The following is a 227507-nucleotide window of genomic DNA, read 5'->3' on the forward strand; positions in this document are numbered from 1 at the left end:
GTTGATGTTCACGAGCTCCTCGTACGGAACCTGGGTCTTCGGATCCTTCTTCGGCTTGCCGGTCTCGGGATCGATAACCACATTGCCGTTCTCGTCCTTTAACGGCTTGCCGCTCGCCGGGTTGATGATGAACTCACCCGTCGCCGGATCAAACTTTCTGCCGACGCGGAAGCCCTCTGCGTACGCAAGGCTGATACGGGTATAACCGCAGATATCGTTATCATAGCCCATATCCTCCGCCGCCTGACAGAGCATTTCGCCGTCGCGGTTTGCCGCGATACCTGCTGCCTGGTTCTCCGGATAGACAACCTTCAGATCGAATGCCTCTGCGAGCTCGCAGGGGAACTTGGAAGAAGACCAGCCGACCGGCTCGCCGCGCTTCTTTGCCTCTCTCGCCTGCTCGTAAACATCGTCCACGACTTTACGGAGTGCAAGGACGCCGGGGCTCACTTTCTTCTTTGCCGGCTTCTTCGCTTCCGTGTTCTTTACTTCTTCTGCCATTTCAATCGCCTCTTTTCTAAATATGGCTTATGCCTTGGCGTGCTTTAACGCGCCCTGATATGCAAACAGTGCCGCGCCGAGCGCACCGTTGTACTGTGTGAGCGGGGAAGTCTTGATCTCACAGCTCAACTGCTCCTCCAAAGCCTTCACCACGCCGTGGTTCTGTGCGACACCGCCCGTCATGACAACATCCGGCACAAGACCCACTCGGTGCACAAGTCCTGCGACTCTACCCGCAATTGCCCTATGAATGCCCGCGATAATGTCCCGCTTGTCGGTGCCCTGCGCGAGCTGGCTGATGACCTCGCTCTCCGCAAAGACCGTGCAGGTGGAACTGATGCCGATGCGCTTCGTGGACTCCGCCGAGAGCTTCTCGAGATCCTCGATGTTGACCTCCAGAACCCGCGCCATGACATCCAGAAAACGTCCCGTTCCGGCCGCGCACTTGTCATTCATCTGGAAGTTGACCATCGCGCCGTTCTCGATCTTCAAGACCTTCACGTCCTGGCCGCCGATGTCAATGACGGTGTGCACCTTCGGAAACAGGAAAAACGCACCCTTTGCGTGACAGGAGAGCTCACTCATCTGCTTGTCCGCAATGCCCTCGAGAGAGTTGCGGCCGTAGCCAGTTGCGAGCGTGTAATCCATGTCCTCACGCGTCTTGCCCGCATTCTTCAGAACCTCCTCGATGGCGCGCTGAGGACCGGATGTACCGGTCCCCACGCTCACCAAGGATTTCGATACGATTTCCTTGCCGTCCTTCAGCATGATGCACTTGGAGGCAGTGGAACCGACGTCAATACCCAACGTGTAAATTGCCATAAAATCCTAACCTTCTAAACTTCTTTGCGAATGAGAGTTAAGCCTTTGCTCCCGCGGTCTTCGCGTTCTGGCCGTTCTCATCATAGTCCTTGATAATTCTCGGAAGAATCATCTGGTGAACTGGGCAAATGGACTTCGGATTCTGGTAAGCAGCATCCGCAAATGCCACGACATAGTTTCTGATCTTCGGCATATCGACGATCTCATCGACCAGACCTGCCTTTGCGCAGTAAGCCGGGGTCGAAGTGTCAATGTAGTGCTGAATCAGCTGGTTCATCTTGTCGATGGTGCCCTGGAGATCCTTGCCCGAATCCTGATCCTTCACGAGACGGCGGCTGTACATAGCGCCTGCCGCGGTCTTGCCGTACATGACGTTGATCTCGGTTGCAGCCGTACCGATCGAGAAGACGTTGTTGTCATTGCCCTGCGGGCCGCCGAGCACATAGTGTGCCGCCGCGGTACCCTTGCGGAGCGTAATCTCGAACATCGGGAGCTTCGTGGACTGAATCGAGTAAATCAGGCTCTGGCCGAGACCAAGCAGCTCTGCCTTCTCTGCCTCGTTGTCGACATCGATACCGGTCGTATCCTGCACCCAGATGATCGGGAGACGGTCGCGGCCGCAGAGGGTCACGAACTCGTTCATCTTGATCAGGCCCTGACGGTAGAGCTTGCCGCCCATACCCATAGCGCCCTTGCCTCTGTACTCCGGATAGTTCGGGTAGCCCTGCATTGCGAGCACGCCCTGACGGTTTGCGACGACGCCGACCGGGAGGCCGTTGACCTTCGCGATACCGGTGATCATCTCCGGGCCGTAGTCCTTCTTGTACTCCATGAACTCGCCGCCGTCGAGCAGTGCCTTCAGGACATTGTACATGTCATAGGTTCTGCGGGTGTTGCGCGGCACGATGTCATAGAGCTCTTCGCCCTGAATTGCCGGTGCCTTCGGCGTATCGACCCGGAAGAACTCCGGATTGAAGGCCGGCATATAGTCCATGTACTTCTTGATGGAATCCAGAACGCCGAACTCCTCCGCATAGACCTCGCGGAAGAAACCGGTCACGTTGTAGTGGATGGAGACGGAGCCCGGCGGGTCGTTCTTCATCTTTCTGGTCGCATCGATCATGCCCTGTGCGCCCTCAAGGTCAACGTACGGCTTCGAATCCATACCGCCGACAATGCCTGCGCCGCCGACTGCCATGTTTGCCTTCTCGTGTGCAATCAGAACGGTCGGGGAAATTGCGTGATAGCCGCCGCCTGCCGGGTTCGTGCCGTAGATGCCGACAATGACCGGAACGCCGAGCTGGTTGAGCTCCGAGTTGCGGTAGAACGGCGTGCCGCCGCCTCTGCGGTTCGGATAAACCTTCTCCTGCTCGTCGAGCTTAACGCCGGAGCAGTTCAGGATGTAAACCAGCGGAATGCCGAGCATCTTCGCCGTGTCGGAGCCGCGAAGCAGGTTGTCTGCCTGTCCGGGAACCCAAGCGCCCGCCATCTTCTTGTTGTCGGAAGCGATGATCACAGCCCACTTGCCGTTGATGCGGCCAAGGCCCTTGACAATGCCGGTCGAGACAATGCCGATCTTCTCCTCTGCGTTATCCTCCGGGTTGTAGAGCGTGTTGAGCGGGCAGAAAGTACCCTCGTCAACGAGCTGATTGATTCTCTCGAGCGCCGTGTACTGGCCCTTCGCGTGAATCTTGTCATCCGGCGTACCCGCAGAGAGAAGCTTCTCTGCGCGTGTGTGGATGTCCTGCTCGACTTCCTTTAACTCTTTCACGTTCTCCGGATTCGGTTTTGCAGCCGGCACATTCAGAACCTTCATGTTCTGGAAGTAGCGCGGCATGGTGTAATTACTCATTTTAAATCTCTCCTTAAAAGTGAGTTAACTGGTGGCTGAAATCTTCGCTTACTGCTTCGGAACCTTGATGAATGCCTGGCCGGGATCGATCTCCTCGCGAATCAGCTTGATGATCTCCGGGCTCGGTCCCTCCATGAGCTTTGCTCTGGACACATCGACATCAAAGCCGGTGTTCTCCTTGACCATCTCCGGGCTCGAGAAGGGATAGTAGTATGCGAGGTACATTCTCTTGGTCTCCTCGTCGAACTTCATGATGCCGAGATCCGTGACGACCATCTGCGGGCCTCTGTTGCCCGGAAGACCGGCTCTCTCTCTGCCGCCGGGGCCGTCCATCCAGCCCGGGCTCGTGACATAGTCGATCTTGTCCATAAATCTTCTCTTCTGGTGCTGCATCATGATGACCGTGTTGCAGTAGGTCGCGATGCCGTTTGCACCGCCGGAGCCCGTGAAACGGGTCTTCGGGTTGTTGTAGTCGCCGATACAGGTCGAGTTCACGTTGCCGTAGGGATCGATCTGTGCGCCGCCGATGAACGCAATCAGGCGCTCCTCGCCGTGCAGCCACTCATTTGCCTCGAAGCCGACAAAGCGGATGTTCGGCCACTGCACCGCGCAGTGTGCCATGAAGCGGAGATCGCCGACCGAACGCGGCACCTCGACCGGATCGCAGTCCATGAGACCGCTCTCCACAATCGGATGGCAGGACGGGCAAACCACGCGCTTCGCGAGGGAAGCGCCGATGAGCGGAAGTCCGGTTCCGACGATGACAATCTGATTCTCCTGAATATTCTTTGCAATGGCGTAAGCCTGCATCTCCTGCTTGGTATAATTCGTGTAATCAGCCATGTCTCTCTCCCCTCCTTTATCGCTTCGCGTAGCCGAGTCCCGGAATGACCTTCAGGCTCGCGAGATGCGCGCCGCCGATCTTGTCCAGAACATCGTTATTGTCCTTGCAGCTGTAAACCCACTTGTCCAGATAATCGCGGAAGGTCTCCGGGTTAACCGGTGCCGTGTACGGCAGGCCCTTCTTCTCGGCCTTCTCCTTCTCCTTTGCGATCTGACGCTCTGCGTCTTCCTTATCCTGGTACTTGGAAGCCTTGTCGTACTCCTTCAGAGCCTTGTCGTCGCAATCATAGTAGTTGTAGCACTGGGACGGCCAAGCGCCGAACGGCACGTGCACAACCGCGTTGACGCACTCGCCGAAGACCTTGTTCTGCGACGGCTCCTGGCGGATGTACTCGTTGCTCACGAGCTCCTCGCAGGTCACAATGACCTTTCTCGCCGCGACAGCGACATCGACATCGTGGAACTCATCGCCCTCGATCACGCAGGTGCCGTCCGGAGATGCCTTCTGCACGTGGATGATGGCGGTGTCAAGCTGCGGGGTCGGAACCGCGACAACCTTCTCGCCCGGGTTGAAGGGGTTCTCGACATACGCGAACTTTAAGTTGGTCAGCTTGTCGAGGGTCTGTCTCTTCTCCTCCGAGATGCCCCAGAAATCCGTGAGGCCGGAACCCTGCATGAGGCGCACCGGAAGGTACGGAAGGCCGAGGGAAGCAGCATGAAGCTGCAGCATCAGAACGTCCTGCGAGTAGTCCTCGTAGGTCAGGGTGCCTGCCTCGATCGCAGCGCGGAAGCGGCGGGACACGTTCGTGTAGCCGGAGTTCGCGGTATAGCAGTTGATGTATGCCTTGACGCGGCCCTCGCCGATCATCATATCCCAGTCACCGCCTGCCGGGCCCGCCCAGACAGTAAAATCGGTCTGTCCCTGGCGAAGGATCTCGAAAACAGCCGCATAGGGCTTCCGGTTCGTTGTAAATCCGCCGAAGCAAATCGCATCTCCGCTCTCGACATACTTTGCAACAGCATCATGTAAACTCATTACTTTATTCAAGGTAATGTCCTCCTTTCTCGAAACACCAAAACGATTTTGTTCTTGCCTGTATTGCCTCTGTTTCTATTGCAAAACGACTCAGTGCGCGAAGAAGGTCAGGAAGAATCCTGCCGCAACCGCAGAGCCGATGACGCCTGCCACGTTCGGTCCCATTGCATGCATCAAGAGGAAGTTGGTTCTGTCCGTCTTGGAGCCGACCGTCTGGGACACACGCGCTGCCATCGGGACAGCCGAAACACCTGCCGAACCGATGAGCGGGTTAATCTTGCCGCCGGTGACCGCGTAGAGAACCTTACCGAACACCACACCGCCGAAAGTCGAGAAGCTGAATGCTGCAAGACCCATGACGACAATTGCGAGCGTCTGCGGGCGAAGGAAGAGCTCGCCGCGCGCCGTCGCGCCGACCGAAAGGCCGAGGAAGATGGTACAGATGTTGCAGAGCGCGTTCTGCGCGACATCCGAAAGTCTCTCAACCACGCCGCACTCGCGGAACAGGTTGCCGAGCATCAGCATGCAGAGCAGCGGTGCGACATCCGGGAGAAGCAGGGACACGAGGCAGGCAACGAGGATCGGGAAGATAATCTTCTCGGCCTTCGAGACCTTTCTGAGCTGCTTCATCTTGACGCGGCGCTCCTTGTCCGTCGTCAGAAGGTTCATGATCGGCGGCTGAATCAGCGGAATCAGCGCCATGTAGCTGTACGCCGCGACCGCAATCGGTGCGACCAGCTCGGGAGCAAGGTTGTTTGCGACATAGATAGCGGTCGGGCCGTCAGCGCCGCCGATGATGCCGATAGCTGCAGCCTGCTGCGGGGTGAAAAGACCGGTCGCATTTGCAAAGATGAACGCGCAGTAGATACCGAGCTGTGCAGCCGCACCGAGCAGTAGCGAAATCGGGTTCGCAATCAGCGGACCGAAGTCCGTCATTGCGCCGACTGCGAGGAACATCATGCAGGGGAAGAAGCTGGACTTGACGCCCATGTACATGACGCCGAGAATACCTGCATCGTACCAGTGGTCCAGCTGGTAGAAATATTCGAAAGTGCCGGAGTGCGGCAGGTTCGACATGAAAATACCAAAGGAAATCGGGAGCAGCAAAAGCGGCTCGAACTGCTTTACAATGGCGAGATACATCAGGATAAACGAGAGGACCAGCATGACAAGCTGCTGCCAGGTCATCGTCGCGTATCCGGAACTCTTCAGCAGTCCCTCTACGATAGCAATCAGATTCACTGTAGGTTCCTCCTTCGCTTAGCTCAACGTGCCCATGACCTGGTCGGTATCCACCGTGTCACCCGTCTTCACGTTGATCGAAGCGACCGTACCGTCAACCGGCGCCACAATCTCATTCTCCATCTTCATTGCCTCGAGGACGAACATGGTCTGGCCTGCGCTGACCTTGTCGCCGACATTGACTTTGACGCCGAGCACGGAGCCGGGCATCGGGCTGGTCACGGACGTGCCGCCGGGCGCTGCCTTTGCCGCCGGTGCCGCTGCCGGAGCCGGGGTTGCCGCTGCCTTCGGAGCCGGTGCCGGTGCTACCGCTGCCGGAGTCGGCGCAGCTGCCTTCGGAGCCGGTGCCGCAACAGGCTGTACCGGTGTCGAGACGCCGGAAGCGATCTCCTCGCGGGTGAGCATGTGGAATGCGGACATGCGCTCCACTTCGACCTCGTACTTCTTGCCGTTCATGGTAACAACGTACTTCATCTTTGTAGCCTCCTGTTTTGTTCTTGGTTTACTTCAACTCTTTAATACTCGTGACATTGATCTCTTCTGGCGACGCATGAAGCTCCTCACAGATGACTGCGAGTATCATGGAGCAGACTTCATCACTGATGCCCGGCGGGTCCGGAATCGGTCTCGGCGCCGACTGCGCCGCCGCATTGCTGGATCCCATGACCTTGGCGAACACCAGGATGACCAGCGCAAGAATGATCAGCGTGACCATCACCACGCTGAGTCCCATGACAGACAGAAGTACGCTCTCAGGAACACCCATGGATGTGCTTGTCCACATACTACCCCTACCTCCTTTTTGATATGTACTCATTGTAACACAAGAGGCGCAAGATTCCTCCCCTTTGTTGTCAAAAAGCTAGCGCAAATTGTCTCAGTTTGGAAAAACCCGCCAAAAAACTGATTTATTTGGTGTACTTCTCTGCTGTTTCTTGCACAAATTTATTTTCGCCCAAAAAGTCCGTTAGGATACTCTACTTGCATCTTTTGCAACTTGTGTTATATTGTTGGTAAGGCGAGCGGAATATCCGCCTATTTATGCGGAAAGTCCGAACTCATCGCCCGAGGAGGTTCGTATGGAATCCAGAGACTACATTATTCAATATAAACAGGATGACCAGTGGCGCATGCACCGCCTGCACTATCACGAGGGCATAGAGCTCATGCTCGTGCTGACCGACGGCGGCGACTTTTTCATGGACCGGAAAATGTATCCGCTGAAGAAGAACACGCTTTTCATCCTGAATGCCAATACCTTACACCGCGACGAAAACGGCGCGGACGGCTCTGTCTTCAAGCGCTATGTGCTGCACATCCTGCCCTCGCTGCTCGACCAGCTCTCGACGCCGCAGACGGATTTTGCCGAGGCGCTGAAAAACAGCGGCGCCTGCATCCGCCTCACGGAGGAAGACAGCAAGCGCCTCGCGCGCCTGTTCGAGAAGCTCCGCATCAGCATGCCGCCCTCCTTCGGCACGGACATCTTGGAGCGCATCACGCTCTACGAGATTCTGCTCCTGGTCTGCAGCCGCATCCGCTCCACCAAGAAGGAGCACGGCACCTCGAATCAGGACTATAACCGCGTGCAGCCGATACTCGACTATCTCCGGAAGAACTGCACCGATCACCTGTCGCTCGACGAGCTCGCCGATCACTTCATGCTGAGCAAGCACTATCTCTGCCACATCTTTAAAAAGGGCACGGGCTTCTCTGTCATGGAATATGTGATTCAGCTTCGCATCATTACCGCCCAGCAACTTCTGCGCCAGGGCGCGAATGTCCAGGAGGCGAGCGAGAAATCCGGCTTCCAGACCTACTCCCACTTCATACGGACTTTCAACAGCTATGTCGGCGTCTCGCCGAAGAAATACGCAAAGCTCTACCGCCAGGGCGACCGCTATGCGGTCAATGCCGAAATTCACGGCATACGCAAGATGCGCGCCACCATGCCGGGCTAAGCGGCCAAAAAGAGTTGGTCCGCTGTTTTCCTCCAAACATACTGTTTCTAAGAAGATGTACGCAGAGAAAAGCCTTGTATATCAATGGTTTGAAGCACTTTATACCAACTCTTTTTGTCCATCCTTCATCTTGCTTCACAGAAGATAAAACCTCCGCGATGCTTGATTTCGCTAGCGTCACGGAGGTTTCTACCAACTCTTTTTGTCCTATAACTCCTGCTTCTCTGCGCGATGTTTGGATTTGCATCTTGCGGTGATTGCTCTCCCGGCTTTCATCAGATACTTTCTTCCGCTTCCCCCGTCCCGAAGCCCGGCGGGAATGCGAACTTCAATCCGACATCAAACGCAATTCTCGGTATGCGCAAAGCGTTTTTCTCGGCATCCGCAGAGATCACCGGTTCCCTGCCCAGCCCCGTACCGCAAACCACAGTACAGCATTTTCTCTCGGATTATGTCAATCAAGCTTTGCCCTGTGTCCCAAAGGCATTTGTTCTGTGTCAGGCGCAATTCTCCTCTCCGCTGCCGCGGCAGGAATGTCTCCGGCATCCTGCGAGAATGATTCCGTTCGCTCCGTTGCTGCCTGATGAGTGTGCATTCATGATAAGTCTTTGTAAAGCCACATGTAAACTTTGAGCACGGGTCCAAAATAAGAACATATGTTTCAGTGTCATATTCCGCTTTCAATGCCCGTTTTATGTCTGTTTTCATCCGCTTCCGCGCGAGAGCGGTGACGCAGCGAGGCGCTGTTGCTCTTTCTTATCATGAGATTTTCCGATTCGGCTTCTTTGCAGGATGCAAGTGCGGCGCACTATCGTCTATTCTTCTCCCCCTTCTTCTCGCCTTCGCCGGAGAGGAAGCGTGCGGTTCTCCGCTCACAGGTGGCGAAGGAGAGAAGTCAGCGCTGCCACAATGGCCCAGAGGAAGAGGGCACCGGCAAGGTAGAGCACCCACCGAAACACTTGCTTGATGTGCGTATTCTTCACCGCAGAAAAGCCAAAATAGAGCAAAGAGACCGGGGTCAGCGCGTAACCGCCGAGCAATCCAAAGTACCAGAGCCACGGGAGAAAGCGCGGAACCCCGATGCCCAGCGGCGCGGTCAAATTCATCCAGACGGTCGAGAGCGCACAGCAACAAAGGAGCCCCGCGGTCAGCGCATAGAGCTTACGAAACCGCAGTTCCCGCTGCCGCTTGTACAGCCAAAGCATGAGAAGCGCGAGTCCCAGCGGTATAACCACATTTGGAAATATGGGCACGAATACCTCCTTCCATCCGCCAAAGCATCTCATTGCGGAGTGAATCAGTTCGGTCAGGACATAGTAAAACCATGCGAGCCCGGCCGCCGAAAGCAGCGCAGCGCTCAGGCTTATCAGTTGCAACAGGGCCACGGGACAGCGCTGTGTATTCCCCGCCGCATCGAAAAAGTGCAGAAACGAAAGCAGGGCCAAAATATAGCCGAGGTAGAGCGTCCAAACTCGGACGGAATATGCCGACGCATACGCTGCGGAGCCGTACGGAAACACATAGCTGTGTGCAATATAAGCGAATATCCCGCAGCCGAATAAGAGCACCGTGAGGCTGTAAAGATGCCGATTCCAAATCAGCGCTCGCTGCAGCCTGCGCATACGGAGCAACGCAGGTAGCAGCGCAAACGGAAGCAGCAGATTCATCAGAAACGGAAGCAGGTGATTCAAAAACAGCTCCATACCGCTCTCCTTTCGCTTCGCGCCGAATAAAGGCGAACCTCCGCCCCCGCTCCTCTCACTGTACGAGCAGTTGGGAAATAATCTTGACAAAGAGCAGCACCAGCACGAGCAAGAGGACAGGGCGTATGGCCTTACTCCCCCGCTTTAAAGCAAGTCCCGCACCGAGATAGGCGCCTATCATATTGCAGAGCGCCGCGCTGAGGCCGAGCGGGATTAAGACGGTACCGTGCATCAGGAAAACGATGAGCGAACTCAAGTTGGTCGCCAGATTAATGGCCTTTGCCTGCCCGTTCGCGCTCTTTAAGCCGAGGCGCGACCAGACATTTAAGAGCACAATCAAAAAGGTACCCGTGCCCGGGCCGTAGAGCCCGTCGTAAATGCCGACTAGGAAGGCCGAGGCCGCAGCGGTCGCATAGGTGCGCCCCGTAATTTGCTCTTCCTCCGGGCTCCGGTCGCGGAGCAGCTTCTTATTCAGCACCAGAAAGGCGACAAAGGGCAGGATGACGAGCAGGATAATCAAGGTCATCCGCTCCGGCATACGGAGGGAAAGCCTCGCGCCGATCGAAGCGCCCACAAAGGCCGCCGCGACCGCGGGGAGCGCCAGCCGCTTTTCAATCATGCCCTGCTTCGCAAAGCGTCCGGTCGCGAGCGTGGTCCCGAAAACCGCCGAAAACTTATTGGTGCCGATGGCCGTGTGCACCGGAATCCCGGCAAAGAGGTAGGCGGGCAGGGAAATCAGACCGCCCCCGCCGCCGATGGCGTCTACAAAGCCCGCCAGAAAAACCAGCGGGCATACAATCAAAAAAGTTGTGATATTCATTGTTTTCTCAGGCGATGTGAACGTTCACTTCCTCGCGATACATCTTCTCGGGGAAGAAGCGGCGATAGAAGCGATCCAAAATGTGCCGAATTTCCGCGGCGGAGTGCGACGTAGCGCCGCCTGCCTCGAGGATGCGGTAGTTCATGCCGCAGACCTCCGCGCGCACGCGGGTCTCACGGACACCGTTCCGGAGATAAAACGCGCGGCGGCGAAGGCGCACGGCCTCCTCTTCATCGTCCGCGGCGTGGTCCGGATCCTCAATCTCGCCGAGTATGGTCTCGGCGTCGTCGATGTGTGCCTCCATCTCCCGCAAAAAGTCAGTCCCGATTCCGCTGCCGCGTTCCGATTCCTTGACGGCAAAGTAGTCGAGCAGATAGTGGTGTCCCTCTTCCGCCTTTTCCCGCGCAAAGAGCGCGTAGGCGAGAAGGTCGTGATTCTCGCTGTTGTCGCGGATCGCGAGCGGCAGATAATGCCCCGTCTCGTAGAGCTCTTGCATCTTCGGGAAGGGCTTTAATTCTACCTCCGGAAAATCTTCCTGCATTCTCGTCTCAAAGAGCTTCCGCAGTGCGGGCAGATTGAGCTTTTCCACTCGGATCCGCTTGGTACAGTCTGTGTCCGCCGTCTGTTTTCGTTTCAGTTCGTGTCGCATGATTCATTTCTCCTTTTTTCTTTCCTGTTTTCGTCCCGCGCCTTGCGGGGTATAAACCGTTCCTTGTGGGTGAGCGCATAATAAAAGAGGTACTGCTGTAAAATACCCGCGTGTTTCCGGGCAATCAAGGGATCCACACCCTGATAGCCCTCGCTCACAATGCGCTGCATCCAGACGTCCGAGGGCACGCGCTCCGTTCTGCCGTAGCCAAAGAGCATCACGCAGTTCGCGACCTTCTTCCCGACGCCGTGTACGCTCTGCAGTTCCGCAAAGAGTTCCTCATCCGGCAGGTCCCGAACCGCATCGAGATCAAGTCTTCCGTCTGCCACGCGGCGCGCGGCATCCAGCACATAAGGCGCGCGGTAGCCGAGCCCCAGATTCCGCAAGCTTTCCTCAGAGCTTCCTGCAAGTACCTCCGGCTTCGGAAACAGGAAGACTGTCTCCCCGGAAGGCGCCTCGGTCGCCTCGCCGTAAGCCTCAGCGAGCTCGCGAACCGCGGTCCGTATGGCCGGAATAGACTTTCGCTGCGAGAGCACAAAGGAAACCAGCATCTCAAACGGCTCTTGACGAAGTACCCGTATGCCGTCGCCGTGAACCGTCGCCTCGGCGAGCAAGGTATCTCCGCTCTCGAAGATATCGCGCTGTATGGCGCTGTAGTCGCGCTCCAGGTCAAAGTAGGTGCGCCATACTTTATCCCAGGATTCCGCATCACAGGAGACTTCCACGGCGCAGTCGCCGCGCTGTCTTAACTCCAGCACCTCGTTTCCCGAGATAAAGCGGAACACACCGTCCCCGATTTCACCGGGGCGAAAACACTGTCCGCTGTCCGCTATCTTCCGTAAACTCAGCGCTTCCCTGAGCTCTATGGTACGAAACTTCCGCACAAGTCCTCCTTGGTCTACATAAGCGTTATGCTACTATCCTAACCCAAATTCAAAAAGCCGTCAAATCGGCAAGAAAAAAGCCACCCGAAATGGTGGGTGCCCATAATACAGGAAGCAACAAATTCTCTATGATTATGGCATCTGACAGCCGAGTTTAGTAAAAAATATAATGAGCGATACTTAGTTTAAATGACCAGGCATCGCTCATTTTCGTATGCGACAAACTTCCCTTTTCCTGTTTCATCCAGTACAATCTAAATGAAAACAGCAGATTGATTGGAGGTGCGATTATGGCTCAGAGCTTACCTTATACCCAATGCGGTGATTATTTTGTCGTGGTCAGCGCTTTTTGTAACACCACTGCTTAATGGTACACTCCGCTCTCTTTTCAAACGGAATCAGATATCCGTTATACGTGTGTGGGCGTGCCTGATTGTACCAATCGTAAGCAAGCTCTGAAACGGCATAACCGGTTCTGCTGCAGTTTCAAAACGATACTGATAAATCAGCTCGGTCTTTAAGGTATTGTAATAGCGCTCCATCGGCGCATTGTCATACGGACAGCCCGCACGGCTTATGCTTTGAGAAATCCCGAGCTTCCGGCAATGTTGTACAAACTCTGCGGAAGTAAACTGGCTTCCTTGATCCAAGTGCAAAATCAGGTTTTGTGGGATAGCCTTTGCACTCGACAACGCTGTTTCAAGCGTACGCACGGCTAGGGAACTCGTGATAAAAGAGCTGTTTTCACTGGCAACAATACTTCTGTCATATAAATCAATAATGGAACAACTATAGCGCATGGTTTCATTTGTCAGTGTCATATATATGAAATTGGTACACCACACATGATTCGGCTACTCAGGAGAAAAATTCCGCTTTAATAGATTCAGGAAAATTTTATGAGCTAATCCCCGATGGTATGCGGGTCTCTTTCAGCGACAAATTGAGTGTAATTGTAGTTCACGATTCATGTACTTGTGGACTGTTGTTTTGCTCAATGAGATTCCTTCTCTTTGCAGAAATGCCTTCATTTTACGGTACCACATGACACCATGAGAATCATGGTAAAGTGCTTGAATCCGTTGACAACAATGAGATTTTTGAGCGAGATAACCCGCTTTCGCATTTCTGAGGTAGTTGTAATATGCATTTGGATGAATGTGTAGCTTTTTAAAAAGCCATCTCAATCCAAACTCCTGCTTATACTCATCAAGGAAACGATATGCCACTAATCGATTCCTTTCGCAAAGAATGCCACTGCTTTTTTAAGAAGCTGTTCCCCTTTTCTAATTCGGCTTTTTCACGCCGGAGACGACGAAGTTCTTCTATCATCTCTAACTGAGACTTCTCCTCATCATTGTTTTGGCATTCTTCGCGATACGAGCGTACCCAGTTGGAAACAGTGGCTCTGGATATGCCGTACTCAGCCACAAGGCTGGCAATCGTGCGTCCATCCTGAATGTGCCACGAACAACCTTTCGTCTGGTTTCGTCTGAAATTCAAGTCATGTATTTTTCTCCTCTGCTGACATTATAATCTATCAGGCAGAGGTGTTACAAATTCACTGTACCACTACATACAATCAGCCGTGCAGCTAATTGCTGCCTGGCTGATTGCGACAATAACGGTCACAGAGGAGATAAAAATGAGCATTTTTCAAAAATCTGATATAGGTGCACAGGCTGCTTGGAAAGGATTCTCATCCCAAACGCTATATATTTCCCACAGACTAATTTCCGACAAAAATGGATATGAGTACTACCCAGAAGATATTGAGGATTTGGTGATTAAAAAGGATGGAGTCGTAGTAGAGGCTGTTCAGGTTAAAAACATCTCTGCCGACCTAACACTTTCAAGCCTTGCAGCAACAAAAACATCCAAAGGCGGCGAAGGATTTTTCAATCGCATGTGTAGCTTACATGCACAAAATCCATCCTTCCACCGCATTAAGGTTGTCTACTTTAATACTCTTGGTGTTGAACTACAAGAAATGCAATCTGGGAAAGCTGTCACCAAAAAGGCTTTAACGAAGAGACTTGTAGACAAACACGGATTGTCTGAGTCAGAGGCCGTATGGTTGATTGATTCTCTGTGTTTTGAGAAAGTCAATCTTGATGATTTGGATTTGAATATTCAAACTCAGATCAGCGACTATGTTCCGGTAATGTCTGCGCCTGCACTGGCCAAAGACCTATTGATTCAATATGTTTCTGTACTTTCTAAAAGCAAAGGGTACACCACACTAAAAATGTGGCAAGATAAAATCCACGATATTGGAACAAATATTGCTGCAATAGATGGATTTTACAAAGAATACAATAAATCTCTTGTTCGCTTAAGTGAACTGCGGCTAAATAGCAATAATGAACAGCTGAAACAAGAGTATTTGCAAGGTGTGTCTGCGCATCCTACACATATTCGTAACAATTTAGATTTCAAGCGAAACTATTGGATAGGAGAAATCCAAGCAGCAATCAATAGTAAAGGTGTCGCAATCCTTAAGGGGGTTTCTGGACAAGGAAAATCTACCCTTTGTTACCGCTACTTAATTGATACATATCCTGAATGCTGCGTGTTTTGTGTGCGTTCCATTGCTAACGAAGGGCAAGCACAGAATTTGGTTACAGCGTTAGATGGGCTTGGCAAGTATAATAAAAATTTAATCATCTATATTGATGTACAGCCAGGTGAAACACTTTGGGCATTTTTGCTGCAAGAGTTACAATCTCGTGGTCTTTCCATTCCAGTGCTTATCTCCATTCGAGATGAAGATTATAATCTAACACCAATTAGCGGAAAGGCGATCCAATGTGGGATTGTGGAGTTGGCTTTATCTAAGGAGGAAGCTGCACACATTTATAGTTCTTTTACAGAAACACAGCCTCATACTGAACACAGAACTTTCGAAGAAGCATGGCAGTCTTTTGGTGGACAAGGCCCATTGATTGAATTTGTATTTTTGTTGACAAATAATCGGACCTTGACTCAGCGCCTCCACGGGCAGATCGATGCGTTGCTACAAGAAGGTGTTTCGGATGAATGGTTAGAATTACTTCAGTTGGTTTGTTACGCAGGACGATTAGGATGTGCTGTTAATCTTACTGCCGTAAAAAACGTAACTCATTGTTCTACAATGCACGCTGCCATTAGACGTCTGAAAGATGAGTACCTCATCAGAGAAGTTGATGAAAACACCATTGAAGCACTTCATCCTGTCCGTGCGAAAATTGTTTTTGATGCGTTGTGCGATCAAATTTGCACCGGAGCAAGAGAGGTTGTGTTCAAGGCTCTTTCGTGTATATCTTCACAAAATGTGAGAGTGGTTTTGTTGGATTACTTCTCTAACCAGAACCAGCAATATGACATTGAAGATGTACAGCGTCTCTCTCAAATAAGATTCCTTGACTGGATAGGATATGCAAATGCTATCAGGTCAATGCTTTGGTTAGATGCGAAGCGTTATGTTGAGGGAAACATGACATTCATTAGCTCTGTGGTAAAAAAACGTGGCAAAGGTTGGCTCTGTTTTTTACCCATTGACCTTTCTGGTATTGAGCGATCAGATGATCTAATTGCAGATGGAATGAAAGATTTATCTAATGTCAATAAAGTAGATTTACAGAATGCCATCGATGAAGTCAAGAAGTCTCTAACCTCTCTCTCAATCAATTATCAAGCAACAGACTATTTTGTGAATAATTGTGTGGTGCCATCAGTTTTGCCTAATACAGACGCTGAGCGATCATCGTTTGGATATGCGCTATTTTGGATGGCAAAGCGTGATTTTAATGTGACATTACCATTCAAGACTGATGAAATCGTTGCCAGCATATGTGCGGGCGAACTCCAGCCGTCTGCTGATGCGATACGTGGACTCTTTGAACATCCTACATTGCTGGAAAGCTATCAGGCTGCCGCGGATGTATTAGTGGAAAAACTCATCTATGAAATGCAAGTTCTTACTTTTTCGATTACAAATGATGAAGTGTCTTGTAAATTCATTCCGTCTATTTCGACAGAAACAGGGTTTCCGGAGAACACGAAAAATACAAATCAGTATTGGCGAATTAAAATGCTGGATATTTTAAAGCAACTGTATCCAGAGAAAGAGTATATTGATATTGAGTTGATTGGTGTTGATCTCCTTCGGGATTTGGGAATTGAAGCGCTGGATTATAAACTTCATATCCATAAGAGCAATCGCCATAATGCATGGGTATCTGAATTGAATGGATGGATACCTACACGAATAGATTATAGTTTGCGTCCTTCTTCGTGGCAGGAATATGTAGCCGATATTGACAAAATAAGAATCAATGTCAATGATTTGATTGCTGAGACAATTAAGCTCATTGATGATGTATACAGAAAAGGGAGGTATACACAGGATCGAGGAAAAAGCGTTGATAATCGGCTAAAAGTGTTTAAAGAACACACCTTTGCCGAAAATCTACTTCCCACTTTTGCTGTTGATCCGTACTGTCTTTATTCTGAAGGAAACGAAAAAAGCCCTGTTGCAGAGTATTATACAATGCGTCAATTGCTTTCGGTTGGTAAGTATGAGAATTTTAGAAAACGATTGAATGATGTGTATTCCTCGTTGGATAATTTTTACAATCACTTTGCTGAAGTTCTTCATGCAAGAATTAATAAGCAAGATATTAGCATTGTTAAGAATCCAAGACTCGCTATGTTTAATCTTTATTCTGCGGCTAAAGCCCTCGTGGACTTCCAGAAAGAGTATGAATTGTTGTTTTCCGAATACAGTTCACTTAAGGAGGATTTTGCAAAGCAAGAACTTGAGAATATTCTTACTTTAGTTAATGTTTGGCGTTATGTGCTTGATAATCAACCGAAAGGTTGCGCCATTGCTTATGATTCAAAACAAAAATATCGCAAGGGAACAAACTATTTTTGTGATACGCTCTCAAAAGCAGTTACGGCAGTGAATGGTACCCTTCTTAAAGATAATAAACATGCCTACATCATTGTTGATTACAATATGGAAGAGAATAATACCTTTGAGAATGAATATACCAGAATCGTGATGACGATCAGAAATGTATTTAGAAACAGTATTTTGCCATCAAGTGATAGATGGTATTTGGAAACACAATCCTTAGAGTTAGTATATGTACCTGTTTTTTCTGGTGTGCTCTCGCCGGCAGTATACTCGATTCCGTTCTATAAACTTTTGGATACAGATGAATCCCGCATAGCAAAACCGATGTATCCGTGTGAAATAGAACCTGTGCTAATTGAAAAAATGAACGCAACAAATTCTTTGAAGCTGTGGATTGAGTCCATGAAAAAACTTGGTGAAATGAAATTATACCTTCAGAGGTATCAGCAAATTGTTCAAGTGCCTGTTGATGACAACTGCCTTTGCAGTATAGCTGCATACACAGAAATGCTGATTAACCAAATCAATACATTGTGGAACGACTTCATTTCGGTCGAAGATCTCGTAAGCGAACTGATTGAAACTGCTAATGAGCAAAATAGTGAGTTGCTAAATGTTGTAAAACTTTTCTTTAATTGTTACGAAAAACTCGAAACTGTAATAAGAACACAAAATGATCCGAGCGAACTTATACAAACAATCGAAATGGTATCCATCATAATGTTTCTCTTATTGCCTTCAGTATCGTAAATTATTTTAATATCCAATATAAAAAAGAGTCCGTCTATTGGCATTTTGTTAATTGATGGACTCTTTGCTATACGTTGAAAGCGTTATAAACGATATATAAGGTTGGGAAGTATAATCCCCATCAACTCGTCGGGAATAAAAAATAACTTCTGCGCAAATTGATCAGAAGTTGAAATTGTCAGTTATCAGCTCTGACTTCGTGCCAAGTTGGCACGAGCTTACTTCTCGCCAACTTGGCGAGAGATATAATTCATACCCTTTTACTTGTTTCTAATTTGGGAACAAGTCAGATCGTAAGAACGCTTAATTTCACTTGTTCCCAAATTGGGTATATTCTAGACTAACCAAGAACTGACAGTTGCCCCTATGAAGGGTGAAAGAGAAATGTTAAGGGTAACAGACAAAATTACCGCTTTATATTGCAGACTTTCTCAGGAAGATGCATTGGCTGGCCATAGCAATTCCATTGTGAATCAGAAAAATATACTGCTCCAATATACCGAGGATAATCGCTTTCCGAATCCAACTTTTTTCGTAGACGATGGCTACAGTGGCACTACTTTTGACCGGCCTGGTTTCTAGAAAATGCTGGATGAAATTGAATCCGGAAATGTAGCGGTTTGTATCACAAAAGACCTTTCGAGACTTGGCAGAAACTCTGCTATGACTGTCCTGTACACTAACATCACATTCCCGAAACACGGTGTCCGCTATATTGCCATCAATGATAATTTCGATACCAGCAATCAGAATAGCATGTGGATTGATATGGCAGGCATCAAGAACTGGATCAATGAGTTTTATGCCCGTGATACCAGTCGCAAAATCAGAGCTGTCAATAAATCCAAAGGTTCCTGTGGTATTCCACTTACAACCAATGTTCCTTACGGATATATGAAAAATCCGGATGATCCCACCCGTTGGCTCGTTGATGAAGAAGCAGCTATCGTTGTAAAGTATACCTTCAAGATGGCAATGGAGGGACGTGGGCCGAGCCAGATTGCAACGCAGCCGACCAAGGACAAGGTACTTACTCCAACAGCCTATAAGCAAAAGCAGGACTTAAATACTCCACAGGCGACACCGGAGAATCCAAGTAAATGACATCAGACCACAGTGAGAAAAATACTGGAACGCAGAGAATATACAGGCTGTATCGTCAACTTCAAGACCTTTACCAATTCCATTTGGGACAAGAAAAAGCGTGACAATCCGGTAGAAAATCACTCTGTTTTCTATGATACTCACGAAGCAATCATTCCAGAGGATATATTCGAGAAGGTTCAGGTGTTGTGTCAGAATCGCCAACGCAAATCCAAGACAGGTAAAACAAGCCTGTTCTCCGGCATAGTATATTGTGCCGATTGTGGTGAGAAGCTGTATTACTGCACAGCTAACAATTTTGAGAAGCGACGGGATTTCTTTGAGTATTCCACCCATCGTAAGAACGATGAAAAATGCAAATCCCACTATATCCGTGCAGTCGTTTTGGAGAATATGGTGTGGATGCACATGAAAACTGTCATCAGCTATATTCTCCACTATGAAGATCACTTCCGTGTAGTTGTGCAGGAACAGCAAAAATAGAAAGTGATGAAAAGATATAGGCATGGAGAAAGCAGCTGACACAGGCTGAAAAACGTATTGCTGAGTTGGACAGACTGTTCGTGAAGATTTATGAGGACAATACCAAAGGAAAACTGTCTGACGAGCGTTTTTCTATGATGAGTGGAAACTATGAAGCGGAACAGAAAAAGCTCAGCATGGACGCTGTAGAGCGTCAGAAGAATATCGAAAAACAGGAGCGTCAGAATGAATGATTGAAGAAATTTATTCAGAAAGCAAAACACTATCAGGAACTGAATTCGCTGACTCCTGATGCGCTGCGAGATATGGTCAGTGCCATCTATGTAGGTGCGCCGGACAAGTCTTCCGGCAAACGTCAGCAGAAAATCGAAATTTACTACGACGGTGCAGGATTTATTCCGCTAAACTTATTGATGCAAAGAGAAACAGCGTAACCGAAGTCACGCTGTTTCTCCCCGAAAATCGGAACTTTTAAATTTTTCCTATTTTACGGGCACCACCCTGATGGTGGCTCTTTCTTGTCTCCGCGTCCGAGTCGTATCGTTCAGCGCAACGCAATGCTCTCGTTTCCCGCGACCGCGTGGAGCGTGTTTTCTTCCGTGAGTTCCGGGCAGGAAATCTGCACATAGTCGCAGGCACTGCGCGGAAGCTCCCAGTAGAGCACACTACCGTCTCCCCGCTGCACGGAAATCTGTTCTCTCGCCGGATGCTCGCTCTTCAGCTCCCACTCGAAGAAAGGCTGTGCGGACTCTGTCGAAATCTTCTCCGCCCGCGCCTTCATGCCCGAGGCAATCAGGACGCCGCCGTCCACGCGGCAGCTGCCATTCCAGTCGAGCGCGGCATCCTGCATCCTTTCCCGTGTCGGAGCCGTTGATATAACTTGTGCCGCCGCTCATCTCTATGGTCTTGCCCTCGATGCCCTCGCTCGTATGCGCAAACACATAGGAACCGCCGGACAAGATCACCGCGCCGTCGGAGCTTACGCCTTTGCCCTTGTCGCCCTGTGCGCTCGCCCGGACCGCGCCGCCCTGCAAGGTGACGCTCTCTTTGCCGCAGAAAATATCGTCCTCCGTCCGGAGATCAAAAATCCCCTCAGCGACAATCAGCTCACCCTTTGCGACAATTCCGCGCTTTGCCGCTTTGATATTCGCGCTGCCGCTGCCCCGCAACGTGAGATTTCCCTCGGCAAAGATTGCCGCGTCCACGCCTTTGGGATCCGCCGCCGCGCCATCCTTCTTTTCTCTTCCGTCTGTCTCGATGCTGTTCGTCTCTTCGCCCGCAAAAATCAGCGTGACCGAGACATTCGCCGCGCGCACTTCGATCGGCAGGCGGCTCTCTCCCGTCAGGCGGTAAGTCCCGCCCTCGTGAATCACGAGCACCCCCTTCTCGACTTCTGCGCCGCGCCCTTCAATCTTCGCGCTGTCCCCCCGCAGGAGAATATTGACCGAACCCGCAGCGGCGTTTGCGGGAGATGCTGTCTCCTCCGCTCCGGTCGCTGTGACTGCCTCACGACTGCCGCAGCCGGAAAGCGCTGCGAGGAGAACTCCCAGACCAAGCAGCAGTTTGATGTGCAACGCTCTGTTACGCTGCCTCATTTCACACCTCATTTTGAAAAACTGTGATACCATCTAGGAAATAACCGGTTCCGAAAAGGGGGAACATACGATGACGATTTTACTGGTGGAGGATGAGAGCCGCCTCGCAGCGGCACTCATCGAACTGTTTCACGCCGAAAAATATCTCGCGGACCACGCGGACAACGGGGAGGACGGCCTCTACGCCGCCCTGCAAAAGGACTACGATGTCATTGTCCTCGATGTCATGCTCCCGAAAATGGACGGGTTTGCCGTGGTGCACGCGCTTAGGCGTGCCGGCAAAGAGACGCCTGTTCTCATGCTGACCGCGCGGGATGAGATTCGGGATAAAATCGAGGGCCTTGACCGCGGGGCCGATGACTATATGACCAAGCCCTTCGTCCCGGAAGAACTCCTTGCGCGCGTCCGTGCGCTCTCCCGCCGCCGGGGCGAAGTGCTGCTCAACGAACTCCGCTTCGGCGATTTCTGCCTGTCGCTCGCGACCAACGAGCTCGCTGCCAACGGCAAGACCGTGCGTCTTGCGTTTAAGGAGGCCGAGCTCTTAAAACTGCTGGTCGCAAACAAGGGAGCGATTCTCGGCAAAGAGACCATACTCCGGAAACTCTGGGGCGATGAGAGCGACGCCGTCGAAAACAATGTCGAGGCCTACATCTCGTTTCTCCGGAAAAAGCTCGCCTTTCTGGAGTCCCCGGTCAAAATTCAGGCGCTTCGCCGCCAGGGCTATCGCCTAGTAGAAGGAGATGCGCAGTGAAGCCGCTCCGCCTCTTACAGCGCCGTATCATCGCGACGAATCTCGCCTTTGTCCTGCTTCTGCTCTTCGGTATCCTGACCGCGCTCTTTTTAAACGCCCGCGCCCGCTCCCTGAAGGAGGCAGGCCGCTATCTCGGCGCCGAGCTCCGCTTTGCGAGTACCTTTTCCGCGCACGAAGCAGCGAGCGGCAAGCCGGACAGCAATACCGCACCGCCGTACGGTGAACGGATGCAGCAGACCTATTATCCCTATGTCATTTTTTCAAAAAGTGAGACCGACGGCAGCTATACCGTCTCTACCACGCAGGATCTTAGCCTGAGCGACACGGATACCTCCCGCTTGCAGAGCCTGTTGCAAGAAATCGCCGGCAAAGATACGGATACCGCACAGACAAAGCCGCCCGAAAAGCCGGAAGAGAGCGAACATCTGACGCATGCCTTTTCCTCTTATTATTATGTACAGGGGCGACAGGGCGGCAAGCGTGTCTTCCTCGTCACCTCGCTCGACAACCTGAATGCCTCTCTGCTCCTCTTTGCCGCGGAACTCAGCGGCATTTTTCTGCTCGCGGGTCTCCTCGTCTTCGGGCTCAGCTTCTTTCTGGCCCGGATGAGCCTCCGTCCGGTCGAACACGCCTTTTCGGAGCAACAGCGCTTTGTCCAGGATGCCTCGCATGAGCTGAAAACCCCGCTCACAGTCATCCTCGCAAATCTCTCCATTCTAAAATCGCATCCGACGGCGACCATACGGAAAGAGGCACTCTGGATTCAAAATACCGAGACCGAGGCGAAGCGCATGCAGGAACTCACCGAGCGCCTCTTATTTCTCGCCAAGGCGGATGCCAAAAACATGCCGCCGCGAAGCGAAGTGCTCTCTCTCTCAACCCTGGTCGAGTCCACGGCCCTTCCCTTCACGGCACTCGCCTTTGAGCGAAAGCTCTCCCTCGCGCTGGACATTTCCCCGGCACTGTCCGTGAGAGGCGACGCGCAGACACTCGCCCAGCTCCTTGCGATTCTGCTTGACAATGCGCTGAAATATGCCGCGCCCGGCACCGAAGTCACCGTGCGCCTCTGCCGTCAGAAAAAGCATGCGCTGCTCTCCGTTCATAACAACGGGGAGCTCATCCCTGCGGATGCACTCCCCCGTCTCTTTGACCGCTTTTTCCGCGTGGACAAGTCGCGCGCCCGTGCGGCGGGCGGTTACGGCCTCGGTCTATCGATTGCAAAGACCATCGCGAATGCCCACGGCGGCGATATTCGCGCCGATAGCACTGCGGAACACGGCACCGTGTTCACCGTGACGCTCCCGCTCTCAGAATAAATTGCGGGGATCGTCCGGAAACAGCGCCTGGTTTCGCGGCAACACTTCATAAAAGTCCGCAAAAACACGGTTGCTGAGATCGATTCCCCGCTCCGTGAGCCGGAGCATCGGTGTATCGACCTCCAGAAGACCGAGCGCCGTGTTCTTCCGGATTGCATCCCCGAAGAGGTCAAACATATTCAGGTGAAAGAGGTCATAAAAATCCGCCCCCGAGACGCCCTTGGTCATGCGGAGCCCGAGGTACATAAACTCTTCCATCTCGTCCGCAACCGTGAGCGCCACCAGATCCTGGTAGAGCGGCATCAGATCCCGGTGCATCTCGACCGCCATGTAGCGGTCCAGCCTCTCCTCCGAGTGAAAACGGTGGTGCTTTAACTTACTGGAGGCGCCGAGCCCCACGCCGAGGTAGTCGACGCCGGTCCAGTAGCCGATGTTATGGCGGCATTCCTTGCCCGGGCGGGCATAGTTCGAAATCTCATAGCGCGTAAACCCGTACTCCTCCAGCAAGGTCTTGGTCTCCGCGTACATCTCGCGCTCTTCGTCCTCGCCGGGAAGTGCTTTCTGCCCCTCCTCGCTGCCGTAGAGCGCCGCGAACGGTGTCCCGGGTTCAATGATCAGCGAATAGGCCGAGATGTGCTCCGGGTGGAGGCGCAGCACCTTTTTGAGGCTCTGGCGCCACTTGTGCAGCGTCTGGTGCGGAATGCCGCTCATCAAATCGATGTTGATGTTGTCAAAATGCGCCGCCCGCGCGAGCTCGTAGCTGTGAAGAAAGTCGTTGTAGCTGTGAATTCTCCCGAGCAGTTTCAATTCTTCATCGTCCGCGGACTGGAGCCCCAGACTCAGGCGGTTGATGCCGGCCTCGCGGTAGTATTCGAGTTTGGTTGCGTCGAGGGTTCCCGGGTTACACTCAATCGAGATTTCGGCATCCGCCTCGACCACAAAGTTCTCATAGACCGCCGAGATAATATTCTGAATTTGCAGACCGCTCAAAATAGAAGGCGTCCCGCCGCCGATAAAAATGCTGGAGAGCTGATACTCGGGAAGTATCTGCCCCTGGGCGCGTATCTCTTCGATCAATTGGTTGATATAGGCGCGCTGCGCCTCCGGCGTGGATTCGCCGGAGAGAAAGTCGCAGTAGCGGCATTTCGAGGCGCAGAACGGAATGTGGATGTACAGTTCCAGCTTTTGTTTCTCACTCATCGCTGAGTTTCAAGACGCTCATGAACGCCTTCTGCGGTACCTCGACGGAGCCGATCTGGCGCATGCGCTTCTTGCCTTCCTTTTGTTTCTCGAGCAGCTTCTTCTTCCGCGAGATGTCGCCGCCGTAGCACTTTGCGAGCACATCCTTCCGCATTGCCTTGACGGTCTCGCGCGCAATAATCTTCGAGCCGATGGCCGCCTGAATCGGAATATCGAAGAGCTGACGCGGAATCTCCTTCGTGAGCTTCTCGCACATCTTCCGCCCTCTCTCGTAGGCGCCGTCCGCAAAGACGATGAACGAGAGCGCGTCGATGGTCTCACGGTTAATTAAAATGTCGAGCTTCACGAGCTTCGAGGGCCTATAGCCCTTTAACTCGTAGTCGAGCGACGCATAGCCCCGCGAGCGGGACTTTAACGCGTCAAAGAAATCGTAGATGATTTCATTCAGCGGCAGTTCGTATTTCAGAATCGCGCGGTCCTGCTCCATGTAGTCGGTGCCGAGGTAAAGGCCGCGCCGCTCCTGGCAGAGCTGCATAATCGGCCCGATGAACTCACGGGTCAGCATGATTTCCGCCGAGACCACAGGCTCTTCCATGTGCTCGATCTCCGCGGCATCCGGGAGATTCGAGGGATTCGTGAGTTCCAGCATCGTGCCGTCCGTCTTATAGACGCGGTACACGACACCGGGCGCTGTCGTCACGAGATCCAGATCATACTCGCGCTCCAATCTCTCCTGAATGATTTCGAGGTGCAAGAGCCCGAGGAAACCGCAGCGGAAACCGAAGCCAAGCGCGAGCGAGGTCTCCGGCTCATAGGTCAGAGACGCATCGTTTAACTGCAGCTTTTCCAGCGCGTCGCGAAGATCCTGATACTGCGCGGCATCTGCGGGGTAAAGACCGCAGTAGACCATCGGCGTGACCTTCTTATAGCCCGGGAGCGCCTCTGCCGCCGGATTCTTCGCGTGCGTGACCGTATCGCCGACCCGCGTGTCCCGCACATTCTTGATGCTCGCGGTGAGGTAGCCTACCATACCGGCCGAGAGCTCGTCGCAGGGGATAAAGCGCCCCGGCGCAAAGTAACCGATTTCGACCACATCCATCTCCGCGCCGGTCGCCATCATGCGGACGCGGTCGCCCTTCCGGACCGTGCCGTTCTTCACGCGGAGAAAGACAATAACGCCCTTATAGCTGTCGTAGAGCGAGTCGAAAATCAGCGCCTGCAGCGGCGCCTTTTCATCGCCGCCCGGCGGCGGCAGCTGCTTCACGATGGCCTCCAGCACCTGATCCACATTGAGTCCGGTCTTCGCGGAAATACGCGGTGCGGACTCCGCCTCGATGCCGATGACATCCTCGATTTCCGCCGCGACCTTATCGGGCTCCGCGCTCGGCAAGTCCACCTTGTTGATGACCGGAATAACCTCGAGGTCGTGATCCAGCGCCATGTAGACATTTGCGAGCGTCTGCGCCTCTATGCCCTGGGAGGCATCGACCACAAGCACCGCGCCGTCGCAGGCCGCGAGCGCGCGGGACACTTCATAATTAAAGTCAACATGTCCGGGTGTGTCGATCAGGTTGAAAATATACTCCTCGCCGTCGGCTGCGCGATACACCGTGCGGGTCGCCTGGCTCTTGATTGTGATACCGCGCTCCCGCTCGAGCTCCATCGTGTCCAGAATCTGATCCTGCATCTCCCGCTCGGTGAGCAAACCCGTCTTCTCGATGATGCGATCGGCGAGCGTGGATTTACCGTGGTCGATGTGCGCGATGATACAAAAGTTTCTGATATGTTTTCTGTCGTAAGTCGGCATGCTTCCTCCATCAAAACCTTCGGCAGACTGCGCCTTCGCTGCCGCAATGATTTGAAAAAAGAATAACATTTTTACTATTCTCTTTCAAGTGAGCCTTGACACTCCCGCGCCTTTGCCCTACAATTTGAGGGTATGTTTACATTGAACTGTCCGTGTCCAGACTTCGATGCGAACGCCCACAGAGAGCAAGACATTTGCGCGGCTGCCCGTCCCTGACGGTTGTCTTGATGACTGTGAAACTATCATCGTATCCGTGAATGGGAGGAAAAGAAATTGGCAAACATCAAATCCGCGAAGAAGAGAATTCTGACGTCCGCAAAGAGAGCAGAGAGAAACAAGGCTGTTAAGTCCGCTGTCAAGACCGCTGTCAAGAAGGTCGACGCAGCTGTCGCAGCAGGCGACAAGGCAGCAGCAGAGGAGAGCTTCCGCAAGGCAGAGCGTGCGCTCACGATGGCAGCTTCCAAGGGCATCCTGCACAAGAACACTTCTTCCCGCAAGGTGTCTCGCCTCTCGAAGTCTGTTGCAGCAATCGGCTAATCGCTGCCATAGAACAAAGGCAAAAGCAGAGTGGATTTCCGCTCTGCTTTTTTCTTGCCGTTTTTTACTTATCTCTGTAGTGAGAGCCGCACCGGACAATCTGAAATTGTAAAATCCTTTTTAGCGTCTTTTTGTCCTGCTTTAGCCAATATTCAAAATCTCCCCACGCATCTTCTGTCCACGCTTTAATCATCGAGCTCCACTTCGTGGACCGTACCGCCCGTTGCCTCCATTTCGGCAATGGACTTTTTCAGCCTCGTCATATTGGCAGCGCTGTAAAAGGGATCTTTTTCTGCGGATATCTCAAAAGGTATTCTCCGCTCTCTGACAGCGGTTTTTGCAAACACGCAAAATGCGGTCGACATGCTCATACCGATATCGGAGCAGAACGCGTCAAACTGCTTCTTTAAATCCTCATCCATGCGAATGTTGATGCTTGTTTGTGCCATGTTGTCCCTCCTTTTATATGCATTGTATCTACATTTGCCGCAAATAACAATACAAAAAGCAGCGCAGAATTTTCCGCGCTGCTTTTTTTCTATTTCTGTCGGAAGCTATTTCCTATTCTTCATTAATTCCCGCTTGCCACGCGCTCACTCATATACATCTTGGCATCCGGATGGCGCTGTAACAGCGTCACCGGGAAGGAAGCGCTGACTTCGCCGTAAGCCGCGCGGCGAATGACCGAGTAGTGCCAGTCGCGGAACATGCCGAGACGCACCTTCTTTGCCGAGAGAATCTGCTTCATGCCTATGGTCACGCAGAGCGAAGGCATGTCCTCAAGCGCGCCGCGGAGGTCGCCGATCGAGTTCACCGCGCGGGTCTCCGGCGCAATCGTGCGGACGCGGGTCGGCAGCGCCGCAAACTCTTCGGGGGAAAGTTCCGGCTGGGACTCATTGAATGCGAGGTGACCGGTGATGCCGATGCCGCCGAAGCAGATATCCGCGCCGCCGAGCTTCTCCAGCAGCTCATCGCCCTTCTCCGGGTGATGCGGATCCGGGAAAATGCGCTGTTCTTCCGGGATGTTTAACTCAGGCGCAATCTTGCTGTACACGGTTCTCTCCATGAAGCCGCGGAAGGAAAGTCTGTCTTCCTTCGGGACCCACTCGCCCTCATCGGTCAGGTACTCGTCCATGTTAAAGAACCAGCAGTCCTTTAACGAAACCTTTCTCTCGTTCACGAGGCGCACAAAAATCGGGTAGTGTCCCACCGGTCCCACCGGGCAGATGAACACCGTGCGGCGTCCCGCCGCATTGTTCTTCTCAATCTCCTCTACCATCTCGAGTGCGAGCTCATAGAACGCCTCTCCGGGCTCCTTGCAGACAACAATCGGAATTTTTGCGTCCTTCCCGAGTTCCTCTCTGCCGATTTCATAATACGAATGATACGAATGTCCTGCCATGATGCCTCCTTCTCTGCTCTCTGTTTTCAGTCAAAGTTACAAAACGCGCCGCGAAGCATGACGCGGTGAATCTCATCGTCTTTTAAAATCAAGAGGTCTGCCCGCTTGCCCGGGGTCAGACTTCCGATTCTCTTCTCCTCCCCGAGAAGGCGCGCCGCATTCTCCGAGAGCAAGGGAACCAGTTCCGCAGTAGGCCGCCCCGTGAACTTCCTTAGGTTCCGGAAGGCGCGCGCCATGGTGAGCGTGCTTCCCGCGCGGGCATCCCCGTGCTTTAAGTGCGCATCGCCGTCCTTCACCACGACCTCGTTGACGCCGAGCATGTATTCGCCGTCCGGCAGTCCCGCCGCCATGATGGAGTCCGTGATGGCAATCGCGCGGTCAAGTCCCTTCGCCTGTAAGTAGAGGCAAATGCTGCCCGGGTGTAAGTGGAGACCGTCCGAAATCATCTCGCAGTAGACCTCTTCCGAGGCGAGCACCGCACCGAAAATGGCCGGCTCGTGGCGGTCAAAGGGGCGCATCGCGTTACCGGTGTGCGTCGCCGCACGAGCTCCCGCAAAAATAGCCTGTTCCGTGGTCCGGTAATCCGCATCCGAGTGACCGAGCGCCGTGACGATGCCGAGCGCGCGGAGCTTCGGAATCAGCTCAATGGCACCCGGCAGCTCCGGCGCAAGCGTGATATAGCGGATGTGCCCCTCTGCCTTTTCCTGGTAGCGGGCAATCAGTTCATAGTCAGGCGTGCGGAGCAGGCTCTCCGGCATCGCCCCTTTATGCTTCGGGGACAAGAACGGCCCCTCTAAGTGGATGCCGAGTAAATCGGCGCCTGCGTGCGGTAGCTTCCTCCAGTCGAGAAAAGCCTGAATGGCGCGCTCCGTCTGCGCTTCCGTATCGGTCAGAATCGAGCAGAGAAAGCTGCCCGTCCCCTGACGCGCAAAAAAACGCGCCAGTTTTTCAAAGTCCTCGGCGCTCGCCGCATTGACATCCACGCCGACCGCACCGTGCGTGTGAATGTCCAAGAAGGCCGGTATGACCGCCGCCCCTCCGAGTTCCAGCACTTCCTCATTCGCAAGCGGCATAAGGCCACCCGCGGTCTGCGGGGAAAATGCCGCAATCGTCTCGCCCGTCACGCGGAGATCCCCCGATACCAGGCGTTTTTCGTAATAAAAAGAGCCGTTCTTTAAGAGCATTTCTGCCTCCCCTCTTGTCCGAGCTGTACCGGCTCCAGTGTAGTCCATTCCGGGCACTTTCTCAAGTCTAACAACAACACCGGGCCTTTGGTTCCGTCTTTTTCTGTGCAATATGGTCAGCAATGCTTTCACGCCCTCGCATTCGCGCTCACATTGTCAACAAAATATCAAAGTCAATTCCCGGTAAACAGCAGCGAAGCGACACGGGCGCAACAACCCGCGCGGAACCGGGCGTAGAGATTCGCGGTCGCAGTGCGGCTCCCCCCTCGCAAGCTCTTGTGTACTTTTTACAGAATTTCATTCTATTTCACCTGTTTAACCTAATTTTTGTCCATACATTTCTCACATCAATCAATTTTCTTAAGCATTTTTACCGTAAATCTTTATTTTATTGTTTGTATATCTGTTGAAAAGACGACAGTCGTTCGTTAAGATTTACTTGTACAGAGGGGAGGTGTCTGCTGCAGAAGAGAGGACTATTGTGAAAAAATTAAGGCAGTTTGCAAGCCTGGTACTGACTGTGGCAATGGCTGTTTCGCTCTGCGCCTGTGGCGGCACAAAGAAGGCGGAGACCAAGAAGCTGAAGGTCGGCATCTCCTGGTCGGAGGATAATCTCGACACCGCGAAAGACGACTACTGCAACGCCGTCATCAAGGCGGGCGGCGAACCCGTCTATCTGGCACAGTTCAAGACGGAAGAAGAGGCAGCGGCAGCCCTGAAGGATCTGGATGCGCTTGTCATGACCGGCGGCGAGGACATCGATCTCTCCTACTATCACGAGACCAAGGATCCGCTCCTCGAGAAGTCCAATGAAGCGCGCGATGTCTCCGACTATGCGCTGATCAACGCAGCCATCAAGACGGATATTCCGACGCTTTGCACCTGCAGAGGCATGCAGTTTCTGAACATCATCTGCGGCGGAACATTGTATCAGGACTTCCCGTCCAAAGTCGAGAGCGACATCATCCACCGCGACCCGAACCACAAGGTCTTTGCCTACCACGACATCACAGTTGACGGCAACAATATTGTGGCAGATGCTTTCGGCGGCGCGGGTACCTATGAGGTCAACTCCTGGCATCACCAGGCTGTGGACAAACTCGGCGATCACCTGAATGTCGTCGCCAAGTCTGCCGACGGTATCATCGAGGCCGTCGTAAAGGATGACAATACCTACTTCATGGGACTGCAGTTCCACTCGGAAGCGCTGATTGTCGAAGACGGCAAGGATGCCTATCTCCCGTTCTATCAGAATCTCCTCAAAGCGGCAGAAACCAAGAAGCAGAAATAAACCGTTTTTGCATCTGTATCGGATTCAACGTTCCTGATACCTCATGACTGACCCTATGGCAGCGGCATCACCCCGCGAAAAAAGGAATCCCGGATGAACTTCGGGATTCCTTTTCGCTTGTAAGGCTGTCTCAACGGTGCCGCGTAACCGATGTTCCCTTTCGCCGCGGCTCTTTTCGCATTCGAATTCATACCTTCCAGCTGAGCGCCTTGTTTCTGGCCTCCACAAATCTGCGGTATATGCCGTCCTCCCGAAGAAGTTCCTCGTGAGTTCCGCGCTGCGCAATGCGCCCGCGCTCGACCACGAAAATTTGCTTCGCCGCCCGCACGGTTTTCAGGCGGTGCGCAATCATTAAGACCGTCTTCTCTTTTGTGAGTGCCGCGATTGCCTCCATGAGTTCCTTCTCATTCTCCGGGTCCACATTGGCGGTCGCCTCATCGAGGATAATGACGGGCGCATCCTTCATGATGGCTCTCGCAATCGAGATGCGCTGCCGCTCCCCGCCGGAGAGCGAGGCGCCATTTTCACCGATCACGGTATCATAGCCCTCCGGGAGCGCGGTAATAAAGTCGTGGCAGCAGGCCTGTTTTGCCGCGGCAATGACCTCTTCCATAGACGCATCCGGTTTCCCGAAGCGTATGTTGTTTGCGACCGTATCATGAAACAGGTAAACCGACTGGAACACGAAGCTAAAGTTCTCCATCAGTGCGTCAATCGAGTAGTCCCGCACATCCTTTTGATCGAGGCGCACCGTTCCGCTCTGCACATCCCAGAAGCGGGCAATCAGCCGGCAGAGTGTCGTCTTGCCGCTGCCGGAGGGGCCCACAAAGGCCGCGCTCGTGCCGGACGGAATGCGAAGCGACACACCGTCGATCACCTTCCGACTCTCATACGCAAAGTCAATCTCTTCGAGTGCAATGTCATGTGTTTTCGGCGTATAGGCCTCGCCGTCAATCTCCATCGACGGAAGCGAGAGTATCTCCTGTCCTCTTGTGACGCAGAGATCCACCATGCGGAGCAGCGCGGAATAAGCGCCCATGCTCGAAAGACCCGCGAAGGCATGAAAGGCCATAATCATCATGAGCACCGCCGTGACGAGGTCCATGCTGCCGTCCAAATAAAAGCGAAGCGAGGCAAGCAGAATGCCGAGTCCTGTGAGCTTCAACACCCCGTTTTGCAGCGGCATGTAGCGGTTTGACGCAAACTCCAGATCGGTCATCAAGCGGGCGGATTCCGCAATGCTCTCCTTCAGCTTTTGCTCGGACTCTCCGCTTAGCCCGTAGGACTTCACCTCGGAAATCCCCTGAATGTACTCAAGCACGTTCTCAATAAGCCGGGTATCGTTCGCTATTTTTTGACCGGACAAAGCCTCGTTGTTATGCTGCATGCGGGCGTTGATCATGGCAAAGAGCAGTATTCCGACAAGGGCAATCAGGCCTATCCGCCAATCGAAAATCACCAGCATCAGCACAATGAGGGCCGTATTGAGAAGCCCCTGTGTTGTCTGCATGACCACACGGGTCGCCACATCGCCGAGCAGCTCCATGGTATTGGTGGTCACCGAGCTGATATCGCCAAGGCTTTTTCGGTTAAAAAAGCCCATGGGCAAAAAGCGCAGCTTTTCCGCGATTTCAATGCGCTTGTTTGCGCACTCCCCATAGCCTGCCCGGCACTGCAGCATGGCCTGCTTGGCGCGAAGTGCGGCCTCTGCGAGTATCCCGCCGAATAAGAGCAGGAAGCAGATGCGCACGGTGCCGCCCGTCAAGCTATGTCCCAAAAAGCCGTGGAGCACGAGGCTCACAGCCGGATATTTGATCACCTCGCAAGCGGCAATCAGTACACCGAGCAACAGGGACTCATAAAACATGAGCCTATGTTTCGGAGAACAAAAGGCAAAGAACTTTTTGAGTGTCGCAATCATTCGGACAGCCCTCCTTCCTCCGAGCAATCTCTTGCGCTGCTGTGTGCCTCCCACATCTTCCGGTAGAGCGGGCTCTCTCGCAGCAACTCTGCGTGGGTTCCGCGCGCCGCAATTTCTCCGCTCTTCACGACGACAATTTGGTCCGCATTTACAATGGTCGAAAGCCGGTGCGCAATCACCAGCAGGGTCTTACCGCAAGCAAGCCTTGCCACGGATTCCTGAATCAAGGCCTCATTCTCCGGGTCCGCATAGGAGGTCGCCTCGTCCAGAATGAGGAGCGGCGCGTCCTTCATCATCGCGCGGGCAATCGAAATGCGCTGGCGCTCACCGCCCGACAAATGCGCCCCGCTTCCGCCGACCACGGTGTCAAACCCATGCTCCAACTCCATGATAAAGTCATAGCAGCCGCTGTCCCGCGCGACCGCTTCGACTTCGGCATCGCTCGCCCCCGGCCTTCCCATGCGTATGTTCTCCCGCACCGTCGTGTTAAAGAGAAAGCTGTCCTGAGAAACGTAAGCAACCTGCCGGTTATAGTCTTCCGACGAAAGTTCCCTTAAATCGACGCCGCCGAGGGTGATGCTGCCGTCTCCGACGTCCCAGAGAGAGGCAACCAGTTTCGCAATGGTCGACTTACCGCTCCCCGAGGGTCCGACCAAAGCTGTCACCTTTCCCGCCGGAATGTCGAGATCAATCCCGTGCAGAACTTCCTTGTCCCCGTAGCCGAAACACACCCCGGAAAGCCGCACTTCGCTGCCGTCCGGAACCGCACGGCTCTCTGCGGGACGCGAGAGCTCCGGAAGCGTAAGCACGGCGTCGATCTCACCGAAAATCGAGGTCGCCTTCCCGATGTCGTCGCTGTAGCTGAGCGCCGTGATGAGCGGCGTAATCAATCCGCAGGAAAGAATCAGTATCATCACATAGTCATGAAACGCGAGCGTGCCCTGCATCACAAAGACCGCGCCGAGCGGCAACACCGCAAGCAGGGTTGCCGGTGCAATCGTCATGCTGAGAGAAAAGGGCACAATGCTTGCCCGCATCCAGTCCGTAAAGCTGCGCGCGTTCTCCTCGGCCGCGCGCGCAAAGCGGGCATAGGAGCTCTCCGCCTTGCCGAAGGCCTTGATGACTTCAATGCCGCCGATGTACTCGACCGCCGTGTCATTCAGTACCTTGGTGGTCTCCTGCGTTCTCCGGAAGGGACGCTCGTAGTCGTGAAACATCGCCATCAGGCAGAGCAGCGTAAGCGGCAGGGTCGCGAGCGATAAGAGCGCCATGCGCCAGTCGATGCGGCAGAGATACAAAAACATGAGGAGCGGCGCAAGCAGGTTTGCCGTAAACTCCGGCACCACATGCGCAAGCGTCGTCTCGATTGCATCCGTTCGCTCAATCATGATATTTTTGAGCGCGCCGGACGGTGTCTCGCGCACCGTTCCGAGCGGCAGACGCGCAAGCTTTTCGCAGAGTTCCGTCCGTATCCCCGCAATCAGCGCGAAGGTCGTTTTGTGTGACAAGTTGGTCGAGAGCGTGTGAAAGAGGATACCGAGCACGATAAAAACTGCCATGAGCCCTCCCTCTAGGAGAAATACGTCGTAGTTACGCTCTCCCTGCAGGAGCTGCTTTACCATAGTGCCCATCACAAAATACGGGACTATGGAGCAAATAACCCCGATACAAGCCAGCACCACACTTCGCAGGTAGCTCGCTTTACTCACCGCAGCAAACTTCGTCACATAGTTTAAAAAACTCTTTCCGCGACCCTGTTCCTGCCCTTTTTGTTTGCCTGTTTCCGCCATAAATCTCTCCCCCTTTCCGCACCCGGACGGCATCTTTTTTCGCTGCCCTTACACCGGCCGAAGCGGCTTGTCGCAATAAATTAGATTTACCTAACCACTTTATACCTATGATAGCACTCCGCTTTTGTAAATAAAAGCCGCCGGTCGTTTTCTTTCAAAAAAAATCTCCGGGCACGGCTTTCGCCGCCCCGGAGACCATAGTCATGTCCGCGCGTTTCAAATCAATCTTCCGGCTCAGAGACTCTTAACGCCGGTCACCTCGTAATCCTTTTCTTCCACTGCCTGCTTGAGCGCCTCGTCGCTGACCTCTTTGCTGAGCTCCACGACCGCATCGCCCTTTTCATGGCTCACCGCAGCGCTCTCAACGCCCGGCAGAGCCTCGAGCGCCTTCTTGACCGTCGCCTCGCAGTGTCCGCACATCATACCCTTGATTGTAAGTTCCTTCTTCATAAAATCTCCTTTCGCGCTCTTTTCGGCGCTTGCGGCTTCCAAAAGCCGCCCTGTTTGGTTTACCGTAACATGATGCCGCAGCGGCTTGTCATGCCGCGCATCGTGCACGCGGAACAAATTAAGACGCAGCGCATTGCTCACGACACAGACACTCGACAGGCTCATTGCCGCCGCACCGAGCATCGGGTTCATCGCGATGCCGAAGAAATGCAGGTAGGCGCCCGCCGCCGTCGGCACCAGGAGCACATTGTAGATGAGTGCCCAGAAGAGGTTCTCCAGAATGTTCCGATAGGTCGCACGGCTCAAACGTATCGCCGCCGTGACATCCGTGAGACGGCTCTTCATCAGCACCACATCCGCCGCGTCGATGGCCACATCCGCGCCCGCACCGATCGCAATGCCGATGTCGGCGCGAGTCAATGCCGGCGCATCGTTGATACCGTCGCCGACCATGGCGACCTTGCCCTTTTCCCGAAGCGCGCGGATCACGGCCTCCTTGCCGTCCGGCAACACGCCTGCCACGACCTCGTTGACACCCGCCTGCTTGCCGATTGCCTCGGCCGTCTTTTGGTTGTCGCCGGTCAGCATGACCACATGGATGCCGAGCCTTTTCAGCTCTGCGATTGCCTCCGCGCTGTCCTCCTTCATCGTATCCGCGACCGCGATTACGCCGAGGAGCTCTTGTCCCGCCGCAAAGTAGAGCGGGGTCTTACCCACTGCAGCGAGTGCATCCGCCGCTGTCTCAAGTTCCGCGGGAATCGCGACCTTGCCGCGCACAAAACTCAGGTTCCCGGCAAAGAGCGTCGTTCCGTTTTGCCGCGCGCTTAAGCCGTTGCCGGGAAGCGCCGCAAAGTCATCGACCTCTTCCAAGGGAAGACCCTGCTCTTTCGCATAGGCGACGACCGCCTTCGCGAGCGGGTGCTCGCTCTTTGCCTCGAGCGCATAGGCCGCGCGGAGCAGCTTATCCCGGTCGCCGTTTGCCAGCACATCCGTCACGACCGGCGTTCCGTTCGTGATGGTACCGGTCTTATCGAGTGCCACAATCTGCACGTTTCCGGTTTCCTGCAGGGCCTCTGCGTTCTTGAATAAAATACCCTGTCTCGCGCCGACACCGTTTCCGACCATGATGGCGACCGGCGTCGCGAGGCCAAGCGCACAGGGGCAGCTCACCACGAGCACCGCAATGCCGCGCGCCAGCGAAAAGCCTATGCTTCCGCCGACCAAAAGCCAGATTACGGTCGTCACGACCGCCACCAGAATGACCGCCGGCACAAAAACACCGGAGATCTGATCCGCGAGTCTTGCGACCGGCGCCTTAGTCGCCGCCGCATCGCTGACCATCTTGATGATCTGCGCGAGCGTGGAATCCTCACCGACTCTGGTCGCGCGGCACTCAAGGAAGCCCGACTGGTTCAGAGTCGCGGACTTCACCTCATCGCCGACCGCCTTGTCAACCGGCAGACTCTCGCCGGTCAGCGCGGCTTCGTTGACCGCGCTGTTTCCCGCGACCACAAGGCCGTCCACCGGGATATTCTCGCCCGGCTTTACGCGGAAGATGTCGCCGACCCGGACACTGTCGACCGGAACCGTAACTTCTTCGCCGTTCCGCACGACCCGCGCGGTCTTCGGCGCGAGCTTCATGAGCGACTTTAAAGCACTGGTCGTCTTGCCCTTTGAGTAGGCCTCGAGCATCTTGCCGACCGTAATCAGCGCGAGCACCATGGCGGCCGTTTCGAAGTAAAACTCCATCATGTATTCCGTGACTTTGGCCTGATCGCCGTCCACCACGGCCCGCGTCATCAGAAAGAGAATCACGGTCGAGTAGAGGAAGGCCGCCGAAGAGCCAATGGCAATCAGCGCATCCATATTCGGCGCGCCGTGAAAGAGGCTCTTAAAACCGTTCACAAAGAACTTCTGATTCACGACCATGATGATCGCCGCAAGGAGGAGCTGCAACAGTCCCATTGCGACATGATTTCCGTCAAAAAACGCCGGAAGCGGCCACTTCCACATCATATGTCCCATCGTGAGATAGAGAAGCGGCAGGAGGAATACAATCGAGGCGATGAGCCGCCGTTTCATCTTCGGCGTCTCTCTGTCTTTTAAGGCATCCTCTTCGGCCGCGAGCTTTGCCTGATAGCTTCCGTGGCTCTGCTCTGCCGCGTCTTTCTCGGCCGCGCCGTAGCCCGCCGCCTCGACAGCCTGTATAACCTCACTCGATGTCACATCTCCCTCAACGCCCATGGAGTTTGTGAGCAGACTCACCGAGCAACTCTTTACCCCCGGCAGCTTTGACACCGCCTTCTCGACCCGCGCCTGGCAGGCCGCACAGCTCATTCCGCTGACTGTGTATTGCTTCATCTTACCTTCTTTCTTATGCCTTTCCCATCCGCTACCGTCCGCCTCACTTCATCAGCTTCTGCAGGGTTCTGACCAGCTCGTCCAGCTTTTCCGTGTTGCCCTCGCGCACATCTTCCGCGACACAGGACTTTAGGTGTGCCGCGAGCAGCACCTTGGTAAAGCTGTTCAGCGCGCAGTTTGCCGCCGAAACCTGATTCAGGATGTCGATGCAGTAGGCATCCTCCGCGAGCATCTTCTTCACCCCGCGTATCTGCCCCTCGATGCGGTTCAGCCGGTTTAAGAGCTGTCTCTGCTCTTCTCTGTCACGCACCTTTTTCATACCGCTGCAATGAGGACAGGCCGTCTCTTTGTTCTCTGCCACACCGCACCTCTTTCATTTTTCGTATACCCCGGTAGGGTACCTCTTATCTGCCACTATCTTATACCCCCACCCTGTATCTGTCAAGCATCCGGTTCAAAAAAAAGCCAAGGCGGAATTCCGCCTTGGCTTTTTTATCTCAGCGCCCGAGCTCCAGGAGCCGCGCGAGTTCCGTAAAGTCTGTCTTTACGAGCACGCAGTTGCCGAGGGTATTCGGTTCAATCAGCGTGATATTCTCACCCCGGCGCTTTTTGTCGGCGCGCGCCGCCGCGAGTATGCGCTCGCTCGGCAGCTCCGTGTTGTTCGGCAGCTGATACTTTTTGAGAAGCTTCTCCAGAATCTTCTCGCAGCTCTCAGGGCAGCGGTCGTCCCGCACAAGCGCACGGGTCATAAGCGCCATGCCGATCGCGACGCAGTCGCCGTGGAAGAGCTTATAGTTCATCTCCCGCTCGATGGCGTGACCGAGTGTGTGGCCGAAGTTCAGAATCTGGCGCTCGCCGAAATCCTGCTCATCCTCCGCGACCACATCGCGCTTTAAGCGCACGCACTGGGCAATGATGTGCTCCAGTTCCTCCGCCGCCTCATCGCGAAGCAGAAGTTCCAGGAGTTCACGGCTCCGTATCATACCGTACTTGATGACCTCCGCCATGCCTTCGGCAAAGACCTCGGGCGCCAACGTGTCGAGTGCCTTGCTGTCACAGAGCACAAGATAGGGCTGCGTGAATGTTCCGACCAGGTTCTTGCCCTCCGGCAGATCGACCGCTGTCTTGCCGCCGACCGAGGAATCCACCATCGCAAGCAGCGAGGTCGGGACCTGAACACAGGGCACGCCGCGGAGATAGAGAGAAGCCGCGAGACCCGCGAGATCACCGGTCACACCACCGCCGAGCGCAATCACGACATCCTGTCTCGTGAGCTCTGCCTTGGCAAAAAAGGTCAGCACTTCCAGGAGCGTCCCCGGATTCTTCGAGGCCTCACCCGCCGGGAAGGTAAAGGTTTCGACCGAAAAGCCCTCCTGCCGGAGTGTCTCGGCCGCCTGCTCGCCGTAGAGCGGTCCCACATTGGAGTCCGTCACGATCACCGCTCTCCGCCCGCGAATCAGCGCCGCCGTCCGAAGTCCGAGCTCCGAGAGCACGCCCGCGCCGATGATTACCTCGTAGACTCTCGAGGCCCGCACCAGAACCTGTTCCATACCGTTCCTCCTCGCTCAGGCATTTGCCTCAATCGTGGCCTTCCGGATCAGCGAAATCGCGCGGGACACATCCGCGAACTGCTCCGGGCGTAGCGACTGTGCGCCGTCCGAGAGTGCGTGCGGCGGGTCGTTGTGCACCTCGATGATGAGGCCGTCCGCGCCGGAAGCGACCGCCGCCATGGCCATCGGCTTCACATAGCGCGCCACGCCTGTCGCATGGCTCGGGTCCACGACCACCGGGAGGTGCGAGAGCTCGTGCAGCACCGGAACCGCCGAGAGATCCAGCGTATTTCTGGTCGCCGTCTCGTAGGTGCGAATGCCGCGCTCGCAGAGAATCACGTTCTCGTTGCCAGAGCTCATAATGTACTCGGCGCTCATTAAGAGCTCCTTAATCGTGTTTGCGAGACCACGCTTCAGAAGAATCGGTTTATTCAGCTTGCCGAGTTCCTTTAAAAGTTCAAAGTTCTGCATGTTCCGCGCGCCGACCTGAATCACATCCACATTCTCAAAGAGCGGAATGTGCTCGGCGCTCATAATCTCGGTCACAATCGGAAGACCCGTCGCCTTCTTTGCCTCGAGCAGCAACTTCAGTCCCTCTGCCTTCAGACCCTGGAAATCATAGGGGGAAGTGCGCGGCTTGAACGCGCCGCCGCGGAGCATGGTTGCGCCCGCCGCCTTGACGCTCTGCGCGACAAAGATAATCTGCTCCTCGCTCTCCACCGAGCAGGGGCCCGCAATCAGGCCGAAATTGCCGTGCCCGATCTTGACCTCCGGCGTCACCTCAACCACCGTGTCGTGCGGGTGGAACTTGCGGTTTGCCTGCTTGAAGGGCTCGGAGACCCGCTTCACAGCCTCGACAATGTCAAAGCTCTTCACCTGATCCTCGTCGATGCGGGAGGTGTCACCGATCACGCCGATAATATTCTGATAATCACCCTCCGTGATATGGGTCTTCAGACCCTTTCTCTCAATCCAGTTTACCAGATCGTTTACTTTTTCCGGCTTGGTCTTGCTGTTGATGATGATAATCATACTCTCTCTCCTCTGTTTCAATGCCTGGTTCAGCGGGTAACTCGAACAAAAAAGGACATCCGCGGTGAAGTGTTTTCACCGCGGACGTCCCGAAAACGCCCCATTCCGAATGCAAATTCGGAATTTAATTCGCAGCAAAAAGCACTCTTACTTTCAGACCGTAAAGCCGTAAAAGTAAAAGTACCAATAGCCGTTGACTGCGAACTTCTGACTCATAAAATAAAGACCTCTCTCGTATGGCGTTCCTTTTTGTTGAAGGGAATATAGCACCATGTGCGGGAGAGGTCAAGCTTTTTTTGATTGTCAGTGCCTATCCCGCGGCCTTACGCCTTCTTGCGGGCGCGGTACAAGTAGACGCCGACCGGAAGCACAACGTAGCCGATGAACATCGCAACAATCGCGTAGTAGTTCGGCACGGTCTTGCCGTCCACCTGAAGCGAGAACTGCGCCGCCCACTTGAACTTTGCGAGCAGGAAGACCGTGAGACCGAGCGACAGCAGGGAAAACGGAACATCCAGCACAAAGTTTCTCTTCGGATTCGGAATCACCTCGCCGCGGTTCTTGCCGTAGTAGAAGGTGATGACCGCGAGCGGCACGAGCACAAACTGCACGAAACGGCTGATCGAGCTGATAATCATAATGCCGCGCATGTCATACCGAAAGGCCATCGGGATGATGATGGCAAGCGCCACGGTGAGCAGGAAAGCGTAAATCGGAACGCCGCTCTCCGTGCGCTTTGCGAAAATCGGCGGAACCAGTCCGTCCGAAGCCATGGCCTCGAGCACGCGCGGTGTCAGGAAGGATGCAGCGACATTGATGCCGAACATCGAGACCAGCGCGCCGCCGACAATGAGTCCCTTTAAGAGCGGGTTCGGGAAGACCGCCGCGAGCACCACGACATCCTTCGAAGTGACCAGAGACACCGGATCGATCCGCATGGCGACAAAGACGATGCCGCAGTAGATGAGGGCTATGATACCGATTGCGAGCGGGAGCGCGCGCGGCAGGTTCTTCTCCGGGTTCTCCATATCGCCGGAGCCGCTCGCGACACTCTCAAAGCCCGTGAACGCGTAAAAAGCCGAGATGACAGCCGTCACAAAACCGCCCGTCGTGAGCGCCGGGATCAACTTCTCGCCCGCGTCGTTCGTGAGGAGCTCGACTTCCGCGAGACGGTTCACACCGGTCGTTAGAATCAGGAAGAGACCCGCGACCACCGTGAGCACCAGCGCGCCGAGCTTACCGACCGTCGAGAGATTCGAGACAAAGCGGAACACCCGCATGCCGCAGAAGTTGATGATGAGCAGAATGACCATGAGGCAGAGGAAGCCGAGGGTCACATTGGAAATCTTGCTCGTGTCGAGACGTAAAATCTGGAGGGCCGTCTTTACGACACCCGTTGCCATGACGCCCCAGGCAATGCTGGCAGCGACAAAGCGCGTTGCGCCGACATATAACCCGGCGTTCTCACCGAACGCCGCTTCCGTGTACGCGTAAGCCGCGCCGCTCTTTACGACATAGCGGGAGGCCGACGCAAAGGTCACGGCGAGACACGCCGCAAAGAGCGCCGCGCAGAAGTAAATCTCCGGCGCAATGCTGCCGACCTGTTTCGCGACACTGCCCGGCGAGAGGAAAATGCCGGTTCCGATGACTGCGTTAATCGTGAGTAAAACAATGGACCAAAATCCTAACTTTTGACTCTTCTCTTTCACAAAATCCGCCTTTCCCGCTTGCTCAGTTTTTCGCTGTCTGATGCCGCTGTCCCGCCGCAATGAATGCCTGCCACAATTTCCGCATGACCGGGTCCACACTCTCAAGCATCTCCGGATGCCACTGCACCGCAATCAGGAAGTCATCGCCCGGAAGCTCGACTGCTTCAACCACGCCGTCCGGCGCCGTCGCAACCTCGGCAAAGGGTTCTCCGACCTTCTTCACCGTCTGGTGGTGGAAGGAATTCACGCGGTGGGAGGTGACACCGAGAATCTCCGCGAGGCGCGAGCCTGCCTTTACCGCCACGCTGTGGGTCGCAACACGCGGACTGTGTCCCTGCGAGTGTTTTAAGACCTCACCGCTGCGCTCGCCGAGATCCTGGTAGAGACTGCCGCCCTCCGCGACATTGATGAGCTGGAAGCCGCGGCACACGCCGAGAATCGGCAGATGGCGCTCCCTCGCGAGCTCATAGAGCGTAAAGTCGTAGCTGTCGCGCTCCGGCACAATCCTGCCGAGACCGCGGTGCGGCTCCTCACCGTAGTAAATCGGGTCAATGTCGTCGCCACCGGTGATTAACAGCGCGTCCAGCTTGTCGACCACCGCCGAAAGGGCCGCCCGGTCACCGTTCATCGGAATCATGACCGGCACGCCGCCGGCCGCGAGAATCGCATTGATATAATCCTCATTCACGTAAATGCGGCGGTAGCCCGGAAATATGCCCCCGTCGTCCGTAATGAGTCCCGTCGAAATGCCGATTACCGCTCTCTTCTCCATGTTTTTCACGTCCTTTCTCAGATGCAATCGTCCACATTGACCTCATCGGTCATGACGCGCAGAATTTCCTTGTCCGTGTCACGCATACCGACTCTGCCGATATAGCCCATGTTCTTAATCGTCTCCTCGACATCGTCCTCGACAATGCCCTCGCCCGCCTGAAAACAGCGGTTACTCATACTCATGTGGTGCGCGAGAATCGCCGCGTGCAGGGAACTCGCAATCTTTGCCGCGCAGCTCGGCTTCGCGCCGTCGCAGACAATGCCGCCGACATTGCCGAGTGTGTTCGTAATCGTGCGGGAAATCTGCGCATAGTCGCCGCCGCAGAGGAAGCTGATGCCGGCACCCGCACCGCAGGACGCCGAGACCGCACCGCAAAACGCGGACAGGGCGCCGATATAGTGTTTGATGTAAATCGAGACCAGATTGCTCACAATCAGCGCGCGGAGCATTCTGTCCTCCGAGACCTGCAGCTCTCTCGCATACTCGACAACCGGCATACTGACCGTGATACCCTGGTTGCCGCTGCCCGAGTTGATGACGACAGGCATCGGACATCCGCTCATGCGCGCATCGCTGCCCGCCGCCGCGCGCGCGCAGGCGCGACACTTCACGTCGCTGCCGAAAGTCTCGAGTATCGTGCTGCCGATGTTGGCGCCCCAGTTCTTGTCGAGACCCTCCTGCGAAATCGCGAGATTGCACTCCACCTGACGCTGCAGCACCTCGCGGACTTCCGAGAGATCGGCCTCCTCCGCGTACGCGAGGATGCCCTTCAGATTCATGTGGTCGCGCGGTGTCTTGTACACATTGCTCTCGACCGCGCGCGCTGCCTCATCCTGTTCGAGTTCCTTTTCATCGCGGAAAATGTGGCTAATGTTGGTGTGCTTCTTCTCGATGATGACTTCCGCCGTGTGATTGTCACCGAAGACCTTCGCTGCGATGTAGAGATTCGGCGCGTTCTCCGCAAAGAGCACTTTGCAGAAGCCCGCCGCCGCGAGCTCGCGCGTCTTTTCGCGTGCACTGTCCGTCACATCCGCAATGACCTCGAGCTGCTTCTCCGGATTGCCGCCGATAAGGCCCAGAATACCCGCGACCGCAATTCCCTTCTGTCCGCCCGCGTTCGGCACCGCGACCGCCTTTACGTTCTTGATGATGTTGCCGGAGCAGCTGAGCGCCATGCGGCGTGCCTCCTCGCCGAGCACCTTGCCCGCGACCGAAGCCGCGTACGCAATTGCAATCGGTTCGGTGCAGCCCATGGCCGGAATCAGCTCCTCCCGCAAAATGGCCGCGTAACGTTTCTTTTCCTCCTGCTTCAATTCACTCATGCCTTCGTTTCCTTTTCCGATTCTATTTCCGCCTGCAGTTCCGTCAAAAATTCCCAGCGCTCCATGCGCTCGAGAAGTTTTGCCTCTACCTCTTCGCGCTCCGCATCGAGCGCGGTGAGACGCTGAAAGTCACTCGCCGAAGCCGTGTACTCTGCCTCGATTTCCGCGATTCGCGCCTCAAGCGCCGCAATCTCATCCTCGATGTGTAAAAAATCCTGCTTTTCCTGATATGTCATGCGCCGCGCTCTCTGCCGCCTCGTCTCCTCGGCGCGCTGCTTACTCGCCTCTTTTTCGGCGCTCACGCCGCTGTCCGTTCCCGCACTGCCGCTCTCGCCGCTCGCCGCTTCCCGCCTCAGCTTCTCGACCTGATAGTCCGTATAACCGCCCTCGTACTGCGAGATTACGCCGTCTTCGAGCGCCAGAATGCGGTGCATGGTACGGTCCAAAAAGTAGCGGTCATGGCTCACCGCAATCACAATGCCCGCAAAGCTGTCCAGATAGTCCTCGAGAACGGTCATTGTGCGGATATCGAGGTCGTTGGTCGGCTCGTCCAGAATCAGGAGATTGGGTGCGCCCATCAAGACTTTCAAGAGATACAGCCGCCGCTTCTCGCCGCCCGATAACTTCTCGACCTTCATATAGTGCTGCGAGCTCGGGAAGAGAAAGCGCTCCAACATCTTGGCGGCACTGATCGGTCCCTCCGGGCTCGGCACAAATTCCGCAATCTCCTTGATGCTCTCAATCACTGTGAGTTCTCCGGAGAGCGCCTCGTTTTCCTGGCTGAAGTAGCCGATTTTTACCGTCTGCCCGATTTCGATCTCACCGCTGTCCGGCTTCTCAAGTCCTGTGATGAGCTTTAAGAGCGTGCTCTTGCCCGCGCCGTTTCGGCCTATGATGCCGAGCCTGTCGTTCTTCTGAAACTGATAGCTGAAATCCCGGAACAGATATTTTCCGTCGTAGGCCTTGCTCACATCGTGAAACGCGAGCGTGGTCTTCCCGAGCCGCGAGTAGGCCGAGGCGAATTGCAATGCCGCCTCCTCCTCCGGTCCCGAGAGTGCCGAGAGCTTTTCGTAACGGGCGATTCGCTCCTTTGACTTTGTGCCGCGGGCGCGAGCGCCGCGCTGCATCCAGGCGAGCTCCTTTCTGAGAATGCTCTGTCTGGTTCTTTCGTTCGCCTGCTGGATGTCGAGGCGCTCCGCCTTCAGCGCGAGAAAGCCTTCATAGTTTGTGTCATAGGAATAGAGCTTCCCGCGGTCCAATTCCAAAATGCGCGTGCAGACCGAATCGAGAAAGTAGCGGTCATGCGTGATCATGAGAAGCGCGCCGCGAAAGTTCTTTAAGTAGTTCTCAAGCCACTCCGCGGTCTCGCCGTCCAGGTGGTTGGTCGGCTCGTCGAGAATCAGAAGGTCCGCCGGATGAAGGAGCACGCCCGCGAGTGCCACGCGCTTTTTCTCGCCGCCCGACATCGTGTCACAGATCGCCTCCGCGTCGCCGACACCGAGCGCTGCGAGCAGTTTTTTGGCTGCTGCCGTCGTATCCTCCCCGCTCATCTCGCCGCCCGCCATGCGGAGGCAGGCCGCGAGTGCGGTCTCCGCCGCGAGAAACTGCGGGTTTTGCGAGAGAAAGCGAATCTCTATCCCCTTTCGCACAATCAGTTCGCCGCCGTCCGGACTCTCCTCCCCCGCCAAGATGCGAAGCAGGGTCGATTTTCCGGTTCCGTTTACGCCAATCAGCGCCAGCTTCTCGCCCTCCCCGATATAGCAGGCGGTGTCGTCGAAAAGCTTGCGTGCCGTATAAACCTTTTCTAAATGTTCTATAGAGACAATTGTATTCATAATTTCAGTATAACAGAGCTTTCCACGATAGAAAAGGCTGTAAAAAATGCAAGATGCATTTTCTACAGCCTTAATTTTGTTTGGTGCAACTTATGCAAAGATGTGGTAGCCGAGGCGCTCCGAGAGATACTGTAAAATCCTCTCGCCGCCCACGCTGTTTCCCTTCTTGTTCAGCATCGGCCCGAAGGTACCGATGCCCATGCCATTCTGTCCGACAGCGACAATGCCGCCGCCGACACCGCTCTTCGAGGGCAGGCCGACCTTGACCGCGTACTCACCCGACTCATCGTACATACCGCAGAGCATCATGAGCGTCGTCACAATGCGGACAATATCGGCATCGAGGAGGCGCTCTCCCGTCTTCGGGTCCACGCCCTTGTTCGAGAGAATCATCGCGTAGTGCGCGAGATCTTTTGCCGTGCACATGACTGAGCACATGCGGAAGTAGACATCCAGCACATCCTCCGGCTCGCCGTCCAGCACATGATCGCTCTTTAAGAGATAGGCAATCGAGCGGTTTCTGGTGCCCGTCCGCTTCTCGGAGTGGTACACCTTCTCGTTCAACTGAATCTTCGGATTGCCGCAGAGCTTTCTGACCAGCGTGAGGAACTCCCCGAACGGGTCTGCCGCCGCAATGCAGTCCGCCGTCACAATCGCACCCGCATTGATCATCGGGTTAAAAGGCCGCCAGTCCTTTAACTCGAGCTGGAGTATGCTGTCAAAGCGGTCGCCGGTCGGCTCCATGCCCACCTTCGAGAAGGTGTGGTCATAGCCCGAAGTCTGCAGCGCGAGAATCAGCGAAAAAGTCTTCGCGATGCTCTGCATCGTAAACGGAATATTGTAGTCTCCCGCCTTGTACATGCTGCCGTCCGCATTCATAATGCAGCAGCCCAGGTTCGACGAATCCGCCTTTGCGAGCTCCGGAATGTAGCTTGCAACCTTGCCCTCAATCAGTACGTTCTGGCCCTCTGCGAGCGCTTCCTCAAGAATCTGTTGAACATCCTGTTCCATTGTTTTTCCCCTTATCTTGTCGTAACTCAATCCTTCCAGTAATCCAGCTCATCGGGGTTCAGCCCGATATCCTTTGCGTGGAATACCGGCTCTTTTCCTGCTTTGCGCTGTGCCACATAGTCGTGGTAGGTGCCGATTGCGACGCGGCTTAACAGCACGCAAGCCACCAGGTTCAGTAAGCACATGCCGCCCATCATGATGTCCGCGATATCCCAGGCAGCTGCCATCGGAAGCAGCGCGCCGACAAAAATCACGATCACGCCGTAAATCCGGAAGCCTTTCAGGAAGCCCTGGCTCGGCATGGTCTTATGGTTTAAGTACGCGAGCGCGTTGTCGCAGTAGTAGAGATTTCCGATCAGCGTTGTGAACGAGAACAGCAACATCGCAACCGTGATGAAAAGCGGGCCGAAGTTGCCGAGCACCGCTTGGAGCGAAGTCTGCACCCACTGCGCACCCGCGAGTTCCGCGGTCGGCTCAACGCCGGAGACCAGGCACATGAGTGCCGTCGCATTGCAGAGGATAATCGTGTCGATATAGACCGAGAGCATCTGCACAAGGCCCTGCTTGGCCGGATGCGAGACCACCGCAGCCGCAGCTGCGTTCGGCGCCGAGCCGACACCGGCTTCGTTCGAATAGAGACCTCTCTTGATACCGTAGACCAGACAGGAACCCGCAATGCCGCCGAAAATTGCGCGGAAGTTAAACGCGTCGGTGAAGATGCGGCCAAAGACCGCCGGAATTCTGCCGGCATGCATGAGGAGAACCACCACCGTGACCACCACATAGGCAACGCCCATGAACGGGACAATGAAAGCCGCCGTCTTCTCAATCCGCTTGCCGCCGCCCATCACGCAGATGCCGACCAGAAGTGCGAGCACCGCGCCGATGATACCCGCCGCGAGCTTCGGATTTGCCACATAGAAAGCGTAGGTCTGGAATGTCGACTGCGTGTTGTAAGAGCAGAGCAGATTAAAACCACAGGAATAGGTGAGCAGCAGGAAGACGACGAAAATCGTCGCAAATCCCTTGCTCTTTAAGGCGTCTTCAATGTAGTACGCCGGGCCGCCGTAGCTCGTGCCGTCCGCTGCCTTCTTCTTGTACACCTGTGCGAGTGTGCACTCGGTAAATGAAGACGCGCAGCCGATTAGCGCCATGATCGTCATCCAGAATGCCGCACCTGCGCCGCCGAGACAAATTGCCGTCGATACACCGATAATATTTCCGGTTCCGACGCAGCTCGCTGTGCTGATCATCAGCGCCTGGAAAGGCGAAGTACCGTTCCCCTCCGTCGGCTTTGCCTTCATTACCCGCAAGCCCTCCGGCAACATCCGCACCTGTACGAAACCCATGCGAATCGTGAAATAAAGCCCCGCTGCCGCCATGACAATCAGCAAGACCGGATAGTACAGAAAGCCGTCTATCGCATCCAAAACCTGCATAACCATATTGCGAAACCCCCTATTCTTTTTTTTGTCGCCACCCCAACTTGTGCATATCTACTAATACAGTCTAGCATGTAAGTATGTAAAGCGGAAATTTTCCAGACCGATAACAGCTATCCACGAAAGAAATATCAACTGTTGGGCATTCTGTTTTTCGGTCTTATGTTGTATAATGTTATCAAGAAAACCAATAGGAGGCAGGCTTGGACGCAAATAACATCAAATACATTGTCGCCATTGCAAAGTACGGCTCCATCAACCATGCCGCAAAAGCAATGTTCATCTCTCAGCCTCAGCTGAGTCATATTCTGAAGATTACCGAAGAGGAGTGCGGCCTCACGCTGTTTCAGCGCACGAGCCGCGGCACCAGGCTCACCCCCGAGGGCGAGGACTACCTGCACCACTGTGAAATTATCCTCGCAGAGATGGCAAAACTGAACCGCTATGTGACACAGGCAGCCTCCGCCCAGTCGAGACTTAAGGTCAGCATGACACGCTTCTCCCATATCTCCGAGTGCTTCAACGAGGTCTGCCATAGGCATCAGGCCGACAGTTCCATCCACTACCATCTCTACGAGGCCTCCGCCTCCAATGTTCTGAACGATGTCGTAGAGGGCAAGTCGGATATCGGCATTCTCCACTTTTCGACCACCAATCAGGAGATGACCTTGCAGGGCTTTGCCGACAAGAAGCTGAGCTTCACACCGCTCGCCACCTTCCGCCCCTATGTGTGCCTCGCCGAGAACCACCCGGTGTTGCAGGGCAAGGTACCCGCTGCGATTGATATCCGCGAGCTCAAAGACTACGGTTTTGTGCGATACGCGGGGCAGTACGAGGACTTCATCTACCACATTGCGAGCGACAGCGGCCTCATCGACCTAAATGAATCGCAAAAAATCATCTATGTCTGCGATCGCCAGGAGCAGATGCGCCTCATTCAGACAACGACCTTCTATACCATAGGCATCGCCGCTTTCTCCGACCAGAGCAAACTCTACCAAGTGATTTCCGTCCCGATTCTGAAAAGTTCCGAGCACCTCGCCTTCGGCATTATCACCCGGAAGGATACTGTGCTCTCCCCACTCGAACAGGAATTCAAGGAGGAGGTTATTCGGAAATATCGCACACTTGCGGAGACTGAGGGTTGAATTCAGACTATATTTTGCTAGGGCTCCGTTTGTTTAGTGCAAACTCATAATGTTTTGCCTCGTTCACTGACAAGTTTCCTTGTTCTAACTGTTCTCGCGTGTTATACTCGCAAGAACATAATTGTTTCATAAAAGAAAAGAACAGACAACGCAGCGCAAATTTGCCGCGGGAAAGGACTTTTGTCATGCAGATTCATGAATCCGCCGAGGACTACCTCGAAAAAATTCTAATGCTCCGCGAGGAGAACGGACATGTGCGCTCCGTCGAAATCGCAAACGCCATGGGCTACTCGAAACCGAGTATCAGCATCGCGATGAAGCATCTCCGCGAAAACGGGCTGGTGCGCATGGATACCGAAAACTTCATCTATCTCACCGAAGAGGGCGAGGCGATTGCGAGCCGCATCTATGATCGCCATCAGACGCTGACACAGCTCTTTGTAAAACTCGGCGTTCCCTCCGACATTGCCGAGCGGGATGCCTGCAAGGTCGAACACGATCTGAGCCCCGAATCTTTTGCGGCCCTGAAGGAATGTAGCAGACGGCTTTAACCTATACCGACATGAGACGAGATCCGCACTTTCCGGATCTCGTCCTTTTAGATTGCACCGCAATAGCGAAGTTCGAAAAGCCGATCCCCTTGCAGCACCGAAAAGGGTTTGCTTTTTTTATGATTTCGTTTTAGCATACGCATTGAATGTCAAAAAACAGATTAAAAAGGGGTTTTGTGTATGAGTACTTCGATTCCACTGTGGCTGTGCCTCCCGTTCGCGGGCCTGTTGCTCAGCATTGCGATTGTGCCGCTTGTCGCCGGCGAGTGGTGGGAAAAGCACCGCGTCCACGCGGTCATCTTCTGGTCCCTCCTCTTCATTGTCCCGTTCACGGCAATGTACGGTCCGCTGAAGGCTTCCGAGACCGTGCTGGAAACCGTCTTTAACGACTATCTCTCCTTCATCGTGATGCTCTTCGGCCTCTTCTGCGTGGCCGGTAACATCACCTTTGAGGGCGATCTCGCAGGTTCTCCGCTCGTCAACACGCTGTTCCTGTTAATCGGAACCTTCCTGTCGAGCCTGATTGGCACCACGGGTTCCTCGATGTTAATGCTTCGACCGATGATCAAGATCAACTCCTGGAGACGCCAGAAGCGCCACATCATGATCTTCTTCATCTTCCTGATTTCGAACATGGGCGGTTGCCTCTCGCCGCTCGGCGATCCGCCGCTCCTCATGGGCTTTATGCGCGGTGTGCCCTTCCTCTGGAGCCTGCATCTGCTCCCGATTCTCATCTTCAACCTAGTGATTCTGCTCACTGTCTTCTGGCAGCTCGACAAGCACTATTACCTGAAGGATGTGAAGCTCGGCTACCGCCCGGACATCTCGAAGCCCGGCACAGAGCTCTCGCTCCGCGGCGCCCACAACATTCTCTTCCTGCTGATGATCATTGTCGCAGTGGTGCTCGGCGGCACACTGCCCGGCAATCCGATGTTTCAGACCGCAGAAGGAACCGTCCGCGGCATTCACATTGTCGGCGAGGTAGTGCTCGGCTTCCCGACCATCATTGAAATTGTGCTGATTCTCGCGGCAGCTTTCCTTTCCTTCAAGACCACGCCCGAGGAGATTCGCCGCACGAACCACTTTACCTGGGGCGCTATCCAGGAGGTCGCCGAGCTCTTTATTGGCATCTTCATTACCATGCAGCCCGCCCTCATCATCCTCAAGGAAATGGGACCGAAGCTCGGCATCACCGAGCCCTTCCAGATGTTCTGGTCGACCGGTCTGCTCTCGAGCTTCCTCGACAACACGCCGACTTACCTGGTCTTCCTGACCACGGCGGGCACACTCGGCATGACAAGCGGTCTCACGACAACCGTCGGTACGATTCCGGTCATCTTCCTGAAGGCCATCTCCTGCGGCGCTGTCTTCATGGGTGCAAACAGCTACATCGGAAACGCGCCGAACTTCATGGTCAAATCGATTTCGGACGAAAACGGTATTCACATGCCCTCGTTCTTCGGCTACATCGGCTGGGCACTCGCGTTCCTAGTGCCCGTCTTCGTGATTGACACTCTGGTATTTTTCTTATAAGGAGGTAGCGCATGGAACAGTTAACAACACGCTGCCGCACACTGGCAGAAAAAATTTATACACTCGACGAAAATGTCTACAAGGCACTCGGTTCTTCCCTCGGCCGCACGCTGATCGGAAGCCGTGAAAAAGTGCTCTCGCTTCTGGAGCACGAGCTTTCGCTCCGCCCGCAGGGACAGCTAATTCTCTCCGACATGGCCTTAATCGGCAACATGGCGCGCACCCTCCCGGACGGCGCTTCCAGAAAGCAGCTCCTCACCGAGTACAATGACATTATTGTGGAGCTCAAAGCCCTCGAAGAGGAACTCGCGAAAGGTGATATTTCCGATCAGAAGCGCGTCTTCTTAAATCCGTTCGCGACCGGCGCAAAGCCCTTCTCGAAGGACGACCACCTTGTGATCTGCATCGGCCGCTCCTACGGCAGCGGCGGCACGGAGATCGGCTTCCAGCTCGCAGACGATCTGCACATCAACTACTACGACGCGACCATCTTCAAGGACGTGCTGGAGCGCCTGCAGGCAAAGCGCGAGGCGACCGAGAAACACGATATCGCCGAGACCCTGCACGAGATGCGCCACGCGCACGGCTTAAAGCTCTTCACGGCAAACTTTAACCGCTTCCACGGCCTGCCGACCGCCGATGCGCTCTTCTTCAACCAGAGCCAGTACATCGAAGAGCTCGCGCGGAAAGAGGACTTTGTCGTCATGGGGCGCTCGGCCGATGTGATTCTGAAAAATGCCGGCATCCCCCACATCTCGATTTTCATCACGGCACCGTTTGAGAGCCGCGTGAAACGCTTAATGGAGATGCACGAACTGAGCTTCAAGGAAGCCGCAAAACTCTTGAAGCGCGAGGACAAGGCGCACGAGCACTTCTACCACCGCTACACCGGCTTCAAGTGGGGCTCCGCCGTCCACTACGATCTCTGCATCAACTCGGCGAGCTACGGTATCCACGAGTCCGAGGAACTCATTATCCGCGTGATCAAGGCGCGACTCCGCGAGGACCTGCAGGCACTCGCAACGCGCCACCAGGAGTTCGTCGAGAAAGCCGACGCCAAGTTGCTCGCAAGACGGGCGGAACAGGCAGCTGACGGTATCTGAAACAACACTTTGTTTTCACCTATCGGGTTTCATACAGAAGTCCCGGGAGCGAAACCGCTCCCGGGACTTTTTCGTGCCTTCGTTTAGCTTTCCTCTTCTGTCGTCTCGGCCGCCTTGTCCTGCTCTCGCGCCAAAGCCTCGACCGCCTGTCTTTCTTCGATGCGCTGCATCTCCTCCGCCATCAGCTTGCCGAGGGTCTTGGTATCGAGTTCCAACTCCTCCGCCGCCGAGGATTTATCCGCAAAGGCATCGAATACCGCCTGCTTTTCCGCGAGCAGCTCCATAATGCGCTCATCGATGCTGTCCTCGCAGAGAAGGCGGTACACGAGCACGTTCCTCGCCTGCCCCATGCGATAGGCTCTCGCGATTGCCTGGCTCTCAAGGGAGGGCTTAAGTTGCGGCTCGCAGAGTATCACAACACTCGCTGTCTGAATGTTAAGCCCCGTGCCGCCCGCCACAATCTGTGCCGCGAGCACCTGCCCCGGAGCCGCCGCATCAAAAGCATCCAGCACTTCCTGCCGCCTTGCGGGCGTCATGGCACCGGTAATCGGCTCCATACAGCGCTCGCCGAGCAGGCCTTTCACCTTCTGTATGGTGTCGAGATAGAAGGAGAAAACGAGTACCTTACGCCCCTCTGCGGCCGCTTCCTCTGCGATTTCCAAAAGCCGCTGCGCCTTTGAGGATTGGGCGATATCCCCGACCGTCCAGGAAACCCGCCGCGCCGCATGGTAGTTTTCGTTGAGCACATCCGCCTCGTACCGCGCCCTTTCCGCAGCCCCGAGCTGACACCAGCTCTCCTGCTCTTCGAGTTCCGGAAGCTCGGTCAGCACCTGGTCGCGCTTCCGCCGGTAATAGACCGGTGCCACCAGTTCGCGAAAGCGGGGCGCTGTGGCAAGCATCTTCATGCCCCCGATCTCGGCCGCGAGTTCCGGCCGCAATACGCCGATGAGCTCCACCATCTCATCCACACGGTTTTCGAGCGCCGTGCCCGTCATAAAGAGCAGACGCTCCGCGCGGAGCGCTAAGTTTCGCACATGCACCGTGCGCCGCGCCCCCGGGTTCTTAATGTAATGCGCCTCATCCACCGTGAGTAGAGAGAAGCCAAAATCCTCCGGGAGCTCCCAGTGCTGTACGGTCTCATAACTCGTGACCGCAACACCGCCCGATGTAATCCAGTCCGAAAGGGCCGCCTGTCTGGACGGACCGTGCACCTTGATTGCCTTTAAGTCACTGAACTTTGTGATTTCCCGGCACCAGTTGACCAAAACGCTCGCCGGGCAGACCACGGCAAAGTGTGTGGCTCCCGCATTGCGGAGCGTGACCATGGCGGCGATGGCCTGCACGGTTTTTCCGAGACCCATCTCGTCGCCGAGCAGCACCTTGCCCTGGTGCAAAATGTACTTGACACCCCACGCCTGATAGCGGCGCAGTTCACAGCGCATCCCGTCCGCAAAGAGCGGCTCTGCCTCCACCTCGCGCGCCAGCTCTTCCGGCAGACCGTAGACCGCATCGCCGTTTCCGAGCAGGCCGGGCACCAGTTTTTCGAGGAGATTGCTATATACAATGGGCTGCGTTCGGAAGGAGTCCCAAGCCGTTTCCGCACTCGAAGCCTCCGATTCCAGCCGCGCTTCGCGAAGCCTTGTGAGTTCTGTCCCGTACGCCCCGTTTGCGAGCTCCTCGAGATAAAGATACGCCTCACTCGCGGCATCCTTCTCTGCTTTTCCCGTAAAGAGCCAGCGGAAAAAGCCCTTGCCGCGGGACAGCTCTTCCATCGCCTTTCCGATTCCCGCGGCGTAGTGCGCCGAGAGTGCCTGCGCGTCGCGGCTTAGCCCCTCCGCCGCGCGGTAGCGATACAGCGAAAGCACAATGTTACTCGTCTCTTCCGTTCGCTTATCCGCACTCAGCCGAAGCTTAATTCCAGGCCTCAGCTGCGTTACCGTCTCGCCGACCGCATCCTTAATGAGCGCTGCGCCGTCCTCGCTGATACCGTTTAAAGCGGCAAGCTGCTCCTCCGAAGCCAGCATCAAATCTTCGTAATTTGCATACCCGCTCTCCCGAAGCAAACGCACGCGGAGACCGCGCCGTTCCCGGTTCAGCTCCTCAACCGGGATATCCCTGAGCGTCTTCATGGTCTCCGCAGCGACAAAATGCTCACAGGCCGTCTCGACCACCGCACGACAATCCTCCGCCTTCTCACAAAGCATGCCGCGCTCTGTTTCCCACTGCTCGTGTTTTTGCAGTAACTCCCTCGCCTCCGCAAACGAAAATGTGCGTTTCATCCTCCCGTGGACACTCCTCCGTTTTGATTATGCCGATGTACTTAGTATACCAGTCGGAGGCGCGAAGACGGAATGCCTCTTTCAGTTATATCTTTACGCCGAGCCGGATTTTTTATTATCTTCAGTTATAACTGAAAAACTCCCCTGTTTTTCAAAAAGATAAAGCTGTAACTGATATTTTCTTGCCAAAGCCGCTGAGAGCTCCGCAGCTTCCGAGGAGACTGTTCAGCGTGAATTCGGTGTCTACGAGAAAGTTCGCGACAATTTCCCAAAGTACGTACTCTCCCTCGACGAATTCGACTTTAGTCGCAACGGCATCAAACACTGCAATATTCGCGACGTCTTCTGTCTTGTCATCCGTAAACCTGCGTCCTATAATTATATTAGTTATTCTTAACACATTAGGCGTTGCTACGGAAGGACAAGACAATGGGCTTATTCAAACGCTTTCTCGGGCAAACCCGAAAGCCAGAGGGCTTCTTCGGGAAACTCATGTTAAATGCCATGAATCAAGGTCATGCAGCCCTCTCCGACTGGGGACTCTCGCATATCAAAGGGCTGTCTCCGCTTGTCATTGCGGAACTGGGCTGCGGCGGCGGACGCAACGTGCGGGAACTGTTGCGCCGCTATCCGATGGCCAAGCTCTACGCGGTCGATTATTCCGCGCTCGCCGTGTGCCGCACCCGCGCCTACAATAAACCCGCCATTGTGCGCGGGCGCTGCCGTGTGCTAAAGGCCTCGGTACAATCCCTGCCCCTCGCGGCTTCTCGCTTTGATTTGGCGACCGCCTTTGAGACCGTGTATTTCTGGCCCGATTTAGCGGAGTGCTTCGCCGAGGTGTACCGCATATTAAAATGCGGCGGCAGCTTCCTTATCTGCAACGAGTCAGACGGGACGGATGCCGAAGGCCTTCGGTACGAGCGCATCATAGACGGCATGCACTGCTACACCGCAGAAGAGCTCGAAACCCTGCTTAGGACCGCGGGCTTCTCGGAGGTGCGGATATTCCGCCACGAGACCAAGCCCTGGCTCACGGTACTCGCAAGGAAATAAGAGGACTGAAAGCGAATCCACAAAGAAAGGAAGGAAATCAAGATGAAAGCCGATTATAAAAACTGGATGCCGCGGGGTCTCATTTTCGGCAATGCGGCTGTGAGCAGCGCTTTTCTTGCCATGGGGGTTCTCTGCCGCAGAAAGGCGCGAAAACCTGCTCTGCGCCTCATCTCTACGCTCGGCTTTGCCTTCGCGGGAGTGGGCTTTTTAAGTTCCGCCTACCTGCTGATGCTCTACCGCATCTTCTCCTACAAGGGAAAGCGTAAACTCGCGAAGCACATCATAGACGGGGTCGCCGCGCAGATCAAAATTCCCGCGGGCGGCAGGGGACTGGACGTAGGCTGCGGAAGCGGCGCGCTCACCATAGCAGCCGCCAAGCGAAATCCAGAGGCAAGCTTTGTCGGCGCGGACCGCTGGGGGCGGGAGTACGCTTCCTTTAGCCAAAAGCTCTGCGAAGATAACGCCCGCGCCGAGGGCGTCAAAAATGTGCACTTTCTCCGCGCCGACGCGCGGGAACTTCCCTTCCCGGACGAGAGCTTTGACCTTGTGACCAGCAATTATGTCTACCACAACATTCCGGGCGACCGTCAGGCCCTGCTCCGCGAGAGCCTCCGCGTCCTGAAGAAGGGCGGCCGCTTCGTGATTCACGACATCTTCTCCCCCTCTGCCTACGGCGACATGCCGGCCTTTTTAAAGAGTCTTCAGGACGAGGGTTATGCGGAAGTGCGCCTGATTCCCACCGCAGACGGGCTCTTTGTCAAGAAATGCGAGGCCAGGTGGATGATGATTGCCGACTCCGCGCTGCTCATGGGAATCAAATAAGCTTGACGCCATCCCCCGCCTGTCCTATGCTAACCCAAAACAGCAGGAGGTAAAATTTATGCCCGGTATATCTTCCGGAATCCGCGGTGACGCAAATTTATTGAACCTGAGGGAAATTCCCGTCGCCAACATCCGCCCCGAACTTACTATGTTCCTCATTCCGGGCGAGAACATTACGCAGGCCTTCCAGACCATACGCGATCAGGTGGTCTTTACAAATAAGCGGCTGATTGTCGCAAACGTGCAGGGCATCACGGGGAAAAAGGTCTCCTATACCTCCTATCCCTACTCGAAGATTCAGTATTTCAGCGTGGAAACCGCAGGCCTCTTAGACATTGACAGTGAGCTGCTCCTCGCTTTTTCAAACGGCGCACACCTGCAGCTCGACTTCACTTCGAACGTGGATATTAAGCGGATATGCGCGAATATTTCACACATGGTCCTCTAATTAGGCGATTCCTTCTACAGCGCGGAACACATCTTCGTGTTGGAACGCCGTATTGCCGATATGAAAGTCGGCCGAAATGTACATGTGCATGAACTCATTACAGACGCAGAATAACGAATAAAGCGTGCTGTCTCTCAATCGTTTGAGACAGCACGCTTTTTTACATATTCTTCAGTCGCCAGGCTTCCCGGCTGAGTAACGACACTTGCTCGGTACGCACTTCGTTTAAAAGGGGAACATCCACCTCCCGCAGAGTCTTTTCGTGGCGGAAGCCAAGCTTCTCCTGCACGCGCTTTGACTTTTCGTTCCCCTCGTAATAACCGCACCACACGCCGAGTTCCGTAAACGCACGGCGAAGTAAGGCTTCCGAAGCCTCTGTGACAAGCCCCTGCCCCCAGAACGGCTTCCCGATCCAGTAGCCGAGCTCGCACGCATCTTCCTCTTTCGCAAGCCTCGAATCGCTGTTCAGCATCAAGGCAATCGCGCCGATGACGCGCCCGTCTTCTTTTTTGCAAATGGCATAGCTCTCAGGACCGTTCAGCACCAGGCGAATGATGTTCCGGCTCTCTTCGACGCTGCCATGCGGCGGCCATCCGGCAGCAGGTCCCACTTCCGGGTCCTTGGTGTACTTGTATAAATCCGCCGCGTCCGCCTCACTCCACTGACGTAGCACTAGATGTTTAGTATGTATTATACTCATTTTTAGATATTTCCTATCTCTAAGGCAGTCGCTTAGTCGGATAATGAGTTTTCCTTCTGCCATTTTTACCTTGTCATAAAGGTCATTCAGTGTTTCTTCGTCCACTCCTTTTGAACTCGCACCGTGTGCGTAGCCGTTTCTCATATTAACAAGTTTATTGATTTTATCTTCTATATCTTTAAACAGGTCTTTCTGAAGTCCACAACTATAACACAACCTGCTCAGCACTTTATATTTTAAATTCGACTTTGTATCAATAACACTATCGGGAATATTTAGCTTTTCGCTTGTAATATTTTCCAAATTCTCTAGCAGCGTTCTTCTTCTAAAAATCCTGTGCAAATGCGATTCTTCCTTTGGAAAATTCTTATCCTTTGCTTTAGGGTCTTCATATCTTTTAAAAGCCCCATCCAAACTAGTTGCAGCAAGCATATAAGAGGCTTCTCCACAAGTTATATTTAGTCCATTAACATAACCTATATAGAGAAGGAAAGCCTTTTTAGTGAATCCTTCCCAGTGTGAATACAGAAGCTGAATGAGTCCTTTTCTGTAAATTTCGCGCTTAGACTCATCAATATTCTCTAGTTGATTTTTAAAAAGAGCTATCTCCTCCTCTCTCCACTCCAATTCATGTTCTAACTCACTTCTCAAATCATCTGCAAGTCTTATATCATGTTCAAGCTTATCTCTGATATCATCTACAGTCTCATGCATTAGCAATTTCCTCTATTGCCCTTTTTATCTCTCGGGCAAAGATATCAAATCTACCCCTAACAGCTTGAACACTTCCGGTTTTATAAGAGCGCAATATATCTTTATCCTTTTTCAGCTTCTCTATATTCTCCCTGACTCTGCTCTCTGCTCCCCTCGATTTTATTTCATCTATTTTAACAGCAATTGAGATGGCAACATCAAACAGGTATAATGCAAACTCATCTCTGTAAAACCCGCTCTCAGTAATTCCAGAAAAAGCATCCGCGCCAAATTCTTCTGAAATTAATTTAAATGTCTCCTTGAAAATCCTCTTTTCTTCAGCATAATCAAACGCTATATCTTCTCGAGTTATTTCTTCCAGGAATCTGGTGAGATACTCAGTTACTGGATAACGATAACTCTCTATATCATTCTTAATCGCGAAAAATCTTAATACTAGTTCCTGATCATACCTTGCCTTCTTTTTATCTTCTCCAAGCTTTTCGATGGCCATTTGAAATCCCTGGTCCTTACTGCATTCATCAATAAAATCTATTCCTCTTGTCCCCAAAAGCCTAATCGTACAGTTTCTTATTTCTTGGGCGGACAAGAGCTCTCCTCCTGTATTAAGCCTCTTAAACATGTGGTATTTTAGAGAGTTATCGCTCTCTTTTTTTATCACTTCCATTCTGACAAAGCTTCTTTTTAGTTTAATTTGAAGCGCTTTAGGCAACTTGCTATAAGTCAACTCATTAATTTCAGGGACTATATCACAACCGCATAATTTTAGCCCAGAATATTTGCCATCATTTCCACATTCATCACAACCATGATTGATTCCACGAATTTTTTCAAAGCTTTCACCACGAAAGTGCAGGTAACTCGATATTCTCTGTAGACCATCAATCAACTCATATCTATTGTCATCAATTTCTATAACGAATATTGGAGGAACAGGCATTTCTAATATGAGAGATTCTATGAATCTAGATTGTTTTTCTTCTTCCCATCTAAAAAGCCTCTGATAATCAGGGGCAATAATAAGTTCTTCATCAATGTACATATCATATAATTCATTGAACGATATATCCAAGCTTTTCGTCCTGATTTTCAGTATTTCGTTGTCCACACTTCTAGTAATGTCTGCTATCTTCGCATTGTTTGTATTACTCATTGGAATCCTCCCATCTATGCCCTATATCAAATTCTTATATCAATTTTATCCTTCTCTTGTTACCAAGTTAGATATATCTCAAAAGTCCTTCCGCAGCTATATTATCACTCGACAACCACTATTTAATTCTATATAACTAGCAAGGTATTTCTATTCTCCCAAGCGGTTCTTTACGCATTGGCTCAATTGCATAATTATACAAATCTGGAATAACTCACGAGAATTACTTTGTCCTAAGTTCATCCATACATCCATTCATTATCCCTATATTTACCCACTCTCCCACAACTTTGCTTCGAACTAACATTCTGAATTTATATTATACTCAATGCAATCTATTTCTTTTTAAAAACACATTTTCCTATCACTTACTCTTACACATAATACCAAAAACTGTAGTGGTCAACCTTTTTTGTAACACCACCGCTTAATGATACACTCTGCTCTCTTTTCAAACGGAGTCAGATATCCATTATACGAGTGTAGGCGTACTTGATTGTACCAATCGTAAGCAAACTCTGAAACGGCATAATCAAGTTCTGCTGCAGTTTCAAAACGATACTGATAAATCAACTCGGTCTTTAAAGTATTGTAATAGCGTTCCATCGGCGCATTGTCATACAGACAGCCCGCACAGCTCATGCTTTGAGAAATCCCAAGTTTCCGGCAATAATGATATGACGGAAGAGCTTCTGGATAATTTGAAGGATAGTATTAAACGGATAAGAGAGGTATCCTCCAGATAGAAATGGATTTCTCACAAGACTATTAAGTGTTTCATACACATAATAGCACAACAGAAGGGTGTTTTACAGTGAATAGAGGGTGGAAAAATCGTGGTGCATGCTAAAATTAGGCATCAAAAAAGCACCACCTGTATAAGGCAGTGCTACGGCGCAATTATTTATCTAGCTACAATGCATTATGTAAACATGAATATAACTTACCTTCTCACTCGTCATCACAAAACGATACAACTCTACTGATAAAGTTGTATCGTTTTGTGACAGCCCCTCCCTTAGGAGCGACGCCCTTTTCTTCTACCTTTCCCCTTGTCTTACTCCTCTATGTTAATCACCAGCTCACTCTTCATCCCGTTCAGCTCAATCCGCTTCTCCGCGCCGGGCGTATCAAAGGGCTCTGTTGCCTTTTCATCGCTCACATAAGAAATCCGTGTGCCTATGCCCTTTGCCTTTGCGGTAAAGACCGCATCTGCCGGGACATAGAGCTTTGAGCAGGCCGAGAGCTGGTTGAGTTCCAGGGAGCTCGCAAGGCTCTTGCAGTGAATCTCCATATCGAGATTGCTGTCAATTTCCACGATGCCGGGAACCGCATCGAGATATAATTTCCGGTTCCTTCCGCCGAGTTCAATGCGCTCGCAGTCCAGAGATGAAAGCGTTACCAGTTCCGCATTGACCGCGCACTCTACTTTTCCGAGATAGGGCTCCGGAAGTTCCGCGTAGATGCTGAGTCCTTCTTTTGCGGCGCTCTCGCTCATCCCGTTTCTACGGAGCAGTTCCAGATCGAGCCGCCGCTTTGTATCGTCCAATTTGATTTTAAAATCACTCTGCAGCGAGGCAAGGGTATCGGAAACAAGGCGAATTCGGAGTTTCTCTCCCGGATGGCCGGAAAGGTATACTTCTTTGGCGCTACCGAACTTCATATCGTAGTGTTTCACTTCGTCGATATCGTATTCAATAATACTCTCATAGCGATGCGCCGCTGCCGCTTGCGCTTTTTTCTCCCCCGTAAGCAGTTCGTCTACGGTGATTCCAAACAAGGCTGCAATTGCCCGAAGGTTCTCGATGTCCGGTGTGCCGCCCTCGGTCTCCCACTTGGTAACGGCCTGTCTCGAAACATGCAGCTTCTCTGCCAACTGTTCCTGGGACATGCCCGCGGTCTTCCGAAGGGTTTTGATTGTTTCTGCGATTGTCATGTTTTGACCTCCTGTGTCTTGATGGCCTCAGTATAAAAAAATCGCAGCGGCACACAAGAAACGCGGGCTTACATTTCAAATTTTTCTTGCTACGCTCCGTAGCATACCGCTCAATCTTCCCGCTGTATAAAGTTGGTCACTGCCTCTCCCTCGGTCTCCGGGTACGGAATGCCCTGCTCTTTTGCGAGGGCAAAGCTTCGCATCATCCAGACCATGTTCCGGGCAAGGTTCCGCATGGTCTGCATGCCTTCCTCGTCCTTGGCGGCATCTTCTGCAGTCAGGCCGTGGGATATGTTCCAATAGGTGGAGCCTGCGACCGGCATCTGCGAGATCCCGAAGTATTTGTTCAGCACATCAAAGGAGGCCGTGGTGCCGCCTCTTCTCGCGACGGCAATCGAAGCGCCGGGCTTAAAGGCAAAGGGATTCTCGACATTCTGCACGGAGTAAAAGGCCCGGTCAAGGAAAGCCAGAATGCGTCCGCTCGGATGCGCGTAGTAGACAGGCGTCGCAAAAACAAAGCCGTCGGCCTCTTTGGCGAGCGCCGTGAATTGATTCACGGCGTCATCCCGAAACACACAGGCATCGTGCGTCCCGCAATAGCCGCACTGAATGCAGTCCCGTATGGGCTGATTGCCGAGCTGTATGACCTCGCTCTCCACCCCTTCCGCAGAAAAAATCTTCTGCATCTCCTTGACTGCCTGCATAGTGGTGCCGTTTGCATGGCTGCTGCCGTTCACAAAAATAACCTTCACTATAAAATCCTCCTTCGCGCCGCGTGGCGGTATGAGGACTTATCATAGCGCTTTTTGGAGTTTTTCGCTATATCTCGGCTTTCCGTAAGTTGCGCGCCCTGTGACTCCCGTCACTGCTTCAGCCTCAGCTCTGCTCCTTTGCCTTCTCTTCCCGATACACCTGCCATGCTCTCACAGTCGAAATCACGATTGCCGCCATGGTATAGACAGCAAGTAGCAACATCCCGTAGCCCTTCGGCGAAAACGCAGTGCTGACAATGCCGAGTATCCCCGCCGCGACCAGCATCCTCCCCGCAAAGCGGTTGCTCTTCTGCCAGGTGATGTCGTTGTACTTGGTCCAAGGCAGACGGAAGCCGACCATGCCGTTTCGTCTGCACTTCGGCAGAATGTTGCCGGGCACCAGGAGCAGGGACCCGCAGAGTATGGTCAAGAGTTTTTCGCCCGCAAAGGTGCTGAGGAAGCTTTCGCCCCGCAGCGCGAACACGGTGTTATAGAGGGCTACGCCCTGTATGCAGCTTAAGATCAGGGCCTGTGAGAAAATCACAATGACAACCACCTTGGCATTTGCTGCGGCTGCCTGCCTTTCCTTGTCGCTCCCCGCCTGTTCCGCCTTTCTACGTAAATGAAGCAGTAGAAAGCGGCTGCCGAACGAAACCAAAAGCAAAATCATCGGCAGGATTAAAAGTTCGTACTTGCTCCCCCAACGCGTAATGTTTCCGGCAGAGTCATAGTGCGCCGGTATCTCTGCGGGCAGCTCCCGCAAAACCAATAGCGTCACAAACAGGCAGAGCGCCGCAATCATTCTTGCAAGTTGTTTCATGCTTTCCTCCCTCCGAACTGTTCCACCCAGAGAATTAATTCCTGCAGGACGGATGTGTTCAGTTCATAGTAGACAAAATTTTTCTCCTTATATTCCGTCACCAGCTCTGCGCCCTTTAAGAGCCGCAGGTGGTAAGAGAGCGCCGGCGGGCTCACGCCGAGTTTCTCCGCGATTTCTCCGGCGCTCATGCGCCCCTCCCGCAGCATGACCAGAATGTCGCGCCGCTGCGGGTCCGAGAGCACTTTAAAAATACTGCTCTCTCCCATACGGGCATCACCTCCTTAAAATTTCTTTTAACTAGATTTTAGCACAGCACGCTATCCTGTCAATCAGTATTTCAAAATATTTTTAATTTCCTGCCATTCTGTTTCCATGGCAATCTTTTTACCTTGCGGGTTTCTGCTCTGCGATTTTCTGCCCTGCGGTTTTCTGATTTGAATTTTTGTCTTGTGCTTTTCCGACCTCTGATTTTCTGATCCGGGTTTTCTGACCTATCGTTTTCTGATCCGGGTTTTGTCTTGTTGCTTCCTGATTTGGGCTTCTGACCTGTGGTTTTCCGATTCGGGATTTCTTCTCGGCTTTCTCTTTCATCTCTCGTTATCTAAGTAAGAACAGGAGAACGCAAAAAAGAGGACAGATGTCTCCGCCCTCTCGCTTTCCGGCGCACTGCGCCGCTGTTTCTTTCTTGTTCGCCTCCGGAATTACTCCCCCGTTTTACTGCCGCTTTCCCTTATGATACGGCCTTTGCTCCCGTTTTCCTGCGCTTACAGAAGCTGTGCCCGCAGGTCCTCTGCGCTGAGCGGGCTCAAATAAGCCGGTGCAATGTCAAAGATGGTCTTGCAGCCCTGCTGTCCCTCCGCCGCGAGGCGGTGTGCCGCGCGCGCGTAGGCCGCGAGTACGGCGCCGGTAAACTCGGGGTTCGAGTCGAGCTTCACGCTGTACTCAATGAGCTCCCTGTGCCCGCCGTCAAAACCGGTCACGCCGCTCCGGATCACGAAGCCGCCGTGCGGCAGTTCCGCGTGCTTTTCGCGCATCTCATCGGCCGTGATGAAGTGTACCTCGGTGTCATAGTCCGCAAAGTAGTTCGGCATGTTTTTGATTTCCGCCTCGATTACGGCGCGGTCCGCACCTTCCACGGCCACGACAAAGACCTCTCTCTTATGCATCTCCCGCGCGGTGAATGCCGGCTGCTCGCCGCCTCGAATGCGCGTCATGGCGCTATCGACCGGAATGGTGTACTGTCTCGCATCCAGCACGCCCGCAATGCGGCGCACCGCATCGGAGTGTCCCTGGCTCACGCCCTTGCCCCAAAAGGTGTAGTTCTTGCCCTGCGGGAGAATTGCGGTAGACATCATGCGGTTTAAGGAGAAGAGACCCGGATCCCAGCCGAGGGAGATGATGGCCAGGTGGCCGCTCTCCTTTGCCGCGCGGTCCACCTCCTCAAAGTGTGCCGGAATCTTGGCGTGCGTGTCAAAGCTGTTGATCACGGTAAAGTGGCGCGCATATTCGGGCGTCTGGGTCGGCAGGTCGGTCGCGCTGCCGCCGCAGAGCACCATGACATCGATTTTGTCCTTCCAGTCGAGCGCCTCGGAGAGTGCTACAACCGGGACCTGCTCCGTGTGAATCTTCACGGTCTTCGGATCGCGCCGCGTAAAGACAGCGACGAGTTCCAGATCCTCACTCTGCCGGATTGCACTCTCAATACCTCTGCCCAGGTTGCCGTAGCCCAAAATACCGATGCGTGTCTTCATTCTGTTCTCCTCTCTGAACGCGAAAGATGCCGCTAACATGATATGTTTTCTCTGTTGTAACGGAAAAGTCCTTTTTCTGTCAATCAAAACCTTTGTAAAGGCGCTTGCCGAAAGCTCCGCGTGCCCGCTGTGTCGCAAAAGCGGGCAATGCTGTCGGCAATCCGCGCCGCATCCTCCTCGTCATGGGTCACAAAGACCGTCGTGAGACGGCGCGAGCGCTGTTCCCGCCGGAGAAGTTCCGTGAGTTCCCGGCGAAGCGGCGCGTCGAGACCGGTAAAGGGCTCATCGAGCAGTAAGAGCCGCGGGCGCACGAGAAGGGCGCGCGCCAGTGCCACGCGGCGCTGCTGTCCGCCGGAGAGTTCCGCCGGAAAGCGCGCCTCGAGACCGGTCAGTCCGAGTGCGGGCAGAAGTTCCGCAATGCGCGCGGCCGCCTCCGCCGCCGTGACACGCGCTGTCACAGTCCCGGTCAGACAAATTTCCAGATTTCGATAGACCGTGAGCGCCGGAAACAGGCGGTGCTCCTGAAAGACCATGCCGAGCTGCCTCTCCTCGACCGGAAGCTCGTTTACCCGCACGCCGTCAAAGCGGATTTCGCCCGCCGTGAGCGGTAAGAAGCCCGCAATCGCGCGGAGCAGACTGGTCTTTCCCGAGCCCGAGGGCCCGAGGAGCGCCAGCAGTTCGCCGGGAGCCGCGGAAAGATTGACATCCCGGACAAGTTCCGTATCGCCGTAGGCGAGTGCGGCGCCCGTCACGCGGAGCGCAACCCCCTGATTTTCTACCGACATTTCTCACCTCTCCCTTGAAAAAGCGCACATCTTGCGCCGATTTTTGCATACAATGTTCACCTATAAGAAGAATATTATACTTTTGTCCCCGAATTGATATTTGTAAATTCCTATCGTTTTCTGTATATTCTTAATACAATCACTATCCTAGATGAAGGGGGAAACAAAGCAGCATGAATGAAGTATCTGTAGGCATACTTGGGTTTTTGACAATTATTGCCATTGTCGTGACGCTCTTTAAGAGCAAGACCCTACCGAGTATCGCGTTCATTCTCTTTCCGTCGGTTCTCGCACTGATCCTAGTGCTCGGCGGCTATTATACCTTTGAGGGTGTCGCGTCTCTGATCAAGGAGGGCTTTAAGAGCACCGGTCCCACGGCTGCACTCTTTGTCTTCTCCGTTCTGTTCTTCGGCATCATGACCGATGCGGGCATGTTCGATGTCATCATCGGCCAGCTTATGAAGTTGGTCGGCGACAATGTCATCGGTGTCACGGTCATGACGGCTGTCATCGCAATGATCGCACACATGGACGGCGCAGGCGCTGCGACTTTCCTGATTGTAATCCCCGCGATGCTGCCGGTCTATAAGAAAATGCACATGCGTGCCACCTCGCTGCTCCGCATTACGGTACTCGCAATGGGCGTCCTGAACCTGATGCCCTGGGCCGGCCCCACAATGCGCGCGGCTTCGGTGCTCGGCATGGAGGCCGGCAAGCTCTGGAATGAGCTGCTGCCGATTCAGGTCTTCGGTGTCATCCTCGCGCTGGGTCACGCAGTCCTGACAGGTTTCCAGGAGAAAGCACGCGGCGCAGGTCTGAACGGCAAGCTCGCGCAGACCGAGGGCAAAGTTGAAATCACCGCAACGCAGGAAGCGAAGGTTCGCGAACTCGCGCGCCCGAAGCTCTTTATCTTCAACATTCTCCTCACGGTTGCCGTCATCGCCATGCTGATCTGGGATGTGTTCCCGAGCTATGTGCCGTTTATGCTGGGCGTCGGCATCTCGATTCTCGTGAACTACACGGACATCAAGCTTCAGAAGAAGGTCCTGAACGCACACGCTGTCCCGGCACTCCTGATGTGCACGACCCTGATGGGCGCTGCCGTTCTCATGGGCATCCTGGTCAAGAACGTCAAGGTTGACGGCACGGAAATCCCGAGCGTCGTGAACTGCATGTCGAACCTCATTTCGATGATTCTTCCGGCCGCCCTCGGCACCCACCTGCCGCTGGTCATCGGTCTCCTCTCGGTGCCGCTCGCACTTGCCTTCGACACGGACAGCTACTTCTACGGTATGCTCCCGGTCATGATGTCGATCGGCCAGGGCTTCGGCGTCCCGGCACTCCCGATTGCCGTCTCGATGGTCGTCTGCCGCAACTGCGCGACCTTCATCAGCCCCATGGTCCCGGCAACCCTGCTCGGCGTGGGTCTCGCGGAAGTGGACATCAAGGATCACATCCGCACGAGTTTCTTCTACGTGTGGGGCTTCTCCTTCCTCTGCATGATCTTCGCGATCATCATCGGCATCATCCCGGCGTAAAGCAGCGGAAACAGGACTACAATATAAGAAAGACTGTCGCAGAATTGCGGCAGTCTTTTTTGCTTTCTTCAGCTCTCGGGGAACTCTTCGCTCCGCGGCAGCTCGAAATCCGGTTTTAAGAGGCGAATCAGCTCTACCATGTAGTGCGTGAGGTACTGGTCCTTTCGGTGGCAGATGTAGAAGTGTCGCCCCTGCTCGACACCGACCACCGGATACACCACGCAGGTCTTCCTGACCTCCGGCGAAATATCGATGTAGTTTTTTGGACAGAGGAACACAGCCTGACAGGGGCCCGCCGCGTGTTTGGCGACTTCAACGCTCTCGGTCTCGAAGAGAATTTCGGGGGAAATGTGCGCGTCCGCAAACAGTCTGTCCTGGGTGATACGGGTCGAGTGCCCGCTCCTAAGACTGATGAAGGCCTCCTCCTCCGCCTCCCGGATGTCAATCGGTGTGCCGTCCTCCACGCGTCCCGCGAGCGCCGTATTCTTGGAGGCGAGCAGCACGAGTTCCTCGCGACTCACGAGAATGTAGTTCAGCGGATTGGTCTTTGCGCTGGTCGTGAGACAGGCAATGTCCAGCTGATGGTTTAAGAGCATGGTTTCGAGCGCATCGGAGCCCGACTCGGTGAGCTTTAGATTCACGGCCGGATAGCGCGCATGAAAGCGCGGAAAGATGTCAGGCAGCAGTTCCAGCGAGCGCTGCAAGGGCATGCCGAGCCGTATGCTGCCGCGCGTCCCGAGCCGTATCTCCTCGAGCTGGCGGTCCAGATTCTGCTGCACGCTCTGGATGGCGCGCGCCGCCTGCATGTAGCACTCACCCGCCGGAGTCAGCACCAGCGGATTCGTGTGACGCACAAAGAGGTCGGCGCGCAGTTCCTCCTCCACCTTCCGCACCATCTGGCTCACGGAGGGCTGGGAGACATAGAGCACCTCTGCGGCGCGGCTGATGCTGCCCTCCCGGAAGATGGTCAGCATATATTTAATCTGTCGTTCGTTCACGCTTGTTTCCTCACGCTAATTTTATAATAAAAACACTATACTCATCATAGCCAATAAATTCCTTGAAGTCCAGCCCCTACAAAAGTTACAATGAGTTCAGACAACAGTATCTCGTCAAAAGGAGGCAGCTATGGAGATCAAAAAGCCGGCGGTCGCCGGTACCTTAGAGTCCAGCGATTGTCAGGTCACGGTGGAACCGGGCAACGGCAAAGTCGATTTTTCGCTGGAGAGCGCAGTCATTCACCAGTTCGGCAACCAGATCAAAAAGGTGACGCTCGAGACCCTTAAGGATCTCGGCGTTGACAATGTGAGAATCTCGATTGTCGACAAGGGCGCACTGGACTGCACGATCAAGGCGCGCATTGAGGGCGCTGTGTTCCGTGCCGTCGATCAGTACGACAACATTCCCTGGGGAGGTGCTGTCAGATGAGCCATCCGAATAAAAAGCGGCTGCGCCGCTCGATGATGTTTTTGAATGCGCAGAAACCTTCTTTAATCAAGGATCCCTATCTCTACGGCGCCGACTCCCTGATGCTGGACCTCGAGGACGCGGTCGCTGTGACCGCGAAGGACACTGCCCGTTTTTCGCTTTATCAGGCGCTGAAAAACGTCGACTACCGCGGCTGCGAGCGTGTGGTGCGCATCAACGGCCTTGACACCGAGTACTGGAAAGAAGACATTCGCTGCTGCATCGCGGGCGGCGCGGATGTGCTCCGCATCCCGAAGACCGAGGATGCCAAGATGGTCAAAGCGGTCGAGGACGCTGTTCTTGCCGCAGAGCGCGAGTTTGAGCGCCCGGAGGGTTCCACTCTCTTGATGGCGGCACTTGAGTCCGCCAAGGGTGTCATGAGCGCCTACGAAGTCTGCACCTCTTCCGAGCGCATGATCGGCATTGCGCTCTCGGGCGGCGACTACACGAAGGATCTCCAGACCAAGATCACCGGCACCGGCGTGGAGCTCATGGGTGCGCGCCAGCAGATGATCATTGCGGCGCGCGCTGCGGGCGTGCAGTGCTTTGACACGGTCTGGACCGACCTCGACAATCTCGAGGGCTTCCGGAAGGAAGTCATGCTGATCAAAGACATGGGCTTTGACGGCAAGTCCATCATCAACCCGCGCCAGATTCCGATTGTCCACGAAGTCTTCACGCCGAGCATGAAGGAGATCATTTTCTCCGAGAAGGTAATTCGCGAGATCGACTCCAAGCGGAAGGAAGGCATCGGCGTCTTCACGGTGGACGGCAAGATGATTGACATTGCATTCTACGACGGCGCGCAGCGCGTCATTGCGCTCGCCAAGGCATCCGGCGTGTACAAGGGGGAACTCTAAATGAAAAATGCAGTCGGCAGAGATATTCCGGAGGAAATTTTACAGGCGACCGGCAAGGATGTGTTCCGCGGCTCGCACGCAATGGACGGAAAAGAGTTTCGCCGTGACGGCGCGCGCGTAAAGCCCGTCATCAATTCCGAGGGCTCAAAGCTCCTCCCGTCCATCAAGGACGCCCTTTTGAAATGTGAAATCAAGGACGGCATGACGCTGAGCTTCCACCACCACTTCCGCGAGGGCGACAAAGTCCTCAACATGGTTATGGAAGAGGTCCATAAGCTCGGCATTAAGAACATCACGATTTGCGCTTCCTCGATGGGCAGCCAGAATAACCCGATTGTCTACATGATCGACGACGGCACCATCACCAACATTCAGAGTTCGGGCGTGCGCGGCGAAATCGGCAAGGCAATCTCCGAGGGACGGCTTCAGGGTCTCGCAATCATGCGGAGCCACGGCGGCCGCGTCCGCGCGATTGAGTCCGGCGAAACGCACATCGACATCGCGTTTATCGGTGCCCCGACCGCGGACGAGTACGGCAACTTAAACGCAAACGGCGGCAAGGCAAACTGCGGCGTGCTCTCCTACTCCGCGCCGGATGCCCTCTATGCGGACAAGGTGGTCGCCATCACGGACTGCCTGGTTCCCTTCCCGAACTGGCCGCACCAGATCAGCCAGATTTATGTGGACTATGTGGTCGTGGTCGATGAAATCGGCGATCCCTCAAAGATTGCAACGGGCGCGGCAAAGCCGACCTCCGACCAGAGAAAGCTCCTCATGGCGAGCTACTGCACCGAGGTCGTGAAGCGCACGCCCTACTTTAAGGACGGCTTCTCCTACCAAACCGGTGTCGGCGGCGCTTCGATTGCGAGCACGATTTCGCTCGCCGATGTGATGCGCGAGCGGAACATCCACATGAGCTTCGGTGTCGGCGGCATCACGAAGCCGATGTGCCAGCTTCTCGAAGAGGGTCTTGCGCGCACACTTGTGGACACGCAGGACTTTGACGAGTACGCGATTCAGAGTGCGGCGACCAACCCGAATCACCACTACATCACGGCGGGCGAGTATGCGGACCCGTTTAACAAGGGCGCCTATGTCAACAAGCTCGACTTTGTAATTCTCGCGGCCCTTGAGGTCGATGTGCACTTCAACTGCAATGTCGTGGTCGGCTCGAACGGCGTCGTGAGCGGCGCACAGGGCGGCCACCCGGACACGGCGGCGGGCGCAAAGTGCACCATCGTGATCACCCCGATTCTGCAGGGACGCATTCCCTCGGTCTGCACCGATGTGACCACGGTCACGACGCCGGGTGAGGATGTGGATGTCGTGATCACCGACTACGGCATCGCGATTAACCCGAAGCGGCAGGATTTGATTGACGCGCTGAAGGATTCGGGGCTCCCGCTAAAGAGCATCGAAGAGCTCCGCGACATTGCCTATGCGATGACGGGCGAGCCGGAGCGCGTGCAGTTCGGAGAGCGCGTGGTCGGTATCATCGAGGCGCGCGACGGCAGCATCATGGATGTGGTCCGCGAGATTAAGCCCTTTCAGTTTGCAGACTGAGTGAACAGATAAAACCCGGAACCGAAACCGGTTCCGCTGCGCCGGGGAACCTTCCCCGGCGTTTTGTTTTTCTCCGCTCTGTGCTATGCTGAAGCGGCAAACGGTAACAGATTTCGGAAGCGAGTACCTTGTATGACAGACAATTATCATCTCGGAGAGATTCTGCTCTCCTATCCCTCGGAGTGGGAAAAGCTCCGCGCCTTTCTCGCGGAAAATAAGTTGCAGTGCGAGCCCGATCTCGATACGGCCTACGGCATCTTTGACGCAAACGAAAACTTGGTGGGCTGCGGCTGCGCTGCCCGGTCGCTCTTAAAGTGCTTTGCGGTCAGCGAGGAACTGCGCGGGCAGAATGCGCTCGGCACCCTACTCTCCGCCCTCATCGAGAACCGCTTTCAGCGCGGCTACTTTGATCTCTTTGTGATCACGCGGCGCGAGAAGGCGACGCTCTTCTCTTCCTGCGGCCTCCGCCTGCTCGCTGAGACGGGCGCGCTTGCGATGCTCGAAAACCGCCCGGACGGCCCCGAGCGCTTTGCGGAGAGCGTCCTCTCCGCCCTGCCGCCGCACGAGGGAAAAACGGTCGGCGCAATCGTGATGAACTGTAATCCCTTTACGCTCGGCCATCGCGCGCTCGTGGAATACGCCGCGGCAAAGGTAGACTTACTCTGCCTCTTTGTGGTCGAGGAGAACCGCTCCCTCTTCCCGACCGAGGTTCGCTTTCAACTGGTTAAAGAGGGCGTCAAAGACCTGCCGAACGTACATGTCTTTTTGAGCGGCCCCTATATGATTTCCGGCAACACCTTCCCGACCTATTTCCTAAAAGCGGGGGAGGATGCCGCCGCCCTCCAGTGCGAACTGGATGCGACACTTTTTGCGCACTGTCTTGCCCCGAAACTCGGCATTTCCGTCCGCTTTGTGGGCTCGGAGCCGCTGGACCCGACAACGGCTTGCTATAACCGGGCGCTCTGGGAAATTTTGCCGCCCGCCGGCATTTTGCTCGACGAACTGCCGCGACGGGAACTGGGCAGTGAACCGATCAGCGCCTCCCGCGTGCGCTCCCTGCTTAGCGAAAAGGGCGTCTGCCCGGAAGTACTGTCACTCGTGCCCCCGGTCACAGGCGAATGGTTAAACGCCCATTGGAATGAGCTCAGAGCGTCCGAGGCCTCTTCCTGAGAAAGGAGTTCCATGTCTGATTTTACCCCCTACGCCGTGAGCGTCGAAGATATGATGCGGGCGCGCGATGAGCGCGTACACGCCCAGAACGAAATACTCGCGGCGGCTGCTTCCTTCCCCGCGCCGACCGCCCTTCTCTCCTTCGGCATGAATATTCCGGGCGCGGTGAAGCAGACGCCGCTCATCCGGAGCGGCTTTCTCTTCGGCAAAGAACGGCTCACGGCGCTCTTACACCGCGAGGACTATGCGCTCCTCCGAACACGCGAACTGCGCCGCGTGAGCGGGGACAGCTGGCTCTGCCTGATCGGCGCGCCGCCCGAGTCCGTGAAGCGCCTCGCGGTAGCACTCGAGGACAGCGAGCCGCTCGCCCGGCTCTTTGACATCGATGTGCTGAATTGCGAGGGACAGAAACTCTCCCGCGAGGATTTTTTCCTGCCGCTCCGCCGCTGCCTGCTCTGCGAGGAGGCTGCCGTAGTCTGCGCGAGAAGCCGCGCCCACAGCGTGGAGGCTCTTTTTTCCCGCTGCGACTCTCTGCTCCGGGAGGCCTTTCCGCTCTCCGCGTCTTTCTTCTCCGCACTCGAAAATCACGCGGCGCTCTCCCTCCTCGATGAGGTCTACGCCGCGCCGAAGCCCGGCCTTGTGGACCGCATCGATTCCGGCGCACACGCGGATATGAAGTTTGAGGACTTTATTTTGAGTACCGCCGCAATCACTCCTTTCCTGCGGGAAATGGCCGTTACGGCTTACCAAAGCTGCTTCACCCTGCCCGATGCGGCGCGAGAAACGGATGCCGCACTCTTTTCCCGGCTCCGGGAAATCGGAAAACGCGCCGAAAGCGAGATGTACGCGGCAACGGGCGGAGTTAACACCCATAAGGGCGCTGTCTTTACCCTCGGGCTTCTCTCCGCGGGCGCAGGGCTACTCTACGCAAAAAGCGGCAAACTCTCCGCCGAAACAATTCTGGACGAGGTACAGAACTTGGTCGGCGACACCCTGCGGCAGGAGCTCGCTGACTTAAAAGCCGGAGAAGTCGGAAAGGCCCACGGCGAAGCGGTGCTGCACCGCGACGGCACAGGCGGTGTTCGCAACGCGGCGGCCAAGGGCTTCCCGGTGCTCCGCAGTGTCGCCCTGCCCCTGCTTCGGCAGTACGAGGCAGAGGAGCGTCCCGCGGAGGCGAGCGTCCTCAATGTACTCCTGCATCTCATCCTGCATGTCAGTGACACCAACGTGCTGTACCGCGGCGGGAAGGATGCCCTGCTCACCCTCCGTGCGGACTGCCGCAACATCCTCTCGCACGGCGGCGCTTTTACGCCGGAAGGGACAGACCTGCTCTACGAGCTCAAAGAAACTTGCAAGCAGCGGAATGTAAGTCCCGGCGGCGCCGCGGACCTTCTCTCGGCCGCCTTATTTTTGCATCGGCTCGAGAAAACTTTTCGTTGACAATTACTTCTCTCCGTGCTATTCTACATAAGCCTTATGGCAAGAGGCTGATGTAGCACAGTCGGTAGTGCGTCGCATTGGTAGTGCGGAGGTCACGGGTCCGATTCCCGTCATCAGCTCTTTTAAGAAGCGCGCATTTGCGTCGAAAACGGCGTAGATGCGCGCTTTTTCTATGCCTGGCGTAGTGAAAAATCGGCTGTAGCCGATGCAAAAAGCGCTTCGATTGGGTACATGCATCACACGACCCGTCACACAAAAAGAGGGCGCAACTGCGCCCTCTTTTTCCCGATTCAATTCTGCTTGTTCAATAAGGAAATACCGCGCCGAATTGCCTCTGCCCGTGTCACATTCTCACGCACACAATACGCTTCCAAAATCGCGTCCGCCTCGGCATCCAGCCGCACATGAATCGGCCGGCCTTTCGGGTTATCCGTCGGACGTCCCATCTTCTTTTCTTCTGCCATTCTGTCTCCTTTCTCTTCCGTTTCCTCTCCCTACGATAGTATCACAAAAGGTACCTGAGGCGACAAGCCCCATCCTCGCCTTCCTCATTCCGAGCTTCTTGACACATCCAAGTACGTACGTTATCATGTACATGCAAGGAGGCATCGTTATGCTGAACACAAACATTACCAACTTCAGAAAAAACATCTTTGAACTTCTGGAACAGACCATACGTTATAACGAACCTGTGAATATCAGCACCAAAGCAGGCAATGCTGTGCTGATTAGCGAGGAAGACTATAACAGCCTGATGGAGACCCTATATCTCTCTTCTCTCCCGAAAGAACGTGCGAAGATTATCGAGGGACTGCACACCTCTTTGGAAGACTGCCTGTCGGAAGATGAGGTCACTTGGTAATGTATACCATTGTGTATACAAAAAAAGCCACTGCCGATATTCCCAAGCTAAAGTCGGCAAAATTGGATACAAAAGCCAAGGCGCTGATCGAGATCCTAAGAGAAAATCCCTACCAAACACCCCCGCCCTACGAAAAGCTGATTGGGGATCTTCAGGGGGCTTATTCCCGGAGAATCAATGTCAAACATCGTCTTGTCTACGAGGTGCTCGAGGAAGTCAATACCGTAAAAATCATCAGCCTTTGGACGCATTACGAATTCTAGAATACCGCCGAAACGCCTAGCAGCGTATCGCCTCCACGCCTTCGCAGAGCTCCCGTATCCACGCTTTCCGCGGTATCACTTCAATCCATTCCGCCGGGATGCCCGTCTTGCCGTCAAGGCCGTAGATGAGTCCCGCGAGGCCGCCCGCCACCGCGCCCACGGTGTCCGTATCTTCTCCGAGGTTCACGGCAAGGAGGGCGCAATCGCGGTAGCTTTCTGTCCGCAAGAGGCACCAGAGCGCTGCTTCCAGCGTGTCCACGGCATAGCCGCTGCTCTTAATCTCCTCGCGGCCCAAGGTCTCGATTTCCGGGAGACGGACATAGTTTTGCCAAGCGGGCTCGTTTCCGTAAATCCGCGCGGCGCGTTCTAAGGCAGAGGAAAGCGCCTCCCGCTTTTCGCTTCCGCGAAGCAATTCCTCTGCGACAAACACATAAATCAGACAGCCGATGTGCGAAATCATGTGGTTGTGGGTGAGTCCCGCAACCTGCCGCACCGCGGCTGCCTTTGCTTCGTCCGTCCCCTCGAGTAAGACGAGTAAGAGGCCAAGCGGCAGCATGCGCATCAGTGCGCCGTTTCCGTTGTCCTGCTCTTCTGTTCCGCCGCAGTCCTGCGGCGCGACCCCCTGTCCGTAGGTCCAAATGGCATTCCGGCAGGCATTGCCCACGTCAAAGACATAGTCCCGCGCCGTAAACCGTTTCTCAAAGAGCCAGAGAAAAAAGTTCTGCATGATATCGGCGGGATCCACACAGCCCTTGCGCTTAAAACTCTCCAAGGTCGCAAGCGTCATGGAACTGTCGTCCGACCAGGTACCGGGCAGCTGCCGGTAGGTCCCGTAGCCTGTCATTTCCGTCACCAGATAGCTGTCCCGCGGCGCAAACTCGACCGGAACGCCGAGTGCGTCCGCGACCACCAGCCCCATGACGGCTTCGTAAAGCTTGCTCATCTCACGCTCCCTTCTCTTTCTTCCCCGGATTTGTCCCGCTGTATTCTTTGTCTTTCGCTCCTCTACTGCCTTCGGTATTTAGTACAAAATCAATCCGCTTCTCAAGTGCCTCTCAAATTTTTCTCGATGCACTTGCGGTATCTCTTGGCCGTCAGACATGACTCGGGTCTTGCGACGCAAGCATGCAGGTTTTTCCTCTGCTTCTTTTCCCCGCCTACCGGTTTGCACTCTTATCTGCTTCCCGCCTTTTGTCCTTCTTCTCAAGAAAGGTTCTTCGGGGCGCTGCGGTGCTTCTCAAATCTGGTAGAGTATCGCGTTCACGATGGCCGCCGCGACGGTCGAGCCGCCTTTACGGCCGCGCGCAATGATGTGCGGCGTGCTGCTCCCGACAAAGAGTTCCTTTGCCTCGACCACATTGACAAAGCCGACCGGCGCCGCGATTAAAAGCGCGGGCTTCAGTTGCCCGGCATCCATGAGCTCCTTGATTTTTACAAGCGCGGTCGGCGCATTGCCGATTGCGAGTATCAGCGGCCTCTCCGCGGAGAGCGCTGCCGCCCGCTCCATTGAGACCGTCGCGCGGGTCACGCCCCTCTCCTTTGCCTCGGCGGCCACATCCGCCTCCGCCATAAAGCAGCGCGCCGTAGCGCCGAAGCCCGCAAGCCTTGCCTTATTGATGCCGGCAAGCGCCATATTGGTATCCGTCACGATGCAGGCACCCTGCCGTATCGCTTCCTTCCCCTGTTCGACCACGCCCTCCGAAAAAAGCAGAGTGTCCGCAAACGAAAAGTCCGCCGTCGTGTGTATGACGCGCTTCACAACCAAATCGACCCCGGCGGGAAACAGCCGATCGCCGAGTTCCTCGCTGATGCGCCGAAAGCTCTCTGCCTCGATTTCCTCCGGCTTCCAAAATTCTATGCTCATCTCTCCACTCCCATGATGCGGTACAGTTCCCGCAAATCAAAATGTTCCCGCAGCGTTTGCGATAAGAGCCGGAAGCCCTCTTCCTGCCGCTCCCTGCGACTTTTTAATCGGTGCGGATAAGAAAGCCCCTTTCTCGCTGCAAGCGCCTTAAGAAGCGCCTCTGTGACCGCCGCTTCGTCAAATAGGCCGTGCAGATAGCTTCCGCAGACAGCGCCCGTCGTGCAGCCGTCCGCGCGTTGCCGCTCACTGTCCTCTCGTGCGGAAAGGCGCTGAAAGCAATCGGCTTCTTTGCCGATGCGGCTCTGTCCCATGTGAATCTCATAGCCCTCGGTCTTTTGCCCGGCAAGCGCTGCCCAAAAACCGCTCGCCGCCGTAATTGTTCCGGATGCGCAGACGGTTTGCTTGGCCGCGTAAAACACGGTATCGACCGGCAAGAGCCCGAGTCCCGCCGCCTCTATGCCGCTCTCTTTGTCCCGCAGTGTTTCGCCGAGCATTTGATATCCGCCGCAAATACCGAGTACCGGGCGGCCGGACGCCGCAAAGTCCCGAATACACGTGTCAAAGCCCTGTGCCTTTAACCACGCGAGGTCTTCGAGCGTACTCTTGGAGCCCGGTAAAATCAAAAGGTCCGCAGCCCCGATTTCCGCCGGGCTCTTCACATAGCTAAGCGCTACCTCCGGCGCTGCCTGCAGCGGATCGAAATCCGTGAAATTCGAGAGCCGCGGAAGACGGATCACGGCAATGCGAAGCAGAGCTTCCGCCTCTGCTTTCGTCTTCCGAAGCCGCTCCGAAAGGGAATCCTCATCCTCCAAATCAAAGTGGCGGTAGGGAAGAACCCCGAGCACAGGCTTTTCGGTGAGCGCTTCAATCTCCCTTAGGCCCGGCTCCAGAATTTTGATGTCCCCGCGGAACTTATTGATTACCAGCCCCTTGATGCGCGCCTGCTCGGCCTCGGCGAGGAGTTTCACCGTCCCGTAGAGCGCGGCAAACACGCCGCCTCGGTCTATGTCGCCGATCAAGATGACAGGGGCATCGACCACCTCGGCGAGTCCCATATTCACAATATCGTCGGCGCGGAGGTTAATCTCCGCCGGGGAACCCGCCCCCTCAATCACCATGATATCCTGCTCGGCCGCGAGGCTGTGATAGGCCTTCAACACTTCGGAGAGCAGTTCCTTCTTCTTTTTCTGATATTCGACTGCGCTGTAGTCCCCGACCGGTTTTCCGCAGAGCACCAGCTGAGAACCCGTGTCCGAGTTCGGCTTTAAGAGTATGGGGTTCATGCGCACATCTGGGGCGATGCCGGCGGCCTCCGCCTGCATGGCCTGCGCTCTCCCGATTTCGAGCCCGTCCGGCGTGACCGCGGAGTTCAGCGCCATGTTCTGAGACTTAAAGGGCGCCACCCGGTAGCCGTCCTCCCGGAAGACGCGGCAGAGCGCCGCCGCAAACAGGCTCTTGCCCGCGTTGGAGCAGGTGCCCTGAATCATGATTGTCTTTGCCATTCGCCCTCCTTCTCAAAGTCAGCGAGCGCCGATAAAAGACGCTGATTCTCTTCGGGCGTCTTCACCGCAGTTCGAAAGTAGCCCACGGAGAGCCCGCGAAAGTTCGCGCAGTCGCGGAGCGGAAGTCCGCACGCCGCAGCGAAGCGAAGTCTTGCCGCATTTTTTGCTGCGTTCGGCACTGCGTCCGAAACAAGCAGAAAATTACTCTCGCTCTCCGAGACCCAGAGCCCGAGAGAGCGCAGGCCCACAGCGAGTTCCGCCCGCCAGACGGCGATTTTTGCCGCACTTTCTCTTTCCCAATCCGGAGAGGCGAGGGCCGCCTCTCCGGCCGCCTCCGCGAGCACCGAAACCGGCCAGGGCTGTCCGGCCGCAAAGAGGGCTTCGCCGAGCGCGGGATCCGAGCTCACGCAGTAGCCGAGCCGCACGCCCGGCATCGCAAAGGTCTTCGTGAACGCCCCGAGAAGAATGCGCCGCGCCCTGCCTCCGTCTGCTCCCAGATGATGCCGGAGCGTGGGCGCATCTTCCCGGTTCAAGAAACCGAAAAAGCACTCATCGGTAATCAGGGTGATGTTCCTTTCCGCGCAGCGCGAAAGAATGCGCGCAAATAAATCCGATGTGGGAACCAGTCCCGTCGGGTTGTTCGGGAGGCAGAGCCAGAAGAGCTCGGCCTCCTCGTTTAGATCGTCGAGCACCCGCTCCGTGAGTTGAAAACCCTCTTCGCGGCGCAGCATATGAAACGCACAGTGACAGCCGCGCCGCGTGAGCGCTCGCTCGTACTCCGAAAAACTCGGGGCAAGAAGCAGGGCGCGCTTCGGCTTCAGCACCTCCGCGAGCCGCTCAATCACATCCGCCGCGCCGTTTCCGCAAAAGACCTGTGTCTCGCTGACCGCATAGCGCTTGGCAAGCGCCGCGCGGAGTCCGCTCGCAAAGGGATCCGGATAGTGGATGCAGGCGTCAACCGCGCGGTGCAGCGCTTCCCGCACCGCGGGCGGCATACCGAGCGGGTTAATGTTCACCGAGAAGTCCGTGATACCGCTTTCTTGCACGCCGCCCCGCGGAAAGCAGGCGCCGCCGTGTTCGTAGGCGGAATTCATTGCTTTCCTCCCTGCTCCGTATAGGCCGCAATGCCGAGCTCCGTAAAGCTATCTGCCCCGCTGTACACCGCCTCTGCCATGTCAAGGAGCGGGAGCGCCGCAACCGCCCCCGTGCCCTCGCCGAGGTGCAGACCCGCGGAAATGAGGGGCTTTAAGTCGAGCGCCGTAAGGAGAGCCTCCGCGAGCGGGTCTGCCGAGCAGTGGCTCGCAAAGAGGTAGCCTCGAACCCCCGGTGCGAGGCAAACTGCGGCGAGGGCGGCTGCCTCCGTGATGATGCCGTCGAGTAGCAGCGGAATTTGTTCGACGGCCGCGCCGAGCATGAGTCCCGCGAGCGCCGCCAAGTCAAATCCGCCGAGCGCAGACAGAAGCCCGAGCGCATCGCCGCGCAAGTCCTTATGAAGCGCCAGTCCCTTCTCCACCGCGCGCCGCTTTCGCGCAAGTCCCTCATCCGATAGCCCCGCGCCGCGCCCTATGAGTTCCGCGGAATCCCGTTCCAGCAGGGCCGCCGTTAATGCCGCGCTGGTGGTCGTATTGCCTATCCCCATCTCTCCCGCAAGAAGGAGGGCCGTTCCCCGCCGCTTTTCTTCGGCCGCAAGCTCCATGCCGATACAAAGTGCCTGTAAACACTCTTCCCGCGTCATTGCGGCTTCTTCCGTAAAATCCCGCGTTCCGCTTCGTACCTTCCGCCGAAGGATTTCCTTGCCCCGCGGCTCTCCCGCAGTGCCCACATCGACCGGGACCACCGCACAGTCCGCGAGCGCGGCCATGCGATTCACCGTGCTCCCGCCGTAGGCGAGGTGCTCGCAGACCGCTGTGGTCACCTCCTGCCCGGTCTGGGTGACCCCCTGCTTCACGACACCGTTGTCCGCACAGAAGACAAACAGTTTCCGCGGCTTTAAGCGAAGCGCCGCAGTCCCCTGAATCCCCGCCATGCGGATTAAATCCTCTTCGAGCACGCCGAGCCCGTGAAGCGGCATCGCAATCGAGAGAAACTTGTTCGCCGCGGCCTCCGCCGCAGCCGGGTCCGGCGGCAAAATGCGCAAAGTCGCCTCGAAAAAGCTTGTCTCGCCAGCTTGCAACGCCACCTTAGCCCTTCCTCTTCTTATCGTAGCCGCGCGGCGTCAGGAGGTAGCCGTTCAACTCGATGCTGTCCTCCGCGCCGATAAAGACCGTGGTACGCATATCGACCTCGCGACTTTTCAGTTCCCCGAGTGTCAGCACCTCCTTGCTCTCCCCCTTCCGGCCTATGTTACGCGTAATCGCACAGAGCGTATCCGCCCTGCGCGCCTCGAGGAAGATTTCCGCCGCCCGCGGAAGGCAGTCCTTGCGGCTCCGGCTGCCCGGATTGTAAATGACCACCGCCATACCCGAAGCCGCGAGGCTCTTTAAGCGCCGCTCAATCTGCTCCCAGGGTACCAGGAGATCCGAGAGGCTGATGCAGGCAAAGTCGAGGGTCAGCGGGCTGCCGAGCAGGGCTGCGCCGGAGAGCGCTGCCGTGACGCCCGGCACCACTTCGACCGTGAGCTCCTTGTGTGCCGCCGCGAGTTCTAGGATAAGGCTTGCCATGCCGTAAACGCCGGCATCGCCCGAGGAGACCACGGCGACCTGTTTTCCCTGAAGCGCAAGGGCAATCGCCTCTTCGCAGCGCTGTATCTCCTCGGTCATGCCGCTCTGAACGACCTCTTTTCCCGCCAATAAGTCTTCAATCAGCTTTAAGTAGGTGCTGTAGCCGACAATCGTATCGGCTGCCTCAATCGTGTGAAGCGCCTTTAAAGTCATGGACTCCCGGTCTCCGGGGCCGATTCCGACCACCGCAATCGTATATGGTTTCATGCTTGTTTCCCCTCTCTGAATTCAGTCGTAAAGCTCGGGTCGTAGAGCTTTGAGTTCTCATATTCGGCACCGAGAAAATCTCCGATTAAGAGCAGCGCAGTCTTGGTAATCCCGGCGGCCTCCGCATCTTTGGCAAGTTCGCCGAGTGTGGTGCGCAGAATGCGCTCGTCCGGCCAGGTCGCCTTGTATACAATGGCAGCCGGAGTCTCCGTCGTGTAGTAACCGCCCCGAAGCAGCTCTTCCACCGCCTCGGCGGCGCGCCCCGCCGAGAGAAAGAGTACCAGACTTGCGCCGTGCGCCGCGAGTGCCGAGAGCCTTTCCTTTTCCGGGACCGGCGTGCGTCCCGCCGCGCGGGTCAGGATGACCGTCTGCGAGACGCCGGGCAGGGTGTACTCCGCCCCGAGCGAAGCCGCCGCACCGAAGAAGGAGGAGACGCCGGGACAGACTTCAAAGGGCACAGCGGCTGCCTTTAGGGCGTCCATCTGCTCCCGGTGTGCGCCGTAGACGGAAGGGTCTCCGGTGTGCAGGCGCACCACACGCTTTCCGGCCTTTGCGGCCGGAATCAGAATATCCAGTACCTCGTTTAAGTCAAGCCGCGCGCTGTCGTGAATCTCCGCCTCCGGCTTACAGCGCTTTAAGAGCGCTGCGTTCACCAAGGATCCCGCATAGACCACGACATCCGCTTCCTCCAAAAGTGCCGCGCCGCGCAGGGTCAGAAGATCCTCCGCCCCCGGCCCCGCGCCGACAAAATATACCTTTCCCGCTTCCACCGATACTCCTTTCTCTCCCGATCACGGGCGTTTAAAACCAATCCCCTGAAAGCTTCGCGCCTGCACACTTTGCTTCTGCCAAAAAGCTTCCGTCGTCGCATCGGCCTTGATAACCCTCTGCCAATCCGGTTTTTCATGTCTTGATGTTCTCGCAATTTTCCGTTGTTTCAGCTTTCCGCTCGGATCACCGCGATTTTCGCTCTGTCTTTCGCAACCGCCGTTTTTTCGGCGCACCGCTCCTCTCCATTGTAACAGAAAAGGAGCCCGTCGTCGCCGACAGGCCCCTCCGAATTCTCTGACTCAGTGATTCAAATCGCGCTCTGCCTCGGCGATTTTATCCTTCAACTCCTTGCAGGATGCATCGAACTTTTCCTGCTCTTCATCGGTAATCTGGCAGCGGATAACCGACTGCACGCCGCTCGCGTTGATAACCGCCGGAACACCCGCAAAGACGCCGTTCTGCTTGTACTCGCCGCGGAGATAGACCGAGACGGTCTGCACCGAGCTCTCGTCGCCGAGTATGGCCTTCGTTAAGCGGGTCAGCGCAATGCCGATGCCGTAGTAGGTCGCCTTCTTCGCCGCGATGATCTTATCCGCCGCCGTGCGCACATCGACCTCAATCTTTTCGAGTTCTTCCTTCTTGTAAACACCGTTCGACTCCGCAATCACGTCGAGCACCGGCTTCGTCGCAATGCAAACCTGACTCCACGGCACAAACTCGGAATCGCCGTGCTCACCCATCACATAGCCGTGGATGCTGCGCGGGTCTACCTTAAAGTAGCTGCCGACCAGGTAGCGGAGACGCGCGGTGTCGAGCGAGGTGCCGCTACCGATGACACGCTTCGGGTTAAAGCCCGAGAGATCGCAGGTCACCTTGGTCATGACATCGACCGGGTTGGTCGCAATCAGGAAGATGCCGTTAAAGCCGGAGTCCGTGACCGGCTCCACGATCGACTTAAAGATGGCCGTGTTCCGCGCGAGCAAATCCATGCGACTCTCACCCGGCTTCTGCGCTACACCCGCGCAAATGGTCACGATATCCGCCTCCTTGCAGTCGGCGTAGGTACCGCTCCAAATCTTCATATGGGAACCGGAGAAGGCAAGACCGTGATTCAAGTCCATGGCCTCTCCCTCGGCTTTTTCCTTCACATAGTCAATCAAGACAAGCTCATCGCAGGTCTGCTGATTCAGCATTGCATAGGCATAGCTCATACCGACCATGCCGCAGCCAACCAGTACAACTCTTCTCTTATCCTTTCCCATGACGTTCACTCTTTCCCCTTGTGGTTCATGCGCTCTCCGCCCTGCGGAGAGGATATTCTACGATACGACTCTACTTTATCACACTTTTCCAAAATGTTGTATGTTTGCTCAGAATAACGTCATAAAATCTTGTCTTTCCTCTGTCCTGCGACAAAAACACCGCCACATCCCGCGCGGCATGCTACAATAGAGCTCACGTTTATTTTCGCCGCAAAGGAGTATCTATGTCTTCTTCCGTCAAAAATCCGACTTCCTTTCGCCGCTTTGCGCTCTCCGCGCTCCCGGAGTTCTGGATGTTTCAGCTGCTCGCCTCCCTGTTCCTCTTTCCGCTGAGCCGCCTCATGTGGCGCTTTGTCCGCGCACTCACGGCCAAGAGCGGCGCGCTGACGAGCTCGAACTATCTTCGCTTTCTCGCCTCGTGGCGCGCACCGGTGCTGCTCGTTCTGCTCTTCCTGCTCGTCATGCTCTACCTGCTCTTTGAGCTGCTCGCGCCGATTTTCCTCTGCAACGCGCTGCTAAGCGGAAAGCAGCTCCGCTACCGTACCGCGCTACTCGACGGCCTCCGCTCGCTCCGGAAATTCGCCTCTCCGCGCGGCCTTCTGTTTCTCTTTTATCTCGCCGTCCTGACGCCGCTCACCGGCGTCGGTTTCCACATCAGCCTGACAAAAAAGCTGTACATTCCGAACTTTATCTCCGAAGTCATCGATACGACGCCGCTCTACTTTCTGCTGTATCTCCTTCTCATGGCGGTTCTCTCCTGGCTCGGCTACCGCATGCTTTTCTTCCTGCACGCGGCGATTCTCGAGTCCCGCACACCCGGCGCGGCCTTTCGCCGCTCCTCGGAACTGGTGACCTCCAACCGGCTTCGCATCGCAAAAGAACTCTTGCCCTTACTCCTGTTTCTCGCCTTCATCCGCCTGCTCGCGCAAGGTCTCTTTAAGCTCCTCCCGGCCCTCGTTTTGATTGCGCGAGAGGAAAAACTGTTGCAAGGTGCAGCCACGCTGACCACCGGTGCGGACCTCCTCCTGAGCGCCGAAAGTCGCGCCGAACTCCTGTACCGCTTTGCGGCGGCCTTTGCCGTGCTCCTCGGGAACTATCTGCTCTCCATGGTTTCCCTGCTCTGCAGCAGCTTCTTCCTGCTTCGCTTTACCAGACTCTTTCTGATACTCGCGCGGGAGCAGGCTCCCGAAGAGCAGCCGCTTCCCAAAAGTCCCCGCAGCACTCTCCTGCTCGCTGCGATGGGCGGCTCGCTGTTTTTTACGGCTCTGCTCTCCTTTGTGCTTTCCTTCCTCTACGCGCCCCTCTTTGCGCGGGAACAGCACACCAAACTGATTGCACACCGCACCGGCGGCTATCTCGCGCCGGAGAATTCGGTCGCAGGCATCGTCGCCGCGGAAAATACGGGCGCCTACGGCTCGGAAACCGATGTGCAGCGTACCTCGGACGGCTACTATGTCATCAACCACGATGACAACTTTAAACGCCTCGCCGGTGTGAACCGAACACCTCAGTCCATGACCTTCCTTGAGGTCAGAGGGCTCACCCTGACCGACCCGCATTTTCCCGCGGAACCCTATCCGGTCGCAACGCTCAGCGATCTCCTGGACGCCTGCCGCGGCAAGGAAAAACTCTTCATTGAGTTGAAAGGCGTGACCGCGGACAAAAAAATGGCGGACGATGTCGTGCGCATCGTCCGCGAAAAAAACATGGTTTCGGAGGTCGTAATCATCTCCCTCTCCTACCGCGTCATCAACTATGTGGAGACCCACTATCCGGAGTTTGACACCGGCGTTCTCTTCTTTGCCGGCGTCGGCAATCTCCCGAAGTTAAACTGCGACATTCTCCTCCTCGAGGAAGAGAGCGTGAGCAATGCCCGCATTGCGGAAGCGCACGCCGCGGGCAAACAGATCGGCGTCTGGACCGTCAACGACGGCAACGGGCTGTCCCGCTTCCTGGACAGCGAGGTCGACTACATCATCACCGACGACATTCGCCTCGCAAAGGAAACCGAACAGGATCTCCTCTCGCGCACGCCCTACGAGGTCTTTGAGGACCGCCTCGGCAATTTCTGGGATTTCATGTTCTTCTGAGTCTCCCTTAACGGAGACTCTCCGGTCGCTCCGCCGCATGCGCCGAGAACTCATCCGCTGTCCCTGCGCCGCGGAAATCCGCGCTGGTTTTGTATTCGCCGGTCACCGTCACCGTATAGGCGGATTTTCCCTTCCGGTAGACCGTGCCGTCCTTGCCCTGAATCGTGACATCGAGTCCCTTGTCATCCTTCACAAGCCCCTCGGTGTAGAGCGCGCGGAGCGTCGAGTTGCCGTTCACGACCCAGATCGAAGTGCCGTCGATATAGAGGGCAATGCCGGGCGCCTCTGCCTTACCGGGTCCCGGCGTCAGCTGAATGTCTCCGGTAAACTTTGTGACATCGCAGAGGTAAACGGCAGCGCTCGCATCCTCCTCGCTCACCAGATGCCCTTCCATCATTTCGCCGTAGGCGCTCAAACTGCTCTTTGCGCCGTTCGAGGTGAGCAGCAAATTGCCCTGCGATACATCGACCGCGAGCGTGACATTCTTCACCACAATCGACGCATCCGCGGCGTCCACATAGAAGAGATTGCCGCGCTGGGCGCGCAATGTGCCGCCGGAGAGCAGGAGCTGCGGCGCAGTCGCATTCGCCTCGCTGTTTTCGGCGCGGCGCAGAATCACCGCCGCATTCTTCTGATTTCCGCCCGGCTCCGGCATGTTACCGGAGACATGACAGTCGTAGAGCGAAAGCTGGGCGCCGTCCTCGAGGGTGAGCGCCTCCGCATTGCCCGCCGTCAGAGTTGCCGCGTTGATCCAGCCCTTGCCGGACGCACTGACTGCCGGGGCGTGCTCGCCGGTCGCCGTAAAAGTGCCGCCGGAGAGCGTCATGCTGCCGTCCTTGCCCACAGAGAGCGCCGCGGAATCGTTTCCCGTCGTACCTATCATATTGTCCCAGGCGTAGAGCGCGCCGCTCCCGCGCGTCTCTATTCCCGGCGATTGCTCCCCGGCTGTCGAGAGCGCCGTGTCCGCAATTTCCACCTCTGCCGTGTCACCGATCAGAATCCCCGCGCTTCCGGCCGCATCCGATGTGAGGTTCGAATTCTTGATAACCGCTTTGCCGGCCTCTAAGAGCACCACGGCGGTATCCGCCTTGCCCGCTTTTCCGGCGTACTTCCGCGAGAGCTCCGCATTGTTGATAAGCGCCGCACCGCCTGCTTTGATCAGCACTGCGCTCTCGTTCCGCTTCGCGGACGTCACCTCGCCGTTCACGGTTCCCGGTTCCGTAAAGGTCTTGACCCCCTTTGCACTGCCTCCGCCGCCGCAGCCTGCCAGCAGCACCGCCCCGAGCAGACAAACCGCCATTGCTTTTCGTCTCATACCCTGCCTCCTTTTGTCTCATTTTAGCTTGCGGCGGGGATGAATTGCAAGATACTAAACACTTTCTTGAAAAATGATTATTTTCTCACGGTCTGCTATACTGAGACCATCCAGTCTATCCGGAGGTAGCGCGATGCAAAATGATGCCAGACGGGCAGAAATCCTGTCCACCCTCGCCAAAAATCAGAAACCGATCAGCGCGACGACGCTCGCGGCCGCGTACCATGTGAGTCGCCAGAGTATTGTCGGCGATATTGCCCTGCTCCGTGCATCCGGCGCGGACATCATCGCGACCTCCCGCGGCTACCTGCTCGCGGCGGCCTCCCGGCAGCCTCTGCTGAAAAAGACCATCGCCTGCCGCCACGACGCCGCAGCGATACGGGAGGAGCTCTATATCGCGGTCGATGAAGGCTGCACGGTCGCAGATGTGTCGGTCGAGCATCCGCTCTACGGCGAGCTCCGCGGCCAGCTGCAACTCTCGACCCGCCACGAGGTCGATGCCTTCCTCGCGCGGAGCGCCGAGTGCGCCGCCCAGCCGCTCTCTCTCCTGACGAGCGGCATCCACCTCCACACCCTCCTCTGCCCCGACGAAGCCGCCTACCGGCGCGTCACCGAAAAACTCCGCGCCGCCGGTATTCTCCTCTCCGAATAACGGAATTTCAAAAGCAAATAGCGCTTTTGCTTGACAGTCTTGTCAGTGTATACTATACATATGTCTTGACACTAGTAAGATTCAAGGAGGATGTATGAAAGCACTGGCAGCATTTCTGAAACGAAAGGACATCGAAATCTCGGCCAAGCGCTACGGCATTGACGCGCTCGCCGCGATGGCACAGGGACTCTTCTGTTCTCTCCTGATCGGCACCATCATCAACACCATCGGCGCACAGCTCCACCTCGCTTTTCTGACCTCGCCGGTCGCAACGATTGCGGGCACCGAGTACACGGTCGGCGGTCTCGCCTCGGCGATGTCCGGTCCCGCCATGGCGACCGCAATCGGCTGGGCACTCCGCTGCCCGCCCCTCGTGCTCTTCTCGCTGATCACCGTCGGCTTCGCCTCGAATGCGCTCGGCGGTGCGGGCGGTCCGCTCGCCGTGCTCTTTGTCGCGATTCTCGCGGCCGAGGCAGGCAAGGCGGTCTCCAAAGAGACCCGGGTCGATATTCTGGTCACGCCGCTCGTCACGATTGCGGTGGGCCTCCTCTTCTCTGCCCTGCTCGCTCCGGCACTCGGCAAGGCAGCCATGAAGGTCGGCGACCTCGTCATGTGGGCAACGGAACTTCAGCCCTTCCTGATGGGCATCCTGGTCTCGCTCGTGGTCGGCATCGCGCTGACGCTGCCGATCAGCTCGGCGGCCATCTGCGCGGCGCTCGGCTTAACCGGGCTCGCGGGCGGCGCGGCCTTTGCCGGCTGCTGCGCACAGATGGTCGGCTTCGCCGTGATATCCTATCCGGAAAACGGCTTCGGCGGCCTCGTATCCCAGGGCATCGGCACTTCGATGCTCCAGATGGGCAATATCGTGAGAAACCCGAAGGTCTGGATTGCGCCCTGCGTGACCTCGATGATCACCGGCCCGATTGCGACCTGTGTGTTTCACCTTCAGCAGAACGGCGCAGCCGTTGCCTCCGGCATGGGCACCTGCGGCCTTGTGGGACCGCTCGGTGTCTACACCGGCTGGGTCAAGGATGTCGCAGCCGGACAGAAGGCAGCAATCACCGGCACGGACTGGCTCGGCATGCTGCTGGTCGCCGTTATCCTTCCCGCAATTCTCTGCCCGCTGATTCACGCGCTCGTGCGCCGCATGGGACTCGTGAAAGACGGGGACTTAAAGCTCGCGTAAAAAGAGGCGCGCCAACCGGCGCGCCTCTTAAAATCCGGAATGAATCCATTGTTCCCAAAGTGCGGAAACTTCTCTTTATCGAACGCAAATACAAAAAAAGCCCCCGGGCTGCCTGCTATCAGAGGCAAGTCGGGGGCTTTTTCTATGACTTGAACGCACGGATGCGCCAAGTACTTTATTCATCCCGCTCCGTAACGGTCATATCGCTCTCGGAGGTCTTCCTGGAATCCGCGACTGCCTCTTCGAGCGTGTCGTAGCCGCTCGCCGTGTCGTCGTTCGTGGTGCTGCCGAGGTATACGGAGTGCCCCGTCGCCATATAGGTGCTGTAGTCAAAGCTCGTGTTATTGCCGCTCCGAAACAGCACATTCCGATAGCGCGTGCACTGGTACACGGTCTTCTCCTTGCCATCCGGGCCGCGGTAAGTCATTTCAAAGATGTCGCTCAGCACATTTTTATTTCCCTTCGAGAGCAGCACCAATTTCACCGGCTTCGCCGAAATCTCCTCGCTCCGCTTGATGCCCGAGATGCTGTTCGGAAAATAGGTATTTCGAATGGCTGCAAGGCTCGTGCTGTGCAGCATCTCGAGTTTTGTGCCGTCCAGAGAATCGAGGTCGCTTAAGTAACTGTCGAGTCCCGTGACGGTATACTTCTCCACGCTCTTCGTGAGCCGGTAACGATCGCTCGTCGCCTGCACGGTCACCGTATCGCCGTTCGAGAGACGCTCTCTCGGTTCTACCTGATAGCCGAGATAATATTCGTTCACGGAAGCCGGGTAGTTGCCGCGCTTTAATTCCGCCTTGCCCTCGCCGCTCACGCCGGAAAATTCGACCGTGACATAGGGGAAGGGATCCACGCGCTGCTTCTTTGCCTCGCCGTACAGACCGGCTGCCAGAACCAGGCCGACAAATATGCCGATTCCGATCAGACGATGCTTCCACTTCCGAAAGCTCTTCCGTCTCTCCTCGGCCTCTTCGGCCTCCGCCTCGGCGCGGAGTTTTCCTCTGGTCTCGCCGTAGGAGCGCTCCTCGGCTTCCTTTGCAGTCAGCTTGCCGTTTTCCATTGCAAAATAGAGTTTCTTCCGGCAATAGGGGCACACCGCCATCTTCTGATCTTCGGAAATCTGCATCTCTGCGCCGCAACTCGGGCAAGTCAAATCGATTTTCCGGATTTCTGCCATTTTGTTCTCTCTCCTCCCGCTGTCTCGCTGTATCACACCGCCTTCTTAATGTGCTGCCGTCTCGCTGTCTGCCGCTGTCTCAGCTGTCTTTACTTCTTCTTTCTCTCCTTGACGCTGTAGCTCTCTGCGTCAAAACGGAACACGGCAACGCCCGCCGCCTGCTGCGCCGTAATTTCAAAATCTCTGCCGGTCTGCGCCCGCATGAGGAGCTTTAACCCCTCAATTTTCTCTTCGGGGTCCTCGACCACCGTGACCTCACCGCGCGCCATGAGGCTCGCATAATTTGCGCCGTACACACAGGCGATATCGCCCTCCCCCGTCGTCTCGACCTCGCAGTCGAGCTCGACAAACGCGTGGGGATTTGACATCGCGAGCGCGAGCTTTTTCCCTTCCTTTGCGCCGTGCATGTAGAAGCGGAGCACATCACCCGCGTAAACATAGCCGTAGTGCAGGGGGACGATGTAGGGATAGTCCCCGTCCGTGAGCCCGAGGCGCAGCACCTTTGCGACCTCCAGAATGCGCTGAATCTCTGCTCTGTCCCGTACCTCTCTGTCGTTTCGCCGCATATCTTCCTCCTAGCCGTTTTGTCCAGTATAACATAAAAAGACCGCAGCCTCCTGAAAAGCTGCGGTCTCTGCCGGTTTATTTCGCTTTTGTTTAGGTAAAAAGACCCTGGAACAGAATGATCAGCACCAGAATCGGCAATCCGAACTGAAAATAATACTTCAGCGCGCGCGGCAGTTTGATGCCCTTGCCGTCATTTGCCTCCGCGAGGTAGTGATCAAAGCCCCAGCCCCATCTGGTCGTGCAAAACAGAAGGAAGATCAGGGAGCCGAGCGGCAGCAGCAGATTCGAGACAATGAAGTCCTCGCTGTCCAGCACATCCTTGCCACCGATCAGATGCAGATTGCTCCAGACATTGTAGCCGAGCACGCAGGGGACGCTCGCAATCAGAATGAAACTGCAGCAGACCAGCGCTGCCTTTTTCCGGCTCCAGTGAAGCGAGTCCATCAGATTTGCCATCAGGTTCTCAAACACCGCGATGACCGTCGAGAAGCTTGCAAAGGTCATGAAGAGGAAAAAGAGTGCGCCCCAGAGCCGTCCCAGACTCATGTGCAAAAAGACGCGCGGCAGGGTGATGAAAATGAGTGACGGACCCGCATCCGGCTGCACGCCGTAGCTGAAGCAGGCCGGGAAGATGATGAGGCCGCTGAGTAACGCCACAAAGGTATCGAGCACACAGATCCAGGCTGCTTCGCCGGCAAGTGTCTTCTCCCGGTCCATGTAGGAGCCGAAAATCTCCATCGCGCCGACGCCGAGGCTCAGCGTAAAGAAGGACTGGTTCATGGCCGCCGTGATAACTTTGCCAAAGCCCTGATCCATGGCTCTGCCGAGATCCGGGAGCAGGTAGAATCTGACGCCCTCCATCGCGCCGGGGAGCACCAGACTGTGCACACCGAGCAGGAGGATGAGCCCAAGGAGCCCCGCCATCATGACCTTCGTGATGCGCTCCAAGCCCTTCTGCAGGCCGAACGAACAAATCAGGAAGCCCAGCACCACAGTGAGCGCCATGTAAAAGCCCATCTCACCCGGATTGCCGAGCATATTTGTGAAGACCTGATCCACCGCCTCGCCGCTCACCTTCACAAAGTCGCCGCGGAGGAACTTCACGAAATAAGAGACCATCCAGCCGGAGACGGTCGTGTAGTACATCATGAGAAGCGCACAGCCGATCAAGCAGACCCAGCCGTGCAGGTGCCAAAAACTCCCCTTCGGCTCCAAGGCCTTGTAGGCGCCGACCGCGCTCTTCCTGCCCGCGCGCCCCACCGAAAATTCCATGGTGAGCACCGGAATGCCCATAATGACCAGAAAGAGCAGATAAAAGAGCACAAAGAGGCCGCCCCCGTTTGCCCCCGTCACATAGGGAAACTTCCAGACGTTTCCGATTCCGATGGCGCAGCCCGCGCTCACCAGAATGAAACCCAGTCTGGATCCGAAACTTTCTCGCTTCATGAATCCAATTCTCCTGTCCGCAAATTGTCGCAAAAAACAGGTTTAGTTTATCACATAAAAGCGGTAAAGTCACCCGTCCGCCGCCGTCCGATTCCCCCTCTTATTCTCTGCTCCTTCCCGATGTAATTCCCGAGCACCCGGCGCATACAATCGCCGCGTTTTCTCCGGATACAGGCCGTAGTGAGCGTAACCGGACTGCGTTCACACAGATTCTTTTCCTTGGCATACCGCTTGGACGCGCGCTTACGGTAAGTCTTTCCCGCCCGCGCGTTGCCGTCTCTCCTCGATATAATTCCCGAGCACCCAGCGCATATAATCGCCCCGTTTTCTCTGGATGCAGGCCGTTGCCAGGGTCACCGGGCAGATGTAATACGGGCCTGTTCTCGTGTCATAGCGCAGGGACGGGAGCTTATAGTAAGCGTTTTTCGGCTGATCCAGTATCATGTACCAGGTTCCGCCGAGCTGCCGCCGGTACACCTCCCCCACATAAATGCCGCAGAGATCCGCCAGGCGGTAATCGTTCCCATATGGCTCCTTGTCCTCGACCAGATCCATGCTCTTTTCATACTTACCGAGCAGCCAGTTTTCGAGCGCATCCAGACTTTCCGGCGTGTAGTCGAGCGTGAGTCCCTGTTCCCTTGCAAACTCGCCGGTAAAGTAATCCGTTTTATCCGAAAGAAAGAAAAGCCAGTCATCAAAGTTTTCTTTTGTGTACGGCATCCGCAGTCCTCCCGCTTTTTTCCACAGGCAACAATACAACAAAGAGACCTCCGGCAGGTGCCGGAAGTCTCTTCTTCGTCAGGTCACAGTGTTTTTCGCAGCACTTACTGCTTCTTCGTCGCCAGATAGTTGGCAATCTGCTTCGTGAGTGCCGGGACAATCTGGTTCAGATCGCCGACAATGCCGATGTCCGCGACATCGAAAATCGGCGCATCCTCATCCTTGTTGATGGCGATAATGAGGTCGGAGTCCTCCATACCGGCAAGGTGCTGAATTGCACCGGAAATGCCGATTGCGAAGTAGAGCTGCGGGCGGACTGTCTTACCGGTCTGACCGACCTGGAGCGCCTGCGGCTTCCAGCCTGCATCGACTACCGCACGGGAGCAGGAGACCTCTCCGCCGAGAACCTCTGCGAGCTCATCGAGAATCTTGAAGTTCTCTGCGCTGCCGACACCGCGGCCGCCGGAGACCAGAATCTTCGCGTTCATGATGTCGACCGTATCGCTGATCTTCTTCACGACCTCGAGAATCTCGACATAGCGCTTGTTCGGCGTAAAGCCCGGGTTGAACTCAACAAGCTCAAACTTTCTGCCGTCTTCCTTGGCTCTCTTCTGCATAACACCCGGGCGAACCGTTGCCATCTGCGGGCGGTTGTTCGGGCAGGCAATCGTCGCAATCGTGTTGCCGCCGAATGCCGGACGCGTCATGAGCAGCTGGTTGTGCTTCTGGGTATCTTCCTTGCCGGCCGGAACGGTCAGCGGGAAGTCGCCGATCTCAAGCTTCGTGCAGTCTGCCGTAAGGCCGGTTGCAACGCGCGCCGAGGTGCTCGGACCGAGATCGCGGCCAATCGGGGTTGCGCCGATCAGGACAATCTCAGGCTTGTACTTGTTGATGACTTCCGCGAGCGCGTGCGTGTACGGCTCGGTTCTGTACTCCTTGAGCGCCGGATCATCGACCAGAATCACACGATCCGCGCCGTAAGCGCCGAGCTTCTCGGCCTCGCCTTTCACGCCGGAACCGATCAGCACTGCCGTGACGTCGGTCTTCAGTGCCTCTGCGAGGTTCTTTGCCTCACCGATCAACTCGTATGCAATGTTGCTGACTTTGCCGTCCACCTGCTCGGCAAAGATATATACGCCCTTGTACTCTTCTAAGTTCATTGCCTTCACCTCTCTCCCGCTCTATTAGATAACGTGTCTCTCGACCAGCTGATCCATCAGGTACTTCACGGACTCCTGTGCGTCCAAGTTCACCTTGACGCCCTTGCCCTTCTTGACCTTATCGGAAGCTCTCGCAATCTTGGTCGGGGAGCCCGCAAGACCCATATCCTTGTCCTCCAGGGTCGGCAGATCCTTTCTGCCCCAAGTCGTCACATCCTGATCGAACGCGTCAAAGAGACGGCCGACCGTCATGTAGCGCGGCGGGTTCAGCTCTGCGAGTGCGGTGCACAGGCAGGGAAGCTTCACCTTCAGCACATGGTATCTGTCCTCAAACTGACGCTGCACAATCGCGTAGTCGCCGTCGATCTTCAGATCCTGCGTGTAGGAGACAACCGGGAGACCCAGGTGCTCCGCGATCTGCGGGCCGACCTGTGCGGTATCGCCGTCGATTGCCTGGCGGCCGGTGATGATGAGATCATACTCGAGGTTTCTGAGCGCTGCGGCAATCGTGCTCGAGGTAGCCCAGGTATCTGCGCCGCCGAGCACGCGGTCGGTGACCAGAATCATCTTGTCCGCGCCCATCGCATATGCCTCGCGCAGCATATCGGTCGCCTTCGGAAGTCCCATCGTGAGCACAGTGACCTCTGCGCCGAGCTCATCCTTTAAGCGGAGAGCCGCCTCCAGTCCTGCCTTGTCATCCGGGTTCATGATAGCGAGCATGGCAGCTCTGTTCAGCGTTCCGTCCGGGTTGAATGCAACGCCGCCCTTGGTGTCCGGAACCTGCTTAATGCAAACGATAATTTTCACGATCTGTCCCTCCTCTTGATTACTTCAGTAAGCTTGCAGAGATTACCATGCGCTGCACTTCGGACGTGCCCTCGTAAATCTCCGTGATCTTCGCGTCGCGCATCATGCGCTCCACATCGTACTCTCTGATATAGCCGTAACCGCCGTGCAGCTGCACGCACTTGGTGGTGACAGACATTGCCGTGTTTGCCGCGAAGAGCTTTGCCTTTGCAGCCTCGACGCCGTAAGTGGTCTGGGTCTGCTTTGCGACCGCTGCCTTGTAGACAAGAAGCTGCGCCGCCTCGCAATCCGTCGCCATGTCAGCGAGCTGGAACTGCGTGTTCTGGAATGCCGCAATGGCTCTGCCGAACTGCTTTCTCTCCTTCACGTAAGCAACGGTTCTCTCGAGAGCGCCCTCTGCGAGACCCAGTGCCTGGGAAGCGATACCGATACGGCCGCCGTCCAGCGTGTGCATTGCGACGTGGAAGCCCTTGCCCTTCTGGCCGAGCATCGCATCCTTCGGGATGCGGCAATCCTGGAAGATGAGCTCGTAGGTGGCGGAAGCGCGGATACCCATCTTCTTCTCCTTCACGCCGAAGGTGAAGCCCGGGGTTCCCTTCTCGACGATGAACGCCGAGATCTCCTTCATTCTCTTGCCGTGCTTCTCAACCGTGCCGGTCACTGCGATAATCACATAGACATCCGCATACTTACCGTTCGTGATGAAGCACTTGGAGCCGTTCAGGACCCACTCGTCGCCGTCCAGCACAGCCTTGGTCTGCTGACCCTGTGCATCGGTACCCGCGCCCGGCTCCGTGAGGCCGAAAGCGCCGAGCTTCTTGCCGCTCGCAAGGTCCGGCAGATACTTCTGCTTCTGCTCCTCGGTGCCGTAGGTCAGAATCGGGTCGATGCAGAGCGAGGTGTGTGCGGAGACGATAACACCGGTCGTGCCGCAGACCTTCGAGAGCTCCTCGACGCACATTGCGTAGGTCAGAACGTCACAGCCCTGGCCGCCGTACTCCTTCGGAACCGGAATTCCGAGGAAGCCGTAGCGCGCCATCTTCTCAACGGTCTCAACGGGGAAGCGCTCTTCCTCGTCAATCTCCTGCGCCAGCGGCTTTACTTCGTTTTCCGCGAAGTCTCTGAAGAGCGAGCGCGCCATCTCATGTTTCTTGTCCAGTGCGAAATCCATTGATCCTTCCTCCATGTTAAATAATTAACGCACCGGAGTAAATCCAAACGGGAAGGGAAACCCTTACCCGTTGGATTGCTCCGATGTAATTACCAGAATCGCTTACTTCGTATAGTCGTAGAAACCTCTGCCGGTCTTTCTGCCGAGTCTGCCGCCGCGGACCATCTTGCGAAGTTCCGGATGCGGTCTGTACTTCGTGTCGCCGGTCTCGCTCTGCAACACTTCCATGATTGCGAGCACGACATCGAGGCCGATGAGGTCGCCGAGTGCCAGCGGTCCCATCGGATGGTTCGCGCCGAGCTTCATTGCCTCATCAATCTTCTCTGCCGGGACATTGTTGTCCGCATAGACGCCGATTGCCTCGTTGATCATCGGAATCAGGATGCGGTTCACGACAAAACCCGCAAACTCCTGCATCGGGACAACCGTCTTGCCGATGTCCTCCGCAATCTTCGTGATGCGATCCAGATCCTCCTGCGGGGTATCCAGGCCGGAAATCACCTCAACCAGCTTCATGACCGGAGCCGGGTTGAAGAAGTGCATGCCGGTCACCGGGCGATCCAGGCCTGCGCCGATCTCGGTGATCGAGAGCGAGGAGGTGTTGGTCGCGAACAGGCAGTCCTTCTTGCAGATCTCGGAGAGCTCCTTGAAGGTCTGCTTCTTAATCTGCATGTTCTCGATGGCAGCCTCAATGACCAGATCGCAGTCCTTGCAGATGTCCTTGGTACCGGTGTGGATGCAGCCGAGAATCTTGTCCATCTCTTCCTGCGAAAGCTTGCCCTTTGCGACACGTCCCGCGAGACCCTTCTCGATTCTCTTCTTTCCGCCCTCTGCGAATGCATCTGTCAGATCGCAGAGATAAACTTCATAACCATCTACCTGCGCAAACGCCTGCGCAATGCCGCCACCCATGGTGCCGGCGCCGATGACGCCTACCTTCATGCTGTTCCCTCCTCTGTGCGTTTTGCCGATTCTGGCACAATCTCTCACCATACTACTATAATGTATGCACTTTTTCCAGATGAACTTGAAATTTTATTATGTGATTTTCGGATAACCGTTTTTCACAAGTTACTCAACGGTTTTGGAAGCTCACGCCCTTCTTCTTCTCGAGGAAGGCCTGCATCCCCGTCTTCTGATCCTCGGTCGCAAAGCAGCTGCCGAAGAGTTTTTCCTCGGTCACAATGGCTTCTTCCATGGGCTGCTCGAGACCCTCGTTGATTGCCTTCTTGCAGGCGCGGACCGCAACCGGCGCATTGGCCGCAATCTGTCCCGCGAGTTTCTCGGCCGCCGCCATAAGCTCCTCCGCCGGATACACCGCATTCACGAGGCCGATGCGAAGTGCCTCCGCCGCCTTGATGTTCTTTGCGGTGTAGATGAGCTGCTTCGCCATGCCCGGTCCCACGAGGCGCGCAAGACGCTGGGTACCACCGAAGCCCGGTGTGATACCAAGCCCCACTTCCGGCTGTCCGAAGATTGCCTGCTCCGCACAAATCCGGAAGTCACAGCTCATTGCGAGCTCGCAACCGCCGCCGAGCGCAAAGCCGTTGACCGCCGCGATGACCGGCAGCGGGAAGGTCTCGATCATGCGGAAGATGTCGTTGCCCTTCTTGCCGAAAGCCTCGCCGCCCTGTGCATCCATGCCGGACATGGCAGCGATATCCGCGCCCGCGACAAAGGACTTCTCACCGGCGCCGGTCACGATGACGCAGCGCACGGTCTCCGTGTCGATGCCCTCAAAGGTCGCCTTTAAGTCATCCAGCACTTCCGCATTCAGCGCGTTCAACGCCTTCTCGCGGTCAATGGTCACAACGGCGACAGCGCTCTTGGTCTCATACTTTACATATCCCATTTGTCTCGCCTCCTCGGAAAAATTAACCGAGGGTCTCCGCGCATGCGAAGACCCTCCGATCACTCTTAGTTGTACTGCTCAACAATCGTTGCGCAGCCCTGGCCGCCGCCAATGCAGAGCGTCGCAAGACCTCTCTTTGCATTCTTGTGCTTCATCGCATAGAGCAGCGTCACAAGAATGCGGCAGCCGGAAGCGCCAATCGGGTGGCCGAGCGCAACTGCGCCACCGTTTACATTGACCTTTGCCATATCAAAGTTCAAATCTCTTGCGACTGCAACCGACTGCGCCGCAAATGCCTCGTTTGCCTCAATGAGATCCATGTCCTGCACGCCGAAGCCAGTCTTCTTGAAGAGTCTCGTCGAAGCCTCGACCGGGCCGACACCCATGATAGCCGGATCCACACCGCCAAGTGCGCCGCCAATCCAGACTGCCATCGGCTTGACGCCGAGCTCTTTTGCCTTTTCCTCGCTCATCACGACCACCGCCGCAGCGCCGTCGTTGATGCCGGAGGAATTGCCAGCCGTCACAATGCCGTCCTTCTTGAATGCCGGCTTCAACTTTGACAGTGTCTCCACTGTGGTGCCCTCTCTCGGCCCCTCATCCTTATTGAAGACAACCGTGCCTTTCTTGGTCTTAATCTCGACCGGTACAATCTCTTCGTCAAATGCGCCGCTCTGCTGCGCTGCGACGGCCTTCTGCTGGCTGTTTGCCGAGAACGCATCGAGCTCTTCTCTCGTGAGACCATACTTCTCAGCGACATTCTCCGCCGTGATACCCATGTGATAGTCATTGAACGCATCCCAGAGACCGTCGTTCACCATCGTATCGATCATCGTTGCATTGTTCATGCGATAACCAAAGCGCGCCTTGGTCAGTGCATAGGGTGCCATCGACATGTTTTCCATGCCGCCTGCGACGACGATATCTGCATCGCCCGCCTCAATCATCTGCGCCGCCATATTGACACAGTTCAAGCCAGAGCCGCAGACAATATTTACCGTAACTGCCGTGGATGTGTAGGGAAGACCTGCCTTCAGCGCTGCCTGACGCGCCGGGTTCTGACCCAGAGCTGCCTGCAGTACGTTGCCCATGTAGACATGATCCACCTGCTCCGGCTTCACGCCTGCTCTCTGCAGCGCCTCCTTGATGACCAGTGCACCGAGCTCCACTGCCGGCGTGGTGCTGAGACCGCCGCCCATCTTACCGATTGCGGTGCGGCATGCGCCTGCAAGAACAATTTTCTTCGACATATCCCGTTCCTCCTTCGCTGTGCGATATATGCTATCGAACTTGTCTCAACTGTGAGAATTCATACTCTCACTCACTAAGACCTATGGCAATAATAGCGCAAAAAGAGGATTTTTGTCAAATCGGACTGTACTTTTTCACGGAGTTTCTCCGCTGCCCGCACGGCATTTTCCGGCTATTCTTGCGCTTTTTCTCGCGCTTCTTGCGGAAGCGCTCTGCACAATCTTGCGCACTTTATAAACTTTTCTCGCGTTTTCCCGCCCGAACTGCTTCTGCGTTGAAAAGGCGGCGGCGGAATGTTACACTAGGATTTAGAATTTATTCATACTGCTGAAACTGCGCGGAGCAAAAGCGCAACGGGAGGTCAAAATGAACATGCACGAAGAATACAAGCAAAAACTGGTGAGCGCCGAACAGGCTGCCACCCTCGTTCGGTCCGGTGATTGGATTGACTACGGCTGGTGCGTCGGCACGCCGGTCGCCATTGATAAGGCACTCGCAAAACGCATGCCGGAACTTAGCGACGTCAAGATTCGCGGCGGTGTCCTGGTCCGGAAGCCCGCGATCTTTGAGATTGAGAATCCGGCCGAGCACTTCTGCTGGAACTCCTGGCACCTCGGCGGCTGGGAGAGAAAAGCGGTCTCGGAGGGCTTCGGCTTCTTTAACCCGATGCGCTATGCGGAACTCCCGCGCTTCTACCGCGAGGACAACATCGAGAAGCCTGCGGTCGCCTTTTTACAGGTCGCGCCGATGGACGAGCACGGCTATTTTAACTTTGGTCCGCAGGCTTCCCACCTCGCGGCAATGTGCGCTTCCGCCGGTAAAGTCGTGGTCGAGGTCAATCAGAACCAGCCCGTGTGTCTCGGCGGCTACCAGAACGCGATTCATATCTCCGATGTCGACTACATTGTAGAAGGCGAGAACGATCCCATGCAGGAACTCGGCGCGGGCGCGCCGCCGACCGAAGTGGACCGCGAAGTCGCGCGCCTCATTGTGGAGCAGATTCCGAACGGCGCCTGCCTCCAGCTCGGCATCGGCGGCATGCCGAACACCGTGGGCAGCATGATTGCGGCCTCCGACTTAAAGGATCTCGGCGTGCACACCGAGATGTATGTCGACGCCTTTGTGGATCTCTACGACGCCGGCAAGATCACAAACCTGAAAAAGCCCTTCGACAAGGGGCGCGAAGTCTATGCCTTCGCGGCCGGCACGAAAAAGCTCTACGACCACTTAAACAATAACCCCGGTTGTATGAGCGTGCCGGTCGACTATACGAACGATCCCTATGTGATCGGCCAGATTGACAACTTTATCTCGATCAACAACGCCGTGGATATGGACCTCTTCGGTCAGGTCAACGCAGAGTCCGCGGGGCCGAAGCAGATTTCCGGCACCGGCGGCCAGCTCGACTTTGTGCTCGGCGCCTACCTCTCGAAGGGCGGCAAGAGCTTTATCTGCATGAGCTCCTCCTTTGAGGCCAAGACCGGCGAGCGAAAATCCCGCATCCGCGCGACACTGACGCCGGGCTCCATTGTCTCCGATCCGAGAAGCGCGATTCACTATCTCGTGACCGAGTACGGCATGGTCAACTTAAAGGGCGTGACCAACTGGCAGAGAGCGGAGCGCATCATCTCGATCGCACATCCGGACTTCCGCGACGAGCTCATTCAGGAAGCGGAGAAGATGCACATCTGGAGAAAGAGCAACAAGCGCTGAGATAGCGCTGCGAAAGCACTTGGGATGCACGGCATCTTTTCTTAGCAGTCTCTAAGAGAGGAGGATATATCATGTCACAGAAACAATTTCGTTTATTCATTGCCACCCTGTTGCTCTGCACGGCAGCGCTGGTCTTTGCAATTCTCTTTCTCGCATCTTATGTCCACTGGAGTGCCACCGTCCAGACCGGGCAGTGGCTGAATGCTCCCGCTATATTCCCCGGTTTTGTCTTTATAATCCCGGGCATGCTCTTACTGGTTGCCTTTATCAATTTTTACATGACAACAAAACCCTGAACTTCTCGCTGTTTCCCGCGTGCGTCATGTATATCGCAAAAGAAGCTACCGCAAGTTATTTGCGGTAGCTTCTTTTTAGATAGATTAGATAGATATACAAAGCGCACCGACATATCCGCATCGGTGCGCTTTCTCACTTATTTCATCTTCTTCAATTCTTCGAGCAGCTCCAAGTCTTCTTTCCGGATCCGCATGTTGGTGCTCACGGTCTCCTCACCCGGCTTGGTGACGCTGAGTTCCAGTATCGTGTCCTCGGTCAGGCCGCCCGCAAACTGTGTGCGGAAAAAGGCGCTGACCTTCGGGTGGTTCTTCTGAAACTTCTGGTTCATGCCGAAGAGCTTCATGAGCTGCAGGGGATTCAGTCCCATTTACTTGTCCTCGGTTGTGACCGGCTCTGCATTGCCGTTCAGCATCTCTTCCATGGTGTGCCAGCCGAGCACCGCGCACTTGACGCGCGCCGGCATGTGCGCAATGTCCTTCAGGATGCCTGCCTCCTCAAGTTCTTCGCGCTCTTCCTCGGTGATATTGCCCTTAATCATGCGGAAAAAGATGTCGGCGAGGCGCTTTGCCTCCGCCTCGGTCTTACCGATCACGAGGTCCAGCATCATATCCGCCGAGGCCTGCGAGACCGCACAGCCGTCACCGGTAAAACCGCCGTCCTGAATCACGCCGTCAACGACCTTGAGCTTTAAGATGATGTCGTCACCGCAGCTCGGGTTCACACCCTCGAGAACCAGATTCGCATCCGGGATGTCGTGCTTATTGCCCGGGTGGAGGTTATGGTCGGTCAGAATTTCATTGTAAAAAGTCTTTTCGTTCATGGTCACTCCTGATAGCCCATCTCGCGGCGCACCTTGCGGAGGCTCTCTACAAAACGGTCCAATTCCTCCTCGGTGTTATAGAACGCAAAACTTGCGCGCGTCGTGGACGGTGTCTTCATAAACTGCATGAGCGGCTGTGCACAGTGGTGTCCCGCGCGAATATTCACCTTATCGGCGTCAAGAATCGCCGCAATGTCGTGCGGGTGCACACCCTCAATCGTGAAAGTGAAAATGCCGTGGTGCTCTTCGCCGCCCTTCGGTCCGAGCACTCTGAGGTGCGGAATCGCGGAGAGTTTCTTCATCGCGAGACAGCTGAGGTGCGCTTCGCGCTCCAGAATCGTGTCCCAGCCGAGCTGCTTGTAGTAGTCGATTGCCGCACGGAGGCCGACCGCGCCGCCCACATTGACGGTGCCTGCCTCAAACTTGTGCGGGAGCTCTGCCCAGGTCGCCTTCTCGCGGCTCACATATTCAATCATCTCGCCGCCGAACAGGAAGGGCGGCATCGCAAGCAGAAGGTCACGCTTGCCGTAGAGCACGCCGATACCCATGGGGGCCAGCATCTTATGGCCGGAAAACGCAAGGAAGTCCACATCGAGATCGGCCACATCGACCGGAATGTGGGGCACGGACTGCGCGCCGTCCAGAACGAAAAGACTGCCGTTCTCGTGCGCAAGGCGCGCAAAGGTCTTCACATCGTTTTTGACGCCGAGCACATTCGAGATGTGCGTCATCGAGACGAGTTTCGTCTTCGGGCTCAGCATACGGCGGAACTGCTCTTCGGAGATATAACCCTCTTCGTCCGGCTCAAGGAACTTTAAAACCGCGCCCTTACGCGCCGCCGCCTGCTGCCAGGGAATTAGGTTCGAGTGATGCTCCATGATTGTAATCAGAATCTCATCGCCCTCGCCGAGAAAGGCCTCCGTCGCAGCGTAGGCGAGCAGGTTCAGGCTCTCGGTCGCATTCCGCGTGAAGATAATCTCCTCATGGCTCGCCGCATGAATAAATTCACGGACCGCCTCCCGCGCGTCTTCATAGGCCTCGGTCGCCTTGACTGAGAGCTCGTAGAGGCCGCGCAGCGGATTCGCGTTTTCCTCGAGGTAATAGTGCTGCATCGCGCGGAGCACGCTCTCCGGCTTCTGTGTCGTCGCGGAGTTGTCGAGGTAGGCAATCTCCGGATGCGCATAAATCAGCGGAAAATCCCTGCGGATTTTCGCGTCTATCGCTCTTCTCTCTTCACTCGTCATCGCTCTTCCCGCTCCTCTTCGTCATCGAGCTCCAGCAAGTCGTGGCGCGTCTTTGCGTCCGGAATTTTCCGCACAATCGCGTCGATTCTCGCCTTCGCCATCATCTCGTAAACATCATCCTTCTGCATGCCGCGGGACTCCATGTAAAAGAGCAGGTCCTCGTCGAGGCGGCCTATGGTCGCGCCGTGGTTGCCGACCACATCGTCCTCGCTGCAGAGAATAATCGGCAGCGAGCGGTTCTCGACGGTCTCGTCCATGAGGAGCACGTCCTCGGTCTCGTTGCCCTCGCTGCCGGAGCAGCCCTTCCGAAGGTCAATGCTGTCGCGGAACACTTTTTTCGCGTGACCGCGGAGTATGCCTTTGCCGTGAATCTCTGCGCCTGTCTTTTTACCGGTGTGGATGCTCTCATAATTCAGGTCGTAGCGCGCGTGATCCTCGCCGACATAGCCGACATCGACCGCAACCTGCGAGCGGTCTCCTTCCATCGCAGAACTGAAGCCCTGGTACACATGCTTGCCCGAGAGCACCAGGTGGATCACACGGAGTTCGGCATCCTTCGCGCAGACCGCGCCGACATCGTTCAAAAAGGTGTAGCCGCTGCCCGGGCGCACAATCTGCACCAGCGTGAGCTTTGCGCCCTCGCCGATCGTAATTCTGGTCTGTACGCCCGCAAGGCCCTTTGCGTCTTCTTCCGAGCGATAGTCCATGACAGCCGTGAGGGAGCTGCCTGCCTCGAGATTCAGCTCGACCTCGGCAAACTTACCCGCCTGCGCCGGTGCGTCAACGGTCTTTGCGCTCTTTAAGGCGATGCGTCCCTTCGGGTCATACTCTTCGCCCTCATCCGGCAGCTTGAACGAGAGACGGAGCGCATCCCGCTCTGCAATCCGCTGTCCCGCCGGAACCGTGCAGATTAACACCGGGAGCTTTGCGGCCGCGAGGGCCTGTCCGAATTCTTCGCCGCCGCCCGTCCGCATCTCGCGCACCCGGACGCCGTTTAACTTCTCAACGCGCACGCCCTCCGGCAACTCAATCGCCGGGGAGAGGCGCTCCATCGCGGGGAGATCTAAGAGCTCGCCGCCGTTCATCTTGAGCCAACCGAAGGTCGGGCTCGCCAACGTATTAAATTTCATCTCGCCCTCCTTATCCGATTGCACCCTTCATCTCAAGTCTGATCAGGTTGTTCATCTCAACCGCGTACTCCAGCGGCAGCTCTTTTCCGACATTGTCTGCGAAGCCGCTGACAATCAGCGCTCTCGCATCCTCCTCGGAGACGCCGCGGCTCATGAGATAGAAGACCGCGTCGTCCGAGATGCGGCCGATCTTTGCCTCGTGGCCCACATCCGCCTTATTGGTCTTGACCTCGATTGCCGGAATCGTATCCGAGCGGCTCTCGGCGTCGAGCATCAGCGACTGGCAGGAGGTGGAACTCTTTGCGTTCTCCGCGCTCGCCTGCACCACAACCGCCGAGCGGAAGGTCGAGATGCCGCCGCTCTTTGAGATCGAGCGGGTGTTCACATAGGAACTCGTATTCTTGCCGATGTGCACGACCTTGCAGCCTGTGTCGAGGTTCTGCCCCGCACCCGCAAAGGTGACGCCCGAGAACTCGGAGCGAGCGCGGTCGCCCGCGAGCACGCTCATCGGGTAGAGGTAGCCGACATGGGAGCCGAAGGAACCGGAAATCCACTCGACCTTGCCGTCCTCCTCGACTCTGGCGCGCTTCGTGTTCAGGTTGTACATATTCTTTGACCAGTTCTCAATGGTCGAATAGCGAATCGTGGCGCGCTTGCCGACAAAGAGCTCCACGCAGCCCGCGTGCAGGTTTGCGACATTGTACTTCGGCGCCGAACACCCCTCGATAAAGTGGAGGTAAGCGCCCTCGTCGACAATAATCAGGGTGTGCTCGAACTGCCCCGCGCCCGGCGCGTTCAGACGGAAGTAGGATTGCAGCGGAATTTCGACGCGCACACCCGGCGGCACATAGACAAAGGAGCCGCCCGACCAGACCGCACCGTGCAATGCCGCGAACTTGTGATCCGTCGGCGGCACGAGCTTCATGAAGTGGTCGCGTATCATCTGCTCGTAGGGGCCGTGCATCGCGCTCTCCAGATCGGTGTAGATGACGCCCTGCTCCGCGACCTCTTTTTTCACATTGTGGTAGACGAGCTCCGAGTCGTACTGCGCGCCGACACCCGCGAGACTCTCTCGCTCCGCCTTAGGTATGCCGAGCTTCTCAAAGGTATCTTTGATTTCCTCCGGCACCTCCGACCACTCGGCGCTCATCTTCGCGTTCGGGCGCACATAGGTCGCAATCTTATCCATGTTGAGGCCTTCGATTGAAGGACCCCAGACCGGCATCTCGCTCCGCTCGAAAATCTCGAGGGACTTCAGGCGGTGCTCCAGCATCCACGCCGGGTCGTTCTTGGTCTTCGAAATCTCCCGGATAATCTCCGGTGTGAGTCCTGACTGAATGCGGTAGGCATCCTTCTCTTCGTTTCGGAAGTCATAGATCGAACGGTCTATGTCTTCCACATAGGTCCTCTCTTTTTTTCTTTCTTCCGACATACTCACTCCTTGTTCTCAAACTTGGCAAAGCCATCGCGGTTGATTTCCTCGACCAGGCTGCCGTCGCCGTCCGCGACAATCGACCCCTTCACCAGCACATGGGCCTTGTCCACCTTGAGCGAGGACAGAATGCCCATATTGTGGGTGATGATAATCAGCGCGGAATCCTTGTCCTTCTGGTACTCCTCAACGCCGCGGCTCACGGTTCTGACCGCGTCCACGTCGAGGCCGGAATCGGTCTCATCGAGAATCGCGAGGCTCGGCTTCAGCATGAGCAGCTGTAAAATCTCCGCCTTCTTCTTCTCGCCGCCGGAGAATCCCACATTTAAGTCGCGGTCCGCGTAGCTCGGGTCCATGTTCAGCACCTCGAGTGCCTTTGCGATTTCCTTCCGGAAATCCCAGAGGCGAATGCGCTTGCCGGTTCTCTGCTCGATCGCATTCCGGATAAAGTTTGCGAGGCTGATGCCCGGCACCTCGAGCGGATTCTGAAAGGACATGAAAATGCCCGCCTTCGCGCGCTCATTGACCGGGAGATCTAAGAGGTTCTGTCCCTGGAACTCGACCGAACCGCCGATCACCTCATAGTGCGGATTGCCCATCAGCGTGTTGCCGAGCGTCGATTTGCCGGCGCCGTTCGGTCCCATCAGAACATGGGTCTCGCCCGGCTTGACCGAAAGATTCAGGCTCTTCAGAATATTTTTCTCTTCGACCCGCACGGATAAATCTCGCACTGTCAGTAAGTCTTTGCTCATAATTCTCCCTTCCTTGCGCCCTGCGCAAGTTCACACAAATATTGCGTTTTTAGCATTATAGCGCGGCACGGTTCCCACTGGCAAGATTAATTCCTACCAATGTACTTGGAATTATGTATTTCTTGAAGTACAAGTACCGGCGTGTTACAATCCACTTTGAGACGTTTTGCTTATTTTTATGCAGAAATTCTCTATCTGTTCAGTCATCTTTACCGGAAACCGCGCAGTTCCGCGTTGAGCTTCGCAGTTCCGCACAAACAAGAAGGAGGTAATACTATGTATCATGTGGATCTCAACTCGGATCTCGGTGAGAGCTTCGGCGCCTACACCATAGGTCTCGACAAGGAGGTAATCGCGCAGATTTCCTCGGCGAATGTAGCCTGCGGCTACCACGCCGGCGATCCCCTCGTCATGGCGGAGACCGCCCGGTTGTGTCGGGAGGCAGGGGTCGCAATCGGCGCACACCCGGGCTTCCCGGATCTCATGGGCTTCGGCCGCCGCAACATGGCCTGCTCCCCGAAGGAAGTGAAGGCCTATATGAGCTACCAGCTCGGCGCGCTCTATGCCTTCGCAAAAGCGGCGGGGCTTAAGCTCCAGCATGTCAAGCCGCACGGCGCGCTCTACAACATGGCGGCAAAGGACGCAGCGCTCGCGCGCGCGATTGCCGAGGCAGTCGCGGAATTCGATGACAAGCTGATTCTTCTCGGCCTCGCAAACAGCTTCCTGCTCACGGAGGCTGAGGCGGTCGGTCTCCGCACAGCCTCCGAGGTCTTTGCGGACCGCGCTTATCAGGCGGACGGCTCCCTGGTGCCGCGCTCCAAAGAGGGCGCCGTGATTCATGACAAGCAGCTCGCGATTGCCCGCACCGTCCGCATGGTGAAGGAGGGCAAGGTCACGGCAATCACCGGCGAGGAAGTCCCGCTCCGCGCGGATTCGATCTGTGTCCACGGCGACAACCCATCTGCGGTCGAATTTGTCCGCGAAATCCGGAAGACCCTCACCGAAGAAGGTGTACAGGTCGAAGCACTCGGCAACTTTATCCAGTAAGTCTTCAACATCAAAAAGGGGTAGCAATATGAAAAGCAACCAGAACAGCCACAGTCTCTCCGTGAAACTCGGCGCGGCTTTCCTGATGGCAACTTCCGCCATCGGCCCGGGCTTCTTAACCCAGACCTCCCAGTTCACGGCAAAGTATCTCGCTTCGTTTGCCTTTGTGATTCTCTGCGTCATCATCATGGATGCGGTCGCGCAAACCAATATCTGGTCCGTGATCGGCGTCTCGGGCAAGCGCGGGCAGGAAATTGCAAACGCCGTGCTCCCGGGTCTCGGCGTGTTTTTGACCTTCCTCGTGGTCCTCGGCGGTCTCGCCTTTAACATCGGCAACGTGGGCGGTGTCGCGCTCGGCTTTGACGCAATGTTCGGTCTCCACGAGAAAATCGGCGCTGTCCTCGGCGGCGCACTCGCAATCTGCATCTTCCTCTCGAAGAGCGGCAAGGCAGCCGTCGATAAGGTCGCGCAGATTCTCGGCGGCATCATCATCCTCGTGATGCTCTTTGTCGCAATTTCCTCGAAACCGCCGGTCGGCGAAGCGGTGGTTCGCATGTTCACACCGGAACGTCCCGGCTCCATGGTGGGCCCCATGCTCACCTTACTCGGCGGTTCCTGCGGCGGCTACATCACCTTCTCCGGCGCACACCGCCTGCTCGACGCGGGCTACGGCGGCAATAAGGATGAGGTTTCGCACTTCCGCCAGTCGGTTCTGACCGGTATCTCGGTCTCAGGCACCGTGCGCATTCTGCTCTTCCTCTGCGTGCTCGGCGTCTGCACCCAGGGCACCGCTCTGGTCACCGCCAATGTAGATGCGATCACAAGTGCGAAGAACCCGGCAGCGGAAGCGTTCCGCCTCGCAGCCGGTAATCTCGGCTACCGCCTCTTCGGTCTCGCACTCTTCTCCGCGGGCGTTACCTCGGTCATCGGCGCAGCCTACACCTCGGTCTCGTTCTTAAAGACCCTGCACCCCTATGTGCGCGAACATGAGAGTCAGTTCATCGTCGGTTTCATCGCGTTCTCGACCCTCGTCATGGCAGTGCTCGGCGGCGCGAAGAAAATGGTTATCTTTGCGGGTGCGGTAAACGGCCTGATTCTTCCGATTTCGCTCTGCTGCATGCTACTCGCCTGCCGGAACCCGAAGGTCGTCGGCAAGGACTATCATCACCCGATGGTCCTCTATATCATCGGCTGGGTTGTCGTCATCTTCTCGGCTTACCTCGCGATCACGGCCCTTCCGAACCTCGGAAAGCTCTTCTCGTAATCACCCCCGCAAGTTTGCGCAGAAAGGATTGTCATGGATACTTCATTTCCGCGCTTTCTGGTAAACGGAGACAGCGCCGTGAGCGCTGTCTTCGGCGACCGGATCTCGGAAGAGATCAACCAGAAAATACGCGCATTTCAGCTTCTACTCACCGCGCGGCATATCCCGGGACTCATTGAGACCGTCCCGACTTACTGCACGCTGATGATTCACTATGATCCCTGCCTGCTCTCCTATGAAGAGCTCCTTCAAAAACTCCGCGCGCTCGCGAGCGAGATTGATCTCACGGCGCTGCCGCCGAGCGAAGTCCTGGAAATTCCCGTCCTCTACGGCGGGGAGATGGGACCCGACCTCGCACATGTCGCAGAGCACGCCGGTATTTCTGAAGCGGAAGTCATCAAACTGCACAGCGAGCCGGAATATCTGATTTACATGCTCGGCTTCACCCCGGGCTTCACCTATCTCGGCGGCCTGAATCCGAAACTCGAGACCCCGCGCTTAGAGACGCCGCGCGTCCTGATTCCCGCGGGTTCGGTCGGCATCGCCGGCAAACAGACCGGCATCTATCCGATTGCCTCGCCCGGCGGCTGGCAGCTGATCGGCAGAACTCCCGTTCGTATGTATGACCCCGATCGCGAGGTTCCGATTCTGCCGCGCGCCGGCCAGTACATTCACTTCTCCCCGATCACAGAGGAGGAATACCGGAAGATCGAAGCGGAAATCGAGGCGGGAACTTATCGGCTGAACATCCGGAAGCGAGAGGAGGCTAAGGCATGAGCATTCAGGTGATTACCCCCGGCGCGCTGACCACGGTCCAGGATCTCGGCCGCAGCGGCTACCAGGCCTTCGGCGTCCCGGTGTCCGGCGTTATGGACCCGCGCGCCATGCGCCTCGCGAATATTCTCTGCGACAATCCCGAGGAAGAGGCCGTGCTCGAGTGCACACTCCTCGGCCCCGCACTCAAGTTTACCGCGGACAATGTCATTGCGCTGACCGGCGGCGACCTCGGCGCGACCTTAGACGGACAGCCCCTCGCGCCCTACGGCGCGTATGCGGTGAAGAGCGGGCAGACGCTCCGCTTCACGGCGCCGAAGACCGGCTGCCGCGCTTATCTCGCCTTCCACGGCGGCCTCGACATTCCGCCCGTCATGGGCAGCCGCTCGACTTATTTAAAGGCAAAGCTCGGCGGCTTCTCCGGCCGCAAGCTCGAGAAGGGCGATGAACTCGGCTTCCGCGCGCCTATGGCGACGATTCCGAATCTCGATGTGCGCCGCTTCACCCCGGAATTTGTGCCGCGGGAGGTTTACACCCTGCGTGTGGTCCTCGGACCGCAGGACGACGCGTTCAGCGAGGAAGGCCTGCAAACTTTCCTGAACGAGACCTATACGGTGACGCCGGAATTTGACCGCATGGGCTGCCGCCTGAACGGCGCGGCGATTACGCACAAAAACGGCGCCGACATCATCTCCGACGGCATTGCCTTCGGCGCAATTCAGGTTCCCGCATCGGGCACGCCGATTATCATGCTCGCGGACCGGCAGACCACCGGCGGTTACACGAAGATTGCCAATGTGATCAGTGCGGACTTCCGCCTGCTCGCGCAGCTGAAGGCGAACGATAAGGTTCGCTTTGCCAAGGTCTCCGTTGCCGCCGCGCAGGATGCAAAGCGCGCCGAGCGGGATGCGCTCCGCGTCTTTGCCTATGCCTTCGGGCGCTGAGATTCTATTCTAAAAATCAGAAAAGGACATTATTTCATGCATACAGAAGACGATACGAAGCTGACACCGCGGGAAGTCCGCGCGCTCGCCAGAGATAACAAGCTGACCGCCGCGACTTCCGCACTCTGCCCGGACTATGTGAAGGCAAGCCTCCTGATTCTCCCGGTTGCTTACGCGGACGATTTTCTCCGCTTTGCCTCCTGGAATCCGGAGGCCTGCCCCGTGCTCGAGGTGATACGGGAGAAACCGCTCTCCTCTTTCCTCGCACCCGGCGCGAATCTCTGCACGGACTTTCCGCGCTACCGCGTCTTTTTAAACGGCGAGGTCTCGGAGGAAGTGCGCGAAGTGAAGGCGCTCTGGAACATAGGCTCTGTCGGCTTCCTGCTCGGCTGCTCGGCCTCCTTCGACGGGGCACTGCTCGCGGCCGGTCTTCCTGTGCGCCATGTGGAAGAACATCGCGCGATGCCGATCTATCAGACCAAGCTCCGCACCTGCCCGGCCGGTCCCTTCCGCGGCCCCGTGCTGGTCTCGATGCGCCCCCTGCCGCAGGCTGCAGTCAAAAAGGCCTATCAGCTGACCGAGCCCATGGAACTGGTGCACGGCGCGCCGATTCAGATCGGTGCCCCCGAAGAAATCGGCATTGCGGATTTGAACAAACCCGATTTCGGCGAGGCAGCCAGCATCCGCGACGGCGAGACGCCGGTCTTCTGGTCCTCCTCGGCGACGGTACAGGCGGCTCTCCGCTTTGCGAAACTGCCGCTCGCCATCACCGATGTGCCGGGCTACCCGCTGATTTCCGACATCCGGAATGATGCGCTCCCGGAACTCTTTCAAAAAGAAAAAGCGCGCGTTTAATCAACGCAGCGCTTTCTCATTCCGCCGGTTCTCCCGGCGGTTTTTTATACTCTCGATGACAAATTTCCGGAAGCCGCCGAAGAGATGCCCGTTCAGCATCATGAGCAGTCCCTCGGTCATACCGGGCGATATTTTTCCGCTGCCGAACTTCGAAAAGGCACGGAAAGGCATGTGATAGGCAAAAATCAGATTCAGGTCCGGCTCTCTTCGCGCCGCACTCCTGTTCAGCGCTCGCCGAAGCTGCCGGTAGAGCATTCGTGCGAGGAGCCCGCGGGAGCGCCTGAGCTCATGGAGCGCATCGCCGCGGAGGAGCTCCCCGGCGATCGGGTGCCGCTCGAGTTTTCGCCCGAGCAGCCGCCCAAACTCTGCCCTTCCGATCTGTTGCGCCGCCCCGCTGAAATAGTGGGGCAGGCGTTTTTTTTCGTCGGCGCGGCAAAGCTTCTCTCCGGCTCGCACGAGTTCCCCGTTCAGACGGATATCGGCCGCGGAGGCGCCGATCAGAATCCGGTAACGCCCGCTCTCTTCGAGAAAGCGGTTCGCTACGCTGTCAAAGACCCGGAAACTCTTGTCGTCAAAGGGGATGTACACTTCCTTCTCCTCCCCCGCGTTCAAAAAGACCTTGGCAAAGCCCTTCAGTTCTTTTTCCGGCCGGAAGGTCTCGCTCTCTGCGGCGCCGATATAGAGTTCCGCAATCTCTGCGCCCGCCCGGCTGCCGATATTCCGAAGCCGGAAGCGGACACCCGCTTCGCTGAGTCGCAAATCCTCGTAGGCAAAGCGCGTATACGAAAGGCCGAAGCCGAACGGATAGCGAAGCGGCACCTTCGCCCTGTCGTAATAGCGATAGCCGACATAAATGCTCTCGCGATACTCCGCACAGTTGCCACGCAGTTTCCGGTAGGGATAGGCCGGCGTGTCCGAAAGCGCCAGCGGATAGCTCTCGGCAAGTTTGCCGGAGGGATTCGCATCGCCGTAGAGGAGTTCCGCCATCGCGCCGGCGCCCGCCTCGCCGCCGAGGTAGCCATGCAGGATGGCTCTCACTGTGGCGGCCGGCGCGAGATCCACGACCGAACCCGCGCTCAGCACGAGGACAAGATTCGGATTCACAGCCGAAAGCGCGCGAAGCGCCCTCTGCTGCGCTGCCGGGAGCGCCAAGGTCTTACGGTCGAGCCCCTCGGTCTCCGCCATCTCATCGAGCCCGCCGCAAAAAATCACACAGTCCGCGTGGCACGCGAGCCGCAAGGCCTTACGGAGCCGTCTCGCCTCCCGTCGCTTCGTGTCGTTTCCGTGCCGCGCATAACCGCTCACGGTGCCGAGCAGTTTCTCTCCGAGGCGCTGCGTGAGCTGCCCCCGAAGGGTCTCGACCCGACGACTGTTCACGAGCGAAGACCCGGCTCCCTGGTAGCGCGGCAAGAAAGCAAAGTCTCCGATCAAAGCGACGGTCTCCTCACCGGTGAGCGGCAGAATGCCGTCGTTCTTTAAGAGCACCGCGCTCTCCCGCGCGGCGCGGCGCGCGAGTGCATGCTGCCGAAGCGGCTCCACAGGCACAGCCTTTTTCCCCTGTGCCGCGGCCCGCTTAAGGGTGCGGAAATAGTCGGCGAGACAGGCATCGATTTCCGCTTCCTTAAGCTCCCCGCGCTCTACCGCATGCATCACTTCCCGCGCCGCATGAAGACCCGGGTCCGGCATCTCGATTGTGGTGCGACACTGAATCCCGCGGATATGATCGTCCGAGCCGCCCCAGTCCGTCACGACCATGCCGTCGTAGCCCCACTCTTTTCGAAGAATCTCGAGCATGAGCTGCGGATTTTCATTCGACTGGAGCCCGTTCACCTGATTGTAACTCGTCATCAGCGCGCCGGGCTTCCCCTCTTTGACCGCAATCTCAAAGCCGGTCAGGTAAATCTCCCGGAGCGCTCTTTCATCAAGCTCGGCGTTTAAAGTCATGCGCCGGAATTCCTGCGAATTTACGGCGTAGTGCTTCACGCAGGCGAGTGCGCCGCCGCGCTGAATACCGCGCACATAGGCCGCCGCGAGCTTGCCGGAGAGATAAGGGTCCTCCGAAAAGTACTCGAAATTCCGCCCGCAGAGCGGACTCCGCTTGATGTTGAGCCCGGGGCCGAGCAATATGTCCACGCCCTGCGAACGCGCTTCGCCTCCGAGCGCTTCGCCCACCGCTTCGGCAAGTTCCGTATCCCAGCTGTTTGCGACAGTCGCCGCCGTCGGAAAGCAGGTCGCGGGGCAGGAGGCGTTCAACCCCAGGTGGTCACCGACGCCCTCCTGTTTCCGGAGCCCGTGCGGCCCGTCGGAAAAGAAAAGAGCCGGCAATCCCCGTCTGGGGAGTGCCCGGCTCTTCCACGCGCCGCCGCCGGATAACAGCGCTGCCTTTTCGAGCAGACCGAGCCGCCCGATACAAGTTTCCGGCATCTCTGTCTTTTTTCCTTTCATCTGTCTACTGTCTCCTGACTGCGCCGCGGCATAATCCAGAATTTCATCGCCGGAAAACTGATTGCGACCTGCATGACAATGTTCAGCACTGCCGAGGCCATGATGCCGAAGCGCGGCAGCGTATAGGCCGGCAGTACCGCCGAAAGCAGTACCAGCAGGACTGCGAGTAGCGCAAAGCGAAGCGCTGCCTGTCCCGCCGCTGCCGACGAGTGAAATACCAACTGTCGCTGCACGAAAAAATTGACGGTCTGTGCGAGCGCGGTCGCGAGCAAAAAACTCAAAAAGCCCGCGAGCCCCAGATCCTCTGTGACATTCTGATAACGGAAAACCAGAAAGGAAAACGGTACGGTCCGCAACCCGCGAAACAAAACATGCGTGCCAAGATAGGTCATCAGAAAATTCACCAGCGTCGAGCAGTTCGAGAGCAGGTTAAAGAGTACAAACTCCCGAAGTGCCGGATGGCGTCGAAAAAACCGCTGCATTGCGCCGCACTCAGTCGTAGAGGGTGTCCAGGTGCTGAATACCGCGCTTGATCTTTTCCGCTGTCTCGCTGCCGCAGAGTTTTGCGACCAGCGCGAGGCCGAAGTCCGTCGCCGTGCCGAGCCCGCGCCCCGTCGTGAGGCCTTCGCTCTGCTCCACCGCGGCGCCTGTCCACTCCGCGCCGTTGATGCCGTCAATGCCCTTTTCCCAGCCCGGATAGCAGGTAAAGCGCTTGTTCGCAAAGAGCCCCATCTTTCCGAGTATACTCGGCGCCGCACAGATGGCCGCGAGTTCCTTGCCCTGTTCCGCCTGCGCTTTCAAGGTCTGGGCCACCAGGGCATGGCGCACCAGGTTGCTGACCCCCGGCATGCCGCCCGGCAGGAAGATCACATCTTCCGCCGAGAAGTCCATCTCCTCAATCAGGCGGTCCGTCACAATCGCAATGCCGTGAGAACCGGTCACAACCCGCTCTCCGCTCACGGAGACCAGGGTCACCTGTACCTCGGCACGCCGCAAGAGGTCGACGACCATCAGGCATTCCACTTCTTCCAAGCCCTGTGCGAGCAGGGCACTCACCCGTTTCATACGCTCTCCTCTCACGCCTCCGCCTGCATTGCCATGCGGAGCGGCGGTATCATTTGTTTCTTCCGGCTCACGACGCCCGGCAGATAGAAGTAACCCTCTTTTTCCGGCTTGCGGCGAAAGGCGCGCTGCGCATACTCCTCCGCCATGTTGCCGTACCAGAAGAGCTCGGTGCTCTCCGACGGCGTGTCGGTCGCCATATAGTAAACCGTATCAACACCCGCGCGGTTTGCCGCGCTCTCGAGGAAGGGTCTCACGAGTTCCTCGGCCATCTTCCGGTTTTTCTCGGTCATAAAGGTACTCTGGCTCACGCCAAAACGGATGTCGCCGAAGGTGAAGACCTTGAAGTCTGCGAAGAAAATATCCTCGGCGCTCCGGCCGGTCAGATCTTCTCCGGCCTCAAACATCTGGTTCGCATAGCTCTCGATATCGACTTCGGCGATGGTTGCGAGCGCCTCTGCGGCCGCGCGGTCCCGCGCCGTGCAGGTCGGCGAGCGGAACATCAGAGTGTCCGAGAGAATTGCCGAGAGCATGAGTCCCGCAATCTCCTTCGGTGGTGTCAGGTTCTTCTCCTGCATAATCGCATAGATAATGGTATTCGTACAGCCGACCGGCTCGTTTCGGAAATAGGCCGGACTGCCGGTCTCCAGATTGCCGATTCTGTGGTGATCGATGATCTCGAGAATATCCGCCTGCTCCATGCCGTCCACGGTCTGCGTGAACTCGTTGTGGTCCACCAGAATGACCCGCTTCGGGTGCAGATTTAAGAGGTTTCTGCGGCTCACGACACCTACATACTTGCCGTCGGAGTCGAGAATCGGGAAGTAGCGGTGGCGCACGGAGGCCATAATCTTCTTCGCGTCCTCGACATAGGTGTTGAGGCCGAACTGCAGAATATTATTGCTCTGCATGATGTGGCGCACCGGAATGGCCGTGCTGATGAGACGCGCCGCCGTGTAAGTGTCGAACGGGCTTGTTAGCACCGTGCAGTTCTTCTCCTTCGCGCGGCTTAAAATGGTCTTGCCCGCGAGTGCGCCACAGCACACCACAATGCAGGACGCGCCGCACTCAATCGCGCAAATCTGCGCCTCATAGCGATTCGAGACCAGCACAATATCGTTCTCGCCGACAAACTCCTCGATGACCTCGGGGCTCGTTCCGATATAGATATGACCCTCTTCGATGCAAGCCTCCGGATCGCCGGAAATCAGCTCCGCCTCGAGGGTCGCAATCAGGTTCTTATACGGCGTCTTTGCCGTCGCGAGAATGCCGTTGTCGAGGAGATTCATGTTGATATTCATGATATCCGTGACCGAGACCAGTCCCTGGAGCTCCTGCTCCGGCGTCGTGATGCAGAGGGTCTCAATGTCCTCCTCGCGCATCTTCTTCCAGACCTCGCGGAGACTCATCTCCCCGTCGATGCCGGGCTGAATGCGGAAGTCGATGTCCTTCATCTGCGGGCTCACGCTCATGATGAGACGCGGCGCCTTCATCTTCCAGTAGTCGAGCACGAACTGCGACTCGCGGTTCACACTGCCCGCTCTTCTCGCCTCGTACTCACCCTTCGGATCAATCTGCTTTTTCAGCCAGCAATAGCTGAGCGCCGCGCAGATGGAATCCGTGTCCGGATTTTTGTGTCCCACAATATTGATTTTCTTTCTCCGGTTATGAGTCGGCACGCTTATTCTCCTCTCTCTTCACAGCGACGCGGCCGTCCACGCAGTAAAACGTGAAGGTCGCGAGAAATAACTTTTTTCCCTTGGAATCGGTCACCTCGGCCGCAATCACGGCTGTCTTGCTGCCGCGGCGCAGCACATAGCTATGTCCGTAAATGCGCTTCTCCGCGGTCGACGCGAGATAGTGCAAATCCGCGGTCTGCGTCACATAGGCGTGGCCGCTGCCGCGCGCCGTCATCCCGGCGATCACATCGGCGAGTGCGTAAAACGCGCCGCCGTGTACCATGCCGTAGGCATTCGTCACATCGTCCTCGACGTCCAGATAGCCCTCGGCGCTCTCTTCTTCCAGATCCGTGAGCACCACGTGATTGTGCAGCGCAAAACGATTGTTGACAATTAAATCCCGATTCTCTTCTAATTTCTGTTTACTCATTGAATCTCTGCAATAACCTCCATGACCTTTGCTTCTTCCATCCCCTGCGCAAGACTCAGCGAATAGGCGTAGTCGCCGCGCTGCCAGGTCGCGAGATACATTCTGCCGTCCTGGCCGCGGAGTCGCACCTCTCCCTCGCTATCGCTGACCCTGCGGTCCTCCGGATAGACCGTGTAGTCGCCGCTGATATCTTCCATGCTCTTTGCCTTTCTGAGCAGTGCCTGCGTCTCGGTCTGATCCGCAAGACTGCCGTAAAAGACCTGAACAATGCCGCCGTCCTGTATCGCCTGGACATGGCTCAGATGAAAGTCTCCGATCTTCTCCGGTGCCTTCAGCTCCACGCCGGTCTCTTTCAGCGCTTCCTTCAGATCCCGGACATCGATCCAGGGATTTGCGGCCTGCGCGGTCCCGTCCGTCGCAGCGGCGGTGCTCTCCGCTGCCTGCGTGATTTCCGCACTCGCTGTCGTCTGACTTTCCGCCTGGCTCTCCGCTTGTTTCCCGCCGCAGGCGGTGAGGGCGCCGATTGCCAGCACAAGCCCAAGCGCGGTCACAGATGCCTTTCTCCGGTCTCTTCTCATCTCTGCTCTCCTTTCCGATGCGGATAAGCATTTCTCCGCTTTTATCTTAGCACAGGCACGCAAATTCACGCCATACCTTCCGATGGCAGAACTTGCACGAAAAAACGCCGCGGGACCCCTGTGCCCCGCGGCGTTTTCATCAAACCTGACTGTACTTTTGAAAAGACGACTCAGATCTCTTCTTTTTCCGGAAGAGAAGAAGGACACCGAGACCGGCTGCGCAGAAAACTGCCGCCGCCGCACTTGCCGGCTGACCTGTCTTCGGCATTCTGCCCTTTCTGCTGCTCGCACTCACCTGTCCCGCAAGTCTGTTGTCCACATTGTGGAGCGTCGCCCCTGTGCTCGGCGCCGTCAGACTGCCGGTACCGTCGACCGTCGCATTGGCCGACGGCGTGAAGCTGCTGTCCGTTGCTACCAGGCACTGTCGTGCTCGTGTTCGTCGCGCTGCCCCCGTACGCCGCGCTCTTTCCCGACATTCTGCCGCTGCCGGTGTAGCTTCTGCCGCCGCCGCTGCTGCTGCTCGAGAAATAGTAGCTGTTTACGAGGTCAAAGTTCATATCCTGTCCCACCGCGCGAATGCGGCTTGCCGCCGGGAAGCGCAACACATAGTTGCCGCCGCTCAGAACTTCGGACAGTCTGTAGGCGTGCACCGACTGCACTTCGCCCTCTCGCTATGCCTCGGAAGCGCTCGCGAGCTGGGCGTTGGAGCGCGAAGCGCGCACCGCATTCGTGTCCGTCGCTTTCTCGAGCTGGTGAAGGCCCTCGACAAAGTACCACTGTCCGTCCGCATTCGGCCGGACAGTCGCAATTCTCGACTTACCCGGAATCACATTCTGCTCCGCATCCAGCGCATCGAAGCGAACCTTGATCTCCGTCGGACGTGCCGAGACATTGTTGCTGTCATCCCATGTCTTTCAAATCACGACCGGGGTCCCGCCCGTTCTGTGGTCAACGCTGACCGCCTCGGTCTCCGCATGCGCGGAACCCGAACCCTGATTGCCGAAGTAGTAGAGCTCTCTCGCGTAGGCACTCGAAAGATTGGCGGTGTCCTCCTTCACAAAATAGCTCGTGCCGTCCGCAAGGCATCGATTTTCGCCGCGCCATTGCCGTAGAGGTTCACGGTCGCCTAGCTCGCGTACGCGCTGTCCACGCCGTACTGCGCGCGCACTGCATCCGAGAGCGTCGCCAAACGAATCTCCTGCTTTTCGCCGTTTCTTTCCAGCGAATAGCTGCCCGGCGCACTCGTGAGGAATACCTGCACGCTTGCATCTCCCAACACCGCAACACCGCTTCCCGCCGTGAAGTGACGAAGCGACAGCTTTGCATTGCCCGCCGCAAATGCACTGCGCGGAAAACTCAGCGCCGCGAGCGATGCTGTCATCGCGCAGGCAGCAAGGCGGCGCGCAAACGTTCCGAACATTTCCTTCGTCTTCATAAATGAGACTCCCCTCTTTCCGGCCTGCGCCCCGGCACAGGCAAAAGCAAAATGCAATTGACAGCGCTATCATAAAAAGCGCACACTTCGGGTCAATAGAAGTCATTAAATCGACCTTATTTCGTAAGAACTCCGCAATGATTTCCGGACAGCTTCCGTTTTGACGACATACTGCTTTCGCGCTATAATAAATTCACCGATGACATTGTTTTCAGGAGGTCTGCTATGTGGAATATCGTGACCGATTCCAGCTGCGACGACATACGCTTTGAAGAAAAGCGCGAAGATATTCTGTACCAGAGCGTCCCCTTTTACCTCTATACCGATCAAAAGGAGTATGTGGACGACGGAACCGTTTCGATTCCGGAGATGATGGCGGACCTGCAAAAGAGCAAGACCGCCCGCACTTCCTGCCCCTCTCCGGCTGCCTTTGCCGAGGCCTTTCGGAAACCCGGCGATGTGATTGCCTTCACCATTTCCTCCGAGCTCTCGGGCAGCTTTCAGAGTGCCGAGACCGCGCGCCTCATGGTCGAGGAAGAGGAACCGGGAAAACGCATCACCGTCTTTAACACGCGGACGGACGGTCCCTCGATTATGCTCTTAATCCGCGAGACCGCGCGCATGATTCTGGACGGCCTGGATTACGCGGAAATCATCTCCCGCATTCCGACCCTCATAGACCGTACCTTTATTGTCTATGCGCTCTCCTCGTTTAACAATCTGATTCGGAACGGGCGCATGAGCCGCCTGACCGGTTTTCTTGCGAACACGCTCGGCTTCTGGGGCGTCGGCATCGCAAGCCCCGAGGGAACCATACAAATCAAGGGCAAGGTTCGCGGCACAAAAAAGGTCCTGGACAGTATTGTCCAAGACCTCAGGGAAAAGGGAAGAGCTGTTCAGGAAGTCGTGATTGTGCACTGCCTGAACCAGCCGGTCGCCGAGGCACTCGCAAGTGCCATTCGGGAGGCATTTCAGTCTGCTTCGGTCGAGGTGCGACCGGCCGGCGGCCTTGACTGCTTCTACGCCGAGCAAAACGGCATGATTATCGGCTATCGCGTTGCAGCGCACTGAGGCGCCGCGCCCGGTCAAGCTCGATCCACTCGAGAAGGCCGAGCGGACGGTACTCCGAAAACATACAAAAACAGTTGATCATGAGACAGGGGATGTCCTTTTCGAGGATTTCCCCTGTCTCTCTGTCTCTCTGCGGACGCTTTGCTGCCCTTGTCTCCGCGATGAAGCGGTTCACGAGCACCTCATCGAAGGTATCGTGCAGATGGCCGTAGAGCATGACACTCCGCGGTTCCCCCTCTGCGGTCAGCCGGTTCTGCCCGTTGTAGCAAAAAACCGGGTAATGCGAGAGTATCACCTTTCTCCCCTCGTCGTGGATTTCCGCATAGTCCTGAATCCAGTGGAAGCGGCTGCGATCAAAGACACTCTTTTTGAGGTAGTAGTCGTGGTTCCCTCGAAGCAGATAGAGTTCTCCCTTCAGCTGACGCACGATTTCGTTGGTCTCCTCGGCCTTTCCCACGGAGAAGTCGCCGAGGATGAATACTTCGTCCTTCGGCGACACGGTTTGATTCCAGACGGCAATCATATGCGCGTGCATTTCTTCGAGCGAGGCAAAGCCCCTGCAGTCCATCTCGCGGTTTAAGTTGTCGTGAAAAAAATGTAAATCCGAGATATAGCGCTTCATCCCGCCTCCTGTCAAATTCAGTTCTTTCCGATTGCGTCGACAACGCTTTCCGCAAGCTGTTCGGGCGTCATACCCTTTGCTTTTAAGAGCGTCGAGATGCGGTAGCGATCATAAAAGGCCTTCGGGAGGCCGCGGAGTACTACCTTCATCTCGCTGTCTCCGTAAAAACTCGCCACTTTCGCCCCGAAGCCGCCTGAGAGCAGAGCGTCTTCCAGCACCAGAACGGTGCGGTGGTCCTCCCGAAGCGACGAAAGCAACGCTTCATCGAGATCTGAGACCACCCCGGGGTTAACGAGGGTCGGGCGTAGGCCGTACTTCTCTTCGAGGAGAGCGGCTGTCTTTTTGCCGAGCGCCTGCATGTCGCCGGGCGCCAGAATCGCTGCCTCCCTGCCGCGGCTCACAATTTCATAGTGCGCGGGCAGCGAAAAGCTCTCCCGTACCGGACCTGTCGCGTGGCAAAGTTCGGTGGAGGGAATGAGGATCGCGACCGGATTTTCTCTCTGCTTCAGGGACCAGCGGAGCATGCTCAGGTACTCTTCGACCGAGGTCGGCGCGAGCACAATGAGTTCCGGGATATTGCAAAGCATGGGGAGCGCCAGTACGCCGCTGTGCGTCACATCGCTCATACCGAAGAGCGAGGCGCTGCCGAGCAGCATCGTGACCGGGCTCTTCTGGATGCAAATATCGTGAACCAGCTGGTCGTAGGCGCGCTGTAAGAAAGTTGCCTCCGTAAAATAGACCGGCTTTGCCCCGCGCTTTGCCGCGCCCGAGGCGATGGCGAGCGCCGTCTGCTCCGCAATGCCGACATCGAGATACTGCGCGCCGAGCATAGCGCGGCGCGCGGGCGTTAAATCGACGGTGCCTGGAACGCCGGAAGTCAAAACGAGTACGGCGGGATCTTCAGCCGCTGCCTGTAAGAGAAAGTCCGCGGTCGCCTCCTCATAGCTCTCGCCCTCAAAGCGGAAGTCCGGCAGGGTCTCGCCGCTCTCCCGGTCAAAGGGGAAGTGCCAGTGGAACTCTTCCTTCCGGGTCTCCGCAGGACCGTAGCCCTTGCCCTTAAGGGTATTGATGTGGAGCACGACCGGGTGGTCTAAGTCCTTCACCGCGTTCAGCGCCCGAATCAGCGCGCCGATGTCATTGCCCGCCGCCTCATAGCGGTAGTCGAGCCCCATCGCGCGGAACAAATTGTTCTCGGAAGTTCCGTTGCTCTCGCGGAGCGCCTTCAGCGAGGCATAGAGCCCGCCGTGATTCTCGGCAATCGACATCTGGTTATCATTCACCAGGATGAGAAACTGCCCCTTAAATTCACCCGCGGTGTTGAGGCCCTCGAGCGCCTCGCCGCCGGAGAGCGAGCCGTCGCCGATGACAGCAATCACCTTCTCCGTTCCGCCGAGCAGCTCTCTGGCCTTCGCCATACCGAGCGCAAGATCGATCGAGACCGAGGTGTGCCCGAGTTCAAAGAAATCGTGCGGGCTCTCCTTCGGATTCGAGTAAGCCGAGACATCGTCGTAGTGCGCGGGATCCGTGTAAGCCTCCCGCCGCCCGGTCAACATTTTGTGCGGATAGGTCTGGTGGGAGATGTCGTAGATGATTTTATCCTCCGGCGAGGAAAAAACCGCGTGGAGCGCAATCGTCGCCTCGATAAACCCGAGATCCGGCCCCACATGTCCCATGTGACGGCTCGCGCGGACGATGAGTGCCTCGCGCATCTCGGCCGCGAGCTCCGTCATTTCTTCGATACTCAATTTTTTGAGATCCGCGGGGCTGTTGATTTTTTCCAGATACATGTCTCTTACCTCGTTTCAAAACAGTTGCCTGACAGCAGTATTATAAGAGCCGTCTGCGAAAAAGAAAATAAACTCCGAAAAAAACAGCGGGAGCTTGCGCTCCCGCTGCGTGCCTGGGCTGGCCGGATTCGAACCGTCGAATGAAGGAGTCAAAGTCCTTTGCCTTACCGCTTGGCGACAGCCCAAAATGCCTATTCAGCATAGCAGACTGCCTCTCTTCTGACAAGCCTCACTTTGCTCCCGGACTCAGTCCTCCAGGAGTTCTTCGAGGGAGTCGAGCTCGCGGAGCGCCCCGTGAACTCGTCCGAAGCCGTAACGCACATGATAAAAATCGACGCCGGCCTCCGCAGCCGCGGCCTGGTCCATCTCGGTGTCCCCGATGTACACGGCCTCCTCCGGGCTAAGGTCGTTCCGCTCGAGAATCAGCTCTATATTTTCTCCCTTCGGGCGTCTCGTCTCGCCGTAGCAGATGAAATCGCGAATCACACCGTCCTCTCCGCTGCTTAAATTTCCGGCTTCGAGCAGGGACTCGATATAGCCCTCTTGGCAGTTTGAGACAATGTAGAGCTCCTTGCCGCTCTCATGAAGGGCGCGGAGCGTCTTCAGCACCCCGGGATAAAAATAACCGCTGTGTGACTCCAGATAGTTAATCTCATGGCGCATGCAGGCCTCCATAATGTCTCTCTGCTCCTCGGGGTCTGCGTCCGGCGAAATGCGCACCGCAATCTCATCCATCGTGTGCCCCATAAAGCTGTGCATGTCATCGACCGTGAGTGTCCCGCTCCCCCGTCTCTCTTTCAATACCTCGTTCCAGGAATCCGTGACCACCCGCGCGCTGTCCCAGAGCGTTCCGTCCACATCAAAGAGATAAACCCGTTTCATTCCGTCCCTCCTCATTGTCTCGCCGTTTCTATCTTGTATAGCCTGTTTTTGCCGCTTTGACAACAAGAAAAAAGCTGCGGCAATCTGCCGCAGCCCGAAGTAACACCTCTCTGTTTCCGCGCCCCGCTTTCTTGTTTCGAAGCGCCGCACATCTTTACCCCAGGTAGAAGAACTGTCCCGCCTTCTTCAGAACCGGACGCAGCGCCGCATAGGCAATGACCACGACCACGGTGCCCGCGACTGAGTTGATTGCGGTCACACCGGCCGCCCAGGTCGCCATAATCTTCGACACATCCTGCGGAATGCCGAGCAGATAGGTCTTATAGAGATAGCCCACAATCGGGTCCGCAATCACATTGAAGCCGAGCGCGACCGCCGAAGCGAGGAGCGTCCAGAAAAAGAGATATTTTCTGTCGTGATCTTCCGTAATGTGCCCGAGCTTATGCGCGATGAAGCCCGCAATGAGACCGATTAAGAACTTGAGCAAAAAGGTCTTCGGCGCGGAGGTCACATACTTCGGATCCATTAAATCCGCAATCGTCATGCCGATGGCACCCGCAAGACCGCCGTACACGCCGCCGAGATAGAGCGCCGCGAGCACGCAGAAGGCATTGCCGACATGCAGTGCCACCATGCCGCCGCCGGGCGTCGGAATCGGAATTTTTAAAAACGCAAAGGCCGCATAGCAGAGCGCCGCCATGAGTCCTGTCAATACGATTTTATGAAGTCTCTGATCTGTGTTTGTCGCTGTTGCTGTCTTTTGTCCTGTCATGACATCATCCCCCTTTGTTTCGATGAGTACGATTGTAGCGCAAAACTGGATATAAAAAAGATTCAGTTTCCATATTTTTTATAATATCAGTTTGCGATAAAATCATATCAGATGATGAAATCACAGCAGCTTGAACGGAGGCTCTCATGCTCACTTACTTCATGGACGCGCGCGGAAAGCAGCGAAAGTACCGCTTTCTCTACCATGCCATCCGGCGCGACATTCTCGCAAAGAAACTGCTTCCCGGCGAGCGCCTGCCTTCCAAGCGCGCGCTCGCAGAGCACCTCGGTCTAAGTCTCTCGACCGTCGGCAACGCCTACGCGGCCCTGCTCGACGAGGGCTATCTCGAGGTCAAAGCGCGGAGCGGCTTTTTTGTCTCCGCACTCGCGATTCCGGAAAACGGCAGTGTAACTCCGGCTACGACAGCGGACTTTCAATCTGCGGACGCAATCGCAACTTCCGCCCCCGCGACCTCCGAAACCGAGAGCGCCGCACCGCACGCCTCCCTCGGCGATCTATCGGCCGACTTCCCCTTTACGCCCTTCTCCCACATTGTCCGCGATGTGCTGCTCCGCTTCCCGAACGAGCTCCTCGCGCGCCCCGAAAACCAGGGCGTACTTCATTTCCGCGCGGCAATCAGCGCCTATCTGCTCCGCTACCGCGGCATGCAGGCGGAGCCCGCGCAGATTGTAATCGGATCCGGCACCGAGTACCTCTACGGGCTGGTTGCCCAGCTTTTGCCCCGCGCGGCACTCTACGGCATCGAGGCGCAGTCCTATGAGAAGATACGCCTTGTCTACAGTGCCTATGCCCGCCCCTACGAACTCCTGCCGCTCGACGCCTACGGGGTGAGTGCCGATGGGCTCGCCTCCTCCCGTGCCGCTCTCCTTCATGTGACGCCCTACCAGAGCTTTCCGAGCGGTGTGACCGCAAACGCCGCAAAGCGCTTTGAATATCTCCGCTGGGCCAAGGAGAGAACTGCCTTTCTCGTGGAGGATGACTATGCCTCCGAGTTTTCGCTCCAAAAAAAGCCGCTGGAGACCATCTATGCGATGGACTCCAACGACTCTGTGATTTACCTCAATACCTTTACCAAGACCCTCGCGCCCTCGATGCGCGTCGCCTATATGGTGCTCCCGAAGCGCCTCCTCGAAAGTTACCGCGAGCGTCTCGGCTTCTACGCCTGCACCGTCCCGGCGCTCGACCAGTACGTGCTCGCCGAGTACATAAATCGCGGCTATCTCGAGCGGCGCCTGAACCAGATCCGACGAAAACTCCGCCTCGCTAAGCAGGATTCGAGAGCGCCCCTTCCAGAAGTTTCCCCGCAGCCGCCGCAAAGCGGTTCAGCGAATTGATCTTCACGAAGTTCTGTCCGAAAATCCGCTGTACATCCGCTATCCCGGCCTCATCTCCGGTGTAGACACAGAGCGGTGTGATGCCCTTCCCCCGCGCCTGCCTGAGCTCTTCGGCGCAATTCTCGATGGCAGCCTTGCCGCTATAAGCGAGGTCCTGCCCTTCGTAGCGTATCTTCACAATATCATTCGGCTTCACATCGCTTAAGACAATCAGAATCTTCCGCTCGGCGGGATGCTCTTCCATGAGACCGCAGACCGCGCGATAGGCGAGACCGTCCCGGTTCGCGCCCGCTGTGAAATAGCGGAAAATCTTCTGATTTTTGCCCCGCTCGCCATAGTCGAGATACCGGGTCAGCACCGTGTAGCCGCTCATCGAGAGGTAGCCCCAGACGCGAAGCGGTAACTTCAGGGCGCTCAGGCTCTCGGCCAGAATGTAAGCCTGCCGCGCGACCAGTTCGGTTCTCTGTTCCTGCGAAGTGCTCGCGTCGAGGAGTATGTCCACACTCACCCGGCTCTCGTCGCCCGGCAGCCGCTTTGCAAAAATCCGGTTGTCGTTCAGGCAGAGTGCGCGGTACAGACGCCCCGGAATCAGCTGCCCGGCTTTGCCCGGAATGTCCTCGGGGTCGCGGAGCTGCTGCAGCGCATTTTTCAGGCGCTCCCTGAGCTCCGTGACCGCCGCATGATCCCGCGCGAGGTCGCCCTCGTGTGCGCGCTTTGTCTTTTCATAGCGCAGTTCCATTTCGCGGCGCATGCGCTTCGGAAAGCCCTTCAGCTTGTCGCGCTCTTCTTTCGACAGTCGCCCGTCGGTCAGATAGAGGCGACTCCCCGCGTGGGCTCCCGTACAAAATTCGGCCGCAAGTTCCCGCTCCTTTGCTTTTTCGTAGAGCGGCGCGCCGAAGTAGTCGTGAATATACTGCCAAAGCTGCGCCTCGGTCTTCTCCTGGTAGCGCTCGCCGAAGTTTTTTATGCCCGTCTCGCTGCCCTCTTTCGGCAGCGCCTCGCCGAATCCCATCGCGAGTCGCCGCACATTCGGCTGCAGCGGTTCGGCCTCCTCCGCCGTGCGCCGCTTCCGGAAGACAAACTTCGGCAGCGCAAAGCGTCTGTGCTTCTGCGCGGAGGCCGGTGCGCCCGGCAAATACGTAAAATAGTGGGCGAGGGTCTTGCCGACTTCCCGTATCCACGCCTCCGTGTCGAGATCTCCCGGCAGCTCCAAGGCCTTTAAGAGTTTCCTGTCCACGAGGTCCGGCAGTCCCGAATCCTCGCCGAGCGCCGTCCGGTAATGTCCCTCGAGTATCCAGCCCTCGCGACTCTCCGCGATGCTCGGCATGAAATTTTTCAGCTGTTCCCTCGCATAGTGTTCGCGGAGCACCGCCGCGGCCGGGCGCTCTACGCGCATCTTCTCAAAGGTGCTGTTCTCGAGCGCGAGCCAGAACAAGCTCTCATAGACGCCCTGGTCTACGGTCTCATGAAAGCTCTGATAAAATTCCATCAGCCTGTCCCAGTCATAGTAGCGGTGCGCGGCGCCGATGATGCTGTTCCAGTAGAGATCCGCTCTCCCCTTTGCGTCATACATCCGAAAGCCCGGGGATATGCCGTAATTGCCCGCGGCATTCCAGATCAGATTTGCGGCGCGCCGCTTCTCGAATTCGTTCAGTTTCATGCGAAAATACGGCCCGCTTCGAGGCTCTCCGGCAGCCGCGCTGCGACGAGATCGCTGACCAGGGTCTGCTCGTAGCTGTCAAAGCACTTGTTCACGACGCCGAGGCGCAGCGCTCTCACCGGCGAAAGGCCGCGCGCCATCATGCCGATTGCGGCAATCATGCCGCGGAGATCCAGCGCGCGGCTGGTGATCTCGCCGCTCTCGCTCTTCTTTCGGATTTCGTCAAAGAGTGCCGCAAACTGCGCCGCATATTCGGGGCGGAGCGTCGGATATTTGCCAAGCAATAGGCGCTGCACATCGGCCTCCGGAATCACCGGCATCTGAATCACGAGGAAGCGGGAGGCAAGAGCCTCGTTCAATTCGCGCGTGCCCGCGTAGCCGTAATTCATCGTGCCGATGAAGCGGGTCGCCTCGTGGAGCTGTACTCTGTCATAGCCGGGGATATCGATCACGCGGCGAAAATCGAGGGCCGCGTGCAGCACCGCGAGACTCTCATTTTTCGCCATATTGATCTCATCGAGCACGCCGAAACCGCCGCACTCGGCCGCGCGGAGCACCGGCCCCTTCCGAAGCTGCACCTCGCCGTCCCGGAAGGTGTCCGTCCCGATTAAGCTCGCGGCATCCGCGTTCACATAGAGGGAAATGTCCCAGAGCGGGCGCCCGAAAGCAGCCGCCAGTCCCTCCGCGAGCACATTCTTGCCGCTCGCCTTGCCGCCCGTGAGGAGCAGATGCTCGCCCGCGAGCAGAGCGCCTATAGCCTCCTCCCAGACCTCCCGGCCGTAGTAGGGATAGAGCGGCACCGGCACGCGCGCCGCCTCGGCTTCCTCCAGCTTGTAGTACTTGCGAAACGCGAGCACTTCATCGAGCAGCTGCGCCGAGACCCCCTCGGCGCGCAAAAAATCCAGACTTTCTTCTCTCATCTCTTTTCCTCTCTTCGTCTCAAAATCCGAAAAAAAGAGGCCCGGGCAATGCCGGACCTCTTTCTACTGTCAAAGGGTATTTGCGGGTCTCTTGCCTCGCACAAAAATTGCGACGGTATAGAGCACCGCAAGCAGAATGCTGCCGATATATGCCGCATTCCACGGGAGATTCAAACCAATCTTCGCATTCAGAATGTAGCTACCGCAAACAACTGTATAGAAGATACCGGGAACCAGAGGCATCCAGACATACACCCCCTTGTTCTCAACCAAAAGGTAAATCGCTGCCGCTGCCAATGCAAAGACTGCCATCGCCTGATTCGACCACGCAAAATATCTCCAGAGCTGATTAAATCCGTTTGCGTCTACTTTCGACCAGACCAGAATACCGAGCACCAGCGCAAAAATCGGCGTGGCAAGCGCCAGGCGACGCGCGTTGTTATCCTGCTTGATGTGGAAGGTATCCGCAATCGTAAGGCGCAGTGCGCGGAGTGCCGTGTCACCGGAAGTCACCGGAAGCACAATGACGCCTGCCAGCGCAATGGCACCGCCGACCGGTCCAAGCGCCTTGCGACATAGAACGCCGACCACTGAGCTTGCCGAAATTGCCTTCATGCTGCCGTCGGAAAGCTGCTGGAAGTACTTCAGCGTCCCGCCATCAAATTTCATCGTAAGGCCCCCATCGGCCGCGCCGATCTGAATCAGCGCCATGGTGCCAGCTGCCCAGACCATTGCGATGAAGCCCTCTACAATCATCATGTTATAGAAAGTCATCCTGCCCTCGCGCTCACTCTTCAAGGTCCGCGCAATCAGGGCTGTCTGTGTCGAGTGGAAACCTGAAAGAATGCCACAGGCGACTGTTACAAAAAAGATCGGCACAAAGTGACCAAAAGCAACCATCTCCCCTCTGCCGAAGAAGTAGTCACCGTACGCAAATGCACTGGTGTTCCAGCTGTCCCAGACATTCAGGATCGGATAGTGGAAGATGAGCATAGCGCCGAAAACACCGACTGCTGAAAATACTAGAACAGCTCCGAAAATCGGATATATTCTGCCGATGATCTTGTCAATCGGGAACACCGTCGCGATATAGTAGTAGACGAAGATCACGCCGTAAATAATCCAGGTCTTCGGATCCGTCGCATTGCCAGAAAAGCCAAAAACCTGTGTCGCCGTGATGTCACCCGGCGTATAGATAAAGACCGTGCTGACCAGAAGCAGAAGAACACATACGAAGACATCGTAAATCCAGAATACAGTCTTGCCCGTATATCTCTTGACCATGTCCGGCATCTGAATGCCGCCGTCGCGTGTACAGATCATACCGGCAAAATAGTCGTGCACAGCGCCGCCGATCACATTGCCGATTGGAATCGTGATGAGTGCAATCGGTCCGAACAAAATGCCCTGAATCGGTCCGAGAATAGGCCCGGTTCCTGCGATGTTCAGGAGATTGATCAGCGCATTCTTCCAGGTCGGCATCGGGACATAGTCCACACCGTCCTGCTTTGCATAAGCCGGGGTCTCGCGATCATCCGGGCCGAAAACACGCTCGCAAAATGAGCCGTACAAAAATCCGCCGCAGACCAGAATCGCGAGGCCAATCATAAATGTTGCCATAACTGTTCCTCCCTTTCCAGAAACTTACAATCCCAGACAAACGGGATTGATAAACATTTGTCAGATTAGTACAATTCCCTCTGTTTTTCAATATTTGTTTAGAAATCCTTTAGATTTTATACTTATGTATTCCACACGTGTTAGCCGTTTTAAACCTTATCGCTTCATATATTTTTGCTTACATTTCATGGATGCGCGCGGGATCAAAACGGTCCTCCGGCGCTTTTTCCTCCGCGGAATAGCCGAGCGGAAGAACGGAGAACACAAACTGTCCCGCCGGAATTCCCAGAATCCGATTGGCCGATTTCACGCGATCCTCAAACGGATACACGCCGATCCAGACACCCCCGAGTCCCTCGGAGACGGCACCGAGCCAGAGATGTTCGGTGCAGATTGCCATGTCGATCGGTGCGACCTCGGCAAAGCGCTTGCCCGCCGGGTCACAGACCGCGACAATTGCGAGCGGCGCCGCGGCGACCGGTCCCGCATAGCGGCTGATTTGCGACAGGGCCTCGAGCTTCTCGCGGTCTCTCACGATATAGAACTCCCAGGGTCGCTGATTTCCCGCGGAGGGCGCCGCCATTCCGGCGCGGAGCACTGCCTCCAGTTTTTCCGCTTCCACCTCCCGCGCCGCAAACTTTCTCACACTTCTTCTCTCGAAAATTTCTCTCATTGCTTTTATTCCTTTTCTTTTTATTTCTTCTTTACTCTGCGCACTCAATGCTGCCGCATCCACGCAAAGGCAAGAATCGTATGTTCCGCGACCGCCAACAGCTCTGTATCGGCGAGCGGAAGTCCCGCGGTTTCTCCTTCTTCCGGCGAGAGCAGCAAATAGGCGCCGACCTCGGCGACCCACTCTTTTTCCGCGCGCCGGAGCGCTGCCGCCCCCGCATAGCAATATAGCAGAAGGGCATCGCTCTCTGCCGCTTCCGCCGGGAACAAATCGGCGAGTCGGCAACTCTCTCCCGCTCCCAGCACGGCCGTTGTCATACCGCCGGTCGCCTCTCCCTTCCGGAGCATCAAATTAAAGTCCGTCACCTCGCCGCGGGACTTGGTCTCTGCCCCGCCGTCGAATTCGAGCACCTCGAGCGCGCCGAGCGCCCGGAAGGCGCCGCCGTTTTGCGAGAGGCGAAGTGCGCCGCTGAGCGGCGTCAGAAAGCGCCGATAGTCCGGCAGCGGCGTAAAGTCACTCTCTGCGAGCTCTACGGTCGCCGAACTCACACGCCAGAGAAAATCCCGGCCGGCATAGCTTGCGCCATCCGGGAAGAGCAAAAACTCTCTGGTCTCCCCGCCGCTCCAGCGGCTCACGCGGTAATCCTTTGCGGTTCTCTTCCTCACTTTCATCTTGTTTCTCCTCCGTTCGACTGAAAAGATGTCCAAAACCGACCCGTCGTTGCGAAACCGCACTGCGACAGTGCGGGTGCAAGCCCTTCGAAGCCGCGCTCTGCCCTGTCCCTGTATGTCGCACCTTTACTCTCTATGTGTATTGTAGTCTTTCGCAAGGCGAAAGAAAAGAGCGCCCGGCACGCCGGGCGCTCTTCCCTCTTTACTTTTTCTCCACGCGCTCTATGCGCATCGCGGAATTCTGTTTGCGGGCGAGCAAGAGGATTTTTTCTGCGTCCTCCTTGTCAAAGAAGAGCCGCTTTGTCTTGTCGCCGCGTCTAAAATATAAGGCTGCGAGTGTGGGATGCCCCCTGTCCTCGAGGACCACGGTATCGATCTCGTTCCAGGGATAGCACTCGTAGTGCGTCGTGATGCGCATTTGGTAGAACTGCTCGATTCCCTCTTCGCTCACAACCACCTGCTTGTCCATGAGGAGCGCCAAGAGGTAAAGGGCGCCGAAGAGCAGGGCGATGCGGTAGCGGGTCAGAAGGCCCGCCGCGAGTAAGAGTACCGCAAGGCAGTAACCCCCGTAAGTGACCCAGCGTTTTCGGGGCCGCAACTCCCGCGCCGTATAGACGACGCCTCCCTCATTCTCCCATGGAAGCATGTGTTTTCCTTTCTGTCTTGATTTGTCTGATCGCTCCGCCTCTCTGCGGAGCAGGGGCAACTTACTTGCCGACCTTCGGTGCCTTGCCCTCCGCGCGCAGTCTCTCGAGATTCTTCATTGCAACTTCGTGTGCCTCTTCGGGTGCGCCCGCCGGCTTATGCATGGTGGTCTTGCCGAAGATATTGGTATACGCGCCGTCCGCCCAGAAGACATTTCGTCCGAGGAAAGCCGTGATTGCCGCATAAATCGGGTTCAGCAGGTTCACGAAAGCGAACGGGAAGTATGCGAAGGGGTGCACACCGAGCACGCCCATCTGATATGCGCCGCAGCCTGTCCACGGGAACATAACCGCCCAGAGGGTGCCGCAGTCCTCGAGGGTTCTCGAGAGCATGTTGCGCGCAAGTCCCATCTCATCGTACTTGTCGCTGTAGAGCGGCGCCGGAACACCGATGCCGAGGAACTGGTCGCACATGGTCGCATCGCAGAAGAGCGAGGTGAGCAGGGTTGCGAGTACCAGCTGACCGACCGAGTGCAGTTTATTCTTGAGACCGCCGAACAGCGCGTCGACGCAGCCGCAGCGCTCCAGTGCGCCGCCGTAGGCGACCGCGAGGAGAATCAGGTTGATGGTCCACATCTGGTGGTCCATGCCGCCGCGGTTTAAGAGCTTGTCCGCAATCTCATTGCCGGTCTCGACCGTAATGCCGTAGTGCAGGGTTTTGAAGATATCGCCGATATTGGTCATGCCCTGGAAAATCGCCGCAAAGAGCACGCCGCAGAAGACCGAAATCGCGATGCCGACCAGACCCGGGAGCTTCATCACGCAAGCTGCGATGACCACGATAATCGGAATCAGCAACAGCGGGTTGATGTTGAACTTCGAAGCGAGTGCGGTCTGCAGACCCGCCGCGACCTGCGGGTCGTAGCCCGCGGTGTTGATGTTGATACCGAGTATCGTATAGAGAATCAGTGCAATCACAAAGGTCGGTGCCGTCGTGGAGACCATTGCCGTCACATGATCAAAGAGACCCGTGCCGGAAACCGCCGCCGCGAGGTTCGTGGTGTCCGAGAGCGGCGAGAACTTGTCGCCGAGGTAAGCGCCGGAGATAATCATGCCGGCGGTGATTGCGGGGTTAATGCCGAGGCCCGCGCCGATGCCGAGGAACGCGATACCGATGGTTGCCGTCGCGGTCCAGGAGGAACCGCAGGCAAGGCCTACAATCGCGCACATGATGCAGCCGACCGGCAGGAAAAGCCGCGGGGTCAGGAGATCCAGGCCGTAGTAGATGACAGCCGGGATGGTGCCCGACATGATAAAGGATGCGACCAGAATGCCGACGGTGCAGAGAATCAGAATCGCCTCCATCGTCGCATTCAAGCGATCCAGCATACCGGCAAGCATATCGGAGAAGCTGTGGCCGCAGAGGCCGCCGATGATGCAGGCGACGCAAATCGAGACGACCAGGGGCATATGCGCATCCGTATAGCCCGTCTTTCCGACAAACCCGAGCAACATGAGTCCCATCATGACGACGATGGGAATGAGCGCCTCAATGAAATTTGGCAGTCTTACTTTCTTGCTGCCTACCTTTGTCTCTTCCATACTCTCCTCTTTTCTGTTTGATTGCGCCTCGGGGCGCTCTTTTGTCAGACTTCCAGTTCTCCGCCGATGGCAGCCTCAACCGCCCGAATCAGGGAGCCGTCCGTGAGAATCCGCTCGCAGTAGTTGATGTCCTCGTAGAGCTCTCTGTCATCGTCGAGGTATGCGCAGCCCTTCCGCACGAGGTCATACGCCGCCTGCGTGCCGCGTCCCAGTCCCTTGTTGCCGCGCATGTCAATGCCCTGGCAGGCAACCATGAGCTCCATCGCGAGGACCCGGCGCACATTCTTGCCGATTTCCGCTGCCTGGCGCGCCGCAATAGTGCCCATGCTGACATGATCCTCCTGGCCCGCCGAGCTCGGGATGCTGTCCACGCTCGCCGGATGTGCGAGCACCTTGTTCTCCGAGACCAGAGCCGCCGCCGAGTACTGCACGATCATGAAGCCGGAGCAGACGCCGCCGTGCGGAGTCAGGAAAGCCGGCAGTGCCGAGTATGCGGGGTTCACCAGTCTCTCGATGCGGCGCTCCGAGACATTTGCGAGTTCCGCCTCCGCAATCTTTAAGAAGTCAAACGGCAGTGCCATCGGCTGGCCGTGGAAATTGCCGCCCGAAATACCGGCTCTGTCCTCCTTAAAGATGAGTGGGTTGTCCGTGACCGAGTTGATCTCAATGTCCACTCTGCCCTGCACATATTTCACCGCGTCCTTCGAAGCGCCGTGAATCTGCGGGCTGCAGCGAAGCGAGTAAGCGTCCTGCACGCGAATCTCACCCTGGCGGGTTGTGTTCTTCGAGTCTGCGAGCAGACGGCGCAGGTTCTTTGCGGTCTTGCCCTGACCCTCGTGCGGGCGAATCGCATGGACTCTGTCCTCGAGTGCATCCATGACACCGTTCTGCGCCTCAAAGCAGAGCGCATCCGCAATGTCGGCAATCTTTAAGAGCTGTGTCGCGTCGTGAAGTGCGAGTGCGCCGACCGAAGTCATCGCCTGAGTGCCGTTGTTCAGCGCAAGGCCTTCCTTTGCCGAGAGCTCAACGACCGGAATGCCTGCCCTCTTCATCGCCTCCGCGCCGGAGAGCAGCTCACCCTGATAGTAAGCCTTGCCGAGTCCCAGCATGACGAGAACCATGTGCGAGAGCGGCGCGAGATCGCCGGAAGCGCCAAGCGAACCCTTCTCGGGAATAAACGGAGTCACGCCCTTGTTGAGCATCGCAATCATGGTCTCAAGGGTCTCTAAGCGAATGCCGGAGTAACCCTTCGAGAGATTGTTGACGCGGAGTAGCAACATGCCGCGCGCCACATCCTCCGGGAACGGATCACCGGCACCGACCGCGTGCGTGATAATCAGATTCTTCTGCAGCTCGTGGCACTCGTCCGTACTGATTACGACATCGCTGAACTTGCCGAAGCCCGTCGTAATACCGTAGACCACCTTTTTCTCGGCGACCAGATCATCGACAATTTTCCGGGAAGCCAGAACTGCCTCTCTGCTCTCCGGCGAGAGCTCCACGACCGCGTGTTCCCGGCAGACCGCAACAATCTGCTTCACGGTCAGATCTTGTCCGGTAATCAGAATCTTCTCCATCTCTCTATGTCCTCCTGTCTACAAAGCTGTATGCTTTCAGCAATTTTTTCAAGTACAGTCTACAGAAGTCCCGTCAAAAAAGCGTCTATTTATGTTTTTTTAGAGAAATATTTGTGGAGAAATTTCGGAATCACCGCTCTACTCTGCCTCCCGCAAAGTGACACCGCATCCGTCCGTGTCCGCAAAATAGGACAGCCCAGCCGACTGTCCCTCTCAATTGCATACAAAAAGGGCGGCAAGCCGCCCTGCAAATCGTTTTCTTTACGGATTCACTGTCTTCCTCAGGACTTACCCCTCATCGTCCGCGCGGTTCCCTCTTGACGCGAAAGCGCAACCTCCGCTTCCCGAAGCAGTTCTTCCGTCTCCGGATTCCGGATTCGCTCCGCTATGTAGCGGGCCTTTTTGAGGTGGTCCGCCGCTGCCGCTGTCTGTCTCTGTCGGATTGCAAGCAGCGCGAGGTAGCCTTCGGTTCGCTCGAGCCCCCAGCGATAGCCGCTCGCTGTGAGGATACCGGCAGCTCGGGTCAGATATTCGCCGCTCTCGACATCCCGCCCGAGCAGATAGAGGAGCTGCCCGATGCCGGAATAAATCTGCGCCATCCCGTTTGTCTCTCCGGAGACGCCGCCTATGGTCGCTGCGTCCCGGTAGGCGGCAAGCGCCGCTTCGAGCTTGCCCTGCATCCGCGCAATGTCGCCGCAGTAGGCAAGGCAGGCCGCAATGCTCGCGCGATACTTCGGAGACTTCTCTGCCTGCTCCGCTTCGAGCGCCTCAAACGCACTACGCGCTTCCCGGAGCGCTGTGTTCGCCGCTTCAAACCGCCCCCGCCTTAACAGGCACCAGCCCCAAAGGCGCTGAAACGCCGCGTGCATCTCGGCGTGACCTTCCGCCGACTCTTTGAGCCCGAGCGCCGTATAACGCTCCGCTTTTTCGAGGTTTGAAGTCTGAATGCTGTGAAAAATATGCTGCAGATAACAGGAAAAGAGCATATCCAGGTCCGCGCCGCGCCGCGCCGCCATCATGCACTGTTCAATCGCCGCGACGCCGCTGTCGTAGTGTCCGGCCGCGATGTCGTGCCGCCCGAGAATATATAACATCTGCATTTTCATGCGGCTCACTTCGGGCGAATTGTCCTCGAGGCGTATCACCTCCTTGGCGAGCTCCAGCATCTTCTCCGCCTCCGCGAGCGCGCCGAACTGTCCGCCGAGATCGGTGATCTCCGAGTGCACAATCGGAAAGTTCTCATTCAGTATCGTATAGAACTCCTGCAGATAGCGAATCTGATAGCCGTAGGCCTTGACCGGGCAGAGGGCGCGCATCCAGTGGTGCGCAATGACAGGCAGTGCGGCGTAGCGCCCGCCCTGGGTACGCTCATAGTACTCGGCGAGCATACGGTGATAGAGCCGCGTGCGCCCCGCACTCTGCTGTTCATAGAGATATTCCCGGAAGACACGGTGCACAAACTTATAGCAGACCTCAAAGCCGACCGTGAGCTCCTGAATCAGCCGGTTGCCCTCGAGACTCTCGAGATATCCGAGCAGTTCCAGACGATTCATGTGCGGCAGGAGGTACTCGAGTTCTTCCATATTGATTTTTTCCGGAAAGATTGCCATACAGGAGAGCACCTCCCGCTCGGCGCCCGTGAGACCGGAGAGTCTGGCCGCAATCAGGCGGTCAATCTTGGGGGTCTTCCGGAGCACAAAGCCCTTTTCCCGAATCAGCGCAATCATCTCCTGTAGAAAGAAGGCATTTCCCTCGGTCATCTCATAGAGCGCGGCGAGGCGCTCGGGCGCCTCCCGGAATTCCGGAAACACGCGGAGCACTATGCGGTCGGACTCTGCCCGCGAAAACGGCTTCAGCGCGAGAAAGCGGACGCGGTCTTCGCGAACCGGGCGCTCCAGCTCCCGCACGACTTTTGCCTCCTCCTGCCCCTGGTAAGTGCAGAGGAGCCGAAGCTGCGCGGCGTCGAGACTCTGCAACAACTTTAGGAGAAGACGGTAGCTCACTTCATCCATCCACTGGATTTCATCGATCGTGATGAGCACGCGCTTTCTCCGGCAAAGGGTCTGCAAGAGACCCAGGAGGCGCTGCTCCACCGCCTGATAGCGGAGATAACCGCTGCCCTCCTCCTCCACGCCGCCCGCGAGTTCGGCAATCGTCAACGCGGTCTCCTCTTCCGAAATGTCGCCGAGCTTTCCCTCCGCGGCGAGCTGACGCAACTCTTCAAAGATATCGCCGAACGGACTCAGGAAAAACTCGGCGCCCTGACGGTAGCAGATTGCGTGGAGCGCAAGCAGCCCGTTTCCCTCCGCGAGCTTCCGGCAGGCATCGAGAAAACCGGTCTTGCCGCAGCCCTCTTCGCCCTCAATCAGGGCGACACTCTTTGTGCTGCCTGCCTGCAAAAAACCGCTGATTTCGAGCAGTTCTTTTTCGCGGCCGATGTGGCCCGGACCGCCGCTCTTCTCCTCGACCGGCGGCAGCTGCTCTTTCATCGTAAAAATCTGCTGAAACAGTTGCGTCGCCTCGCGGGAGGGCGCTGTCTCGAGTTCCTCGCGGAACAGTCTTTCCATGTCGCGGTACAGACGAAGCGCCATGTGATGCTGCCCGCAGGCCGCATAGCGCTGCATGAGTTCCAGATATAAATCCTCGTTAAACGGGTCTTCCGCGAGCAGCACTTTTGCCGCGCGCTGCATCCCCGCGACATCCTCCTTTTGATAGGCCGCCTCATACTGCTGTCTGGCGACTGCACTGTCCTGCCGCTGCCGCTCACTGCGGACACCCTCGGCCCATTCCTCGAACTCGTAGCAGTTCTTCACAAAAAAATGCTCGAGAAACGGCGCATCACAGCGCGATAAGTCGGTCGAGAGCCGCACCTCCGCGGAGAGGGCGAGTTCCGCATTTCCCTGACTCGTCAACACCTCGCTGCCGAGCTGACGCCGCACCTGATAGACCGCGTCCCTGAGTTTTTTTCTGCCGGTGCTCTCCTCTTCGTCGCCCCAGAGCAAATGAATCAGCTCCTCGCGGCTTGCGCGCTGCCGGTAGGCAAGGTAGTAGAAAAAGGCCTCTGCCTTGCGGTACGGAAAACTCACGCGAGTTCCGTTTCTCCGAATCTCCGGATTGCCCAGAAACCGAATCTCGATTGTCTCCAACTTCCCTGCCTCCTCTTTCATTCTGCCCTTATTATAGGAGCGAGCCGACGGCAAAGTCCAGCATAACCGTCAAATTTAATTCTTTTGTTCCCACAAAATTAGACGTTTTTTCGACTCTGCCTATTTATACTGGGTCTCAATCATGAAATAGTTCTGACTGTGTTTGCACGATCTGCAGAAAGGAAGGTGCCCCATGACCAACCAGGAAATCGGCGCTTGCATGACCATCAAGCTCGACGCTGTGCTCCCCGAATATCCGAAATTCGACCCGAAGCTCCGCCGCGCACCGCGGCGAGACCTCGAGCTCTCCGACCACGAGAAAAAGCTCGCGCTGAAAAACGCGCTCCGTTATGTTCCGGAAGAGCTCCACGAGGCGCTCGCGGACGAATTCATGGAAGAGCTTTTGACCCACGGCCGCATCTACGGCTACCGCTTCATGCCGAAGGAGCCCTTACACGGCAAGCCGATTGACGAGTACCGCGGCAACTGCCTGCAGGGCAAGGCGTTCCAGGTCATGATTGACAATAACTTGAGCCCCGAGATTGCGCTCTATCCCTATGAGCTCGTGACCTACGGCGAGACCGGCTCGGTCTGCCAGAACTGGATGCAGTATCAGCTCTTAAAGAAGTACCTGGAAGCACTGACCGACGAGCAGACCTTGGTTGTGATGTCCGGCCACCCGCTGGGCCTCTTCCACTCCCACAAGCAGGCGCCGCGCGTCATCATCACAAACGGTCTCTTGGTCGGCGAGGCGGATAACTTAAAGGACTGGACCCGCATCACCGCGATGGGCTGCTCGAGCTACGGCCAGATGACCGCAGGCGGCTGGATGTACATCGGCCCGCAGGGCATTGTCCACGGCACCTTCAACACCATCCTGAACGCAGGCAGAAAGTATCTCGGCATTCCGGCGGACGGCGATCTCGCAGGCCACCTCTTCGTGACCAGCGGTCTCGGCGGCATGAGCGGCGCGCAGCCGAAGGCAGTCGAGATTGCGGGCGGTGTCGGCATTGTCGCGGAAGTCGACTACTCCCGCATCGAGACCAGACACAGCCAGGGCTGGGTCTCCAAAGTCGCTGAGACCCCCGAGGAAGCCTTCCGCTTTGCGCACGAGTCCCTCGAGAAGAAGGAGCCCATGTCGATTGCCTTCCACGGCAACATTGTGGATCTCCTGCAGTACGCGGTCGATCACAACGAGAAGATCGAACTTCTCTCCGACCAGACCTCCTGCCACGTTCCCTACGACGGCGGCTACTGCCCGCAGGGCATCAGCTTTGAAGAGAGAACGCGTCTCCTCGCCGAGGACAGAGAGCAGTTTATCAAACTGGTCGATGAGACCCTGACAAAGCACTTCCACCTGATTCAGAAGCTCGTGGAGCGCGGTTCCTACTTCTTTGACTACGGCAACTCCTTCATGAAGGCCATCTTTGACGCGGGCAACCCGGAAATCGCGAAGAATAAGCGCGACACGACCGAAGGCTTCATCTTCCCGTCCTATGTCGAGGATATCATGGGCCCGATGCTCTTTGACTACGGCTACGGTCCGTTCCGCTGGTGCTGCCTCTCCGGCAAGCACGAGGATCTCTTAAAGACCGACCACGCGGCCATGGAGATCATAGACCCGAACCGCCGCTTCCAGGACAGAGACAACTGGGTCTGGATTCGCGACGCGGACAAGAATAAACTCGTCGTCGGCACCCAGTGCCGCATTCTCTACCAGGATGCGCTCGGCAGAAGAGACATTGCGCTCCGCTTCAACGAGATGGTGCGGAACGGGGAAATCGGACCGGTCATGCTGGGCCGCGACCACCACGACACCGGCGGCACGGATTCTCCCTACCGCGAGACCTCCAATATCTACGACGGCTCGCAGTTCACGGCTGACATGGCAACCCACTGCTTCGCCGGCAACGCGGCGCGCGGCATGAGCCTGATTGCGCTCCACAACGGCGGCGGCGTGGGCATCGGCAAGGCGATTAACGGCGGCTTCGGCCTGGTTCTCGACGGTAGCGAGCTCACGGATCAGATTATCCGCGAGTCGATTCCGTGGGATACCATGGTCGGCGTGTCCCGCAGAAACTGGGCGCGGAACGAACACTCGATCGAGACCGTTGCGGCTTACAACGAGAAGTTCAAGGACAGCGACCACATCACCATGCCCTATATTGCGAGCGACAGCCTTATCGAGCAGGCATTCCGGCGCGCAACCGAAAAGCACTGAGTTTTCACTGCGGCGTAGTTTCCCTGCGCCGCGGTTTTTATTTGACAGCACACTGACTCTCTGAGGAGGACAAAGCAAATGAAGCGAACTTACATCCGCCGCGCGGCGGAGCTCGTGACCTGCAGCGGCGACAAAGCAAAGCACGGCAGCGAAATGAAAGAGGTCGGCATCATCAAAAACGGCGCCGTTCTGATTGAAGACGGACACATTGCCCTGGTCGGCAGCACCGAGGAACTCGACAAGAAAGTGGATTTCCAGACAGCGGAGCTCATCGATGCGGGCGGGCAGGCGGTTCTGCCGGGCTTCGTGGATTCCCACACCCACTTTCTCTTCGGCGGCTATCGCGCCGATGAATTCGGCTGGCGCCTGCAGGGCGAGAGCTATCTCTCGATCATGGAAAAGGGCGGCGGCATCAACGCGACCGTGACTCCGACCCGCGCTGCCTCGGTCGAAGACTTCGTGGCAGTCGGCAAAGAGCGGCTCGACACCATGCTCCGCTTCGGTGTGACCACGGTCGAGGGCAAGAGCGGTTACGGCATGGATAAGGACACCGAACTCCGCATGCTCCGCGCGATGAAGGTACTGGACGAAAGCCACCCGGTCGATGTGGTGCGCACCTTTTTGGGGCCGCACAGCGTGCTTCCCGAATGGAAGGGAAAGGAGCGCGAGTTTCTCCGGTACATGCTGACCGAGGTCATGCCGGAGGTCAAAAAAGAGGATCTTGCGGAATTTGCCGATATCTTCACCGAGACCGGCGTCTTTAACATCGAGGACTCTACCTGGTACCTGCAGGAGGCGAAAAAACTCGGCTTCCGCCTGAAAGTCCACGCGGATGAGATTGCGCCGGACTTCGGCGGCGCCGAGATGGCGGTGGGTTGCGGCGCACACTCCGCAGACCATCTCTTAAAGGCCTCCGACGAGGGCATACGCCGCCTCGCCGAGGGCAACACGATTGCAACTCTCTTGCCGCTCACGGCCTTCTGCTTAAAGGAGCCCTATGCGCCCGCGCGGAAGCTGATTGACGCGGGCTGCGCGGTCGCGCTCGCCTCGGATTTGAACCCCGGCAGCTGCTTCAGCAATTCGATTCCGCTCCTCATTGCGCTCGGCTGTATCTACATGAACATGCGGATTGAAGAAGTCGTCACGGCGCTCACCTTAAACGGCGCGGCGGCAGTCGGCAGAGAGAAGGAAATCGGCAGCATAGACCCCGGCAAGCAGGCTGACCTCATCTTCCTGCACTATCCCTCGATTCAGTTCCTGCCCTACCGGACCGGCGTAAACATCGTGTCCCGCGTCATGAAGCGCGGAGAGTTCGTCATTTGAGTGGCGATATCGCTTTGATTCTGACAGCTTTCTTACACTTAGCTTAAACTTATTATTTTTTCTCCCTCCTGTACTATACCAAACGTGTACAAATAGCTGCGCACAGCCGTTTCCGGAAGGAGGAACCGATATGAGTCCGGCAAGTCAGAAGAAACTCTGTTTCGTCGCCTTTTATCTCTATGTTGCTTCCATTCTGACGGCGCTTCTCTTGTCCTATGCGCCCATCGATCCGCTGCTTTGCATCGGCCTCAAGGTGCTACTCCTCTTCCTCGCGCTCTTCTTCTATGCGCTGCACGCGAAGAACAACGAGAACCATGTCTACCTGGATCCGAAGGCACTCCGCGCGGCGGGAGGCCCGCGCTATCTGCTTTACTTTCTGGTCGCGCGGCTTCTACCCGCCTACTACATCTTCCGCCTCGTTCTGATTCTGTTCACGATGGATGTAGAGACGACTTACGACTGAAGCGCTGAAAAAAACAGCTTGTTCTTTCCCCCCCTTTTCGGTATACTTTTAGGATTCACACGAAGAGGGGGGATTGTTTTGTTAATCTCAAGGGAACTCGACTACGCGCTCCGCATTCTGCGCGGTCTCGGTGACGGCGATATGCACACCATGCGCGCACTCTGCGAAGAAGAACTGATTCCGCAAAAGTTTGCCTATAAAATCATACGAAAGCTCGCGGCCGCCGACTACATCCACGCCGTGCGCGGCGTGGGCGGCGGCGTGCGCCTCACAGCGGATTTATCCGCGCTCACACTCTTTGACCTTCTGAAAGTCTTTGAGCCGGAAGAGCGCGTGAACCACTGCACCGCCGGCGGCTACTGCTGCGAGTGGATCGAGGCGACGCAAAAGCCCTGCCAGACCCGCGCCTACCTTGCCGATCTGGAGTCGAGACTGGATCGTGAATTAAAGCGGGATTCGCTCGCGACCATGCTCTTCGGAAAACAATAAGCGATCTGTTTTGCGGAATGCGTTTCGAAGCGTCCGGTTGATTTCACCGAAACAGGAGGTTTCTGCCATGTCCGATGCAAAGCAACTCTATATTCTCTCTGTGGTGCGCGTCATCACCGCAAATCTCAGCGTTCTGGCAGGCGCGTTTTGCATTATGCTCGACCGGAAAATTTCGCTGTTTGCGCTTGCCGGCCTCTTGTTCTGCCTGTCCGAAGTGTTGCGTTTCAGGTGTAGAAAGCTTGCAGCCCGAAATCCAAACGCGACGGATGGGAACCAAAAGCTAAAAGCCCTGCAGCGATTTGAACAGAACCACCAACAGTCCGTCTACATGCTGTTGCTCTGGGGAAGTATTCTGATTTCTCTGCTTCGCGACAATCTCGGAAACTGAGATGTGAAGCGAACCGCTTTCCGCAAAAATAAGCTGCGGGACGAATATTTCGTCCCGCAGCTTATTTTTCTATCTGTTTGTCTGTACCTTACGGCGCCGTTGTCTCGCCCTCGTTCTCGGTATTGACCTTTTCGAGCACCGCGTCTTTTAAGACAGCGTATTTGTACTCGCCCTCTTTGTAGACATCAAAGCGCCCGCGCACGGTGATTTCCGAGCCCTCCGGCGGATAATCGTCGGGGAAGCGGTAGTTGTCCGCCAGCTTGAACTCGATGCCCTGCGCGCAGCAGGCGGTCGCATCCTGCACAATACAGGAGTAGTAGTCCGTGTCCTTGGTCTCGTCGTGATAGATTGCGACGAGTCCCCTCATCCGTATGGTCTTGCCCATGCAGCTGTCGGGGTTCACCATGATGTTGTAGACCTCCGAGAAAACCATGGTCGCGCTCAGCTTCGTGAGGTCGAGGTCCGTGCCGTCTGCGCCTTTTAAGTCGACCGGCGCTTCACTGCTCTCCTCGACCACGCGGCTCGCCGCGGTGACATCGACGGTCTCCGACGATGCGCTCGCTGCCTTCTGACTCTCCGCCGCCTGTTGCCCCGACGCGAGCACCTCATTGACACTCTTGGTCTGACTTCCGCCGGCACGGCTCTTTGTCCCGTCCGCGCTACCGCAGGCACTGAGCAGAAGCACAAGCGCCAGTGCCGTCGGCCATACATACTTCTTATTTCTCATGCTGTCTTCCTCCGCTGTACCGCCGCAATCAGGGAGCAAAGCCCGAATGCGATTGCATCCGCCGCGACGATGGTCGAGCCGACCGGTGTGCCCGCGAGGATAGACGCGAGAATACCGAGCAGCGCGCAGGTCACCGAGAGCAGTGCGGAACAAACGGTAACACTCTTAAAGTTGTGAAACAGGCGCATTGCCGAGAGCGCCGGAAAAATGACCAGCGCCGAGATGAGCAGCGAGCCCACCAGATTCATCGCGAGCACGATGATGACCGCGACCGTGATTGCAATCAGGAGGTTATACCGCCCGGCATCGGTCCCCGAGGCGCGCGCAAAGTTCTCGTCAAAGGTCACCGCAAAAATCTTCTGGTAATAGACAATGAAAAGGCAGACCACCAGGAACGAGAGTGCGGCGCAGAGCTGCACCTCCCGGCTGGTCAGCGTCAAAATCGAGGTCGAACCGAACAGCGTCGAGCAGACATCGCCCGAGAGATTGGCCGAGGTCGAGAACACATTCATGACCAGATAACCGAAGGCCAGGGCACCGACCGAGAGCATGGCGATGGCCGCATCGCCCTTGATTTTACTGTTCTGGCCCGTGCGGAGCAGGAGCACCGCGCAGACGATCGTGACCGGCAGTATGAGAACCATCTGGTTCGAGAGCTTCAAGACCGTCGCGATGGACATGGCGCCGAAGGCGACATGCGAGAGGCCGTCGCCGATGTAGGAATAGCGCTTTAAAACCAGGGTCACACCGAGGAGCGAGGAGCTCAGCGCAATCAGCACGCCGACGATGAGGGCATAGCGCACAAACGGATACTGCAGATAAAAGAGAATTTTTTGTACCATAGCCATCATGCGTTCACACTCTCTTCCTGTAAAAACCACTCGCCGAGCCGGGAGTGCTGATATTCCTCTCTGGTGCCGAAGAACACTTTCTTGCCGATGTGCAGAATATGGCTCGCATACTGCACAGCTGCCGCAATGTCGTGCGAAATCATGATAATTGTGATGCCCTCTTCATTCAGCCCCTGAATCAGCTGGTACATATCCGCCGTGACTTTCGGGTCGAGACCCGAGACAGGCTCATCGAGAAGCAGCATCTTTTCGGTCGCGCAGAGCGCCCGCGCAAGCAGCACGCGCTGCTGCTGTCCGCCCGAGAGCTCCCGGTAGCAGCGCTTCCGGAACGCTGTGATGCCCATGCGCTCCATGTTCTTTTCCGCGCTCTCCCGGTCTGCCTTTCTGTAAAACGGCCAGAAACCGGTTCTGCCCTGCCGCCCCGAGAGCACAATTTCCTCGACCGAAGCCGGGAAATCGCGCTGCACCAGGGTCTGCTGCGGCAGATACCCGATTTCATTGGCGCGAAGACCGTCGCCGCGCTCCACCGTGCCGGCGAGCGGCGGCTGCAGTCCCAGTATGGTTTTCATCAGCGTGCTCTTGCCGGAGCCGTTCTCTCCGACGATGCAGAGATAATCTCCCGCGTTGACTTCAAAATTCAAGTGTTCCAAGATGCTTTTCTGGTCATAGCCGAGTGTCAGATCCCGGCAGAGAAGCTGTGCCATGCTTTGCCTTTCCGTTGCAGGCGCCGTCGCGCCTTAATTCCGTTTCCTTACTGCAGCGCTTTCTTCAGAACTTCCAGATTCTGCTGCATGATGCCGAGATAGGTCTCGCCGCTCTCGATGTCCTGTTCCGTCGTGGACTGCATCGAATTCAGGGTCAGAATATCCTGATTCTTGTCCTTCGTATTCTGGATGATGGTCTCCGCAATCTTCTTGTTCGGGCCCTCAATCGTCATGACATGCTTAAGGCCGAGCTCATCCATCTTCTTTGCGAGGAAGGAGACGGTCTCAAAGCTCGCCTCGGTCTCCGCCGAGCAACCCACAAAGGCCGCATAGTACTTGATGCCGTAGTCATCCACGAGATAGCGGAACGGGAAGCGGTCGCCGAAAAGCAGGGTCTTGTTGGCCGCTGCCTTGACCGTATCCGTGTACTGCTGATCCAGCGACTCAAGCTGCTCCGTGTACTTCTTTAAGTTCGCCTCATAGACTGCCGCGTGTGCGCTGTCGAGGCTCTTCAGATCTTCCGTGATGACTTCACAGATGCTCTCGGCATTCCGGAGCGAGAGCCACACATGCTCGTCGTATTCCGGGCATTCCTCTTCTTCGCTCTCCGCGCTCGCCGCCGTGCTCTCACCCGCAGCCTGACTCTCCGCCGCCTGGCTCGCCGCCGTGCTCTCGCTGTCCTTGCTGCCCTCTTCTTCCTCGGCCTGCATGCCCTCGACAACTTCCTCTTCCTTCGTGTTGTTGCCGAGCGCCTCGAGGAGGTTGATGACCTTACGGTCCGGATTCTTTCCTTCCTTCAGTGCGTCCTTGACCCAGCCGTCCGATTCACCGCCCACATAGAGAAAGAGGTCGCACTCGGAAATCTTTGCGATATCTTCGGCGTTCGGCTGGTAGCTGTGCAAATCGACGCCCTTGTCAAGAAGAAGCGTGATATCCGCATTCTTTGCCTCATCACCGAGAATCTGACGCACCCAATCGTACTCCGGGAAGATGGTCGCGACAATCTTTAACTTCTTGCCGCTCGCCTCAGCACTGCTCTCTGCACTCGCCGCTGTGCTCTCCGTCTTCTTTCCGCTCTGTCCGCACCCCGCAAGTGTGCCGAACGCGAGCACTGCCGCTGTTGCCATTGCCATCCAACGTTTGAATTTCATGTCTCTCCTCCTTGTGCTATAATGCCGACAAACTCAAGTCACAGCTGCAGTAGCAGGAACGGCGGCATGTGACCCGAGAGGGCCACTGCCGCCGACTGTGCACTTCAAATTTGAAAGCTGGTTTTATTTTATGCCGCTGTCCCTACTTTGTCAAGCACCCCGAAAGGATTACCATGCATTTCCAACCGAATGATATTCGCCGCGCGCTCCAAAGCGCACCCGCACCGCAGAAAAAAGAGCGAGAGGCCGCTGTCCTCCTCCCCCTGATTGAGAAAGACGGGGAGCTCTTCATCCTCTTTGAGCGCCGCGCGCTCTCCCTCCGCCACCAGCCCGGCGATATTGCGCTCCCGGGCGGCGGCATCGAAGACGGGGAGACGCCGCTCGAAGCCGCCCTTCGCGAAGTGCGGGAAGAACTCCTTGTAAACGACAGCCAGCTCACCGTGCTCGGGGAAATCGGCACAGAGAGCGGTCCCGCCGGGCAGAAGGTCTACGCCTTTGCGGCGGAACTGAAAGACTACCGCGGCACATTTTCACCCGCCGAGGTTGACCGGGTCTTTACCCTGCCGCTCTCCTTTTTTCTGACTCACCGCGCCGAGCACTATCGGGGGAGCTTTGTCGCCCGCCCGATTGAGAATTTTCCCTACGACCGCATTGAGGGCGGCAAAAACTACCCCTTTGCGGTCCGCGACTACACCATACCCGTCTATCCGGACACCGCGCCCTTAATCTGGGGCATGACCGCACGGGTGCTGGAGCGCTTTGTAAAGCGCCTCCTCGGCGGAAGCGCGACGGTGTAAAGAAAAACATTTCGGCGCTTTCCCGCGGAGACAGCGGAATCCTATCGCTGTCTCCGCCCCCATATCGCTTCATGACATCTCCCTTGTCCCGATAGCCCAGCCTCTCTCTGCCTTTCCCCACAGCCACACATAACACACAAGCTGCGGCAACAATCACGCTGCGCTGCTTTCCCTTTGTCCGTTCTGTCACTCCGGATCTCGATACACCGCATTCTGTTTTTATCGCCCGCGACGACGGCGCTCATCTCCCTTCTTCTCTCAGAACACAGAAAAATAGAGATTCTCCTTCTCCGGCGCCGCAAAGTTCTCTTCGAGCATGCGGACATGGGATAAGAAGGCCGCATCCTCAAAATACTTGGCGCCCTGTTTGCAGCCCCGCACGCAGGCCTGGCACTTGATGCAGATGCCGGGAACCTTCGAGGTGTCCGAGCTGTCAATCGAGCCCATGGGACAGTTCGCCGCACAGGCGCCGCAGTGCAGGCACTTCGAAAGATCTGTGAGCGGCTTTGCCTTCAGGAATTTGGCGGGTGCGCCGTCCTCGCCCTTCGGCACATAGTAGGGCGCCCCGGCATCGCCCGGCACCGTAAACGCAAGAGAAACAGCCTCCAACGCCGCGCGCTCCGCAGTCTTCAAGGCCTCCGCCGCACGCGCCGCAAAGCTGCGAGCCGCCGTGAGTTCCTCGGCGCGCGGTCTCTCGGGGCAGATGCGATCCGAAAACGCGTGGCGGCAGGCAAAGGCAGCTGCCGCAAGCGGCAGAAAACCGTTTCCCCGGAGCACGGACAAAAGCTCCGCAAGGCTGTTGTCGAAATTCCGGTTCCCATAGGTCACAAACAGAAGAACAGGCGTATGCTCCCCGCGAAGCTTCTCCTGAAATTCCGGAAGGATTTTATTCGGGAGCTTGCCCGCGTAGGTCGGAGAGCCGATGATCAAAAGTTCATCGCTCGAAAAATGACGCCCTTCCTCCCGCTCCCGCGGCAGGGTAAAGGAGCTTATTTCCGCTGGACAGGCCAGCGCCTCCGCCGCTCCCTCCGCCATGGCCTTTGCATACTTTGCCGTCCCGCCCGTCGGGCTGAAATACAAACTGTGAATCTCACGAATCTGCATGCGTTTTCCCTCGCTTTCACCGTCAAAATGACTTTTCCTGAGCCCATTATACCATGTGCATCCCCGCATGTTTTGCTTTTTCCGGCGCTTGTTGTCTGAATATTCCTTTGTTATTTGTTTTTTTCTGACCGTGTTACTCTATCTTTGGTGCCGTCGTTTATTACAGGAAAGGAGCATTCTTATGAAACTTCGCAGACACTTTGTGCTCGCAGCGCTTGCCGTTGTCCTCTTGCTTGCGGGCACGGTTTTTCACACGCAGGTGCTCGGCTCCGGACGGGAAGTCCTCGATACGGACGATTACGCGGAAGGTGAGGAGGAGACAGAAAAAGGGCGCCGGTACGAACCGGCGCCCTTTTGAGGGGATAGGAGAATTGATTCAATCACTTGTTTTACTTCGCTGCCGCAAAGCCTCCCTCGAGGTCTGCGAGGATATCGTCGATGTTCTCGGTTCCGATCGAGAGGCGAATCGTGTTCTGCTGAATGCCCTGCTCGACAAGCTCTGCGTCGCTGAGCTGCGAGTGGGTCGTGGTCGCCGGGTGAATCACCAGGCTCTTCACGTCTGCGACGTTTGCGAGCAGGGAGAAAATCTTCAGGTTGTCGATGAAGGCAAACGCCTCCTTCTGGCCGCCCTTGATGTTGAAGGTGAAGATGGACGCGCCGCCGTTCGGGAAGTACTTCTGATAGAGCGCGTGGTCCGGGTGATCTGCGAGGGACGGGTGATTCACCTTCTCAACCTGCGGGTGCTTCGACAGGAACTCGACAACCTTCAGCGCGTTCTCGACATGGCGCTCCACGCGGAGCGACAGGGTCTCGGTGCCCTGCAGGAGCAGGAAGGCGTTGAACGGGGAGATGGCACCGCCCTCATCGCGGAGCAGGATTGCGCGGATGTAGGTGACAAACGCTGCCGGACCCGCGACATCCGCGAAGGATGCGCCGTGGTAGCTCGGGTTCGGATCCGCAATGTTCGGGAACTTGCCGCTCTTCTTCCAGTCATAGCTGCCGCCGTCCACAATGATGCCGCCGAGCGTGGTGCCGTGGCCGCCGATGAACTTCGTTGCGGAGTGAACCACAATGTCCGCGCCGTGCTCGAACGGGCGAATCAGGTAGGGCGTGCCGAAGGTGTTGTCCACGACAACCGGCAGACCGTGCTTATGCGCGATCGCCGCAATCGCGTCGATGTCCGGGATATCGGAGTTCGGGTTGCCGAGGGTCTCGAGGTAGACTGCCTTGGTGTTCGGGCGAATTGCGTTCTCGACCTCATCGAGCTTGTGCGCATCGACAAAGGTGGTCTCGACGCCGTACTGCTTCAGCGTGTGTGCGAGGAGGTTGTAGGTGCCGCCGTAGATGGTCTTCTGTGCGACAATGTGGTCACCGGCCTGTGCGAGTGCCTGAATGGTGTAGGTAATTGCCGCCGCACCGGATGCGACCGCGAGTGCCGCGGAGCCGCCCTCGAGCGCTGCGATTCTCTTCTCAAAGACATCCTGCGTGGTGTTCGTGAGTCTGCCGTAGATGTTGCCGGCGTCTCTCAGACCGAAGCGGTCTGCCGCGTGCTGCGAATTGCGGAACACGTAAGAAGTGGTCTGGTAAATCGGAACGGCTCTCGAATCGGTCGCCGGATCCGGGCTCTCCTGGCCGACATGCAACTGAAGGGTCTCAAACTTGTACTTTCTCTGCTCGCTCATTTCTATTCCTCCATGAACCCGAACCGCTCGGGTTTTCTCTCTTCAAACTGAGGGTTTGTTCTCTCTGTTTCTTCCCTCAAACTCACTAGGTATGTTCGGATTATAGGGGATTCTATCTTTGCTGTCAATGATTCCGGCGCCATAGCTTTCTTATACGCAGTCATTACTTTTCTTGATATCTCGGCTGCCTACTGCGCTGCGCTGCCGCCCTTCGTTTCAGCGCTTTGTGAGCCGCTGCAGCAGGGCAACCGCGAGCATCATCACAGTCGCTGCGACAAAGAGACCGCCCATGCCCTTGCCCATAATTTCCAGTGCGATTTCCGCTGTATTCATTTTCTTCTCCTCCTCTTTTCTTTAGAGGTACTGGGACACAATGCTGATCACGAGACCGCCCGCAATGACGGACGCGACCTGACCCGCGACATTGGTACCCGCCGCCTGCATCAGAATAATGTTGCCCTTCTGCTCCTCGTTTGCGAGCTTCTGCACGACGCGGGACGACATCGGGAACGCCGAGATGCCGCAGCCGCCGATCATCGGATTGATAAGGGGCTTATGAAGAATCGCGAGCACCACATTGACAAGTTTTGCAAAGAGCACACCCGCCATCGTGTCAAAGACAAAGGCGACAAGACCGAGCGCCAGTATCATGAGTGTCTGTAAATTCACGAACTGCTCCGCCCGCATGCTGAACGAAATCGTGATACCGAGGAGGAGTGTAATCAGATTGACCAGCTGATCCTGTGCGGTCTGGCTGAGTGTATTCAGAACGCCGCACTCGCGGAGGAGGTTGCCGAACATCAGGAAGCCGACCAGTGCGACCGACTGCGGGGAGATGAAGCCGACAATCATGGTGACCGCAATCGGGAACGCAATCCGGGTGAACTTCGGAATTGCCTTCGCGTTATAGCTCATGCGAATCCGGCGCTCTTTTTTCGTCGTGACCAGCTTGATCGCAAAGGGCTGGATAATCGGCACGAGCGCCATGTAGGAATAGGCCGCGACCGCAATCGGCCCGATATAGGCGGAATTCAACACCTGCGAGACCAGAATTGAGGTGGGACCGTCCGCCGCGCCGATGATGCCGATCGAAGCCGCATCCTTTAAATCAAAGCCGAGGAGCGCTGCCACGAAGATGACCGCAAAGATGCCGAACTGCGCTGCTGCGCCGAAGAGAAAATAGAACGGCTGGCTTAGGAGCGGCCCGAAGTCAATCATCGCGCCGATGCCGATGAAGAGTAACAGCGGCATCATCTCCGAGGACTCAATACCGACTTTGTAGAGCCACTGAATGATACCGGCCGCCGGGACCTTGCCCTGAACGAGCTGATCCAAAACACCGCTCATCGGCAGGTTCACCATAATCGCGCCGAAGCCCATGGGCAGTAAGAGCGACGGCTCATACTCCTTGTTGATTGCGAGCCAGATGAGGACGATACCGACCACATACATGACAAGCTGTTGCCAGGTGACAGCCCGGATGCCTTCGAGTAAAAAATCCATACTTTCTTCTCCTTTTCTGTTCCCGCTGTGCCGCAGAGCCAACAAAAAAAGACTCTTACCACAGCTTAATCTGTGGTAAGAGTCTTGCCATCGGTTTTTCCTTAACCGGATTCGGACGCTCTCGCATCGGGTATGTCGCCTCCGGTTGCTGTGCTCTGCACTGCCAGCTACTCCCTCTTACGCGAATATCATACGCGTAGCACTTTTAATTGTCAAGAAAAAACAAAGTTTAGAGCAACGCCCAGAGATTCTCCGTGACCTCCATGAGAAGCTCATTGATCTCAAAGAGGTTTTCGTTTCCCGCTCCCGCCGCTGCGAGATGACTCGCTTCGTCGAGTAAATCGACCGAGTCCTCCATGACCGCGAGTTCCTCTTCGGTGTGATCCGCCGCATTGAGGTAGCGCTCCGATTCCGGACACGCCTCAAACTTGTGCTCGCCGACATCTTTGATTTGCTTTAAAACCTCACGCAGCTCTTTGATGTGCCCGATGTCGCAGGACGCCCCGCTGTGCGCCGCCTCTGCCACCGCAAGTCGCTCTTCTTTTAATTCCAGAAGGAACCTCCGTAACCCATCCTTTTCTCTTCTATGCATACGCTTCCTCCTGACACTCTATGTCATATCCCGCTTTCGGGAAGGGTTCACAGCAGACGGCGATTCTATTGCTTTCATTAATACACCTTTATAGTATCATAATAGCGAATTTATTGAACTTTTTCAAGGAGCTATTTTGAAGGGAGGCTCTATCGTAAAGCTCAGTTTTTTTCTCGTTTTGGGCTGTGTAAAGCTGAGTCCGGTCGCCGCCAGGCAGAGTCCGCCGTAGCAAAACAGCGTCTCCTGTTTCGCTATCGTGCTGCCGTACTTCCGGTCGCCGATGAGCGGGAGGCCGTGCGCCGCAAACTGCACCCGCACCTGGTGCCGCCTTCCGGTCAACAGTTCAATCTCCACTTCCGTCACCTGTTTGCCGGCAACGAATTTACTCCGGAGAACCCTGTAGCGAAGCCGCGCTTCCTTCGCCTCCGCCGTGCCCGCCGGGACAATACGGCTCAGATTCGCCTTCTTATCCTGCAAAATCCAGTCCGTAAAACTCCCCGCTTTTTCGGCCGGTTTGCCGAGCACTATCGCCCTGTAGCGCTTTTCCGTCTTCTGTGCCTTCAGTTCCTTCGAGAGCGCAGCCGCCGCAGCCGGCGTCTTGCCAAAGAGCATGAGCCCCGTGACAGGCTTATCGAGACGGCGTATCAGTCCCACATAGGGGATACCCTTGCCGCCGACAGCGAGGTGCTTTCGCACCAGATTCACCATATCCGGCTCCAGACCGCGCGCTTCCTCGCTCTCCACGCCGGCGGGCTTTATCGCGACCAGCACTTCGGCGTCCTCATAGATGATTTCCATTCTCTCCTCCTGCCAGATTCCCGGGACTTTGCAACAAGGCTTCCTTCCTGCTCCGCGGCAAGCGTTTCAGCGCCGCCTCCCGACAGAGTGCCGCCCGCTTGTTTGGCAGGCGCTCCAGATAGACAAGGGTCAGCAGTCCGCGACCGCGCGTATACTTTGCGCCCTTTCCGGCGCGATGTGCCGCCAGCCGCCGCTCCATATCCACCGTATAGCCGCAGTAGTAAGTCCCGTCACCGCAGAGGAGGAGGTAGACATACGCTGTCTCCTCCTCTGCGGTATTCTTTTCAGGCGCCACGCTTGCGGCTCTCCTCTTTGCTCTCCGCGAGCTCCTGCTCCAGGGCGTCAATCTGCTGTTGCATGCTCTCGACCTTCTCCTGCAATTCCCCGAGATCTGCGCTGTAGGCATGTGCCTTCTTCTCGACCGCCTTGCCGCCGATTCGCACCGGGCGCGCCGGAATGCCGACTGCCGTCGAATCCGCCTGCAGAGGCTTTAAAAGCACAGCATTTGCCGCAATCTTGCAGTTGTCGCCGACTTCAAAGGAGCCCAGAATTTTGGCGCCCGCACCGATGGTCACATTGTTGCCGATGGTCGGGTGGCGCTTGCCCTTTTTCGTGCCGACACCGCCGAGCGTCACGCCCTGGTAAATCGTGCAGTTGTCGCCGACTTCCGCCGTCTCGCCGATTACGACACCGGTTCCGTGATCAATCAGGATGCCCTTGCCGAGCCTTGCCCCCGGATGAATCTCAATCAGCGTCATGAAGCGCGAAAACTGGGAAATGAAACGCGCAATGAAATAGTGCTTGTGTTTCCAGAACCAGTGCGCAATGCGGTAGGCAATCAGCGCATGCACCCCCTGATACAGAAGCAGCACCTCCAGAAAACTGCGCGCCGCCGGATCTCTGTCCTGCGCTGCGCGGACATCCGCAATGATATCGCGAAGCAGCATAACTCCCTTACCTCTCCAATACGTGGAGCGCGCGAAGCGCCTTTGCGATGCCGTCCGCCCGGACGGTATCCGCAATATAGCTCGCATACGCTTCCAATTCTCTGTCGTGCTCGCCCATCGCGATGCGATGCGCGGCGTTACTCTGAAACATCGTGAGATCGTTCATGCTGTCGCCGAAGACATAGCAATCCTCTGCCGCAATCGAAAAGCGCTCCATCAGAAAATTGACCGCCTTGCCCTTGGTAAAGCCCTTCGGCACAAACTCGTAAAACCCTCTGCCGCGCGCAATCCCCTCAAAGTCCGGCGTGGCTTGCAGCAGCGTCTCGATGCGGGGATCTTTCTCCCCGCCGGGCACAGTCTGCACGCAAAACTTGTCGAACAAAAAGGTGTTGTCCGTCAGCGCATTGACCTCGGTCTTCGCGTAGCTACCGACAAACGCGAGCAACTTCTCCATGAGCGCCTCATTTTCAAACGGGCGGTTTGAAAAATAGACAGCCTCCTGCGCCTCCAGTACAGCGTCGAGCTTTAACTCTGTCAGAAGTTTCCGAAGCTCTATCCCTCGCGCGCGGGAAATGCGCCGCTCGAGGAGCACCGCTCCGTCCGCAATGATCTCTGTCCCGCAGCCGCAGACAGCGCAGGAGATGCCGAACTGTTCCATCTCATGTGTCAGAAGACAGCGCGTGCGACCGGAATTCAAATAAACAAGATGTCCCGCCTCACGCAGTGACCGGATAGCTGTCACTGCGCTCTGCGGGATCTCCTTGCTCTTGTCGTCGACCAGAGTTCCGTCGACATCGAAGAAAAATAATTTTTGATTCATGAACGCTTACGGCTGAGTCGTGCTCTCTGCAGCCGCGCTGCCCTCGCTCGCCGCTGTCTCGCCCGTTGTCTCACCTGCGGATTCCCCGGCGGATGCCGCCTGCGTGTCATCCGCGCCTGCCGGGACCTTGGTCGCCTTGTCGAGGATGAAGTTCGCGACCTGCAACTCTCTCGCCTGCAGATCGACCTGCTCCTTGCCGAGAATCGAGACCAGCATATCCTTCGAGTAACCATAGCTGTCCTCAAGCGCCTTATACGCCTCGTCGTTCAGCTTCAGCTTCTCTTTCTTCGCGATTGCATCAACCATCAGCTTGACCTTCGCGACATTCTCGCCAGCCGCCTGCATCTGCTGGTCGTAGTTCTCCTGCGTCATCGAAGTCATCTGCAGGTAGCTCTCGAGCGTAAGGCCGTACTGCTGGAGCTGCTTGTTCATGCGATCCTTCTGCAGCTCGGTCTCGTACTTCTTCGCCTCATCGCTGACCTCAAACGTGGAGGAAGCCATGACAGCATCCAGCGCCGACGTGAGCTCCTGGTTCTTCTCGTTCTTTTCCTTCTGCGAAAGCAGCTGCTTCTTCACCTCCTCGCGGTACTGATCCACCGTGGTCTGCGCATTGTTCGTGGTCTTCGCAACCCACTCGTCGTTCAGCTCGGGCTTCGACTTCTCCTGCACCGAATTCACCGTGACATCAAAGGTAACCGCCTGACCCGCGAGATCCTTGTTGCCGTAGTCCGCCGGGAAGGTGAGGTTTAAGGTTCTCTTCTCGCCCTTCGCCGCGCCGATCAGGCCGTCCTCGAAGCCGTCAATGAAGCTGTGGCTGCCGAGTTCCAGGTTCTGTCCCTTCGCCGTGCCGCCGTCAAATGCAACGCCGTCCTTCTTGCCCTCGTAGTCAATGTTGACGGTATCGCCGGAAGCCGCCGGGCGATCCACCTCGGTCAGGTTCTGGCTGTTCTCAAGCACATTCTGAATGTAGCTCTCGACTTCCTCGTCGGATACGCTGACATCGTGGGTCTTGATCTCAACGCCCTCGTACTTGCCAAGCGTAACCTTACCGAAGTTCTTCGGCTCCTTCGGGAGGTTTGCGTCGGCTGCGGTTGTGCTCTCCGCAGCCGCGCTGCCGTCCGAGCTCTTAGCCGCATCCTTCTTGCCGCAGGCCGCAAACGAAATTGCCATCGCCGTAAGACCGGTCATCAGCAGCAACTTTTTCGGTGAAAATCTCATTCTTATAACTCCTTTTTTTTGATTCTTTCCTCGCAGAGGCGTTTATGCCTCCGGGTAGAACGCTTTGAATGCGAGGTACATATTGTAATTATCCAGCTTGCTCGTCACTTCAAACGGCGAGTGCATCGAGAGCACCGCAACGCCGAGATCCACGACATCGACATTGAGACGTGCCACATCGCCGGCAATCGTGCCGCCGCCGCCGAGATCCAGCTTGCCGAGCTCACCGATTTGCCAGTATACGCCGTTCTTGTCCATGATATCAATCACTTTTGCCATGAACTCCGCGCTCGCATCGCTCGCGCCGAACTTGCCGCCAGAACCCGTGTACTTCGTGAGCACCACGCCGCGGTTCAAGTAGCTCGAGTTCTTTGCCTCAAACGCATCGGCAAAGGTCGGGTCGTACGCGCCGTTCACATCGGCCGAGAGGCAAGCGGACTTGGCAAAGACATCCTTCGCGTCGACACCCTCCATCTGCGCGAGATAGCAGATGTAATCATAGAGGAAATTCGACTTGGAACCGGTGGTGCCGCAGGAACCGATTTCCTCTTTGTCGGTGAGAATTGTGACGGTCGTGTACTCCGGATTTACGGTGTCGAGCTGTGCCCGCAGCGCCGCATATGCGCAGACTCTGTCGTCCTGACCGTAGCCGCCGATCAGCGAGCGGTCAAAGCCGATGTCGCGCGGCTTGTCCGCCGGTACAAATTCAATCTCCGCCCGTGCGAAATCGCGCTCGGTAATGCCGTACTTTTCATTCAGATAGCGGAGCACTTCGAGGCGGAACGGTTCCTTCACACTGTCGTCCGGATAGGGCGTCGTGCCGAGTACAATGTTCAGCTCCTCCGCGCGCAGTCCCTCGGAGAGCGTTCTCTGCATCTGCTGCTTCGCGAGGTGAATCAGCAAATCGGTGATGTAAAGAACCGGATCGCTCGGATCCTCACCGATCGTGATTTCGACCGTCGTGCCGTCCTTCTTCACGACAACGCCGTGCATCGCGAGCGGAATGGTGCCCCACTGGTACTTCTTGATGCCGCCGTAGTAATGGGTCTTAAACAGTGCAATGTCATTCGACTCATAGAGCGGGTTCGGTCTCAGATCGATGCGCGGGGAATCAATGTGCGCGCCGTTAATCCGGACGCCCTCCGCAATCGACTTCTTGCCGAAGACCGTGATTGCCATTGCCTTACCGCGGTTGGTCGAGAAGACCTTGTCGCCTGCCTTGTACTTCTTCTTGGAATCGAAACGCTCGTAGCCGGCCTCCAGCAGAAGCTTCTCCGCGTAGTTCACGCACTCGCGCTCCGTCTTGCAGGCACCGAGAAACTCCATATAGCCCTTTGCAAATTCGTGCGCCTTTTCCCGCTGCTCAGGTGCCTTCTTTGCGATGTTCGGATACTCCCAGCAGAGCTCCTTCTCCAGCTGCTTGCCCTTGCTCAGTTCCTTCTCTGCCATTTCGTGCTCCTTTCCGCTATTTTGTTTTATGATATGAAAAACCGGCAGCCTAAGCTGACGGTTTCTCATTCCCAAAATCGGGTATAACTCAAAGCTTGATGTTCTTCAGCAGATCGCCGAGGTTGGTCGTCGCGCGGGTCTTCTCCTCGTACTTGAAGCCGCCGGTCTCCTCGAGCGTGTTGTTTCTGCCGCTGAAATGATCGTCCGGCTCCTCGAGTGCCCGCATGGAAAGGGAAATCTTGCCGTCGCCGATCTTAATGATCTTGACCTTGACTTCTTGGCCCTCCTTGAGGACATCTGCCGGTGTCTTGACTCTCTTTCTCGAAATCTGCGAGACGTGCAGGAGACCCGTCGCACCGCCGAGATCGATGAATGCGCCGTAGTCCTTCAGAGACTCGACCTTGCCGTCCAGCACATCGCCGACCTTGAGCTCGGCGAGGCGTGCAGCCTTCTCCTTCTCCTTCTCCTCCTGCTCAATCGCGCGGTGAGAAAGGACAAGGCGCTTCTTCTCCGGGTCTGCCGTAATCACGACAACCGTGATGTGCTTGTTTGCGTAGTCCTCGAGCTTCTCAACATAGCTCGAGGAGAGCTGGCTTGCCGGGATGAATGCGCGCGTATCCTCGAGATATGCGATGCAGCCTCCCTTCACAGCTTCGATGATCTTGACATCGAACTGCTCCTTGCTCTCGACAAGGCTCTGCAGATGCTCCCACTTGCCGCCGTCCTCATTTTCAACTTTCTTTGCGGTCTTGAACGATTCGTTAATTTCCTGCTCGAAATCCTTCATGCTCTCTTCTGCCACTGTGGTACCTCCCCCGAATCCAGCCAAAAGGCCGTTATTTGCTGACAAGTATATCACATTTCCCGCCGGTCTGAAAGCAATAGTTCAATTTGTGCCCGACTTATGCTTGACAGATGCAAATTCACTGCTATACTAGTAACAGTTCCTATTACTGATGGAGGCGCTATGAAAGTACGAAAGCACAGTCGACAGCGAGACGCCATCCTCGGCAATCTCTCCGCCCGTCTGGATCACCCGACGGCGGACATGATTTATCGGGATCTCCGGAAGGAATATCCCCGCATCAGCCTCGGCACCGTCTACCGCAATCTGAACCTGCTCGCGGAACTTGGGCAGATTCGAAAGATTCACTGCGAAGGCGGCACAGAGCATTATGACTTCGATACCTCCGATCACTGTCACTTCGTCTGCAAGCACTGCGGCAGTGTTGTCGATCTCCCGCTGGAGACCGATCACACCCTGAATGCGCTCGCGGAACAGACAGGCATCGGAACGGTTGAGTGCCACGCCCTCGTATTTTACGGTATTTGCCGCAGCTGTGAAGAGGCGGCAAAGAAGGCGGTCTCCCGGGAACAAGTCGCGGCTCCTCTCTGAGTCCGCGCGGTCTCTTCCGGTTCGCCGGAAGAGATTGTTTTTGAAAATGTCAGGCAATGCAATACAACACTATAGAAAAGGAGAATACGATTATGAAGCAGTGGAGATGTACAGTTTGCGGTTACATTTTTGAGGGACAGAATCCGCCGGAGGCCTGTCCGCAGTGCAAGGCTCCCGCGAGCAAGTTCGAGGAAGTCAAGGAAGACGGCAACATGGTCTGGGCTGCCGAGCACCAGGTCGGCATTGCCAAGGATGTCGATGAGGAGATTAAGGCAGGTCTTCGCGCGAACTTCGAGGGCGAGTGCTCCGAGGTCGGCATGTATCTCGCAATGAGCCGCGTCGCATTCCGCGAGGGCTATCCGGAAATCGGCGAGTACTGGAGAAGAGCGGCTCTTGAGGAGGCGGATCACGCTTCCCGTTTCGCCGAGATGCTCGGCGAGGTCGTGACCTCTTCGACGAAGAAGAACCTCGAGATGAGAGTCGCTGCGGAGTTCGGCGCAACCCAGGGTAAGGTTGACCTTGCTACGCTGGCAAAGAAGCAGAACCTCGACGCGATTCACGACAGCGTTCACGAGATGGCGCGCGACGAGGCGAGACACGGCAGAGCTTTCCAGGGTCTGCTGAAGAGATATTTCGGCGAGGAGAAGTAATTTTTCTCTTCCGAAAGGCTGTGAGAACCTTCCTCCATGGGTTCTCACAGCCTTTTTTCTTTGCGGATTTTCCTGTTTTTTGTTACGCTTCCGGTAGAAACTGCAACAGGAGGTTTGGTATGGACGATTTTGTAAAAGACTATTATGCGCTGCCAAGTGCCGGCGAGCGGCTGCGGTTTTTGGAGCACGCGGAACAGGAGCTCCCTCGCCCGGAGAACGAAAAAGTTCTCTGTGCGCTGCTCAAAAAACTTCTGCACGCGCGTTTCGGCGCCCACCCCGCGCGACCGCACGCGACCGATGCCTTTCTCGCCGCCTTTCTGTCTCTCCGCGTCACCTTTCAGCGGGACAGCGGCTTTTTGTCGCGCGGCAAGCAAAAAGCAGAAGTGCTGCGCACTTTCGCAGCACTTCTGCTCCCCGACTTTCTCATAGAACCGTTCTCAAACAATCCCGCCTATCCGGCGCTCTTACGGGCCGAATGGGCCGATTTTGCCGACACGCTGTTTCGCACCTGTCTCCGCGATCCTGCCTACCGCACGCGCGTCTTCGGTCTGCTCCCGATGAGCGACGAGATGACCGCCGATCGCATCCGCGGCGAAGTGCGGCAGCTCTTCCGCGAGCTGCCCGCGCGCTTTTCACTTCAGCGGGAAACCGCGCCGCTTCTCTCTGTCATGGAAGAGAGGCTTGCCGCCGTAATCGGCTCATAAGGCAGACGGATATACCGCCCCTCCGTGAGCGGATACTCGCACTTCCCGCCGGTTGAGAGCGAGAGCGCGAGGGCAAGCATGGCCTTTGCCTGTCCCTCGCTGTCGTTTCTGACGGTGCCGGTCAGGCTCCCCTCTCGCACTGCCGTGAGCCCCGGATTCGTGCCGTCGATGCCGAAGACGGGCGGGGGCGTGACAGCGCTCTCCCGATAGGCATCCAGCGCGCCGAGCGCCATGTCGTCATTGTTCGCAAGAATCAGCTCAATCCGGCTGCCGTAGCTCGTGAGCAGCTGCCGCACCTGCGTCTGCGCCTGCAGGCGGTTCCAGTTTGCGAGCGCATAGCCGAGTTTTTCGAGCGCGATGCCCTCATCCCGGAGGGTTGAGGTCGCATACTCGGTCCGGAGAATCGCGTCCTGATGGCCCGCCTCCCCCTCGAGTACCACATATTGAATCACACCGTCTCGGTTCCGGTCCGCCTCGGGGTGCGCCTTCAGATAGGCGGCCGCAAGCCTCCCCTGAATCACGCCGGACTCCCTCGCATCGGCGCCGACATAGTAGAGCTTATTCCAGCGCTCCAGATCCTCTTCGACCAGCTCCCGGTTAAAGAAGATGATAGGGACATCCTTCTTCTTTGCCATATCGATGATTTTTCCGGGCGCCGTCCGGTCTACCAGGTTCACACAGATGATGTCGCAGCCGTTGTCGAGCATCTGCCGCACGGCCTTGTCCTGCAGTTCCTGACTCCGCGCGGCATCGCTCATCTCAATCTGCACACTCCCCTGCTGCAGCGCGGCGTTCTCCCGGAAGGCCCCGGTCAACTCCGCGATAAAGGTATCATAGCTGTCATAGACACTCACGCCGATCCGCACTTTCTTTTTGCTGCGCGCGCGCTGCGCTGTACAGCCCGTGAGCAGCACGAGCGTGAGCAGCAGTGACAGCACGCGCAGTATTCGCTTTTGCATCTCGCCTCGCTTTCACCGCACCAGCGGAAAGAGTAATTTCTGATTTTCTGCGCTGAACATGGTATCCCTCGCGACCAGCGTATCGCCGACTCTCAGCTGCTCCATTTCCCGGAGCCCGCTCGAGAGTTTTTTCTTTGCCTCGGCAACCGCGAGATAGCCCATGTTGAATTCGTTGATCACGATCATATCGGCGATGTCGCCCCGGTCCAGCGCGTAGATATTCCGGTTGGAATTCCCGACGCCGACCACCAGCGGCCGCTTCTCTTCCGCCGCCGCGCTCTCCGCCGCCGCAGTCAGCGCGCTGTCCTCGAGTCCCACAAGAAGCGCTACGCCCTGCGTCTCCTCCTGTACCTGAACGGCACTCCCGCGGAGCGCCTCCCGAATCCCCTGTCTCCGCGCCGCAATCGAGCCCTGCTCGTCGCTCTCCGGCAACAGCGCAATCCGGCCGCCGTCCGGCAGAAGCTCGGCTATCTCCTTGCCGAGCGCCACGCCGATTGCGTAATTGTCGGCGCTCACACTGCCGAAGTGCCCGGCGGCCTCCGTGTCGGCGCGCTCGCCGAGCAGCACCACGGCTGCGCGCTGGGACAGTTCCTCCGCCATTTTGCCGCTCCCCGCCGTCGAAACCGGCTCAAGAAGCACCGCTCTCGCGCCGTCCGCAATCTCCTGCTCGGCGAGCAGCTTTTCTTCTGCGAGTGTCGCTGTCGGCGGCACCACGACATAGTTCAGAATCACTTTGCTGTCCTCCGCAGCTTTCTCCATGCCCGCAAAGAGCGCCGCATCGCTGACATCCACATCGCGCCGCGTGAGAACGGCGATTCGAGCGCGCTGCGGCTCTGTCTGCCTGGTCGTCTGCAGGACAAGCAGCAGTGCAAGCGCCGTCGCTGCGATTGTCACTGCGCCGAGCATGATGTGCCGCCTCATCTTCCCTCCTCCAGACGCTGTCTGTTCTCTTCATTGTAGGGAACGGCCGGTAAGCATATGCGCACTTCGGTCCCCTCATCCGGCTCGCTCTCGATTGCAAGGCCGTAGTGCTCCCCGAAGCGGAGCTGAATACGGCGCTGCACATTCAAAAGTCCCACGCCGGAGCCCCGGCTCGGTCGCCGCTCGCCTTCCCGCAAAAGAAGCGGAACTTCCTCTTCCGGAATGCCGAACCCGTTGTCCCGCACTGTGAGCAGAAGTTCGCCGTCCCGCAGTTCCGCGCGGAGCAGAATTTCGCCCTCCTCCTCCATGCCCTTCACGCCGTAGTAAATCGCGTTCTCCAGAATCGGCTGGAGTATCAGTTTTACCGTACAGTAATTCCGCACTTCCGGATCGATCTCGTAGCGCACGCGGAAGCTGTTCTTAAAGCGGACTTTCTGGATATTCATATAATTTTCCGCGTGCCGAAGCTCCGCCTCCATCGAAATGATGGTCTTGCCGCCGCTTAAACTGATGCGAAACAGGCTCGCGAGCTCGGTAATCATGACAACCGCGTCGTCGTAGCGCTGCCCCTCAATCATCCAGACGATCGAGTCCAAGGTGTTATACAGAAAGTGTGGGTTAATCTGCGACTGGAGCGCATCGAGCTCACTCTTTCGCTTCTCCTCCTGCTCGCGCACAATGTCCCGCATGAGGAGCTGAATCTCCCGCACATAGGACTGCAATGTGCGCCCGAGATGCCGCACTTCCGCGCTGCCGCCGACATAGATTTTGCTGTCCTGCCCGAGCTCCAGTTTCCGGATGGACTCGTTCAGCCGAATCAGCGGCTTGGAAACCTGAGCTGCCATGAGGCGGTTCACAAGCGCGAGCGCCGCCGCTGTGAGCAGCACGAAGGCGAGCGCCAGTTGTCTCGCATTTAAGAGGCCAAGCGCAAAGTAAGTGCCTGGAATCACACTGATCAGCTTCCAGCCGGTGTAGCTCACCGTCTCGACGACGACCTCCCGCCGCTCTCCCTGAAAATACTCCCGGTGGGCGCCGTCCGCGTATCCGGCCTCCGTGAGATTGTTCTCTGATACAAGCCCCGCGTCAATCTGCATGCGGCGCGGATGGTAAATGATGTCTCCGCGGCTGTCACAGAGGTAGACATAGCGCCCCGCGCTGTCCTGGTTCACATCGTCCAGCATGTCCGCGACACTCTTATAGTTCATGTCGACCAGCAATATGCCCTCGCTGCTCTGGCCGCCCTCGTTTAACTCGACCGCGCGGCTCAGCGAGATGACCCAGTGATAGCGGTAGCTCGGATCGTCAAAGAGATCCTGCACATGCGGCGTTGAAAAATGCAGATTTTCGACCTTTGCCGCCGCACTCTGAAACCAGGCCTGCTGCCGCACATCGACATCCTGTTTCTGCACTGCGACCGGCGCCGCGCCGAGGAGCGTCCCGTCCCGCCGGTAGAGTGCAAGGCTGATCAAATCGTCGCGGTTTGCCTCGTAGAGCAGCTCCATCTCGCGGTTCGTATTGTCCACGGCAAAGTCCTTGCTCTTAATCGAGGCATAGTAAATCGCGTCCGAGAGCGCGCGCATATTCTTTAGATAGTCGCCCAGATTTTCCGAAACCCGGTGCAGGAGCTGTGCGCTGCTCTCGGTGAGGAGTTGTTCGGTATGGCGCGCAAAAATGCGATACAGCCCCACGCCGAGCAGCCCAGTGATGCTGACAGAGACCGCCGTAAAGGCGACGACAATAATGAACCGAATGGACCGCGGCAGCGTGAAAATTTCCGGCAGTCTCATTGCGCCGCCTCGCGGCTGTCCTTATATTTGCTCGGTGACATACCGAACTGTTTTTTGAAGACATAGCTGAAATAGTTCGGATCGGCATAGCCGACCTTCCGCGCAATCATATAGGTCTTCTCATTGGTCGAGAGCAGAAGTTTCACTGCCTTTTCCATGCGGAGGTCGGTCAGATACTGCACAAAGGTCTTGCCGGTCTCCCGCTTAAAGACAGTCGAAAAATAGGCGGCGCTCACATTCAGGTAGGAGCACATCGCATCGACCGTGAGATCACCGTCGGCATAGTGCTCGTTCACATGGTCAATCGCGCGGGCCGCAAAGGAGCGCGCGCTGTCCGCGCGCTTATGCTGTATCATCTCCCGCATTTTCCGGCAGACCCCGTCCATCCAGCTCGTGAGTTCCCCGGGTTCCAACTGCTGTAATATCCGGTACATCGCGTCGTTGTCGCCGAATATCTCCTCGGTGCTAAGCTCATTGTCCTTTGCAAAGCGGTACAGCTCCCCGGCTGTCCCCATCACAAAAAAGCGGTACTCCTGCACCGAGCCCTGGGCGGCTGCGTTGTCCGCCATGTAGCGCGCAATCGCAGCGCTTAATTCCTCCGCTTTCTCCATGCGCATCTTCCGGAAAATGTCCTGCATGGATGCCTGCTCCGAGAGCTCGGTTCCGTTCTTCTCCTGCGGCGCAATCTCCGAAATGCTGATGGCCTTCCCCGTCCCGTAAATCATGCGGTACGAGAGCGCACTTCTGGCACCGGTGTAGGAATCCCTGAGTTTCGAGAGCTCTCCGCAGGCTTTTCCGATGCCGACGGTGACTGTCGCGCCGAGCTTTGCGGCCGCCAGACGACAGAACTTGTCACAGGCGTCGGTCAGGAAGCGGAGCTGCCCTGCCTCACCGAGCGAGACCAGCATGACCGTGTTGCCGAGATAGCCGAAAAAACGCGCCGAAAATTTCTCGCCGAGCTTCTCCTCCGCGAGCTTTCGGACCGAGGCCGCGAGGAGCACCGCGCTGACACCGGCCGGCAGTCCCGCGCTCCCCGTGTGAATTACCGCTGCCACATAGGGCGCTTCCTCGAAACTTAGCTGGTAGTCCTCTGCCTGGCGCATGAGCTCCTCCTCCGGAATTTTTCCGTCCAGGAGAGACACAAAAAAACTCTCCTGCAGACGGGGCAGGCTCTTCTCATAATAGGCGCGGAGCTGCTCCACATTTTGCCGCTCCGCCCGCTCGGCGTCGAGCCGCTCCCGGATTCGGAGAAAGAGCTTTGACAGCTCCGCCGCGTGAATGGGTTTCAAAATATATTCTTCCGCCTCGAGGCGCAGCGCCTCGCGCGCGTATTCAAACTCATCGAAGCCGGAAAAGACGACAATGCGGATGTTCGGATAGAGCTCCTTTAAGCGATGCGCGAGCTCCAGACCGTCCATATACGGCATCTTGATGTCGGTCAGCACGACATCCGGTGCGCTATCCTCCGCGAACTCGAGTGCCTCGAGTCCGTTATGTGCCTCCGTCGGCACGGAGAAACCGAGACTCTCCCAGTCTATGGTGCGCCGTATCGCATTGATCACATCTTCCTCATCGTCCACCAGCATGCAGGAATAGGGCATAGTCTTTCCTCCCGAATTCAAAAAAACCGCAGCGTAAGCTGCGGTTTCAGTATAGCATATGCGGGCTCTTTCCGTCCGACGGGAAGCCTTACTTCTTCTGGACGTACTTTAAGCAGTCCAAGGTGACAGCCGTCAGGATGATGATGCCCTCGAAGACGAACTGGAGGTTCGTGTCGATACCGAGAATGGTCAGCGAATAGGTGAGTGCCGTGAAGATCAGCACACCGACCACGACGCCGGAAATCTTACCGATACCGCCGGTGAAGGAGACACCGCCGACCACGCAGGCCGCGATTGCGTCCATGTCCCAGCCCTGGCCGTAAGCCGCCGAACCGGAACCCACCATGCGTGCGCACTCAAGCCATGCGCCGAAGCCGTAGAGCACACCCGCCATCATGAAGGCGCCCATGGTCACGGCGAAGACCGAGATACCGGAGACCGAAGCCGCCTCCGGGTTGCCGCCGACTGCGTAGAGGTTTTTGCCGAAGCGGGTCTTGTTCCAGATGAACCAGACAATCACGATTGCCGCAACCGCCCAGAGAATGATGAGCGGGAAGCCGTTGACCTTCGGGACGATCATCGAAGCGATGCCCGGCTCGATTGCACCGAAGGACACGCCCTTGGTCGCATAGGTCACGAGACCGAATATAATCAGCATGTTCGACATGGTCGAGATGAACGGGTGCATCTTGAAGCGCGCCGTGAAGAAGCCGGCAACCGAGGTGAAGCAGGTAGTCAGAACAATGCAGACCAGCAGTGCGAAAATCGCTCTTCCCGCATAGGGCAGGGAAGTAAAGTCAAAAATCTTACCGAAGACCGCACCGGTGTTGACGCCCTTGTGCATGATGATGGTCGCCGCGACCATGCCCATACCTGTCATACGACCGATCGAGAGATCGGTACCGGTCAGGAGAATCAGACCCGCAACGCCGAGCGCGAGGAACATACGCGGAGACGCCTGCTGCAGAATGTTCAGGATGTTATTGTAGGTAAAGAGCTGCGTGTTCTTCACAATCGGGGTCACAATGCTGAGCGCGATGAAAATCATCACGATGACAATGTAGAGACCGTTCTTTAAGAGGAACTGCCGCTGATTAAAGGTGTACTTGTAGTTCTCGATGCGCTGCGCCTGCTCCTGCGCAAAGGTGAAGCGGGACATGCGGAGCAAGTCGATCATATGATACTGCTCGGCGAACGCCTCGTGGCGTCTGTCCTTGATGGCCTGGAGCTCCTGCTCGTAGGTCACCTTCGCGTCAAAGAGCTTGTTCTTATAGACATAGTTCTCGTCCTTCAGCTCCTGCTGCAGATCCGGCGCGTTCTCCTTCCGGAGGCGCTGCACTTCCTGCTCGTGCTCCTTGCCGAGCTCCGCGACCCGCGCCTGGTAGCGCTGTTTTGCGCTCTCGCGGTCTTTCTTGCAGTTCTCGCTGACCGGGCCGAAGTAATCCTTCTCGTAGTGCTCCTTTAAGTAGCTCTCCGCCTCGGCGACGAGCCCGGCGACTTCGGCCTGGTTCTTGCTCTCGACAGCCTGTGCCGCCGAGAGAGCCGCGTTACTCTCGGCAATCAGCGCATCCTTCTTCTCTTTCTTGATGTGCTTATCTTCTTTTAAGAGCTGAATGCGGTTCTTCAGCTTCTGTACCTGATCGCTGCCGTCCTTCCGGAGCACATCGATCTTCGCCTGAATCTCTCCAATGTGGGCGCGAATCGGCGCGAGGAGTTTTGCCTCCTCCTCTGCGTGCTGCAGAGCGCTCTTCTCTGTTCCTAACTGACTCATAACTCTCCCCTCACTTTACAGGTACTTTGCGCTGAGACGCAACAACTCTTCCTGATTGGTCTCCTTGGTCTCGACAATGCCGGACAGGTAGCCGTTCGACATCACACCGATCCGGTTCGTGATTCCCAGAATCTCCGGCATCTCCGAGGAGACCACGATGATGGTCTTGCCCTCTTTTGCCATGCGGATGATGAGTTCATAAATCTCATACTTCGCGCCGACATCGATGCCGCGGGTCGGCTCGTCCATCATAAAGACATTCGGCTCCCGCTCGAGCCACTTGCCGAAGATGACCTTCTGCTGGTTGCCGCCCGAGAGGCTCGAAATCAGATCCTCCGGCCCCATGCACTTCGTGTGCATGGTCGTGAGCTGCTTCGAAGTCGCCTTCACCATCTTCTGATCCGAGAGCGCCGGTCCGTTCTTATAGTGCTTCAGATTTGCAATGGTCGTATTAAAGGTCAGATTTCCCTTGAGGAAGAGACCGTTTGCCTTTCTCTCCTCGGTGATTAACGCGAAGCCGTGCTCCATGGCCTCCTTCGCCGAATTGAAGTTCATGAGCTCGCCGTCATAGTAGACGCGTCCCGCCGCGCGGGTGCGAATGCCGAAGATGGTCTCGAGGAGCTCTGTTCTGCCCGCGCCGACCAGGCCGTAGAGACCGAAAATCTCGCCCTCGCGCACATTGAAGGTCACATCCTGGATGTGCGGCTCAAACTTGGTCGAGAGATGCTGAATCGAGAGAATGTCGTTGCCCGGCGTATTGTCGACCGGCGGGAAGCGGTTCTCGAGCGAGCGGCCGACCATCGCTGCAATCAGCTCGTCGAGGTTCGTCTCCGAAGTGTCCTTCGTCATGACCAGCTTGCCGTCCCGGAGCACCGAGACCTGATCGCAGATCTCAAAAATCTCATCCATCTTGTGAGAGATGTAGATGAGGGAGATGCCCTGATCCCGGAGCTTCCGCATCATCGTGAACAGTTTTCTGACCTCGGGCTCGGTGAGCGAGGAGGTTGGCTCATCCAGCACGATAATCTTCGAGTGATAGGAAATTGCCTTCGCGATTTCGCACATCTGCCGCTGTGAGACAGACATGTTCCGCATCGGCTGCGTCAGATTCACGGTCATGCCGAGGCTGCGGAAGAGCTCTGCGGCCTCTTTCTTCATGCGCGCCTCGTCGACGATGCCCGCGCCGTTCACCGGATAGCGCCCGAGGAACAGATTGTCCACGACCGAGCGCTCCAGGCACTGATTCAGCTCCTGATGAACCATGGCAATTCCGTTCTCCAGCGCATCCTTCGGTCCGGAGAACGAGACCTCATGGCCGTCGAGGATAATCTCGCCCTCGTCCTTCTGATAGGTTCCGAAGAGGCACTTCATCATCGTGGACTTTCCGGCACCGTTCTCCCCCATGAGACCCATGACGGAGCCCCGCCTCAAATCGAGGTCGATGTGATCCAGCACGCGGTTTCTGCCGAAGGACTTTGACATACCGTGTATGGATAAAATGATATCTTCTTTCTGATCTGACATGGTTCTTCTCCCAAGAAATAGAACAGGGGTATCAGGTTTGCCCCCCGATACCCCCAAAATACAAGCTTCGATTACTGGTTCAGAATTGCGGTGTAGGAAGCTGCATTGTCCGTCTTCACCATGTTGATTGCGAATGCATCATACTGGCTCGGGTTGCCGAGGCGGTTCGTGATGTTGGACTCAGTCTGTCCGTCGCCGTCCACATAGTCGACATTCAGGTTCAGCAGCTCTGCATAGTTCTTCAGCAAGGGCTTGTAGGTAGAGCCAAGGAAGTTATCTGCCGCATTGTAGGTGTTGAGCCACACCTTCTTCGATGCATGCTTCGAAGCGTCGAGCTTGTTTGCGACCGGTGCATAAGCCTTGGTTGCATCCGTGAAGTCCTGATAGTTGTCTGCGGTCACTGCAAGGTTCAGAGCGTAGTAGGATCTGTCTTCCGGCACATACTTGTAGTCTGCTGCGGTGAGAACATTGCCCGCCTCATCCGCGGTGCCGATGCCCGTGTCGACATCCACGCCGTCGAGCAGGTTTCTCAGCACTCTCAGGGTCAGGTAAGCCTGCACGTCCGCGTGCTGGCTGATCGTGCCGCCGTAGCCCTCCGGAATCGCAGCAACTGCGTCGGAGTTTGCGTCGTAACCGAAGGTCGGAACCTTGTTCTCCTTGGACCAAGCGTTGAACATCGACATGCCCATGCCGTCGTTGTTCGAAGCGACAATGTCAATCTGATCGCCGAAGGAGGAAGCCCAGGTGCTGATGCCGTTGCCTGCCGTTGCAGCGTCCCAGGTTGCGCCCGCCGCGTTCTTCATCTCCTGCGAAGCCAGCTCTCTGACCTTGTAGGTCTTGCCGTCGACTTCAAGCTCGCCGTCCTTGACTACCGTAGCGGTGCCGTCGACGTTCGTACCTGCCGGCGTGGAATCGATTGCGCCGTCCTTCTCAACCGCCGTGCCAAGTGCCTTTCTGACACCTCTCGTACGAGCGATCGAGTCGTTGTGGCCGATGTCCCCAATGGCAAGGACATAACCGATCGTGCCGTCGCCGTTCTTGTCGATCTCGGCCGCGTGCTTCTTGATGTAGTCGACAATCATCTGACCCTGCAGCTCAGCGCCCTGATTTGCGTCGAAGCCGACATAGTAGGTCTTGTCGTTGTAGTGCAGCGCATCCTTGTCCAGTTCGCCGGTGGAGCTGTTCGAGGGCTGGCGGTTGTACCAGACCAGGGGCTTATCCTTGTTTGCGACTGCGGTCATATTGCCGCTTGCAGAGCTCTCGCTACCTGCCGCTGCCGTGCTCGCCGCGCTGCTGCTCTCGCTCTTGCTGCCGCCGCCGCAAGCTGCCAGCATTGTGGTAGCCATCGCCACAGCTGCGATGATGCTAATTGCCTTCTTCATATCTGACTCCTCCTCGTTTCGGATGCGTTCTCCGCGCTCCCGTTGATGAGTAAAGAATACCAAGTGAAAGCACAAAAAAAAATAGGATTTTCTATACTATCTCTAGAAAATCCTATTCTCTCCCGCAAAAATCTTGCAAGCATCCGTATGGCCCTCCGGAACGCCGCAAGATTATTGTGCATATTTCACAGTTAGTTCAATTTATTTTTGTGCACTGCGCTCAGAAGTCGACCTCAACCGCACCGAAACGTCTGAGGCCCATGCGGTAGATATTCTCTTTGCCGAAGTACTGCGAGAGGAACGCCGTGTAATCTTCCCGCTCTTCGCGCGGCAAAATCGCCATGATCACGCCCGCAAAGCCGCCGCCGTGGATACGGCAGGTGCCGCGCGCGCAGCGCTTTAAGAAGAGCTCGGTCAGGCAGAGCGCCAGCGGAATCGGCTGCTCCTTCGGATTCTCAGTACAGTAGGCGTTTTGCAGCCATTCGTAGGAGGACTTGCCGCTCTCTCCCATGAGCCGCAAGAGTTTATCGCTGTCGCCGTCCGTAACCGCCTCCCGCGCCTCATCGACGCGCTTTTCTTCCTCGAAGAAGTGCAGGGCGCGGAGCAGCGCTCTGTCGTTGCCGAGTTTTTCGCGGACACCGGAAAGTGTCGTGAGCAAGATCAGCTCCCGCACATCGGCAAGGCGGCTCTCGCCGAGCTTCTCCGCGACCGCATACATCTCCCGCGGAATTGCCGAGTACTCCTCGGTCAGATCCGCATGTCCCTTGCCTGTATTTACAATGAAGAGATCCAGACCGTACTTCTCAAACGAGAAATCAATGGTCTCATAGCGGACCCCCTCCGAAAAGTCGAGAAAAATCACGCCGCCCGCCGCGCAGGCCATCTGGTCCATGAGGCCGGAAGCTTTGTTCCACCAGTGGTTCTCGGCGTACTGGCCCATGCGCGCATAGTCCGCGATGCTCATCTTGCCGTCATTGTAGAAGGCATTCAGAATGGTGCAGACCAGCATCTCAAACGAAGCCGAGCTCGAGACACCGGCCGCCGCAATGACCTCGCTCGTCACATAGGCGCGGAAACCGCCGACCTTGTAGCCGAACTGCTCCGCCGCCTCTGCGATGCCCGCGACCAGCGACTTCGAGCCGTCCTCCTTCGCGGTCTCCGCAAGTACCTTGGTGTTGACCGAGACCGGGCGGTAGCCCTCGCTCACAATCGTGATGACGCCGTCGTCGGTCGGTGCGGCTGCGCAAACGGTGTCGAGCGTAATGCTGCCCGCCAGAATTTTGCCGCCGTTATGGTCCGTGTGATTGCCGATAATCTCCGTTCTGCCGGGCGAAGAAAAGAAGCGAAGCTCCGCCGCGCCGAATTCCTCCGTGTACTTTTCTCGCAGATGCTCATAGCGTTTTTTTGCCCGCGCGCTCTCCTCGCCGTAGAGCGCTTCCAAATCCGGTTTTGTCCCGTTCATAGTCCTATCCCCCTTGGGTTAATCTCGCGATACTGTTCCCATCATAGCGAATTCCCGTTTTCTTTTCCAGTGCTTTCCGAGTCGGCACTGCCCGCGAGCTCCGCCGCGCGCGAGGCGTGAAGCAGCGCATCCAGAATTTCGTCGAGATCGCCGTCCATCACGCGGTCAATGCTGTAGAGCGTGAGCTTGATTCTGTGGTCGGTCACGCGCCCCTGCGGGAAGTTATAGGTTCTGATTTTTTCCGAGCGATCTCCCGTTCCGATCTGCGCGCGCCGCGCCTCGGCGGTCTCGGCCTGCCGCCGCTCGAGTTCGAGCGCGTAGAGCTTACTGCGGAGCAGGCGGAAAGCCTTCTCTTTGTTCTGAAGCTGCGACTTCTCGGTCTGCGAGTAGATCACAATGCCGCTCGGGTAATGTGTCAGGCGCACCGCCGAATCCGTCGTGTTGACACACTGACCGCCGTTTCCGGACGCGCGCATCACATCGATGCGCACATCCTTCATGTCGAGCTGCACATCAACCTCCTCCGCCTCCGGCATCACGGCGACGCTCGCCGTGCTCGTGTGGATGCGGCCGCCCGCCTCGGTTGCCGGGACTCGCTGCACGCGGTGCACGCCGGACTCAAACTTGAGCCGCGAAAACGCCCCCTGTCCGCGCACTGTCGCGATGACCTCTTTGATGCCGCCGAGCCCGCTCTCGTGGATGTCGTCGATTTCCACCTTCCAGCCGCGCTTTTCCGCATACTGCCGATACATGCGAAAGAGCTCCGCCGCAAAGAGTGCGGCTTCGTCGCCGCCCGCGCCCGCGCGGATCTCGAGCACCACATTTTTCTCGTCGTTCGGATCCTTCGGCAAAAGCAATTCCTTCAGTTCTGCCGCGCGCCGCGCTTTCTCTTGCCGCGCTTCCTGCAGTTCCTCTTTGGCGAGCTGGCGAAGCTCCTCATCCCGCTCGGTCTCGAGCAGCGAGAGCGCCTCTGCCTCTTGCTCTTTGGCGCGCTGTAACGCTTCCATACAGGCGACCAGGGGGGAAAGTTCCGCCTGTTCCTTTAAAAGGCGCTGTAAGCGCACACTGTCCTCATGTGTCTCCGGCGCCGCGAGCTCGGCCATCACTTCCTCATAGCGGCGCAGCGTTTCCCTGAGATGTCCCTCTACCATGAAAAGTCCCTTTCACAACGCGATCCCGCCCCGCGAGATCCTGAATGATTTGTATGTCCGAAAACGCTGCCGCCCGGAGGAGCGCAGCCACCGCCGCGCCCTGTGACGCGCCGATCTCGAGATACAGGCCGCCGCCATCTGTGAGATGCGCGCCGCTCTCCGCCGCAAGCCGCCGGTAAAAGGCGAGCCCGTCCGCCGTGCCGTCGAGCGCAAGCCGCGGCTCATGGTCGCGCACTTCAACGCTCAGTGTTTCGATTTCCGCGCTCTCGATGTAGGGCGGATTCGCCGTGATGACATCGAAGCGCTCCGGAATCTCCGAAAAGAGATCCGAGCGCCGGAGCGAAAGCGGCAGCCCCGTCCGCGCACGGTTGATCTCCGCGACCGCGAGCGCATCCGCCGAGATGTCCGCGCCGAGCGCCGAATGAAACCCGCCGAGCTTTAAGAGCGCCAGCGGAATGCAGCCGCTCCCGGTGCAGAGATCCAGTAAGCGCCCCTCTCTTCGGTCCCGCAGCACTGCTTCGACCAGGCACTCCGTGTCGTAGCGCGGAATCAGCACGCGCTCATCCACATAGAGCTCAAGCCCGCAGAAATTCTGCGCCTTTGTCAGATACTGTAACGGCACGCCCTCTGCCCGCTGTTCCAGCATAGCCGCATAGCGCCGCGCCGCCTCCGCCGGAAGTTCCCGCTCGCGCGCGAGGATATAGTCCGTGAAATCCATCCCCAGAATATGGCAGAGAAGAAGCCGCGCAGTCTGCGCGGCTTCTTCTCTGCCGGCCGCCGCGAGGTACGCTGTACCGCGGCGCTCTGCCTCTCGAAGGCTCTCGGCACTCATGCGCTCGCCTCGTCTTCCGGAAACACCGTGCCGAAGTTCTTCCGGAGATAGTCTTTCCAGTCAAAGACCGCTTCGACGGCCTGCATCGCGACTTCCGCCATGTCGGGCGTTGGCTCCCTTGTCGTGAGCCCCTGCATCCACATGCCCGGGCGGCTCAGCGCATTCACGAGCGCCGAGTCATGGGTGCCCGTAAAGCGGAGAAACTCATAGGAGACGCCCGCAATGACCGGCATTAAGAGAATGCGCGAGACTGCGCGGAGCAGAAGGGTCTCCGGCCGTATCACAATAAAGAAGAGAATCGAAATCATCATCACAATCAGGATGAAACTGGTCCCGCAGCGCTTGTGCTCTCTGGAACTCTTCATCACATTTTCGACCGTGAGCGGCAGTCCGTGCTCCACGCAGTTGATGCACTTGTGCTCGGCGCCGTGATACATGAAGGTGCGGTGTATGTCCTCCATCCGCGAAATTGCCTTGATATAGCAGATGAAAATCAATATCCGGAACACGCCCTCCAGAACCGCAATCAGCGTCTCGCTCGCGATGACTCTCTTTAACAGCCGCGCGAGGAACATGGGCAGCAGCATGAAAATGCCGATCGCAATGAGGAAGGAAAAGGCCATGATGACACCCATCATCACCTTCATTGCCTTTTCGCCGAAGGTCTTTTCGAGAAAGGCCTCAAATTTCGAGGGCTCTTCCTCCGTAGCGCTCTCGTCGCCGCCCGCATAGATTTCGGCCGACCAGTTCAGCGCCCGCATACCGAGTATCATCGAGTCCGCAAAGCTGAAGATGCCCCGCACAAACGGCAGGCGCAGCAGCGGATACCGGTCCGTGAGACTCACATAGCGCTGTTTGTCCACCGCAATGCCGCCGTCTTCCCGCCGCACCGCGCAGGCATAGTACTCTCCGTTTTTCATCATGATGCCTTCCAGAATCGCCTGTCCGCCGATGCCGGAATATTTTTGTCTTGCCATTTTGTCGCCTCCTCTCTCAAACGTAAAACAGGGGCTGAGTGATACCCTCAGCCCCTGTCCCCTGTTTATTTTTTACTCGCCCTTCACGCCGTACTTCTTGTTGAACTTCTCAATGCGTCCGCGCGCGCCGGCGGTCTTCTGCTGACCGGTGTAGAAGCTGTGGCACTTGGAGCACACCTCAACGTGAATCTCCGGCTTCGTCGAACCGGTCACAAAGGTGTTGCCGCAGTTGCAGGTCACCGTAGCCTGGTAGTAATTCGGATGGATTCCCTCTTTCATTTGTTTCACCTCGCTTTAACTTGATATTGATGAAAGCGGCGAACCGCTTTTCCGTTCCCATTCCCATTGAAAAACAGCTTTCACAGTATAGCATGCTTTCTCTGCCGCTGCAAGCCCGGAAACAGCTTTTATTTGGAGTCCGCGAGCCTTCCGAGCAGCGCATGATTGTCCGCGCTCTCCCGGAACAGCCTGAGAAAAGCTTCGGTCTGCACTTCGTTTGTCCCGCCGCCCCGGAGGTTCCTGAGCCTTGCGACGCCCTCTCTCTCCGCCGCGCTAAGCAGGAGCTCCTCCCGTCTGGTTCCGCTCCGCGCCACGTCGATGGCCGGAAAAATGCGCCGCTCCGCGAGTCGGCGGTCCAGCATGAGTTCCATATTGCCGGTGCCCTTGAACTCCTCGTAGATCACATCGTCCATGCGGCTACCGGTCTCGACGAGCGCCGTCGCCAGGATCGTGAGACTGCCGCCCTCCCGCATGTTCCGCGCCGCGCCGAAGAAACGCTTCGGCATATAGAGGGAAGCCGGGTCCAGACCGCCCGAGAGCGTGCGCCCCGAGGGCGTGACCGTTAAGTTATAGGCGCGCGCAAGGCGCGTGATCGAGTCGAGCAGTATCATGACATCGCCGTGCTGCTCGGTGATGCGGCGCGCCCGCTCAATCGCCATCTCGGAGACTCTTCGGTGCTGCTCCGGCTCCCGGTCAAAGGTCGAGTAGATGACCTCGACTTCCGGGTCCGCAATGTACTCTTTGATGTCCGTGACCTCCTCCGGTCTCTCGTCAATCAGGAGCACAATCAGATGGATTTCCGGCGCGTTTTTCCGGACCGTCTTGGCGATTTCCTTGAGCAAAGTCGTCTTGCCGGCCTTCGGCGGCGCGACAATGAGGCCTCTCTGTCCCTTGCCGATCGGTGCAATCAGATCGACGACCCGGAGCGCGAGCGGGCTCTTGTCGCCGGTCGCGAGCGGAATGCGCTTGTCCGGAAAGACCGGCGTCATATCCTCGAAATTCGCGCGCCTAAGCTCCGCCGCGCGGACGCCGTTTACCGTATTCACATAGAGCAGCGCGCTGTAGCGCTCCTTTTCGCCGCGCAGGCGCTTCACACCGGTCACAAGGTCGCCGGTTCTCAGGCGAAAGCGCCGTATCTGTGAAGGCGACACATAGACATCCTCCTCGCCCGGCAGATAATTTGCCGAGCGCAGAAACCCGAAACCGCCCTCACTCACAATTTCCAGTAAACCGGACGCGAGCGTCCCGCCGTCCGCCGCGTCGCGAAGGCTGTCCGGCAGTTCCGCGACCGCCTGTTGCACCCGCGTGCGCGACAGAGCCGTCAGTTTTTCCGCGAGTTCCTGCTTCCTAAGTCCCGTAACGCCGTGCAGTCCGCGCTCTTTTGCGAGTTCCCGGAGTTCCGTAAGGCTCAGCTGCTCAAGTCTTTCTTCCGCCATGCTTCTCCTCTCCCGCCGCTTTCAGGGCGGCGAGACGCGCTTTGATTTCCGCTTCCTTTCCGTTGTCACTCGGCGCATAAAAAACAGTTCCGCGGAGTGTCTCCGGCAGATAGTCCTGTGCCACATAGTTGCCCGGGTAATCGTGCGGATACCGGTAGCCCACGCCCCGGCCGAGCTTCTCATGGCCCGCATAATGGGCGTCCCGGAGATAGGGCGGTATCACAGCTGCCGTCGTCTGCGCCGCAAAGTCGAGCGCAGAAAAAATCGCGGTCGTCGCCGCATTGGATTTCGGCGCGCTCGCGACATAGAGGCAGGCCTGACTGAGTAAGAGCTTCCCCTCCGGCATGCCGATGCGGTCCAGCGCCGCGGCCATGCTCTCCGCGACGACCAGCGCCATCGGGTCGGCATTGCCCACATCCTCCGCCGCACAGATCACAATGCGCCGCGCGAGGAAGCGCGGGTCTTCGCCCGCGTAGAGCATGCGCGCGAGGTAATAGACCGCCGCGTCCGGGTCGGAGCCCCGCATGCTCTTGATAAAAGCGGAGACCGTGTCGTAGTGGTTATCGCCGTCTTTGTCATAGCGGATGACGCGCTTCTGAATGCAGTCCTCCGCGACGGAAAGCGTGATGGAAATACAGCCGTCGCTCTCCGGCGCCGTGGTCTTCATGCCGAGCTCGAGGGCATTCAGGGCGGTTCTCGCATCGCCCGCGGCGGCATCCGCAAGGAAGGCGCAGGCCTCCTCCGTGAGTACGGCGCTCCAGTTTCCGTACCCGCGCTCCTTGTCCGCCATGGCGCGGCGAAGCAGCGCAGCAATATCCGCCGCCGCAAGCGGTTTTAACTCAAAGATGCGGGAGCGCGACAGCAGCGCCGCATTGACCTCAAAAAAGGGATTTTCGGTCGTTGCGCCGATCAGCGCAATCGTGCCGTCCTCGACATAGGGGAGCAGAAAGTCCTGCTGTCCCTTGTGAAAGCGGTGAATCTCGTCGACAAAGAGCGTGGTCCGCCTGCCGCGCCCGAAATTCTCCTTGGCGCGCTGAATCACTTCTTCCATCTCTTTTTTGCCGGCCGTCGTCGCATTCAGACGGCAAAAATCCGATTGCGTCTCGCGGGAGATGACCTCCGCGATCGTGGTCTTCCCGCAGCCGGGCGGGCCGTAGAGTATCATGGATCCGACGGCATCCGCCTTGACCGCCCGGTAGAGCAGCTTATCCTTGCCGAGAATGTGCGCCTGCCCCGCAATTTCCTCGAGACTCTGCGGGCGCATTCTGACGGCGAGCGGTGCTTCCTGCCGAAGCGCATTCTCCCGCATGTAATCAAAGAGATCCATCAGTTCAGCCGCTCGCTCTGCAGGAGATTAAAATCTCGGTAATTCAACTGCTCATGCTCGAGCTCCGAGAAAATGTAGCTCTTGTCATAGACCCCGTTCTCGTTGTCGTAGTTGCTGGTATCAAAAATCAGCCATCTGCCGTCCAGCTTGGATGTGCCGAAGATATGCATGATGCCGTTCTCCTTATTCGTCGCAATCATGCTGACATAGGAGAGACCTGCACTTCGGAACAGGAGTTCCGTAAAGCCGTTATAGCCGACGCAGGCAGTCTTCCGCGAACCGACAACGTCCTGCAGGCTGTTCTGCTGTGTCGTAAAATCGTAATTCAGGCGACCGGCCACATAATCGCAAATCCACTGCGCCTTGTCGCGCGCGCTCTTTCCAGCGGTCTCCGCCTTGACCTCGTCGACCAAGCCGAGGAGGCGAACCAGACTCTGATAATTCCGATAGGCCTCGCCCTCGGTAAACGGGCGGTTCAACTCAACCCCGGCGAGAATGCGCTTATCCCGGGTATTCAGAATGACCCGAGCATTCGGGAAGAATGCGAGCCCGGACAGGAGTTCATAGCTCAGCTGCTTCCGGTTCGTGGCCGCGCCCTCGTAAACCAGGAGATATGACTTTCCATTGCCATCCACATACTGGCTCTCCGGGCTGTACCAGACACTGTTCCGGTACAACTGCCGTTGGATGTCCCAACGCACCGGATCTGTCTCATACGAGAGCAGACGTTCAATCGCCCTGTCAACATCTTCCGCGGTATAACCATATTCTGTCCTGCGGGGAAGCGCTGCACTGTCCGGTTGCAGACTGGTTTCCACGGTCTGCAGCAACTTTGTCTCCGCCGCGCACACACTGTTCGGCAGACTTGTAGCGATTCCAATCCCCATTCCCAGCGCAAAAAGCGCTCCTTTCCACTTTTTTATGGACAATTTCATCCCTCTTTCTTATAATAAGTGCATCAATAAATACTTTTTCCGATTAAATACGGATAATCTCAGTATAGCGCAGCCCCGGTCGCTGTGTCAAAACAGAAAGGATTTTCTATGAATGGCGAAGAAAAAGAGCGACGCGTCGCCGTACTGATTGACGCCGAAAATATTGCGCCAAAGTATCTGCCGATTGTCCTCTCTGAGGCAAACAATCTCGGAAGCGTCAATATCAAGCGCATTTACGGCGACTGGACCATGCCGCAAATGAGCAGCTGGCGCAATGTGATTCTCGACAACTCAATTCAGCCCATACAGCAGTATTCCAATGTATCCGGTAAGAATTCCTCAGATTCTGCGCTCATCATCGACGCCATGGATCTGCTCTATCAGGGACGTTTTGACTGCTTCTGCATTGTCTCCTCAGACTCTGATTTCACACGTCTCGCCGCACGCCTCCGTGAGTCTGAGATCTATGTCCTCGGCATGGGCGAGCAGAAGACGCCAAAGAGCTTCATCTCCGCCTGCAGCAAGTTCTCCTACATTGATCTCCTGTACCGCGCGAATCAGCCTCCCCTGCCTGCGATGACGGACAAGGCCGCTGAAATGGAGCACAATGAGAAAAATTCTGCTTCCACAGGCTCTTCCGGCATGGGCATGCGCCTGAAATCTGTCCGAAAAGCACTGATTCAGATCTGGGAGGAAAATTCCGACGACGACGGCTGGATTGCCTCGAGCCAGCTCGGCAACTTTCTGAACAAGCAGTTTCCCGACTTTGACGTCCGGAACTTCCAGTTCAAGAAATTTGTCCCCTTCATCGACTCCACAAATCTCTTCGAGAAGCGCACCGAAGGGCTGCATGTGAGCTTCCGCTTAAAATAACAGGGGCAGCAGCACCGCAGCGCTCTGCAAACTGACCGCAAGTTTTGCCGCTATCGCACAACAAAAAAATCGGAGTGCCAAAAAGAAAAACAGCGAGAGCCATGACGCTGCGGTGAGCATGCGGTTTGCCCGCGCAATATCTTCTGTCTCGATTTCACGCCCTGCATCGCCGATGTAGGGCTTTTCTTTGCGCTCTCCGAAATAAGAGGCCGGCCCTGCGAGCCGCACCCCGAGGGCCCCCGCCATCACGCTCTCGGTCTGCGCGGAATTCGGGCTCGCGTGCCGGTAGCGGTCCCGCCTGAAAATGCGGGCAGCCTCTCTTGCGTCCTGCCCCGTGATTGCCGCCGCAGCAATCAAAAGAAGCGCCGCAATTCTCGCCGGAATCCAGTTGAACACATCATCCATGCGCGCCGCGACTCTGCCGAAGAGCTCGTAGCGCGCATTTTTGTAACCGAGCATCGAGTCCATCGTGTTCACGGCCTTATAGACCCAGCCGCCTGTCACACCGAATAACAGCAGATAAAAAAGCGGCGCCACCTCGCCGTCGGATGCATTTTCCGCGACCGTCTCGACCGTTGCACGGATGACCCCCGCCTCATCGAGCGCTTCCGTATCCCGGCCTACAATATAGGACACAGCCTTTCGCCCCGCGGCAAGGCCTCCTTCCCCTAGGGCACGCGCGACCCTTTCGGCGCTGTCCCGGAGGCAGCGCGCCGCAAGAAGCTGGTAAGACAAAAGGATTTCGAACAAAAAGCCGAGCGGAAAGAATATTCCGCGAAGCCCCGCCGTGAGCAAAAAAACGCCAGTGCCGACCGCCCCGACACAGCAGAGCCAGAGGAAAAGTCCGTTCCAGAAAGCGGCGACCGGCGGCCCCGCCTTCGGATAGAGCCGCCGCTCGAGTTCCCGCACGAGCCCTCCTATGATACGCACCGGGTGAAACCAATGCTCCGGATCGCCGAGCAAAAGGTCTAAGAAAAAACCGAGCACTACGGCGACTTCCAAATGCCAGTGCTGTAGCAGAACATACCCAGTCTCCATTCAGCCCTCCTTCCTAAGCAGTGCGGCGCCCCAGAGCTCCGTGAGGCGCTCCAGACGGTAACTCGCATTGGCCGGACTCGTCGAGGGCAGACATACGGCCGGAATGCCCGTCTTGGCCTCCAGATAGCGCGCGTAGTACTTTGCCGCGGTCGTGCCGTTTACGAGCACACGGCGTATTTTTGCCTCTCTCGTGACCGTCTCGATATCCACCGGAACCGCGCCCCGTATGCTCGCATCGCTCGAGCCCTGAATTTCGCAGCGCTCCAGGACATCCCAAAGGGCAAGTCCGTGCGAGAGTAGCAGCGCGCGCTTCTCCTCCACCGTCTCCGGCACAGCCTCCTGATAGACCGCCGCGAGCACACGCCAAAAGCGGTTCTGCGGATTCGCATAGTAGAACCCCGCCGCGCGGGACTGCACCGAGGGAAAACTCCCGAGAATCAAAATTTTGCTGTTCCGGTCAAACACCGGCCCGAACGAAAAACTCTCCTGCACAAAAGCTCCTCTCCGAATAAGAAGTCCCCGCCGAAACAAGTTCGCGCGGGGACTTCTGTCAGTTCGTGTTCTGTTTTAAGCCGATTCAGCAAATCTTGCGAATCCAGCCCTCCGGGCCTTCGATATGACCCGCCTGAATACCTGTAATCGTATCATAGAGCTTCTGCAGCACCGGTCCCATCTTCTCCCGTCCGGACGGCAGATCGATGACTTCGTCGCCGTTGACCACGCGTCCCACCGGGCTGATGACCGCCGCCGTGCCGCAGAGACCCGCCTCCGCAAAGTCCTTCAGCTCGGAGAACTTCACCGGTCTGTGCTCCGTCTTCATGCCGAGCATGTGCTCGGCGATGTAAAGGAGGGAGCGCCGCGTAATCGAGGGCAGAATCGAATCCGACTTCGGGCTCACGAGAACGCCGTCCTTCGTCACAAAGAGGAAGTTTGCGCCGCCCGTCTCCTCGATATAGGTTCTGGTCGCCGCATCCAGATACATGTTCTCGTCAAAGCCGTGTTCATGCGCGTCCACATAGGCGTGCAGGCTCATCGCATAGTTGAGTCCGGCCTTGATGTGACCCGTGCCGTGCGGTGCCGCGCGATCGTACTTGCTCACGCAGAGCGTGGTCGGCTTTGCGCCGCCCTTAAAGTACGGGCCCACCGGCGTCGCAAACAGCCGGAACTGGTATTCATCCGAGGGCTTCACGCCGATCACCGGGCCGCTCGCGAACATATAGGGGCGCAGATACAGAGAAGCGCCGCTGCCATAGGGCGGAACCCAGTCCGCATTTGCCTTGACAACCATATCCACCGCCTCGAGGAATCTCTCCTCCGGGAACGCCGGCATCTCCAGATAGCGCGCCGAATCCGCCATGCGCTTCGCATTCATGTCCGGGCGGAAGGTCACAATGCTGCCGTCCTCGGTGCGGTATGCCTTGAGGCCCTCAAAGACCTCCTGGCAGTACTGCAGGATGCCCGCGCACTCCGAAATGCACACGGTCGCATCCGCCGTGAGACCGCCCTCATCCCATGCGCCGTTCTTATAGTTGGAAACGTAGCGATGATCCGTCACGCGATAGGCGAAGCCAATGTTTCCCCAGTCAAGATTCTTTTCTGCCATGTAAAACGCCTCTCTTCTGTCTCTGATTTGCTTCTGATTGCTTAGATTCTGTTGTTCGATCCCAGAACTTCCGTGATCTTGTGTGCAACAATCGCCTTGACATTGGCTCTGCCATCACCGAGATACTGTCTCGGGTCAAAATGATCCGGGTGCTCATTGAAGTGCTGGCGAATGCCCGCCGTCATGCCGAGGCGCAGATCGGAGTCGATGTTAATCTTGCAGACCGCGCTTCTCGCTGCCTCGCGGAGCTGATCCTCCGGCACACCGATGGCATCCTTCAGCTGACCGCCGTTTGCGTTGATAATCTTCACATACTCCTGCGGGACGGAAGATGCACCGTGCAGCACAATCGGGAAGCCCGGCAGTCTCTTCTTCACTTCCTCGAGGATGTCGAGGCGCAGCTGCGGCTTGGTGCCCGGCTTGAACTTGTAAGCGCCGTGGCTCGTGCCGATTGCGATTGCGAGGGAATCGCAGCCCGTGCGGCTCACGAATTCCTCAACCTCTTCCGGTCTCGTGTAGGAGGACATACCCTCCTCGACGCGGACATCATCCTCCACGCCTGCCAGCGTGCCGAGCTCAGCCTCGACCACAACGCCGTGTGCGTGTGCGTACTCGACGACCTTCTTGGTCTCGGCGATGTTCTCCTCGAAGCTGTGGCCCGAGTAGTCAATCATGACCGAAGTAAAGCCGCCGTCGATGCAGTCCTTGCAGGTCGCAAAGTCTGCGCCGTGATCCAGATGCAGCACAATCGGAATCTCCGGATGGAGCTCCACCGCTGCCTCGACGAGCTTCACGAGGTAAATCGAGTTCGCGTACTTTCTCGCACCTGCCGAAGCCTGCAGAATCACCGGGGACTTGAGCTCTGCCGCAGCCTCCGTGATACCCTGAACAATTTCCATATTATTGACATTGAATGCACCGATGGCGTAACCGCCCTCATAAGCCTTCCGGAACATCTCAGTCGAAGTGACCAATGCCATAACCGCTACCTCCCTTTCTAAAGAAGACGACGTGTAAAAGTTTCTGTCATTATTCTAAACAAAGTCTTGGACGAATTCAAGGGAAGCGAAGGACTTTTGCGGGCGCTCACACCACTCTCTTCTGATACAGCTGATATGTTCCGAGAATCAGAAGCACATTGACCGGCAGGTAGAGAAGAATCAGCGCATAGGCCTGCGGTATCCGTAGACTTCCGAGTCCCACAAATTGCATTCTTCGCAGCAGCCGTCCGAGATGCAGCAGCCCGTCCGGCAATAAGAGCATCTTTGCCATGCCCGGCACATTCGCTTTCAACGCCGGGATGCAATACGCAATGACAAAGGGGGTGATGGCCGCGACTGCGGCGGAACGGGTCAGCCCGAGCAGCAGCGTCGCCAGGTTCACGACGAATAAAATGCCGATTTGATGCCCCTTCGTTGAAATGTTCCGGTTTCTGATTTCGGAATTCTGCTCCGCAGGGAAAACGGCGTGCTACAATGGATACCGTAACTTCTCAGTCGAAACCGGAAAGGCTCTCACCATGGCATTACAAAGCGGCGCGGAGGCGGAACTGCTTCTGCACTGGTATCAAGAAAACAAGCGCTCTCTCCCCTGGAGAGATACCGGAAATCCGGAAGATGTCTGGATTTCCGAGATTATGTTGCAGCAGACACGGGTGGAGGCGGTCAAAGACTACTTTGTCCGCTTCCGGACAGCTCTGCCCACCGTCGCCGCGATTGCCGCCTGTCCCGATGAACAGCTGCTTCGCCTCTGGGAGGGGCTCGGCTACTACACCCGCGCGCGCAACATCAAAAAATGTGCCCAGGTTCTGCTCCGCGACTACGGCGGAGAACTCCCGGTGGATCCGCTGGAACTGAAAAAACTCCCCGGCATAGGCCCCTATACGGCGGGAGCCATCGCCTCGATTGCCTACAATGTCCCCGTCCCCGCGGTCGACGGCAATGTGCTCCGCGTCTTTTCGCGTCTCACGGCCTGCGCGGACGATATCATGGAGCCTGCGGTCAAACAGGCCTTTACCGAGCGCCTGCAGGATCTGCTCTGGCAGCTGGTCTACACCGACCGGAAGACCTTTCCGGTTGCGGACTTTAATCAGGCGCTCATGGAGCTCGGCGCGCTGATCTGCATTCCGAACGGCGCGCCGAACTGCGAGCGCTGTCCGATTGCGGCGCAGTGCGACGCCCACTGCCTCGGCATCGAGACCGAACTTCCGCACCGCGCGCCGAAGAAGCCCCGCCGCGTCGAAGTGCGCACCGTACTCGTGCTCCGGGACGGCGAGCGCTTCTATATACAGCAGCGGCCCTCAAAAGGTCTGCTCGCGGGGATGTACGAATTTCCGGGGCTTCCCGGCGCGCTCTCCGAAGAGGAGGTCTTACAGGCGGTCAATGCGCGCGGCCTCACGCCGCTCCGTATTCTTTCACTCCCCGCCTTTCAGCACGTCTTCACGCATATCGAGTGGCACATGAGCGCCTTTGAGGTACAGATTGCGGAGCCGCTCTCAGCTGCGTCCGCACACCGGAACCGCAAAGAGAACGCGCGCGAGGGCATTTTCGTGACGCGCACCGAGCTCGAAAAGCTCGCACTCCCCTCTGCCTTCCGGCCTCTTCTGGCCCGCTATGCACTGCGTCCACCCCGCAAGAAAAAAAATTAAATTTCCGCTTGCTTTTTTCTTGTACCTCCGGTATACTAGTCCTCGCTGGAGATATAGCTCAACTGGGAGAGCATCCGCTTGACGTGCGGAAGGTCGCAGGTTCGAACCCTACTATCTCCATTTTTTGTACCCGAAAATCGAAGTTGATTTTTCGTCTACGGACAGCGAAAAGCGCGAGCCGGTCGTGAGTTACGACCGGCTCGCGCTTTCTTTTCGTTTCTCTCAAACTTCCACTTCCTCAATGTTCTCGGCTTCCCCCTCGGAGAAGCGCTCCAGGATTCCGCGTCTGCCGTCGGCGCGCACCCACTCGCCCTCGCGCACATGGGCAAACAGATTCGGCAAGCCGAGCAGCGTAAGTATTCCGAGCTCGCGCGCAAGCACGGCCTCGTGAGACCAGATGCTTCCTTCGCCGAGGACCAGCCCCCGGCTCACGGCAAAGAGCGGCAGGAGCCGCTCCGAAAAGCGTTCCGCAAACAATACGGTTCCGCTGCGGCGGGGCAGGGTCTCGCCGTCAAAGAAACCCGCCTCTCCCTCGGCGATGGCGCCGCCCGCCTCGACCGGCACACGCTCTGTCTCCGCCCCCGCCTTGGCCTCCCGCCGTATCACGGTCATATTTTCCCGCGCGAGCATGCCGAAGCAGCAGAGCTCCCGGTAACGCGGCAGCGCGGCATTCCGCTCCTGCTCGCGCTTTCTCTCGTTCATCCGGGGCTGCAGACTCCGGAAAAAGGCCATCTGCTCTATCTCTCCCGCAAACGCGCGCCCCAATTCCTCGCGGTGAAGGTAGAACAAATCCTGCGCCTCCGCGAGTTCTCCCTGTCGCATCAGCTGTTCCCCGAGACGCACGACTTTGCGGCGAAGACCATCCACACGCCGCTGCGCGAGAAAATCCAGGTTTTCGCGGGCGCGGAGGAAAAAGACCAGTTCCTGCAGAAGCCGCTTTCCCCAGAAACCGCCGAAGAAACCGAGCTGTCGCATCAGCTCTTCCTGCGCCTGCTCGCTGACTTCCCGCTGTTCCGTGCGGATTTGCACCGGTTTTGCGTCGGCGTAGCACTTCAGGAAGCGAAAGAGCGGCTGCGGATTCTGCCGGAGACTCTCCCGCTCCAGCACGTAATCAGCCGCGCCGTAGGCGCCGAACTGTTCCAGAAAGTGATACAACTCGGTCGCAAAGACACTGCGCTCGCGCTGTGCCTTACCCTCCTCCGCGCGAAGCCGCCAGCAAATGCCCTCCAACTCCTGCGCCGTGTGCGCCGCAAAGAGTCCGCGCAAATCGCTGCTCTCCTGCACGGTGCGGAGCAGGGCACTGAGTGCCTGCACAAAGGCTGCGCTCTTCATACCGCCCTGTGTCATAAGTGCCGCGTGTAAAAGTCCCTCGGGATGCTCTGTCTGCCGCGCCTTCAGTTCGATAAGCAGCGCCGCATAGCAACGCTTTGCGCTCTCCTCCGCCTCTGCCGCAAGCTGCCCGAGCGCGCCGAGCGCGGTACTCGCGGCCTCTATGGCCTGCCAGCGCTCCGCGGCAGTGACCTCCGCCTTCTCCTCAGGCTGCTTTTCCTGCTCCGCCTGCTGCAAATAGCGTGAGATTGCATAGTGCTGCGGCAATCGCTGCAGAAGCTCTGCCGCCTGCGAATTCTCTCCGTCCTCCTCTGCATTGCCCTCGCGTCGCATATAGAGCCGCCCTTCAAACAGCACGGTTTTGCAACCCGCCTTCTGATACAATCCCTGCAGCAAATCAAAGCCGAGCGGTGTGAGCAACGCGCCCGACCTGCCGTCCCGCGCAGCAGCTTCCAGATAGAAATGCGGCTCCCGCTTATCCAGGTGACGGTATACAGCCATCTCACTCTCCTGGACCAGCCAGAGACTGCCGCTCTTTCCCTCGACGAATTCAAACCGCCGCGCGGTTGTGGGCACATTGTCTCTCTCAAGTTCTCCCGCGAGCGTGGCAAGGCGCACAAATAAAACCTCATCCGGCGCGCCGGACACCGTGCTCCTGCGTATTTCTCCCGTTCTGCTCAGCACCATCCGCTGCTGCCCTACGGCATCGTCATAGACGACAAGCAGTTCCTCCGGGTCGCCGCTGTCCGGATTGGTCGTATAGACCACAAAATTCCGCACCGTCGCAATCATCTCCTGGAGAATCACGGCGACCGCCATGTCCTCGTCAAAGAGACCGTAGCGCAACATATAGCCGGTCGCGCGCGCCGAGAAGCAGGAGAGATAGCAGTTCTTCACCGCCGTGAGAATCTCCTCGCCGCACGGCACATGCAAATAACTCTGAAAAATTCCCTCAAAGCTGTGGCGCTCTTCCCCTCGCAAAATCAGGCTGCTCCGCACCGCAAACCGCTCTGCCCGCGGCACAGCGGTCGAAAGTTTCGCAATGAGTTCGGCGGCATCTTCCGCCGTAAACGCACATTCCGCGAGCAGCGCCGAAATCGCTTCTCCCGTCTCCGCATCGGGATGCCGAAGCAGCTCTTCATAGCGCGCCCGGCGCTCGCCCAGAAAGCGAAAAAAGAAATTCCGGTCCAGGACAAAAAAAGCAGGCACGGCGTAACCCAGTGCACGCCTGCGGAGCAATTGCCACGCCTTACTGCCCAGCAGTTGCTTCCCTTCTTCCTCTTTATTCTGCATGTTCTTCCCTCCGACGCCGTCTGTTCTGATAGCTCTATCATCTCATATTCCGGACTTTCTAACAAGCAAAGAAGGGGCAGCGCGTTTTTGCGCTGCCCCTTTCTTCCGTTGCTGTTTTCCTTATTCTACCGTAAGTGTGAAGCTGCCGACCTGATATCCGCCGGCTTTCACCGTCACCTCATTGCTGCCGCTCTCAAAGAGATTGCCGCTCAGCGTGAGGCCTGCGCGGCGATAGCGCTTCAGGCTAAAGGCAAAGCGATCGTCATACAGGTGGATGTAATTCGCATGAACCGAGCTCAGCTTCTTGCCGTTCACCGAAACTTCCAAGTCATTGCTTCGAAGCCAGGTGTCGAGCGCCTCATCCTCGAGTCCTTCAAAGCTGAGCGCATACGCGGGCTTCGAGCCGATGTCATAGCCCTGACGCGGAATCACTTTCTCAAGCACCGCGCCGGTCGGCACTGCCTTACCCGCTGCCGCCTCGTTCTCACTCTCTTCCGCGGACGCACGCTCCACCGTAAAGCGGAAGGGCTCGTACCCCTCTACTTCAAGAATTACTTCATTGCTCGCCTCGGTAAAGCCGTTCGCCGAGAGGCGCACGCCGTTCTTCTTGTAAGTTCTGTCAAAGAGCGTCGCATACTTATCGTCCATCGAGAAGAGATAGCTCTTGCTCTGCGCTTCCGTATAACGCTTTCCGTTCACCGTGAGCTTCGTAACCTTAGCGCGAAGGTAGGTATCCAGGGCATCCGCATCGAGTCCCGTGAAGGTGAGATCATAGACCTCTTTCGTGCCGCTGTCATAGCCCTGACGCGGCGAAACCTTCTCTGCCTGCGCAGCCGTCGGCGCCTTCTTCTTTGCCGTTTCGGCCGGTGCAGCGCTTCCGTTTTGCACCGCAAATTCCTTTTCTGCGTAGCCCTCGGCCTTCACGACAATGCGGTTTTCGCCTGCTGCCAAAGCCCCGAGCGCAAACTTGAGGCCGTCGTTTCTGCCGTAGCTGTCCTTATGGAAGCCGTACTCGCTGTTCCCGAGACCGTAGCTGTAGCTCTTACGCTCGTAGGCCGTACCGTTTACGCTGAGCTCGGTGATCTTCGAGAGATAGCTCTCAAGCTCATCCGCCGAGAGTCCCTCGAAGCGAAGAAGCCAATTGCTGCTGAGCAGGCTCTCTTCCTTCGCGAGCGTTGCGCTTGTCGGCGCCGCTTTGGTTTCGACTGCCGGTGTCGCCGGCGCGGGCGTGCCGCCCTCCGCCGCAATCGTGACTGTCAGCTTTGCATAGCCCTCTGCCAGAATTTCAATCTTCTTCTCGCCGGCCTGCTGCGCAGCGCTGCCGAGCTTCAGGGCATCGTTTCTGCCGTAGCCGTCCTGCCGGAGCACATACTCGGTCTCGCCGAGGCCAAAGCTGAAGCTACTCTTCTGATACACTGTGCCGTTCACGCGAAGCTCAGTAATCTTCGAGAGATAGTCGTTCAGCTCTTCACCCGCAAGGCCCTGGAAGCTCAGAACCGTATCGCTGCCAAATACCGTCTGATTCGTGCTGAGCGTCGCTCCGCTCGGTGCAGCCTTCTCCGCAGGCTTCGGCTGCTCCGGGACTGCCTCTGCCGCCGCAACCGTGAAATCTAACTTCACCGGTGTCTTTGCATCGATGAACTTCACATAGAGCGTGTAGCTGCCGACCGTCTTGAAGAGTCCTCCCTTCAAAATCAGCTGATTTCCGGAGAGCTCATAGTAGTCGTTGTCACTTGTTCCGCCCTCCATCGCCGTGAAGAGTCTTCTGACACCGCTCTCCTCCGGATTGCTGAGCTCAAGCTTCCCGAGCTTTCCTGCGAGCTTCTCCGCGGAAAGACCATCCACCGTCACCGTTACATCCGCATTCTGCTTCGCCTCGCCGTTCAGCACGAGTGTCGGTAGCGCCTCGGCAGCCGTGTACTTGAGCCTCAGCTCCGCCGCTCTGTACTTCTGACCGGCATCGATCTTCAGTTTGTGCTCGCCGACCTCCGGCGTGTTATAGAAATTAAACGCACCGCGCTTAATTGTCAGGGTGCCTGCCGTCGCATCCAGCTCGTACTGCTTTTCATAGGCATCCAGGAGATTCCGGCTCTCGCCGTCCACATAGAGACCGCGAATTGCCTCGAGATACGCGCTGTCATCCGTGTGCAGCACAAAGTCGTTGCCCGCGACCTCCGTCGTGCCGGTAAAGCTCGGGACCTTGTCTCCCTTGTAGAACTTAAAGCTTGTGAGCGCGCCGAGGCTTCCGTCCTCGAGAACATTCTGCACCTCATTCGGGCCCGCATAGCTCGCCGCCGCGTGGGACTCCGTGTACGCCTTAAAGCTCAGGCTCTTGCCGCCCTCAAGGCGCGCCTCCTTGTAGGCGTCCATGTAATCCGTGAAGCGATACAGCTGCTCGGCGCCGTCCTTGTAGATATAATCGCTCTCCGTCGTATCGAAGAAGCGCTTGACCACGGCCTGCGCATCCTCGTTCAGCGCTTCAATCTCATTCAGAATCAGCGCATTGGTCAGAAGATTGTAGTCAAAGACCATGCGGCCGTCCACATACTGGCCGCCGCCGCTGCTGCCGCTGCTCTTCTTGCTGGAGACAGAGCCCGTCGTTGCGCTCGAAACCGCATCGATCTCAACCGGCTTGCTTCTTGCGCTCTTCTTTGCCTTCAGCTCGCTCTCACTGTCCTCTTCCTTCAGGAAGGATTCACCCGGGTAAACCTCGAACTTCTTCTTGATCGGCTGATAGCCCGAGTATTTGAGGCTCAGCGTGTAGACACCGACCTCATCCGTGTTGACCGTCTTCTCTTCGTTGGAGCTCTTGCCGTAGAGGACAAAGAGATTTCCGAAGTTGAAGAAATCGTCTATATACTTGAGCTCCACCACCTTTCCGCTCGGCTTCTTCAGCATGACGCGCATAGAATCGATCTTCAAATCATTTCCAAAGCTCTCTCCGCCGCTCGCCTCCACGTTGAACTGGATACGCTCACCGGCCTTCGGATTTGCGGTCTCAACGCGCTGCTTTAAGCTGAACTGCGCGCTGCTCACCAGCTCAAACGGCACCGTGACGGTCTCATTCGTATAGCTCGAGTGAATGTTCACGCGGTAGATGCCTCTGCTCCGCATATTGCTCTGACCCGTCGGAATCTGGATGATGCCGTTTCTGCCGTGCTTCGTATCCTTGACTTCCGTCGTAAAGGTCGGGTTCTGATTGACCGGCCAGTTCTCGTTGTTCATGATTTTCAGGCTGTCGATGCCCTCAAACCACTTCTTCTGCTCCTCGTTCTCGACATTGAACTTGATGACAATGTTGTCCTTCTGGACGCCCTTGCCCTCTGCGTCAATCACCACAGGCTTCACATAGAACTGCGTTGTGACTGCATTGCTGTTCTCTTTTCTCTCCTGTCGAAGATCAAAGGTTGTGCTGCTCGGGAGAATGCGGTCATTGCCCTCCTTATCTTTCGGCGCAAGCAGATAGTCAAACTTCGAGATGCGTCCGCGTGACAGAATGTAATCCGGCTGATCCTCCGGGTTGCCCGGCAGCACTGTCTCGGTCGCTGTACCCGCATTGAGGCGAAGCGACTGCTCCGTGCTTCCGTCTGCCTTGCTGACCACGCGAAGCTCCTTCGGAGAAGCCACCGTGGATGCCCACTTCACCACACGTCCGGCATCATCCACCTTCTGCACCGCCTCGGTGACATTCACGCCGTCCACATAGATCTCATGGTCTTCCAGCGTGCCCTGACGGAACACAACCGTCACAAAATCCGCAAAACCGAGATGTACCATACGGCTCTTCAGTTCCTTCTCAGGCTGCTCGTTTTCAGGCTTGGAAGCATTCTCATTCTTGCCCGGTCTGTCATCTTCCACCGGGCCCACCGGATGCTCGGGTGCCTCCGGGCTTACCGCCGGATTTGCCGGATTCACTGCCGGGTTTGCCGCCGGATTTGCCGGATTCTCCGGGCTTGCGGCCGGATTTTCCGGATCCCCTGCCGGATTTGCCGGATTCTCCGGGCTTACCGCCGGATTTACCGGATTCTCCGGGGTGATCACCCCCGGCTGTGCGGAGTTGCTTGGACTTGCCGGCTGTGCCTCGGGCTGTACCGGCTTACTCTGCTCCTCGGGCTGTACAGGCTTTGTCGGCTCCTCAGGCTTTGCCGGCTTGGTCGGCGTCGTGTGAGAACCGCCGCCCGAGCCGCCGCCTCTTCGGCCGCCGCGCTTGCCGCCGCTATGTTTACCGCTGCCGCTGCGCTTGCCGGAAGAGGTCTTTCCGCCCGACTTATCGCTGTCGGAACTGCTGCGATTCGTCGTGAAGCCCTCTCCCACGCGGGTCTGAACCTGACCATTCTCATCAACCCACTTGCCGTCCCGGTTGACGCGGTAGCCATCCGGCGTCACACCTTCCTTGAGGAGCTTACCCTCCTGCTCATCCGCCTCGCCTGTAAAGTAATAACAATTGCCGTCAATCCAGTTCCAACCGGTCAGCATCTTGCCGAAGCCGCTGCCCTGCTTGTTTCCGAAAAAATACTGCGTTCCGTCTGCAAGGTAAAGCCAGCCGCTGCGAAGTGTTCCCGTCTTTGGGTCTACATAGTACCAGCTGCCGTTTTCGTAAATCCAGCCGAGGACATTCTGTCCCTTTTCATCCAGGAAGGACCAGTTTTCACCGCTCTGCTTCCAGCTTCCTGAGGTGTTCGCACGCTGCTTTGCGAAGACCTGAAGCGGGGTACTCAAAACCATGCTCATCGCTGTTGCGATGGCAATAGCCTTTAAACCATACTTTCTCATCTCTGTCTCTTACTCCTGCCATTAGATAGCCCTAATTATTAGCCTATGTTAACCTACCATACCTTTCTGACAGCTGTCAAGAAACATATCTTGCGTTTTTCTCGCATATCTTAAGATATTCTTGCGGGTGATAGTATCAAGAGTTTGTTATTCCTTATTTATATGGTTTTCGATTCTTACTGTGCTTCGGGCTTGCACTTTTTTTCGAGCAATTTGCGGTCTTATGTCAAGACAGAAACAGAGAGAGGCAGAGCCTACGCTCTGCCTCTCTCAACATGTACCGTCCAAGCATCCCCTTTGACATTGCTTATTACTCAGAGCCCCCGCGTGCTGTTCCGATACAGAACCACAAACCGGCGGGTGCCGAATATGATAATCTTTCCGTGTTTACAGCGTATGGTGCGGATGTCGTCATAATTCGATAGCAGTTCCTTCGCGCTTGCTTCCGAAATTTCCTTTTTCAGAAATCTTTCCCAATAGAGCTTCATTTCCGGTGCATTCGGATCCCTTTTTCTTTCTTCATCAACGAACCATATGCATCGATACAGAGCCGCCTCTGCTATCATTGTAATCCCAAGAAGTATCATTCCCAGACAAACACCCATCGGTGCACGCCAAACCATAGCCGACATACTGTGAAATAAAACCAGAACAATCAATGCCAAGACCAGTAAAAAAGACAGCGCAAGGACCGGAATCCCCAAATGGATAAACCCGAGGAAACACATCCTCTTGACCTCTCCCCAGCAAATATCCTCTTGATTTTCTCGTCTCTCTTCCGCTTGCCTTAATTTCTTTGCAGCTTGAATCCAGCCACGAATCTGCGCAAGCTGTTCGTCCGTCAATTCTGCCTTCGGTATAGCCAGGTAGACTTGCACGGAACTCATAAGCGCTACTGTTTCTTTCCCGACAAGCAACTTAACGCCCCGCCAGCTTCGCTTTCCGGTATCGGATAGAATTCCCTTCTCGTATAGAATCAGCCGTATCCCCTCTATTTGAAGTATTCGCTTCAGCATCTCATCGCTGTTTTTGAGTCTCCGCTGAATGGCTCGAAGAAGCAAGCCGATGAAACCGAAGCCCATCAAAACACAAAACATTTGTGCTCGGTCTGTATCTGCCAAAGACCCCAAAAAACCCACAATTCCGAGTCCCGCAATCAGGCAGCTACTCCAATGCTTTGCCAGAGACAAGCGTGTTTTTCCTGCCGCCCATCGTATACAACGCAGCGCTTCCTCGACGTTTTCGTACTCTACCGTAATGATGCTTTGCATCCTATGCTTTCCTCCCCCCAGCTTTTCGCATCTCAGCAATTGACTGTATTGACAAATTTCTGAATTTCACCTGCCTCCGCTTCGTCAAGCTGCGTCTTATAAAACCAATACTGCAATTCCCGCTGTTCAAAAGGTCTCGGAACTTTTCTCTTCAGTTTTAGCACATATCCGTTTCTGCCTCGAATCCATCGAGCGGATTCCCAGTCATCCGCATCCAAACAGAGTGCCGTCCTTCCTTCATAGAGCATTTCCAAATCCGCTATCGTTTCCTCTGTATAGCTACACTCCCGCATATCCCGAACATCCCAAATCACAGTCCGTATGATTGTCATCGCATATTCAAAAATCAATCCGATGCTAGCCCCATGCAGCAGAAAGGCAAACAGATGATGCGCATGGGTTTTCGCTATCGCCATATAATACCCGGAAATCAGAACAGAAAACGGCAGAATCAAAAACAGCCCCCAGGCAAAGTTTTTTGAAGCAGACACCAAAAGCGAAATGTACGAATCTCCCGCCAATTCAGCTGCTGATTTCCGCTAAGCGGTCTGTTGGGAATCTCAATTTGATTCACTTGCTCTTCCATTGCTACTTCCCCTCCGAAACCCATTGTATGAGCTGCTGCAACTGTTCATCTGGCATATCCCTCACGGAAAAAACAAAATAGCTACTCGTTTCCGATACAATCGTCGCATAATCCTTCCGCACCAGCAAGCGTTTATTTTTCCAAGTCCGCATGCCTTCTCGCATTAGAAACCCCTCCTTTGAAAGGAGAAACTTTTCGTCATCGGCCTGCAATAGCTTCGTCACTTGTTCCACTCGAAGCAACCACTGAACGAAAAAAATAAGTCCGCTGAATTCCAAAAGAAAATTCCAATATTCGCTTTTCAGAATATTGGTGTTTCGCATAACAATCACAGAAAGCAATGCGATTCCCGTTATTTTATCAAGACGCTGAAATAACGGCATTTTTCTCACCGCCCAGAAATATTCCATCAGGCGCCCCTTTTCCAGCTTTGGAACAACTATTTTATCGTTCATATCAGCCCTCAATAAAAAACAGAAGCAAGAACAGCTTTACTGTCCTTGCTTCTGTTATCAAGCTGCTTGCTCCAAATATTTCTTCACCTGCGGAAGCTCATTTATCACCCTCTCATGAGTCTCCACAACCTTTTCCATCATCATTTCTGTCACCGCCTCTGAAGCCTCAGCATTCTGTACGACTACTACCAGTAAAACGACTGCTAGAACACCTGCGCTCGCTATCAACACGGCCGGGTTCCCTTCGTATCGCACTGTTCCCTGTAAAGTCCTGATATTATAGATAGTAGCCTCATAGGCCTCCATGGAAACTGCCGGCGGTAAATTTGTTGTGTCGGGGTGTACCCATAATGTCAATCCGACTGAGAAATTGAAATCCATATTCTCTGCAATACGGAAAGCCTTTTCAAAAACAAGAGATACCTTTAACCAAGCTCCCTCCGCTGATATTTCAATTCTTCCGGGTACTCCCTCAAGCTCCAATGATAAACTCGACAACTTCGATCTCGTTCCAGCATCCAGTCCACCAAAGCTCAAAGAAATCGGTCCTAGCCGACTAGTCATTTCCACACCATCTGACGAGATATCTAAACTCGCATTTTCATCACAGGAAAGATACCACGAAGCCCCTCTGCTGACTTTAACGCTAAGCTTACTATCCACATTTTGATAAAGGAAGACATCCTTGTCAAGCCCCCAACTCTCCAGTTTTTGAACCAATTCCGGCGAAACCACAACCCCTTTTACAAATTCAAGGGCCAGCTGATCCGCCTTTTCCTGCGCTTCCAGTTCTGTGATTAAACTTCCATATACTGGTTTTCCTCCGTTGTCACCATATCCATCAATCGTATCCTCTTTCAGAGAATGCCAGGACTTTCTCACGCTATTTTCGATCCCATTGCCATCGATAACGAAAATACCGCGTGCATCCCCCTCTACCACAATCCCGGTATGTGCTACTCGCCCCTTCCTGTAATTATAGAAGAAGATAACATCTCCCACTTTCGGGATATAACCGCTGTCCCTTTTATAGTAGCGCTTCATCTTGCGATAGTAGTTTACGCCGTCCGGGCAGTAGGCAAAGCGCGGTACAAACACCGGCAGCATGTTCGCCCGATAAGCGCAGTAGCTCACGAACATCGCACACCAAGACTCTCCGTTTAAACCGTACCACTCCCCATAGGGCGTAATATTGTTCTCATAGTCCTCGGCAAACCCAAGCTGAAGCTCAATCTCAGCTGCCTGTACAAAGCGCATTGTATCGCTGAAAAGCGCCAATTTGCTTCTTACCTCGAACAGTTTTTTCCAACTTTGTGCACCAAAAATTCCATCCGATGTAAGCCCATGTTTCTGCTGGAAATTTTCAACTGCACGCTTCATCTCCGATCCAAAAACACCGTCCACAGTCACTGCGTAATTTTGCTCTGCGAGCAGCTGCTGAAGATAACGCGTCAGCGAACCGCTGCTTCCCTCGCGAAGCACTGCGCTTAAAGTTCCCCCTGCATTCGCATCGCCAAATAACAGGGTTTTTGTTCCTTTTCCGATCATACCGTCGGCACTGAGTGCATGCTTGCGCTGAAAATCCAGCACCGCCTGATAACAAGCTGTGTCTGCCACTCCGTCTGCGCGACAGCTGTATCCCTTGTTGCGCAGCGCCTCCTGCAGCGGCTTGATCTCCGCACTCAATCTTCCCCAGAGTGCGGTATCCACCACGCCGCTCTCCGCAAGCTGACTTCTCTTCTGATACTTCTTGACTGCTGCCTCGGTGCCGCCTCCAAAGATTCCATCTGTGCCATTCGGATCGATACAGAGCATTCGAAGCGCATACTGCAGGTTCTGTACACGTTCGCCCCGCGATTTCCGCTTAAGCGGCAGCGAATCCAGCGCATCCCCCTGAACAGCTCCGAACAGCAACTCTTCCGTAGCGGGTCCCACCTGACCATCCGCCGTAAGCCAATTCTGCTTCTGATACGCACGAATCTGTTCAATCAGATTGGCATCCGCGTAACCTTCCTCTGCGGCAGTCGGATATCCCTTTTCACGAAGTGCGCGCTGAATCCGCCGAATTTTTTCTTTGCTGTGCTCAAACAGTGTACTGTCAACAACTCCATTGTCCGGGAAACCATAGCGCTTCCGGTACTTTCGAACCGCTTCTGCCGTTGCACTGCCATAGACACCGTCCATTCCGCCGGGATTGCAGCAAAGCGCAAAAAGAGCGTACTGTAGATTCCACACATAATCGCCCTTGCTGCCTAAGTCGAGCGGAAATACTCCGCTTTCTCCGTAACGAAATAACCTGGCGCGCGTTGCTGCCCCCGCCATACCGTCCGGCTGCAGTCCTCTTGCCCGCTGAAAAGCACAGAGAGCTTCATAAAGTTTCACGCTCGGCGCACCGCTCACATAGCCCTTATAAAAACCTTGCTCCTTTAACGCAGTGCCAAGCGAAAAGAGCTCTTCTACCAGGCAACGCCAAGTCTCATCTCCCACAATACCATCCGCTTCAATTCCCTGCTGTTTCTGGAACTTCTGAACGGCTGCCTCCGTGCCACCTCCGTACTTTCCGTCCGGTGTGCCACTGTAACAGCAAAGCATCTTTAAACCTCGCTGCAACGCCTTGACCTGCTCACCACTGCTTCCTGCCTTCAATAACATTCTCTTGTCCTCCTTCATCTTTCTGAATTTGCAAATTCATAAGAGAAGAAACCCGGACAAGCGAAAAAAGCAACTCCGTTTCTTATTTTCTACTCGCTGTGTTCTTCTTCTCCTTTTCTTCTCGCAGTGCATGCAGTTCCTCCGCAAATTGTTTTAACAGCTCTTGGCATGCAGCCTCCCGCGCAGCTTCCTGTTTGTCCTGTTCCTCATTTTTTCTGAGCACATAGCAAAGCAGAGCAACAAACAAGACTGCCCAAATACCTTGTTCCCGCAATAATCCATACAGTATTTCTTCCAACGCATTTTCCTCCTGATTTATCTGATTTCCTTCTTCCCGAATTAGCACAGATACTGCTCGGCCTGTACACGAAACTCGCGCTTTAAGCGGTTCACATACTGCCTACTGACTGCGTATTTCTGTGCAACCGCTGTCTCCGTCTCTCCGGAAAGATATAGTTCCTCCAGAATATTCCGCTTCTTTTCCGTGAATCCCTGTAATTCTCTTCGCAAGGCCGTCTCCAATAAAATTCGTTCTATCTCACCGTCATGACATATCCTCTCCGGAAGTTCTTCCTCCGCGTATTCCGCTTTCCCTTTTCTCACATAGCTGCGATAGAGTTTACAAAAATGATGACGCACAACTGTCTTGCAGTAAGCCAATGCCTGTGCTTCCGTTGCAAGCTCACGCACCTGTCGCAAAGCAAGAAACAGTGCGAAACAATATTCTTGCATCGCATCGTCATATTCCATGAAATGGGTTTTGCTTGCTTCCGCAGCCAACAGCGGATACATCTTCTTATAAATTTCTTCCATTACCTTGCTATTACCCGTCCGAAGCATTCTTATCATCTCAATCAGCAACAAAATCTCTCCTTTCGACAACAAAAAAGCCGGCAGAGTATTCACTCTACCGGCTGCCTCTCAATACTGGTACAACACACCGTTCTCTTGCACGGACCTGATGCGGGCTTAGTTTTCATGCCGCATCGTCGTCATGCCTCTTCCTTTTTCTATTTTGTTTTCCACCGCCAAAAGCTGCAACTCACAACGTCTCCGACTCTTCACCGTTCGAACAATGATAAGACCGCAGGACTGACACTTTAGTCTCGCACTGCCATCCGCTCGAAGATTTCCGTGCAGGTAACGCCCGCAATTTGGGCAATGAAGCTTCACCTCCTGCCAGAGTTGTTTTGATTCTTCCATAAAACCTCCCCCTTCCGCGCGCAGAACATTTGTTCTTTTGGGAGTATCGCATAAACTCACGCAAATGGCAAGTCCTTTTTCGAACATTTGTTCTCAGCTCTGTCTGCTTATCACATAAACAAGGCATAAACAATGGCAACAAAATTACGAAATCCGCCCGTTGTCCATGTGATAGCGGCAATCCGCAACAGACAGGGTGGACTGCCGATGCGAGACCAGCACTATGGTTTTGCCTTCTTTTTCCGCTGAGAGCGATTTTAAGATAATGCCCTCGTTCAGCACGTCCAGATTGCTGGTCGGCTCATCCAATAGGATAAAATCGGCCTCGTGGAGAAAGGCTCTTGCGAGGCCTATTCTCTGCTTTTCTCCGCCCGAGAGCCTGTCGCCGAGCTCACCGAGTTCGGTCTCATAGCCCTTCGGGAGGCTCATGATGAAGTCATGGATGCTCGCCTTTGCCGCCGCGGCCTCAATCTCCGCCTGTGTCGCATCGAGCTTTGCGACCGCTATGTTCTTTGCAATTGTATCGCGGAAGAGCACGGTGTCCTGGGTCACATAGCTTGTCATTTCTCGGAGCGCCGCGGTTTGAATGTCCCGCACATCCTGCCCCGAGATTCGCACCGCGCCCTTCCGCACATCCCAAAAACGCATCAGGAGCTTTAAGAGTGTCGATTTTCCGGAGCCGCTCGCGCCGTGAATGCCGAGCACCTTCCCTCTTTCGATTTGCAGAGAGAACTCGCTCAAAATCTTCTCCTCCAGGTAGGAAAAGCTAACGCAATCAAACTCTGCGCCCTCGAAGCGCGGCCTTTCCCCGTCGCTTCGCTCCGCAACCTCGGGCGTCTCTTCAAGCAGCGAGAGCACGCGCTCTCCGCAGGCCAGGGTCTGGTTTAAGTGATTTGAGAGCGAGGAGAGCGCAACGACGGGACCGAAGGAGCCCATCATCGCGAGGGTCGCAAGCAGCATACCCGAGAACGTGGCCTCACCCCGCCGATAGAGGAAGAGCATCAAAAAGAGCATCCCGAAGGAATAGAGCTGAATGACCAGATTGGTGAGCGCGCGCTGCGACCCCTCAAAGCCGCTCAGCTTTTTCTGAAAGCCCGAAAGCCGTTCGGATCTTTGCTCCATTTCCGTGAGCTTCGTTTCTCCCCGATTGAACTGCAGGAGCTCGTCCACGCCGTAGAGGCTCTCCAACACAAAGTGATTGAGTTCTCCCATCTCGCTTCGAAGGGCCATACCGGCTTCGGCGCTCCGCCTGCCGTTCCGAATCGGAAGGCCTATGCCGACCGTCACGTACGCGAGGACGGCAAGAACGCCGGCGAGCCTGTGCTGCGCCCCGATAAAGCCCACCATGATAAGCGAGGTCAGAACGGCAATCGCAATCGGGGATATGGTGTGGGCAAAGAACACTTCCAGAAGTTCGATATCGCTCGTGATGACGGCAATCAGGTTGCCCTTATCCCTGCCCTCAAGCTTTGCCGGGCAGAGTTTTCTAAGAACCGCGAAGACCTTATGGCGGATGATGGCCAGAATGCGGAAGGCAATGTAGTGGTTACAATACTGCTCGCCGTAGTGCAGGACGCCGCGCAAAATCGCAAACACCAGGATTGCGGTAAAGAGTTGCTTAGAAGAGCCGCCGAACAACGCCGTGAACTGCCCCGGAACTTCGCTGCCCGCGACCGCTGCGAGCCCCTGAATCACGCCGTAGCCGCCGAGTATCGTGATAAAAATGGCGCAGAGAAAACCGAGCACGCCGAGCAGAATTCCTGTTAACATAACGAGAGTGAGGGGCTTCACGAGCCCGGTCAGGCTGCCCATGATTGCGAGATCCGATCTCCGTTTATGCATGACTGTCACGCCTCCCTCCCGCAAAGCGCTCAAGCTGACTCTGTTCCTCAAAGAGACGCCGATACGCCCCCGCTTGCCGCATTAATTCCGCGTGGCTGCCCGCCTCCGCAATCTTACCGTCCTTTAGCATATAGATGTTGTCGCTGCCTACTACATTCGCAAGCCGGTGAGAGATGAGCAGCACGGTTCTGCTCTTTGTGAGCTCGTGTATGACTTTCATGATCATCTCCTCGCTCTCGGCATCGATGTTCGAAGTGGCCTCGTCAAAGATGTAGACGGGCGTATCGTGAAGCAGGGCCCTCGCGAGCGCAAGGCGCTGCTTTTGTCCGCCCGAGAGGTTGCTGCCGTTCGATGCAAGCTGCATCTCGAGACCGCCCTGCGCTTCGATAAAGGAGAGGAGATTCACCTTCCGGAGCGCCTCTTTCATCTCAAGTTCGGTCGCCTCCGGCTTTGCGAGCAGGAGGTTCTCCCGCACACTCGCGCGGAAAAACCGGCTGTCGTGCCCTACCATGGTCAGGTGATTCATGAGACTCTCGGTAGAAACGCGGCTCAGCTCTTCGCCGTTTAAGCGCAGCGAGCCGCCGTAACCTCTGTTCCGCCCCATGAGTATGCCGGCAATCGTGGATTTTCCCGAGCCGGAAACGCCGACCAGGGACACAAAGGACTGCGCGGGAAGCTCAAGCGTGATGCCCTTTAAGATTGGGCGGCTCTCCTCATAGGAAAAGCTGAGCGCTTCCATGCGGATGTCTATATTTCCCGTGCCGAGTTCTGCCTTTCCCACCTCGGGTTCCGGTAGATCCAAAAAAGCAAAAATGCGGTCGCTCGCCTTCATGCCGTTCATGCCGATGTGGAAGAAGCTGCCTAGGATGCGCATCGGCAGAAAGAATTCCGCCGCGAGCAGGATGAACATGAGCACCCCCGCAAGGGAGAGTTCACCGCTCGCAAAACGGGCCAAGGCCGACACAATGCCGACCGCCGCACCGCCGTAGGCGATGATGTCCATGACCGAGGTACTGTTTAACTGCATGGTCAGAACCTTCATTGTAATTTTTCGGAAGCGCTCGGACTCCCGGTCCATATCATCGGCCGCCGCCCGATCGGCCTGATAAATTTTTAACGTTGTCATGCCCTGCAGCTTTTCGAGAAAGCTGTCCCCGAGCCCGTAGTAGATGTCAAAATAGCGGCTCAGAAGGCGCTTTGCGACCAGCATGACAAGCATGATGACCAGCGGAATCAGCGGAACCGCGAGGAGCAGCAGGGTCGCTGTTCTAAGATCGATCGGGGACAGCACAAAGAACAGGGTGAGCGGCGCAAGCAGGGCGTAAAAGAACTGACTTAAATACCGTCCGAAATAGGTCTCGAGCTGCTCAACGCCTTCCCCCGACATCTGTACCAACTCGGCGCTGCCGATTTGTTCTCGGTAAGAGGGGCCGAGCCGCAGTATCTTTTGATAAATGCGGCCGCGGAGAATGCGCTTCACATCCGCGCTCGCGCGAAAGCTCGCCGCGGTATATAGGCGGTCACAGACAAAACGGAGTAAAAGCCCGGGTATGATAATTCCGAGCGCAACGAGAATGCGCTCCGTGCGGATTCCTTGCTTCCCGGCGTCCTCGATGAGCCCCGCGATGTTCCAAACAATCACAATCTGTACCAGGAGCGACAGCCACTGCCAGAGTATCTGGTAAACAACGTACTGACCGGCCCCCTTTAGGAGCCGTATGAGCCGCATTTTGATCATCCTTTTCCCCTCCCCTTTTTGCCTGTGTTTTTGTTTTGCATGCCCGTGAGTGCGTGCCGCACCGAGAGGAGCGGGTGGCGTATGAGCCGTTTCTCATCCTGCCGCTTCTTTTCAGGCGCTTCTCTCCTCATGTTCTGCTCCTCTCAAGCATGCAAACTCCGATTGCCGCTCCGAAGAAATCGGTTTTATAAAACTAAGTTCAGTATAGTTTAGACGATGTTATCATTTCAAGCGCTTCTACCCTGAACGCGCGCCTTCCGAGACTCCTGTACGCCCTGTCGGTGCAGCCTTACTCTGTGTGAGACTGTAGTGCTGACAAAGCCCGCGCGCTAAGCTATAATAAATTCGCACAATTCAGATAAATATTGTTTTTTCGGAGGGCAAGGCCATGTACCAAGATGAATTTTTGGCAATGACCAATGCGGCAGCTGCGAAAGTCGGCTTACTGAAGAAAAACCCCCTGGGGTATTTTCTCATGTCCATGCTGGCAGGCGCTTATATCGGCTTCGGCATTCTTTTGATTTTCACGGAGAGCGGCCTTTTGGCCGGTAACCCGGCGGCCAAGATTGTGATGGGCGCTTCCTTCTGTGTCGCTCTAAGCCTCGTAATCATTGCAGGCGCGGAACTCTTTACCGGCAACACCATGGTCATGACGGCCGGTGTCCTTGAAGGCAAGATAAGCGCAGCCGAGCTCCTGAAGCTCTGGTGTGTCTGCTGGCTCGGCAATGTCGCGGGTTCCGTACTGCTTGCCCTGCTCTTCTACGCGAGCGGCCTTACAGACCGGTGCGGTTGCGGAAGCCGTTGCAAAGGGCGCCTTTGCCAAGATGTCGGCCGGTTTTGTCCCGCTTGTCTCGCGCGGCATCCTCTGCAACATTCTGGTATGTCTTGCGGTCTGGTGCGGCTTTCGCGTCAAAAACGAGAGCGCCAAGATTCTCATGTGCTTCTGGTGTCTCTTCGCCTTCATCACAACCGGCTTTGAGCACAGCATTGCCAACATGACCCTGCTCACCTCGGCGCTTTTAGTCCCCGCGGGGCAGGCTGTGAGCCTCGGCGGCTGGATTTTTAACCTCGCGGCGGTCACCCTCGGCAACATCATCGGCGGTGCGGTCTTCGTGGCGCTGCCCTATTACATCGCTTCGAGAAAGCGCTGAACACAGTTCTCTGCCTGTTTACGCAAAAATCCCCGCAGCTGCCTGCCGGTCGCTGCGGGGATTTTATTGCCTGCGTTTTGTCATCTGCTTTTTGTTATCTGTTGTAAATGTAGAGCGCCATCTCGCCATTGGTCACAGCGCCGAGGTACAGCGTACCCTCTTCTACTTGGAGAATGGTTCCGGAGCCGTGGCTCCGGTTGCGTATATAGTACACGCCGTCCTTCGTATAGACCTCCCCGTTATCACGCACAGCAACATTGCCCTCCACGCGGAAAGTCAGAGATTCCGGCACGTCGTCCGCTCTATGTGTCTTGAGGCGGTACTGACTCTCATCATCCGTCTGCGAAATCTCACAGACATAATGCCAGGTTCCGGCGATGGTCTCATTCCCGGCATCATCGGGCAGACTGCCGTCGATGCCGACCCGATAGCCGTCCGGCGTGGTTGTATTGCGGAGCATCTCCCCGGACGAACTCAGGTAATACCATTTGCCGTCAATCTGCCGCCAGCCGGTCGCCATATACCCGTCCGCGTCAAAGTAGTACCAGCTCCCCTGCATTTGTTCCCATTGGCCCGCGGCGTAGTGCCCGTCCGCATACTGATACCACCAGCCTCTGCCATCCCGCTGCCATCCCGCAGCGAAGGTCGGAAGCGCCATTGCAGCGCTCAGCAGCATTGCAGCCAGTACCGTAGCCAATTTTCTCTTCATCCCGATTCTCCTCCTGTTCACAGTTCTCTTCTCGCTGTCACCAATACACAGAATGAATCTCTTGAATCGAAATCTTGTTGCCGTTTTTTATGATACTATAATTTCAATATTTTTACAATACGCTTATTTTTGTCTTTACTATCAACCCGTCTCTTTCAGATGCTTTGTTCTTTTTGATCTTGGTTTCAGCAGAAATTGCCCGTGTCCTTCCCGCTCTTTCGCGATAGGCATATCTCCGCAACTGCAAAAAGGAAACTAAGCGGAAAAAAGTCAGCGGCACTGTTTTCCTGCATTTCATAAAAAGCCCATTATAAGAAAGATAGATTGCATGCTTCATGACATTTTCCTCCAAACATACTGTTTCAAGAAGGATGTAAGCAGAGAGAAGCCTTGTATGACAAGGCTTTGAAGCGCTTTTTACCAACTCTGTTTGTCCACCCTTCGTCCTGTTTCAAAGAAGATAAGAACCCCGCAACGCTTGTTACTTGCATTGTGGGGTTCTTTGTTTTATAGGTTTTTCTGCCGATTCCGGCGCGTTTCTTTTTTTAACTTTGCCTTCAGCGTGCGCCACATCTCAAAGACCGCCGTGATCACGGAGATGCCGGCCGCAATCGCGAACGCATACTGGATTGTTCTGGAACTGTAGTAGCTTGCTGCCTCGCTGTCACCGTGCACAATCGCGCTCATCGTGTAGTAGAGGCTGCTTCCCGGCACCAGGGGGATGATGCCGGAAATAAAGAAAATGGTCACCGGCGCCCGCTGCCATCTCGCCAATAGCTCCGCATAGAGTGCGGTGAAAGCCGAGGCGAGAAAGCTTGCCGGAAACACCGCGCCGATGAGCTTCATGAGTAACAAATACACGCCCCACTCCAGCGCGCCGCCGAGCGCCGCGATAAAGAGATACTTCCGTTTCAACTGAAATAAAATCGCAAAGCTTCCCGCCCCCATGAAGGCCGACAGAAGCTGAATGACCACCGTGCGCATCGCCTCACTCATACGCTGCTCTCTCCTATTTTCATCATGTCATATTCAGGAGAGCATGTTGATCAGAGCCAGGCTTGCCATGAAACCGCAGGCCAGCGCGACTGTCCAGAGCAGACTCTCAAGAAGGCGCATCATGCCCGCCATGGTATCGCCCGACAGGACATCGCGCACCGCATTGGTCATCGCAATGCCCGGTACAAAGAGCATGACCTCTCCGATCATAATCGCATCCATGTGGAGGAAGGGTAGCGCCCGCACGGTTCCGCCGAGCAGGCACCCCGTCAGGAAAGATCCGACAAAGTTGTCGATGACCGGTGTCGGCGTGATTTTCCCGAGACGCTTTCGCATCGCCGAGACAATCAGCCCGAGTATACTCGCCGCAATCACATCGGATGTTGTTCCCGCGAAGAAGGCCGTAAAACTGCCGACGCCGACCACATTGCCCGCATAATAGAGAAAATCCGAGTGCGGCTCCGAGCGAATGGCGTCAAGCCGTTCCTTCAGATCTTCAATGGGCAGGGGCTGCCTGCAACAGCGGCGGCTCAGCGCATTCAGATCCTCGAGCAACGTGAAGTCGGTCGAACCGCCGTTCCGGATGCGACGGGTCTGGGTTCGCTCCGTGCCGTCAGGAAAAATCATCGTGATGACGATGCTCGTGGTGATCACAAATACATTCATATGGGATGCGCCGTACGCTTTCCCCATGCGGGTCAAAGTATCTTCGACGCGATTTACCTCAGCGCCGCTCGCCATCAGAAGTTCTCCGATGTCCAGGAGGCGGTGCAGAAGCGCGCTGTGGCGCGCGCTGTTGTCGTCTGTCCATTGGCCTCCGTTGACGAGAGGCGACGTTGTCAGTCCCATAAAATGTTCCCAGCCTTATTGATATTTAGTAGAGGCGAAGCTTTGCCGCAACGCGGTACTCTGCCGGAAGCTGCATCTCTGCGCTTGCCTCTCCGCCGATCTCCCAGCGGGCAGCAGCCGGATTGTAATTGGAATAGACCAGCCAGAAGTTCGCCATGGTCGCGCCGAGGCTCAGCTGTCTATCCTCTTCCGTGGTCTTCTCGTCGGCGCCGTCGAGCAGGTAGAGATCGCGTCCCGCCTGCAGGTAGCGATAGGCCTGACGGTTGTGGAAACTCGGCGCAAGGCTCGCCGCATAGAGCGCCTTGTCCAGCACCGGGTCAAACTGATCCTCGACAAAACTTGCCTCCTGTCCGAACTTCTCCTCAAAGAAGAGTGCCTGCTCGGAAATCTTCGGGGCAATGTGACCCGCACGCATGTCCACCTTTACATTCGCGGGGGTGTCGATGTCCAAGCGCTTCTCCGCCCGCTCCGCTCTCGCATAGCCGACCGCAAGCAGGGCCGCCGCTTTCTTGTCACTCTCAATGCCGAGCGCACGCTTGGTCGCCGCCTCATCGGTCAAGGTGAGCCAGCAGGCGGAAATGCCGAGCTCCGTGAGCTTCAACAGAAGTTGCTCGCTCACAAAGCCTGCGTTTTCAAGCCAGCCTTCCTTTTCCTCCGAGAGCACCATGAGGTAAAGCGGCGCATGGAAAGCATTGCCGCCGTAACCTGCGATGCCCTCAAGTCCCGTGCCGATGCCGGCTGCGCAGTGCAGCGCTAGGTCAAGCTCCGGTAAAATGCGGGCCGTCTCTCCGAAATAACGCTCTACTTCCTGCAATGCAGCCGCCGGAACTTCCTTCTGCTCAAACGAGCGCAGCGACTGTCTCTCTTCAATCAGTGCTTCATAATTCATAGTAAACCTCCGTTGCCTTTTACTTTCTCTCATTATACACAGATTTGCACCGCTTTGCAAAATGGCAAAACAAACTGTATTTCACTCTGTCTTTCTTAACATTTCGCCGAAAATGCAGGCTCTGCTTGATTTCACAGACAAAAGAGCCGACAATAGAATTGCTGCGTATGATGAACCGTCCATAGAAGGAGTTGTCATGAATACTACCATGTCCTATGAACACTTCATACAAGTCGCGGAGCTTAGAACCCAAGTCATGGAAGCTGCCGCGCGCTTTGATTTTCAGGAGACACCGAAAGCTCTGCTCTTTGCGGAGCGCTGTCACGCCGGACAGCGGCGCAAGGGACCGGCCAAGCTTCCCTACATTATCCACCCGCTGACGATGGCCTGCCACGCCTTGTCCCTGGGCCTCGCGGAAGATGAGCTGATTGCCACGGCTCTGCTCCACGACACCTGTGAGGATTGCCATTTGCTGCCGGAAGAACTTCCGGTCAACGCAGCCGTACAGGAAGCCGTGCGCCGTCTCACCTTCTTTCCGGAACCCGGGGTGCCGCACGCACGCGCGCGGGACAGCTACTTTGCGCGGATTCCCGGCAACCGCACTGCGGTTCTGACGAAGTTACTGGATCGTTGCAACAATCTCTCCTACATGGCCTACGGCTTTTCGCGGGAAAAGCTGCTCGATTATATCGATGAGACCGAGCGCGCCGTGATTCCGCTGCTCGACTACGCCAAGCAGCACTTTCACCGCGACCGCGACGCGCTGTTCCTCTTAAATTATCAAATGTATTCCGTGATGAACTCGATTCGCGCTCTGCTTGAGCGGGATCTTTGAGTGATAGAATAAGCGTTATCGGACAAAAAGAGATGGCAGAAAACCTCGCAATGTCGGCAGAAGTCGGCACTGCGGGGGGGTGTCTTTGGGAAAACCTACGGAAGACCGGACAAAAAAACGGGATGTGCGAAAGCACATCCCGTTTTTCTTATTTCGTTGTAATCATTTCGATACCGTGCAACAGGGTATCTTTGTCGATGGCGCCGCGCGCCTGCGCGGTCATCATGCCGTTCGCATCGATAAAGTAGGTGCAGGGAATCGAAAACACACCGTAGGTTCTCGCCGCGTCCTGTGCCGTATCGTAAAGAATCGGCAGGCTGTAGCCCTGTGCCGTGACAAAGTCCGAGGCGCTCTTCACGGTCTCGCGGTTGCCGTCGGTCAGATTGACCATGAGGAACTGAACCTCTGTGCCGCGCTCCTTGTAGACCTCATTGAACTCCGGCATCTCCGCGCGGCAGGGGCCGCACCAGCTCGCCCAGAAGTTCAGGACAATCGGCTTACCCTTGTACTCCGAGAGCTTGTGCACTGTGCCGTCAGCCTCCTGCACCGTAAAATCCGGTGCCGCCGTCAGCGCCTCACTGCTCTCCTCCGCGGTGCTCTCCGCGCCCGCCTTGGACGCAATGCTGTCCTGTCCCTCAGCCGCCGGACTCTCGGCAGCCGTCGTACTCTCGGCCTCCGCCTGCAGTTGGGAACCCGCCTGCTTTGCGGCGAGTTTCCGGTAAAGCGTGCCAGCGCCCACCAGAAGAACCAAAAGCACCAGTGCCAGAATCCATGTTGTTTTTTTCTTCATGCAGTATTTCCTTACTATCCGTTCAGGGCGTGAGCAAAACCAACAGGCGTCCCATGGTGCCGGTCGCCATCAGGATGCCGACCAGAATCAGAAAGACGCCGCTCACGCGGTTAATGATGCCGTAGTGCGATTTAATGATCGCGAAGCTCTCTTTCAACCTGTCAATCAGCGCAGCGCTGAGTAAAAACGGTACACCGAGACCCAGCGAATAGGCGAGCAACATGCGTACCCCCTCGCCCGCATGCCCACTCTGCGAGGCAAGCGCGAGCGCCGAGCCGAGGAACACGCCGACGCAGGGTGTCCAGCCGATTGAGAAGATTGCACCAAAGAGCATCGAAGAAAAGAAGCCGAGCTCTGTGGTACCGAGACTCCGCGCCCCGCCCCGAAACAGCTGAAAGCGGAGCACACCGAGAAAATTGAGTCCGAAGACAATCACGATCACACCCGAAATCAGATTGACCGCTGTCCTGTGTTGTCCGAGAAAGCCGCCGACCGTTCCCGCAAGCGCCCCCATCGCCATAAAAACGAGACTGAAGCCGAGCACAAAACCGGCCGCATTCCGAAGCGTCTTTCCGAGACTCCGCTCACCGCCGCCCGCAAAATAGCTCACATAGACCGGCAGGAGCGGCAGGAGGCAGGGAGAGATGAAGGTGATCATGCCCTCTAGGAATGAAATCAGATATTGCATCAGTCGAGTGCTTCGTCGAAGACGCGCTTCACAGCGGTCTTGATTTCATCGTAACCCATGCCGATATGGGCCTCGAACTTCTTCACGCCGCCCAGATAGAGGGTCGGCACCGCATAGTAATCGAATTTCTCAATGAATTCCGGCTCTCTGGTCTCTTCGACCTCCCGGATGTGAAGGGTCTTGTAAACCGGATTTTCCTCCATCAGCTCACGAATGCCCTTGTGCGCCTTCGCGCAATACCCGCAGTCATCGCGGGTAAAGAGTAAAATTTCTTTTGCCATAACTTCCTTTCCGTCAGGCGAGCAGCGGCTTCATCGCTGCCGCCAGCTTCTCCTTTTCCTTCTTGGCCTCGTCCATGCCCTTGCCCTTCGTCGTGAAGTAAGTCTTGATCTTCGGCTCGGTGCCGGACGGACGTACAATGACCGTTTCGCCGTTCTCCAGCGCAAACAAGAGAATATTGGCGCGCGGCAGACCCGTCGTCTCCGCCTGCTCAAAGTCCGTGACCTTGGTGACCGCATAGCCCGCGAGTTCCTTCGGCGGATTCTTGCGAAGCGCCTCCATGATGCCGCTCATCTTCTCCATGCCGGAGAGACCCGGGAACTCAAAGCTGTCGACCGCGTTCAGATAGTGACCGTAGGTCTCGTAAATCTCCTCGAGGCGTGCCTTGATCGAAGAACCGATACTCCGGTAGTAAGCCGCCATCTCACAGATCAGCATACTCGCGACGACAGCGTCCTTGTCGCGGACATAGGTGCCTGCGAGATAGCCGTAGCTCTCCTCGAAGCCGAAGATGAAGCGCTCCGCCTCATTCTTGCTCTCCAGTCTGTGAATCTGATCGCCGATCCACTTGAAGCCCGTGAGCACGCTGCGAAGTTCCACGCCGTAGTGCTCTGCGACCTTGTCCGCGAGCTGAGTCGAAACCACCGACTTGACCGCAACCGGCCGCTCCGGCATGGTGCCGGCTTCTTTTCTGCCCGCCGCAATGTAGTCGAGCAGCAATACGCCCATCTCATTGCCGCTCACGAGTTCGTACTCGCCGTCCGGCGTCCGCATCGCAATGCCGACGCGGTCCGCATCCGGATCCGTCGCGAGCATTAAGTCCGCGCCGGTCTCCTTTGCGAGCGCAAGTCCCTTCGCGAGCGCCTCAAAAATCTCGGGGTTCGGATAGGGGCAGGTCGTGAAGTAGCCGTTCGGATACTCCTGTTCTTTGACTATCGTCACATCCTCAACGCCGATGTCTTTCAGGACACGCGTCACCGGCACGAGACCGGTTCCGTTCAGCGGCGAGTAGACGAGCCTTAATCCTGCCGTCTTGCAGATGCCCGGGCGAACCTGACGGGACTCGACCGCCGCATAGAAAGCTTCCTTGCAGTCGTCGCCGACAAAACGGATCAGCCCCTTCTCAACGCCCTCCGCAAAGCTCATGAACTTCGCGCCGCCGAGCACATCGGTCTTCTGAATTGCCGCGTAGACGACAGCGGCATCCTCATCCGTGACCTGGCAGCCGTCCGCACCGTAGGCCTTGTAGCCGTTGTACTTTGCCGGGTTGTGGGACGCCGTAATCATGATGCCCGCGTTGCAGTTGTAGTAGCGCGTCGCAAACGAGAGCGCCGGAACCGGCATGAGCTCGTCGTAGAGGCGCACCTGAATGCCGTTTGCCGCGAGCACGGAAGCTGCGTCGCGCGCAAAATTCCAGCCTTTCAGGCGGCTGTCATAGCTGATGGCGACCGTCTGGCTGCCGCCCTTCGTCTTCACCCAGTCCGCGATGCCCTGGGTTGCCTGACGCACCACCCAGATATTCATACGATTTGTCCCGACACCGAGCGTTCCGCGAAGTCCCGCCGTACCGAAGCTTAAGCTCGCGGCAAAGCGCTCGCGAATCGCATCCTCATCTCCCGCAATTTCCGTGAGTTCTCTCTTTAAGTCAAAATCAACCAGCTCTGCCTTGCACCAACGACTGTACTCGTCCCGATACATTCGGATACCCTGCCTTTCTCACCTTTTGCGCTGTCATTTTGAGCCGCCGTTTGAACGGCAGACTCTGTATTTAGAATACTCGATTCCACGCACTTCTGCAAGCTGTGCCTAATTTTGCGGTCTCCCCCTGTCTTGCGGGCACCGCATCTGTGGGTGCAGGGCTTTATTCGGATCTTACAGACTGCCCTTCGGCCAAGCTCTCAAAAACCGGACTCTGCCGCCTTCCGCGCACAAAAAAAGAGCGAGTCATTTCTGCCCCGCTCTTCAAAAAAGCAAGTCTTACTTCAGGGTGACCTTTGCGCCGACTTCCTCGAGGGACTTCTTCAAAGCCTCAGCCTCTTCCTTGGAGATGCCGGTCTTCACCATCTTCGGTGCGCCGTCAACCAGCTCCTTTGCCTCCTTCAGACCAAGGGAAGTTGCCTCACGGACAACCTTGATGACCTTAACCTTGTTTGCGCCGACCTCGGTGAGCTCGACATCAAACTCGGACTTCTCCTCTTCAGCCGCTGCGCCGCCCGCTGCCGGACCTGCGACAACAACACCCGCTGCTGCGGAAACACCAAACTCCTCCTCGCAAGCCTTAACAAGCTCGTTCAGCTCGAGAACGGAGAGCTCCTTCAACGCGTCAATGAATTCCTGCGTGCTTAACTTTGCCATCTCTGTATCCTCCTATATCGTGGAATAAATGTTTGATAATACTTCTGGAACCTGCGGCTTACTCCGCAGCCGGTGCAGCGTCCTTCTCTGCGATCTGCTTGATGACGCGTGCAAAGTTCGTGATCGGGCTCTGCATGCTGCCGAAGAGTCTGCCGAGCAGCTCCTCTCTCGACGGAACCGCTGCGATCGCAGCCATTCCCTTTGCGTCATAAGCAGCGCCCTCGACGATACCGCCCTTGATCTCAAGCTTCGGAGCGGTCTTCGCAAACTTCGCGAGCACTCTGGCAGCAACCGTTGCGTCGTCCTTGCTGACCGCAAGCGCCGTCGGTCCCTCCAGATAAGCGTCGAACTTCTCGAAGTCCGTGCCCTTTGCAGCGATGCGGACCATCGTGTTCTTATAGACCTTATAGACCACGCCGGCTTCTCTCAGCTGCTTTCTGAGCTGGGTATCCTGCTCGACCGTGAGGCCGCGGTAGTCAACGACCACTGCAGAGCTTGCGCCGTCTAAGAGCGCAGCGATTTCCTTCACGACCGGCTGCTTCTGGTCGATCTTAGAATCTCTCATCTCGTTTCCTCCTTCTTCCGTACTTGCAAAACAAAAGAACCCGCCTGCCGCACGACAGACGAGTTCGTAATATTCACAGATGTGAACATCCTCCTCGGCGGACAAGAGTTCCTTACGCCATTGGCGTCCGCTGTCTTCGGCAAGAGTATTCTAGCTGTTAAAAGCTAACATGAAATCAGCTTTTTGTCAAGCTTTTAGTTTGCAATCTTCGCAGTGTTGAGCTTCACGCCCGGGCCCATGGTGCTCGTGAGCACGGCGCTCTTCATGTAAGCGCCCTTCAGGGACGACGGCTTCGCCTTGTTCAGCGCATCCAGCAGCGCCTGAAGGTTCTCTCTCAGCTGCTCCTCGGTGAAGGAAGCCTTGCCGACCGGGCAGTGGATGATGTTGGTCTTGTCCAGACGGTACTCAACCTTACCTGCTTTGATATCGGCAATTGCCTTGGTCAGATCCATCGTGACCGTGCCGGACTTCGGGTTCGGCATGAGGCCCTTCGGGCCGAGCACCTTACCGAGACGACCGACAACGCCCATCATGTCCGGGGTAGCGACGACGACATCGAAATCAAGCCAGCCCTCGTTCTGGATCTTCGGGATCAGCTCCTGGCCGCCGACAAAATCAGCGCCTGCTGCCTTAGCCTCATCCTCCTTCGGTCCCTTTGCGAACACGAGGATGCGGACCGTCTTGCCGGTACCGTGCGGGAGAACAACTGCGCCGCGGATCTGCTGATCTGCGTGACGGCCGTCTGCGCCCGTGCGGACATGTAACTCGACCGTCTCATCGAACTTCGCATTGGCGGTCTTCTTGATCACGCCGACTGCATCTGCAACATCATAGTACTGGCTGCGGTCAACGAGCTTCGCTGCCTCTGTATATCTCTTTCCGTGCTTCATGGTCTCATCTCCTCCCCATTAGTCCTCGACAACAATACCCATCGAACGGGCTGTGCCGGCAATCATGCTCATAGCCGACTCAATGCTCGCTGCGTTGAGGTCGGGCATCTTCATCTCGGCGATCTTCTTCACTTCGTCCTTCGAGATGGTCGCGACTTTCTCCTTGTTCGGAACACCGGAAGCCTTCTGCAGCTTGCAAGCCTTCTTCAAAAGCACTGCTGCCGGCGGGGTCTTGGTGATGAAGCTGAAGCTTCTGTCTGCGTAAACCGTGATGACAACGGGGATGATGAGATCGCCCTTGTCAGCGGTTCTCGCGTTGAACTGCTTCGTGAACTCGACAATGTTCACGCCGTGCTGGCCAAGAGCCGGACCTACGGGTGGAGCCGGGGTCGCCTTGCCTGCCGGAATCTGCAACTTGATGTAGCCAGTAACTTTCTTTGCCATAATGGCACCTCCTTGTGGTCATGACGGGGCTTATGCCCCTTCCACGCAACCTTCCCTTGCGGGAAAATTACAACTTCTTTACCTGGGTGAACTCGAACTCCACCGGCGTCTCTCTGCCGAACATATCGATGGGCAGCGTCACGGTTCTCTTCTTCTCGTTGATTGCCGCTACCTTGCCGACCGCGTCCTTCCAGGGGCCGCTGACAACGGTGACGGTATCGCCGGGCGCAAACTCCAAAACGACCTCGCGCACTGCCATCTGCTCTCCGCCGCCAAAGCCGAGCTTCTGCATCTCCTCCTCGGAGAGCGGCACCGGTTTGGATCCCGGTCCCACAAAGCCCGTGACGCCTCGCGTGTTGCGGACAACATACCAGGTCTCATCGTTCATAATCATGCGGATTAACACATAGCCGGGGAACATCTTCCGCTCAATCGTCTTTTCGACATTGTTCCGGAGCTCCGTGACCGGCTGTGTCGGAACGGAAACCTCCAGGATCTGATCCTGTAACTTCCGGTTCTCCACAGACTTCTCGATATCAACCTTCACCTTGTTCTCGTATCCCGAATAGGTATGCACAACATACCAACTTGCTTCAGCCATGCGCTCTCCCACTTCTCACTGAAATACGCGTGTCAGCCCCAACCGGAAAGCCCAGTCGAGTACGGCAATAATCGTGCCCAGCACGAGGGAGACTGCAACGACCGCAGCGGTCTGCTTTGCCAGCACTTCCTGTGTCGGCCAGACAATCTTTCGGAATTCGGCTTTCAGGCCATCCACAAATCCCTTTTTCTCGGAATTTGTCTTCTCGTTCTCAGCCATCTTGCTTCCTTTCTCAAAGATTACTTTGTCTCTTTGTGCAATGTGTGCGTCTTGCAGAATCTGCAGTACTTCTTCACTTCCATACGATCCGGATGCGTCTTCTTATCCTTTGTCGTATTGTAGTTGCGCTGCTTGCAGTCTGTGCAGGCAAGAGTAATTCTCGTACGCATGGTCTCCACCTCCCATTTCAAATTTGCCGATTGAAGTCAAAAAAAAAAGACCTCTCATCTTCTATCGCAGAGTCACTATAGCGCATCCCGGGGGTGCTGTCAAGGCGCACCCCCAAAGAAACGCGCATTTTCTCTAGTCTTCCGGCACAATGCAGAGGCAGACCGACATCACGGCTTCCGCGCCCGCCGCCCGGAGCACCCGGGCCGAGGCCTCAATCGTGCTCCCGGTTGTGAAAATATCGTCAACCAGAATCACGCGGCGCACACCGCGCGCCGAAAGCAAGGTCTCATCCACGCGGAAAGCTTCTGCGAGATTCCGGATTCTCGCGTCCGGCCCGAGACTCTTCTGAGCCGCTGTCTTCTTGTGTCGCAGCAGAAGGTCCGTATAGAGCGGCAGTCCGAGTTCTTTTGCGACTTCCCGCGCGAGTTCCTCCGCCTGGTTAAAACCGCGGCTTCTGCGTCTCTCCGGATGTAACGGCACCGGGAGCAGGCAATCCGCCCGAAAGTTTCTAAGTTCCGCCGCAAACTTGAGTGCCAACAGGCGTCCGAGCGGCGCGAGGTACTCTTTTTTATGGTGATACTTGACCGCAGCCATCGTGCGGCGCATACAGTCATCGTAAAAGAGAAGCGCCAGATTTTTTTCAAAGCTCCGCTCTCTCGTCTCACAGGAATGACAGTAGCGCGCCTGTTCATCCGCAAGCGTGCGCCCGCATTTCAGGCAGCGCGGTTCCCGCACAAAATCAAGTTTCTTCACGCAGGGCGGACAGATGCGCTGTCCCTTCGGCAGGACAATTTCGCCGCAGACCGGACAGCGCCGCGGAAAAATGACAGAGAGCAGCGTCTCCGCAAAGCTCTCCCCGAGGTTCTCACTCAATCTGCGCCTCCTGCTGCAACAACTCCCGCAGCCTGTCTGCCAGACCGGTATAGCGCCCGAGCTCCTTGGTATTCGCGACCATTTCATAGAAATAGGACGGCTCCCCGATCAGAACCACGCACTTCTTGGCGCGCGTCACCGCCGTATAAATCAGATTGCGCGTTCTTAGCATCCTCGGACCGCTAAAGACCGGAATCACGACAGCCGGGTACTCACTACCCTGCGACTTGTGAATCGTGACCGCATAGGCGAGCTCCAGCTCTTCGACATCCGCAAAGCCGTACTCGACCTCCCGTCCTTCGTCGAAGCGGACGGTCAAGGTCTCCGAGAAGCGGTTGATGTCGGAAAGAATCCCCACATCGCCGTTGTAGACGCCGCGCTGGTAATTGTTCTTAATCTGCATGAGTTTGTCGCCGACCCGGAACAGCGCGTGGGGAAATTCCCGCTCCGCTTTTCCATGCCCCGGCGGATTTAACTTGGCCTGCAACACGGGGTTCAGCCCCACGACGCCGAGCGCGCCGCGGCGCACCGGCGTGAGCAGCTGGATGCTCTTCGCATCCGCGCCGACATAGGCCGGCAATTTCTCCGTGATGAGCCGGAGCATGGTCTGAATCACACCCTCCGCACTCCCCTGCCGGATAAACAGAAAGTCCTTGCTCCGCTTCCCGAGATCGATGAGCTCCTCGTCCATCATCTTATGGGCATTCACCACAATATCGGATTCCGCAGCCTGGCGGTAAATCTGCGTGAGCTGCGCGACCGGCAGGCAGGCGGAGGCAATCAAATCGCGAAGCACATTGCCCGCGCCGACACTGGGCAGCTGATTGCTGTCGCCGACCAGAATCAGGTGGGCGCCGACCGGCACCGCGAGGAGCAACGCATGGAAGAGCCGTAAATCCACCATACTCATCTCATCGATGATGATGCAGTCGGCCTCGAGCGGTTGCTCCTTGTTGCGGTCAAAGCGGACTGTGCTCCAGCTCTCCCGCCCGGAATCGCCCTCCCCGTCGCCGGTCGGCGCGCCCGTGACTTCGAGCAGGCGGTGTATGGTCTTCGCCTCCCGCCCGGTCGCCTCTGTCATCCGCGCCGCCGCGCGTCCGGTCGGCGCCGCGAGCAGAATCTCCGCGCCCTCCGCCTCAAAGCAGCGGATAATCGCATTGATGGTCGTGGTTTTGCCGGTGCCGGGACCGCCGGTGATTATGAGCAGGCCGGACTGTACAGCCGCGAGCACAGCGCGCCGCTGGGTCTCGTCGAGCACGAGTCCGGCCTCTTCCTCTTCGAGCAGTGCGAGCTGTTCCTCCGCGCGCGTATGCCCCGTTGTCTCCCGGATATCCAGCTCCTTTAACATCGCGGCGACATGCAGTTCCATGCGGTCATAGTTTGCGAGATACACCCGCGTTTCTTCCGCGTCGTTCGGGGCGCACCGAAGGACCAGGCGCTTTTCCATCTGCAAATCCAGCAACAGCTGCCGCAGGTTCTCCGGCTCCAAACGGAGCAGTGCCTTCAGGCGCTCCGTGAGCAACGACGCAGGGAGATAGCAGTGTCCCTCCTGCACGGCGAGGCGCAGCACATAGAGCACCGCGCTCCGGATCCGGGTCTCCGCGTCCGCGCGGACGCCCATGCGCCGCGCGATTTCATCCGCGGTCTGAAAGCCGACGCCGCTCAAATCGTCCGCGATTCGATAGGGGTTCTCGCGGAGCAGGGTGTAGACCTCATCTCCGTAGCGCTGGTAAATCTTGACGGCGAGGTTCATCCGTATGCCGTAGCCGGAGAGAAAGAGCATGGCGCGGCGCAGTTCCCGCTTCTCCTCAATCTGCCCCGCGATTTCCATCGCAAGGCGCTCGCTGATGCCCTTCACCTCCGCAAGGCGCTCGGGTTCCTCCTCGAGAATGCGAAGCGTGTCGTTCTTAAACTTTTTGACGATACGCTTCGCGAGTGCCTCGCCTACCCCTTTGACAGCGCCGGAGGACAGGTAGCGCTGCACGCTTGCGCTGTCCTCCGGCGTCTTGATTTCGTATGTCTCGACCGCCAGCTGTTCGCCGTAGGTCGGGTGAAGCTGAAAATGTCCCTCTGCGCTGATATACTCACCTTCCGATATCATCGGAAAGGTACCGACCAGCACATAGTCCTCGCCGCCGCTCTCCACGCTGAGAATCGCATAGCCATTCTCCTCGTTCCGGTACTTGATTTTCTCAACAAAGCCGCTCAGCGAGTCCATCCGGTCAATACTCCTTCTTTGCGTCTGCGCTGTCGCCGTTCTGGAACTCGATGAACTTTCCGGTTCCGATCGCAACCGCCGTGAGCGGTGCCTCGGCAATCATGGTTGTGATACCCGTCTTCTCCTGGCAGAGCTGATCGAGGCCGTAAATCAGAGAGCCGCCGCCCGTAAAGACAATGCCGCGGTCGTAAATATCGGCTGCGAGCTCCGGCGGGGTGCGCTCGAGCACGTTGTGCACGGCGTCGACAATCTGCATTGCCGGCTCCTGCAGTGCCTCGAGGGTCTCATCCGAAGTCACGACGATGGTCTTCGGCAGACCGGTGACCAGGTTACGGCCGCGCACCTCCATGGTCAGCACCTCGGGACGGCGGTAGGCCGCGCCGATCTGAATCTTGATATCCTCACCGGTTCTCTCACCGATCAGGAGGTTATGCTTCTTTCGCATGTAGCGGACCACTGCCTCGTCAAAGTCATCGCCCGCGACCTTGATCGAAGTTGAGACGACGGGGCCGCCGAGGGAGATGACGGCGATATCCGTGGTGCCGCCGCCGATGTCGACAATCATGTTGCCGCAGGCCTTCGAAATGTCGATGCCCGCGCCGATTGCCGCCGCGACCGGCTCCTCAATGATCGAGACTTCCTTCGCGCCCGCCTGGTAGGTTGCATCCTCGACGGCCTTTCTCTCGACCTCGGTCGCACCGGACGGAATGCAGACCGCGATGCGCGGGCGGAGCAGGGTCTTCTTGCCGACCGCCTTGTTGATAAAGTACTTGAGCATCTTCTCGGTCACGGTGTAATCCGAGATGACGCCGTGGCGCAGCGGGCGAATCGCAATGATATTGCCGGGCGTACGGCCGATCATGAGACGCGCCTCCTCGCCGATTGCGAGAATGCGGTTGGTGTCGCGGTCAATCGCGACGACGCTCGGTTCCTTTAAGACAACGCCCTTTCCCTTGATATAGACCAGGATACTCGCGGTACCCAGGTCGATGCCGATGTCATTTGAACTCATTCCAAACATATTAAACATGAAACCCCTCCGGACAGTATAAAAAGAGAGCCTGCGCCCTCACAACCTCTTGACAATGTTTGGAATTCATTATATCCAAAAGTATTGCGCAATAAAAGCCTTTTCCCAAGAAAGCGCATTTAAATTGTCTTAATGACTTCGACCGGCTTTATTCAGAAACTTTATGTTTTTTTTAGAGGGCCGCCACACTTTCGACACAGATCTCAGGTATTATATCCTTGTCATCAGAAATGATGACGGAAATGCCCTGGTTTCAGTTGGCTGAGACCGCAAAGCTTTTTCATACTCATACCGGGCGGCTTACCCCCGCCCGGCCCCCCTTACCAGCTCCTGATCTGAGATCCCCCTCTTAAGATCATTTGCATATTTTGTTCCACAAAAAAAAGCATCCGACTCGCAGCGGATGCTTTTTTTATTACTCCGATTCCCTGTGGCGAAAGGCAATCGCCGCCTCGTCGAGACGCTGTTTTGTGCCGTCCGCGCCGTAGTACCAGAGCTCCTTTGTATCGCCGTACCCGGTGAGGAGGACCGCACTGCCGTCCTCCTCCGCCTCGTAATCACTGACGCCGTAGAAGAGCGCCTCCCCGCTGTTGTCCGCACCGCCGTCCCACTTGACCAGAGTTCCGCCCTTGTCGTCGCCGTTCGGAAACACGTCCTTCAGATAAAAGAGCGCCTTGCCCGTCTCGCTGACGCGCTCGTAACTCGCAACGCGCTCGGCGAGCTGTTGTCCGTCGACCACCAGACTCGCATAGCTCTCGTTCGGGTTCTCCGCGCCCGCAAAAACATTGCCACCCTGCGCGTTGGAAATACCGCTCACGCCGGAAAAGAGCGCCTCTTCCTTCTCAATTTCCTCCGCTGTGTAAGCCCGCGCAAAGACTGTGCCGCGCTGGGGATCCTGCTCGCCCTCTCCGTCCGGCCGGAACAGCACATAGTAGAACTTATCTTCCCCCGCATCGAGTGCGAGGTCCAGGAGTCCCTGGTCAATGAGGTGCAACCCGGTGTTCAGCGCCGCGCTGTCTCGCAACAGATAAATCGAGAAGCCGCTCCCGCTGCCCTGCCAGGCGAGCGCGCGGTCCGCCTGCACGCGGTCTGCGTAGACTGCGCTGAGCCGCGACACATTGTGCAGCAGTATCTGATTCTTTGTCCCGTCAAAATAGCAGAGCGTCTTGCCCTCTGCCGGCGTAATCTCGCTCATCGCTGTCTGCTGTTGCGCCGAAGCCGCGTCCGGCTCTTCCGCTGTGGCTTCGCTCTCCCGACGCGCTAGCTCTTCGCCGCGCTCCTTCACATCCGAAACTGCTTTCTTCTGCTGCTGTTCTTCCGGAACACTGTGCTCGTCCCGCAGATAATAGGCGTGCCCTGTCTTCCGGATAAAGATGCTCTGATCCACATCGACACTCACAACCTGCACAGGGTGCAAATCCGCGCTGTAGCAGAGCGAGCCGCCCGCATCGCTGCAGTAAAGCTGCCGTAAATCCGCACTTGCGAAGCTAATCTGCTGCATTCCGGAGGCCAGCTTTACGGCCCCACCGCGCTGTTCGCCGCTCTCCGTGAGGCGCAGGGCGTATAAATTTCCGTCGCCGGTCAGGTAGACCGCCGACTGTCTGTCCGCACTCACCCGGAAATCAAGCACCAGAGCCGCAAGTACCTCTCCCTGCCAGCTCTTCTCCGTCCGGCGATACAGGCTGAGCGCCCCTGTCTTATCCTCCCCGAGCAGTGTGCCGCCTGCCGTCGGCTCGTATTTGACAATATCCGCCGCTACGGTCTCGACTGCACCGCCGAACTTCCGCGCGCAGAGTTCCCCCGAAAAAAAGCCGTAGCTTGTGTCCTCCCGGTAATTCCGGCAGAAATAGACTTGTTCCCGCGTCTCGTCAAACCGCACATCCTGGGTCGGATCGTGGCGGCCCAGAAAACGCTGCACCGCATTGGTCTCCCCTGCGCTGTCAAAGCCCGCGATTTCCTGCGGGTTTTCTCCCGGAAAGCAGGCGTAGAGCCCGCTTCGGTTGTACCAGATCAGCGGATCCGCCGCATGGCCTGCCTGTGTGGTCCGCTCTGCCTTCCCGCAGCCCCAAAGGGCTGTCACCGTCAGGCAGAGACCGAGCACCGCTGCCGCCAGCTTTCGCACTCTCATTTCACCGCTCCCCCGTTCTCTTTTTTCTGCGCTTCCAGCCACGCCGCCGCATGGGCGTAGAGATATGTCTTTTCGTTTCGCGCCGGTTCTTCCAGCACTGCATTGAGCAGCGCGCGCAGACAAGCGCCGAGCGCCGGTCCCTTCGGAATGCCGAGCGCGAGAAGCTCCGCTCCGCCGAGCGCGAGACCGCGAATTTCCAGGCAGTCCCCCCGCTCCGCAATTTCCTGCCGCAGCGCGCGAAGCTTTGCAATCCGCTCTGTCCGCTGTTCAACGCCCCCTGTAGTCTCCTCACTGCCGTAGCCCGCCTCTTTGAGGAGAAGCAGCTCGGTGAAGGCGTCGTGCCCGATATCCGAGAGGTAGCGCCGGACTTCCGTCTCACTCTCCGGCAACGGCTTGTGTACGGCAGTCAGCAATAATACCGCCCGGTCTCTCGTCGCGCGGTCACTCTTTAACTCGGTGAGCAACTTACCGAGTGCCTCCGGTGTGATCCGCTCACCGGCCGCCGCAAAGCGCAGCGCCTTGCAGCGCGGCAGTCTTGCCGCCCGGCTGTCGAGATGCACGCCCGGGAAATGCGCCGCCATCTCGGGTGCCAGCCCGGCCACATACAGAAGTTCCAGTTTCTCCGGGTGGTTCGAGAGCAGCAGTTTCGTGAGTTCCGCGAGAATCCGCTCCTTGCTGACCCGCGCCAAATTGGACGAAAGCTCCGTGAGAGCTTTGAAAGTCTCGGCCTCTATTTCAAAATTCAACTGCGCCGCAAAACGCACCGCGCGGAGCATGCGAAGCGCATCCTCCCGAAAGCGCGCATACGGATCCCCGACGCAGCGAATACAGCCGCGCGCGAGGTCTTCCTGTCCGCCGAAGAGATCCACAAGTTCTCCGCGCTCGGAGACCGCCATCGCGTTGATGGTGAAGTCCCGGCGCTTTAAATCCTCCGCGAGCGAGGGCGTAAAGCAGATGCTGTCCGGGTGCCGCCCGTCCGAGTAGCTGCCGTCAATGCGGTAGGTCGTGACCTCATAGCCCTCTCCGCCGAGCAGCACCGTCACCGTGCCGTGCTGCAGCCCGGTATCGACCGTGCGCGGAAACAAGGCCTTAACCTCCTCCGGTCTCGCATCGGTCGTGAGATCCCAGTCGTCCGGCTCTTTTCCCAGAATGCTGTCCCGCACACAGCCGCCGACCGCATAGGCCTGAAAGCCGGCCGTCTCCAATTTGTTCAAGATGTCTCTCACCGTCTCCGGCAAGCGCATGCGCATCACACTCCTCTCCGCAACGCCAAAAAGAGAGCCATCGCGTTTGCCGCGGCAGCTCTCTGCGTTTTAGTATGCAACACCCCAGTAAACCATCTTCTTCGCAGGTTTTCCGCAGCAGACACAGCGGTCCGCGAGCTTTTCCTGGGCGAACGGAATGCAGCGGCTGGTTGCCCCCGTCTCCTCTTTGATTTTGTCTTCACACGCCTGGTCGCCGCACCACATCGCGCGGACAAAGCCCGGACGGTTCTTAACGGTCTCCGCAAACTCTTCCATCGTAGTCACATCATAGGTGTGCGTGTCGCGATGCTGCTTGGCTCTCTCGAACATGGCCTTCTGGATGGTCTCGAGCATATCCGAAACCGTTGCCGCAATGCCTTGGAGTGCTGCCTCAGACTTCTCGCCGTTATCGCGGCGCACCAGCACGCAGCTGCCTGCCTCAATGTCCTTCGGTCCGAGTTCAATGCGAAGCGGCACGCCGCGCATCTCGCACTCGGCGAACTTAAAGCCGGGGCGGCGATCCGTGTCGTCTACATTGACGCGAACACCTGCCGCTCTGAGCTCTGCCGCGAGCGCCTTAGCGCGCTCCAGAACACCTTCCTTGTGCATCGCGACCGGGACAATCGTGACCTGCACCGGCGCAATGTGCGGCGGCATCTTGAGGCCGGAGTCATCGCCGTGCACCATGATGAGCGCGCCGATCATACGGGTTGTCATGCCCCAGGAAGTCTGGTGCATGTACTTAAGACTGTTGTCCTTGTCCTGGAACTGCATGCCGAAGGCGCGCGCAAACCCGTCTCCGAAGTTGTGGCTCGTGCCGCTCTGCAGCGCCTTGCCGTCGTGCATCAGAGACTCGATCGTATAGGTTGCGACCGCACCGGCAAACTTCTCCTTGTCGGTCTTCTGACCGCGCACCACCGGAATCGCGAGCTCCTGCTCGCAGAAATCCGCGTAGAGATTCAGCATCTGTTCGGTTCTCGCCTGTGCCTCCTCTTCGGTCGCGTGCACGGTGTGTCCCTCCTGCCAGAGGAACTCACGGGAGCGGAGGAAAGGACGGGTCGTCTTCTCCCAGCGCACCACCGAACACCACTGGTTCAGCACCTGCGGCAAATCGCGATAAGAGTGCACGTGCTTCGCATAGTAATCGCAGAACAGCGTCTCCGAGGTCGGGCGCACGCAGAGGCGCTCCTGCAGGGGCTCAAGACCGCCCTGCGTAACCCAGGCGACTTCCGGCGCGAAGCCCTCAACATGATCTTTCTCCTTGTCGAGAAGACTCTCGGGAATAAAAAGCGGCATGTAGCAATTCTTTACGCCTGTCGCCTTGAAGCGCTGATCCAGAAGGCTCTGGATGCGCTCCCAGATTGCATATCCGGCGGGCTGAATGACCATACAACCTTTGACGCTCGTATAGTCGCAGAGCTCTGCCTTCCGCACAATGTCGGTATACCACTGTGCGAAATCCTGTTCCATCGAAGTAATCTCTTTGACCGCTTTTTTCTCCTCTGCCATACTTCCCTCTCTCCCTTAGTTCCGTTCCTGCGCGGCTCTGTGCTTGGTGAGCGCGCGGTGAATGCGCTCGCTGGGCTGCAGGAGCTCACTCACGGATGTATCGTGATTCAGACTGTCAATCAAAAGTGCAATGTATTTGCTCATCTCGACGCTCACATAGTAGGGGCGGCTTAAGAGCTCCGGGCTCTGATAGACCAGGTTGGTCGTGAAAATCTTATCAATCATGCCCTCTTCATAGTAGCGGTCGAAGCGCGCGAGGCCGTTCGTAAAGAGACCGAAGGTCGCACAGACAAAGACCTTCCGCGCGCCGCGGCGCTTCAACTCTCGCGCGACTTCCTGCACGGTTTCGCCGGAGGAAATCATGTCGTCCACGACAATCACATCCTTGCCGGTAACATCCGCCCCAAGGAACTCGTGCGCAAGAACCGGGTTTCTGCCGCCGACCAGACGCGTGTAATCACGGCGCTTATAGAACATGCCGACATCGAGGCCCATCATGTTCGCAAAGTAAATCGCTCTGCCCATGCCGCCCGCATCCGGGCTGATAATCATCATGTGCTCGGAATCTACCTTGAGCTCTGTCTCTGTCTGGAGGAGCGCCTTGATAAACTGGTAGATGGGCTGCACGGTCTCGAAGCCTTTCAGCGGAATCGCATTCTGCACGCGCGGCTCATGCGCGTCGAAGGTCAGAATGTTGTCAACACCCATGTTGACGAGCTCATGCAGGGCGAGCGAGCAGTCGAGCGACTCTCTGCCGTCTCGGTGCGACACGCGGCTCTCGTAGAGGAAAGGCATGATCACATTGATGCGGCGCGCCTTGCCCGCCGCCGCCGAGATGACGCGCTTCAGATCCGCAAAGTGGTCGTCCGGCGACATGTGATTGGTCATGCCGCAGAGCGAATAGGTCAGGCTGTGGTTGCAGACATCCACCATGAGGAAGAGATCCTTGCCGCGCACCGACTGTAAGAGCGTTCCCTTGCCCTCGCCCGTGCCGAAGCGGTTAATCTGGCTCTGCACAATGAAGGAGTCTTTCTCGTAGCCCATGAACGCAAGCGTGTCCTTGTGCTCGCTCTGCCGCGCGTTCCGCCAGCGCACCAGATAGGCATCGACCTTTTTCCCGAGCTCCTCGCAGCTCTTTAAGGGCACCAGCCCAAGCGGTCCCACCGGAATGGTCTCAATCTCTTTGTCTTCGTTCGACATCTGTTCTGCTCCTTTTTCTTCGATGATTCGGAAAACTATTGCTTGCGCTTCTTTGCGCGGATATCGCTTCCATAGAAGGGAAGTATATCATATTCGCCCAAAATGCGCGATGTGCTTCTCTCGGTATATTGCGCTTTTAATTGCTTCGGGTCCAGATTGGTGGAGATCAGCGTTCCGCGCTTTGTGATGAGACGCTCGTTTAAGAGCGTGAAAAACGCCGAGGCCGTAAAGGCATTGCCGAACTCTGTCCCGAGGTCGTCTATGATCAGAAAATCGCAGCCGTAAATGTACTCGCGGAATTCTCTCTCCTCCCGCGCCCTGATTTTTTCCTCGTCGCTCTCCGCCCGTTGCCGCCATTGGGTTGCGGCGAGCAGGGAAAACAGCTCCTCCGCGCTGAGGTAGACGACGGTCTTGCCGCGCGACAAGAGCTCCCCGGCGATGCAGTGCGAGAGAAAAGTCTTGCCGAGCCCGGGTTTTCCGGTGAACAGCAGATTGCCCTTTCGCTTGTCGAAATTTCTGAGATAGGCCTTGCACTGTGCGAGCACAAGCTGTTCCATGTAGGCGCGCTCGCTCATGTTGAGGCCCGGTACCTTTCGCTCGTCGCTGTAGTAGTCGAGCGAGAAATGTTTGAAATTCTCCTCGCGTATGCTCGCCGCAAGTCTTCCCTGGCGGCTGAGCCGCGCAATCATCTTCTGCCGGAAGCAGCGGCATTTTTCGCCGTCCGCAAATCCGGTGTCTTTGCAGTGCTCGCAGTGATAGGGCGGCGCAAGGAAATCGTCCGGATACCCCGCCGTGCAAAGAAGCGCACTCTTTTGCTTTTCCAGTTCCTCGAGTTCCGCCTTCAGGCCCGTCAGCGCTTCCTTGTCTCCGCCGACGGCTGCGCGGTAGCGCGCCATCGCGCGGTCGGCAATTTCCTGCTCGAGCGCGCGGTAGCCGGGCAGCACACGGTTCAACTCTGCCTTCCGCGCCCGCAGCAGCTGCTGCCTCGCGGCCTGCAGTGCCTCGTATTCGCGCAAAATGGCATTGTACTCTGTATTGCTGAGTGCCACGCCCTACCTCCTCTCAGGACTCCTGCTCGAGCTTACGCTTGAGCTGCTGCAGCACGAGGTCGTTCGGATCTTCCTCCCGCTCCTCGAAATTGTGAAAGCGCGTCCCGTTCTTTTTGGCGCCGCTCTCCGCGCCCTTCTTTCTGCCGGTCTCCTCCCGCTTCTTGTCCTCTTCCGCGATATCCTGCATGCTGTGCACGCCCGCGCGATGCCATCTGGTCAGAATGCCGTCGGCATAGGGAAAGCTCGGCTTATTGACATGGCGAAGAGTCCGGCTGCAGGCCTCTACGACCAGTTCCTCGGAGAACGCATACTCGCGGTACCACTTCTCGATAAACTTCTGTTCCTCGACGCCGGGACCGCGGTCGCGGATGCCGAAAGCCTTTAAGACCGCATAGACCTCTTTGGTATAGCTCTGGCCGCGCTGCTCGGCCTCCTCCGGCGTCCGGATGCCTCTCTCGTACCAGTCGAGCGCAACTTTTTCGAAATAGCGGAGCGAACTCTTTTTCTTTTCCGCGCAGTACTCGCCGAGTTTAATCAGCAAATCCGCCGACATGCCGAGCGTCCCGTAGAGATAGGCTACGGTCTCGGTGTCCGTCTGCGAAAAGGTTCTGCCGAGATAGCGCTGCAGTGCATAACTTAAACCCGCAAATTCGCTGTCATCCTGCAGGCGCCGGAAATCCACGCCGGATTTGTCCGGCAGTTTGGCCGGCGGCAGAACGGGTTCCGTCGACTCCGGCTCCGGGTTCTCGGGCAGCGGTTCCGGCTCCGGCGGCGTTTTGGGCAGCTCATATCCGCTCTCTGTCTCCCGGAGTCTGTCCTGTCCGATATCGCCCGCAATCAGTCCTTCCCGCTGCCAGCGGAGCAGCGCGCGCTTCACATCGCCCTCCGTGAGTTCTAAGCTGTCCGCAATCCGGGCGTCTGTGACCTCCTCGCCCCGATGGCGCAGGAGATAGAGATAAACCTTGACATATGCGCCGTTTACCGATGGCATATAGCGGTCGATAAATTCGTTGGAGACGACCGTCACGCCGGGCGCGGCGTCGCCCTGAAAAATAATTTTCATCTCATCCTCCTTTTCTCACTGCTCATCTTAACATAAAGTATCCCCGAGAACTTCACATCTTTTTCCACAATTTATCCACAAGGCTGTGGAAAAGCCGGTGTGCAGTTTCGCACACCGGCTTATTTCGCGACTTTTCAGGTCTTATTTTTTCACATCGGCTGTTTTTGCCCGCTCTAAAAGTTCTTCGCCGACCCGGAAAATATCGCCGGCGCCCATCGTGAGCACAAGGTCTCCGGGCTCTGTCACTTTGTCGAGATAATCCTCGATTTCACCGAAGCTGCCGAAATACCGCGCCTTGCCGGGCTGGTCCGCATTGATCGCCTCTGCGACATCGCGCGAGCTGATGCCGAGGGTATCGGTCTCCCGCGCCGCATAAATATCGGCGAGCAGCACATGATCCGCGCCCTCGAGCGCCTTGCCGAAGTCCGGCAGAAGTGCCTTGGTTCTCGTATAGGTGTGCGGCTGAAAAACACACCAGAGCGCCTTGTGCGGATAATTTTTTGCCGCCTTTAAAGTCGCCGCGATTTCCTGCGGGTGATGCGCATAGTCGTCCACGATGACCGCACCCCGGTACTCGCCCTTTTTCTCAAAGCGTCGCTCCGTGCCGCGGTAAGCCTCGAGCCCCTCGCGCACAGTCTCCGCCGGAATGCCGAGCAGGCGGCAGGCCGCCAGAGCCGCGAGCGCATTGTAGACATTGTGCTCGCCCGGCACGCAAAGCTGAATGCGCGGCAAAGCCTTCCCGTGCTCCGTCGGCGTAAAGGCCGCGTTGCCGCGTTCGTCAAAGCGGATATCCGTCGGATAATAGTCCGCCGCTTCGGTTCCCACCGTCACGACCTTGCCCTTGAAATCCCCGACAATTTCCCGGTAATCCCGGATCCGATTGTCAATGACGAGACTGCCGTTCTCCGGCATGCGCCGCACAAAGCGCCGGAACGAATGGCGAATATCGTCGATATCCTTGAAAAAGTCGAGGTGATCTGCCTCGATGTTCAGAATAACTTCAAGCGTCGGGAAAAAGGACAGGAAGCTGTTTGTATATTCGCAGGCCTCGAGCAGAAAGGTATCGCTGCCGCCGACCCGGATATTGCCGCCGATGGCATCCAGATTTCCGCCGAGCGAAATGGTCGGATCCTTTTTTGCCGCGAGCAGAATGAGAGACAGCATCGAGGTTGTCGTGGTCTTTCCGTGCGTGCCGCTGACCGCGATACTCTCCCCGTAGCAGCGCATCAGCTGCCCGAGGAGTTCCGCGCGGCTCAGCATCGGAATGCCCTGCCGCTTTGCCTCCCGAAACTCCGGATTATCCGGGTGAATGGCCGCCGTATAAATCACATAGTCAACCGGACTGCTGAGATTCTCCGCCCGCTGTCCGATATAAATCCGTATGCCCTGCGTTTTCAGATGCTCTGTGAACTCGCTCTCCTTCGCGTCGCTTCCGCTCACCGAGAATCCTTCTTTCCGAAGAATTTCCGCGAGACCGCTCATGCTGACGCCGCCGATGCCCATAAAATAGACGTGGCAGGGCTTTTTGAAATCAATACTGACTGTATCCATTCTGTCTCTCCTCAACCAATCCGATTCGTCAAGCTCACTCAGCCTATGCTGCCCTCCGGAAAGAGCCTGCTGCCGTAGCGAAGCAGCGCGAGGCGGAGCATATTTCCCAAAATTCCGACTGCAATGATTTCGCCGACACCGACCGTCAACACAAAGAACGGCAGGAAGCCCTCAATCCCATAGCCGTAGCGCAACACGAAGGGAATCATCAGCGCGTTGCAGAGAATGGGCGGCAGGGCCGCGAGATAGCCTTTGTCGCGGAGCCGGTAAGTGCCGTAGGCACCGAGCAGCGTCGCAAGACTTCCGAAAATCACATCGAGCGCCGCAGCGCCGGACAGGAAGTTTGCGAGGAAGCAGCCCACAAAGAGCCCGGGCACGGCTGCGACCGTAAAGACGGGCAGGATGCAGAGCGCCTCCGAGAC

At 56.6% G+C, this 227507-nt stretch carries 213 protein-coding genes, 3 tRNA genes, 4 pseudogenes and 1 other annotated feature (2 of these 221 only partly in view); of the genes and pseudogenes, 53 read left to right on the forward strand and 167 right to left on the reverse strand.

All coding sequences use genetic code 11. From position 1 onward, the window contains the following. The 8 genes from hgdA to HMPREF9623_RS04285 form a co-directional block, all read right to left on the reverse strand. Positions 1 to 501 carry the beginning of a (R)-2-hydroxyglutaryl-CoA dehydratase subunit alpha gene (gene hgdA, locus HMPREF9623_RS04250; protein WP_009532661.1) on the reverse strand. Its footprint begins 987 nt before the window's first position, so the window shows 501 of its 1488 coding nt (coding positions 1-501); the start codon lies at positions 499 to 501; its stop codon lies off the left edge, out of view. 27 nt (positions 502 to 528) lie between these two features. Further along, a complete protein-coding gene (gene hgdC, locus HMPREF9623_RS04255) occupies positions 529 to 1323 on the reverse strand; it encodes a (R)-2-hydroxyglutaryl-CoA dehydratase activase HgdC (RefSeq protein WP_009532662.1) in 795 nt (264 codons plus the stop codon). Positions 1324 to 1360: 37 nt separating this feature from the next. Further along, complete coding sequence (locus HMPREF9623_RS04260) at positions 1361 to 3175, reverse strand: acyl-CoA carboxylase subunit beta (protein WP_009532663.1); 1815 nt, start codon at positions 3173 to 3175, stop codon at positions 1361 to 1363. Positions 3176 to 3223: 48 nt separating this feature from the next. After that, a complete protein-coding gene (gene gctB, locus HMPREF9623_RS04265) occupies positions 3224 to 4018 on the reverse strand; it encodes a glutaconate CoA-transferase subunit B (protein ID WP_009532664.1) in 795 nt (264 codons plus the stop codon). A 16-nt stretch (positions 4019 to 4034) separates the two neighbouring features. Further along, positions 4035 to 5066, reverse strand: coding sequence for a glutaconate CoA-transferase subunit A (gene gctA / locus HMPREF9623_RS04270; protein ID WP_009532665.1), 1032 nt, complete (start codon positions 5064 to 5066; stop codon positions 4035 to 4037). Positions 5067 to 5144: 78 nt separating this feature from the next. Then, positions 5145 to 6242: a sodium ion-translocating decarboxylase subunit beta gene (locus tag HMPREF9623_RS04275; protein ID WP_050806342.1), complete on the reverse strand. Its 1098-nt coding sequence runs from the start codon at positions 6240 to 6242 to the stop codon at positions 5145 to 5147. A gap of 72 nt (positions 6243 to 6314) precedes the next feature. Further along, positions 6315 to 6770 carry a biotin/lipoyl-containing protein gene (locus HMPREF9623_RS04280; protein WP_009532667.1) on the reverse strand — a complete coding sequence of 152 codons (456 nt, stop codon included), beginning with the start codon at positions 6768 to 6770 and terminating at the stop codon, positions 6315 to 6317. 28 nt (positions 6771 to 6798) lie between these two features. Continuing rightward, the gene (locus HMPREF9623_RS04285) at positions 6799 to 7080 is read right to left on the reverse strand and encodes an OadG family protein (RefSeq protein WP_009532668.1); all 282 of its coding nucleotides are present in this window, start codon (positions 7078 to 7080) and stop codon (positions 6799 to 6801) included. 295 nt (positions 7081 to 7375) lie between these two features. Here HMPREF9623_RS04285 and HMPREF9623_RS10830 point away from each other — a divergent pair, with 295 nt between their 5' ends. Beyond that, on the forward strand, positions 7376 to 8254 hold the full coding sequence (locus HMPREF9623_RS10830) for an AraC family transcriptional regulator (RefSeq protein WP_009532669.1): 879 nt from the start codon (positions 7376 to 7378) through the stop codon (positions 8252 to 8254). 872 nt (positions 8255 to 9126) lie between these two features. Here HMPREF9623_RS10830 and HMPREF9623_RS04295 read toward each other — a convergent pair. The 5 genes and pseudogenes from HMPREF9623_RS04295 to HMPREF9623_RS11130 form a co-directional block, all read right to left on the reverse strand. Further along, the gene (locus HMPREF9623_RS04295; protein ID WP_009532670.1) at positions 9127 to 9957 is read right to left on the reverse strand and encodes a hypothetical protein; all 831 of its coding nucleotides are present in this window, start codon (positions 9955 to 9957) and stop codon (positions 9127 to 9129) included. A gap of 55 nt (positions 9958 to 10012) precedes the next feature. Further along, positions 10013 to 10777 carry a sulfite exporter TauE/SafE family protein gene (locus HMPREF9623_RS04300; protein ID WP_009532671.1) on the reverse strand — a complete coding sequence of 255 codons (765 nt, stop codon included), beginning with the start codon at positions 10775 to 10777 and terminating at the stop codon, positions 10013 to 10015. Positions 10778 to 10784: 7 nt separating this feature from the next. Then, entirely contained in the window at positions 10785 to 11426 is a 642-nt protein-coding gene (locus HMPREF9623_RS04305) for a GNAT family N-acetyltransferase (RefSeq protein WP_009532672.1), read from the reverse strand. Then, positions 11411 to 12310, reverse strand: a complete 900-nt coding sequence (locus tag HMPREF9623_RS04310; RefSeq protein WP_009532673.1) for a DNA-3-methyladenine glycosylase family protein — start codon at positions 12308 to 12310, stop codon at positions 11411 to 11413. The genes HMPREF9623_RS04305 and HMPREF9623_RS04310 overlap by 16 nt, the downstream gene beginning before the upstream one ends. A 339-nt stretch (positions 12311 to 12649) precedes the next feature. After that, positions 12650 to 13813, reverse strand: a pseudogene (locus HMPREF9623_RS11130) (IS3 family transposase). Positions 13814 to 13955: 142 nt separating this feature from the next. Between HMPREF9623_RS11130 and HMPREF9623_RS04320 the strand changes: the two are divergent. The 5 genes and pseudogenes from HMPREF9623_RS04320 to HMPREF9623_RS11785 all read left to right on the forward strand — a co-directional run bounded on the left by HMPREF9623_RS04320 (position 13956) and on the right by HMPREF9623_RS11785 (position 19984). Then, positions 13956 to 17963, forward strand: a complete 4008-nt coding sequence (locus tag HMPREF9623_RS04320; protein WP_009532674.1) for a P-loop NTPase family protein — start codon at positions 13956 to 13958, stop codon at positions 17961 to 17963. A 384-nt stretch (positions 17964 to 18347) separates the two neighbouring features. Beyond that, positions 18348 to 19067, forward strand: a pseudogene (locus HMPREF9623_RS11770) (recombinase family protein). Between the two features lie 12 nt (positions 19068 to 19079). Continuing rightward, on the forward strand, positions 19080 to 19550 hold the full coding sequence (locus HMPREF9623_RS11775) for a recombinase family protein (protein WP_009532676.1): 471 nt from the start codon (positions 19080 to 19082) through the stop codon (positions 19548 to 19550). Positions 19551 to 19630: 80 nt separating this feature from the next. Beyond that, the gene (locus HMPREF9623_RS11780) at positions 19631 to 19783 is read left to right on the forward strand and encodes a hypothetical protein (protein ID WP_242822155.1); all 153 of its coding nucleotides are present in this window, start codon (positions 19631 to 19633) and stop codon (positions 19781 to 19783) included. After that, on the forward strand, positions 19784 to 19984 hold the full coding sequence (locus HMPREF9623_RS11785) for a DUF4368 domain-containing protein (protein ID WP_009532677.1): 201 nt from the start codon (positions 19784 to 19786) through the stop codon (positions 19982 to 19984). A gap of 231 nt (positions 19985 to 20215) precedes the next feature. Here HMPREF9623_RS11785 and HMPREF9623_RS04335 read toward each other — a convergent pair whose 3' ends face one another. Further along, positions 20216 to 21145, reverse strand: a complete 930-nt coding sequence (locus HMPREF9623_RS04335) for a carbohydrate-binding domain-containing protein (RefSeq protein ID WP_009532678.1) — start codon at positions 21143 to 21145, stop codon at positions 20216 to 20218. A 70-nt stretch (positions 21146 to 21215) separates the two neighbouring features. On the opposite strand from HMPREF9623_RS04335, the gene HMPREF9623_RS04340 reads away from it, so the two are divergent. Both HMPREF9623_RS04340 and HMPREF9623_RS10840 read left to right on the forward strand, forming a co-directional pair. Beyond that, complete coding sequence (locus HMPREF9623_RS04340; protein ID WP_009532679.1) at positions 21216 to 21896, forward strand: response regulator transcription factor; 681 nt, start codon at positions 21216 to 21218, stop codon at positions 21894 to 21896. Next, complete coding sequence (locus HMPREF9623_RS10840; RefSeq protein ID WP_009532680.1) at positions 21893 to 23212, forward strand: sensor histidine kinase; 1320 nt, start codon at positions 21893 to 21895, stop codon at positions 23210 to 23212. Before HMPREF9623_RS04340 ends, HMPREF9623_RS10840 begins: the two co-directional genes overlap by 4 nt. On the opposite strand, the gene hemW is transcribed toward HMPREF9623_RS10840, so the two are convergent. Together hemW and lepA are read right to left on the reverse strand one after the other, a co-directional pair. Then, positions 23204 to 24412, reverse strand: a complete 1209-nt coding sequence (hemW, locus tag HMPREF9623_RS04350; RefSeq protein WP_009532681.1) for a radical SAM family heme chaperone HemW — start codon at positions 24410 to 24412, stop codon at positions 23204 to 23206. The two genes, HMPREF9623_RS10840 and hemW, sit on opposite strands and share 9 nt — an antisense overlap. After that, entirely contained in the window at positions 24405 to 26219 is a 1815-nt protein-coding gene (gene lepA / locus HMPREF9623_RS04355) for a translation elongation factor 4 (RefSeq protein WP_009532682.1), read from the reverse strand. Before lepA ends, hemW begins: the two co-directional genes overlap by 8 nt. A 273-nt stretch (positions 26220 to 26492) precedes the next feature. Here lepA and rpsT point away from each other — a divergent pair, with 273 nt between their 5' ends. Continuing rightward, positions 26493 to 26756, forward strand: a complete 264-nt coding sequence (rpsT, locus tag HMPREF9623_RS04360; protein ID WP_009532683.1) for a 30S ribosomal protein S20 — start codon at positions 26493 to 26495, stop codon at positions 26754 to 26756. A 185-nt stretch (positions 26757 to 26941) separates the two neighbouring features. On the opposite strand, the gene HMPREF9623_RS04370 is transcribed toward rpsT, so the two are convergent. The 3 genes from HMPREF9623_RS04370 to nagA all read right to left on the reverse strand — a co-directional run bounded on the left by HMPREF9623_RS04370 (position 26942) and on the right by nagA (position 29342). Continuing rightward, positions 26942 to 27205 carry a type II toxin-antitoxin system RelB/DinJ family antitoxin gene (locus HMPREF9623_RS04370; protein WP_009532684.1) on the reverse strand — a complete coding sequence of 88 codons (264 nt, stop codon included), beginning with the start codon at positions 27203 to 27205 and terminating at the stop codon, positions 26942 to 26944. A gap of 122 nt (positions 27206 to 27327) precedes the next feature. Next, the gene (locus HMPREF9623_RS04375; RefSeq protein ID WP_009532685.1) at positions 27328 to 28158 is read right to left on the reverse strand and encodes a sugar phosphate isomerase family; all 831 of its coding nucleotides are present in this window, start codon (positions 28156 to 28158) and stop codon (positions 27328 to 27330) included. 26 nt (positions 28159 to 28184) lie between these two features. Further along, the gene (gene nagA / locus HMPREF9623_RS04380) at positions 28185 to 29342 is read right to left on the reverse strand and encodes an N-acetylglucosamine-6-phosphate deacetylase (RefSeq protein WP_009532686.1); all 1158 of its coding nucleotides are present in this window, start codon (positions 29340 to 29342) and stop codon (positions 28185 to 28187) included. Between the two features lie 481 nt (positions 29343 to 29823). Here nagA and HMPREF9623_RS04385 point away from each other — a divergent pair, with 481 nt between their 5' ends. Beyond that, on the forward strand, positions 29824 to 30633 hold the full coding sequence (locus HMPREF9623_RS04385; RefSeq protein ID WP_009532687.1) for a gamma-glutamyl-gamma-aminobutyrate hydrolase family protein: 810 nt from the start codon (positions 29824 to 29826) through the stop codon (positions 30631 to 30633). A 187-nt stretch (positions 30634 to 30820) separates the two neighbouring features. On the opposite strand, the gene HMPREF9623_RS04390 is transcribed toward HMPREF9623_RS04385, so the two are convergent. The 12 genes from HMPREF9623_RS04390 to HMPREF9623_RS04445 all read right to left on the reverse strand — a co-directional run bounded on the left by HMPREF9623_RS04390 (position 30821) and on the right by HMPREF9623_RS04445 (position 47834). Further along, positions 30821 to 32554, reverse strand: coding sequence for an ABC transporter ATP-binding protein (locus HMPREF9623_RS04390; RefSeq protein WP_009532689.1), 1734 nt, complete (start codon positions 32552 to 32554; stop codon positions 30821 to 30823). After that, on the reverse strand, positions 32551 to 34344 hold the full coding sequence (locus HMPREF9623_RS04395) for an ABC transporter ATP-binding protein (protein WP_009532690.1): 1794 nt from the start codon (positions 34342 to 34344) through the stop codon (positions 32551 to 32553). The genes HMPREF9623_RS04390 and HMPREF9623_RS04395 overlap by 4 nt, the downstream gene beginning before the upstream one ends. 234 nt (positions 34345 to 34578) lie before the next feature. After that, positions 34579 to 37155, reverse strand: a complete 2577-nt coding sequence (locus tag HMPREF9623_RS04400) for a heavy metal translocating P-type ATPase (RefSeq protein WP_009532691.1) — start codon at positions 37153 to 37155, stop codon at positions 34579 to 34581. A 43-nt stretch (positions 37156 to 37198) separates the two neighbouring features. After that, positions 37199 to 37474, reverse strand: a complete 276-nt coding sequence (locus HMPREF9623_RS04405) for a metal-sensing transcriptional repressor (protein ID WP_083826774.1) — start codon at positions 37472 to 37474, stop codon at positions 37199 to 37201. A 178-nt stretch (positions 37475 to 37652) separates the two neighbouring features. Then, positions 37653 to 38705 (reverse strand): 3-dehydroquinate synthase, encoded by a 1053-nt coding sequence (aroB, locus tag HMPREF9623_RS04410; RefSeq protein ID WP_009532693.1) that lies wholly within the window; start codon positions 38703 to 38705, stop codon positions 37653 to 37655. 15 nt (positions 38706 to 38720) lie between these two features. Then, positions 38721 to 39737 carry a 3-deoxy-7-phosphoheptulonate synthase gene (aroF, locus tag HMPREF9623_RS04415; RefSeq protein ID WP_009532694.1) on the reverse strand — a complete coding sequence of 339 codons (1017 nt, stop codon included), beginning with the start codon at positions 39735 to 39737 and terminating at the stop codon, positions 38721 to 38723. 323 nt (positions 39738 to 40060) lie between these two features. Next, the gene (locus tag HMPREF9623_RS04420; RefSeq protein ID WP_009532695.1) at positions 40061 to 41446 is read right to left on the reverse strand and encodes an APC family permease; all 1386 of its coding nucleotides are present in this window, start codon (positions 41444 to 41446) and stop codon (positions 40061 to 40063) included. Between the two features lie 22 nt (positions 41447 to 41468). Continuing rightward, positions 41469 to 42218 (reverse strand): gamma-glutamyl-gamma-aminobutyrate hydrolase family protein, encoded by a 750-nt coding sequence (locus tag HMPREF9623_RS04425; RefSeq protein WP_009532696.1) that lies wholly within the window; start codon positions 42216 to 42218, stop codon positions 41469 to 41471. A gap of 17 nt (positions 42219 to 42235) precedes the next feature. Then, a complete protein-coding gene (locus tag HMPREF9623_RS04430) occupies positions 42236 to 43543 on the reverse strand; it encodes an L-cysteine desulfidase family protein (RefSeq protein WP_009532697.1) in 1308 nt (435 codons plus the stop codon). Continuing rightward, positions 43540 to 45378 (reverse strand): ABC-F family ATP-binding cassette domain-containing protein, encoded by a 1839-nt coding sequence (locus tag HMPREF9623_RS04435; RefSeq protein ID WP_009532698.1) that lies wholly within the window; start codon positions 45376 to 45378, stop codon positions 43540 to 43542. Before HMPREF9623_RS04435 ends, HMPREF9623_RS04430 begins: the two co-directional genes overlap by 4 nt. Before the next feature lie 90 nt (positions 45379 to 45468). Beyond that, positions 45469 to 46389 (reverse strand): glutaminase A, encoded by a 921-nt coding sequence (gene glsA, locus HMPREF9623_RS04440; RefSeq protein ID WP_009532699.1) that lies wholly within the window; start codon positions 46387 to 46389, stop codon positions 45469 to 45471. A gap of 26 nt (positions 46390 to 46415) precedes the next feature. After that, positions 46416 to 47834: an alanine/glycine:cation symporter family protein gene (locus HMPREF9623_RS04445; protein ID WP_009532700.1), complete on the reverse strand. Its 1419-nt coding sequence runs from the start codon at positions 47832 to 47834 to the stop codon at positions 46416 to 46418. Positions 47835 to 48034: 200 nt separating this feature from the next. On the opposite strand from HMPREF9623_RS04445, the gene HMPREF9623_RS04450 reads away from it, so the two are divergent. The 4 genes from HMPREF9623_RS04450 (at position 48035) to HMPREF9623_RS04465 (ending at position 52166) form a co-directional block, all read left to right on the forward strand. Further along, positions 48035 to 48979, forward strand: coding sequence for a LysR family transcriptional regulator (locus tag HMPREF9623_RS04450; protein WP_009532701.1), 945 nt, complete (start codon positions 48035 to 48037; stop codon positions 48977 to 48979). A gap of 185 nt (positions 48980 to 49164) precedes the next feature. Then, on the forward strand, positions 49165 to 49530 hold the full coding sequence (locus tag HMPREF9623_RS04455; protein ID WP_009532702.1) for a metal-dependent transcriptional regulator: 366 nt from the start codon (positions 49165 to 49167) through the stop codon (positions 49528 to 49530). A gap of 180 nt (positions 49531 to 49710) precedes the next feature. Next, positions 49711 to 51063: a sodium:proton antiporter gene (locus tag HMPREF9623_RS04460; protein ID WP_009532703.1), complete on the forward strand. Its 1353-nt coding sequence runs from the start codon at positions 49711 to 49713 to the stop codon at positions 51061 to 51063. Positions 51064 to 51074: 11 nt separating this feature from the next. Continuing rightward, on the forward strand, positions 51075 to 52166 hold the full coding sequence (locus HMPREF9623_RS04465; protein WP_009532704.1) for a cytidylate kinase-like family protein: 1092 nt from the start codon (positions 51075 to 51077) through the stop codon (positions 52164 to 52166). Positions 52167 to 52249: 83 nt separating this feature from the next. Here HMPREF9623_RS04465 and HMPREF9623_RS04470 read toward each other — a convergent pair whose 3' ends face one another. Then, the gene (locus HMPREF9623_RS04470; protein WP_009532705.1) at positions 52250 to 54445 is read right to left on the reverse strand and encodes a DEAD/DEAH box helicase; all 2196 of its coding nucleotides are present in this window, start codon (positions 54443 to 54445) and stop codon (positions 52250 to 52252) included. A 429-nt stretch (positions 54446 to 54874) separates the two neighbouring features. Between HMPREF9623_RS04470 and HMPREF9623_RS04480 the strand changes: the two genes are divergently transcribed. From HMPREF9623_RS04480 to HMPREF9623_RS04490, 3 genes are read left to right on the forward strand one after another with little or no spacing between them, the layout of a single operon-like run. Beyond that, positions 54875 to 55498 (forward strand): class I SAM-dependent methyltransferase, encoded by a 624-nt coding sequence (locus HMPREF9623_RS04480; RefSeq protein ID WP_009532706.1) that lies wholly within the window; start codon positions 54875 to 54877, stop codon positions 55496 to 55498. Positions 55499 to 55540: 42 nt separating this feature from the next. Next, positions 55541 to 56320, forward strand: a complete 780-nt coding sequence (locus tag HMPREF9623_RS04485) for a class I SAM-dependent methyltransferase (RefSeq protein ID WP_009532707.1) — start codon at positions 55541 to 55543, stop codon at positions 56318 to 56320. Between the two features lie 58 nt (positions 56321 to 56378). Beyond that, positions 56379 to 56768, forward strand: a complete 390-nt coding sequence (locus HMPREF9623_RS04490; protein ID WP_009532708.1) for a PH domain-containing protein — start codon at positions 56379 to 56381, stop codon at positions 56766 to 56768. Positions 56769 to 56928: 160 nt separating this feature from the next. Here the strand turns inward: HMPREF9623_RS04490 and HMPREF9623_RS11640 are convergent, their stop codons facing one another. The 10 genes and pseudogenes from HMPREF9623_RS11640 to HMPREF9623_RS04530 all read right to left on the reverse strand — a co-directional run bounded on the left by HMPREF9623_RS11640 (position 56929) and on the right by HMPREF9623_RS04530 (position 65379). Next, positions 56929 to 58182 carry an MAE_28990/MAE_18760 family HEPN-like nuclease gene (locus tag HMPREF9623_RS11640; protein ID WP_009532709.1) on the reverse strand — a complete coding sequence of 418 codons (1254 nt, stop codon included), beginning with the start codon at positions 58180 to 58182 and terminating at the stop codon, positions 56929 to 56931. Continuing rightward, positions 58175 to 59335 (reverse strand): DUF262 domain-containing protein, encoded by a 1161-nt coding sequence (locus HMPREF9623_RS04500; RefSeq protein ID WP_009532710.1) that lies wholly within the window; start codon positions 59333 to 59335, stop codon positions 58175 to 58177. The genes HMPREF9623_RS11640 and HMPREF9623_RS04500 overlap by 8 nt, the downstream gene beginning before the upstream one ends. Positions 59336 to 59737: 402 nt before the next feature. Then, positions 59738 to 60007: pseudogene (locus HMPREF9623_RS11155) on the reverse strand (integrase core domain-containing protein); the annotation flags it as partial. Between the two features lie 385 nt (positions 60008 to 60392). After that, the gene (locus HMPREF9623_RS04505) at positions 60393 to 61271 is read right to left on the reverse strand and encodes a helix-turn-helix domain-containing protein (protein ID WP_009532711.1); all 879 of its coding nucleotides are present in this window, start codon (positions 61269 to 61271) and stop codon (positions 60393 to 60395) included. A 110-nt stretch (positions 61272 to 61381) separates the two neighbouring features. Beyond that, positions 61382 to 62023 carry a flavodoxin family protein gene (locus HMPREF9623_RS04510; RefSeq protein WP_009532712.1) on the reverse strand — a complete coding sequence of 214 codons (642 nt, stop codon included), beginning with the start codon at positions 62021 to 62023 and terminating at the stop codon, positions 61382 to 61384. Positions 62024 to 62147: 124 nt separating this feature from the next. Beyond that, complete coding sequence (locus tag HMPREF9623_RS10845) at positions 62148 to 62843, reverse strand: SdpI family protein (RefSeq protein WP_009532713.1); 696 nt, start codon at positions 62841 to 62843, stop codon at positions 62148 to 62150. Continuing rightward, positions 62840 to 63109, reverse strand: a complete 270-nt coding sequence (locus HMPREF9623_RS04520; protein ID WP_009532714.1) for an autorepressor SdpR family transcription factor — start codon at positions 63107 to 63109, stop codon at positions 62840 to 62842. Before HMPREF9623_RS04520 ends, HMPREF9623_RS10845 begins: the two co-directional genes overlap by 4 nt. A gap of 118 nt (positions 63110 to 63227) precedes the next feature. Further along, on the reverse strand, positions 63228 to 63434 hold the full coding sequence (locus HMPREF9623_RS11445) for a hypothetical protein (RefSeq protein WP_154646111.1): 207 nt from the start codon (positions 63432 to 63434) through the stop codon (positions 63228 to 63230). A gap of 173 nt (positions 63435 to 63607) precedes the next feature. Beyond that, complete coding sequence (locus HMPREF9623_RS04525; protein ID WP_009532715.1) at positions 63608 to 64594, reverse strand: diaminopimelate dehydrogenase; 987 nt, start codon at positions 64592 to 64594, stop codon at positions 63608 to 63610. A gap of 83 nt (positions 64595 to 64677) precedes the next feature. Beyond that, positions 64678 to 65379 carry an ABC transporter ATP-binding protein gene (locus HMPREF9623_RS04530; protein ID WP_009532716.1) on the reverse strand — a complete coding sequence of 234 codons (702 nt, stop codon included), beginning with the start codon at positions 65377 to 65379 and terminating at the stop codon, positions 64678 to 64680. 173 nt (positions 65380 to 65552) lie between these two features. Here HMPREF9623_RS04530 and HMPREF9623_RS04535 point away from each other — a divergent pair, with 173 nt between their 5' ends. Then, positions 65553 to 66917 carry a CitMHS family transporter gene (locus tag HMPREF9623_RS04535; RefSeq protein ID WP_009532717.1) on the forward strand — a complete coding sequence of 455 codons (1365 nt, stop codon included), beginning with the start codon at positions 65553 to 65555 and terminating at the stop codon, positions 66915 to 66917. A 68-nt stretch (positions 66918 to 66985) separates the two neighbouring features. On the opposite strand, the gene HMPREF9623_RS04540 is transcribed toward HMPREF9623_RS04535, so the two are convergent. Further along, on the reverse strand, positions 66986 to 67915 hold the full coding sequence (locus tag HMPREF9623_RS04540) for a LysR family transcriptional regulator (protein WP_009532718.1): 930 nt from the start codon (positions 67913 to 67915) through the stop codon (positions 66986 to 66988). A 130-nt stretch (positions 67916 to 68045) separates the two neighbouring features. Here HMPREF9623_RS04540 and citD point away from each other — a divergent pair, with 130 nt between their 5' ends. The 6 genes from citD to HMPREF9623_RS04570 all read left to right on the forward strand — a co-directional run bounded on the left by citD (position 68046) and on the right by HMPREF9623_RS04570 (position 73536). Beyond that, positions 68046 to 68345 carry a citrate lyase acyl carrier protein gene (citD, locus tag HMPREF9623_RS04545; protein ID WP_009532719.1) on the forward strand — a complete coding sequence of 100 codons (300 nt, stop codon included), beginning with the start codon at positions 68046 to 68048 and terminating at the stop codon, positions 68343 to 68345. Further along, a complete protein-coding gene (locus HMPREF9623_RS04550) occupies positions 68342 to 69244 on the forward strand; it encodes an aldolase/citrate lyase family protein (protein ID WP_009532720.1) in 903 nt (300 codons plus the stop codon). The genes citD and HMPREF9623_RS04550 overlap by 4 nt, the downstream gene beginning before the upstream one ends. Beyond that, positions 69245 to 70807 carry a citrate lyase subunit alpha gene (gene citF, locus HMPREF9623_RS04555; RefSeq protein WP_009532721.1) on the forward strand — a complete coding sequence of 521 codons (1563 nt, stop codon included), beginning with the start codon at positions 69245 to 69247 and terminating at the stop codon, positions 70805 to 70807. 132 nt (positions 70808 to 70939) lie between these two features. Continuing rightward, a complete protein-coding gene (locus tag HMPREF9623_RS04560) occupies positions 70940 to 71977 on the forward strand; it encodes a [citrate (pro-3S)-lyase] ligase (protein WP_009532722.1) in 1038 nt (345 codons plus the stop codon). Between the two features lie 12 nt (positions 71978 to 71989). Continuing rightward, positions 71990 to 73417, forward strand: a complete 1428-nt coding sequence (gene citX / locus HMPREF9623_RS04565) for a citrate lyase holo-[acyl-carrier protein] synthase (protein ID WP_009532723.1) — start codon at positions 71990 to 71992, stop codon at positions 73415 to 73417. 46 nt (positions 73418 to 73463) lie between these two features. After that, positions 73464 to 73536, forward strand: a tRNA-Thr gene (locus HMPREF9623_RS04570). 171 nt (positions 73537 to 73707) lie between these two features. On the opposite strand, the gene HMPREF9623_RS11645 is transcribed toward HMPREF9623_RS04570, so the two are convergent. Further along, a complete protein-coding gene (locus tag HMPREF9623_RS11645; RefSeq protein WP_009532724.1) occupies positions 73708 to 73881 on the reverse strand; it encodes a hypothetical protein in 174 nt (57 codons plus the stop codon). Positions 73882 to 74030: 149 nt separating this feature from the next. On the opposite strand from HMPREF9623_RS11645, the gene HMPREF9623_RS04575 reads away from it, so the two are divergent. Together HMPREF9623_RS04575 and HMPREF9623_RS04580 are read left to right on the forward strand one after the other, a co-directional pair. Then, entirely contained in the window at positions 74031 to 74279 is a 249-nt protein-coding gene (locus HMPREF9623_RS04575; RefSeq protein ID WP_009532725.1) for a type II toxin-antitoxin system Phd/YefM family antitoxin, read from the forward strand. Continuing rightward, a complete protein-coding gene (locus HMPREF9623_RS04580) occupies positions 74279 to 74542 on the forward strand; it encodes a Txe/YoeB family addiction module toxin (protein ID WP_009532726.1) in 264 nt (87 codons plus the stop codon). Before HMPREF9623_RS04575 ends, HMPREF9623_RS04580 begins: the two co-directional genes overlap by 1 nt. Before the next feature lie 16 nt (positions 74543 to 74558). Here HMPREF9623_RS04580 and HMPREF9623_RS04585 read toward each other — a convergent pair whose 3' ends face one another. The 8 genes from HMPREF9623_RS04585 to HMPREF9623_RS04625 all read right to left on the reverse strand — a co-directional run bounded on the left by HMPREF9623_RS04585 (position 74559) and on the right by HMPREF9623_RS04625 (position 82868). Then, positions 74559 to 75485, reverse strand: a complete 927-nt coding sequence (locus tag HMPREF9623_RS04585; RefSeq protein ID WP_009532727.1) for an ADP-ribosylglycohydrolase family protein — start codon at positions 75483 to 75485, stop codon at positions 74559 to 74561. Between the two features lie 294 nt (positions 75486 to 75779). Continuing rightward, on the reverse strand, positions 75780 to 76406 hold the full coding sequence (locus HMPREF9623_RS04590) for a precorrin-8X methylmutase (RefSeq protein ID WP_009532728.1): 627 nt from the start codon (positions 76404 to 76406) through the stop codon (positions 75780 to 75782). Further along, positions 76403 to 77908 carry a cobyric acid synthase gene (locus HMPREF9623_RS04595; protein ID WP_009532729.1) on the reverse strand — a complete coding sequence of 502 codons (1506 nt, stop codon included), beginning with the start codon at positions 77906 to 77908 and terminating at the stop codon, positions 76403 to 76405. The genes HMPREF9623_RS04590 and HMPREF9623_RS04595 overlap by 4 nt, the downstream gene beginning before the upstream one ends. Then, a complete protein-coding gene (locus tag HMPREF9623_RS04600) occupies positions 77890 to 79002 on the reverse strand; it encodes a pyridoxal phosphate-dependent aminotransferase (protein WP_009532730.1) in 1113 nt (370 codons plus the stop codon). Before HMPREF9623_RS04600 ends, HMPREF9623_RS04595 begins: the two co-directional genes overlap by 19 nt. Then, positions 78999 to 80087 carry a nicotinate-nucleotide--dimethylbenzimidazole phosphoribosyltransferase gene (gene cobT / locus HMPREF9623_RS04605; RefSeq protein ID WP_009532731.1) on the reverse strand — a complete coding sequence of 363 codons (1089 nt, stop codon included), beginning with the start codon at positions 80085 to 80087 and terminating at the stop codon, positions 78999 to 79001. Before cobT ends, HMPREF9623_RS04600 begins: the two co-directional genes overlap by 4 nt. Before the next feature lies 1 nt (position 80088). Then, positions 80089 to 80835, reverse strand: a complete 747-nt coding sequence (cobJ, locus tag HMPREF9623_RS04610) for a precorrin-3B C(17)-methyltransferase (protein ID WP_009532732.1) — start codon at positions 80833 to 80835, stop codon at positions 80089 to 80091. Then, positions 80832 to 81605, reverse strand: coding sequence for a precorrin-4 C(11)-methyltransferase (cobM, locus tag HMPREF9623_RS04615; RefSeq protein WP_009532733.1), 774 nt, complete (start codon positions 81603 to 81605; stop codon positions 80832 to 80834). Before cobM ends, cobJ begins: the two co-directional genes overlap by 4 nt. A 300-nt stretch (positions 81606 to 81905) precedes the next feature. Then, on the reverse strand, positions 81906 to 82868 hold the full coding sequence (locus tag HMPREF9623_RS04625; protein WP_009532734.1) for an L-lactate dehydrogenase: 963 nt from the start codon (positions 82866 to 82868) through the stop codon (positions 81906 to 81908). A 224-nt stretch (positions 82869 to 83092) separates the two neighbouring features. Here HMPREF9623_RS04625 and HMPREF9623_RS10850 point away from each other — a divergent pair, with 224 nt between their 5' ends. Then, positions 83093 to 84958 (forward strand): glycerophosphoryl diester phosphodiesterase membrane domain-containing protein, encoded by a 1866-nt coding sequence (locus tag HMPREF9623_RS10850; RefSeq protein ID WP_009532735.1) that lies wholly within the window; start codon positions 83093 to 83095, stop codon positions 84956 to 84958. A 7-nt stretch (positions 84959 to 84965) separates the two neighbouring features. On the opposite strand, the gene HMPREF9623_RS04635 is transcribed toward HMPREF9623_RS10850, so the two are convergent. Beyond that, positions 84966 to 86273, reverse strand: coding sequence for a hypothetical protein (locus HMPREF9623_RS04635; RefSeq protein ID WP_009532736.1), 1308 nt, complete (start codon positions 86271 to 86273; stop codon positions 84966 to 84968). Positions 86274 to 86406: 133 nt separating this feature from the next. On the opposite strand from HMPREF9623_RS04635, the gene HMPREF9623_RS04640 reads away from it, so the two are divergent. Both HMPREF9623_RS04640 and HMPREF9623_RS04645 read left to right on the forward strand, forming a co-directional pair. Beyond that, complete coding sequence (locus HMPREF9623_RS04640) at positions 86407 to 86925, forward strand: transcription repressor NadR (protein WP_009532737.1); 519 nt, start codon at positions 86407 to 86409, stop codon at positions 86923 to 86925. Between the two features lie 94 nt (positions 86926 to 87019). Continuing rightward, entirely contained in the window at positions 87020 to 88111 is a 1092-nt protein-coding gene (locus HMPREF9623_RS04645) for a PTS transporter subunit IIC (RefSeq protein WP_009532738.1), read from the forward strand. A 175-nt stretch (positions 88112 to 88286) separates the two neighbouring features. On the opposite strand, the gene HMPREF9623_RS04650 is transcribed toward HMPREF9623_RS04645, so the two are convergent. The 10 genes from HMPREF9623_RS04650 to HMPREF9623_RS04695 form a co-directional block, all read right to left on the reverse strand. Beyond that, on the reverse strand, positions 88287 to 89288 hold the full coding sequence (locus HMPREF9623_RS04650; RefSeq protein ID WP_009532739.1) for a zinc ribbon domain-containing protein: 1002 nt from the start codon (positions 89286 to 89288) through the stop codon (positions 88287 to 88289). A gap of 89 nt (positions 89289 to 89377) precedes the next feature. Continuing rightward, positions 89378 to 89854 (reverse strand): pyridoxamine 5'-phosphate oxidase family protein, encoded by a 477-nt coding sequence (locus tag HMPREF9623_RS04655; protein ID WP_009532740.1) that lies wholly within the window; start codon positions 89852 to 89854, stop codon positions 89378 to 89380. A gap of 91 nt (positions 89855 to 89945) precedes the next feature. Then, positions 89946 to 91301, reverse strand: coding sequence for a sodium-dependent transporter (locus HMPREF9623_RS04660; RefSeq protein WP_009532741.1), 1356 nt, complete (start codon positions 91299 to 91301; stop codon positions 89946 to 89948). Between the two features lie 243 nt (positions 91302 to 91544). Beyond that, on the reverse strand, positions 91545 to 92021 hold the full coding sequence (locus HMPREF9623_RS04665; RefSeq protein ID WP_009532742.1) for a hypothetical protein: 477 nt from the start codon (positions 92019 to 92021) through the stop codon (positions 91545 to 91547). Positions 92022 to 92125: 104 nt separating this feature from the next. Beyond that, the gene (locus tag HMPREF9623_RS04670; RefSeq protein ID WP_009532743.1) at positions 92126 to 93181 is read right to left on the reverse strand and encodes an electron transfer flavoprotein subunit alpha/FixB family protein; all 1056 of its coding nucleotides are present in this window, start codon (positions 93179 to 93181) and stop codon (positions 92126 to 92128) included. Between the two features lie 24 nt (positions 93182 to 93205). Then, positions 93206 to 93988: an electron transfer flavoprotein subunit beta/FixA family protein gene (locus tag HMPREF9623_RS04675; RefSeq protein ID WP_009532744.1), complete on the reverse strand. Its 783-nt coding sequence runs from the start codon at positions 93986 to 93988 to the stop codon at positions 93206 to 93208. 19 nt (positions 93989 to 94007) lie between these two features. After that, positions 94008 to 95159: an acyl-CoA dehydrogenase gene (locus HMPREF9623_RS04680; RefSeq protein WP_009532745.1), complete on the reverse strand. Its 1152-nt coding sequence runs from the start codon at positions 95157 to 95159 to the stop codon at positions 94008 to 94010. 102 nt (positions 95160 to 95261) lie between these two features. After that, positions 95262 to 96101 (reverse strand): 3-hydroxyacyl-CoA dehydrogenase NAD-binding domain-containing protein, encoded by an 840-nt coding sequence (locus HMPREF9623_RS04685; RefSeq protein WP_009532746.1) that lies wholly within the window; start codon positions 96099 to 96101, stop codon positions 95262 to 95264. Positions 96102 to 96234: 133 nt separating this feature from the next. After that, positions 96235 to 97011: an enoyl-CoA hydratase-related protein gene (locus tag HMPREF9623_RS04690; RefSeq protein ID WP_009532747.1), complete on the reverse strand. Its 777-nt coding sequence runs from the start codon at positions 97009 to 97011 to the stop codon at positions 96235 to 96237. A gap of 65 nt (positions 97012 to 97076) precedes the next feature. Further along, positions 97077 to 98261, reverse strand: coding sequence for an acetyl-CoA C-acetyltransferase (locus HMPREF9623_RS04695; RefSeq protein WP_009532748.1), 1185 nt, complete (start codon positions 98259 to 98261; stop codon positions 97077 to 97079). A gap of 367 nt (positions 98262 to 98628) precedes the next feature. On the opposite strand from HMPREF9623_RS04695, the gene HMPREF9623_RS04700 reads away from it, so the two are divergent. Both HMPREF9623_RS04700 and HMPREF9623_RS04705 read left to right on the forward strand, forming a co-directional pair. Continuing rightward, on the forward strand, positions 98629 to 99975 hold the full coding sequence (locus tag HMPREF9623_RS04700) for a butyryl-CoA:acetate CoA-transferase (protein ID WP_009532749.1): 1347 nt from the start codon (positions 98629 to 98631) through the stop codon (positions 99973 to 99975). A 71-nt stretch (positions 99976 to 100046) separates the two neighbouring features. Next, positions 100047 to 100271, forward strand: a complete 225-nt coding sequence (locus HMPREF9623_RS04705) for a hypothetical protein (protein WP_009532750.1) — start codon at positions 100047 to 100049, stop codon at positions 100269 to 100271. Positions 100272 to 100408: 137 nt separating this feature from the next. Here HMPREF9623_RS04705 and HMPREF9623_RS04710 read toward each other — a convergent pair whose 3' ends face one another. Genes HMPREF9623_RS04710 through sufC form a run of 6 tightly spaced genes read right to left on the reverse strand, consistent with a single transcriptional unit; the run spans position 100409 to position 105650 of the window. Beyond that, a complete protein-coding gene (locus HMPREF9623_RS04710) occupies positions 100409 to 100639 on the reverse strand; it encodes a hypothetical protein (RefSeq protein WP_009532751.1) in 231 nt (76 codons plus the stop codon). Further along, positions 100640 to 101092, reverse strand: coding sequence for a Fe-S cluster assembly sulfur transfer protein SufU (gene sufU / locus HMPREF9623_RS04715; RefSeq protein WP_009532752.1), 453 nt, complete (start codon positions 101090 to 101092; stop codon positions 100640 to 100642). 2 nt (positions 101093 to 101094) lie between these two features. After that, complete coding sequence (locus tag HMPREF9623_RS04720) at positions 101095 to 102336, reverse strand: aminotransferase class V-fold PLP-dependent enzyme (RefSeq protein ID WP_009532753.1); 1242 nt, start codon at positions 102334 to 102336, stop codon at positions 101095 to 101097. After that, a complete protein-coding gene (locus HMPREF9623_RS10855; protein ID WP_009532754.1) occupies positions 102333 to 103466 on the reverse strand; it encodes a SufB/SufD family protein in 1134 nt (377 codons plus the stop codon). Before HMPREF9623_RS10855 ends, HMPREF9623_RS04720 begins: the two co-directional genes overlap by 4 nt. 10 nt (positions 103467 to 103476) lie before the next feature. After that, complete coding sequence (gene sufB, locus HMPREF9623_RS04730; RefSeq protein ID WP_009532755.1) at positions 103477 to 104898, reverse strand: Fe-S cluster assembly protein SufB; 1422 nt, start codon at positions 104896 to 104898, stop codon at positions 103477 to 103479. Positions 104899 to 104900: 2 nt separating this feature from the next. Continuing rightward, positions 104901 to 105650: a Fe-S cluster assembly ATPase SufC gene (gene sufC, locus HMPREF9623_RS04735; protein WP_009532756.1), complete on the reverse strand. Its 750-nt coding sequence runs from the start codon at positions 105648 to 105650 to the stop codon at positions 104901 to 104903. A 276-nt stretch (positions 105651 to 105926) separates the two neighbouring features. Here sufC and HMPREF9623_RS04740 point away from each other — a divergent pair, with 276 nt between their 5' ends. The 5 genes from HMPREF9623_RS04740 to HMPREF9623_RS04760 are packed head-to-tail and all read left to right on the forward strand — an operon-like array spanning position 105927 to position 110534. Then, positions 105927 to 106697: a LamB/YcsF family protein gene (locus tag HMPREF9623_RS04740; protein WP_009532757.1), complete on the forward strand. Its 771-nt coding sequence runs from the start codon at positions 105927 to 105929 to the stop codon at positions 106695 to 106697. Between the two features lie 28 nt (positions 106698 to 106725). Beyond that, positions 106726 to 107961 carry an NRAMP family divalent metal transporter gene (locus HMPREF9623_RS04745; RefSeq protein WP_009532758.1) on the forward strand — a complete coding sequence of 412 codons (1236 nt, stop codon included), beginning with the start codon at positions 106726 to 106728 and terminating at the stop codon, positions 107959 to 107961. Positions 107962 to 107994: 33 nt separating this feature from the next. Then, positions 107995 to 108738 (forward strand): 5-oxoprolinase subunit PxpB, encoded by a 744-nt coding sequence (pxpB, locus tag HMPREF9623_RS04750; protein WP_009532759.1) that lies wholly within the window; start codon positions 107995 to 107997, stop codon positions 108736 to 108738. Further along, on the forward strand, positions 108735 to 109679 hold the full coding sequence (locus HMPREF9623_RS04755) for a 5-oxoprolinase subunit C family protein (RefSeq protein WP_009532760.1): 945 nt from the start codon (positions 108735 to 108737) through the stop codon (positions 109677 to 109679). The genes pxpB and HMPREF9623_RS04755 overlap by 4 nt, the downstream gene beginning before the upstream one ends. Before the next feature lie 36 nt (positions 109680 to 109715). Beyond that, the gene (locus HMPREF9623_RS04760; RefSeq protein WP_009532761.1) at positions 109716 to 110534 is read left to right on the forward strand and encodes a D-glutamate cyclase family protein; all 819 of its coding nucleotides are present in this window, start codon (positions 109716 to 109718) and stop codon (positions 110532 to 110534) included. Here HMPREF9623_RS04760 and HMPREF9623_RS04765 read toward each other — a convergent pair whose 3' ends face one another. The 10 genes from HMPREF9623_RS04765 to HMPREF9623_RS04800 all read right to left on the reverse strand — a co-directional run bounded on the left by HMPREF9623_RS04765 (position 110535) and on the right by HMPREF9623_RS04800 (position 118163). Then, positions 110535 to 112979, reverse strand: a complete 2445-nt coding sequence (locus HMPREF9623_RS04765) for a beta-glucosidase (protein ID WP_009532762.1) — start codon at positions 112977 to 112979, stop codon at positions 110535 to 110537. It abuts the gene before it with no gap. Continuing rightward, positions 112976 to 113461: a GtrA family protein gene (locus HMPREF9623_RS04770; RefSeq protein ID WP_009532763.1), complete on the reverse strand. Its 486-nt coding sequence runs from the start codon at positions 113459 to 113461 to the stop codon at positions 112976 to 112978. Before HMPREF9623_RS04770 ends, HMPREF9623_RS04765 begins: the two co-directional genes overlap by 4 nt. 10 nt (positions 113462 to 113471) lie before the next feature. Beyond that, positions 113472 to 114044, reverse strand: coding sequence for a DJ-1 family glyoxalase III (locus HMPREF9623_RS04775; RefSeq protein ID WP_009532764.1), 573 nt, complete (start codon positions 114042 to 114044; stop codon positions 113472 to 113474). An 11-nt stretch (positions 114045 to 114055) separates the two neighbouring features. Then, positions 114056 to 115720 carry a putative manganese-dependent inorganic diphosphatase gene (locus HMPREF9623_RS04780; RefSeq protein WP_009532765.1) on the reverse strand — a complete coding sequence of 555 codons (1665 nt, stop codon included), beginning with the start codon at positions 115718 to 115720 and terminating at the stop codon, positions 114056 to 114058. After that, positions 115707 to 116150 (reverse strand): PaaI family thioesterase, encoded by a 444-nt coding sequence (locus HMPREF9623_RS10860; RefSeq protein WP_009532766.1) that lies wholly within the window; start codon positions 116148 to 116150, stop codon positions 115707 to 115709. Before HMPREF9623_RS10860 ends, HMPREF9623_RS04780 begins: the two co-directional genes overlap by 14 nt. Beyond that, positions 116147 to 116728 carry a hypothetical protein gene (locus HMPREF9623_RS04790; RefSeq protein ID WP_009532767.1) on the reverse strand — a complete coding sequence of 194 codons (582 nt, stop codon included), beginning with the start codon at positions 116726 to 116728 and terminating at the stop codon, positions 116147 to 116149. Before HMPREF9623_RS04790 ends, HMPREF9623_RS10860 begins: the two co-directional genes overlap by 4 nt. A gap of 139 nt (positions 116729 to 116867) precedes the next feature. Beyond that, a complete protein-coding gene (locus tag HMPREF9623_RS12235) occupies positions 116868 to 116996 on the reverse strand; it encodes an LPXTG cell wall anchor domain-containing protein (protein ID WP_154646112.1) in 129 nt (42 codons plus the stop codon). Positions 116997 to 117399: 403 nt separating this feature from the next. Continuing rightward, positions 117400 to 117558, reverse strand: a complete 159-nt coding sequence (locus HMPREF9623_RS11455; protein WP_009532769.1) for a hypothetical protein — start codon at positions 117556 to 117558, stop codon at positions 117400 to 117402. Positions 117559 to 117642: 84 nt separating this feature from the next. Beyond that, on the reverse strand, positions 117643 to 117786 hold the full coding sequence (locus HMPREF9623_RS11460) for a hypothetical protein (RefSeq protein ID WP_154646113.1): 144 nt from the start codon (positions 117784 to 117786) through the stop codon (positions 117643 to 117645). A gap of 68 nt (positions 117787 to 117854) precedes the next feature. Then, on the reverse strand, positions 117855 to 118163 hold the full coding sequence (locus HMPREF9623_RS04800) for a hypothetical protein (RefSeq protein WP_009532770.1): 309 nt from the start codon (positions 118161 to 118163) through the stop codon (positions 117855 to 117857). Between the two features lie 225 nt (positions 118164 to 118388). Here HMPREF9623_RS04800 and HMPREF9623_RS04805 point away from each other — a divergent pair, with 225 nt between their 5' ends. Then, positions 118389 to 119234: a DegV family protein gene (locus tag HMPREF9623_RS04805; protein ID WP_009532771.1), complete on the forward strand. Its 846-nt coding sequence runs from the start codon at positions 118389 to 118391 to the stop codon at positions 119232 to 119234. Here HMPREF9623_RS04805 and HMPREF9623_RS04810 read toward each other — a convergent pair. The 5 genes from HMPREF9623_RS04810 to HMPREF9623_RS04830 form a co-directional block, all read right to left on the reverse strand. Continuing rightward, positions 119206 to 119856, reverse strand: a complete 651-nt coding sequence (locus HMPREF9623_RS04810; RefSeq protein WP_009532772.1) for a metallophosphoesterase family protein — start codon at positions 119854 to 119856, stop codon at positions 119206 to 119208. The genes HMPREF9623_RS04805 and HMPREF9623_RS04810 overlap by 29 nt on opposite strands. A 17-nt stretch (positions 119857 to 119873) precedes the next feature. Further along, entirely contained in the window at positions 119874 to 121643 is a 1770-nt protein-coding gene (locus tag HMPREF9623_RS04815) for a 1-deoxy-D-xylulose-5-phosphate synthase (RefSeq protein WP_009532773.1), read from the reverse strand. A 113-nt stretch (positions 121644 to 121756) separates the two neighbouring features. Then, positions 121757 to 121828: transfer RNA gene (locus HMPREF9623_RS04820), tRNA-Gln, on the reverse strand. A gap of 61 nt (positions 121829 to 121889) precedes the next feature. Next, positions 121890 to 122525, reverse strand: coding sequence for an HAD family hydrolase (locus HMPREF9623_RS04825; RefSeq protein WP_009532774.1), 636 nt, complete (start codon positions 122523 to 122525; stop codon positions 121890 to 121892). A gap of 154 nt (positions 122526 to 122679) precedes the next feature. Continuing rightward, positions 122680 to 123297 (reverse strand): ECF transporter S component, encoded by a 618-nt coding sequence (locus tag HMPREF9623_RS04830; protein WP_009532775.1) that lies wholly within the window; start codon positions 123295 to 123297, stop codon positions 122680 to 122682. A 146-nt stretch (positions 123298 to 123443) separates the two neighbouring features. On the opposite strand from HMPREF9623_RS04830, the gene pdxR reads away from it, so the two are divergent. Further along, on the forward strand, positions 123444 to 124652 hold the full coding sequence (gene pdxR, locus HMPREF9623_RS04835; RefSeq protein ID WP_009532776.1) for a MocR-like pyridoxine biosynthesis transcription factor PdxR: 1209 nt from the start codon (positions 123444 to 123446) through the stop codon (positions 124650 to 124652). Here the strand turns inward: pdxR and HMPREF9623_RS04840 are convergent. The 9 genes from HMPREF9623_RS04840 to HMPREF9623_RS04880 all read right to left on the reverse strand — a co-directional run bounded on the left by HMPREF9623_RS04840 (position 124582) and on the right by HMPREF9623_RS04880 (position 137165). Next, the gene (locus HMPREF9623_RS04840) at positions 124582 to 126312 is read right to left on the reverse strand and encodes a vWA domain-containing protein (protein ID WP_009532777.1); all 1731 of its coding nucleotides are present in this window, start codon (positions 126310 to 126312) and stop codon (positions 124582 to 124584) included. The two genes, pdxR and HMPREF9623_RS04840, sit on opposite strands and share 71 nt — an antisense overlap. Then, entirely contained in the window at positions 126309 to 127232 is a 924-nt protein-coding gene (locus HMPREF9623_RS04845; protein ID WP_009532778.1) for an AAA family ATPase, read from the reverse strand. Before HMPREF9623_RS04845 ends, HMPREF9623_RS04840 begins: the two co-directional genes overlap by 4 nt. Before the next feature lie 69 nt (positions 127233 to 127301). Then, entirely contained in the window at positions 127302 to 128852 is a 1551-nt protein-coding gene (locus tag HMPREF9623_RS04850) for a carbon starvation CstA family protein (protein ID WP_009532779.1), read from the reverse strand. A 178-nt stretch (positions 128853 to 129030) separates the two neighbouring features. Next, positions 129031 to 129525, reverse strand: coding sequence for a nitroreductase family protein (locus HMPREF9623_RS04855; RefSeq protein WP_009532780.1), 495 nt, complete (start codon positions 129523 to 129525; stop codon positions 129031 to 129033). Positions 129526 to 129569: 44 nt separating this feature from the next. After that, on the reverse strand, positions 129570 to 130196 hold the full coding sequence (locus HMPREF9623_RS04860; RefSeq protein WP_009532781.1) for a HutD/Ves family protein: 627 nt from the start codon (positions 130194 to 130196) through the stop codon (positions 129570 to 129572). Positions 130197 to 130398: 202 nt separating this feature from the next. Beyond that, complete coding sequence (locus HMPREF9623_RS04865; protein ID WP_009532782.1) at positions 130399 to 130842, reverse strand: hypothetical protein; 444 nt, start codon at positions 130840 to 130842, stop codon at positions 130399 to 130401. A 61-nt stretch (positions 130843 to 130903) separates the two neighbouring features. Next, positions 130904 to 132442: a Na+/H+ antiporter NhaC gene (gene nhaC / locus HMPREF9623_RS04870; RefSeq protein WP_009532783.1), complete on the reverse strand. Its 1539-nt coding sequence runs from the start codon at positions 132440 to 132442 to the stop codon at positions 130904 to 130906. 44 nt (positions 132443 to 132486) lie between these two features. Next, entirely contained in the window at positions 132487 to 134019 is a 1533-nt protein-coding gene (gene hutH / locus HMPREF9623_RS04875; protein WP_009532784.1) for a histidine ammonia-lyase, read from the reverse strand. A gap of 281 nt (positions 134020 to 134300) precedes the next feature. After that, positions 134301 to 137165: an AAA family ATPase gene (locus tag HMPREF9623_RS04880; RefSeq protein ID WP_009532785.1), complete on the reverse strand. Its 2865-nt coding sequence runs from the start codon at positions 137163 to 137165 to the stop codon at positions 134301 to 134303. Positions 137166 to 137358: 193 nt separating this feature from the next. Between HMPREF9623_RS04880 and HMPREF9623_RS04885 the strand changes: the two genes are divergently transcribed. The 5 genes from HMPREF9623_RS04885 (at position 137359) to HMPREF9623_RS04905 (ending at position 142049) form a co-directional block, all read left to right on the forward strand. After that, positions 137359 to 139386, forward strand: coding sequence for a urocanate hydratase (locus HMPREF9623_RS04885; RefSeq protein ID WP_009532786.1), 2028 nt, complete (start codon positions 137359 to 137361; stop codon positions 139384 to 139386). A 78-nt stretch (positions 139387 to 139464) separates the two neighbouring features. After that, positions 139465 to 140709 (forward strand): imidazolonepropionase, encoded by a 1245-nt coding sequence (gene hutI, locus HMPREF9623_RS04890; protein ID WP_009532787.1) that lies wholly within the window; start codon positions 139465 to 139467, stop codon positions 140707 to 140709. A gap of 130 nt (positions 140710 to 140839) precedes the next feature. After that, entirely contained in the window at positions 140840 to 141172 is a 333-nt protein-coding gene (locus HMPREF9623_RS04895) for a hypothetical protein (RefSeq protein ID WP_009532788.1), read from the forward strand. A 78-nt stretch (positions 141173 to 141250) separates the two neighbouring features. After that, entirely contained in the window at positions 141251 to 141661 is a 411-nt protein-coding gene (locus HMPREF9623_RS04900) for an RrF2 family transcriptional regulator (RefSeq protein WP_009532789.1), read from the forward strand. A gap of 67 nt (positions 141662 to 141728) precedes the next feature. Then, a complete protein-coding gene (locus HMPREF9623_RS04905) occupies positions 141729 to 142049 on the forward strand; it encodes a hypothetical protein (protein WP_009532790.1) in 321 nt (106 codons plus the stop codon). An 88-nt stretch (positions 142050 to 142137) separates the two neighbouring features. Here HMPREF9623_RS04905 and HMPREF9623_RS10865 read toward each other — a convergent pair whose 3' ends face one another. The 4 genes from HMPREF9623_RS10865 to HMPREF9623_RS04925 are packed head-to-tail and all read right to left on the reverse strand — an operon-like array spanning position 142138 to position 145482. Next, entirely contained in the window at positions 142138 to 142776 is a 639-nt protein-coding gene (locus tag HMPREF9623_RS10865) for a hypothetical protein (RefSeq protein WP_009532791.1), read from the reverse strand. Then, a complete protein-coding gene (locus tag HMPREF9623_RS04915; protein WP_009532792.1) occupies positions 142773 to 143627 on the reverse strand; it encodes a metal ABC transporter permease in 855 nt (284 codons plus the stop codon). Before HMPREF9623_RS04915 ends, HMPREF9623_RS10865 begins: the two co-directional genes overlap by 4 nt. After that, a complete protein-coding gene (locus HMPREF9623_RS04920; RefSeq protein WP_009532793.1) occupies positions 143624 to 144331 on the reverse strand; it encodes a metal ABC transporter ATP-binding protein in 708 nt (235 codons plus the stop codon). Before HMPREF9623_RS04920 ends, HMPREF9623_RS04915 begins: the two co-directional genes overlap by 4 nt. A gap of 47 nt (positions 144332 to 144378) precedes the next feature. Beyond that, positions 144379 to 145482, reverse strand: coding sequence for a metal ABC transporter substrate-binding protein (locus tag HMPREF9623_RS04925; protein ID WP_009532794.1), 1104 nt, complete (start codon positions 145480 to 145482; stop codon positions 144379 to 144381). Between the two features lie 173 nt (positions 145483 to 145655). Here HMPREF9623_RS04925 and HMPREF9623_RS04930 point away from each other — a divergent pair, with 173 nt between their 5' ends. Continuing rightward, a complete protein-coding gene (locus HMPREF9623_RS04930; protein WP_009532795.1) occupies positions 145656 to 146279 on the forward strand; it encodes an NUDIX hydrolase in 624 nt (207 codons plus the stop codon). 258 nt (positions 146280 to 146537) lie between these two features. On the opposite strand, the gene HMPREF9623_RS04935 is transcribed toward HMPREF9623_RS04930, so the two are convergent. Then, positions 146538 to 147383 carry a 4Fe-4S binding protein gene (locus HMPREF9623_RS04935; protein WP_009532796.1) on the reverse strand — a complete coding sequence of 282 codons (846 nt, stop codon included), beginning with the start codon at positions 147381 to 147383 and terminating at the stop codon, positions 146538 to 146540. A 181-nt stretch (positions 147384 to 147564) separates the two neighbouring features. Here HMPREF9623_RS04935 and HMPREF9623_RS11465 point away from each other — a divergent pair, with 181 nt between their 5' ends. Further along, positions 147565 to 147741 (forward strand): hypothetical protein, encoded by a 177-nt coding sequence (locus HMPREF9623_RS11465; RefSeq protein ID WP_009532797.1) that lies wholly within the window; start codon positions 147565 to 147567, stop codon positions 147739 to 147741. 31 nt (positions 147742 to 147772) lie between these two features. Here the strand turns inward: HMPREF9623_RS11465 and HMPREF9623_RS04940 are convergent, their stop codons facing one another. The 10 genes from HMPREF9623_RS04940 to HMPREF9623_RS04985 all read right to left on the reverse strand — a co-directional run bounded on the left by HMPREF9623_RS04940 (position 147773) and on the right by HMPREF9623_RS04985 (position 157194). Further along, positions 147773 to 149065, reverse strand: a complete 1293-nt coding sequence (locus HMPREF9623_RS04940; RefSeq protein WP_009532798.1) for an O-acetylhomoserine aminocarboxypropyltransferase/cysteine synthase family protein — start codon at positions 149063 to 149065, stop codon at positions 147773 to 147775. Positions 149066 to 149419: 354 nt separating this feature from the next. Beyond that, a complete protein-coding gene (locus HMPREF9623_RS04945) occupies positions 149420 to 150568 on the reverse strand; it encodes a sodium ion-translocating decarboxylase subunit beta (protein WP_009532800.1) in 1149 nt (382 codons plus the stop codon). A 229-nt stretch (positions 150569 to 150797) separates the two neighbouring features. Further along, positions 150798 to 151160, reverse strand: coding sequence for a hypothetical protein (locus HMPREF9623_RS04950; protein ID WP_009532801.1), 363 nt, complete (start codon positions 151158 to 151160; stop codon positions 150798 to 150800). A 123-nt stretch (positions 151161 to 151283) separates the two neighbouring features. Further along, entirely contained in the window at positions 151284 to 151958 is a 675-nt protein-coding gene (locus HMPREF9623_RS04955) for an RluA family pseudouridine synthase (protein ID WP_009532802.1), read from the reverse strand. After that, the gene (locus HMPREF9623_RS04960) at positions 151942 to 152253 is read right to left on the reverse strand and encodes a GIY-YIG nuclease family protein (RefSeq protein ID WP_009532803.1); all 312 of its coding nucleotides are present in this window, start codon (positions 152251 to 152253) and stop codon (positions 151942 to 151944) included. The genes HMPREF9623_RS04955 and HMPREF9623_RS04960 overlap by 17 nt, the downstream gene beginning before the upstream one ends. Next, on the reverse strand, positions 152243 to 152905 hold the full coding sequence (gene cysE / locus HMPREF9623_RS04965; RefSeq protein ID WP_009532804.1) for a serine O-acetyltransferase: 663 nt from the start codon (positions 152903 to 152905) through the stop codon (positions 152243 to 152245). Before cysE ends, HMPREF9623_RS04960 begins: the two co-directional genes overlap by 11 nt. A gap of 7 nt (positions 152906 to 152912) precedes the next feature. Beyond that, entirely contained in the window at positions 152913 to 153725 is an 813-nt protein-coding gene (locus tag HMPREF9623_RS04970) for a Cof-type HAD-IIB family hydrolase (RefSeq protein WP_009532805.1), read from the reverse strand. Positions 153726 to 153731: 6 nt separating this feature from the next. Next, entirely contained in the window at positions 153732 to 154943 is a 1212-nt protein-coding gene (tig, locus tag HMPREF9623_RS04975) for a trigger factor (protein ID WP_009532806.1), read from the reverse strand. A 42-nt stretch (positions 154944 to 154985) separates the two neighbouring features. Further along, positions 154986 to 156392 (reverse strand): aminopeptidase, encoded by a 1407-nt coding sequence (locus HMPREF9623_RS04980; RefSeq protein WP_009532807.1) that lies wholly within the window; start codon positions 156390 to 156392, stop codon positions 154986 to 154988. 88 nt (positions 156393 to 156480) lie between these two features. After that, positions 156481 to 157194, reverse strand: coding sequence for a S1 RNA-binding domain-containing protein (locus tag HMPREF9623_RS04985; protein ID WP_009532808.1), 714 nt, complete (start codon positions 157192 to 157194; stop codon positions 156481 to 156483). Positions 157195 to 157359: 165 nt separating this feature from the next. Between HMPREF9623_RS04985 and HMPREF9623_RS04990 the strand changes: the two genes are divergently transcribed. The 3 genes from HMPREF9623_RS04990 (at position 157360) to HMPREF9623_RS05000 (ending at position 159142) form a co-directional block, all read left to right on the forward strand. Beyond that, positions 157360 to 157788, forward strand: coding sequence for a Fur family transcriptional regulator (locus HMPREF9623_RS04990; protein ID WP_009532809.1), 429 nt, complete (start codon positions 157360 to 157362; stop codon positions 157786 to 157788). A 92-nt stretch (positions 157789 to 157880) separates the two neighbouring features. Beyond that, on the forward strand, positions 157881 to 158438 hold the full coding sequence (locus HMPREF9623_RS04995) for an NADH peroxidase (protein WP_009532810.1): 558 nt from the start codon (positions 157881 to 157883) through the stop codon (positions 158436 to 158438). A gap of 119 nt (positions 158439 to 158557) precedes the next feature. Beyond that, a complete protein-coding gene (locus HMPREF9623_RS05000) occupies positions 158558 to 159142 on the forward strand; it encodes a DUF6553 family protein (protein ID WP_009532811.1) in 585 nt (194 codons plus the stop codon). On the opposite strand, the gene HMPREF9623_RS05005 is transcribed toward HMPREF9623_RS05000, so the two are convergent. The 15 genes from HMPREF9623_RS05005 to HMPREF9623_RS05075 all read right to left on the reverse strand — a co-directional run bounded on the left by HMPREF9623_RS05005 (position 159076) and on the right by HMPREF9623_RS05075 (position 177480). Further along, positions 159076 to 160101, reverse strand: coding sequence for a galactose ABC transporter substrate-binding protein (locus HMPREF9623_RS05005; protein WP_009532812.1), 1026 nt, complete (start codon positions 160099 to 160101; stop codon positions 159076 to 159078). The genes HMPREF9623_RS05000 and HMPREF9623_RS05005 overlap by 67 nt on opposite strands. A 12-nt stretch (positions 160102 to 160113) precedes the next feature. Continuing rightward, a complete protein-coding gene (locus tag HMPREF9623_RS05010; RefSeq protein ID WP_009532813.1) occupies positions 160114 to 161022 on the reverse strand; it encodes a substrate-binding domain-containing protein in 909 nt (302 codons plus the stop codon). Further along, positions 161019 to 162809, reverse strand: a complete 1791-nt coding sequence (locus HMPREF9623_RS05015; RefSeq protein ID WP_009532814.1) for a cache domain-containing sensor histidine kinase — start codon at positions 162807 to 162809, stop codon at positions 161019 to 161021. Before HMPREF9623_RS05015 ends, HMPREF9623_RS05010 begins: the two co-directional genes overlap by 4 nt. Then, complete coding sequence (locus tag HMPREF9623_RS05020) at positions 162806 to 164410, reverse strand: response regulator (RefSeq protein ID WP_009532815.1); 1605 nt, start codon at positions 164408 to 164410, stop codon at positions 162806 to 162808. The genes HMPREF9623_RS05015 and HMPREF9623_RS05020 overlap by 4 nt, the downstream gene beginning before the upstream one ends. Positions 164411 to 164498: 88 nt before the next feature. Next, positions 164499 to 166181: a galactose/methyl galactoside ABC transporter permease MglC gene (locus tag HMPREF9623_RS05025; protein WP_009532816.1), complete on the reverse strand. Its 1683-nt coding sequence runs from the start codon at positions 166179 to 166181 to the stop codon at positions 164499 to 164501. Between the two features lie 15 nt (positions 166182 to 166196). Continuing rightward, positions 166197 to 167705, reverse strand: a complete 1509-nt coding sequence (locus tag HMPREF9623_RS05030) for a sugar ABC transporter ATP-binding protein (protein WP_009532817.1) — start codon at positions 167703 to 167705, stop codon at positions 166197 to 166199. A 71-nt stretch (positions 167706 to 167776) separates the two neighbouring features. Further along, positions 167777 to 169087: a substrate-binding domain-containing protein gene (locus HMPREF9623_RS05035; protein WP_009532818.1), complete on the reverse strand. Its 1311-nt coding sequence runs from the start codon at positions 169085 to 169087 to the stop codon at positions 167777 to 167779. A gap of 220 nt (positions 169088 to 169307) precedes the next feature. Further along, positions 169308 to 170549 carry a galactokinase gene (locus HMPREF9623_RS05040; protein ID WP_009532819.1) on the reverse strand — a complete coding sequence of 414 codons (1242 nt, stop codon included), beginning with the start codon at positions 170547 to 170549 and terminating at the stop codon, positions 169308 to 169310. 41 nt (positions 170550 to 170590) lie between these two features. After that, entirely contained in the window at positions 170591 to 171700 is a 1110-nt protein-coding gene (gene prfA, locus HMPREF9623_RS05045; protein ID WP_009532820.1) for a peptide chain release factor 1, read from the reverse strand. After that, positions 171660 to 172532: a peptide chain release factor N(5)-glutamine methyltransferase gene (gene prmC, locus HMPREF9623_RS05050; protein WP_009532821.1), complete on the reverse strand. Its 873-nt coding sequence runs from the start codon at positions 172530 to 172532 to the stop codon at positions 171660 to 171662. Before prmC ends, prfA begins: the two co-directional genes overlap by 41 nt. Further along, complete coding sequence (locus HMPREF9623_RS05055) at positions 172529 to 173509, reverse strand: DUF1385 domain-containing protein (protein ID WP_009532822.1); 981 nt, start codon at positions 173507 to 173509, stop codon at positions 172529 to 172531. The genes prmC and HMPREF9623_RS05055 overlap by 4 nt, the downstream gene beginning before the upstream one ends. A 72-nt stretch (positions 173510 to 173581) precedes the next feature. Continuing rightward, positions 173582 to 173788: a 50S ribosomal protein L31 gene (gene rpmE, locus HMPREF9623_RS05060; RefSeq protein ID WP_009532823.1), complete on the reverse strand. Its 207-nt coding sequence runs from the start codon at positions 173786 to 173788 to the stop codon at positions 173582 to 173584. A gap of 128 nt (positions 173789 to 173916) precedes the next feature. Beyond that, a complete protein-coding gene (gene rho / locus HMPREF9623_RS05065) occupies positions 173917 to 175224 on the reverse strand; it encodes a transcription termination factor Rho (RefSeq protein WP_009532824.1) in 1308 nt (435 codons plus the stop codon). Further along, complete coding sequence (locus HMPREF9623_RS05070) at positions 175205 to 176551, reverse strand: replication-associated recombination protein A (RefSeq protein WP_009532825.1); 1347 nt, start codon at positions 176549 to 176551, stop codon at positions 175205 to 175207. The genes rho and HMPREF9623_RS05070 overlap by 20 nt, the downstream gene beginning before the upstream one ends. Then, positions 176551 to 177480 (reverse strand): transglutaminase domain-containing protein, encoded by a 930-nt coding sequence (locus HMPREF9623_RS05075; RefSeq protein WP_009532826.1) that lies wholly within the window; start codon positions 177478 to 177480, stop codon positions 176551 to 176553. Before HMPREF9623_RS05075 ends, HMPREF9623_RS05070 begins: the two co-directional genes overlap by 1 nt. A 114-nt stretch (positions 177481 to 177594) precedes the next feature. Between HMPREF9623_RS05075 and HMPREF9623_RS05080 the strand changes: the two genes are divergently transcribed. Then, positions 177595 to 178359 (forward strand): NYN domain-containing protein, encoded by a 765-nt coding sequence (locus HMPREF9623_RS05080; protein ID WP_009532827.1) that lies wholly within the window; start codon positions 177595 to 177597, stop codon positions 178357 to 178359. Here the strand turns inward: HMPREF9623_RS05080 and cbiB are convergent. The 5 genes from cbiB to HMPREF9623_RS05105 all read right to left on the reverse strand — a co-directional run bounded on the left by cbiB (position 178351) and on the right by HMPREF9623_RS05105 (position 182383). Beyond that, positions 178351 to 179397: an adenosylcobinamide-phosphate synthase CbiB gene (cbiB, locus tag HMPREF9623_RS05085; protein WP_009532828.1), complete on the reverse strand. Its 1047-nt coding sequence runs from the start codon at positions 179395 to 179397 to the stop codon at positions 178351 to 178353. The two genes, HMPREF9623_RS05080 and cbiB, sit on opposite strands and share 9 nt — an antisense overlap. Then, positions 179398 to 179889 (reverse strand): DNA-deoxyinosine glycosylase, encoded by a 492-nt coding sequence (locus tag HMPREF9623_RS05090; RefSeq protein ID WP_009532829.1) that lies wholly within the window; start codon positions 179887 to 179889, stop codon positions 179398 to 179400. A gap of 85 nt (positions 179890 to 179974) precedes the next feature. Beyond that, the gene (locus HMPREF9623_RS05095) at positions 179975 to 181027 is read right to left on the reverse strand and encodes a branched-chain amino acid aminotransferase (protein ID WP_306697044.1); all 1053 of its coding nucleotides are present in this window, start codon (positions 181025 to 181027) and stop codon (positions 179975 to 179977) included. Between the two features lie 14 nt (positions 181028 to 181041). Then, positions 181042 to 181980, reverse strand: a complete 939-nt coding sequence (gene fba / locus HMPREF9623_RS05100; protein WP_009532831.1) for a class II fructose-1,6-bisphosphate aldolase — start codon at positions 181978 to 181980, stop codon at positions 181042 to 181044. Positions 181981 to 182086: 106 nt separating this feature from the next. Next, positions 182087 to 182383, reverse strand: a complete 297-nt coding sequence (locus tag HMPREF9623_RS05105; protein ID WP_009532832.1) for a hypothetical protein — start codon at positions 182381 to 182383, stop codon at positions 182087 to 182089. Positions 182384 to 182519: 136 nt separating this feature from the next. Here HMPREF9623_RS05105 and HMPREF9623_RS05110 point away from each other — a divergent pair, with 136 nt between their 5' ends. After that, entirely contained in the window at positions 182520 to 183647 is a 1128-nt protein-coding gene (locus HMPREF9623_RS05110) for an A/G-specific adenine glycosylase (protein ID WP_009532833.1), read from the forward strand. 47 nt (positions 183648 to 183694) lie between these two features. Further along, positions 183695 to 183767 (forward strand) — tRNA-Val (locus HMPREF9623_RS05115). A 102-nt stretch (positions 183768 to 183869) separates the two neighbouring features. On the opposite strand, the gene HMPREF9623_RS05120 is transcribed toward HMPREF9623_RS05115, so the two are convergent. From HMPREF9623_RS05120 to HMPREF9623_RS11995, 12 genes are all read right to left on the reverse strand, one after another. Beyond that, positions 183870 to 186269: a PEP/pyruvate-binding domain-containing protein gene (locus HMPREF9623_RS05120; RefSeq protein WP_009532834.1), complete on the reverse strand. Its 2400-nt coding sequence runs from the start codon at positions 186267 to 186269 to the stop codon at positions 183870 to 183872. 120 nt (positions 186270 to 186389) lie between these two features. After that, complete coding sequence (locus tag HMPREF9623_RS11990; protein ID WP_009532835.1) at positions 186390 to 191042, reverse strand: hemoblobin-interacting domain-containing protein; 4653 nt, start codon at positions 191040 to 191042, stop codon at positions 186390 to 186392. Between the two features lie 314 nt (positions 191043 to 191356). Further along, positions 191357 to 192313, reverse strand: a complete 957-nt coding sequence (locus HMPREF9623_RS05130; RefSeq protein WP_009532836.1) for a hypothetical protein — start codon at positions 192311 to 192313, stop codon at positions 191357 to 191359. Between the two features lie 32 nt (positions 192314 to 192345). Continuing rightward, on the reverse strand, positions 192346 to 192834 hold the full coding sequence (locus HMPREF9623_RS05135) for a hypothetical protein (protein ID WP_040799528.1): 489 nt from the start codon (positions 192832 to 192834) through the stop codon (positions 192346 to 192348). Between the two features lie 67 nt (positions 192835 to 192901). Then, complete coding sequence (locus HMPREF9623_RS05140) at positions 192902 to 193354, reverse strand: hypothetical protein (protein ID WP_009532839.1); 453 nt, start codon at positions 193352 to 193354, stop codon at positions 192902 to 192904. 57 nt (positions 193355 to 193411) lie between these two features. Then, positions 193412 to 196006, reverse strand: a complete 2595-nt coding sequence (locus HMPREF9623_RS05145) for a peptidoglycan-binding protein (protein ID WP_009532840.1) — start codon at positions 196004 to 196006, stop codon at positions 193412 to 193414. An 82-nt stretch (positions 196007 to 196088) separates the two neighbouring features. After that, positions 196089 to 196304, reverse strand: coding sequence for a BhlA/UviB family holin-like peptide (locus HMPREF9623_RS05150; RefSeq protein WP_009532841.1), 216 nt, complete (start codon positions 196302 to 196304; stop codon positions 196089 to 196091). Positions 196305 to 196345: 41 nt separating this feature from the next. Beyond that, complete coding sequence (locus HMPREF9623_RS05155) at positions 196346 to 196819, reverse strand: sigma-70 RNA polymerase sigma factor region 4 domain-containing protein (protein WP_154646118.1); 474 nt, start codon at positions 196817 to 196819, stop codon at positions 196346 to 196348. A 156-nt stretch (positions 196820 to 196975) separates the two neighbouring features. Beyond that, positions 196976 to 197209, reverse strand: coding sequence for a hypothetical protein (locus HMPREF9623_RS11470; RefSeq protein WP_009532843.1), 234 nt, complete (start codon positions 197207 to 197209; stop codon positions 196976 to 196978). A gap of 144 nt (positions 197210 to 197353) precedes the next feature. After that, positions 197354 to 199051, reverse strand: a complete 1698-nt coding sequence (locus HMPREF9623_RS05160; RefSeq protein ID WP_009532844.1) for an amino acid ABC transporter ATP-binding/permease protein — start codon at positions 199049 to 199051, stop codon at positions 197354 to 197356. Further along, complete coding sequence (locus HMPREF9623_RS05165) at positions 199044 to 200789, reverse strand: ABC transporter ATP-binding protein/permease (RefSeq protein WP_009532845.1); 1746 nt, start codon at positions 200787 to 200789, stop codon at positions 199044 to 199046. Before HMPREF9623_RS05165 ends, HMPREF9623_RS05160 begins: the two co-directional genes overlap by 8 nt. After that, entirely contained in the window at positions 200786 to 200920 is a 135-nt protein-coding gene (locus HMPREF9623_RS11995) for a hypothetical protein (protein WP_009532846.1), read from the reverse strand. Before HMPREF9623_RS11995 ends, HMPREF9623_RS05165 begins: the two co-directional genes overlap by 4 nt. Positions 200921 to 201201: 281 nt before the next feature. Here HMPREF9623_RS11995 and HMPREF9623_RS05170 point away from each other — a divergent pair. After that, positions 201202 to 201940: pseudogene (locus HMPREF9623_RS05170) on the forward strand (formate/nitrite transporter family protein). 94 nt (positions 201941 to 202034) lie between these two features. On the opposite strand, the gene HMPREF9623_RS12000 reads toward HMPREF9623_RS05170, so the two are convergent. The 5 genes from HMPREF9623_RS12000 to HMPREF9623_RS05195 all read right to left on the reverse strand — a co-directional run bounded on the left by HMPREF9623_RS12000 (position 202035) and on the right by HMPREF9623_RS05195 (position 205383). Further along, positions 202035 to 202649, reverse strand: a complete 615-nt coding sequence (locus HMPREF9623_RS12000) for a hypothetical protein (RefSeq protein WP_009532849.1) — start codon at positions 202647 to 202649, stop codon at positions 202035 to 202037. Positions 202650 to 202761: 112 nt separating this feature from the next. Then, positions 202762 to 202986 carry a hypothetical protein gene (locus HMPREF9623_RS05180; protein WP_040799534.1) on the reverse strand — a complete coding sequence of 75 codons (225 nt, stop codon included), beginning with the start codon at positions 202984 to 202986 and terminating at the stop codon, positions 202762 to 202764. Between the two features lie 170 nt (positions 202987 to 203156). After that, the gene (locus HMPREF9623_RS05185) at positions 203157 to 203645 is read right to left on the reverse strand and encodes a threonine/serine exporter family protein (protein WP_009532850.1); all 489 of its coding nucleotides are present in this window, start codon (positions 203643 to 203645) and stop codon (positions 203157 to 203159) included. 33 nt (positions 203646 to 203678) lie between these two features. Then, positions 203679 to 204494 carry a threonine/serine exporter family protein gene (locus HMPREF9623_RS05190; RefSeq protein WP_009532851.1) on the reverse strand — a complete coding sequence of 272 codons (816 nt, stop codon included), beginning with the start codon at positions 204492 to 204494 and terminating at the stop codon, positions 203679 to 203681. Between the two features lie 25 nt (positions 204495 to 204519). Then, positions 204520 to 205383 carry a nitroreductase family protein gene (locus tag HMPREF9623_RS05195; protein WP_009532852.1) on the reverse strand — a complete coding sequence of 288 codons (864 nt, stop codon included), beginning with the start codon at positions 205381 to 205383 and terminating at the stop codon, positions 204520 to 204522. Between the two features lie 196 nt (positions 205384 to 205579). Here HMPREF9623_RS05195 and HMPREF9623_RS05200 point away from each other — a divergent pair, with 196 nt between their 5' ends. After that, positions 205580 to 206218, forward strand: a complete 639-nt coding sequence (locus HMPREF9623_RS05200) for an HD domain-containing protein (RefSeq protein WP_009532853.1) — start codon at positions 205580 to 205582, stop codon at positions 206216 to 206218. Positions 206219 to 206366: 148 nt separating this feature from the next. On the opposite strand, the gene HMPREF9623_RS05205 is transcribed toward HMPREF9623_RS05200, so the two are convergent. From HMPREF9623_RS05205 to HMPREF9623_RS05310, 22 genes are all read right to left on the reverse strand, one after another. Then, positions 206367 to 207008: a TlpA family protein disulfide reductase gene (locus HMPREF9623_RS05205; protein WP_009532854.1), complete on the reverse strand. Its 642-nt coding sequence runs from the start codon at positions 207006 to 207008 to the stop codon at positions 206367 to 206369. Positions 207009 to 207030: 22 nt separating this feature from the next. Further along, positions 207031 to 207696, reverse strand: a complete 666-nt coding sequence (locus HMPREF9623_RS05210) for a cytochrome c biogenesis CcdA family protein (protein ID WP_009532855.1) — start codon at positions 207694 to 207696, stop codon at positions 207031 to 207033. Continuing rightward, complete coding sequence (locus tag HMPREF9623_RS05215; RefSeq protein WP_009532856.1) at positions 207696 to 207977, reverse strand: glutaredoxin family protein; 282 nt, start codon at positions 207975 to 207977, stop codon at positions 207696 to 207698. The genes HMPREF9623_RS05210 and HMPREF9623_RS05215 overlap by 1 nt, the downstream gene beginning before the upstream one ends. A gap of 13 nt (positions 207978 to 207990) precedes the next feature. Continuing rightward, complete coding sequence (locus HMPREF9623_RS05220) at positions 207991 to 209673, reverse strand: phospho-sugar mutase (protein WP_009532857.1); 1683 nt, start codon at positions 209671 to 209673, stop codon at positions 207991 to 207993. A 279-nt stretch (positions 209674 to 209952) separates the two neighbouring features. Next, positions 209953 to 210330, reverse strand: coding sequence for a 50S ribosomal protein L7/L12 (rplL, locus tag HMPREF9623_RS05225; RefSeq protein ID WP_009532858.1), 378 nt, complete (start codon positions 210328 to 210330; stop codon positions 209953 to 209955). 58 nt (positions 210331 to 210388) lie between these two features. Further along, positions 210389 to 210895, reverse strand: a complete 507-nt coding sequence (gene rplJ / locus HMPREF9623_RS05230; protein WP_009532859.1) for a 50S ribosomal protein L10 — start codon at positions 210893 to 210895, stop codon at positions 210389 to 210391. A 23-nt stretch (positions 210896 to 210918) separates the two neighbouring features. Further along, positions 210919 to 211053 (reverse strand) — a sequence feature (ribosomal protein L10 leader region). A gap of 36 nt (positions 211054 to 211089) precedes the next feature. Continuing rightward, a complete protein-coding gene (gene rplA, locus HMPREF9623_RS05235; RefSeq protein ID WP_009532860.1) occupies positions 211090 to 211785 on the reverse strand; it encodes a 50S ribosomal protein L1 in 696 nt (231 codons plus the stop codon). Between the two features lie 18 nt (positions 211786 to 211803). Beyond that, the gene (gene rplK, locus HMPREF9623_RS05240; RefSeq protein ID WP_009532861.1) at positions 211804 to 212229 is read right to left on the reverse strand and encodes a 50S ribosomal protein L11; all 426 of its coding nucleotides are present in this window, start codon (positions 212227 to 212229) and stop codon (positions 211804 to 211806) included. A gap of 67 nt (positions 212230 to 212296) precedes the next feature. Continuing rightward, positions 212297 to 212830 carry a transcription termination/antitermination protein NusG gene (nusG, locus tag HMPREF9623_RS05245; protein ID WP_009532862.1) on the reverse strand — a complete coding sequence of 178 codons (534 nt, stop codon included), beginning with the start codon at positions 212828 to 212830 and terminating at the stop codon, positions 212297 to 212299. Between the two features lie 15 nt (positions 212831 to 212845). Continuing rightward, on the reverse strand, positions 212846 to 213049 hold the full coding sequence (secE, locus tag HMPREF9623_RS05250) for a preprotein translocase subunit SecE (protein ID WP_009532863.1): 204 nt from the start codon (positions 213047 to 213049) through the stop codon (positions 212846 to 212848). A gap of 20 nt (positions 213050 to 213069) precedes the next feature. Then, positions 213070 to 213219 (reverse strand): 50S ribosomal protein L33, encoded by a 150-nt coding sequence (gene rpmG, locus HMPREF9623_RS05255; RefSeq protein ID WP_009532864.1) that lies wholly within the window; start codon positions 213217 to 213219, stop codon positions 213070 to 213072. Between the two features lie 133 nt (positions 213220 to 213352). Further along, complete coding sequence (locus tag HMPREF9623_RS05260) at positions 213353 to 214093, reverse strand: ComF family protein (protein ID WP_009532865.1); 741 nt, start codon at positions 214091 to 214093, stop codon at positions 213353 to 213355. Further along, complete coding sequence (gene recD2, locus HMPREF9623_RS05265) at positions 214086 to 216311, reverse strand: SF1B family DNA helicase RecD2 (RefSeq protein WP_009532866.1); 2226 nt, start codon at positions 216309 to 216311, stop codon at positions 214086 to 214088. Before recD2 ends, HMPREF9623_RS05260 begins: the two co-directional genes overlap by 8 nt. Before the next feature lie 4 nt (positions 216312 to 216315). Continuing rightward, entirely contained in the window at positions 216316 to 217332 is a 1017-nt protein-coding gene (mreB, locus tag HMPREF9623_RS05270) for a rod shape-determining protein (RefSeq protein ID WP_040799757.1), read from the reverse strand. 424 nt (positions 217333 to 217756) lie between these two features. Further along, entirely contained in the window at positions 217757 to 219469 is a 1713-nt protein-coding gene (locus tag HMPREF9623_RS05275) for a hypothetical protein (RefSeq protein ID WP_009532868.1), read from the reverse strand. Beyond that, on the reverse strand, positions 219466 to 220683 hold the full coding sequence (locus HMPREF9623_RS05280; protein WP_242822156.1) for a CCA tRNA nucleotidyltransferase: 1218 nt from the start codon (positions 220681 to 220683) through the stop codon (positions 219466 to 219468). The genes HMPREF9623_RS05275 and HMPREF9623_RS05280 overlap by 4 nt, the downstream gene beginning before the upstream one ends. A 99-nt stretch (positions 220684 to 220782) precedes the next feature. Further along, on the reverse strand, positions 220783 to 222222 hold the full coding sequence (gene proS / locus HMPREF9623_RS05285; RefSeq protein WP_009532870.1) for a proline--tRNA ligase: 1440 nt from the start codon (positions 222220 to 222222) through the stop codon (positions 220783 to 220785). Positions 222223 to 222237: 15 nt separating this feature from the next. Next, complete coding sequence (locus tag HMPREF9623_RS05290) at positions 222238 to 223422, reverse strand: ribose-phosphate pyrophosphokinase (RefSeq protein ID WP_009532871.1); 1185 nt, start codon at positions 223420 to 223422, stop codon at positions 222238 to 222240. 35 nt (positions 223423 to 223457) lie between these two features. Further along, positions 223458 to 224471, reverse strand: a complete 1014-nt coding sequence (locus tag HMPREF9623_RS05295) for an ATP-binding protein (RefSeq protein ID WP_009532872.1) — start codon at positions 224469 to 224471, stop codon at positions 223458 to 223460. A gap of 13 nt (positions 224472 to 224484) precedes the next feature. Next, complete coding sequence (locus tag HMPREF9623_RS05300; RefSeq protein ID WP_009532873.1) at positions 224485 to 225534, reverse strand: DnaD domain protein; 1050 nt, start codon at positions 225532 to 225534, stop codon at positions 224485 to 224487. 141 nt (positions 225535 to 225675) lie between these two features. Then, positions 225676 to 227085: a UDP-N-acetylmuramate--L-alanine ligase gene (gene murC / locus HMPREF9623_RS05305; RefSeq protein WP_009532874.1), complete on the reverse strand. Its 1410-nt coding sequence runs from the start codon at positions 227083 to 227085 to the stop codon at positions 225676 to 225678. Between the two features lie 38 nt (positions 227086 to 227123). Continuing rightward, positions 227124 to 227507 carry the 3' portion of a QueT transporter family protein gene (locus HMPREF9623_RS05310; protein ID WP_009532875.1) on the reverse strand. It continues 120 nt past the right edge of the window, so the window shows 384 of its 504 coding nt (coding positions 121-504); its start codon lies off the right edge, out of view; its stop codon occupies positions 227124 to 227126.

The organism is Stomatobaculum longum, from assembly GCA_000242235.1.
Lineage (GTDB): Bacteria > Bacillota > Clostridia > Lachnospirales > Lachnospiraceae > Moryella > Moryella longum.

Excerpts from the sequence above, each read along its gene's own strand:
- HMPREF9623_RS05160 (WP_009532844.1), bottom strand. The coding sequence starts at position 199,051 with ATGCATAAACGGAGATCGGATCTCGCAATCATGGGCAGCCTGACCGGG.
- HMPREF9623_RS04840 (WP_009532777.1), bottom strand. The coding sequence starts at position 126,312 with ATGAAACTGAACGAATTCGAGAAGCGGCGCGCCGCAAATCTGATCTGG.
- pxpB (WP_009532759.1), top strand. The coding sequence starts at position 107,995 with ATGGATACTTCATTTCCGCGCTTTCTGGTAAACGGAGACAGCGCCGTG.
- rplA (WP_009532860.1), bottom strand. The coding sequence starts at position 211,785 with ATGAAGCACGGAAAGAGATATACAGAGGCAGCGAAGCTCGTTGACCGC.
- fba (WP_009532831.1), bottom strand. The coding sequence starts at position 181,980 with ATGGCATTGGTCACTTCGACTGAGATGTTCCGGAAGGCTTATGAGGGC.
- HMPREF9623_RS05275 (WP_009532868.1), bottom strand. The coding sequence starts at position 219,469 with ATGAGAGTGCGAAAGCTGGCGGCAGCGGTGCTCGGTCTCTGCCTGACG.
- HMPREF9623_RS04520 (WP_009532714.1), bottom strand. The coding sequence starts at position 63,109 with ATGGGAGAGAGCAGTATTTTTAAAGTGCTCTCGGACCCGCAGCGGCGC.
- HMPREF9623_RS04530 (WP_009532716.1), bottom strand. The coding sequence starts at position 65,379 with ATGTCGGTAGAAAATCAGGGGGTTGCGCTCCGCGTGACGGGCGCCGCA.
- HMPREF9623_RS04995 (WP_009532810.1), top strand. The coding sequence starts at position 157,881 with ATGAAGCAGTGGAGATGTACAGTTTGCGGTTACATTTTTGAGGGACAG.
- HMPREF9623_RS04860 (WP_009532781.1), bottom strand. The coding sequence starts at position 130,196 with ATGAAAGTGAGGAAGAGAACCGCAAAGGATTACCGCGTGAGCCGCTGG.
- hemW (WP_009532681.1), bottom strand. The coding sequence starts at position 24,412 with ATGAGTGAGAAACAAAAGCTGGAACTGTACATCCACATTCCGTTCTGC.
- HMPREF9623_RS11470 (WP_009532843.1), bottom strand. The coding sequence starts at position 197,209 with ATGGAAGAATCAAAACAACTCTGGCAGGAGGTGAAGCTTCATTGCCCA.
- HMPREF9623_RS04925 (WP_009532794.1), bottom strand. The coding sequence starts at position 145,482 with ATGAAATTCAAACGTTGGATGGCAATGGCAACAGCGGCAGTGCTCGCG.
- HMPREF9623_RS04945 (WP_009532800.1), bottom strand. The coding sequence starts at position 150,568 with ATGGATTTTTTACTCGAAGGCATCCGGGCTGTCACCTGGCAACAGCTT.
- HMPREF9623_RS04765 (WP_009532762.1), bottom strand. The coding sequence starts at position 112,979 with ATGAAAGGAAAAAAGACAGAGATGCCGGAAACTTGTATCGGGCGGCTC.
- HMPREF9623_RS04655 (WP_009532740.1), bottom strand. The coding sequence starts at position 89,854 with ATGCGGCGAAACGACAGAGAGGTACGGGACAGAGCAGAGATTCAGCGC.
- HMPREF9623_RS04805 (WP_009532771.1), top strand. The coding sequence starts at position 118,389 with ATGTGGAATATCGTGACCGATTCCAGCTGCGACGACATACGCTTTGAA.
- HMPREF9623_RS04320 (WP_009532674.1), top strand. The coding sequence starts at position 13,956 with ATGAGCATTTTTCAAAAATCTGATATAGGTGCACAGGCTGCTTGGAAA.
- HMPREF9623_RS04935 (WP_009532796.1), bottom strand. The coding sequence starts at position 147,383 with ATGCAGATTCGTGAGATTCACAGTTTGTATTTCAGCCCGACGGGCGGG.
- HMPREF9623_RS04260 (WP_009532663.1), bottom strand. The coding sequence starts at position 3,175 with ATGAGTAATTACACCATGCCGCGCTACTTCCAGAACATGAAGGTTCTG.
- HMPREF9623_RS05130 (WP_009532836.1), bottom strand. The coding sequence starts at position 192,313 with ATGCAAAGCATCATTACGGTAGAGTACGAAAACGTCGAGGAAGCGCTG.
- glsA (WP_009532699.1), bottom strand. The coding sequence starts at position 46,389 with ATGGAACAGGATGTTCAACAGATTCTTGAGGAAGCGCTCGCAGAGGGC.
- HMPREF9623_RS04745 (WP_009532758.1), top strand. The coding sequence starts at position 106,726 with ATGAAAAGCAACCAGAACAGCCACAGTCTCTCCGTGAAACTCGGCGCG.
- HMPREF9623_RS11445 (WP_154646111.1), bottom strand. The coding sequence starts at position 63,434 with ATGAAAGAGAAAGCCGAGAAGAAATCCCGAATCGGAAAACCACAGGTC.
- HMPREF9623_RS05025 (WP_009532816.1), bottom strand. The coding sequence starts at position 166,181 with ATGAGTCAGTTAGGAACAGAGAAGAGCGCTCTGCAGCACGCAGAGGAG.
- HMPREF9623_RS04660 (WP_009532741.1), bottom strand. The coding sequence starts at position 91,301 with ATGAAGCGAGAAAGTTTCGGATCCAGACTGGGTTTCATTCTGGTGAGC.
- lepA (WP_009532682.1), bottom strand. The coding sequence starts at position 26,219 with ATGCCGACTTACGACAGAAAACATATCAGAAACTTTTGTATCATCGCG.
- HMPREF9623_RS04465 (WP_009532704.1), top strand. The coding sequence starts at position 51,075 with ATGGAACAGTTAACAACACGCTGCCGCACACTGGCAGAAAAAATTTAT.
- aroB (WP_009532693.1), bottom strand. The coding sequence starts at position 38,705 with ATGGAACAGGTTCTGGTGCGGGCCTCGAGAGTCTACGAGGTAATCATC.
- HMPREF9623_RS04595 (WP_009532729.1), bottom strand. The coding sequence starts at position 77,908 with ATGGCAAAGACAATCATGATTCAGGGCACCTGCTCCAACGCGGGCAAG.
- HMPREF9623_RS05210 (WP_009532855.1), bottom strand. The coding sequence starts at position 207,696 with ATGCAATATCTGATTTCATTCCTAGAGGGCATGATCACCTTCATCTCT.
- HMPREF9623_RS04700 (WP_009532749.1), top strand. The coding sequence starts at position 98,629 with ATGAACATGCACGAAGAATACAAGCAAAAACTGGTGAGCGCCGAACAG.
- cobJ (WP_009532732.1), bottom strand. The coding sequence starts at position 80,835 with ATGAAACCATATACGATTGCGGTGGTCGGAATCGGCCCCGGAGACCGG.
- HMPREF9623_RS05035 (WP_009532818.1), bottom strand. The coding sequence starts at position 169,087 with ATGAAGAAGGCAATTAGCATCATCGCAGCTGTGGCGATGGCTACCACA.
- proS (WP_009532870.1), bottom strand. The coding sequence starts at position 222,222 with ATGGCAGAGGAGAAAAAAGCGGTCAAAGAGATTACTTCGATGGAACAG.
- HMPREF9623_RS11465 (WP_009532797.1), top strand. The coding sequence starts at position 147,565 with ATGAAACTTCGCAGACACTTTGTGCTCGCAGCGCTTGCCGTTGTCCTC.
- HMPREF9623_RS05155 (WP_154646118.1), bottom strand. The coding sequence starts at position 196,819 with ATGGAAGAAATTTATAAGAAGATGTATCCGCTGTTGGCTGCGGAAGCA.
- HMPREF9623_RS04285 (WP_009532668.1), bottom strand. The coding sequence starts at position 7,080 with ATGTGGACAAGCACATCCATGGGTGTTCCTGAGAGCGTACTTCTGTCT.
- tig (WP_009532806.1), bottom strand. The coding sequence starts at position 154,943 with ATGAGATTTTCACCGAAAAAGTTGCTGCTGATGACCGGTCTTACGGCG.
- HMPREF9623_RS04690 (WP_009532747.1), bottom strand. The coding sequence starts at position 97,011 with ATGGGATATGTAAAGTATGAGACCAAGAGCGCTGTCGCCGTTGTGACC.
- HMPREF9623_RS04790 (WP_009532767.1), bottom strand. The coding sequence starts at position 116,728 with ATGAGAAGAGACCGGAGAAAGGCATCTGTGACCGCGCTTGGGCTTGTG.
- hgdC (WP_009532662.1), bottom strand. The coding sequence starts at position 1,323 with ATGGCAATTTACACGTTGGGTATTGACGTCGGTTCCACTGCCTCCAAG.
- HMPREF9623_RS05215 (WP_009532856.1), bottom strand. The coding sequence starts at position 207,977 with ATGGCAAAAGAAATTTTACTCTTTACCCGCGATGACTGCGGGTATTGC.
- aroF (WP_009532694.1), bottom strand. The coding sequence starts at position 39,737 with ATGATTATCATCATCAACAGCAAGACCAAGCCGGAAAAAGTAAACGAT.
- citD (WP_009532719.1), top strand. The coding sequence starts at position 68,046 with ATGGAGATCAAAAAGCCGGCGGTCGCCGGTACCTTAGAGTCCAGCGAT.
- HMPREF9623_RS04405 (WP_083826774.1), bottom strand. The coding sequence starts at position 37,474 with ATGAAAAAGGTGCGTGACAGAGAAGAGCAGAGACAGCTCTTAAACCGG.
- HMPREF9623_RS04635 (WP_009532736.1), bottom strand. The coding sequence starts at position 86,273 with ATGAGACGAAAAGCAATGGCGGTTTGTCTGCTCGGGGCGGTGCTGCTG.
- HMPREF9623_RS04580 (WP_009532726.1), top strand. The coding sequence starts at position 74,279 with ATGTATACCATTGTGTATACAAAAAAAGCCACTGCCGATATTCCCAAG.
- HMPREF9623_RS05185 (WP_009532850.1), bottom strand. The coding sequence starts at position 203,645 with ATGAGTGAGGCGATGCGCACGGTGGTCATTCAGCTTCTGTCGGCCTTC.
- HMPREF9623_RS05000 (WP_009532811.1), top strand. The coding sequence starts at position 158,558 with ATGGACGATTTTGTAAAAGACTATTATGCGCTGCCAAGTGCCGGCGAG.
- HMPREF9623_RS12000 (WP_009532849.1), bottom strand. The coding sequence starts at position 202,649 with ATGAAGAGAAAATTGGCTACGGTACTGGCTGCAATGCTGCTGAGCGCT.
- HMPREF9623_RS04600 (WP_009532730.1), bottom strand. The coding sequence starts at position 79,002 with ATGAATTCCGCCTACGAACACGGCGGCGCCTGCTTTCCGCGGGGCGGC.
- HMPREF9623_RS04830 (WP_009532775.1), bottom strand. The coding sequence starts at position 123,297 with ATGACAGGACAAAAGACAGCAACAGCGACAAACACAGATCAGAGACTT.
- HMPREF9623_RS04685 (WP_009532746.1), bottom strand. The coding sequence starts at position 96,101 with ATGAAGGTAGGCGTCATCGGCGCCGGCACCATGGGTGGCGGCATTGCG.
- HMPREF9623_RS05055 (WP_009532822.1), bottom strand. The coding sequence starts at position 173,509 with ATGGCAAGACAAAAATATTCCGGCATCGGCGGACAGGCGATTCTGGAA.
- sufC (WP_009532756.1), bottom strand. The coding sequence starts at position 105,650 with ATGAGCAAAGACTTACTGACAGTGCGAGATTTATCCGTGCGGGTCGAA.
- HMPREF9623_RS04535 (WP_009532717.1), top strand. The coding sequence starts at position 65,553 with ATGAATGAAGTATCTGTAGGCATACTTGGGTTTTTGACAATTATTGCC.
- HMPREF9623_RS04720 (WP_009532753.1), bottom strand. The coding sequence starts at position 102,336 with ATGACGAGTGAAGAGAGAAGAGCGATAGACGCGAAAATCCGCAGGGAT.
- citF (WP_009532721.1), top strand. The coding sequence starts at position 69,245 with ATGAAAAATGCAGTCGGCAGAGATATTCCGGAGGAAATTTTACAGGCG.
- HMPREF9623_RS04740 (WP_009532757.1), top strand. The coding sequence starts at position 105,927 with ATGTATCATGTGGATCTCAACTCGGATCTCGGTGAGAGCTTCGGCGCC.
- HMPREF9623_RS04665 (WP_009532742.1), bottom strand. The coding sequence starts at position 92,021 with ATGCCGTACACAAAAGAAAACTTTGATGACTGGCTTTTCTTTCTTTCG.
- mreB (WP_040799757.1), bottom strand. The coding sequence starts at position 217,332 with ATGTTTGGAATGAGTTCAAATGACATCGGCATCGACCTGGGTACCGCG.
- HMPREF9623_RS05030 (WP_009532817.1), bottom strand. The coding sequence starts at position 167,705 with ATGTCAGATCAGAAAGAAGATATCATTTTATCCATACACGGTATGTCA.
- HMPREF9623_RS05165 (WP_009532845.1), bottom strand. The coding sequence starts at position 200,789 with ATGATCAAAATGCGGCTCATACGGCTCCTAAAGGGGGCCGGTCAGTAC.
- HMPREF9623_RS04490 (WP_009532708.1), top strand. The coding sequence starts at position 56,379 with ATGCCCGGTATATCTTCCGGAATCCGCGGTGACGCAAATTTATTGAAC.
- HMPREF9623_RS05290 (WP_009532871.1), bottom strand. The coding sequence starts at position 223,422 with ATGTCGAACGAAGACAAAGAGATTGAGACCATTCCGGTGGGACCGCTT.
- rplJ (WP_009532859.1), bottom strand. The coding sequence starts at position 210,895 with ATGAGAGATTCTAAGATCGACCAGAAGCAGCCGGTCGTGAAGGAAATC.
- HMPREF9623_RS05145 (WP_009532840.1), bottom strand. The coding sequence starts at position 196,006 with ATGTTATTGAAGGCAGGAAGCAGTGGTGAGCAGGTCAAGGCGTTGCAG.
- HMPREF9623_RS10860 (WP_009532766.1), bottom strand. The coding sequence starts at position 116,150 with ATGAGTAAACAGAAATTAGAAGAGAATCGGGATTTAATTGTCAACAAT.
- HMPREF9623_RS05040 (WP_009532819.1), bottom strand. The coding sequence starts at position 170,549 with ATGAACGGGACAAAACCGGATTTGGAAGCGCTCTACGGCGAGGAGAGC.
- HMPREF9623_RS04865 (WP_009532782.1), bottom strand. The coding sequence starts at position 130,842 with ATGCTTCCATGGGAGAATGAGGGAGGCGTCGTCTATACGGCGCGGGAG.
- rplL (WP_009532858.1), bottom strand. The coding sequence starts at position 210,330 with ATGGCAAAGTTAAGCACGCAGGAATTCATTGACGCGTTGAAGGAGCTC.
- nhaC (WP_009532783.1), bottom strand. The coding sequence starts at position 132,442 with ATGGAAGAGACAAAGGTAGGCAGCAAGAAAGTAAGACTGCCAAATTTC.
- HMPREF9623_RS04425 (WP_009532696.1), bottom strand. The coding sequence starts at position 42,218 with ATGGAGAAGAGAGCGGTAATCGGCATTTCGACGGGACTCATTACGGAC.
- HMPREF9623_RS10865 (WP_009532791.1), bottom strand. The coding sequence starts at position 142,776 with ATGAGAAATAAGAAGTATGTATGGCCGACGGCACTGGCGCTTGTGCTT.
- HMPREF9623_RS04505 (WP_009532711.1), bottom strand. The coding sequence starts at position 61,271 with ATGACAATCGCAGAAACAATCAAAACCCTTCGGAAGACCGCGGGCATG.
- HMPREF9623_RS04305 (WP_009532672.1), bottom strand. The coding sequence starts at position 11,426 with ATGCGACACGAACTGAAACGAAAACAGACGGCGGACACAGACTGTACC.
- HMPREF9623_RS04650 (WP_009532739.1), bottom strand. The coding sequence starts at position 89,288 with ATGGCAGAAATCCGGAAAATCGATTTGACTTGCCCGAGTTGCGGCGCA.
- HMPREF9623_RS05195 (WP_009532852.1), bottom strand. The coding sequence starts at position 205,383 with ATGAATTATGAAGCACTGATTGAAGAGAGACAGTCGCTGCGCTCGTTT.
- nusG (WP_009532862.1), bottom strand. The coding sequence starts at position 212,830 with ATGGCTGAAGCAAGTTGGTATGTTGTGCATACCTATTCGGGATACGAG.
- HMPREF9623_RS05300 (WP_009532873.1), bottom strand. The coding sequence starts at position 225,534 with ATGAAAATTATTTTTCAGGGCGACGCCGCGCCCGGCGTGACGGTCGTC.
- HMPREF9623_RS05005 (WP_009532812.1), bottom strand. The coding sequence starts at position 160,101 with ATGCAAAAGCGAATACTGCGCGTGCTGTCACTGCTGCTCACGCTCGTG.
- HMPREF9623_RS05015 (WP_009532814.1), bottom strand. The coding sequence starts at position 162,809 with ATGAGACTGCCGGAAATTTTCACGCTGCCGCGGTCCATTCGGTTCATT.
- murC (WP_009532874.1), bottom strand. The coding sequence starts at position 227,085 with ATGGATACAGTCAGTATTGATTTCAAAAAGCCCTGCCACGTCTATTTT.
- HMPREF9623_RS04340 (WP_009532679.1), top strand. The coding sequence starts at position 21,216 with ATGACGATTTTACTGGTGGAGGATGAGAGCCGCCTCGCAGCGGCACTC.
- HMPREF9623_RS05220 (WP_009532857.1), bottom strand. The coding sequence starts at position 209,673 with ATGTATCGGGACGAGTACAGTCGTTGGTGCAAGGCAGAGCTGGTTGAT.
- HMPREF9623_RS04300 (WP_009532671.1), bottom strand. The coding sequence starts at position 10,777 with ATGAATATCACAACTTTTTTGATTGTATGCCCGCTGGTTTTTCTGGCG.
- citX (WP_009532723.1), top strand. The coding sequence starts at position 71,990 with ATGTCTGATTTTACCCCCTACGCCGTGAGCGTCGAAGATATGATGCGG.
- HMPREF9623_RS05140 (WP_009532839.1), bottom strand. The coding sequence starts at position 193,354 with ATGAACGATAAAATAGTTGTTCCAAAGCTGGAAAAGGGGCGCCTGATG.
- HMPREF9623_RS10845 (WP_009532713.1), bottom strand. The coding sequence starts at position 62,843 with ATGAAACAACTTGCAAGAATGATTGCGGCGCTCTGCCTGTTTGTGACG.
- HMPREF9623_RS05200 (WP_009532853.1), top strand. The coding sequence starts at position 205,580 with ATGAATACTACCATGTCCTATGAACACTTCATACAAGTCGCGGAGCTT.
- HMPREF9623_RS04485 (WP_009532707.1), top strand. The coding sequence starts at position 55,541 with ATGAAAGCCGATTATAAAAACTGGATGCCGCGGGGTCTCATTTTCGGC.
- HMPREF9623_RS05110 (WP_009532833.1), top strand. The coding sequence starts at position 182,520 with ATGGCATTACAAAGCGGCGCGGAGGCGGAACTGCTTCTGCACTGGTAT.
- HMPREF9623_RS04335 (WP_009532678.1), bottom strand. The coding sequence starts at position 21,145 with ATGAGGCAGCGTAACAGAGCGTTGCACATCAAACTGCTGCTTGGTCTG.
- HMPREF9623_RS10855 (WP_009532754.1), bottom strand. The coding sequence starts at position 103,466 with ATGAAATTTAATACGTTGGCGAGCCCGACCTTCGGTTGGCTCAAGATG.
- HMPREF9623_RS04895 (WP_009532788.1), top strand. The coding sequence starts at position 140,840 with ATGAGTCCGGCAAGTCAGAAGAAACTCTGTTTCGTCGCCTTTTATCTC.
- HMPREF9623_RS05180 (WP_040799534.1), bottom strand. The coding sequence starts at position 202,986 with ATGAAGCATGCAATCTATCTTTCTTATAATGGGCTTTTTATGAAATGC.
- nagA (WP_009532686.1), bottom strand. The coding sequence starts at position 29,342 with ATGCTCTTAAAGAACGGCTCTTTTTATTACGAAAAACGCCTGGTATCG.
- secE (WP_009532863.1), bottom strand. The coding sequence starts at position 213,049 with ATGGCTGAGAACGAGAAGACAAATTCCGAGAAAAAGGGATTTGTGGAT.
- HMPREF9623_RS04430 (WP_009532697.1), bottom strand. The coding sequence starts at position 43,543 with ATGAGTGAATTGAAGCAGGAGGAAAAGAAACGTTACGCGGCCATTTTG.
- HMPREF9623_RS11640 (WP_009532709.1), bottom strand. The coding sequence starts at position 58,182 with ATGCATGAGACTGTAGATGATATCAGAGATAAGCTTGAACATGATATA.
- HMPREF9623_RS04990 (WP_009532809.1), top strand. The coding sequence starts at position 157,360 with ATGAAAGTACGAAAGCACAGTCGACAGCGAGACGCCATCCTCGGCAAT.
- rplK (WP_009532861.1), bottom strand. The coding sequence starts at position 212,229 with ATGGCAAAGAAAGTTACTGGCTACATCAAGTTGCAGATTCCGGCAGGC.
- HMPREF9623_RS04640 (WP_009532737.1), top strand. The coding sequence starts at position 86,407 with ATGCAAAATGATGCCAGACGGGCAGAAATCCTGTCCACCCTCGCCAAA.
- HMPREF9623_RS04670 (WP_009532743.1), bottom strand. The coding sequence starts at position 93,181 with ATGAACTTAGAAGAGTACAAGGGCGTATATATCTTTGCCGAGCAGGTG.
- rpmG (WP_009532864.1), bottom strand. The coding sequence starts at position 213,219 with ATGCGTACGAGAATTACTCTTGCCTGCACAGACTGCAAGCAGCGCAAC.
- HMPREF9623_RS04885 (WP_009532786.1), top strand. The coding sequence starts at position 137,359 with ATGACCAACCAGGAAATCGGCGCTTGCATGACCATCAAGCTCGACGCT.
- HMPREF9623_RS04500 (WP_009532710.1), bottom strand. The coding sequence starts at position 59,335 with ATGAGTAATACAAACAATGCGAAGATAGCAGACATTACTAGAAGTGTG.
- HMPREF9623_RS04370 (WP_009532684.1), bottom strand. The coding sequence starts at position 27,205 with ATGGCACAAACAAGCATCAACATTCGCATGGATGAGGATTTAAAGAAG.
- HMPREF9623_RS04950 (WP_009532801.1), bottom strand. The coding sequence starts at position 151,160 with ATGCATAGAAGAGAAAAGGATGGGTTACGGAGGTTCCTTCTGGAATTA.
- HMPREF9623_RS04280 (WP_009532667.1), bottom strand. The coding sequence starts at position 6,770 with ATGAAGTACGTTGTTACCATGAACGGCAAGAAGTACGAGGTCGAAGTG.
- HMPREF9623_RS04755 (WP_009532760.1), top strand. The coding sequence starts at position 108,735 with ATGAGCATTCAGGTGATTACCCCCGGCGCGCTGACCACGGTCCAGGAT.
- HMPREF9623_RS04295 (WP_009532670.1), bottom strand. The coding sequence starts at position 9,957 with ATGGAGCTGTTTTTGAATCACCTGCTTCCGTTTCTGATGAATCTGCTG.
- HMPREF9623_RS04955 (WP_009532802.1), bottom strand. The coding sequence starts at position 151,958 with ATGGAAATCATCTATGAGGACGCCGAAGTGCTGGTCGCGATAAAGCCC.
- HMPREF9623_RS04915 (WP_009532792.1), bottom strand. The coding sequence starts at position 143,627 with ATGATGGCTATGGTACAAAAAATTCTCTTTTATCTGCAGTATCCGTTT.
- HMPREF9623_RS04810 (WP_009532772.1), bottom strand. The coding sequence starts at position 119,856 with ATGAAGCGCTATATCTCGGATTTACATTTTTTTCACGACAACTTAAAC.
- recD2 (WP_009532866.1), bottom strand. The coding sequence starts at position 216,311 with ATGGACTCGCTGAGCGGCTTTGTTGAGAAAATCAAGTACCGGAACGAG.
- gctB (WP_009532664.1), bottom strand. The coding sequence starts at position 4,018 with ATGGCTGATTACACGAATTATACCAAGCAGGAGATGCAGGCTTACGCC.
- HMPREF9623_RS04525 (WP_009532715.1), bottom strand. The coding sequence starts at position 64,594 with ATGAAGACACGCATCGGTATTTTGGGCTACGGCAACCTGGGCAGAGGT.
- HMPREF9623_RS04855 (WP_009532780.1), bottom strand. The coding sequence starts at position 129,525 with ATGAGAGAAATTTTCGAGAGAAGAAGTGTGAGAAAGTTTGCGGCGCGG.
- HMPREF9623_RS04845 (WP_009532778.1), bottom strand. The coding sequence starts at position 127,232 with ATGAGAGAAGAAAGTCTGGATTTTTTGCGCGCCGAGGGGGTCTCGGCG.
- HMPREF9623_RS05070 (WP_009532825.1), bottom strand. The coding sequence starts at position 176,551 with ATGGATCTCTTTGATTACATGCGGGAGAATGCGCTTCGGCAGGAAGCA.
- HMPREF9623_RS04455 (WP_009532702.1), top strand. The coding sequence starts at position 49,165 with ATGCAGATTCATGAATCCGCCGAGGACTACCTCGAAAAAATTCTAATG.
- HMPREF9623_RS04550 (WP_009532720.1), top strand. The coding sequence starts at position 68,342 with ATGAGCCATCCGAATAAAAAGCGGCTGCGCCGCTCGATGATGTTTTTG.
- hutH (WP_009532784.1), bottom strand. The coding sequence starts at position 134,019 with ATGGAGAAGATTCTGATTACCGGACAAGATCTGACCGTGAAGCAGATT.
- pdxR (WP_009532776.1), top strand. The coding sequence starts at position 123,444 with ATGCTCACTTACTTCATGGACGCGCGCGGAAAGCAGCGAAAGTACCGC.
- HMPREF9623_RS04970 (WP_009532805.1), bottom strand. The coding sequence starts at position 153,725 with ATGAATCAAAAATTATTTTTCTTCGATGTCGACGGAACTCTGGTCGAC.
- HMPREF9623_RS04460 (WP_009532703.1), top strand. The coding sequence starts at position 49,711 with ATGAGTACTTCGATTCCACTGTGGCTGTGCCTCCCGTTCGCGGGCCTG.
- HMPREF9623_RS04435 (WP_009532698.1), bottom strand. The coding sequence starts at position 45,378 with ATGAATACAATTGTCTCTATAGAACATTTAGAAAAGGTTTATACGGCA.
- HMPREF9623_RS04850 (WP_009532779.1), bottom strand. The coding sequence starts at position 128,852 with ATGGCAACATTTATGATTGGCCTCGCGATTCTGGTCTGCGGCGGATTT.
- HMPREF9623_RS04560 (WP_009532722.1), top strand. The coding sequence starts at position 70,940 with ATGACAGACAATTATCATCTCGGAGAGATTCTGCTCTCCTATCCCTCG.
- hutI (WP_009532787.1), top strand. The coding sequence starts at position 139,465 with ATGAAGCGAACTTACATCCGCCGCGCGGCGGAGCTCGTGACCTGCAGC.
- HMPREF9623_RS04390 (WP_009532689.1), bottom strand. The coding sequence starts at position 32,554 with ATGATTGCGACACTCAAAAAGTTCTTTGCCTTTTGTTCTCCGAAACAT.
- HMPREF9623_RS04400 (WP_009532691.1), bottom strand. The coding sequence starts at position 37,155 with ATGAAGCAATACACAGTCAGCGGAATGAGCTGTGCGGCCTGCCAGGCG.
- HMPREF9623_RS04480 (WP_009532706.1), top strand. The coding sequence starts at position 54,875 with ATGGGCTTATTCAAACGCTTTCTCGGGCAAACCCGAAAGCCAGAGGGC.
- prmC (WP_009532821.1), bottom strand. The coding sequence starts at position 172,532 with ATGAGTGCCGAGAGCCTTCGAGAGGCAGAGCGCCGCGGTACAGCGTAC.
- HMPREF9623_RS04825 (WP_009532774.1), bottom strand. The coding sequence starts at position 122,525 with ATGAAACGGGTTTATCTCTTTGATGTGGACGGAACGCTCTGGGACAGC.
- HMPREF9623_RS05010 (WP_009532813.1), bottom strand. The coding sequence starts at position 161,022 with ATGAGGCGGCACATCATGCTCGGCGCAGTGACAATCGCAGCGACGGCG.
- HMPREF9623_RS04940 (WP_009532798.1), bottom strand. The coding sequence starts at position 149,065 with ATGAGCGAGCAGAGAAAGTACAAGTTTGAGACCCTTCAGTTGCATGTC.
- HMPREF9623_RS10830 (WP_009532669.1), top strand. The coding sequence starts at position 7,376 with ATGGAATCCAGAGACTACATTATTCAATATAAACAGGATGACCAGTGG.
- HMPREF9623_RS05120 (WP_009532834.1), bottom strand. The coding sequence starts at position 186,269 with ATGCAGAATAAAGAGGAAGAAGGGAAGCAACTGCTGGGCAGTAAGGCG.
- HMPREF9623_RS04770 (WP_009532763.1), bottom strand. The coding sequence starts at position 113,461 with ATGCAGCGGTTTTTTCGACGCCATCCGGCACTTCGGGAGTTTGTACTC.
- HMPREF9623_RS05190 (WP_009532851.1), bottom strand. The coding sequence starts at position 204,494 with ATGGGACTGACAACGTCGCCTCTCGTCAACGGAGGCCAATGGACAGAC.
- HMPREF9623_RS04905 (WP_009532790.1), top strand. The coding sequence starts at position 141,729 with ATGTCCGATGCAAAGCAACTCTATATTCTCTCTGTGGTGCGCGTCATC.
- HMPREF9623_RS04445 (WP_009532700.1), bottom strand. The coding sequence starts at position 47,834 with ATGGTTATGCAGGTTTTGGATGCGATAGACGGCTTTCTGTACTATCCG.
- HMPREF9623_RS04800 (WP_009532770.1), bottom strand. The coding sequence starts at position 118,163 with ATGAAGACGAAGGAAATGTTCGGAACGTTTGCGCGCCGCCTTGCTGCC.
- cbiB (WP_009532828.1), bottom strand. The coding sequence starts at position 179,397 with ATGGAGACTGGGTATGTTCTGCTACAGCACTGGCATTTGGAAGTCGCC.
- HMPREF9623_RS04760 (WP_009532761.1), top strand. The coding sequence starts at position 109,716 with ATGCATACAGAAGACGATACGAAGCTGACACCGCGGGAAGTCCGCGCG.
- HMPREF9623_RS10850 (WP_009532735.1), top strand. The coding sequence starts at position 83,093 with ATGTCTTCTTCCGTCAAAAATCCGACTTCCTTTCGCCGCTTTGCGCTC.
- HMPREF9623_RS04710 (WP_009532751.1), bottom strand. The coding sequence starts at position 100,639 with ATGGGACTGAATCCCCTGCAGCTCATGAAGCTCTTCGGCATGAACCAG.
- HMPREF9623_RS04930 (WP_009532795.1), top strand. The coding sequence starts at position 145,656 with ATGCATTTCCAACCGAATGATATTCGCCGCGCGCTCCAAAGCGCACCC.
- rho (WP_009532824.1), bottom strand. The coding sequence starts at position 175,224 with ATGGCGGAAGAAAGACTTGAGCAGCTGAGCCTTACGGAACTCCGGGAA.
- HMPREF9623_RS04375 (WP_009532685.1), bottom strand. The coding sequence starts at position 28,158 with ATGGCAGGACATTCGTATCATTCGTATTATGAAATCGGCAGAGAGGAA.
- HMPREF9623_RS05020 (WP_009532815.1), bottom strand. The coding sequence starts at position 164,410 with ATGCCCTATTCCTGCATGCTGGTGGACGATGAGGAAGATGTGATCAAT.
- HMPREF9623_RS04920 (WP_009532793.1), bottom strand. The coding sequence starts at position 144,331 with ATGGCACAGCTTCTCTGCCGGGATCTGACACTCGGCTATGACCAGAAA.
- HMPREF9623_RS04775 (WP_009532764.1), bottom strand. The coding sequence starts at position 114,044 with ATGAAACGGGTGAGTGCCCTGCTCGCACAGGGCTTGGAAGAAGTGGAA.
- HMPREF9623_RS04625 (WP_009532734.1), bottom strand. The coding sequence starts at position 82,868 with ATGGGAAAGGATAAGAGAAGAGTTGTACTGGTTGGCTGCGGCATGGTC.
- HMPREF9623_RS04815 (WP_009532773.1), bottom strand. The coding sequence starts at position 121,643 with ATGTATCTGGAAAAAATCAACAGCCCCGCGGATCTCAAAAAATTGAGT.
- rpmE (WP_009532823.1), bottom strand. The coding sequence starts at position 173,788 with ATGAAAGAGGGAATCCATCCGAATTACTACCAGGCTACGGTGACCTGC.
- prfA (WP_009532820.1), bottom strand. The coding sequence starts at position 171,700 with ATGGTAGAGGGACATCTCAGGGAAACGCTGCGCCGCTATGAGGAAGTG.
- HMPREF9623_RS04590 (WP_009532728.1), bottom strand. The coding sequence starts at position 76,406 with ATGAGCATAGAATTTTGGAAGCCGGAGGAAATCGAGGCAGAGAGCTTT.
- HMPREF9623_RS05080 (WP_009532827.1), top strand. The coding sequence starts at position 177,595 with ATGAATGGCGAAGAAAAAGAGCGACGCGTCGCCGTACTGATTGACGCC.
- HMPREF9623_RS04585 (WP_009532727.1), bottom strand. The coding sequence starts at position 75,485 with ATGAGCAAGCTTTACGAAGCCGTCATGGGGCTGGTGGTCGCGGACGCA.
- HMPREF9623_RS04705 (WP_009532750.1), top strand. The coding sequence starts at position 100,047 with ATGTCACAGAAACAATTTCGTTTATTCATTGCCACCCTGTTGCTCTGC.
- HMPREF9623_RS04575 (WP_009532725.1), top strand. The coding sequence starts at position 74,031 with ATGCTGAACACAAACATTACCAACTTCAGAAAAAACATCTTTGAACTT.
- sufB (WP_009532755.1), bottom strand. The coding sequence starts at position 104,898 with ATGTCGGAAGAAAGAAAAAAAGAGAGGACCTATGTGGAAGACATAGAC.
- cysE (WP_009532804.1), bottom strand. The coding sequence starts at position 152,905 with ATGCTGCTTCGCGATATCATTGCGGATGTCCGCGCAGCGCAGGACAGA.
- HMPREF9623_RS11995 (WP_009532846.1), bottom strand. The coding sequence starts at position 200,920 with ATGAGGAGAGAAGCGCCTGAAAAGAAGCGGCAGGATGAGAAACGGCTC.
- HMPREF9623_RS04695 (WP_009532748.1), bottom strand. The coding sequence starts at position 98,261 with ATGTCGAAGAAAATTGTTCTTGCAGGCGCATGCCGCACCGCAATCGGT.
- sufU (WP_009532752.1), bottom strand. The coding sequence starts at position 101,092 with ATGAACGAAAAGACTTTTTACAATGAAATTCTGACCGACCATAACCTC.
- HMPREF9623_RS04980 (WP_009532807.1), bottom strand. The coding sequence starts at position 156,392 with ATGGCAGAGAAGGAACTGAGCAAGGGCAAGCAGCTGGAGAAGGAGCTC.
- HMPREF9623_RS04275 (WP_050806342.1), bottom strand. The coding sequence starts at position 6,242 with ATGACCTGGCAGCAGCTTGTCATGCTGGTCCTCTCGTTTATCCTGATG.
- HMPREF9623_RS04395 (WP_009532690.1), bottom strand. The coding sequence starts at position 34,344 with ATGGCGGAAACAGGCAAACAAAAAGGGCAGGAACAGGGTCGCGGAAAG.
- HMPREF9623_RS04470 (WP_009532705.1), bottom strand. The coding sequence starts at position 54,445 with ATGAAACGCACATTTTCGTTTGCGGAGGCGAGGGAGTTACTGCAAAAA.
- HMPREF9623_RS11990 (WP_009532835.1), bottom strand. The coding sequence starts at position 191,042 with ATGAGAAAGTATGGTTTAAAGGCTATTGCCATCGCAACAGCGATGAGC.
- HMPREF9623_RS05205 (WP_009532854.1), bottom strand. The coding sequence starts at position 207,008 with ATGAAGAAAAAAACAACATGGATTCTGGCACTGGTGCTTTTGGTTCTT.
- HMPREF9623_RS12235 (WP_154646112.1), bottom strand. The coding sequence starts at position 116,996 with ATGCCGAAGACAGGTCAGCCGGCAAGTGCGGCGGCGGCAGTTTTCTGC.
- HMPREF9623_RS04645 (WP_009532738.1), top strand. The coding sequence starts at position 87,020 with ATGAAAGCACTGGCAGCATTTCTGAAACGAAAGGACATCGAAATCTCG.
- HMPREF9623_RS04680 (WP_009532745.1), bottom strand. The coding sequence starts at position 95,159 with ATGGATTTCGCACTGGACAAGAAACATGAGATGGCGCGCTCGCTCTTC.
- HMPREF9623_RS11645 (WP_009532724.1), bottom strand. The coding sequence starts at position 73,881 with ATGGCAGAAGAAAAGAAGATGGGACGTCCGACGGATAACCCGAAAGGC.